The 186,658-nt window shown below is 60.1% G+C and carries 169 protein-coding genes, 3 tRNA genes, 1 pseudogene and 1 riboswitch; of the genes and pseudogenes, 72 read left to right on the top strand and 101 right to left on the bottom strand.

The features are described from left to right. The 5 genes from ACJ8PN_RS09265 to ACJ8PN_RS09245 form a co-directional block, all read left to right on the top strand. On the top strand, nt 1-377 hold a 377-nt coding region (locus ACJ8PN_RS09265; protein WP_442534845.1), incomplete at its 5' end, for a type VI secretion system baseplate subunit TssG. 56 nt (nt 378-433) lie between these two features. Continuing rightward, the gene (tssH, locus tag ACJ8PN_RS09260) at nt 434-3,091 is read left to right on the top strand and encodes a type VI secretion system ATPase TssH (RefSeq protein ID WP_442534844.1); all 2,658 of its coding nucleotides are present in this window, start codon (nt 434-436) and stop codon (nt 3,089-3,091) included. A gap of 49 nt (nt 3,092-3,140) precedes the next feature. Next, the gene (locus ACJ8PN_RS09255; protein WP_351106238.1) at nt 3,141-4,586 is read left to right on the top strand and encodes a serine/threonine protein kinase; all 1,446 of its coding nucleotides are present in this window, start codon (nt 3,141-3,143) and stop codon (nt 4,584-4,586) included. Between the two features lie 141 nt (nt 4,587-4,727). Next, on the top strand, nt 4,728-7,313 hold the full coding sequence (locus ACJ8PN_RS09250; protein WP_442534843.1) for a type VI secretion system Vgr family protein: 2,586 nt from the start codon (nt 4,728-4,730) through the stop codon (nt 7,311-7,313). A 3-nt stretch (nt 7,314-7,316) separates the two neighbouring features. Further along, entirely contained in the window at nt 7,317-8,069 is a 753-nt protein-coding gene (locus ACJ8PN_RS09245; protein WP_437188735.1) for a hypothetical protein, read from the top strand. Between the two features lie 221 nt (nt 8,070-8,290). Here ACJ8PN_RS09245 and sbmC read toward each other — a convergent pair whose 3' ends face one another. Together sbmC and kynA are read right to left on the bottom strand one after the other, a co-directional pair. Then, nucleotides 8,291-8,758 carry a DNA gyrase inhibitor SbmC gene (gene sbmC / locus ACJ8PN_RS09240; protein ID WP_082996663.1) on the bottom strand — a complete coding sequence of 156 codons (468 nt, stop codon included), beginning with the start codon at nt 8,756-8,758 and terminating at the stop codon, nt 8,291-8,293. 22 nt (nt 8,759-8,780) lie between these two features. After that, nucleotides 8,781-9,623, bottom strand: a complete 843-nt coding sequence (kynA, locus tag ACJ8PN_RS09235; RefSeq protein ID WP_442534842.1) for a tryptophan 2,3-dioxygenase — start codon at nt 9,621-9,623, stop codon at nt 8,781-8,783. A 296-nt stretch (nt 9,624-9,919) separates the two neighbouring features. On the opposite strand from kynA, the gene ACJ8PN_RS09230 reads away from it, so the two are divergent. The 4 genes from ACJ8PN_RS09230 (at nt 9,920) to ACJ8PN_RS09215 (ending at nt 13,715) form a co-directional block, all read left to right on the top strand. Continuing rightward, entirely contained in the window at nt 9,920-10,957 is a 1,038-nt protein-coding gene (locus ACJ8PN_RS09230) for a LacI family DNA-binding transcriptional regulator (RefSeq protein ID WP_171454275.1), read from the top strand. 210 nt (nt 10,958-11,167) lie between these two features. Beyond that, nucleotides 11,168-12,463, top strand: a complete 1,296-nt coding sequence (locus ACJ8PN_RS09225) for an MFS transporter (RefSeq protein ID WP_442534841.1) — start codon at nt 11,168-11,170, stop codon at nt 12,461-12,463. A gap of 21 nt (nt 12,464-12,484) precedes the next feature. Beyond that, entirely contained in the window at nt 12,485-13,249 is a 765-nt protein-coding gene (locus tag ACJ8PN_RS09220; RefSeq protein ID WP_442534840.1) for an SDR family NAD(P)-dependent oxidoreductase, read from the top strand. A 49-nt stretch (nt 13,250-13,298) separates the two neighbouring features. Then, nucleotides 13,299-13,715 carry an RbsD/FucU domain-containing protein gene (locus ACJ8PN_RS09215; RefSeq protein WP_171454278.1) on the top strand — a complete coding sequence of 139 codons (417 nt, stop codon included), beginning with the start codon at nt 13,299-13,301 and terminating at the stop codon, nt 13,713-13,715. A gap of 52 nt (nt 13,716-13,767) precedes the next feature. Here ACJ8PN_RS09215 and ACJ8PN_RS09210 read toward each other — a convergent pair whose 3' ends face one another. From ACJ8PN_RS09210 to umuD, 3 genes are all read right to left on the bottom strand, one after another. Further along, the gene (locus tag ACJ8PN_RS09210; RefSeq protein WP_351106250.1) at nt 13,768-15,117 is read right to left on the bottom strand and encodes a colicin-like pore-forming protein; all 1,350 of its coding nucleotides are present in this window, start codon (nt 15,115-15,117) and stop codon (nt 13,768-13,770) included. A gap of 379 nt (nt 15,118-15,496) precedes the next feature. After that, the gene (umuC, locus tag ACJ8PN_RS09205) at nt 15,497-16,849 is read right to left on the bottom strand and encodes a translesion error-prone DNA polymerase V subunit UmuC (RefSeq protein WP_253718472.1); all 1,353 of its coding nucleotides are present in this window, start codon (nt 16,847-16,849) and stop codon (nt 15,497-15,499) included. Between the two features lie 2 nt (nt 16,850-16,851). Beyond that, nucleotides 16,852-17,286, bottom strand: coding sequence for a translesion error-prone DNA polymerase V autoproteolytic subunit (umuD, locus tag ACJ8PN_RS09200; RefSeq protein WP_442534839.1), 435 nt, complete (start codon nt 17,284-17,286; stop codon nt 16,852-16,854). A gap of 529 nt (nt 17,287-17,815) precedes the next feature. Here umuD and fdhD point away from each other — a divergent pair. From fdhD to ACJ8PN_RS09185, 3 genes are read left to right on the top strand one after another with little or no spacing between them, the layout of a single operon-like run. Further along, complete coding sequence (fdhD, locus tag ACJ8PN_RS09195; RefSeq protein WP_021505762.1) at nt 17,816-18,658, top strand: formate dehydrogenase accessory sulfurtransferase FdhD; 843 nt, start codon at nt 17,816-17,818, stop codon at nt 18,656-18,658. Nucleotides 18,659-18,716: 58 nt separating this feature from the next. Beyond that, nucleotides 18,717-19,634 carry a bestrophin family protein gene (locus tag ACJ8PN_RS09190; RefSeq protein ID WP_171454280.1) on the top strand — a complete coding sequence of 306 codons (918 nt, stop codon included), beginning with the start codon at nt 18,717-18,719 and terminating at the stop codon, nt 19,632-19,634. A 34-nt stretch (nt 19,635-19,668) separates the two neighbouring features. Further along, nucleotides 19,669-20,631: a Dyp-type peroxidase gene (locus ACJ8PN_RS09185; protein ID WP_351106258.1), complete on the top strand. Its 963-nt coding sequence runs from the start codon at nt 19,669-19,671 to the stop codon at nt 20,629-20,631. A 26-nt stretch (nt 20,632-20,657) separates the two neighbouring features. Here the strand turns inward: ACJ8PN_RS09185 and arsC are convergent, their stop codons facing one another. The 3 genes from arsC to ACJ8PN_RS09170 form a co-directional block, all read right to left on the bottom strand. Continuing rightward, on the bottom strand, nt 20,658-21,089 hold the full coding sequence (arsC, locus tag ACJ8PN_RS09180; protein ID WP_171454282.1) for a glutaredoxin-dependent arsenate reductase: 432 nt from the start codon (nt 21,087-21,089) through the stop codon (nt 20,658-20,660). Nucleotides 21,090-21,103: 14 nt separating this feature from the next. After that, on the bottom strand, nt 21,104-22,393 hold the full coding sequence (locus tag ACJ8PN_RS09175) for an arsenic transporter (protein WP_442534838.1): 1,290 nt from the start codon (nt 22,391-22,393) through the stop codon (nt 21,104-21,106). A gap of 69 nt (nt 22,394-22,462) precedes the next feature. Next, complete coding sequence (locus ACJ8PN_RS09170) at nt 22,463-22,789, bottom strand: metalloregulator ArsR/SmtB family transcription factor (RefSeq protein WP_004935082.1); 327 nt, start codon at nt 22,787-22,789, stop codon at nt 22,463-22,465. Nucleotides 22,790-22,940: 151 nt separating this feature from the next. Between ACJ8PN_RS09170 and ACJ8PN_RS09165 the strand changes: the two genes are divergently transcribed. The 4 genes from ACJ8PN_RS09165 (at nt 22,941) to ACJ8PN_RS09150 (ending at nt 25,910) form a co-directional block, all read left to right on the top strand. Then, complete coding sequence (locus tag ACJ8PN_RS09165; RefSeq protein WP_171454284.1) at nt 22,941-24,050, top strand: YbdK family carboxylate-amine ligase; 1,110 nt, start codon at nt 22,941-22,943, stop codon at nt 24,048-24,050. A gap of 95 nt (nt 24,051-24,145) precedes the next feature. After that, nucleotides 24,146-24,325 (top strand): hypothetical protein, encoded by a 180-nt coding sequence (locus tag ACJ8PN_RS09160; RefSeq protein WP_004935085.1) that lies wholly within the window; start codon nt 24,146-24,148, stop codon nt 24,323-24,325. Nucleotides 24,326-24,537: 212 nt separating this feature from the next. Then, nucleotides 24,538-25,134 (top strand): hypothetical protein, encoded by a 597-nt coding sequence (locus ACJ8PN_RS09155; protein WP_015378329.1) that lies wholly within the window; start codon nt 24,538-24,540, stop codon nt 25,132-25,134. A 2-nt stretch (nt 25,135-25,136) separates the two neighbouring features. Beyond that, nucleotides 25,137-25,910: a DUF3307 domain-containing protein gene (locus tag ACJ8PN_RS09150; protein WP_004935091.1), complete on the top strand. Its 774-nt coding sequence runs from the start codon at nt 25,137-25,139 to the stop codon at nt 25,908-25,910. A gap of 48 nt (nt 25,911-25,958) precedes the next feature. Here the strand turns inward: ACJ8PN_RS09150 and mgtA are convergent, their stop codons facing one another. Both mgtA and ACJ8PN_RS09140 read right to left on the bottom strand, forming a co-directional pair. Then, a complete protein-coding gene (mgtA, locus tag ACJ8PN_RS09145; protein ID WP_274864480.1) occupies nt 25,959-28,658 on the bottom strand; it encodes a magnesium-translocating P-type ATPase in 2,700 nt (899 codons plus the stop codon). Nucleotides 28,659-28,902: 244 nt separating this feature from the next. Continuing rightward, on the bottom strand, nt 28,903-29,601 hold the full coding sequence (locus ACJ8PN_RS09140; protein WP_004935097.1) for an MgtC family protein: 699 nt from the start codon (nt 29,599-29,601) through the stop codon (nt 28,903-28,905). Between the two features lie 434 nt (nt 29,602-30,035). Here ACJ8PN_RS09140 and ACJ8PN_RS09135 point away from each other — a divergent pair, with 434 nt between their 5' ends. Both ACJ8PN_RS09135 and ACJ8PN_RS09130 read left to right on the top strand, forming a co-directional pair. Beyond that, the gene (locus tag ACJ8PN_RS09135) at nt 30,036-30,197 is read left to right on the top strand and encodes a hypothetical protein (RefSeq protein ID WP_162837997.1); all 162 of its coding nucleotides are present in this window, start codon (nt 30,036-30,038) and stop codon (nt 30,195-30,197) included. A 61-nt stretch (nt 30,198-30,258) separates the two neighbouring features. Further along, the gene (locus tag ACJ8PN_RS09130) at nt 30,259-31,644 is read left to right on the top strand and encodes a CoA transferase (RefSeq protein ID WP_351106267.1); all 1,386 of its coding nucleotides are present in this window, start codon (nt 30,259-30,261) and stop codon (nt 31,642-31,644) included. On the opposite strand, the gene ACJ8PN_RS09125 is transcribed toward ACJ8PN_RS09130, so the two are convergent. Then, nucleotides 31,641-32,516, bottom strand: coding sequence for a LysR substrate-binding domain-containing protein (locus ACJ8PN_RS09125; RefSeq protein ID WP_442534837.1), 876 nt, complete (start codon nt 32,514-32,516; stop codon nt 31,641-31,643). The two genes, ACJ8PN_RS09130 and ACJ8PN_RS09125, sit on opposite strands and share 4 nt — an antisense overlap. A 101-nt stretch (nt 32,517-32,617) precedes the next feature. Between ACJ8PN_RS09125 and ACJ8PN_RS09120 the strand changes: the two genes are divergently transcribed. After that, on the top strand, nt 32,618-34,033 hold the full coding sequence (locus tag ACJ8PN_RS09120) for a pyridoxal phosphate-dependent decarboxylase family protein (protein ID WP_442534836.1): 1,416 nt from the start codon (nt 32,618-32,620) through the stop codon (nt 34,031-34,033). 13 nt (nt 34,034-34,046) lie between these two features. Here ACJ8PN_RS09120 and ACJ8PN_RS09115 read toward each other — a convergent pair whose 3' ends face one another. Beyond that, on the bottom strand, nt 34,047-34,688 hold the full coding sequence (locus ACJ8PN_RS09115; RefSeq protein WP_079007628.1) for a GNAT family N-acetyltransferase: 642 nt from the start codon (nt 34,686-34,688) through the stop codon (nt 34,047-34,049). A 796-nt stretch (nt 34,689-35,484) separates the two neighbouring features. Here ACJ8PN_RS09115 and rcsA point away from each other — a divergent pair. Continuing rightward, on the top strand, nt 35,485-36,114 hold the full coding sequence (gene rcsA / locus ACJ8PN_RS09110) for a transcriptional regulator RcsA (RefSeq protein WP_004935115.1): 630 nt from the start codon (nt 35,485-35,487) through the stop codon (nt 36,112-36,114). Nucleotides 36,115-36,330: 216 nt separating this feature from the next. Here the strand turns inward: rcsA and dsrB are convergent, their stop codons facing one another. Together dsrB and cspE are read right to left on the bottom strand one after the other, a co-directional pair. Further along, a complete protein-coding gene (dsrB, locus tag ACJ8PN_RS09105) occupies nt 36,331-36,531 on the bottom strand; it encodes a protein DsrB (RefSeq protein ID WP_004935117.1) in 201 nt (66 codons plus the stop codon). 319 nt (nt 36,532-36,850) lie between these two features. Next, nucleotides 36,851-37,063 carry a transcription antiterminator/RNA stability regulator CspE gene (gene cspE / locus ACJ8PN_RS09100; RefSeq protein WP_004935122.1) on the bottom strand — a complete coding sequence of 71 codons (213 nt, stop codon included), beginning with the start codon at nt 37,061-37,063 and terminating at the stop codon, nt 36,851-36,853. A gap of 377 nt (nt 37,064-37,440) precedes the next feature. Between cspE and ACJ8PN_RS09095 the strand changes: the two genes are divergently transcribed. The 3 genes from ACJ8PN_RS09095 to ACJ8PN_RS09085 all read left to right on the top strand — a co-directional run bounded on the left by ACJ8PN_RS09095 (nt 37,441) and on the right by ACJ8PN_RS09085 (nt 39,701). Then, nucleotides 37,441-37,818, top strand: a complete 378-nt coding sequence (locus ACJ8PN_RS09095) for a hypothetical protein (RefSeq protein WP_442534835.1) — start codon at nt 37,441-37,443, stop codon at nt 37,816-37,818. Between the two features lie 509 nt (nt 37,819-38,327). After that, on the top strand, nt 38,328-38,537 hold the full coding sequence (locus ACJ8PN_RS09090; protein WP_004935132.1) for a hypothetical protein: 210 nt from the start codon (nt 38,328-38,330) through the stop codon (nt 38,535-38,537). A gap of 156 nt (nt 38,538-38,693) precedes the next feature. Continuing rightward, a complete protein-coding gene (locus ACJ8PN_RS09085; RefSeq protein ID WP_442534834.1) occupies nt 38,694-39,701 on the top strand; it encodes an NAD(P)H-quinone oxidoreductase in 1,008 nt (335 codons plus the stop codon). Nucleotides 39,702-39,745: 44 nt separating this feature from the next. Here the strand turns inward: ACJ8PN_RS09085 and ACJ8PN_RS09080 are convergent, their stop codons facing one another. Further along, the gene (locus ACJ8PN_RS09080; protein ID WP_171454290.1) at nt 39,746-40,798 is read right to left on the bottom strand and encodes an SDR family oxidoreductase; all 1,053 of its coding nucleotides are present in this window, start codon (nt 40,796-40,798) and stop codon (nt 39,746-39,748) included. Nucleotides 40,799-40,908: 110 nt separating this feature from the next. On the opposite strand from ACJ8PN_RS09080, the gene ACJ8PN_RS09075 reads away from it, so the two are divergent. After that, nucleotides 40,909-41,841, top strand: coding sequence for a LysR family transcriptional regulator (locus tag ACJ8PN_RS09075; RefSeq protein WP_171454291.1), 933 nt, complete (start codon nt 40,909-40,911; stop codon nt 41,839-41,841). Nucleotides 41,842-41,844: 3 nt separating this feature from the next. On the opposite strand, the gene ACJ8PN_RS09070 is transcribed toward ACJ8PN_RS09075, so the two are convergent. The 3 genes from ACJ8PN_RS09070 to ACJ8PN_RS09060 all read right to left on the bottom strand — a co-directional run bounded on the left by ACJ8PN_RS09070 (nt 41,845) and on the right by ACJ8PN_RS09060 (nt 42,797). Further along, complete coding sequence (locus ACJ8PN_RS09070; protein ID WP_004935144.1) at nt 41,845-42,237, bottom strand: YidB family protein; 393 nt, start codon at nt 42,235-42,237, stop codon at nt 41,845-41,847. A 95-nt stretch (nt 42,238-42,332) separates the two neighbouring features. Beyond that, a complete protein-coding gene (locus ACJ8PN_RS09065; RefSeq protein WP_004935146.1) occupies nt 42,333-42,581 on the bottom strand; it encodes a GlsB/YeaQ/YmgE family stress response membrane protein in 249 nt (82 codons plus the stop codon). 18 nt (nt 42,582-42,599) lie between these two features. Further along, a complete protein-coding gene (locus ACJ8PN_RS09060; RefSeq protein ID WP_004935148.1) occupies nt 42,600-42,797 on the bottom strand; it encodes a glycine zipper domain-containing protein in 198 nt (65 codons plus the stop codon). A 630-nt stretch (nt 42,798-43,427) separates the two neighbouring features. Between ACJ8PN_RS09060 and ACJ8PN_RS09055 the strand changes: the two genes are divergently transcribed. Both ACJ8PN_RS09055 and yjdN read left to right on the top strand, forming a co-directional pair. Further along, on the top strand, nt 43,428-44,348 hold the full coding sequence (locus ACJ8PN_RS09055) for a Kdo(2)-lipid IV(A) acyltransferase (RefSeq protein WP_171454292.1): 921 nt from the start codon (nt 43,428-43,430) through the stop codon (nt 44,346-44,348). 176 nt (nt 44,349-44,524) lie between these two features. Further along, a complete protein-coding gene (gene yjdN / locus ACJ8PN_RS09050; RefSeq protein WP_015378343.1) occupies nt 44,525-44,944 on the top strand; it encodes a VOC family metalloprotein YjdN in 420 nt (139 codons plus the stop codon). 15 nt (nt 44,945-44,959) lie between these two features. Here yjdN and ACJ8PN_RS09045 read toward each other — a convergent pair whose 3' ends face one another. After that, nucleotides 44,960-45,154 carry a hypothetical protein gene (locus ACJ8PN_RS09045; RefSeq protein ID WP_171454293.1) on the bottom strand — a complete coding sequence of 65 codons (195 nt, stop codon included), beginning with the start codon at nt 45,152-45,154 and terminating at the stop codon, nt 44,960-44,962. 160 nt (nt 45,155-45,314) lie between these two features. On the opposite strand from ACJ8PN_RS09045, the gene ACJ8PN_RS09040 reads away from it, so the two are divergent. Together ACJ8PN_RS09040 and ACJ8PN_RS09035 are read left to right on the top strand one after the other, a co-directional pair. Beyond that, complete coding sequence (locus ACJ8PN_RS09040; protein WP_015378345.1) at nt 45,315-46,868, top strand: sensor domain-containing diguanylate cyclase; 1,554 nt, start codon at nt 45,315-45,317, stop codon at nt 46,866-46,868. Between the two features lie 479 nt (nt 46,869-47,347). Then, a complete protein-coding gene (locus ACJ8PN_RS09035) occupies nt 47,348-48,241 on the top strand; it encodes a Kdo hydroxylase family protein (RefSeq protein WP_437188727.1) in 894 nt (297 codons plus the stop codon). 43 nt (nt 48,242-48,284) lie between these two features. Here ACJ8PN_RS09035 and paaZ read toward each other — a convergent pair whose 3' ends face one another. Then, the gene (paaZ, locus tag ACJ8PN_RS09030) at nt 48,285-50,351 is read right to left on the bottom strand and encodes a phenylacetic acid degradation bifunctional protein PaaZ (RefSeq protein ID WP_437188726.1); all 2,067 of its coding nucleotides are present in this window, start codon (nt 50,349-50,351) and stop codon (nt 48,285-48,287) included. Nucleotides 50,352-50,669: 318 nt separating this feature from the next. On the opposite strand from paaZ, the gene paaA reads away from it, so the two are divergent. The 13 genes from paaA (at nt 50,670) to paaY (ending at nt 61,963) form a co-directional block, all read left to right on the top strand. Beyond that, entirely contained in the window at nt 50,670-51,608 is a 939-nt protein-coding gene (paaA, locus tag ACJ8PN_RS09025; protein ID WP_015378348.1) for a 1,2-phenylacetyl-CoA epoxidase subunit PaaA, read from the top strand. Between the two features lie 21 nt (nt 51,609-51,629). Then, on the top strand, nt 51,630-51,917 hold the full coding sequence (gene paaB / locus ACJ8PN_RS09020) for a 1,2-phenylacetyl-CoA epoxidase subunit PaaB (protein ID WP_004935173.1): 288 nt from the start codon (nt 51,630-51,632) through the stop codon (nt 51,915-51,917). An 8-nt stretch (nt 51,918-51,925) separates the two neighbouring features. Then, entirely contained in the window at nt 51,926-52,684 is a 759-nt protein-coding gene (paaC, locus tag ACJ8PN_RS09015; RefSeq protein ID WP_437188725.1) for a 1,2-phenylacetyl-CoA epoxidase subunit PaaC, read from the top strand. Nucleotides 52,685-52,693: 9 nt separating this feature from the next. Next, nucleotides 52,694-53,191 carry a 1,2-phenylacetyl-CoA epoxidase subunit PaaD gene (gene paaD, locus ACJ8PN_RS09010; protein ID WP_171454298.1) on the top strand — a complete coding sequence of 166 codons (498 nt, stop codon included), beginning with the start codon at nt 52,694-52,696 and terminating at the stop codon, nt 53,189-53,191. A 13-nt stretch (nt 53,192-53,204) separates the two neighbouring features. Further along, nucleotides 53,205-54,263, top strand: a complete 1,059-nt coding sequence (paaE, locus tag ACJ8PN_RS09005; RefSeq protein WP_437188724.1) for a 1,2-phenylacetyl-CoA epoxidase subunit PaaE — start codon at nt 53,205-53,207, stop codon at nt 54,261-54,263. Nucleotides 54,264-54,271: 8 nt separating this feature from the next. Beyond that, entirely contained in the window at nt 54,272-55,045 is a 774-nt protein-coding gene (gene paaF, locus ACJ8PN_RS09000; protein WP_437188723.1) for a 2,3-dehydroadipyl-CoA hydratase PaaF, read from the top strand. Between the two features lie 3 nt (nt 55,046-55,048). Then, the gene (gene paaG, locus ACJ8PN_RS08995; RefSeq protein WP_171454301.1) at nt 55,049-55,840 is read left to right on the top strand and encodes a 2-(1,2-epoxy-1,2-dihydrophenyl)acetyl-CoA isomerase PaaG; all 792 of its coding nucleotides are present in this window, start codon (nt 55,049-55,051) and stop codon (nt 55,838-55,840) included. A 2-nt stretch (nt 55,841-55,842) separates the two neighbouring features. Beyond that, entirely contained in the window at nt 55,843-57,375 is a 1,533-nt protein-coding gene (locus tag ACJ8PN_RS08990; RefSeq protein WP_442534833.1) for a 3-hydroxyacyl-CoA dehydrogenase, read from the top strand. Then, complete coding sequence (gene paaI / locus ACJ8PN_RS08985; RefSeq protein ID WP_015378355.1) at nt 57,372-57,812, top strand: hydroxyphenylacetyl-CoA thioesterase PaaI; 441 nt, start codon at nt 57,372-57,374, stop codon at nt 57,810-57,812. The genes ACJ8PN_RS08990 and paaI overlap by 4 nt, the downstream gene beginning before the upstream one ends. Further along, a complete protein-coding gene (gene pcaF, locus ACJ8PN_RS08980; protein WP_004935196.1) occupies nt 57,809-59,014 on the top strand; it encodes a 3-oxoadipyl-CoA thiolase in 1,206 nt (401 codons plus the stop codon). The genes paaI and pcaF overlap by 4 nt, the downstream gene beginning before the upstream one ends. A gap of 15 nt (nt 59,015-59,029) precedes the next feature. Then, the gene (gene paaK, locus ACJ8PN_RS08975) at nt 59,030-60,337 is read left to right on the top strand and encodes a phenylacetate--CoA ligase PaaK (RefSeq protein WP_442534832.1); all 1,308 of its coding nucleotides are present in this window, start codon (nt 59,030-59,032) and stop codon (nt 60,335-60,337) included. 78 nt (nt 60,338-60,415) lie between these two features. Continuing rightward, on the top strand, nt 60,416-61,354 hold the full coding sequence (gene paaX / locus ACJ8PN_RS08970) for a phenylacetic acid degradation operon negative regulatory protein PaaX (protein ID WP_016927187.1): 939 nt from the start codon (nt 60,416-60,418) through the stop codon (nt 61,352-61,354). A gap of 12 nt (nt 61,355-61,366) precedes the next feature. Next, a complete protein-coding gene (paaY, locus tag ACJ8PN_RS08965; RefSeq protein WP_351106306.1) occupies nt 61,367-61,963 on the top strand; it encodes a phenylacetic acid degradation protein PaaY in 597 nt (198 codons plus the stop codon). Nucleotides 61,964-62,002: 39 nt separating this feature from the next. On the opposite strand, the gene ACJ8PN_RS08960 is transcribed toward paaY, so the two are convergent. The 5 genes from ACJ8PN_RS08960 to ACJ8PN_RS08940 all read right to left on the bottom strand — a co-directional run bounded on the left by ACJ8PN_RS08960 (nt 62,003) and on the right by ACJ8PN_RS08940 (nt 66,896). Continuing rightward, nucleotides 62,003-63,400, bottom strand: a complete 1,398-nt coding sequence (locus ACJ8PN_RS08960) for an amino acid permease (RefSeq protein ID WP_351106309.1) — start codon at nt 63,398-63,400, stop codon at nt 62,003-62,005. Between the two features lie 20 nt (nt 63,401-63,420). Beyond that, nucleotides 63,421-64,608 (bottom strand): amino acid aminotransferase, encoded by a 1,188-nt coding sequence (locus ACJ8PN_RS08955; protein ID WP_351106312.1) that lies wholly within the window; start codon nt 64,606-64,608, stop codon nt 63,421-63,423. A 58-nt stretch (nt 64,609-64,666) separates the two neighbouring features. Continuing rightward, nucleotides 64,667-65,038 carry a RidA family protein gene (locus ACJ8PN_RS08950; RefSeq protein WP_048324113.1) on the bottom strand — a complete coding sequence of 124 codons (372 nt, stop codon included), beginning with the start codon at nt 65,036-65,038 and terminating at the stop codon, nt 64,667-64,669. Between the two features lies 1 nt (nt 65,039). After that, nucleotides 65,040-65,837, bottom strand: a complete 798-nt coding sequence (locus ACJ8PN_RS08945; protein ID WP_442534831.1) for an alpha/beta hydrolase — start codon at nt 65,835-65,837, stop codon at nt 65,040-65,042. A 147-nt stretch (nt 65,838-65,984) separates the two neighbouring features. After that, entirely contained in the window at nt 65,985-66,896 is a 912-nt protein-coding gene (locus ACJ8PN_RS08940; protein ID WP_033632680.1) for a LysR family transcriptional regulator, read from the bottom strand. A gap of 98 nt (nt 66,897-66,994) precedes the next feature. Between ACJ8PN_RS08940 and ACJ8PN_RS08935 the strand changes: the two genes are divergently transcribed. Together ACJ8PN_RS08935 and ACJ8PN_RS08930 are read left to right on the top strand one after the other, a co-directional pair. Then, complete coding sequence (locus ACJ8PN_RS08935; protein ID WP_442534830.1) at nt 66,995-67,612, top strand: glutathione S-transferase family protein; 618 nt, start codon at nt 66,995-66,997, stop codon at nt 67,610-67,612. A gap of 4 nt (nt 67,613-67,616) precedes the next feature. Next, complete coding sequence (locus ACJ8PN_RS08930) at nt 67,617-68,531, top strand: pyridoxamine 5'-phosphate oxidase family protein (RefSeq protein ID WP_015378363.1); 915 nt, start codon at nt 67,617-67,619, stop codon at nt 68,529-68,531. 37 nt (nt 68,532-68,568) lie between these two features. Here the strand turns inward: ACJ8PN_RS08930 and ACJ8PN_RS08925 are convergent, their stop codons facing one another. Beyond that, on the bottom strand, nt 68,569-68,784 hold the full coding sequence (locus tag ACJ8PN_RS08925; RefSeq protein ID WP_004935234.1) for a glycogen synthase: 216 nt from the start codon (nt 68,782-68,784) through the stop codon (nt 68,569-68,571). 210 nt (nt 68,785-68,994) lie between these two features. On the opposite strand from ACJ8PN_RS08925, the gene gabD reads away from it, so the two are divergent. From gabD to ACJ8PN_RS08910, 3 genes are all read left to right on the top strand, one after another. Further along, the gene (gabD, locus tag ACJ8PN_RS08920; protein ID WP_015378365.1) at nt 68,995-70,470 is read left to right on the top strand and encodes an NADP-dependent succinate-semialdehyde dehydrogenase; all 1,476 of its coding nucleotides are present in this window, start codon (nt 68,995-68,997) and stop codon (nt 70,468-70,470) included. Nucleotides 70,471-70,571: 101 nt separating this feature from the next. Further along, nucleotides 70,572-70,985: a GyrI-like domain-containing protein gene (locus ACJ8PN_RS08915; protein ID WP_171454312.1), complete on the top strand. Its 414-nt coding sequence runs from the start codon at nt 70,572-70,574 to the stop codon at nt 70,983-70,985. A 22-nt stretch (nt 70,986-71,007) separates the two neighbouring features. Then, nucleotides 71,008-71,376, top strand: a complete 369-nt coding sequence (locus ACJ8PN_RS08910; RefSeq protein ID WP_025159860.1) for a glyoxalase/bleomycin resistance/extradiol dioxygenase family protein — start codon at nt 71,008-71,010, stop codon at nt 71,374-71,376. A gap of 6 nt (nt 71,377-71,382) precedes the next feature. Here ACJ8PN_RS08910 and ACJ8PN_RS08905 read toward each other — a convergent pair whose 3' ends face one another. After that, nucleotides 71,383-71,778 carry a (R)-mandelonitrile lyase gene (locus ACJ8PN_RS08905; protein WP_442534829.1) on the bottom strand — a complete coding sequence of 132 codons (396 nt, stop codon included), beginning with the start codon at nt 71,776-71,778 and terminating at the stop codon, nt 71,383-71,385. A 173-nt stretch (nt 71,779-71,951) separates the two neighbouring features. Between ACJ8PN_RS08905 and ACJ8PN_RS08900 the strand changes: the two genes are divergently transcribed. After that, nucleotides 71,952-72,845, top strand: coding sequence for a LysR family transcriptional regulator (locus tag ACJ8PN_RS08900; protein ID WP_346594206.1), 894 nt, complete (start codon nt 71,952-71,954; stop codon nt 72,843-72,845). Here ACJ8PN_RS08900 and ACJ8PN_RS08895 read toward each other — a convergent pair. After that, the gene (locus ACJ8PN_RS08895; protein WP_442534828.1) at nt 72,842-73,831 is read right to left on the bottom strand and encodes an aldo/keto reductase; all 990 of its coding nucleotides are present in this window, start codon (nt 73,829-73,831) and stop codon (nt 72,842-72,844) included. The genes ACJ8PN_RS08900 and ACJ8PN_RS08895 overlap by 4 nt on opposite strands. 305 nt (nt 73,832-74,136) lie before the next feature. Between ACJ8PN_RS08895 and pqqU the strand changes: the two genes are divergently transcribed. The 4 genes from pqqU (at nt 74,137) to ACJ8PN_RS08875 (ending at nt 79,382) form a co-directional block, all read left to right on the top strand. Continuing rightward, nucleotides 74,137-76,275 carry a TonB-dependent receptor PqqU gene (pqqU, locus tag ACJ8PN_RS08890; protein WP_180994483.1) on the top strand — a complete coding sequence of 713 codons (2,139 nt, stop codon included), beginning with the start codon at nt 74,137-74,139 and terminating at the stop codon, nt 76,273-76,275. Nucleotides 76,276-76,422: 147 nt separating this feature from the next. Beyond that, entirely contained in the window at nt 76,423-78,795 is a 2,373-nt protein-coding gene (locus tag ACJ8PN_RS08885) for a glucose/quinate/shikimate family membrane-bound PQQ-dependent dehydrogenase (RefSeq protein ID WP_351106325.1), read from the top strand. A 225-nt stretch (nt 78,796-79,020) separates the two neighbouring features. Further along, nucleotides 79,021-79,206 carry a hypothetical protein gene (locus ACJ8PN_RS08880; protein ID WP_171454318.1) on the top strand — a complete coding sequence of 62 codons (186 nt, stop codon included), beginning with the start codon at nt 79,021-79,023 and terminating at the stop codon, nt 79,204-79,206. Further along, a complete protein-coding gene (locus tag ACJ8PN_RS08875; RefSeq protein WP_004935260.1) occupies nt 79,203-79,382 on the top strand; it encodes a hypothetical protein in 180 nt (59 codons plus the stop codon). The genes ACJ8PN_RS08880 and ACJ8PN_RS08875 overlap by 4 nt, the downstream gene beginning before the upstream one ends. A gap of 30 nt (nt 79,383-79,412) precedes the next feature. On the opposite strand, the gene ACJ8PN_RS08870 is transcribed toward ACJ8PN_RS08875, so the two are convergent. The 18 genes from ACJ8PN_RS08870 to ACJ8PN_RS08785 form a co-directional block, all read right to left on the bottom strand. Continuing rightward, nucleotides 79,413-80,846, bottom strand: a complete 1,434-nt coding sequence (locus tag ACJ8PN_RS08870) for an EmmdR/YeeO family multidrug/toxin efflux MATE transporter (RefSeq protein WP_004935263.1) — start codon at nt 80,844-80,846, stop codon at nt 79,413-79,415. 114 nt (nt 80,847-80,960) lie between these two features. Beyond that, the gene (gene gspS, locus ACJ8PN_RS08865) at nt 80,961-81,359 is read right to left on the bottom strand and encodes a type II secretion system pilot lipoprotein GspS (protein ID WP_049188282.1); all 399 of its coding nucleotides are present in this window, start codon (nt 81,357-81,359) and stop codon (nt 80,961-80,963) included. 76 nt (nt 81,360-81,435) lie between these two features. Continuing rightward, nucleotides 81,436-81,636, bottom strand: a complete 201-nt coding sequence (locus ACJ8PN_RS08860; RefSeq protein ID WP_015378375.1) for a hypothetical protein — start codon at nt 81,634-81,636, stop codon at nt 81,436-81,438. 116 nt (nt 81,637-81,752) lie between these two features. After that, entirely contained in the window at nt 81,753-83,888 is a 2,136-nt protein-coding gene (locus tag ACJ8PN_RS08855) for a peptidase domain-containing ABC transporter (RefSeq protein WP_021505808.1), read from the bottom strand. Further along, nucleotides 83,875-85,170, bottom strand: a complete 1,296-nt coding sequence (locus ACJ8PN_RS08850) for an HlyD family secretion protein (RefSeq protein ID WP_075686604.1) — start codon at nt 85,168-85,170, stop codon at nt 83,875-83,877. Before ACJ8PN_RS08850 ends, ACJ8PN_RS08855 begins: the two co-directional genes overlap by 14 nt. Nucleotides 85,171-85,243: 73 nt before the next feature. Beyond that, the gene (locus ACJ8PN_RS08845) at nt 85,244-85,603 is read right to left on the bottom strand and encodes a hypothetical protein (RefSeq protein WP_004935280.1); all 360 of its coding nucleotides are present in this window, start codon (nt 85,601-85,603) and stop codon (nt 85,244-85,246) included. 137 nt (nt 85,604-85,740) lie between these two features. Further along, nucleotides 85,741-86,682 carry a fimbrial protein gene (locus ACJ8PN_RS08840; protein WP_004935283.1) on the bottom strand — a complete coding sequence of 314 codons (942 nt, stop codon included), beginning with the start codon at nt 86,680-86,682 and terminating at the stop codon, nt 85,741-85,743. 42 nt (nt 86,683-86,724) lie between these two features. Beyond that, the gene (locus tag ACJ8PN_RS08835; protein WP_049188278.1) at nt 86,725-89,301 is read right to left on the bottom strand and encodes a fimbria/pilus outer membrane usher protein; all 2,577 of its coding nucleotides are present in this window, start codon (nt 89,299-89,301) and stop codon (nt 86,725-86,727) included. Between the two features lie 54 nt (nt 89,302-89,355). Further along, nucleotides 89,356-90,039 (bottom strand): fimbrial biogenesis chaperone, encoded by a 684-nt coding sequence (locus tag ACJ8PN_RS08830; protein WP_004935289.1) that lies wholly within the window; start codon nt 90,037-90,039, stop codon nt 89,356-89,358. A 56-nt stretch (nt 90,040-90,095) separates the two neighbouring features. Then, nucleotides 90,096-90,635: a fimbrial protein gene (locus ACJ8PN_RS08825; protein ID WP_004935293.1), complete on the bottom strand. Its 540-nt coding sequence runs from the start codon at nt 90,633-90,635 to the stop codon at nt 90,096-90,098. 640 nt (nt 90,636-91,275) lie between these two features. Beyond that, nucleotides 91,276-92,784 (bottom strand): PhoPQ-activated protein PqaA family protein, encoded by a 1,509-nt coding sequence (locus ACJ8PN_RS08820; RefSeq protein ID WP_442534827.1) that lies wholly within the window; start codon nt 92,782-92,784, stop codon nt 91,276-91,278. Nucleotides 92,785-92,854: 70 nt separating this feature from the next. Beyond that, nucleotides 92,855-93,253, bottom strand: a complete 399-nt coding sequence (locus ACJ8PN_RS08815) for a hypothetical protein (RefSeq protein ID WP_004935300.1) — start codon at nt 93,251-93,253, stop codon at nt 92,855-92,857. An 84-nt stretch (nt 93,254-93,337) separates the two neighbouring features. Beyond that, a complete protein-coding gene (locus ACJ8PN_RS08810; protein WP_004935304.1) occupies nt 93,338-93,571 on the bottom strand; it encodes a hypothetical protein in 234 nt (77 codons plus the stop codon). Nucleotides 93,572-93,708: 137 nt separating this feature from the next. Next, the gene (locus ACJ8PN_RS08805; RefSeq protein WP_049240761.1) at nt 93,709-94,536 is read right to left on the bottom strand and encodes an HAD family hydrolase; all 828 of its coding nucleotides are present in this window, start codon (nt 94,534-94,536) and stop codon (nt 93,709-93,711) included. Nucleotide 94,537: 1 nt separating this feature from the next. Continuing rightward, nucleotides 94,538-100,324, bottom strand: a complete 5,787-nt coding sequence (locus tag ACJ8PN_RS08800; RefSeq protein ID WP_171454324.1) for a non-ribosomal peptide synthetase — start codon at nt 100,322-100,324, stop codon at nt 94,538-94,540. A 34-nt stretch (nt 100,325-100,358) separates the two neighbouring features. After that, nucleotides 100,359-101,228 carry a hypothetical protein gene (locus ACJ8PN_RS08795; RefSeq protein WP_171454325.1) on the bottom strand — a complete coding sequence of 290 codons (870 nt, stop codon included), beginning with the start codon at nt 101,226-101,228 and terminating at the stop codon, nt 100,359-100,361. 108 nt (nt 101,229-101,336) lie between these two features. Further along, the gene (locus ACJ8PN_RS08790; RefSeq protein ID WP_131164894.1) at nt 101,337-101,912 is read right to left on the bottom strand and encodes a helix-turn-helix transcriptional regulator; all 576 of its coding nucleotides are present in this window, start codon (nt 101,910-101,912) and stop codon (nt 101,337-101,339) included. A gap of 704 nt (nt 101,913-102,616) precedes the next feature. Beyond that, on the bottom strand, nt 102,617-102,907 hold the full coding sequence (locus ACJ8PN_RS08785) for a hypothetical protein (RefSeq protein ID WP_004935318.1): 291 nt from the start codon (nt 102,905-102,907) through the stop codon (nt 102,617-102,619). A gap of 245 nt (nt 102,908-103,152) precedes the next feature. On the opposite strand from ACJ8PN_RS08785, the gene ACJ8PN_RS08780 reads away from it, so the two are divergent. After that, complete coding sequence (locus tag ACJ8PN_RS08780; protein WP_004935320.1) at nt 103,153-103,380, top strand: hypothetical protein; 228 nt, start codon at nt 103,153-103,155, stop codon at nt 103,378-103,380. A 266-nt stretch (nt 103,381-103,646) separates the two neighbouring features. On the opposite strand, the gene ACJ8PN_RS08775 is transcribed toward ACJ8PN_RS08780, so the two are convergent. From ACJ8PN_RS08775 to ACJ8PN_RS08690, 18 genes are all read right to left on the bottom strand, one after another. Further along, complete coding sequence (locus ACJ8PN_RS08775; RefSeq protein ID WP_004935323.1) at nt 103,647-104,000, bottom strand: DUF6277 family protein; 354 nt, start codon at nt 103,998-104,000, stop codon at nt 103,647-103,649. Nucleotides 104,001-104,025: 25 nt separating this feature from the next. Continuing rightward, a complete protein-coding gene (tssM, locus tag ACJ8PN_RS08770; RefSeq protein WP_004935326.1) occupies nt 104,026-107,505 on the bottom strand; it encodes a type VI secretion system membrane subunit TssM in 3,480 nt (1,159 codons plus the stop codon). A 35-nt stretch (nt 107,506-107,540) separates the two neighbouring features. Then, on the bottom strand, nt 107,541-109,040 hold the full coding sequence (gene icmH / locus ACJ8PN_RS08765) for a type IVB secretion system protein IcmH/DotU (protein WP_442534826.1): 1,500 nt from the start codon (nt 109,038-109,040) through the stop codon (nt 107,541-107,543). Further along, nucleotides 109,037-110,395, bottom strand: a complete 1,359-nt coding sequence (gene tssK / locus ACJ8PN_RS08760) for a type VI secretion system baseplate subunit TssK (RefSeq protein WP_033632660.1) — start codon at nt 110,393-110,395, stop codon at nt 109,037-109,039. Before tssK ends, icmH begins: the two co-directional genes overlap by 4 nt. Nucleotide 110,396: 1 nt before the next feature. Further along, entirely contained in the window at nt 110,397-110,903 is a 507-nt protein-coding gene (locus ACJ8PN_RS08755; RefSeq protein ID WP_351106345.1) for a type VI secretion lipoprotein TssJ, read from the bottom strand. Nucleotides 110,904-110,912: 9 nt separating this feature from the next. After that, nucleotides 110,913-111,278: a PAAR-like domain-containing protein gene (locus ACJ8PN_RS08750; RefSeq protein WP_094142884.1), complete on the bottom strand. Its 366-nt coding sequence runs from the start codon at nt 111,276-111,278 to the stop codon at nt 110,913-110,915. A gap of 5 nt (nt 111,279-111,283) precedes the next feature. Next, on the bottom strand, nt 111,284-111,898 hold the full coding sequence (locus tag ACJ8PN_RS08745; RefSeq protein ID WP_004935341.1) for a DUF3540 domain-containing protein: 615 nt from the start codon (nt 111,896-111,898) through the stop codon (nt 111,284-111,286). Then, on the bottom strand, nt 111,891-113,045 hold the full coding sequence (locus tag ACJ8PN_RS08740) for a pentapeptide repeat-containing protein (RefSeq protein WP_351106349.1): 1,155 nt from the start codon (nt 113,043-113,045) through the stop codon (nt 111,891-111,893). Before ACJ8PN_RS08740 ends, ACJ8PN_RS08745 begins: the two co-directional genes overlap by 8 nt. Beyond that, nucleotides 113,035-115,260, bottom strand: coding sequence for a DUF2169 family type VI secretion system accessory protein (locus tag ACJ8PN_RS08735; protein WP_351106352.1), 2,226 nt, complete (start codon nt 115,258-115,260; stop codon nt 113,035-113,037). The genes ACJ8PN_RS08740 and ACJ8PN_RS08735 overlap by 11 nt, the downstream gene beginning before the upstream one ends. 12 nt (nt 115,261-115,272) lie before the next feature. Further along, nucleotides 115,273-117,534 (bottom strand): type VI secretion system tip protein VgrG, encoded by a 2,262-nt coding sequence (vgrG, locus tag ACJ8PN_RS08730; protein WP_004935351.1) that lies wholly within the window; start codon nt 117,532-117,534, stop codon nt 115,273-115,275. Nucleotides 117,535-117,598: 64 nt separating this feature from the next. Further along, on the bottom strand, nt 117,599-120,184 hold the full coding sequence (gene tssH, locus ACJ8PN_RS08725; protein ID WP_103687201.1) for a type VI secretion system ATPase TssH: 2,586 nt from the start codon (nt 120,182-120,184) through the stop codon (nt 117,599-117,601). A gap of 16 nt (nt 120,185-120,200) precedes the next feature. Beyond that, nucleotides 120,201-121,229 carry a type VI secretion system baseplate subunit TssG gene (gene tssG, locus ACJ8PN_RS08720; protein WP_171454329.1) on the bottom strand — a complete coding sequence of 343 codons (1,029 nt, stop codon included), beginning with the start codon at nt 121,227-121,229 and terminating at the stop codon, nt 120,201-120,203. After that, a complete protein-coding gene (gene tssF / locus ACJ8PN_RS08715; RefSeq protein ID WP_004935363.1) occupies nt 121,222-123,063 on the bottom strand; it encodes a type VI secretion system baseplate subunit TssF in 1,842 nt (613 codons plus the stop codon). Before tssF ends, tssG begins: the two co-directional genes overlap by 8 nt. Nucleotides 123,064-123,074: 11 nt before the next feature. Then, nucleotides 123,075-123,521 carry a type VI secretion system baseplate subunit TssE gene (locus ACJ8PN_RS08710; RefSeq protein ID WP_015378391.1) on the bottom strand — a complete coding sequence of 149 codons (447 nt, stop codon included), beginning with the start codon at nt 123,519-123,521 and terminating at the stop codon, nt 123,075-123,077. Between the two features lie 81 nt (nt 123,522-123,602). Further along, entirely contained in the window at nt 123,603-124,127 is a 525-nt protein-coding gene (locus ACJ8PN_RS08705; RefSeq protein WP_004935369.1) for an Hcp family type VI secretion system effector, read from the bottom strand. 231 nt (nt 124,128-124,358) lie between these two features. Further along, entirely contained in the window at nt 124,359-125,885 is a 1,527-nt protein-coding gene (gene tssC / locus ACJ8PN_RS08700) for a type VI secretion system contractile sheath large subunit (protein ID WP_004935371.1), read from the bottom strand. Then, complete coding sequence (gene tssB / locus ACJ8PN_RS08695; protein WP_004935376.1) at nt 125,882-126,439, bottom strand: type VI secretion system contractile sheath small subunit; 558 nt, start codon at nt 126,437-126,439, stop codon at nt 125,882-125,884. Before tssB ends, tssC begins: the two co-directional genes overlap by 4 nt. Nucleotides 126,440-126,463: 24 nt before the next feature. Further along, nucleotides 126,464-127,429 (bottom strand): ImpA family type VI secretion system protein, encoded by a 966-nt coding sequence (locus tag ACJ8PN_RS08690; RefSeq protein ID WP_171454330.1) that lies wholly within the window; start codon nt 127,427-127,429, stop codon nt 126,464-126,466. Nucleotides 127,430-129,027: 1,598 nt separating this feature from the next. Between ACJ8PN_RS08690 and ACJ8PN_RS08685 the strand changes: the two genes are divergently transcribed. Continuing rightward, entirely contained in the window at nt 129,028-129,462 is a 435-nt protein-coding gene (locus ACJ8PN_RS08685) for a DoxX family protein (RefSeq protein WP_076740686.1), read from the top strand. Between the two features lie 50 nt (nt 129,463-129,512). Here ACJ8PN_RS08685 and ACJ8PN_RS08680 read toward each other — a convergent pair whose 3' ends face one another. From ACJ8PN_RS08680 to ACJ8PN_RS08660, 5 genes are all read right to left on the bottom strand, one after another. Next, a complete protein-coding gene (locus tag ACJ8PN_RS08680) occupies nt 129,513-130,475 on the bottom strand; it encodes a hypothetical protein (protein WP_171454331.1) in 963 nt (320 codons plus the stop codon). Between the two features lie 284 nt (nt 130,476-130,759). Continuing rightward, a complete protein-coding gene (locus ACJ8PN_RS08675) occupies nt 130,760-131,392 on the bottom strand; it encodes a helix-turn-helix domain-containing protein (protein ID WP_004935390.1) in 633 nt (210 codons plus the stop codon). 119 nt (nt 131,393-131,511) lie between these two features. Continuing rightward, nucleotides 131,512-131,982 (bottom strand): MarR family winged helix-turn-helix transcriptional regulator, encoded by a 471-nt coding sequence (locus ACJ8PN_RS08670; RefSeq protein WP_015378395.1) that lies wholly within the window; start codon nt 131,980-131,982, stop codon nt 131,512-131,514. Beyond that, nucleotides 131,972-133,459 (bottom strand): UbiD family decarboxylase, encoded by a 1,488-nt coding sequence (locus ACJ8PN_RS08665; protein ID WP_351106359.1) that lies wholly within the window; start codon nt 133,457-133,459, stop codon nt 131,972-131,974. Before ACJ8PN_RS08665 ends, ACJ8PN_RS08670 begins: the two co-directional genes overlap by 11 nt. A gap of 471 nt (nt 133,460-133,930) precedes the next feature. Beyond that, nucleotides 133,931-134,020 (bottom strand) — tRNA-Ser (locus ACJ8PN_RS08660). A gap of 92 nt (nt 134,021-134,112) precedes the next feature. Here ACJ8PN_RS08660 and mtfA point away from each other — a divergent pair. After that, complete coding sequence (mtfA, locus tag ACJ8PN_RS08655; protein WP_171454333.1) at nt 134,113-134,913, top strand: DgsA anti-repressor MtfA; 801 nt, start codon at nt 134,113-134,115, stop codon at nt 134,911-134,913. A 99-nt stretch (nt 134,914-135,012) separates the two neighbouring features. After that, nucleotides 135,013-135,088: transfer RNA gene (locus tag ACJ8PN_RS08650), tRNA-Asn, on the top strand. Between the two features lie 54 nt (nt 135,089-135,142). Here the strand turns inward: ACJ8PN_RS08650 and gap are convergent. The 4 genes from gap to ACJ8PN_RS08630 form a co-directional block, all read right to left on the bottom strand. Beyond that, nucleotides 135,143-136,153 carry a type I glyceraldehyde-3-phosphate dehydrogenase gene (gene gap / locus ACJ8PN_RS08645; protein ID WP_171454334.1) on the bottom strand — a complete coding sequence of 337 codons (1,011 nt, stop codon included), beginning with the start codon at nt 136,151-136,153 and terminating at the stop codon, nt 135,143-135,145. Nucleotides 136,154-136,231: 78 nt separating this feature from the next. Beyond that, nucleotides 136,232-137,206, bottom strand: a complete 975-nt coding sequence (locus ACJ8PN_RS08640) for a GlxA family transcriptional regulator (protein WP_004935441.1) — start codon at nt 137,204-137,206, stop codon at nt 136,232-136,234. Nucleotides 137,207-137,332: 126 nt separating this feature from the next. Further along, a complete protein-coding gene (locus ACJ8PN_RS08635) occupies nt 137,333-138,067 on the bottom strand; it encodes an SDR family NAD(P)-dependent oxidoreductase (RefSeq protein WP_442534825.1) in 735 nt (244 codons plus the stop codon). A gap of 13 nt (nt 138,068-138,080) precedes the next feature. Next, nucleotides 138,081-139,103 (bottom strand): LLM class flavin-dependent oxidoreductase, encoded by a 1,023-nt coding sequence (locus tag ACJ8PN_RS08630; RefSeq protein WP_015378399.1) that lies wholly within the window; start codon nt 139,101-139,103, stop codon nt 138,081-138,083. Between the two features lie 150 nt (nt 139,104-139,253). Further along, nucleotides 139,254-139,356, top strand: a riboswitch (TPP riboswitch). 62 nt (nt 139,357-139,418) lie between these two features. Here ACJ8PN_RS08630 and tenA point away from each other — a divergent pair. From tenA to ACJ8PN_RS08610, 4 genes are read left to right on the top strand one after another with little or no spacing between them, the layout of a single operon-like run. Next, nucleotides 139,419-140,102 carry a thiaminase II gene (tenA, locus tag ACJ8PN_RS08625; RefSeq protein ID WP_351106365.1) on the top strand — a complete coding sequence of 228 codons (684 nt, stop codon included), beginning with the start codon at nt 139,419-139,421 and terminating at the stop codon, nt 140,100-140,102. Further along, nucleotides 140,099-140,839 carry an ABC transporter ATP-binding protein gene (locus ACJ8PN_RS08620; RefSeq protein WP_351106368.1) on the top strand — a complete coding sequence of 247 codons (741 nt, stop codon included), beginning with the start codon at nt 140,099-140,101 and terminating at the stop codon, nt 140,837-140,839. Before tenA ends, ACJ8PN_RS08620 begins: the two co-directional genes overlap by 4 nt. Beyond that, nucleotides 140,836-141,603, top strand: coding sequence for an ABC transporter permease (locus ACJ8PN_RS08615; RefSeq protein WP_442534824.1), 768 nt, complete (start codon nt 140,836-140,838; stop codon nt 141,601-141,603). The genes ACJ8PN_RS08620 and ACJ8PN_RS08615 overlap by 4 nt, the downstream gene beginning before the upstream one ends. A 35-nt stretch (nt 141,604-141,638) precedes the next feature. After that, complete coding sequence (locus ACJ8PN_RS08610) at nt 141,639-142,574, top strand: ABC transporter substrate-binding protein (RefSeq protein WP_442534823.1); 936 nt, start codon at nt 141,639-141,641, stop codon at nt 142,572-142,574. Here the strand turns inward: ACJ8PN_RS08610 and ACJ8PN_RS08605 are convergent, their stop codons facing one another. Further along, a complete protein-coding gene (locus ACJ8PN_RS08605) occupies nt 142,575-143,315 on the bottom strand; it encodes a transporter substrate-binding domain-containing protein (protein ID WP_171454341.1) in 741 nt (246 codons plus the stop codon). A 286-nt stretch (nt 143,316-143,601) separates the two neighbouring features. Here ACJ8PN_RS08605 and opgB point away from each other — a divergent pair, with 286 nt between their 5' ends. Beyond that, nucleotides 143,602-145,905 carry a phosphatidylglycerol--membrane-oligosaccharide glycerophosphotransferase gene (gene opgB, locus ACJ8PN_RS08600; RefSeq protein WP_171454342.1) on the top strand — a complete coding sequence of 768 codons (2,304 nt, stop codon included), beginning with the start codon at nt 143,602-143,604 and terminating at the stop codon, nt 145,903-145,905. Between the two features lie 137 nt (nt 145,906-146,042). Continuing rightward, nucleotides 146,043-147,506, top strand: coding sequence for an AMP nucleosidase (locus tag ACJ8PN_RS08595; RefSeq protein ID WP_351106381.1), 1,464 nt, complete (start codon nt 146,043-146,045; stop codon nt 147,504-147,506). Between the two features lie 35 nt (nt 147,507-147,541). On the opposite strand, the gene nac is transcribed toward ACJ8PN_RS08595, so the two are convergent. Further along, nucleotides 147,542-148,465, bottom strand: coding sequence for a nitrogen assimilation transcriptional regulator NAC (gene nac, locus ACJ8PN_RS08590; RefSeq protein WP_015378407.1), 924 nt, complete (start codon nt 148,463-148,465; stop codon nt 147,542-147,544). 338 nt (nt 148,466-148,803) lie between these two features. Here nac and ACJ8PN_RS08585 point away from each other — a divergent pair. Further along, nucleotides 148,804-148,879 (top strand) — tRNA-Asn (locus ACJ8PN_RS08585). Between the two features lie 57 nt (nt 148,880-148,936). Here ACJ8PN_RS08585 and ACJ8PN_RS08580 read toward each other — a convergent pair. Beyond that, a complete protein-coding gene (locus tag ACJ8PN_RS08580) occupies nt 148,937-149,377 on the bottom strand; it encodes a DMT family transporter (protein WP_442534822.1) in 441 nt (146 codons plus the stop codon). 17 nt (nt 149,378-149,394) lie between these two features. Further along, entirely contained in the window at nt 149,395-149,913 is a 519-nt protein-coding gene (locus tag ACJ8PN_RS08575) for a GNAT family N-acetyltransferase (RefSeq protein WP_033632640.1), read from the bottom strand. A gap of 38 nt (nt 149,914-149,951) precedes the next feature. Here ACJ8PN_RS08575 and ACJ8PN_RS08570 point away from each other — a divergent pair, with 38 nt between their 5' ends. Continuing rightward, a complete protein-coding gene (locus tag ACJ8PN_RS08570; protein WP_015378410.1) occupies nt 149,952-150,521 on the top strand; it encodes a helix-turn-helix domain-containing protein in 570 nt (189 codons plus the stop codon). Nucleotides 150,522-150,534: 13 nt separating this feature from the next. Here the strand turns inward: ACJ8PN_RS08570 and ACJ8PN_RS08565 are convergent, their stop codons facing one another. The 3 genes from ACJ8PN_RS08565 to ACJ8PN_RS08555 form a co-directional block, all read right to left on the bottom strand. Next, complete coding sequence (locus ACJ8PN_RS08565) at nt 150,535-150,828, bottom strand: DUF2623 family protein (RefSeq protein WP_049242376.1); 294 nt, start codon at nt 150,826-150,828, stop codon at nt 150,535-150,537. Between the two features lie 130 nt (nt 150,829-150,958). Beyond that, nucleotides 150,959-151,546 (bottom strand): nitroreductase family protein, encoded by a 588-nt coding sequence (locus tag ACJ8PN_RS08560; protein WP_442534821.1) that lies wholly within the window; start codon nt 151,544-151,546, stop codon nt 150,959-150,961. A gap of 69 nt (nt 151,547-151,615) precedes the next feature. Beyond that, complete coding sequence (locus ACJ8PN_RS08555) at nt 151,616-152,512, bottom strand: LysR substrate-binding domain-containing protein (RefSeq protein WP_351106390.1); 897 nt, start codon at nt 152,510-152,512, stop codon at nt 151,616-151,618. Between the two features lie 115 nt (nt 152,513-152,627). Between ACJ8PN_RS08555 and ACJ8PN_RS08550 the strand changes: the two genes are divergently transcribed. Next, the gene (locus ACJ8PN_RS08550; RefSeq protein WP_015378414.1) at nt 152,628-153,263 is read left to right on the top strand and encodes a flavodoxin family protein; all 636 of its coding nucleotides are present in this window, start codon (nt 152,628-152,630) and stop codon (nt 153,261-153,263) included. Nucleotides 153,264-153,271: 8 nt separating this feature from the next. Here the strand turns inward: ACJ8PN_RS08550 and ACJ8PN_RS08545 are convergent, their stop codons facing one another. The 8 genes from ACJ8PN_RS08545 to ssuD all read right to left on the bottom strand — a co-directional run bounded on the left by ACJ8PN_RS08545 (nt 153,272) and on the right by ssuD (nt 162,772). Continuing rightward, the gene (locus ACJ8PN_RS08545; protein WP_151266097.1) at nt 153,272-154,489 is read right to left on the bottom strand and encodes an acyl-CoA dehydrogenase family protein; all 1,218 of its coding nucleotides are present in this window, start codon (nt 154,487-154,489) and stop codon (nt 153,272-153,274) included. A 17-nt stretch (nt 154,490-154,506) separates the two neighbouring features. Then, nucleotides 154,507-155,940 (bottom strand): MFS transporter, encoded by a 1,434-nt coding sequence (locus ACJ8PN_RS08540; protein ID WP_351106395.1) that lies wholly within the window; start codon nt 155,938-155,940, stop codon nt 154,507-154,509. Nucleotides 155,941-156,123: 183 nt separating this feature from the next. After that, nucleotides 156,124-156,999, bottom strand: a complete 876-nt coding sequence (locus ACJ8PN_RS08535; protein WP_351106398.1) for a MetQ/NlpA family ABC transporter substrate-binding protein — start codon at nt 156,997-156,999, stop codon at nt 156,124-156,126. 2 nt (nt 157,000-157,001) lie between these two features. Beyond that, nucleotides 157,002-157,706: a methionine ABC transporter permease gene (locus ACJ8PN_RS08530; RefSeq protein WP_004940850.1), complete on the bottom strand. Its 705-nt coding sequence runs from the start codon at nt 157,704-157,706 to the stop codon at nt 157,002-157,004. After that, a complete protein-coding gene (locus ACJ8PN_RS08525; protein WP_442534820.1) occupies nt 157,703-158,722 on the bottom strand; it encodes a methionine ABC transporter ATP-binding protein in 1,020 nt (339 codons plus the stop codon). The genes ACJ8PN_RS08530 and ACJ8PN_RS08525 overlap by 4 nt, the downstream gene beginning before the upstream one ends. A 7-nt stretch (nt 158,723-158,729) precedes the next feature. Further along, the gene (locus ACJ8PN_RS08520; RefSeq protein ID WP_004940847.1) at nt 158,730-160,136 is read right to left on the bottom strand and encodes an LLM class flavin-dependent oxidoreductase; all 1,407 of its coding nucleotides are present in this window, start codon (nt 160,134-160,136) and stop codon (nt 158,730-158,732) included. A gap of 84 nt (nt 160,137-160,220) precedes the next feature. Then, a complete protein-coding gene (locus tag ACJ8PN_RS08515; RefSeq protein ID WP_442534819.1) occupies nt 160,221-161,600 on the bottom strand; it encodes an FAD/NAD(P)-binding protein in 1,380 nt (459 codons plus the stop codon). Beyond that, nucleotides 161,600-162,772 (bottom strand): FMNH2-dependent alkanesulfonate monooxygenase, encoded by a 1,173-nt coding sequence (gene ssuD / locus ACJ8PN_RS08510; RefSeq protein ID WP_021505843.1) that lies wholly within the window; start codon nt 162,770-162,772, stop codon nt 161,600-161,602. The genes ACJ8PN_RS08515 and ssuD overlap by 1 nt, the downstream gene beginning before the upstream one ends. 279 nt (nt 162,773-163,051) lie before the next feature. Here ssuD and ACJ8PN_RS08505 point away from each other — a divergent pair, with 279 nt between their 5' ends. Beyond that, nucleotides 163,052-164,965 (top strand): aliphatic sulfonate ABC transporter substrate-binding protein, encoded by a 1,914-nt coding sequence (locus tag ACJ8PN_RS08505; RefSeq protein ID WP_442534818.1) that lies wholly within the window; start codon nt 163,052-163,054, stop codon nt 164,963-164,965. A gap of 721 nt (nt 164,966-165,686) precedes the next feature. Here the strand turns inward: ACJ8PN_RS08505 and ACJ8PN_RS08500 are convergent. Further along, entirely contained in the window at nt 165,687-166,535 is an 849-nt protein-coding gene (locus tag ACJ8PN_RS08500) for a helix-turn-helix domain-containing protein (protein ID WP_346594122.1), read from the bottom strand. Nucleotides 166,536-167,231: 696 nt separating this feature from the next. Between ACJ8PN_RS08500 and ACJ8PN_RS08495 the strand changes: the two genes are divergently transcribed. The 4 genes from ACJ8PN_RS08495 (at nt 167,232) to ACJ8PN_RS08480 (ending at nt 173,420) form a co-directional block, all read left to right on the top strand. Continuing rightward, the gene (locus ACJ8PN_RS08495) at nt 167,232-168,119 is read left to right on the top strand and encodes a helix-turn-helix domain-containing protein (RefSeq protein ID WP_351109848.1); all 888 of its coding nucleotides are present in this window, start codon (nt 167,232-167,234) and stop codon (nt 168,117-168,119) included. Between the two features lie 495 nt (nt 168,120-168,614). After that, nucleotides 168,615-168,788 (top strand): hypothetical protein, encoded by a 174-nt coding sequence (locus ACJ8PN_RS08490; protein WP_154219870.1) that lies wholly within the window; start codon nt 168,615-168,617, stop codon nt 168,786-168,788. A 457-nt stretch (nt 168,789-169,245) separates the two neighbouring features. Continuing rightward, the gene (locus ACJ8PN_RS08485) at nt 169,246-171,585 is read left to right on the top strand and encodes a membrane-bound PQQ-dependent dehydrogenase, glucose/quinate/shikimate family (protein WP_351109846.1); all 2,340 of its coding nucleotides are present in this window, start codon (nt 169,246-169,248) and stop codon (nt 171,583-171,585) included. A gap of 194 nt (nt 171,586-171,779) precedes the next feature. Continuing rightward, the gene (locus ACJ8PN_RS08480; protein WP_016927100.1) at nt 171,780-173,420 is read left to right on the top strand and encodes a Na+/H+ antiporter; all 1,641 of its coding nucleotides are present in this window, start codon (nt 171,780-171,782) and stop codon (nt 173,418-173,420) included. Nucleotides 173,421-173,530: 110 nt separating this feature from the next. Here ACJ8PN_RS08480 and ACJ8PN_RS08475 read toward each other — a convergent pair. Continuing rightward, nucleotides 173,531-173,635, bottom strand: a pseudogene (locus tag ACJ8PN_RS08475) (glycosyltransferase family 2 protein); the annotation flags it as partial. 210 nt (nt 173,636-173,845) lie between these two features. Between ACJ8PN_RS08475 and ACJ8PN_RS08470 the strand changes: the two are divergent. Then, nucleotides 173,846-174,088, top strand: a complete 243-nt coding sequence (locus ACJ8PN_RS08470) for a hypothetical protein (protein WP_004940831.1) — start codon at nt 173,846-173,848, stop codon at nt 174,086-174,088. Between the two features lie 13 nt (nt 174,089-174,101). Here the strand turns inward: ACJ8PN_RS08470 and ACJ8PN_RS08465 are convergent, their stop codons facing one another. Beyond that, nucleotides 174,102-174,731 carry an alanyl-tRNA editing protein gene (locus ACJ8PN_RS08465; protein WP_351109862.1) on the bottom strand — a complete coding sequence of 210 codons (630 nt, stop codon included), beginning with the start codon at nt 174,729-174,731 and terminating at the stop codon, nt 174,102-174,104. 86 nt (nt 174,732-174,817) lie between these two features. On the opposite strand from ACJ8PN_RS08465, the gene ACJ8PN_RS08460 reads away from it, so the two are divergent. Then, nucleotides 174,818-175,753, top strand: a complete 936-nt coding sequence (locus ACJ8PN_RS08460) for a LysR family transcriptional regulator (protein WP_004940829.1) — start codon at nt 174,818-174,820, stop codon at nt 175,751-175,753. Here ACJ8PN_RS08460 and alkB read toward each other — a convergent pair. Continuing rightward, nucleotides 175,736-176,383, bottom strand: coding sequence for a DNA oxidative demethylase AlkB (gene alkB, locus ACJ8PN_RS08455; protein ID WP_016927095.1), 648 nt, complete (start codon nt 176,381-176,383; stop codon nt 175,736-175,738). The two genes, ACJ8PN_RS08460 and alkB, sit on opposite strands and share 18 nt — an antisense overlap. 139 nt (nt 176,384-176,522) lie before the next feature. On the opposite strand from alkB, the gene rarD reads away from it, so the two are divergent. After that, the gene (gene rarD / locus ACJ8PN_RS08450) at nt 176,523-177,401 is read left to right on the top strand and encodes an EamA family transporter RarD (protein ID WP_171454357.1); all 879 of its coding nucleotides are present in this window, start codon (nt 176,523-176,525) and stop codon (nt 177,399-177,401) included. Nucleotide 177,402: 1 nt separating this feature from the next. On the opposite strand, the gene dhbA is transcribed toward rarD, so the two are convergent. From dhbA to ACJ8PN_RS08405, 9 genes are all read right to left on the bottom strand, one after another. After that, complete coding sequence (gene dhbA, locus ACJ8PN_RS08445; protein WP_048324264.1) at nt 177,403-178,161, bottom strand: 2,3-dihydro-2,3-dihydroxybenzoate dehydrogenase; 759 nt, start codon at nt 178,159-178,161, stop codon at nt 177,403-177,405. A 100-nt stretch (nt 178,162-178,261) separates the two neighbouring features. Beyond that, entirely contained in the window at nt 178,262-179,452 is a 1,191-nt protein-coding gene (locus ACJ8PN_RS08440) for an isochorismate synthase (RefSeq protein ID WP_351109841.1), read from the bottom strand. A gap of 189 nt (nt 179,453-179,641) precedes the next feature. After that, nucleotides 179,642-180,334, bottom strand: coding sequence for a 4'-phosphopantetheinyl transferase family protein (locus ACJ8PN_RS08435; RefSeq protein ID WP_442534817.1), 693 nt, complete (start codon nt 180,332-180,334; stop codon nt 179,642-179,644). 161 nt (nt 180,335-180,495) lie between these two features. Beyond that, on the bottom strand, nt 180,496-181,725 hold the full coding sequence (gene agp, locus ACJ8PN_RS08430; RefSeq protein WP_004940823.1) for a bifunctional glucose-1-phosphatase/inositol phosphatase: 1,230 nt from the start codon (nt 181,723-181,725) through the stop codon (nt 180,496-180,498). Nucleotides 181,726-181,871: 146 nt separating this feature from the next. Continuing rightward, a complete protein-coding gene (locus ACJ8PN_RS08425; RefSeq protein WP_015378437.1) occupies nt 181,872-183,335 on the bottom strand; it encodes an anion permease in 1,464 nt (487 codons plus the stop codon). Between the two features lie 25 nt (nt 183,336-183,360). Then, nucleotides 183,361-184,245, bottom strand: a complete 885-nt coding sequence (gene citG / locus ACJ8PN_RS08420) for a triphosphoribosyl-dephospho-CoA synthase CitG (protein WP_004940819.1) — start codon at nt 184,243-184,245, stop codon at nt 183,361-183,363. Beyond that, nucleotides 184,226-184,774: a citrate lyase holo-[acyl-carrier protein] synthase gene (citX, locus tag ACJ8PN_RS08415; protein WP_351109836.1), complete on the bottom strand. Its 549-nt coding sequence runs from the start codon at nt 184,772-184,774 to the stop codon at nt 184,226-184,228. The genes citG and citX overlap by 20 nt, the downstream gene beginning before the upstream one ends. A 3-nt stretch (nt 184,775-184,777) precedes the next feature. After that, on the bottom strand, nt 184,778-186,283 hold the full coding sequence (citF, locus tag ACJ8PN_RS08410) for a citrate lyase subunit alpha (protein WP_351109860.1): 1,506 nt from the start codon (nt 186,281-186,283) through the stop codon (nt 184,778-184,780). Next, nucleotides 186,283-186,658: aldolase/citrate lyase family protein (locus ACJ8PN_RS08405; RefSeq protein WP_442534816.1), on the bottom strand; the 376-nt coding region annotated here is incomplete at its 5' end. The genes ACJ8PN_RS08405 and citF, both read right to left, overlap by 1 nt.

The following is a 186,658-nucleotide window of genomic DNA, read 5'->3' as shown; positions in this document are numbered from 1 at the left end:
CCCCCCCCCCCCCCCCCCCCCCCCCCCCCTCCCCCCCCCCCCCCCCCCCCCTCGGCGAGTCGGCCTTCCTCGGCATCGCGGTGCGCGATATCCAGCACAAGTTCCGCATCGAGCTGGGGCCGATGCCGCAGCAGGACTATGACCGCTTTCTGCCCGGCGCCGATCTGTGCCGGCAACTGCGCGACTGGGTGCGCCAATATCTGGGCATCGAGTTCGTCTGGGAAGTGCGCCTGATCCTGGCGAAGGAACAGGCGCACGGCATCCAGCTCGGCGGCGCGCAGCGATTGGGCCTGAGCAGTTGGCTGGCCGACCATCGGCGACAGCGCGATCTCGACGATCTGATCTTCAGCCCTGAACCGCTGGAAAACCCGTTCTGACCCTATTTCGGCCGGCGCCCTGCGGCGCCAGGCCACCCTGAGACCTGAGGAAAACCATGTCTGAAATCAGCCGCTCGGTATTATTTGGCAAACTGGATAGCCTGTTATTCACCTCTCTGGAAAGTGCGACGGCGTTTTGCAAGCTGCGCGGTAACCCCTACGTCGAACTGGCACACTGGCTGCATCAGCTGATGCAATCGCCGGACGGCGATCTGCAGCAGATCGTCCGCCACTTCGCGCTGGACGAGGCGCAGCTGGCGCGCGACATCGTCGAGGCGCTCGATCGCCTGCCGCGCGGCGCCAGCGCCATCTCCGATCTGTCCGAGCACATCGACAGCGCGGTAGAACGCGCCTGGGTCTATGGCTCATTGAAGTTCGGCGCGGCGCGCATCCGCGGCGGCCACCTGCTGCTCGGCATTCTGAAAACCTACAGCCTGCGCCATCTGCTGAAGGCCATTTCCCCGCAGTTCGAGCGCATCAACGCCGATCTGTTGATGGAGCAGTTCGCCGCCATTACCGCTCACTCGGCGGAAAACGCCGAGGATGCGCCGGCGGAAAGCCGCGCCGAGAACGCATCCGGCGCGGCGCGCAGCGGTGAAAGCGTGCTGGCGCAGTATGCCCAGGATCTGACCGCCAGAGCGCGCGACGGCGAGATCGACCCGGTGGCCGGCCGCGATGAGGAGATCCGGCAAATCATCGATATCCTGATGCGCCGCCGCCAGAACAACCCGCTGCTGACCGGTGAGGCCGGCGTCGGCAAAACCGCGGTGGTGGAAGGCCTGGCGCTGCGCATCGTGGCCGGCGACGTGCCGCCGCAGCTGCGCGACGTGAAGCTGTGCCTGCTGGACATCGGCATGCTGCAGGCCGGCGCCGGCGTTAAGGGCGAGTTTGAAAAACGGCTGCAGGCGGTGATCGACGAAGTGCAGTCCAGCCCGACGCCGATCATCCTGTTTATCGACGAAATTCACACCCTGATCGGCGCCGGCGGCGCCCAGGGCACCGGCGACGCCGCCAACCTGCTGAAGCCGGCGCTGGCGCGCGGCCAACTGCGCACCATTGGCGCCACCACCTGGTCGGAGTACAAGAAATACATCGAGAAAGACCCGGCGCTCACCCGCCGTTTCCAGGTGGTGCAGGTGCACGAGCCGAGCGAAGACAAGGCGCTGCTGATGCTGCGCAGCACCGTCAGCCCGCTGGAGCAACACCACCGCGTGCTGCTGCTGGATGAAGCGGTGGACGCCGCGGTGCGGCTGTCCCATCGCTATATTCCGGCCCGCCAGTTGCCGGACAAGGCGGTGGCGCTGCTGGATACCGCCTGCGCGCGCGTGGCGGTCAGCCAACACGCCGAGCCCGCCCAGGTTGAAGACTGCCGCCATCGCATCGATGCGCTGCAGATAGAGTTGGATATCGCCCGCCGCGAGGCCAAGGTCGGCATCGGCGATCCCCTGCGCCCGCAGGAGATTGAAGCTCAGCTGACCGCGCTGCGCATGGAGCTCGAACAGCTGACCGATCGCTGGCAGCAAGAGCTGGCGCTGATCCAAGAGATCATCACGCTGCGCGCCCAGCTGCACCGGCAGGAAGCGGAGGAGCCTGCCGGCGAAGAAACGGAGGCGGGCCCTGACGCCGACGCGCTGCGCGCCCAACTGGGCGAGCTGCAGCAGCAGCTGAGCGCGCTGCAGGGCGAAGCGCCGCTGATCTTCGCCGCCGTCGACGCCAACATCGTGGCGGCGGTAGTGGCCGACTGGACCGGCATCCCGCTGGGCCGCATGGTGAAAAACGAGATTGAAGCGGTGCTGCAACTCTCCGATACCCTGAACCAGCGCGTGATCGGCCAACGCCATGCGCTGGATCTGATCGCCCGCCGGGTGCGTACCTCACGGGCGCGGCTGGACGATCCGAACAAGCCGGTCGGGGTGTTCCTGCTGGCCGGGCCCTCCGGCGTCGGCAAAACCGAAACCGCGCTGGCGCTGGCGGAAACCCTGTACGGCGGCGAGCAGAACGTCATCACCATCAACATGAGCGAATTCCAGGAGTCGCACACCGTTTCGACGCTGAAAGGCGCGCCCCCGGGCTATGTCGGCTACGGCGAAGGCGGCGTGCTGACCGAAGCGGTGCGCCGCCGCCCATACAGCGTGGTGCTGTTGGACGAGATCGAGAAGGCGCATCCGGACGTGCATGAGATCTTCTTCCAGGTGTTCGACAAGGGCTGGATGGAGGACGGCGAAGGCCGCCATATCGATTTCCGCAACACCATCATCATTCTGACCTCCAACGTCGGCACCGATCTGATCGCCGGGCTGTGCAGCGATCCGGAGCTGCTGCCGGAGCCGGAGGCGCTGAGCGGCGCGCTGCGCCAACCGCTGCTGTCGGTGTTCCCTGCCGCCTTGCTTGGCCGTCTGCTGGTGGTGCCGTATTACCCGCTGACCGACGCCACGCTGGGCAACATCGTGCGCCTGCAGTTGGGCCGCATTCAGCGCCGCCTGGCGGAGAATCACGACATCGTCTGCACCTTCGACGACGCGGTCATCGAGCAGATCGTCAGCCGCTGCACCGAGGTGGAGTCCGGCGGCCGCATGGTTGACGCCATCCTGACCAACACCCTGCTGCCGCAGATCAGCCACACCCTGCTGACCGGCAGCGCCAACGACCAGCGCTATCGCCAGCTGCATATCGCGCTGCAGAACCACGAATTCATTTGTCAATTTCAGGCATAACGCCGCGGCCGCCGAGACGGCGGCCCTTTGAACACAGAGAGTCATCACTATGTCGGGAACCGGGATAACCAAACCGAATTCGAACAGCCTGCCGAGCGGCTATCGATTCAACGAATTCGAGATCCAGGAAGCGATCGGCGAAGGCGGCTTCGGCATCGTCTACCGCGCCTACGATCACCAACTGGAACGCACCATCGCCATCAAGGAGTACATGCCGACCTCGCTGGCGAAACGCAACGACGATCTCAGCATCGGGCTGCGCGGCGAGCGCTTCGGCAAAACTTTCCAGGCCGGGCTGAACAGCTTTATTCAGGAGGCGCGTCTGCTGGCGCGCTTCTCGCATCCCGGCCTGCTGCACGTGTTGCGCTTCTGGGAAGAGAACGGCACCGCCTATATGGGCACCCAGTTTTACAGCGGCACCACGCTGAAAAACCTGCAGGCGCAGCAGCCGGAAAAAATCGACGAGGCGTGGATCCGTCGGCTGCTGCCGCCGCTGTTCAGCGCCATCAACACCATCCATCAGGAAGGCTATCTGCACCGCGACATTTCGCTGGATAACATCCAGATCCAGGAGAGCCAGCTGCCGGTGCTGCTGGACTTCGGGTCGGCGCGCAAAGAGATCGGCAACCTGTCGGACGAAACGGAGATCATGCTCAAACCGGGCTTCGCGCCGATCGAGCAGTACACCGAGAACAGCGACGGCGAACAGGGGCCGTGGACCGATATCTACGCGCTCGGCGCCGTGCTGCACACGCTGATCGTCGGTTCGCCGCCGCCGGTCAGCGTGGTGCGCAGCATCGAAGACAGCTACCAGCCGCTGGCCGAGCGCCGCCCCGCCGGCTACTCGCCGGAGCTGTTGCGCACCGTCGATCGCGCGCTGGCGCTGAAGCCGGAAGACCGCCCGCAGACCATCGATGAAATGGCCGAGCTGTTGCATCTGCCGATCGCCGATGAAAACGAAATCATCAGCACCCCGGCCGCCGCGCCGGAGAACTTATTGGTCGCCGCCAACCCGGCTGCCGCTGCGGCCGCCGCCAGCGCCGTTACCGCGCGCGGCACCCAATTCTCGCGCCCAATGATGGCCGGCGCCGGCGTCGCGGCGCTGCTGGTGATCGGCGCCGTCGCCTGGCTGAGCGGCGGCAAGGACGACGCCCAGGCCGTCGCCCAAAACACCGTGGCGTCACCGGCACAGAAAACCCTGACGGAGCAGCCGAGCGCGCCGCAAACCGCGCAGCCTGCAGCGGCGGAACCTGAAAAAGCGGCGCCACCACCGCAGCCGGTGGCGCTGGTGTACTTCAAACTGCAGCCGGGTGAGCAGGTCAGCCTCGACGGCAAGCCGCAGCAGGTGACGCCGGGCGAAAACGGCTTTGCCAGCCTGAACCTGGCGCCGGGCCGCTATCAGCTGGAGATCCGTCACAACGATCGGCTCCGCCGCCAGCAGCTCAGCATCGACACCGCCGGCACCTGGCTGGTCAACCCGGCCACCGCCGGCTAATCCCGTTCTGAAACTCCGCCTCGGCGGGGTTTCCCCTATTTCATGAGACTGACGAGCAACTGCCCCCTCATTGGCCGCGCGGCAAGGCCGCTGCAACGCCGGAGTATGCAGGGCATGACGTCAATCACAGAGGACGTTCTCATGTTGGATCGCATTATTGCGCACACGCCGCTGGGCCAGGAGCAACTGCTGTTCCGCTCGCTGGACGGCATCGAAGCGCTTTCCACTCCTTTCGACTTCTCTATTGAATTGCTGAGCACCGACGCGCGGCTCGATCGCAAAGCGCTGCTCGGCCAACCGCTGACGCTGGAGATCCCTACCCAGGGCTTTCTCAGCGCCCCGCGCTACCTGAACGGCAAGATCACCGCCATCGCCGTCAGCAGCGAAGAGATCGGCGGCACGCGCTACGCGGTGTACAACCTGCACGTGCAGCCGGATCTGTGGCCGATGACCAAAGACCGCAACTTCCGCATCTTCCAGGAACAGACGGTTCCGCAGATCGTCAAGACCCTGCTGGCGGAGCACAACGTGCAGCTGGAAGATCAGCTGACCGGCGACTATCGCCTGTGGGGCTACTGCGTGCAGTACAACGAAAGCAGCTTCAACTTCATCAGCCGCCTGATGGAGCAGGAGGGCATCTATTACTATTTCAAACACGAGATGGGCAAGCACACGCTGGTGCTCGGGGATGCGCCCCACCACCACCAGCCCTATCCCGGCTACGAGATGATCCCCTACCATCTGACGCCGTCCGGCGGCAGCACCAGCGAGGAAGGCATCAGCCAGTGGACATTGTCCGATCGCGTCACGCCGGGCATCTATAGCCTGGACGACTACGATTTCCGCAAACCGAACGCCTGGCTGTTCCAGGCGCGGCAAAACCCGGCCTCGCCGACGCCGGGGCAGATCGACGTTTACGACTGGCCGGGCCGCTATACCGAGCATCAGCAGGGGGAGTTCTACGCCCGCGTGCGCCAGGAAGCCTGGCAGGCCGAACATCAACAGATCCGAGGCACCGCCACCGCCATGGGCATCGCCCCCGGCAGTACCTTCACGCTGTATAACGCCCCGCATGCCGACGACAATCGCGAATATCTGACGCTGCAGGCCAGCTACCATCTGAAAGAGAATCGCTACGCCAGCGGCGACGATCAGAGCAGCGAACACCGCATCGACTTCATCGTCCTGCCGGCGGACGTGCCCTGGCACCCGCCGCAGCAGGCTACCTGGCCGAAAACCCACGGACCGCAGACCGCCCGGGTGGTCGGCCCGGCCGGCGAATCGATTTGGACCGACAAATACGGCCGCATCAAGGTGAAGTTCCACTGGGATCGCTTCGGGCCGAAAGACGACGGCAGCTCCTGCTGGGTGCGCGTCTCCAGCGCCTGGGCCGGCCAAGGCTACGGCGGCGTGCAGATCCCGCGCGTCAACGACGAAGTGGTGGTGGACTTTATCAACGGCGATCCGGATCGGCCGATCGTCACCGGGCGCGTCTATAACGAAGCCAGCATGCCGCCGTGGGCGCTGCCGGCCGCCGCCACCCAGATGGGCTTTATGAGCCGCACCAAGGACGGCACCGCCGACAACGCCAACGCCCTGCGTTTCGAAGACAAGGCCGGCGCCGAACAGGTGTGGATCCAGGCGGAGCGCAACATGGACACCCAGGTGAAAAACGATGAAAGCCACACCATCGCTAACGACCACACGCATCTGGTGGGCGGTAACCAGATCAAACGGGTGGTGCTCAATCAGGCCACCGGCGTCAAAGGCGAATCCTCCGCGCTGACCGGCAAAACGCGCAGCGACGCCGTGGTCAATGCCTTTACCCTCGGCTCCGGTGAATCGCTGCGGCTCGAGTGCGGCGAAAGCGTGATCGAACTGCTGGCGGACGGCCAAATCAACATCACCGGCACCAGTTTCAATATCACGGTGAAAGAGGATGGCGCGATCAACACCGGCGGCCAGCTGGATCTCAACCAGCCTGGCGGCGCCGCACGCACCGCCGCACCGGGTGGCGGCCATCAGGCGGCAATCCAGAGCGCCGTCGATCAGCTGTTCCCTAACGCGGAGGCGAGTGGTACGCCGGGAAAGCCGGTTAACGCCGCCCCTCGGGCGGCGGCAGCGGCGCCGGCATCTATCACGCAAAATGCTCAATCGACAACAAAACCCGGCAGAATTGATAATCGGGTTGTTGAATCGGTCATGGCCTCTGAAGGGAGTGCTGGAGAACAAGGTGGGCGCCGTGAGTTATATGGATTCAGAAAAGGAAATGGCAATGCCTATGACAAAATCCTTGCTGCTCGTAACCAATACGGCCAAGGCAGCGCTGAAGAGTTTGAGGAAGTATCCAAAGCAATGAGCGCATCAGCGAAGTCTGCAGGTGCACTGAACTTTTCTGATCCAGGAAAACAAGGGGCAATAACTTCATTGGCACATATGCGTGGCTCATCTGGCGCACAAGCGATCCTGAACTCCATGGAGTCCGGACGAATAGTTAAGGCTGATACCTTAACGCCGGAGGCAATAGCCAAAATTGAAAGTATGTCGGCAGAAAGCTTTCAGGATAATTTACTTAAAGCTCGGGTAGAATACGATAGAGCAATATATGGAGATACCATCACGACGCAGGGTGGTAAACAGTACAACTGGTGGGCACGTTATGGTAATGGCCTTCAAAAGCGGTATGCCCGGGAAGCAGAAGAATTTTTAAAATTATCAAACGAGTGATTTATGTTCAAAAAAATCTTATTACCTACATTGTTTGCTGCTTCTTTGCTTTGCTCCATTGAATCCACATCAGCGATAGGTTTGTTACAATATAACAAAATCAACACAGTAAGCGGGCTGGTCAACGATAAAGCGGTCACTGACAATCTTAAAAGCATACTGGGTCAAGACTATGAAAAGTACATCAACAACTTTGATGTGTTCGGTGAACCTCATTCAACCCCAGGTGGTGGGTTATTTGTTGAAGGCTGGCTAAAAGATCTTTATCTGGAAAATGCCTCTGCTCTGGTCATCAATCCCGATGGGAAAATTTATGTCGCCTGGGTTGTACCTGATTCTGATATCATAAATTACAAATCATCTGATAAAGATTCCCCTATTAATAATGATATTCTGCATTGGGCTGCACGCTTCAAAGACATGCATTTTTCCTCAGACAGCAAAAGAAATAAGGTGAGGACTGAGGAAGAATACTTTGACACACAGTCATTCTCTATCAAGCTCATGACTGTTTGCATCAGTAAAGGAAACTGTAATGATGCTACTTATTATGGAGAGCGTAAAAAAGATGGTGCTGCTGTAACTTTGCAGGGAAAAGTTACACGTGCTGATTGCAATACAGTCCCATGCCCAATAATCAGTTATGAGTTTAAAAATGCATCGACGACCTACATGCTCAGTAAAATTGATAACACACTGACAGTTATAAAGAATGGTAAGATATTAATGAATCAAAAAGGAACTTGGGGGAAATAGCCACCACAACCGCCACCGAGTGATTCCAAGGCACTTGATTCCAAGACGCTAAAGTGAGACTTGGCCTATCTACCTACACCGTATAGATATCAAACGGCCTATACCTCAGTGCGAGTGACACTCCCTCCTCTTGTCACCGCACCTAAACCGAACAGGAATGACAATCACAGGCTGAATCGATATCCCCTATCGATTCAGCCTTTCTGCGCATTAAGCCACCCTCACCACTTCTTCACCGTCTGGTAAATATCGAGGTCGAAATAGCCGTCGGCCTCGCAGTCGTTGAGATAGTGCTCATAGCTCACCCCCTCAACCGGCTGGTAGCCGCTGGCCGGCAGCAGCTTCTGATAGAACTCGCCCCACACCCGCTCGAAATCGCCATCGCTGATGCGCACGTGGTAGACCGCATACTGCCCGGCGGGCAGCGTCTGCACGGTCACGCCCGCGCTGCCCGCCGGCAGCGCGAAATCGTCCGCCACGCTCATCACCACGTCGGCGCGCAGCTTTTCCGGCGCCACTTCCGCCGGATCGTCCCAATACAGCACCAGCCATTTGCCGAACGGCACGTCGTGGCGCTGCCGCCATGCCAACAGTTGCTGCGAGCCCTGCGGGATGGTCTGCGGATACGGCCCCACCACTCTCACTCCCACCACCTTCTCCGCCGCCTTATCGATAATCCTCACGCTCATCGCCCTTCCCCCTCACAATGTCTCAGGCACCGATTTCGGTACGCACGTCCAGCAACTCGGGGAAAAAGGTCAGATCCAACGCCTTTTTCAGGAAGCTGACGCCGCTGGAGCCGCCGGTGCCCGACTTAAAGCCGATGATCCGCTCCACCGTTTTCATATGGCGGAAACGCCACAGATGGAAACTCTCTTCGATATCCACCAGCTTCTCCGCCATTTCATAGGCTTCCCAGTAAGTTTGCGGGTTGTCGTAGATCACTTTAAACGCCGGCAGCAGATCCGGGTTGCGCTGGTAGGGCTGCGTCCAATCGCGCTCGAGACACTCCTGCGGGATCGGCAAGCCGTGGCGCGCCAGGTACAGCAAGTATTCGTCGTACAGGCTCGGCGCTTCGAGGATCGCCTTCAGCGCGGCGTGCTTTTCCGCGTCGTTGCTGAACACCGCCAGCATGGCGGCGTTCTTGTTGCCGAGCAGGAATTCGATCGACCGGTACTGGTGCGACTGGAAGCCCGACGAACTGCCCAGCACGTCGCGAAACTCGACGTATTCCGACGGCGTCAGCGTTTCCAGCACCGCCCACTGTTCGAACAGCAGCCGCTGGATCTGTTTGACGCGCGCGAGGATTTTGAAACAGTGGCTGAGTTTGTCCTGCTGCACCAGCCGCAGCGCCGCCTGCAGCTCGTGCAGCATCAGCTTCATCCACAGTTCGGAGGTTTGATGCTGTATCACGAACAGCATTTCGTCATGATGCGGCGGGTCGGAGAGCGGGTGCTGGCAGTCCAGCAGTTGGTCCAGGCACAGGTAGTCGCCATAGCTCATGCGTTTGGAAAAATCGGTGACAATCGCGCTTTCTAATTCCCGTTTGTTCATCTGTGATCTCCGTTGCGCCCAGCGCCCCATCGGCCTGGAACGTGCCGCAAAGAGAAAACAATAGTACAGAACCCGCCGCCCCGAAGGGCGATAAACGAGAGATGCTTCGCAGATCTCACTCATCTGCGTTAACACAGTGCCCCCGCCCCCGTTGTTGTTTAGTAAACAACACGGCTGCCGCCTGACGACTCTCACAAATGCGCGATCCTATGCACGCGGCGCCCCGGTTGCAGCTTGCCTGCGGCCGGCTTCCCTTATAGATTGCAGGCTAACGGCAGGCAGCAAGGTATCGGCAAATGGCAAATATTCGTGATGTGGCGCGGTTGGCCGGCGTGTCCATCAGCAGCGTGTCGAACCTGCTGAATAATCGCAGCCACCAGATGAGCGCGCAGACCCGTGAGCGCATCGAACGGGCGATGGCGACCCTGGGCTACCGGCCGGCTCAATCGGCGGCGGCACCCGCGCCGCAGGCGAAAATAATCGGCCTGCTGCTGCCGTCGATCGTTAACCCGAGCTTTTCGGCGCTGGCGCATGCGGTCGACGGCGCGGCGCGGGCTCACCGTTACCGGGTCTTGCTCGGCAACGCCTACCGCCAGGAGCAGGAGGAGGCCGCGTTTATCGACGATATGTTCCTGCACGGTGTGCGCGGCATCATCGTGGCGGCGAGCGACATTCGCCAGACCCATTTTGTTCGGGCCGCCGAGCGCGGCATGAAGATTGTCAGCTACGACAGCCCGTTTGCCGAGCAGATGGCCACCGACAGCCGGTTGTTCGACAGCGTGTCGATGGACAATATCGCCGCCGGGCGCCTGGCCGCGCAGCACCTGCTCGAACGCGGCTGCCGACATATCGTGTTCGCCACCGAAGCGACGCTGACCGTGGGGCGCAGCCACAAGATCGACGGTTTTCTGAGTGCGCTGGGGCACAGCCTGAGCGAACGCCAACGGGTGATCGAAGGCAAGGCCACCAGCGCCTACGGCGACACGGAAATGTTCGAATTGGGGCTGACGCTGGCGCCGCGCGTTCTCACGTTGGCACCGCGCCCGGACGGCATCGTGGCGATTAACGATGCGTTGGGCATCGGGCTGATGGTGGGCCTGCGCGCCGCCGGCGTCCAGGTGCCCGCAGACATCTCGGTGATCGGCATCGACAATATCGCGCTGGCCGGCCTGGCCGAACCGGGGCTGACGTCCGTGCGGCCGCCGCTGGCGGAGATGGCGCAGCTGATGGTCGAACGCCTGATCGGCCGCATCAACAATGATTCGCAACCGCCCGGCGAGTTTCTCTTCCCGCCGACGGTCATCAGCCGGCGCTCGGTCAAAACCGCCGGTTAATACGGTAAAAACGACTTTCCCAGACGATGCGCAGTCGGCATCGTCCGGATCGTCACAGCTAAAAGCAGAAAAAATAGAATCGTCGCAATAAATAAACGGCGCGACGCTTTTATGCACGCAACGTCGTTATTCAGCTCTCCGCTCATTGCTTTGGGCCGGGACACTATTATTCCGATTAACCACATGGGAAAAACCATGATGAAAAAAACAATGCCAAAGGATATTGAGCGCAGCGCCATCAGGAAATTGACGCTGCATATTGTGCCCCTCATGATATTGTTGTATTTCCTGGCCTTTCTCGACCGCAACAATATGGCCTACGCCGCCAAAGCGCTGGAAGATAATTTGGGATTGACCGCCTCGGCCTTCGGCTTCGCCTCCGGGATTTTCTTTATCGGCTATTTCCTGTTTGAAATACCCAGCAACGCCGGCACCATAAAATTCGGCCCGCGCATCTGGTTCGCCAGAATATTAATTTCCTGGGGCATCTTCGCGACCCTGCTCGGTTTTGTGCGCACGCCGCTGGAGCTGTATATTTGCCGTTTTATGCTGGGCGTGTGCGAAGCCGGTTTCTTTCCCTCGGTGGTGTATTACTTCACGGTGTTTTTCCCGGAAAAGTACCGCACTAAAATTCTCGGCATGTTCATCATCGTCCAACCGCTGTCCAACGCGGTCGGCTCGCCGATTTCCGGCTTTATTCTCAATATTCAGCATGACGGGTTCGGGTTCGCCCCCTGGCAGCTGCTGTTCATCCTCGAAGGGCTACCGCCGATCGTCATCGGCCTGTTGATCCCATTCCTGATCAAGAACTCGCCCAAGGATGTCGGCTATCTGAACGTGGAGGAAAAGGCCTGGCTGATGAGCAACGCCGGCCGCTCCAAATCCGGCTCTAAAATCACGCTGAGCGACTTCCTGAAAGGGATTAAAAACAAGAAATACCTGCTCTACGCGCTGCTCAACTTCGGCATGGTGTGCGGCATTTACGGCTTCGGCACCTGGCTGCCGTCGATCATCAGCGCCATTTCCGGCGGCGATATCTTCCGCGTCAGCCTGCTGGCGCTCATTCCCTACGGCCTGGCCGCGCTGCTGGTCTATCCGTGGAGTCTGTGGGCCAGCAAAACCAAAAAACTCGGCGTGTTCGCCGGCCTCAGCATGGTGATCGCCGCCATCGGCCTGATGGGCGCGGTGACATTTTTTAAATACGACCCGTTCGTCGCGCTGTCATTCCTGTGCATCGCCGCCATCGGCATCTATACCGCCGTGCCGCCGTTCCTATCCATGCCCGCCAACATTTCCACCGGCGCGGCCGCAGCAGCCGGGCTGGCGGTGGTGAGCTGCATCGGCAATATCGGCGGTTTCGTCGCTCCCTATGCGGTGGGCGTGCTGAACGATCTGACCGGCAGCAGCGCGCCGGGGCTGTTTTTCCTGGCTTCGTGCCTGCTGGCGACCGGTTTGATCTGCATTTTCTACTGCGCCAAACAGCGTGAAGGCGTCATCAATTCTTAACGAACCAATAAGGAGTCAATCATGGGCGATCTTGCGGGCAAAAAGGTCTTTATCACCGGGGCGGAACAGGGCATCGGCCGCGCCACCGCGGAGCGGCTGATCAAGGCCGGTTGCGACATCTATTTTCACTACCACAGCGACGAAAGCGGCCCCAAAGCGCTGGTGGCGCTGGCCCATTCATTGGGGCAAAAGGCCGCCTACGGCTACGCCGATCTCATCGATACCGACGAAACGCTGCGCTGCGTCTCGGCCGGCGCCGAGTTGCTCGGCGGCATCGATATCCTGATCAATAACGTCGGCGGCATCGTCGGGCGCAAATGGCTGGGCGAGATCGACCGCACCTTCTGGCAAACCGTGATCGACGTGAACATGACCACCATGCTGAACGTCACCCAGAGCGCGCTGCCGCATCTGAAAGCGGCGCCGGACGGCGCCAGCATCGTTAACCTGGCCTCACAGGCGGGCCGCGCCGGCGGGCACGCCGGCTCGCTGGTCTATTCCGCCACCAAGGGCGCGGTACTCACCTGGACGCGCTCGCTGGCGGCGGAGCTCGGCGAGCACGGCATCCGGGTGAATGCGGTGGCGCCCGGCCTGATCCTCGGCACCCGTTTCCACAATCGCCACACCACCCAGGCATCGGCGGAGGAAACCGTTCGCGCCATCCCGCTGGGCCGCGCAGGCACACCGGACGACGTGGCGCGCGCCATCGCCTTCCTGGCGGCGGAATACGACGGCTTCATCTCCGGCGCCACTCTCGACATCAACGGCGGCATCTACCGCATGTAATTCAGCTGCGGGCGGCGCGCTTGCCGCCCGCCCATTCAGGAATCGCTTTATGATCAAATCCGCCATCACTCACCCGCCGCTGCTCGCCGCGCTGGCGCAATGCGGGCATAAAACCCAGGTGCTGATCGCCGACGGCAATTACGCCTGCATGACGCATGCGCCGAAAGACGCCACCGTGGTCTATCTGAACCTGGCGCCCGGCACGCTCGCCGCCCCGCCGATCCTGGAAAAACTGCTGGCCTGCATCAACGTGGAAAGCGCGGCGCTGATGGCCTGCCCGCCGGACTTCACCAACACCATCGAAGCCGAATATCGGCAGCTGCTGCCGGCACATTGCCCGATCGAGCACCTGCCGCGCGAGGCGTTTTACGCCGCGGTCAAATCGGATCGAACGCTGCTGGTGATCGCCTCCGGCGAACGGCGCCGTTTCGCCAATCTGCTGCTGACGGTGGCGCCGGTGGTGTGAAAGAGGTAGAGGGTGTGAGGGGTAAAATGAGGGGGCCAGCCCCCTCATGCCGTTACAGGTCAGCGACCCACTTCTCCAGCTCCCCCGCACGTTCCGCATCGATATAGCTGGTGGCCCAGCCAAACAGGTAAGCGAAGGCGAAAATGCCCACCGTCGACGACACCAGCGTCGGCGCGAAAAACGCGGCGATAGCGGAGAGCGTATACCCTGCGCCGATCGACAACCCGAGCGCTTCGAGCTGGTTGCGGAACGCTTTCCAGTTGCCGGTTGAGAAACCTTCAATCGCGGTGTTTACCAGATCCGCGCCTTTGATCGCCCAATCCACCCCGGTGAAGACCTTGCCCAATACCCGCGCATTGCGGGCATACTGTTCCGCATCGATCATTTTCAGCCAGGCGACAATCGCCGCTTTGTCCTGCGCCTTGAGTTTTTTGTTCAGGCCCTTCGTCAATTGCTCGTAGGTTTTCTCCGCATCTTGCACGTTGCGGATATATTTTCCTTGAATTCCCGCCTCCAAATCCTTGGCGAGTTTGGCGTATTTCGCGCCGATCTTTTCCGCGATATCTTTATTGATACCTGCGGCCAGGCTGACGCCATCCTTGATGGCTTTTAATTCCGCATTTTGATATTCGACGAATTCCTTAACGATCGTTTTTACCGAGCCGGGCGATTTTACCGGCTTGCCGTTGGCATATTTCACCTCCATGGCATTCAGATTATCCCCTCTCACCACGGCGATAAACGCGGGCCGGTTCTTATTGGCCTTATAGTAGAGGCTGTAGGTCGCCACTCCGTCTTGCTTTTCCACCTTCAAATGATGAAAACCGTAGTAACTCCCGGTCGTGCGGGTCGTCGAGAATTCGCCGGTTTTGCCGTTGCCATGCCAGCCGCTGACGGGCCGATCGCGATGCGAGTCTGTCACGAAACTGCCTAACGAAGAGGCGCCGATCTGCCCGGCATTCAGGCCATTGTTGCCGCCTTTGCCAGGGGTTGAGGGCTTGCGCGCATGGCCGGTTTCGATATCCCCGATCGCCACTGTCACCCCCTTGGCGTTGACCCCCATCACCAGCCCCCCCAGGCCAATGTGCTTCGCCTGATCGGCCGTCAAACCGGTGGCGGAAAGGCTCAGCGTGCCGGATGGGCTGACGCTTTCAATATGCAATTTCGCATCCGGGTTAATTCTGCGCGCCGCCTTAATCACCGCCTCCAGCTTCATGCGCAGCGCCGGATCGTTTTGGATCGCCGCTATCTGTTGCTGTTCCGGGCTGTTGCCAACGCCGGCGCCGCCGCGATCGCGATCGCCGGAATGGCCTTTATCGCCGCCCCCCGGCTCAGGGCCCGTACCGCGTTCAGAACTCCAGTTAGTCCCATCTCCTTTACCACCATAATTAAATCCAGGCATATGCTTTCATCCTTATTTCGTTTTATTTTTAAGATGCCGATATCCTCGTTTAACGCGGATTGACACGCGCGTTATCCCTATCGGCAAACCGTTTTTAGCTGCCCGTCATTTATAAAAAACTGCAGAAATAAGGACAACGGATGGCGGCTGTCTGGTCGGTGAAACAATCAACGAGCCAACGCATGCGCGCCTTTTGCAATACAGGCGTTAAAGACCGAAATATCCAAGGGACATATGTGATCAAACAGCGCAAAACGGTGAATGGCGAATAAAGGGAGGCCATACGCGCCCTGCCGCCAGGCGGCCAGCGACGCATCCGGGTTCTGAACTCGGGGGGGTGGCCGCGGTGAAGATCGTCGGCGCACAGATCATGCCATGCTTATCCTGCCTTATTATCGCCTATTCCCTTAGGTCTCGACGGATTGGGCCGCGCAGCAGCCCGTGGGGCATCACGCGGCTCCCGCTCCCCCAGCCGCACCAGCGGGATATCCGCCAGCCGGGTGGTGTAAGCCGGCGACAGCATTTCGCGCTTCATTTGCCACGGTTTGACGATCCCCTGCCCGGCGAACCATACGCGCCCGCGCCCTTCCTGATTCAGGCGATCGAGGGTCGCCATCAGCCGCTCGCTGTTGCGGCGCGGCGGGCAGTCGTCGAACAGGTCGATCTGCGCCATGGCGGCGGCGCTGAAATCCCCCAGCACCACGCCGCCCTTCAGATAACGCCGCCCCTCCTGCCAGATGCTCTCCAGCGCGCGCACCGCCATGGCGATGATGTCGCGGCTGTCGTTGCTCGGGGTTTGCAGCCGGGCGGTGCCCATATTGCTGTAATAGCCTTCGCCCGCCGAATGCGGGCTGGTTTTGATAAACACCGAAACGTTGCGGCAATAGCGCTTTTCCTGCCGCAGCTTTTCGGCGGCGCGTTCGGCGTAGCTGCAGATCGCCTCGCGCATGTGCGGGTAATGCGTCAAGCGCTGGCCGAACGAGCGGGAACAGATGATCTGCTCTTTCGCCGCCGCCTCATCTTCCCACCGCAGGCACGATTCGCCGCGCAGTTCACGTATCGTGCGCTCCAGCACTACGCTGAAGGTTTTACGCGCCAGCCGGGTATCGCAATCCGCCAGCTGCAGCGCGGTGTGGATCCCCATCGCCTGCAGCTGGCGTGTCAGGCGGCGCCCCACGCCCCACACCTCTTCCACCGGGATCAACGCCAGCAGCTTGCGCTGGCGCACCGGATCGGATAAATCCACCACGCCGCCGGTGCCGCGCCATTTCTTGGCCGCGAAGTTGGCCAGTTTGGCCAGTGTCTTGCTCGGCGCAATGCCGACCCCGACCGTCAAATGCAGCTCGCGCCGGATGCGATCGCGCACCCGCCGGCCGAACGGTTCCAGCGCCTCGCAGCGCGCCACGCCGTCCAGCCGCAGAAAGGCTTCGTCCAGCGAATAAATCTCCACCGCCGGCGCCATCTCTTCCAGCGTGTCCATCACCCGGCGGGACATATCGGCGTACAGCGCGTAGTTGGAGGAAAACACCGCGACGTTGCGGCGGCGCATCTCCTCTTTGATTTTGAAATAAGGCGCGCCCATCGGCACGCCCAACGCCTTCGCCTCGGCGCTGCGGGCGATCACGCAGCCGTCGTTGTTGGACAACACGATCACCGGCCGCCCCCGCAGGTCGGGCCGAAAGATGGTTTCGCAGGAGGCGTAGAAGCTGTTGACGTCTACCAGGGCAAACATGGTTACAGCGCCGCGTAGACGATAAAGGTCACCACGCCGAAGATCTCCAGCTGCGCCTCGTCGTTGAACACGATTGGCGCATAGGCGGGGTTCATCGGCAACAGCCGCACGTCGGGGTAGCGCTGCAGTTTTTTGACGGTGAATTCACCGTCCACCGCAGCGATCACGATATTGCCGTGCTCCGGCGTCAGGGCGCTGTCGACAATCAGCAGATCGCCGTCCTGAATATTGCCGTCGATCATCGACTCGCCGCTGGCGCGTACAAAGTAGGTGGCGTTGGGGTGCCGCACCAGCAGTTTGCCGATATCCAGCCGGCTCTCGACATAGTCCTGCGCCGGGGAAGGAAAGCCGCAGGCCACGCGATCGGCAAACAGCGGTAACGCCAGAGACTCACCTGGTGAAAAAGCATACAACCTTGAATTGCTCAGCATAATCATAACCAAACTGTATATTTATACAGTAAATCATAAACAAAACGCGAACGCGCGCAACCCCAAATCCCCCTGCGGATCGCGCTTTGCCGCGTAATATAATAATTTTCTGAGCGATTTTTTTTTTACGCCTGCTAACGGTTTCACTCTGCCTTGCGCACACGTTATCCACTAAAACTGTGGATAACCTGGTGGGGCCGCAAACGATTCACTCAAACAGCCCGCCTCCGCCCCATTGATGCCATTGCCAGTCGCAATTTTATTGGCGTCATTTTGTAAGGCCGTCCGCCGTTCCTCCCGTGGGCTCTTGCTGAGGCAAGGCCTGCCGCTGTTCTTTGCGGCGCTGTACGCAGCAGAGACCGACGGCCGCGCGCGACTGGCTCGACACCCGCTTAGTCCCCCCCTCTGATCAGCCGCCTGATTAACGTCGCCCCGTTTCGCCCTGTTCAAGCACGCCATCTATGATAAAATCGGCTATCACTCATCAGACTCTATCTGACGCCGGCGCTGTATCCGCCGGCGCCGCGAAACCATCATGAACAAGCATTTGATTCTCGACGAACCCGGCGATGCCGACTCGGCCTGCCTGTCGCGCCACGCGGTCTGGCAGCGCAACGATCTGGCTCAGGCGCAGCAGGATTGGCTGGCGGAAGAAGTGCCGGTTGCCCTGGTGTACAACGGCATTTCCCACGTGGTGATGATGGCGACGCCGAAAGACCTGGCGGCCTTCGCCATCGGTTTTTCGCTGTCCGAAGGCATCATCGCCTCCCCCGACGATATCTACGACATCCGCCAGCAACCGGCCTGCAATGGCATTGAAGTGCATGTGGAGCTCTCGAGCCGCCGCTTTATGCAGCTGAAAGAGAAGCGCCGCAGCCTGGCCGGCCGCACCGGCTGCGGCGTCTGCGGGGTCGAGCAACTGCAGGAGGTCGCTCAGCCCATCGCGCCGCTGCCTTTCACGCAGCGTTTCGATTTGGCGCTGCTCGATCGGGCGTTGGCGCAGCTGCAGGAAGTGCAAACGGTGGGGAAACTGACCGGCTGCACCCACGCGGCGGCCTGGATCCAGCCGGACGGCGCGCTCAGCGGCGGATGTGAAGACGTCGGCCGCCATGTGGCGCTCGACAAACTGCTGGGTTATCGCAGCCAACAGGCGTGGTTGCAAGGGGCTGCGCTGGTGTCGAGCCGCGCCAGCTATGAAATGGTGCAAAAATCCGCCATGTGCGGCGTCGAGATCCTGTTCGCCGTTTCCGCCGCCACCCGCCTGGCGGTGGAGGTGGCCGAGCGCAGCAACCTCACGCTGGTGGGCTTCAGCAAGCCGGGGCGCGCCACCGTCTATACGCACCCGCAGCGGCTCTGGCAATCGACAACGGCGGCCTAACGCCGCCGGATAAGAATCGACTATTCTCAATAGCAGGACACCAGGAAGCATCCACGTTATGATAATCCGCCCGCACCAGAACTGGTTTTTTCGCCTGTTCGCCTGGCACGGTTCCGTGCTGTCAAAGATCACCTTTCGCCTGTCGCTGAACGTGCTGATGTCGATAGTGGCGGTGATCAGCTACCAATGGTACGAACAGCTCGGCGTGCATTTGACCATCGCGCCGTTCAGCCTGCTGGGCATCGCCATCGCGATTTTTCTCGGCTTTCGCAATAATGCCGGCTATAGCCGCTTTGTCGAGGCGCGCAACCTGTGGGGCTCGCTGCTGATTACCGAGCGATCCCTGCTGCGCCAGATCAAAAGCCTGCTGCCGGACGAACCGGCGGTGCAGCAAAAGGTCGCCAAGCTGCTGATCGCCTTCAGCTGGAGCCTGAAGCATCAGCTGCGCGCCACCGATCCCACCGCCGATCTGTACCACAATCTCAGCAGCAAAGAGCTGGCCGAAGTGATCGCCAGCCCGATGCCGACCAACCGCATCCTGCTGATGCTGGGCCAGGAGATCGGCAAGCTGCGCCGACGGGGGCTATTGAGCGACATCACTTTCGAGCTGCTCGACAACAAGCTGAGTGAGCTGTCCCACGCCCTCGGCGGCTGCGAACGGCTCGCCAGCACCCCGGTGCCGTTCGCCTATACCCTGATCCTGCAGCGCACCGTTTACCTGTTCTGCAGCCTGCTGCCTTTTGCCCTGGTGACCGATCTGCATTACATGACACCGTTTGTTTCGGTGTTCATTTCCTATACCTTCTTATCCTGGGACTCACTGGCCGAAGAGCTGGAGGATCCGTTCGGCGTGTCGGCCAACCATCTGCCGTTAAACGCCATTTGCAACACCATTGAGCGCAACCTGCTGGAAATGAATGACCAAAACCCGCTGCCACCGCCGATGAAACCCGACGAGCACTTTAATTTGATCTGAGCTATTTCACCCGAACACACTGGAGCCGAATGCAATGAATGCAAATCCCCCCCTGCCGCAAGCCGTATTCACGCCGGTGACGCGCCATGCCATCTTTATCGTCGCCACCCTGTCGCCCGTTCCCTCCCATCTGGCGGCGGTGCGCGCCTGGTGCGGCGACATCGCCGCCGTGGTGCGTTCGGTCGGCAAACGCGCGCCGGCGGGCAACCTCACCTGCGTCTGCGGCTTCGGCTCCGAGGCCTGGGATACGCTGTTCGGCGCGCCGCGCCCTCGCCAGCTGCATCCGTTCAGCCCGATCGGCAGCGGGGAACGCGTCGCCGTTGCCACGCCCGGCGATATCCTGCTGCATATCCGCGCCGATGAAATGGATCTGTGTTTTGAACTGGCCTCTCAGCTGATCGGCAAGCTCGGCGACGCCGTGACGGTGATCGAGGAGGTGCACGGCTTCCGTTACTTCGATCAGCGCGCCATGATCGGCTTCGTCGACGGCACGGAGAACCCGGAAGGGCATGAAGCCTTCGATTACACGGTGATCGGCGACGAAGACGCGGCGTTCAGCGGCGGCAGCTATGTGCTGGTGCAGAAATACCTGCACGACATGCAGGGCTGGAATTCGCTCAGCGTGGAAGCGCAGGAGAAGATCATCGGCCGCCATAAGCAGTCCAACATCGAGCTGGATGAAGCGGTCAAACCGTCGTCGTCGCACAGTTCGCTGACCACCATCACCGACGAGCAAGGCAACGAGGTGAAAATTCTGCGCGATAACATGCCGTTCGGCCGCCCCGGCCTGCGCGAGTTCGGCACCTACTTTATCGGCTATGCGCGCTCCCCGCAGCCGATCGAGCAGATGCTGGAAAACATGTTTATCGGCCGCCCGGCCGGCAACTACGATCGGCTGCTCGATTTTAGCCACGCGGTGACCGGCACCCTGTTCTTCGTGCCTTCCGCCCCGCAGCTGGAAGCGCTGGCCGATCGCAGCGGCGCCGAACTGCACTGATTGGCCGAAATTCAGGGCCGCAGCGATCAGCCTTTGGTTATCCTGCGGCCCTGCGCGTCGATCACCGGCTCGCCGTCCTCTTTGCTGAAGGCGCCGCGCTGCGGATCCGGCAGAATCTCCAACACCGCCTCCGACGGACGGCACAGGCGCGTGCCAAGCGGCGTCACCACGATGGGGCGATTGATCAGGATCGGCTGTTGCACCATGAAGTCGATCAGTTGATCGTCGCTCCAGCCGGCTTCGTCCAGCCGCAGTTCGGCATAAGGCTCGACGTTTTTACGCAACAACGCGCGCGGCGTCATGTTCATGTCGGCCAGCAACGCAATCAACCGTTCGCGGCTGGGGGGCGTTTCCAGATACAGAATCACCTCCGGCTCAGCGCCGCTGTTGCGGATCAGCGCCAACGTATTGCGCGACGTGCCGCAGGCCGGGTTGTGATAAATCTTGATACGGCTCATGACGGTTTCTCCGGTTAGGATAAAACTGACAGCCGCAGCACCAGCGCGGCCAGGGTGACAAACAGAATTGGCAGCGTCATCACCAGTCCCACGCGGAAATAATAGCCCCAGGTAATGACGATGTTTTTCCTTGCCAACACATGCAGCCACAGCAACGTGGCCAGGCTGCCGATCGGGGTGATTTTGGGGCCGAGATCGCTGCCGATGACGTTAGCGTAAATCATCGCCTGCCTGATGACGCCTTCCGCGCTGCTGCCGTCGATCGACAGCGCCCCCACCAGCACCGTCGGCATGTTATTCATGACGGAAGAGAGAAACGCGCTCAGGAAGCCAGTGCCGAGCGTCGCCGCCCACAGCCCCTGCCGCGCCAGCGCATCCAGCACGCCGGACAGCAGATCGGTCAAACCGGCATTGCGCAGCCCATAGACCACCAGATACATACCCAGCGAGAAAATCACGATCTGCCAGGGCGCCCCGCGCAGCACTTTGCCGGTATCGATCGCCCGCCCGCGTTTCGCTACCGCCAGCAGCACCAGCGCGCCGCAGGCGGCGACCAAACTCACCGGCACGCCGAGCGGTTCCAGGGCGAAAAAGCCGATCAGCAACAGCGCCAATACCGCCCAACCGGCTCGAAACGTCGCGCGATCGCGGATCGCTTCCCGCGGTACCGGTAAACGCGTCAACGCGTAGCCCGGCGGAATATCCTTGCGGAAGAACAAATGCAACATCACCAGCGTCGCCGCCACGGCGACGAGATTGACCGGCACCATCACCGCCGCATACTCCGTAAAGCCCAAGTGGAAGAAATCCGCCGAAACGATATTCACCAGGTTGGACACCACCAGCGGCAGGCTGGCGGTATCGGCGATAAAGCCCGCCGCCATGACGAAAGCCAGCACCGCCGCAGGACGAAAACCGAGCGCCGACAGCATGGCGATCACGATCGGCGTGAGGATTAACGCGGCGCCGTCATTGGCGAACAGCGCCGCCACCGCCGCGCCCAACAGGAGCATATAGGTAAACAGCCAGCGGCCCTTGCCGTTGCCCCAGCGCGCGACGTGCAAGGCGGCCCAGGCAAAAAAGCCGCTTTCATCCAGCAACAGGCTGATGATGATGACGGCGATAAAGGTCGCAGTCGCATTCCAGACTATCTGCCATACCACGGGGATGTCGCTGACGTGCACCACGCCGCTCAATAATGCCAATCCCGCCCCGATCGACGCACTCCAGCCAATACCCAGCCCCTTCGGTTGCCAGATGACCAAGATCAACGTCAGAATAAAGATCGCCCCTGCCACTATCATCGCTGTCCTTCCGCCCCTTTAAGTTTACATATTCGATTTTTCATATGTGTTTGCGTAAATTTTTTACCGTTACGGGCAACCTTTCGCCACGCGTTGCGCTAACTCCGTCATCTGTTCTGGCCGGCACTGATAAGCCTGCTCAATAATCGCCGCCGCCCAGGCCGGCATATGCGGCGACAGGCGATAATGTATCCATTTACCCTCGCGCCGATCGAGCAGCAGCCCGCTTTCACGCAGCATCGCCAGATGCCTTGAAATCTTGGGTTGCGGCAGCGCCAGCGCGCCCGACAGCTCGCACACGCACAGTTCACCGGCGTGGCGCAACAGCAGCACCAAGGTCAGACGCGTCTCGTCAGACAGGTTTTTAAACAGCTTCAGCGGCGTCAATGACGGCATGTCACACTCCCGTTAACCTTTCTCTTCACCATAACTCGCTCGTGAAGATACCAGCTTCACATGCGAAAAAACAAATATAAAATGCAAAACGTTGCCCTCCTCACCGAGACATATACTTATCTTTATGCCGTTCTTGCAGGAAGGAGGTACCATGCCGCTCACATTCAAACGTTCGGAAAGGCTCTCCATCGGCACCGAAATAGAGTTACAGCTGGTCGATGCCGAGCACTACGATCTTACGGATCGAGCCGATCGGGTGGTCAGCGCGGTCGGCGACCGCCGGCGCGTCAAGCATGAGCTCACCAAATCGATGGTAGAGCTGAACAGCTCGGTGCACCACGATCTCGATGAGCTGCACACCGAGCTGCGCGCCCTGACCCATACCGTCCGGCGCAGCGCGCAGCGCCTGGGCTGTGACGTCTGCGGCGGTGGCCGCCACCTGAGCAACGACTGGCGTAAGCAGGTCATCAGCGACAACGCGCGCTACAGGCAGCTGGCCAGCCGTTTTGGCTATCTCTCCAAGCTGGCCTGCGTGTTCGGCCAACACATTCACCTCGGCGTCAACGACGGGGACGAAGCGATGTACCTGTGCCATGCGCTGACGCCCTACTTTCCGCAGTTGATCGCGCTCAGCGCCTCGTCGCCGCTGTATCAGGGGGTCGACACGTGCTTTGCCAGTTCCCGCTTCAGCGCCCAGAACTCCTTCCCCAACTACGGATGCCTGGAACACATCTACAGCTGGCATGAATTCAACGCCTACTACGAACGGTTGAATGCCGCAGGCGTGATTGAAAGCGTCAAGGATATTTACTGGGATGCGCGGCCAAAACCAGAGCTGGGCACGGTAGAGATCCGCATCTGCGATACGCCGCTGCGCCTCACCCACGCCGTGCTGCTGGTCGGTTACTGCCGCCTGCTGGCCGATTTTCTGTTGCAGCACCGCTCACCGATCGCGCCGGAATACGATGCCTTCACCAATTACAACAAGATCAACGCCTATCGCAGCGGCTTTGCCGCCGAATACGTCGATCCCGCGACGCTGCGCCGCAGCAGCCTGACCGCCCACATCCTGCACACTCTCGAAGCGCTGAGCGGTTTTGCCGAGCGACGGGAGGATCGTGCCCTGCTGCAGGCCGTCGAGCGTCATGTCCGCCAGGGCATCAGCGATTCGGAGCATATCCGCCAGATGTTGCACAACGGCCTGCCGCAAGCTCAGGTGATCAAGCGCCTGTGCGATGAGCTGTTGCAGCCTGCAAGTTAAGTTTCGGCTATCGATTCCATACGCCAAAGCCGCTGTTCATTATGTGCTCTTTCGCTACAATCGTGAGCACTGACATTCACCGTATCGAGGACACCATGTACAACTTCTCCCGCTATCAGGCAAAAGAACTGGCGCTGGCTTACATGAGCGGCAAAAAACACGATCTGTCGCCGCAGGAATTTTTGCAGCAGCTGAAAAGCAGCGAGCGATCGTTTGAGCATCTGCTGAAACACGGCAGCGAAATGCCGCGTGACGTGCTGGTTAAAAGCTTCTGAACAGCCGGTTGCCGGCCATTTTCCCTCTACGCCGCCGGTGGCGAGCCTGGCAGGCCCGCGCATTCCCGGCCGTTCATCCCCCGTTCCTCATCCTGCCCGTTTCGCCCTCACAGGCGAAAACCCCATAAATTCGCACCTAGAGGCGAATTGTTGACATATTCGCATCCAGGTGCGAATTTATAGTCATCCCTCCGCAAATAATGGAACACGCCATGCCGACGCCAATCAGCGTAATCAGCGGCGATCTGGTTGATTCCCGCCGATCAGACACCGTCAACTACCTCAATGGGCTGCATAACCTGCTCGATCGGCTGCGGCGTGACGGGCGGCTGCATCAGGTGGAAATCTTTCGCGGCGATGCCTTCCAGGCGCAGGCCGCCCCAGAGGACGGGCTGTTGCTGGCGGTGTACATACGCCTCGCGCTGCGGGCGATGGGTGCCGCGCACTGGGATGCGCGCATCGCCGTCGGGCTGGGTAGCCAACGGCCCGACGCCGCCGGTTACGGCAGCGCCTTTATCAACTCCGGCAGCGCGCTGGACGCCATGGCAAAAAATTGCCGGCTGGCTCTGAAAACCGACAACGATCGGACAAACGCCATTGTCAGCGATCTGCTGCCGATGTTAGATCATGTGATTGGCCGCCTGTCACAGGCCGAAGCGCGCATCGTTCAGGCGAGAATGTTCGCCGACAGCGGCGCCGCCGTGGCGGACCAGCTGCAAAAAGCCGCCTCCACGGTCTCCGCCGCGCTGAAACGCGCGGCCTATGAGGAAATCATGCGGTTTATTCACGCCATTAACAGGATCGTCTGACCATGGATCTGACCTATGCGCCTTTGCTGGCCTGGCTGTTGCTCGTCCATCTGCTGGCGGATTTTCCGCTGCAGCCGCTGAGTTGGGTGGAAGATAAAATCCAACATCGCGCGCGTTCGCGTTTTCTGCTGTTGCACGCGTTGCTGCACGGGGTGCTGGCCGCCTGGGCGGTGGCCGGTTTCGGCCTGCTGCACGGCGGGCTTTCTTCACTGCAGGTGCTGGCCAGCCTGCTGGCCATCGCCGTCAGCCACTACCTGATCGATTTGCTGAAAGTCACCGCGATGAACCGTCTGAGCCCGGCCCGCAGCTTTCTGCTCGATCAGGGATTGCATCTGGCGGTGATCGCCTTACTGTGGCTGGGGCTGACGCCGAACGCCGGTGAACTGCTCGCGGCGCTGGGTCGGCAGCTGGGGCGTTGGCAAACCGGCCTGGTGCTGGTGGCCTACAGCCTGATTTATCTGCCGATGAGCCTGCTGATCGGGCAACTGCTGGCGCACTGGACGCCGCAAATGCCGCCTTCGGCCAAGGCCGACAACGACTCGCTGCTGCGCGCGGGCAAACAGATTGGCTACCTGGAAAGAACGCTGATCCTGACCTTCGTGCTGCTGGGGCAAATTCCGGCGATCGGTTTTTTACTGGCGGCCAAATCTATCTTCCGTTTCGGCGATCTGCGCCAAAGTGACGATAAGATGCGTACCGAGTATGTGCTGCTCGGCACGCTGTTTTCCTTCACGCTGACCATCATGCTCGGCCTGCTGGTCAACAAACTGCTGTAGCGGTGCGGGGGCGAAAAATTTCGCCCCCGAAGTGAACGCCGAGGCGGCTTACAGCCACTCGCCAAAGCGGCGGATATAGAAACGCTTCATCAACTGCGCGACCACGCAGTAGCTGACCAGCGTTGCGGCCAACCACGGGAAGTATTCCCACGGCAGCGGCTGCAGGCCAACCAGAGCGCCGAGCGGCGAGAACGGAATGTAGATGCCGAGCGCCATCACCAACCCGGTGGTCAGCAACACCGGCAGCGCCGCGGTGCTCTGAATGAACGGGATCTTCTGGGTGCGCAGCATATGCACCACCAGCGTTTGCGACAGCAGCCCCTCAATGAACCAGCCGGACTGGAACAGCGCCTGGTGTTCTACGCTGTTGGCGGCGAACACGTACCACATCAGCGCATAGGTCGTAATATCGAAGATCGACGAGGTCGGCCCAATCCACAGCATAAAGCGCCCGATGTTTTTGGAATCCCACTTGCGCGGCTTGCGCAGGAACTCTTTGTCCATCTTGTCCCACGGCAGCGACAGCTGGGAAATGTCGTACATCAGATTTTGAATCAACAGGTGGATCGCCAGCATCGGCAGGAACGGGATGAAGGCGCTGGCCACCAGCACCGAAAACACGTTGCCGAAGTTGGAGCTGGCGGTCATGTTCAGGTACTTGATGATATTGCCGAAGGTCTCGCGCCCTTTGATCACCCCCTCTTCCAGCACCATCAGATTCTTTTCCAACAGGATGATGTCCGCCGACTCCTTGGCGATGTCGGTGCCGGTGTCGACCGAAATGCCGACGTCGGCATCGCGCAGCGCCGGCGCATCGTTGATGCCGTCGCCGAGGAAGCCGACGGTATGGCCGTTGGCCTGCAGCATTTTCAGCACCCGCGATTTTTGCAGCGGCGTCAGCTTGGTGAAGACCGTGCGTTGTTCCACTTCGCGCGCCAACTCTTCGTCATCCATCTGTTCAATCTGCAGCCCGGAGAGCGGCTCACCCGGCTCCAGCCCGACATCGCGGCAAATCTTGCAGGTGATCACCGGGTTGTCGCCGGTCAGCACCTTCACCGTCACGCCGTTTTCCTGCAGCGCGGCGATCGCCTGCTGCGCGCTCTCCTTCGGCGGATCGAGGAAAGTCAGCAGCCCTTGCACCACCATGTCGCGCTCGTCGGCCACGCTCAGCGGTTCGGCCGGGCGCTGCGCATCCAGCTCGCGCGTCGCCAGCACCAGCACGCGGAAACCGTCTTCGTTATACTCGCGGGCCAGCGCCTGCAGCGCCGCACGGCGCGCGTCGTCCAGTTCCAGCGTTTTGTCGCCTTCGCGCACGTGGGTGGCGATCTCGAGCATCTCCTCTACCGCGCCCTTACAGATCAGCTGCTGCGTGCCATTTTCGTCCGCCACCACGATCGACAAACGGCGGCGCACGAAATCGAACGGCAGCTCATCCACCTTGCTGAAACGGCCCAGGGCTTCGATCCCCGGTTTGCCGCGCCCGAAACGGATCACCGCCTGATCCATCAGGTTCTTCATGCCGCTCTGATGGAAGCTGTTCAGCCAGGCCAGGTGCAGCACCTCGTTATCCCTGGCGCCAGTGACGTCGATGTGGTGCTCGAGAATGATGCGATCCTGGGTCAGGGTGCCGGTCTTGTCGGTGCAGAGCACGTCCATGGCGCCGAAGTTCTGAATGGCGTTCAGGCGCTTCACCACCACCTTGCGGCGTGACATGGCGATCGCCCCTTTCGCCAGGTTGGAGCTGACGATCATCGGCAGCATTTCCGGCGTCAGGCCGACCGCCACCGCCAGCGCGAACAGCGCCGCCTCGCTCCAGTCGCCTTTGGTGAAGCCGTTGATCAGCAACACCACCGGCACCATCACCAGCATGAAGCGAATCAGCAGCCAGCTGACGCTGTTCACCCCGCGATCGAACGCGGTTTGCGCCCGCGAACCGACGATCGACTTGGCCAGCGAGCCGAAGTAAGTGCGCCCGCCGGTTGCCACCACCACCGCCGTGGCGGTGCCGCTGGCGACGTTGGTGCCCATCAGGCAGATATTGGACAGCTCAAGCAGCGCGTTCTCGCTGGACACTTCCCCTTCGCTCGACTTCTGCGCCACGTTGCCCATCGCATCGTATTTCTCGATCGGGATCGCTTCGCCGGTCAAAATCGCCTGGCTGATGAACAGATCGCGCGAGGCGATAAGACGCACGTCGGCCGGCACCATGTCGCCGGCGGAGAGCTGAATGATATCCCCCGGCACCAGTTCGCGGATCGGCACTTCCAGCGTCAGCGGATGCGCGCTGTAGCTGCTGCGGCGCAGCACAGTAGCGGTGGTGCGCACCATCGACTTCAACGCTTCCGCCGCTTTGTTGGTGCGGTATTCCTGCCAAAAACGCAGCAGCCCGCTCAACGTGACCATGGTCAGGATGATGATGACGCCGGTGAGTTCAGTTTCTTCACCGCTCTGGAGCGGCAGCCAATAATCGGTAAAGAAACTGATCGCAGCCAGCACCATCAGCACGAAGATAAACGGGTTGTTGAAGGCCTTGATCAACTGAATCAAGGCATGCGGCGCCTTGTCGTGGGCGACCTGGTTGGCGCCGAACTGCTCCAGCCGCTCATCGGCATCGTCCTGGGTCAAGCCGTTGCGGTTGCACTTCAGGTTCGCCAGCGTTTGGGCGATGCTGTTGGTCGCCTCTTGCGCAATGGCGTAGGTCACCGCGTCTTTATCACGGCGACGCATTCTTTCATTAATCTGAGTCATAACGCTATTCTCTTATTTTCGTTCTGCGCACAGGGATATCCCGCCCGATAAACAGGTGACTCTGCGCAGAGTGGAATTTTTTAATTAGCGTGACTGAATAGCGTGATTACCCTGTCAGCCACGCAAGAATTATTTCCCTGCCGGGGTCATCGTCCATAACGCCTCCTTAATGCTCCGCGTTATTCAAGGCACTCATGAATAAAACCGAACATATAATCAAGTTAATCAATATTTATATTATTACTCAGACCGGTAATTCGGACGCGACGCGCCAACGCACGGCACTCACGCTTTTTTCCAGACTGACGCGGCAAACAATACCTTCAATTTCTTTTTGCGCGGCCGGCGTAGCGGTAATTTCCGCGCACACTTCCAATTGCCCCGGGCTGGCAATATCGGCGCTGCGCAAGGATTGCAGCCGCAAGGCGACGCCGTTCAGCGCCTGCAGAATCAGGGTGCGCACCAGAATTTCATCCTGCTCGCCGCAGGTCACCTGAATGCGATAGCACAGTTCCAGATCGGTCGCCTGCTGGTGCGGCTGCAGGTTGATGCGCTGCGCGGCCTCGCGCAGCAGGATATTGGCGCACAGGATCACCAGCGTGGCGACCACCGCATCCCAATGCTGGCCCAGGCCGCACAGGACGCCGATCCCCGCCGAACACCACAGCGTGGCGGCGGTGTTGAGGCCGCGAATGTTCAGCCCTTCACGCATGATTACGCCGGCGCCGAGGAAGCCGATACCCGAGACGATCTGCGCGGCCACCCGGCCGGCGCTGGCCGGATCGGTGGACATGGAGCTGAGAATGAAGACCGCCGCACCGGTCGCCACCAGCGCATTGGTGCGCAGGCCGGCCATGCGTTGGCGCCACTGGCGCTCGGCGCCAATCACCGCGCCCAGGCACATCGCCAGCAATAAATTTAAAACGAAAGGAGTCATAGCCATGACTTTCCCCTTAATTAACCACAGGAGATAAAATCATGTGCTGTTTAGCACACGCGAAAACGCGCTGAAAATAAATCAGCGAATCAGCGTGTCATGCCTGGAGGGAAAAGGCTGTGGCTGCAGAATACCATAATAACGTCCAACTCAATTCGCCTGAAGCCACCTGGCATCAGGAAACGTTTTCTTATTCGGGTATGCACAGCTCAGAAATAACTGGAGAGGGGTGCTGCCCGCCGATAACGGCAAGCAACAAATCAGAAGAGAATTGGTCAGCTTGCCTTATTTATTTTATTACAACTACAACTGTCCAATTGGGTTTCTCCACCGAAATTTTGGCTGAGTATAGTGACGTCGGGTAATGAAGTAAAGGCTAATTTATTAAACGAAAAATAAACTGGAATACCGCAATGATATTCCAATGTCACAAATAGAAGATGGCGACATTGGGCGCCGACGCCGCCTTCCGGCCGCTGCATCAGGCCCTGTGGGACAAAGCGCTGACCGCCAACTTCAGCGCGCAGCCATTCGCCGGCGTAGCGGCCCGCAGCCTGCGCGCCAAACTGGCCGATGGCCGCACGTTCGACGTTGCGCCTTAGCAAGGTCGCCGGCGGTGGGCTACGCTAGGCTATATTTCCGACGACCCGCAAGGAGTGGCCGATGACGCCTCTGATCCACACTCTGCTCGACGAAATTTGGCAAAGCCTGGGGCAGCGCCCCGCCCCCGCCGACCGGCTAACCGTAAGCGGCACCGGCGCATTGCCTTCGGCTTTTCCCGTAACCGAATTGGCTACCGCCGCCTGGAGCGCCGCCGGTTTGGCCTGCGCCGAGTTGCTTCGCCGCGAGGCAGCCGATGCGCCGCAGGTCTGGATCGATCAACGCCTGGCCTCGCTCTGGTTCGGTTGGACGTTGCGTCCGCTGGGGTGGACGCTGCCTGCGGCCTGGGACGCGCTGGCCGGCGACTATGCGACGACGGATGGCTGGATACGCCTGCATACCAATGCGCCGCACCATCGGCGAGCGGTGGAGCAGGTGCTGGGTTCGGCATCGGATAAAGGCACGCTGGCGGAACGCGTGCTGGGCTGGAAAAAAAGCGAGCTGGAGGAAGCGGTGATCGAAGCCGGCGGCTGCGCGGCCCAAATGCGCTCGGCGGCCGCGTGGCGACAACATATTCAGGGCAAAAGCGTAGCGCTCGAACCGCTGATCCACGCCTCGCTGCAGCCGGAAGCGCCACCGCCGGGCTGGGCGCTTCCCGTCGCCCGGCCGCTGCACGGCGTACGGGTGCTGGATCTGACGCGCATTCTCGCCGGGCCGATCGCCACGCGTTTTCTTGCCGGTTTGGGTGCCGACGTGCTGCGCATCGATCCCTACGGTTGGGATGAGCCCGGCGTTGAACACGAAGTCATGCTGGGCAAGCGCAGCGCGCGCCTCAACCTGACCAATGCGCACGATCGCCATACGTTTGAACATCTGCTGAGAAACACCGACGTGATCGTGCACGGCTACCGTGCCGGTGCGCTGGAAAAGTTGGGCTATGGCGCGGAGGAAAGGCGCGCGCTGGCGCCGGGCCTGATAGACGTCTGCCTGAATGCCTACGGTTGGAGCGGGCCGTGGCGCACCCGGCGCGGTTTCGACAGCCTGGTACAGATGAGCTGCGGGTTGGCGGAGGCGGGCATGGTTTGGCGTAGCGCCAGTTTGCCGGTGCCGTTGCCGGTACAGGCACTGGATCACGCCACCGGCTATTTGATGGCGGCGGCGGTGCTGACCGGTATGGCACAGCGCCTGAGCCGCGGCACCGGCTACCACGCGCGGCTGTCGCTGGCGCGCACGGCGCAGCTGCTGCTGGCGCATCCCTGTTCGGCAGATTATCGGCCGGAACCGCTGGCGCCGGCCGGCCCCGCCGACGAGAACCCGGAAACGGAATTGACTTACTGGGGGGCCGCGCAACGCCTGCGCGCCCCGTTAAGCCTGCAGGGTACGACGCTGCAATGGGCGCTACCGGCGACCACGCTCGGCACCTCGCAGCCGGTGTGGCTGCGCCGTTAAACCGCCGCCAACTGTTGCTGCAGCCACTGCAGCAAGCGGGTGACCGCCGGCGTCAGCCCGGCGGTCTGCGGCCACACCAGATAAACGTCGTCATCGCTCAGGCGACAGGGTGCAGCCAACGCCACCAGTCTCCCGGCGTCGAGGGCATCCTGCACCAGCAGCTTTTTCGCCAGCGCGATACCGAACCCCTGCTCCGCCGCGCGAATCAACAATCCGGCATCGTTGAACAACGCCTGTTGCCGCCCGTACAGCGAGCGCCCTTGTGCATTGAACCAATCGCGCCAGGGACTGACGTCGTGTTCCAGCAAGGGAACTTCGCCACCGTTCTCGAATGCGGCTCCCCACTGCCGCGCCATATCCGGCGAAGCGACAGGCAGCACGTCACCCGACGCGATGCGCTGCGCCTGCAGCCCCGCCCATTGACCGCTGCCGATGCGGATCGCCGCATCGAACCCTCGCTGCGACAGATCCTGCAGCGCCAGCGACGCATCGATATCCAGCGCAATATCGGCGCAGGCCTCATGAAAAGCAGGCAGACGCGGCAACAGCCAATAATGGGCAAAAGACGGCAACACGCTGATGCGCAGCGTCTGGCTTGTCGCCGCACGCCGGGCGCGGGCGACGCCCTGCTGCAGCGCCTGCAGCGCCGGTTCCACCGCCGCCAGCATCTCTTTCCCGGCCGCATTCAGGCGCACACCGCGCCCACGCCGTTCAAACAGCGGATAGCCGACCGCCTGCTCCAGCAGCTGAATTTGCTGGCTGACCGCACCGTGCGTCAAATGCACCTGCTGCGCCGCAGCACGCAAATTTTCCAACCTGGCGGCGATCGCAAAGGTCGGCAAGACATGCAGGGGAATGCGTTCACTCATCATTGGTTAACCAGGCTATCCAAAAAGGTTATTTTTCATCGATTTTGACCGGCAGGCAAATGTTCTATGTTTACCCCATCATCCCTGACGCTTTCGGAGCCACCATGCACCCACGTTTACAACAAGACCTCGCGCAGTTTCCGCAGATCCTCGACCACACCCGCCAGTTGGCGGAAGATTTTCTGACCGGGCTGCAGCAACGCTCGGTCTGCCCGCCGCTCGAGCATCAGCAGCTGCAACCGGGCGACGATCGACTAGATGAAAACGGCGAAGGCGCCCTGGCGGCGCTGGAGCGCTTTTGGCAACGTTATCAGGCCGGCATTTCCGCCAGCGCCGGCCCGCGTTATTTCGGCTTCGTCACCGGCGGCGGCACCCCGGCGGCGGTCGCAGCGGACTGGCTGGTTAGCGTGACAGACCAAAATAGCCTACTCAGCCATGATACCATCGCAGCCACGATCGAGCTGGCGGCCGTGACACAGTTGAAATCCCTGCTGGGCCTGCCGGAAACGTTCAGCGGCAGCCTGGTCAGCGGCGCGACCATGGCCAATTTCACCGGGCTGGCCATTGGCCGGCAGTGGCTGGGACAACAGCACGGCGTGGATATCGCCCAACAGGGCCTGGCGGCGCTGGGTTCCATCCGGGTATTGTCGGCCAATCCACATTCCAGCAGCGTGAAGGCGCTCAGCATGCTCGGTATCGGCCGCGAAGCGCTGACGACCGTCGCCAGCCTGCCGGACTCGGAAGCCATGGATATGGAAGCACTGGAACGGCAGCTCGCCGCCGGCGCCGGCCAGCCAACGTTGGTGCTGGCCAGCGCCGGTACGGTCAACACCGTCGCGTTCGACGACCTGCCGCGTCTGCTGACGCTGCGGGAGCGTTATCCGTTTTGGCTGCATGTCGATGCGGCATTTGGCGGCGTGGCGGCCTGCTCACCGCTATACGCTCCAAGGCTTGAGGGCTGGCAGCATGCCGATTCCATCACTGTCGACGCACACAAATGGCTGAACGTGCCTTATGACAGCGCGATCCAATTTACCCGCCATTTGGATCTGCAAATGCAGGTATTTCAGAACCATTCGGCCTACCTGGAAGCACCGACATTGCGGCCAGACAACTATCTGCATCTGACGCCGGAGAATTCGCGCCGCTTCCGCGCCCTGCCGCTCTGGCTGACGCTGAAAGCCTATGGCCGCAGCGGCATACGGGATATCGTCGAGCGCAACGTCCGATTGGCGCAGGCGCTGGGGGCGGCGCTGGCAGCCGATGACGGTTTCCAGCTGCTGGCGCCGGTGAATTTGAACGTGGTCTGCTTCGCACTCAGCCATCCACAGGGCGACAGCGAGGCGGCGCGCGATCGCTTTCTCGAGCGCCTGAGCCGGCACGGCGTGGTGTACTGCACCCCTACGCGTTATAACGGTCAGCCGGGGATCCGCGCCGCACTGGTCAACTGGATGACGGAGGAACAGGACATCCGGCTGGCGTTGGACTCGCTGCGCCATTGCCTGGCGGAAACGGCCTAACGCGCGCGGCGTATTACCCGAGTTGGAAGGCCTGCAAACGCCGTTCTTGCCGCCCGTCATCGCCGATATTATCCGGCGACAGCCAGGCGGCAAACGCCGCGCGCCGCGCCGGCCATTCCCCGTCGACGATCGACAGCCAGTCGGTGTCGCGCGTGCGTCCTTTGACGACGACGGCCTGGCGGAAGGTGCCTTCATAGCGGAAACCCAAGCGCTCGGCGGCCTGGCGTGAAGGAAGATTGAGGCTATCGCATTTCCATTCGCAGCGCCGGTAGCCAAGATCGTCGAACAGATGCCGCAGCATCAGGAAAATCGCCTCGCTGCCCAGCGCGCTGCGCTTCATCAGCGGCGACCAGTTGATGGTGCCCAGTTCGGCCACGCCGTTAGCAGGATCGATGCGCAAAAAAGCGCAGCTTCCCACCGCACGCCCGTTTGACTGATCGATCACTACCATCGTGTTTCTGTCAGCGCTGGACGCCTGAGCCTGAAGATAACGCTGGAAATCTGCGCGCGACTGCGGCCGTTCCCAAAACAGATAAGTCCAGTCGCGATCGTCCTCGGCGGATTGATAAGCCTGATAAAGCGCCTCCCCCCAGCGCTCGAGGTTAAGCGGTTCGAGGCGGCAAAACCGCCCTTGCAGCGGCGAGTGCCCGGGCATGCCTGCCGGCTGCCAATGAGGGAGGGCTTCGCCTATCGGCTGCCCATACTGATTCCGTCTCACCACGACATCCTGTTTTTGAAAGGTGGAGAGGCAAGTTAAAACCAACGCGGGCCAGAGACAACTCCGACCTGCCATTCCTCCCCTGCGGATCGGGCAGCAGGATGATAGTTTAGAGAAATCACTCAATCACCGTTAAACATTCACGAAAACTATTTCATGTAAAATAAATATCCAGATAACTCATTGTAAAACGGTGATTTATAGCAACAAATAAGCTACACATTCCGGCCATAATGTTAACTTTCGTTTGCCGTTATGATAAAAAAAGAAGTGCTAATCATTAGCATGGAAAGCAGAAAAACACCATAAATTAATGATTTTTAAATAAAAAAATAAAAAATCTCAGAGAGAGCATTTTTTAATCACTCAAAAAATGCACTGAAAGACTTCAAAAAAACGACACATGAATTTTTTTTAAGACTTTTCCTAGCAAACTAAAATTTTGTTTCGTGACATGATGAACAGATTCGCGGCAAGCAATGCAGACAAGCACGGGCGCCAAGCGCAGATCAGGCTCAACATGCCGAAGCTGGACGAGCAGCAGATCGCTCTGACTTAAGCCAAACTTATAGATTCATGCAATTAATAAGTTTAGTATGAAAATATCATTGAGTGATGCCGTGTTTATTGATAGAACACTCGCTACACTGAATTATTGCTCCATTTTGCCTTTCGGCTTTTTAGGCTTTTTCTCATATTACCGCAGTAAAACGGATTTAAGTGGGGGTGCGATATGCCAACGATTATCATGGATTCATGTAGCTATACCAGATTGGGGTTAACCGACTATCTGACTTCGCATGGCGTGAAAAAGCGCCATATTAATGCCATCGAGGACATTGACAGCCTGCATGAAAAATGCAGCAAGTTGAATCCGAGCCTGGTGTTTATTAACGAGGACTGCTTCATCCACGAAGCAAACGCCACCGAGCGAATAAAACGGGTGATTTCACTGCACCCGGATACGTTATTCTTCATCTTCATGGCCATTACCAACGTACATTTCGACGATTACTTATATGTTCGCAAGAACGTCATCATATCGTCAAAATCCATCAAGCCAGAGACTATGAATCAGCTACTTAGCCACTATCTCGAGAGAACGTCCCTCCGTACGGAGAAATCCTCTCTGGATCAAACGCCGGTAACGCTGAGCCAGACTGAATCAAACATGTTACGCATGTGGATGTCCGGTCAAGGCACCATCCAGATATCAGACCAGATGCAAATAAAGGCCAAAACGGTCTCTTCCCACAAGGGAAACATCAAGCGGAAAATAAAAACGCACAACAAGCAGATCATTTATCACGTTGTTCGTTTGACCGATACATTGACCAGTGGAATATTCGTCAATAGCCGCTGAACCATAGAGAACGCCCCCGATCTGTTTTACCAGCCGTTAAATACCCGGTGATAATGTCATCTGGATGGCAGCCGCTGGAACCACAAAAAAATACCTGTTGCGTTATCCCCCGCTAGCGCAACGGGTATTTTTTGCCGTCGATAAAAAAAATCCTACCGCAATGAAATAATCTCAAAATGGACAATTTCATTAGCAAATTAATGAGATTAGCCTAAGTTACTGCCCGTGCTCGCGACAGGGCTCCACAAACGTGCCGTCACGGCTGTCGATCTCATTAAAAAACCATACGCCCGCCGGGTAGTCGTCAAGAGAAACCAGGTACATGGTGCCTTCGTTGAACACTTCTACGGCCAGAATGACGCCTTCACGCCGCGGGCCGCCGTCTGTTTTTACCGTCACTCGATCGTTAACTTGCATACCCTTCTCCCTTATTTGCGATTGCCGTCAGTGTATTACAAAACCGGAGGCGATGGACACCGCTCCAGCCCTGCCGGCCTCTGCTATCAGCGTAGCAGCCGCCTGGATTTTCACTTTCTTAACGGTTTGGCCGCAGAATCTTAAGCCGGTCTCGCGTAGCCTGTCTTCAGGCGTTTCCCCCCCAGAGAAGCGCTCGCAAATGAAGAAGTAACAAGGAACTTTTGCCCGCAGACTTGCGGGCTTTTTTTGCGCACCGCTGAATTGCAGGCATAAAAAAACCCGCCGCAGCGGGTTTTTTTCAATCAGCGCCAGGCGCCAATTAGATAGCGGTAACGTTAGCCGCAGATGGACCTTTCGCACCGTTCTCGATAGAGAACTGTACGTTCTGGCCTTCAGCCAGGGTCTTGAAGCCTTGATCCTGGATAGCAGAGAAGTGTACGAATACGTCTTTGCTGCCGTCTGCTGGGGTGATGAAACCAAAACCTTTAGCTTCGTTGAACCACTTCACTTGACCTTTGATCATGTTAGACATGTCTAATTTCCTTCAATAATAAATGTAAGCCGCCATGGGCGAGGTAGCCGGTCATCAGTTACTTATGGAGGCACTGGAAAGGAAATTCGTCAGAGAAGGGCTATCCGGGATAACGCTTTAAATTTGAACTACTTTACTCAAAATGTCGTGCATAAATAGGTCTGTACCACAGGCCGACATCATTAACTCATGAGCGAGCGGCAATAGCAACCTTTTTCGCCGCGATGGGACGCTAATCTCGGCTAAACGCACAGGATTTGACCCTGTCTGCCGATAGGGCCGCCGCCTGGCTCGCCCGTAACGCCCAAGGCAAATGATAGTAATTCTCGTTCTGCTGTTTTATAGTTGCCTGACGAAATCATTCAGGGAGATTCACCATGCCGAGATGGCTTACATTACCGGCAGTCAGTGCCGCCGCCCTGCTGGCCTTTGCCGCTTACAGCGCTCCGCAGAGTGCACTGGAGCTCAATTATCAAGCCCCCGACCCCAGCATGGTTCCCGCGCCCAAGCCGCCTGCCCCCTCAGGGCCGGCCCCCAAAACGGGAAAACCGCCGATTGCCTGGACAGAGGCGAGAGATAAAAGCGGTTTTCGCGTCGATATTGAGTGCGATCATCCTGGCTGCAGCAAACAGCGCGCCAAACCTTATCCCGCGTATGAAGGCCCGGTGAAGAAAACCGATCGCCGCCGCCAGTCTGATCCCTATTCCACCAATAAGGATCCCGATTACAACATTCAGTTGGGGTATGAGTGGTAGTGGCGCTTTCGGAGTAATACCTATATCAGCCTCCTTTGCCGCTGCATAGAATATGCCTCAGTTCACCACTCCTCCTGGTGTTGAACACAACAAGCTGTGTTGCAAATCTTTATGCGCCTCCCTATAGGCGCTTTTTTTTGCCTATCCCTCAAAGCGTCTTCCGATTACAGATTGCTCTCATTGCCCCACAAAGTGATGAATGTCACAAATACGCCTCCTTGCCATTCTTATTCGGAGGTAACGTTCATGGCCACAGGATCCCTTGCCCTCCTGGCCGTCTTGGCCGGCATTGCGGGCTTCGCCCTCTACAAGCATTTAAAATCTCAGAAAAAAAGCACACTCATCCGCCCGCACGATCGGTAACCGACAACGCGCTTTCACCGCGAAGGCCCGGCACATCGCGCGCCGCGCCTTCGCGGGCTGTCATGCTTTCATCACAAAATTGTCACATTATGGCCATATGATGATTCGCGTTTATCCGCTCTGGCTTAACACCAAGGATTTCGCCCATGACCATAATTAAAGCTGCAAACCATCAGGAAGCAGAAAAACTCATCCGCGCCGGCACCGCCAAGAAAATCGAACTGGCTTACGATATCGGCAGCGACGACTTCTTCCAGCTTGCCAGCCTGTGGTGCGATAAAGGCGCCAAAATCTCCAAAGGAAAAGAACACTTTATCGTTTCATTGAAAGGGTTCCGCATCCCCCCTAACGATTGATGCCCAGCCGCCCATCGCGGCGGCGTCTCCTCCTCTTCCTCGCAAAACCGCTCTATTCGACCACGCGCACCTCATTCGATTTCGCTAAGCTAACAGCAGACTTTATTGTGGACGCGCCACCTGATAACCGCGTCCGCCACGATGAGGAGTGTAACCATGTCAACGAATGCACCGCTGCCCGACACGATGAAAGCGATTGAGATCAGCCAACCCGGCGCCCCCGAGGTTCTGGTCGTCGCCGAACGTCCGGTGCCGGTTCCGCAAGCGGGCCAACTTCTGGTGAAAATCGCCGCCGCCGGCGTTAACCGCCCCGACGTGTTGCAACGTCAGGGGAACTATGCGCCGCCGCCAGGCGCCTCGGATATTCCCGGCCTGGAAATTGCCGGCGAAGTGGTGGCCATCGGTGAAGGTGTGACCCACTTCGCGCTCGGCGATCGGGTTTGCGCCCTTATCGCCGGCGGTGGCTATGCGGAATACTGCACCGTGCATGAAAGCAATGCGTTGCCGGTGCCGGCGGGGCTGAGCCTGACCGAGGCCGCCGCGCTGCCGGAAACCTTCTTTACCGTCTGGGTCAACGTGTTCCAGCGCGGTCATCTCAAAGCCGGCGAAACCGTGTTGATCCATGGCGGTACCTCCGGTATCGGCACGGTCGCCACCATGCTGGCGAAGGCCTTCTGCGCCCAGGTGATCACCACCGTCGGCTCCGAAGAGAAACGTCAGGCCAGCCTGGCGCTGGGTGCCGACGTGGCGATTAATTACCGCAGCGAAGACTTTGTCGCACGCACCAAAGACGCCACCAACGGTAAAGGCGCCGACGTCATCGTCGACCTGATCGCCGGCGATTATGTCGCCAAAAACTATCAGGCCGCAGCGATGGAAGGCCGCATCGTGCAAATCGGCACGCAAAACGGCGTGGTGAAAGAGCTCAATCTGATGCCGCTGCTGTTGAAACGCCTGACCCATACCGGGTCGACGCTACGCTCGCGCAGCGTGGCGGACAAAGCACAGATTGCCGCCGATTTGCGCGAAAAGGTTTGGCCGCTGCTGGAGCGCGGCGTGCTGAAACCGCAAATTTTTAAAACCTTCCCGTTTGAGCAAGCCGCCGCCGCGCATACGCTGATGGAGTCCAGCGAGCACATCGGCAAGATCATGCTGACGTTCTGAGCCCATTCCCCGCGGCCGGTGCTGCGGGGAAACCAATGCCACGTTCAGGGAATGATGCCGCGGCGGCGGAACTCATCGAACAGTGAGAAAAACATGGCTTCGGTTTCGACAAACTGGTGGAAACCGAAGCGCCGCGCCTTGCTGCCATCCGCGAACATGTCATAGTCCCAGGAAAAGACGAAATCGGCGAAACGCCAGCCGGCCACCGCGCGATAGTCCGGTTCGGCCAATTGGTGCCGCTGCGCCAGCTCCCGCCACAGCGACGCTTTGTCCGTCATCATGATCTCCAGCGACATCGGCAGCGGCGGCGCGCATTCCAGCCCAAAGTAAGCGGCGATTTTCGGCCACATCTCGCTCCAGCGAAACAGATCGCCGTTGTTGATATTAAACGCCTGATTGGCCGCCGCAGGTTCGGTCGCCGCCCACAACGTGGCGCGCGCCAACAGCCCGGCGTCGGTCATTTCCAGCAGGCTGTGGTAAGCGCCCGGTTTACCCGGGAACCGCAACGGCAGCCCGAGCGCTTTGCTGATCGACGCGTAAACCGCGATGCTTAACGCCAGATTCATCGGGTTGCCGAGGGAGAAGCCCCCCACCACGCTTGGACGGATGGCGCTCCAACGCCAGCGTTTGCCGGCCTGCCGCTGCGCCAGATACTGCTGCTGCGCCACGTTAAACTCCGGCGGCATATGCCCGGCATCGCTTTCGCGCGCCGGCGTTTTAAACGGCCCCAAATGCGCGCCATACACCTTATAACCCTGCATCAAACTGATGTGCTCCAACGCCGGCGCGATCGGCTCCAGCCCTTCGACAACGTGTTGCAACATCTGCAGGTTCGGCGCCACCAGCCCCGCCCAGTCCGGCGCATCCTGATAGGCGGCATAGAAAACGTGACTAATCGCGCTCAGCGGCCGCAGCGCGTCTCGCGTCGCCGCCGTATCCAGCAGATCAACCTGAAGGTGGCGCACCCCCGGCGCCGATTGTCCCCCCCGGCGCGAGACGCCCACCACTTGCCAGCCCTGGCCGGTCAGCTCCTCAATCAATCGGCGCCCAATCACGCCATTGGCGCCGATCACCAATGCCTGTCGCTTTGTATTCATCTTGCCACTCCTCAGGTTGTCGATACCCTGAGTGTCATTGATTAGTAATTCTTGCGGTAGAAGAGTGTTTCCACTAACACTTATAAGAAAAATATAGAGGCAAGATCGACATGGATAAGCTGAACGCAATGAAAACCTTTATGCGGGTAGCGGAGCTGGGCAGCCTGTCGGCCGCCGCTCGCGATCTGCGTTTGACGCAGCCGGCGGTCAGTCAGCAAATCGCCGGTCTGGAGCAGCAACTGGGGGCACAACTGCTGTTTCGCAGCACCCGGGCGGTCACCCTGACCGATGCCGGCGGCAGTTATTATCAGCGCCTCAAACCGATTCTGGCGGCGGTCGACGAAGCGGAAGAAGCGCTGCACGGCCAGCACCACCAGTTACAGGGCAATCTGCGCATTCATGCCCCGACCGGGTTCGGGCAGTTGCACGTCACGCCGCTGGCCATCGCTTTCCAGCAACGTCATCCGAACCTCGCCATCGAGCTGCTGCTTGACGATCGTCGCGCCGACGTGATCGGCGAAGGCATCGACGTGGCGCTGCGTTTCGGTGAACTGCATGCGCCCGGCATGGTGGCTAAACGTTTGGGCGAGCTGCAACGCCTGCTGGTGGCGTCACCGGCCTACCTGGCCAAGTATGGCGCTCCACGTTCGCCGGCGGAGCTGGCTAAACATGCGCACATTCGTTACAGCGGTTTGAACGACGGCGATACGCTCACTCTGTTCGGGCCGCACGGCCCCGAGATGGTCGCTCTGCGGCCCACGTTCCGTGCCAACAATACGCTATCGCTGCTGGCCGCCATTGAGGCTGGAGCCGGTATCGGCGGCGCCCAACGGCCTTTAATCGCCGAGCAGCTGGCGACGGGGGCGCTGGTGCCCGTTTTGCCGGAATACCGCTACCCGCCCATGGCGCTGCACGCGGTCTATCCCGCTTTACGTTTTATTCCGGAGAAAGTGCGCGCCTGGGTGGCGCATCTGCAGCAGGCGTTGACGGCGATCGAGGGAATTAGCGGAGTGAATGCTCCCGGCCAGACGCCGGGAGCCTAATCATTACTTGAACAGTTTACCGACCATATCGCCCAGCTCGTTGCTGTCTTGCTGCACTTCACCGTTTGGTGAGGCGGCATCCGCGACCGTTGGCAAGAACTGTGCAATGGTGCTGGACGCCTGTGCAGGATCGATGCCCAGCTTTTCAGCCAGTTGGTTGATGGCGTCGCTACCCAACGCCTGCTGCACATGGTCGCCGGTAATCGGCTGATTTTCGCCATTGCCGAGCCAGGAACCGACGATATCGCCGAACTGGCCCTGACGGAACTTGTCCAAAATGGCCTGCAGGCCGCCTTGTTGCTCGACCCACTGCATAATGGCGATGTAATCGATACCTTTACCACCGTTGGCGCCGCCGCCCAGAATGTTACCCAATACGCTATCGAACAGACCCATGATATTCCCCTTTCAGCGGGTACGGCCCGCGCCGCACCGCCGGATTGATTTCACGAAAAAGGGCCGCCGCGGCGACCCTGTTGAGCAACGGCTGCTTAGCCTTTGATCTTCCTGTAGACAAAAAGCACCACCAGGGCACCGATGACCGCCACCACAAAGCTGCCCAGGTTAAAACCGTCAACGCGGCCCATACCGAAGAAGGTGCTGATATAGCCGCCGACGACGGCGCCCACGATCCCCAATATAACGGTCACAATAAAGCCGCCGCCGTCTTTGCCCGGCATAATCCACTTGGCCAGGATACCGGCGATTAAACCAAAAATGATCCAGGAAATGATGCCCATCTTTACTCTCCCTATTAATTACCTTTTGCCTAACAGAAATCCTATTACCAGGCCCACGACGGCGCCGGCACCTATCCCCGCCCAAGGGTTATCCTTGAGGCAGGCACATGATTGCTCGAGCGCTGCTTTTACACCGCTGCTCACTTCGCAGGCGGTGGTTTTCACGTAGTCGCTCGGTTGCTCAACACCGTTTAGATCGTCATTTTCATATGACATGTCAAATCCTTACAGACTAACCCTCTGAGAATTTCGTCACATGTTTCGCGCCAGGCGCCGTCCGCTCCGCGATCTTGCTCTGGGCAATCTGCCCACTGCCGATCAATGCGGAGGCGTCCGGCGGCAAACGCACAACTTCACCCTATGACTATAGTAAAAAATCAGCGGTTTACCCATTTCCGTCCGTCTGAATTTCACCATACAAAAAACGATCTGATTTCATCCCGCTGTCATCTTGCAAGGCTAAACTTTAAACATATCCTCCGGGAGGAAACGCCGATGTTCAATGCACCTTTTGTCCTGATCCTCGCGCTATTGTACGCACTGGCCGCCGCTTGGGACGGTTCCGTAGCGTTACTGTTTCATTAAGGTTACATAGCCGTTGTCACTTTTGCGATGCGCTGAATTGTGTCTTTATTTTTCAATGTCGCCAGCCGGTTGAAATAGCGGAAAATATCCCCTCATCCCTCGGTAAAAATCCTATTTCGCTTCGTTTTTCGCCTGCGTTTAAATAAAGCGTAAAAAAAAAGCATGAATGGAAAACCCGGCCTCACAAAAAATGCTCTATCATTTCGCACATAACAATTTGGGTTAAGGTCCCATTGCGAAATTAAAGGAAGAACAGAAAAAATGATTTCAAACCAACGCTTTGAGCGCGAATTCTTACGCCCTCGTTATTGGTTGCTGTGGATAGGGCTGGGAATACTCTATCTATTGGTGTTATTGCCCTACCCGCTCATTTATCGGCTTGGACACGGCCTTGGCAGAATCACCATGCCCCTGATGAAACGCCGGGTAAAAATAGCGCGCCGTAATTTAGAACTCTGTTTCCCTGAGATGCCCGCCGCCGAGCGCGAGGCGCTGATCGTCAAAAATTTTGAGTCCGTCGGCATGGGCCTGTTCGAAGTCGGCATGGCCTGGTTCTGGCCCGACTGGCGCATCGCCCGCTGGTTCAAGGTGAGCGGCATGGAAAACATGCGGCTGGCGCGTCAGGACGGCAAAGGCGTTCTGCTGATCGGTCTGCATTTCCTCACTCTGGAACTGGGCGCGCGCATTTTCGGCATGCAAAACCCCGGCATCGGTGTGCATCGCCCGCACAACAACAAGCTGATGGAATGGGTACAGACCCGCGGCCGGCTGCGCTCGAATAAATTCATGATCGATCGTAAAGATATCAAAGGTATGATCCGCAACCTGAAACAGGGCGAAATCCTGTGGTACGCGCCGGATCACGATTATGGGCCGCAAAGTAGCGTATTCACACCGTTCTTCGCCGTGGAAAATGCCGCCACGACCACCGGCACCTTTATCCTGGCGCGCATGGGGCGGCCGTCGATCGTGCCTTTCGTGCCGCGCCGCCTGCCAAATGCTCAGGGCTATGAGCTGATCGTGCAGCCGCCGTTGACGGACTTCCCGCTGGATGATGAAACGCGCGCGGCGGCCAAGATGAACCGCGTGGTGGAAGAACAAGTGCTGCTGGCCCCCGACCAATACATGTGGCTGCACCGCCGCTTTAAAACCCGCCCACCCGGCGAACCGTCGCTGTATTGACCCCTTCGCGCCTTTGCCCGTCACACCGCCGGCGAAGGCGCGCTCACCTCGCACAAGCATTCTGCGCCAGGGGAACTACACTAGTAAGTCACCGACGGCAATTATTGCCGCCAGCAATCATTTCGTCCGCCCGAGAGCCGGTCGTTGCCTGTCGGGCCATAATCGAGGTCAATGTCATGCTGGTACAACCCTATCTGTTTTTCAGCGGTAACTGTGAGCAAGCGATTAACTTCTACGTACAGCAGTTGAATGCCAAAGTTGAAATGGTCATGCGCTTTAAAGACATGCCCGAAGAAGCCCGGCAAGGCGGACCGCAGGACGTCAATCCGGAAGCGATCATGCATGCGCGCCTGCTGATCGGCGAAGGCGTACTGATGGCCTCCGACGGCTGTCCGCAAGATGACAGCGGCGGTGCTTCTCACAAAGGTTTCTCGCTGTCGCTGAACCCCAGCGATGCGGAACAAGGACGCAAACTGTTCGACAATCTGGCGCAGGGCGGCCAGGTGACGATGCCTTACCAAGCCACCTTCTGGGCCAAAGGTTTTGGCATGCTGACCGACAAATTCGGCGTCAACTGGATGATCAACGTCGAATAACCCCGCATGGCGCCGCTAGCCATAGCGGTGCCAGTCATACGCCGCCTTGGCGAACAGCACGAACAGCAGCGCCAACAGCGCCAATCCCAACCGCCAATAGGGCGACCGGCGGCGGCGCCAGGCGAGGTACATCATCACCGCCAGCGTTCCCAGCGTAAGGGGGTAATACACCGCCAGCGTCAGTAAAGCGATAATGATGTAATCAGACATGGCTCTTTCACTCCGAGGTGTTCACACCGCCGCTGATGCGGGCTGCGATCGACCTTTCGCCTTATCGCCTCGTTAAAGGCTAGAGGTCTGGCGCATTTATGCATAAAATATAAGATTGCTCTTAACTCAAACTGAATAGTAATCAAACAACAAGGGTGACATGACTCAGCAGCAACCCATACAGGATGCCGTGCCGGCGCGCAGCGTTAAAAGCTCCCCATTATTATTTCAGGCCGGCGTGTTTGTCATCATCGTTGCCGCCACGCTGATCCTCTTTAACAGCTGGCAAATCTGGAACGCACACCAGCGCGATCTGCGCAGCGCCGAGCATGAATCCGCCAACCTCGCCCGCTCGCTGGCGCAGCATGCCGACGATACTTTCATGCAGGTGGACGGCAATCTGCTCGATCTGACCGAACGTCTCCAGAACGACGGACTGGGGCCATCGCAATTGACCCGGCTGCAGCGGGTGATGCAAACGCAGGTCGGCAACCTGCCGCAGCTGCATGGGCTGTTTCTCTACGATGCGCGCGGCCGCTGGCTGGCGACCTCCTCGGGCAAATTCATCAAGAACGCCAACAACGCCGATCGCGAGTACTTCATATACCATCAAAACCGCGACGACGGCGGCCTGTACATCGGCAAGGTGATCCGCAGCCGCACCACCGGCGATCTGATCATTCCCGTTTCGCGGCGTTTCAACAACCCGGACGGCAGCTTTGGCGGCGTGGTGCTGGCGACGCTGTACATCGATTATTTCCGCCAGTTTTACGATAGCTTCGCCCTTAACACCGACGCCTCACTGAACCTGCTGCTGGCGGACGGCACCATCCTTTACCGCCGCCCTTACTCGGCGGCGTCGATCGGTAAAAACATCGCCAAGGGTGTGCTGTTCAGCGAAATTTTGCCGCATTCGGAATTCGGTAACGCCACCATCACCTCGCTGTACGACAAAGTAGAGCGCATCTACGGCTATTCGCGGGTCAACCGCTTTCCGCTGGTGATCGCCGCCGGGCTGTCGAAACGCGACGCGCTGGCGGACTGGCGCACCGACGCCGGGCTGTTCGCCGTCGGCGGCCTCTCGCTGCTGATGATCCTGTTGGCGATGGGCATGGTGCTGCTGCGGCAAATCAAGCACAGCATGCAAACCGAAGCCGAGCTGATGCGCACCCGCGATCAGCTGACCAGCATCAACCAGATGCTCGAAGAGCTGGCGCTGCTGGACGGCCTGACAGGGCTGGCCAACCGCCGCCAGTTTGATATCGCGCTGAAGAACGAGCTGGCACGGGCTTCGCGCAACTACCGCAGCGTGGCGCTGCTGATGCTGGATATCGACTATTTCAAACAGTACAACGACAGCTATGGCCACGTCGCCGGTGACCAATGCCTGCAACAGATCGGCCAAACGCTCAAAGGGTTGGCGTGCCGCAGCAACGACGTTCTGGCACGTTACGGCGGCGAAGAGATGGGGATTATCCTGCCGGATACCGACGTCCAGGGCGCACTGATTTTCGCCGAACGCGTCATCAACGCGGTGCGCGATCTGAAAATTCCGCATCAGGGCAACCCGCACGGCATCGTCACCATCAGCATCGGTATCTGCGCCAAAGTGCCGCATATGTATAACGATACGCCGATCAGCTTTATCAATGAGGCGGACAGTGCGTTGTATCAGGCCAAGAAAAAAGGCAAAAATTGCATTTACGGCGCTTAATCATTAATCGGGCCACCAAATTTTAGCGGCCCGATTTATTACCAACCAAAATGAAATAATTCCTCTCCGCAACATTATTTTCCCGGGTTACCCTGCGCTCTGAATAAAATAACGCCAATAATAAGCATAATATTTATTTTCATTAAAATTCAACAAGATAAAAAATCGCCATTCCGCAGACAATTCGTGCCATTTTTGATTATTCGTGCCTACGCGCAGCCCCGTTTAGCTCTCGTTTACTTTTCATTGGTATTGCCGGTGATATCCTTATCAGGACTATTCTCTATATCAGGAAGCCATCGCACGCTTCGGCGCACTGCGCCCTGCTGATACATCCATAATAGAACCCACACATTTCACGTTGCAATTGAGCGGCCTGTTGACGCCGCTCCAGCCAGCCACTGCGCAAGCCAGTGCAGCCAATCACGCGGCAACCTGAAAGACGGGAATAAAGCGATATAGATTTGCGAGGAGATCTCATGCCTACTGGCGATATTATGCGTGAACAGGCCGTCCTGACGCTGCCGTTGCGACAATGGGCGGCAGCGGAAGCATCCAGCGCGGTCAGCGAACTGGAACAGGGCAAGGTACTGTTTCTGCCCGAACTGGCCTTCACCCTGTCTGAACAGGAAATGCCGCTGCTGGATCCGGCGTTGGTCGATCCGAAGCGCAAAAACATCAGCTATCAACCGCTGTTCGGCAAACTGAGCGGCGTCGCCGTCGCGGAACGCCGGCAACAGGTTCAGCAACTGCTGGAGCGCTATTATCAATCTTGCCGCCAGCTGATCGCCGGGCTGTTGCCCGAGTATCAGGAGGCGCTGCACCACCCGACCGGCAGCCTGCGTTTGCACCCGGTTTCCGCCTGGCGGGCGACCAGTTCCTGGCGCAAAGACGACAGCCGCCTGCACGTTGACGCTTTCCCGTCGCGCCCGAACTACGGCGAACGCATTCTGCGCATCTTCACCAACATCAATCCGCACGGCGAGCATCGCCAATGGCGCGTCGGCGAGCCGTTCCCTGAGCTGGCGGCACGCTTTATGCCGCGTCTCGCACGCTACTCCGCCCTCAGCAGTTGGCTGCAGCATCAGGTGCGCATCACCAAGACCCGCCGCAGCCATTATGACCACCTGATGCTGCAGTTGCATGACGCCATGAAGGCCGACGGTGATTATCAGCAACGGGGTCCGCAGCTGGCGCTGGAATTCCCACCGGGCAGCAGCTGGATTTGCTTCTCGGATCAAACGCCGCACGCCGCAATGGGCGGCCAGTTTATGCTGGAACAGACCTTCCTGTTGCCGGTGAACAAGATGCAGGATCCGCAGCGTTCGCCGCTGAAAGTGCTGGAACAGCTGCGCGGGCAGCCGCTGATCTGAATGGCTCGCCGCCGCCGGCATCCCGGCGGCGGCGAAACGCGCATTATGCCTCGAAGTCCCCTTGCTGGCGCGCCACCAGCGTCAGAATGCTGTAGAGCGCCACCGGCTGCTGTTCCTGATTCAGCACCTGAACATCCCACACCACCACGCCGTGCGGCCGATCTTCGGCGGTTTTTTGCGGCTTGCGGATTTTCTTTTTGCAGGTCAGCCGCACCTGAATGGTGTCGCCGATCTTCACTGGTTCGATAAAGCGCAGATTCTCCATGCCATAGTTGGCGATCACCGGCCCGACGGCGGCGTCGACAAACAGCCCGGCCGCAGCGGACACCACAAAGTAACCGTGCGCCACCCGCTCGCCGAACAGCGAATCGGCAGCGCCGATCTTGTCCATGTGCGCGTAAAAGTGGTCGCCGCTCAGGCAGGCGAAGTTGACGATATCCGCTTCGGTCACGGTGCGGCGCGCGGTCAACAGGCTGTCGCCCAGCTGCAGCTGCTCGAAGTATTTCCGGAACGGGTGCACCGGATGTTCGGCGACCGGCGCGCCGCGCACCCATTCGCCGCCGATGGCCGCCAGCATCGCCGGGCTGCCCTGGATCGCAGTGCGCTGCATATAGTGCTTCACCGCGCGCAGCCCACCCAGCTCTTCACCGCCGCCGGCGCGCCCCGGGCCGCCGTGCACCAGCATCGGCAGCGGCGAACCGTGGCCGGTGGATTCCACCGCCGCCTGTTCATCCAAAATCAACATGCGGCCATGGGCGCACGCCGCCGCGCGAATGAAGCGCTTGGCCACTGCCGGATCGGCGGTCACCAGCGATCCCGCCAGGCTGCCCTGCCCCAGCAACGCCAACGCGATCGCCTGCTCGGTATCCGCATACGGCATCAGCGTCGCCACCGGGCCAAAGGCCTCAGTGCCGTGCACCGCCTGATGGGTGAACGGATCGGCGCAATACAGCAGGGTCGGCGGATAAAACGCCCCGCCGCGCGCGCCGTCGCCCATCACTTCCAGCTTATCCAACGACGCGCCGCACAGCGGTTCGCAGCCGTTGCGCAGCAGGAACTCCACCTTGCTTTGCACATCATCACGCTGCTCGTGGCTGACCAGAGCCCCCATGCGCACCTGCTCCAACTGCGGGTCGCCCACCGTCACCCCCGCCAGACGCTGCAACAAGGCCTGACGCACCGCCGCCACCTGCGCCGCCGGCACGATGATGCGGCGGATCGCGGTGCACTTCTGCCCCGCCTTGGCGGTCATTTCACGGCACACCTCTTTGATAAACAGCGCAAATTCCGGCATCTCCGGCGTCACGTCTTCCGCCAGCACGCAGCAGTTGAGCGAATCCGCCTCCATGGTGAACGCGATCGATTTTTCCAACAGGCGCGGATGCGCCCGCAGCCGCTGCCCGGTCTGCGCCGAACCGGTGAACGTTACCGCATCCTGATAATCCAGGTGCGCAAACATGTCGCCGACGCCGCCGCATACCAACTGGAGCGCGCCTTCCGGCACCAGCCCGCTGTCGACGATCAGCCTGACCATCGCCTGCGTCAGCTGCGCGGTGGCGGTAGCCGGCTTGATGATGGCCGGCATACCCGCCAGCCAGGTCGGCGCCAGTTTTTCCAGCATGCCCCAGCAAGGGAAGTTGAAGGCGTTGATATGCAGCGCCACGCCGGGGCGCGAGGTCAATACGTGGCGGGCGGCGAACTGCGCCTGCTTCGACAGCGGGATCAGCTCATCTTCCGGCCACAGCGTATCGTCCGGCAGATCGCGGCCGGCCATGCCGGCATAGGCGAACAGCGTGGCGATGCCGCCTTCGATATCGACCCAGCCGTCGCTGCGCGTCGCCCCGGTTTGATAGGAAATCTGATACAGCGCCTCTTTATGCGCCAGCAGGTGTTTCGCCACCGCTTTCAGCATCTGGGCGCGCTGCTGGAACGTCATGTGCGCCAGCGCCGGGCCGCCGTGGCTGCGTGCATAGCTCAGGCTCGCCACTAACGGCAGGCCGTCGGAGCAAACCTGGTACAGCGCTTCGCCGGTTACGGCGTGACGGATCTCGCGCGCCTCTCCCTGCCCGTACACCCAGGCGCCAGAAAGATAACTGTGTAACTGCTGCATGTGCCCTCCGGAATTCATAAATTTTCACCCTACAGCTTAATTACGTATCACATAAATGCCAGTCAACGCCAAACTCAATTTTAACAAAAAGAGAACAAGAAGCGCTTTCAAGCCGTTTCCCCCTGGCATTAATACGGAGCTACTGTTTATATTTATCAAATTAAATCAAATGATTAATAAAAACACTTGTGAGTGCGCTCGCAAAACCACATAAATCTCGTTTGATCTTTTTGTTATCAGTTTGTAGCCTTATGGTTAGTTAAAGTGATTCACATTTTTATATTTAATGCGAAAAACACGAATCACCAAGAGGCAAGCATGACAACTGACGCACAGTATCAGCAGCATTTCGACGACAAGATCGCGGCGGATATCGCCATTGAGGCTAAAGACTGGATGCCGGACGCCTATCGTCAGAACCTGATTCGGCAGATCGGCCAACACGCCCACTCGGAAGTCATCGGCATGCTGCCGGAAGCCAACTGGCTGACGCGTGCCCCCACGCTGCGCCGCAAGGCGGTGCTGCTGGCCAAAGTGCAGGATGAGGCCGGCCACGGTCTGTACCTCTACAGCGCCGCCGAGACCCTCGGCTGTTCGCGCCAGGACATCTACCAAAAGATGCTCGACGGCAAGATGAAATACTCCTCTATCTTCAATTACCCCACGCTCAACTGGGCGGATATCGGCGTGATCGGCTGGCTGGTCGACGGCGCCGCCATTGTCAACCAGGTCGCGCTGTGCCGCGCGTCCTACGGCCCCTATGCGCGGGCGATGGTGAAGATCTGCAAAGAGGAGAGCTTCCACCAGCGCCAGGGCTACGAGGCGGTAATGGCGATGGCCAACGGCAGCGACACGCAGCGCGCCATGCTGCAGGACGCCATCGATCGCTTCTGGTGGCCGGTGCTGATGATGTTCGGCCCGAGCGACGCCGACTCCCCCCACAGCGCCCAGAGCATGGCGTGGAAAATCAAACGCCACAGCAACGATGAGCTGCGGCAGAAGTTCGTCGACAACACCGTACCGCAGCTGGAAGCGCTGGGCATGACGGCGCCGGATCCGGATCTGCACTGGGATGCCGCTGCCGGCCACTATCGCTTCGGCGAGATCGACTGGAGCGAGCTGCATGAGGTGATCAAAGGGCGTGGCCAATGCAACCACGAACGCCTGCAGGCCAAACGCCGCGCCTGGGAAGACGGCGCCTGGGTGCGTGACGGCGCCATGGCCCACGCCGCGAAAAACGCCGCTTCCGCCGCATAGCCAACATAAGGAACCGAGATCATGAGCCACGTTGAATGGCCGCTGTATGAAGTGTTTATCCGCAGCAAACAAGGACTGGCGCATCGCCACGTTGGCAGCCTGCACGCCGCCGACGACCAAATGGCGCTGGAAAACGCCCGCGACGCCTACACGCGCCGTAATGAAGGCTGCTCGATTTGGGTGGTGCAATCGCGCCATCTGATCGCCTCGCAGCCGGAAGATCGCGGCGCCTTCTTCGATCCTTCCGAAGACAAGATCTACCGTCATCCGACGTTTTATACCATTCCCGACGGCATCAAGAACATGTAGAGGCGACCATGACGGTGAACGATCCGCGCATCAACTATTTGCTTCGCCAGGGCGACACGCCTCTGATCCTCGCCCAGCGCCTGTGCGCCTGGTGCGGCCACGCGCCCGAGCTGGAGATCGATCTGGCGTTGGCCAACGTCGGGCTCGATCTGCTCGGCCAGGCGCGCCACTTCCTGGGCTACGCCGCCGAACTGGCCGGGCCGCCCTGCAGCGAAGACAGCCTGGCCTTCGGCCGCGACGAACGCCAGTTTCATAACCTGCTGCTGGCGGAACAGCCGAACGGCGGTTTCAACGACACGTTGGTGCGCCAGTTCCTGCTCGACGTCTACCACGTGCAGCTGCACCAGGCGTTGAGCCGCAGCGGCGATGCGCAGATCGCCGCCATCGCTGCCAAGTCGTTGAAGGAGGCCGATTACCACCTGCGCTTCAGCCGCGGCTGGATGATCCGCCTCGGCGACGGCAACGACATCAGCCACCGCAAGATCCAGCAGTCGCTGGATAATCTGTGGCGCTTCACCGCCGAGCTGTTCCACGCCGATGCGCTGGAGCTTGAGCTGGCGGAACAGGGCATCGCCGTCGATCCGCGCGAGCTGCAGGCTCCCTGGCAAGCGCAGGTGGAGGAGACGCTGCGCCAGGGGATGCTGGCGCTGCCCGCCGAGCAGGCGTTCCGGCACGGCGGCAAACAAGGCCGACACAGTGAACACCTCGGCCCGCTGCTGGCGGAGATGCAGTTCCTGCAACGCGCCTATCCAAACGGCCAATGGTAGGAGGCCGCGATGAACGTCACTCGCTTGCAACCCGCTGAAATCCCGCAGATTTGGCACTGTCTGCAACAGATCAGCGATCCCGAGCTGCCGGTGCTGTCGATCACCGATTTGGGCATGGTGCGCGACGTGGCGCGCGACGGCAACGGCTGGCGCGTGACCTTCACCCCCACCTACTCCGGCTGCCCGGCCACCGAATTTTTGCTCAACGCCATTGAGCAGCGGCTGACGGCCGCCGGCTTCAGCCCGGTGCAGGTGGACATTCGTCTCAGCCCGGCCTGGACCACCGATTGGATGAACGCCGAAGCCCGCGAACGGCTGCGGCAATACGGCGTAGCGCCGCCGCAGGGCCACACCTGCGATCGGCCGCACGCCCACGGCCCGGTAGCCTGCCCGCGCTGCGGCAGCACCCACAGCGAGAAGATCAGCGAGTTCGGCTCCACCGCCTGTAAAGCGCTGTACCGCTGCTGCGACTGCCGGGAACCGTTCGATTATTTCAAATGCATATAGGAGCGCTGACACCATGACGGTCTTTCATCGCCTGAACGTCGCCGCCATCGAGCGCGAAACGCCGGACGCCGTAGCCATCACCCTGCGGGTGCCCGAAGAGCTGCAAAACCAATACCGCTACACCCCCGGCCAGCACCTGACGCTCAAAGCGCTAGTCAACGGCCAAGAGCTGCGGCGTTGCTATTCCATCTGCAGTTCGCCGCAGGAAGGCCTGCTGCAGATCGGCGTAAAAGCGATTGATCAGGGCCGTTTCTCCGGCTTCGTCAACCGCATGCTGAAAGTCGGCGATGCGCTGGAAGTGATGGTGCCGCAGGGGCGCTTCGGCTATCAGCCGCAGGCGGAGCGCCGCGGCAACTATCTGGCGATCGCCGCCGGCTCCGGCATCACGCCGATGCTGTCGATCATCAAGGCGACGCTGCAGCTCGAGCCGGGCAGCAGCTTCACCCTGATCTACGGCAACCGCAACAGCCGTTCAATGATGTTCAAAGAGGCGCTATCGGATCTGAAAAACCGCCATCCGCAGCGTTTTCAGCCGCTGTACCTGTTCAGCCAGGAGAGCCTCGACAGCCCGCTGCTCAGCGGCCGCATCGACCGTGAACGCCTGGCGGCGATCGGCGGCGCGCTGCTGGATTTCCGCGACTATGACCACGCCTTCATCTGCGGGCCGGAATCGATGATGGACGACGCGCAGACCGTGCTGGAACAGGCCGGCGTACCGGCCAATCGTATCCACAGCGAACGTTTCAACACCAGCGGCTTGGTCGCCCGCCCGCGCCACAGCGGCGATCGCAATGCCACCCGGGTGGCGATCCTGCTCGACGGCCGCCGGTTGGATATCGAGGTCGGCGAACAGGACGACAGCATTCTCGATGCCGCGCTGCGCCAGGGCGCCGATCTGCCCTACGCCTGCAAAGGCGGCGTGTGCGCCACCTGCAAATGCCGGCTGAAGGCCGGCCAGGTGGAGATGGGCGTCAACTACAGCCTGGAGCCGGATCAGCTGGCGGCAGGCTACGTATTGAGCTGCCAGTCGTGGCCGAAAGGCGACGGCGTGGTGTTGGACTTCGACGTCTAGGAGCCGCGATGGATACCCCGTTTATTTTGCATCAGCAGCAACACCGGGTGGTCACGCTGACGCTGCATCGCCCGGAGGCGCGTAACGCCCTGAGCACGCCGTGCCTGGAACAGCTGGTTGCACGGCTGGAGCAGGCCGACGCCGACAGCGGCGTGGGCGCCGTGGTGATCGCCGGCGCGGCGCGCTTCTTCGCCGCCGGCGCCGATCTGCGCGAACTGCAACAACAGGACCTGTCGGCCGCGCTGGCGGATCGCCGTCCGCAGCTGTGGCAGCGTCTGGCGCACTTCAGCAAGCCGCTGCTGGCGGCGGTGAACGGTTATGCCCTGGGCGCCGGCTGCGAGCTGGCGTTGGCCTGCGACATCGTTATCGGCGGCGAAAGCGCCCGCTTCGGCCTGCCGGAGATCACCCTCGGCCTGATGCCGGGCGCCGGCGGCACCCAGCGCCTGATCCGCTGCGTCGGCAAGTCGCGCGCCAGCCAGATGGTGCTGACCGGCGAAGCCATCGACGCCCGCACCGCGCTGCAGGCCGGCCTTATCAGCGAAGTGTGCGTCGATGCCCTGACGCTGGAACGCACGCAGCAGATTGCCGATCGCATCAGCCGTCAGGCGCCGCTGGCGCTGCGCGCCGCCAAGCAGGCGCTGAAACAGGCCGAGGAAATCGGCCTTAGCCAGGGGCTGGCGATGGAGCGTCAGCAATTTGTCACCCTGGCCGCCACCGACGATCGCCGCGAAGGCATCGCCGCCTTTTTCGAAAAACGTACGCCAAACTATCAGGGGCGCTGATTTATGGATAACGCATTGATTCTCAGCCATCTCGACGCCGGCGTGTTGACGCTGACCCTCAACCGGCCGGATCGGCTCAACAGCTTTAATGACGAGATGCATCGCCAGCTGAGTGAAGCGCTGACGCAGGCCGAGCGCGACGACAGCGTGCGCTGCCTGCTGATCGCCGGCGCCGGGCGCGGTTTCTGCGCCGGGCAGGATCTCAACGATCGCAACGTCAGCGCCGATCAACAGGCGCCGGATCTCGGCCTGTCGGTCGAACGTTTCTACAACCCCCTGATCCGCCGCCTGACCGCCCTGCCGAAACCGGTGGTATGCGCGGTCAACGGCGTGGCGGCCGGCGCCGGCGCCGCGCTGGCCCTGGCGTGCGATATCGTCATCGCCGCCGACAATGCCAGCTTTATTCAGTCGTTCTGCCGTTTGGGGTTAGTCCCTGATTCCGGCGGCAGCTGGTTCCTGCCGCGGCTGGCCGGCCACGCCCGCGCCATGGGCATGGCCTTGCTGGGTGACAAAATCAGCGCCCAACAGGCGCTGGAGTGGGGCATGATCTGGCAGGTGGTATCGGCGGAGGAGTTGGCCGACCGCACGCAAACGCTGGCGCGCCATCTGGCCACCCAGCCGACTTACGGTCTGGGTCTTATCAAGAAAGCCATCTACAGCTCGGCCACCAACAGCCTCGATCAGCAGCTCGATCTGGAGCGCGATCTGCAGCGATTGGGCGGCCGCAGTGACGACTACCGCGAAGGCGTCAGCGCGTTCTTTGCCAAACGCACGCCAAACTTCAGCGGGAAATAGCCATGAACGCGCCCCTTCTTAACGGCCAGGTGGCAGTGATCGGCGCCGGCACCATGGGCATCGGCATCGCCCAGGTGGCCGCCGCCGCCGGCCACCCGGTACGGCTGTTCGACATCGCGCCCGCCGCTGCCCAGCGCGCGATAGACGAACTCGCTCGCCGCCTGCGGCAGCGGGTCGACGGCGGCAAGGCCGACGCCAACGCCACCGAGGCGCTGCTGGCACGCCTCGAACGCGCCGACTCGCTCGAGCAACTGGCCGACTGCACGCTGGTGATTGAAGCGGTGGCGGAAAATCTGGCGATTAAGCAGAGCCTGTTCCGCGATCTGGAAGCGGTCTGCTCGCCCACGGCGCTGTTCGCCAGCAATACCTCCTCGCTGTCGATCACCGCCATCGCCGGCGCCTTGCAACACCCGGCGCGCATGGCCGGGCTGCACTTCTTCAACCCGGCGCCGCTGATGAAGCTGGTGGAGATCGTCAGCGGTCTGGAGACCGGGGCCGAGACCCTCGCGGCGCTGCAGGCCCTGGCGCAGCGCTGGGGTAAGCAAAGCGTCGTGTGCCGTTCAACGCCGGGATTCATCGTCAACCGCGTGGCGCGGCCGTTCTACGCCGAAACCCTGCGCGCGCTGGAGGAACGGGTGGCCGACGCCGCCACCCTGGATGCAGTCATGCGCGACGCCGGCGGCTTCGCCATGGGCCCGCTGCAGTTGACCGATCTGATCGGCCAGGACGTCAATTACGCCGTGACCGACTCGGTGTATCAGGCCTTCTACCAGGATCCGCGCTTCACCCCCTCTCTGGTGCAGCAGGAGTTGGTGGCCGCCGGACATCTCGGCCGCAAATCCGGCCGCGGCTTCTACCGCTACGACGCGCAACGCCCCGCCGCAGAGATGATCGCCTTTGCGCCGCCGGCGCAGGCCGCGCCGCCGCAACGCGTCACGCTGCACGGCGACTGGTCTTCGCTGGCCGATTTAGCGGAACTGTTGATCGAAAATGCGGGGGCGATCAAACAACCTGGCCAGACCAGCCCGTACCTCACGATCGACGACGTTACACTGATGTTAACCAATGGTAAAACCGCCGGCCAACTGGCCGACGAACGTGGAACGCCTGTGGTGCTGTTCGATCTCTGTGCCGACTATGCGCATGCCTCCGCCATCGCCATCAGCTGCGCGGCGCAAAACGGCGCGCAACACAATGCCAACGCGATTCGCCTGCTGCAGTCCCTCGGCAAGCAGGTCATTCAACTGCCGGATTATCCCGGCCTGCTGACGATGCGCACCCTGGCCATGCTGGCCAACGAAGCGCTCGACGTGGTGAACAAAGGCGTCGCCGGCGCCGAAGATACCGATCTGGCGATGCTGCGCGGCGTCAACTATCCGCGCGGCCCGCTGGCCTGGGGCGCCGCACTCGGCTGGCGTCACATTCTGACGACGCTGGAAAACCTGCAACGCTATTACGGCGAAGCGCGCTATCGCCCGATGCCGCTGCTGCGCCGCTACGCTTCCCCCGCCTCTTTCCCAGGAGCCGAACGATGAACGCCAATACGCCGCGCGCGCTGGCTCAGCGCTGCGCCGAACAGATGTTCCAGCAAGATACCTGCGCTCAGGCGATGGGGATGCACATCGACGCCGTCGACGCCGGATACGCGCAGGTCAGCATGACCGTCGGCCCGCAGATGCTCAACGGCCACCAAACCTGCCACGGCGGCCAACTGTTCAGCCTGGCGGACACCGCCTTCGCCTACGCCTGCAACAGCCAGGGGTTGGCGGCGGTGGCCTCCGGCTGCAGCATCGACTTCGTCCGCCCGGCGCTGGCCGGCGATCGCCTCACCGCCAGCGCGCAGATGCGCCATCAGGGCAAAGCCACCGGGCTGTATGACGTCGAAATCGTCAATCAACAGGGCAAAACCGTCGCCTGGTTTCGCGGCCGCGCGCACCGCCTTGGCCACAGCATTTTAGGAGATCAGGCATGAATCAGGCATTTATCTGCGACGGCGTGCGCACCCCGATCGGCCGCTACGGCGGCGCGCTGGCGCAGGTGCGCGCTGACGACCTCGCCGCCCTGCCGCTGCGCGTGCTGCTGGAGCGCCATCCGCAGGTGGATTGGGCACAGCTGGACGACGTGATCCTCGGCTGCGCCAACCAGGCCGGGGAAGACAACCGCAACCTGGCGCGCATGGCGCTGCTGCTGGCCGGATTGCCGGTCGGCGTTTCCGGCACCACGGTCAACCGCCTGTGCGGTTCGGGCCTGGATGCGTTGGCAATGGCCGCGCGCAGCATCAAAGCCGGCGACGCCGGGCTGCTTCTGGCCGGCGGCGCGGAGTCGATGACCCGCGCGCCGCTGGTGATGGGCAAGGCCGACAGCGCCTTCAGCCGCCAGGCGCAGCTGTACGACACCACCCTCGGCTGGCGCTTCGTCAACCCGCGCATGCAGGCCGAGTTCGGCACCGATTCGATGCCGGAGACCGCCGAAAACGTCGCGGCGCAGTTCAATATCAGCCGCGCCGATCAGGACGCCTTTGCGCTGCGCAGCCAGCAGCGCGCCGCCCGGGCGCAGGCGCTGGGCCACCTGGCGCAGGAGATAGCACCGGTCAGCCTCACCGGTAAAAAAGGCGCGGTCACCCTGTTCAGCCAGGATGAACACCCGCGCGCCGACACCACCTTCGAGCAGCTGCAGGCGCTGAAAACCCCATTTCGTCAGCCCGGCAGCGTCACCGCCGGCAACGCCTCGGGCCTGAACGACGGCGCGGCGGCGCTGATCGTCGCCTCCGAAGCAATGGCGGTGCGCCAGGGACTGACGCCGCGCGCACGCATCGTTGCCACCGCCACCTGCGGCGTGGAGCCGCGGCTGATGGGCATCGGCCCGCTGCCGGCCACCCGCAAGGTGCTGGAGATCGCCGGGCTGAGCCTGGCGCAGATGGACGTCATCGAACTGAACGAAGCGTTCGCCGCCCAGGCGTTGGCGGTGATGCGCCAGCTTGGCCTGCCGGACGATGCCCCGCAGGTTAACCCCAACGGCGGCGCGATCGCTCTGGGGCATCCGCTGGGCATGAGCGGCGCGCGCCTGGCGCTGGCCGCCCTGTTTGAACTGGAACGGCGAGCCGGCCGCTACGCTCTGTGCACCATGTGCATCGGCGTCGGCCAAGGCATCGCCATGATCATTGAGCGTGTCTGACCCCTGAGGCTAACCATGACAATAAATCCACAGCCCCTCGAAACGATCGAATTCGCCTCACGCGATGAGATTGAAGCGTTGCAGTTGGCGCGTTTGAAGTGGACGCTGCACCACGCCTACGACAATGTGCCGATGTACAGGCGCAAGTTCGATCAGGCGGGCGTACACCCCGACGATCTTAAGCAGCTGAGCGATCTGGCGCGCTTCCCCTACACCACCAAGCAGGATCTGCGCGACAACTACCCGTTCGACACCTTCGCGGTGCCGATGGAACAGGTGGTGCGCATCCACGCCTCCTCGGGCACCACCGGCCGCCCGACGGTGGTGGGCTACACCCAGCGCGACATCGATAACTGGGCCGATATCGTCGCCCGCTGCCTGCGCGCCGGCGGCGCCACCGCCAAAGACAAGGTGCACGTCGCCTACGGTTACGGCCTGTTCACCGGCGGCCTGGGGGCGCACTACGGCGCGGAGCGGCTCGGCGCCACGGTGATCCCGATGTCCGGCGGGCAGACGGAACGCCAGGCGCAGCTGATCCTCGATTTCAAACCCGACATCATCATGGTGACGCCGTCCTATTGCCTGACGCTGATCGACGAACTGGAGCGCAAAATGGGCGGCGATGCGCGCGGCTGCTCGCTGCGGCTCGGCGTGTTCGGCGCCGAACCCTGGACCGAAGCCCTGCGCCACGAAATCGAATCCCGCATGGGCATCAAGGCGCTGGATATTTACGGCCTGTCGGAGGTGATGGGGCCGGGCGTGGCGATGGAATGTCTGGAAAGCGGCGGCGGCCCTACCATCTGGGAAGACCACTTCCTGCCGGAGATCATCTGCCCGGAGACCGGCATCGCTCTGCCGGACGGCGAGCACGGCGAGCTGGTGTTCACCACCCTGACCAAAGAGGCGCTGCCGGTGATCCGCTACCGCACCCGCGATCTTACCCGGCTGCTGCCGGGCGATGCGCGCCAAATGCGCCGCATGGGCAAGATCACCGGCCGCTCAGACGACATGCTGATCATTCGCGGCGTCAACGTCTTCCCGTCGCAGGTGGAAGAACAGATCATGCAGTTCGAGCAGCTGTCGCCGCACTATCAACTGCAGGTCAGCCGCAGCGGGCATCTGGACACGCTGGCGGTGCGCGTCGAGCTGAAAGAATCGGCGCTCAGCCTCAGCCACCAACAGCGTTGCGATATCTGCCACCAGCTGCGCCACCACATCAAATCGATCGTGGGCGTCAGCACCGACGTCAGCATCGCCAACTGCGGCGATATTCCGCGCTCGGAAGGCAAGGCACAGCGCGTGGTCGATCTGCGGCCGCGCTGAGGCGCACGGCGTCACGGATGACGCCGCCCTAAATTATGGTAATGTTGTGGCTCATCGAAGGCTAACCCATGGAAAAATATGGAACATAAACTGGATGAGTTCATTCGCCACGCCGTCGACGCGCAGCCGATCAGCGGCACCTCGCTGATCATTTCGCTGTACGGCGACGCGCTCAGCCACCGCGGCGGCGAAGTGTGGCTCGGCAGCCTGAGCGCGCTGCTGGAGGCCTTCGGTTTCGGCGATCGTTTCGTGCGCACCTCGGTGTTCCGCCTGCAGAAAGAGGGGTGGCTGGCGGTGGAGAAAATCGGCCGCCGCAGCTTCTACCGCGTGACCGAGCAGGGAATGCGCCAGTTCCGCCATGCCGAATCGAAGATCTATCTGCGCGAGCAGCCCGCCTGGGACGGCAAATGGGAGCTGCTGCTGCTGGAATGCGCCGAAAAAAACGCGCGCGCGCGGCTGAAAAAAGAACTGGGCTGGCTCGGGTTCGGGCAGATCGCCAACAATCTGATGGCCGCCCCCACCCATGCGCAGACCGACGTGACGGCGCTGCTCGGCGAACTCAACGCCAGCGAACAGGTGATCTACTTTCGCGCCGATTACCCCTACAACCGCTCCGAGCAAACGCTGCAGAAACTGGTGGCCGACTGCTGGTCGCTCAGCGACGTGGCGGCCGGCTATCACGAGTTTATCGTCTCCTTCCGGCCACTGATGGCGCTGCTGCGCGAAGTCGACCCGGCGGCGCTGACGCCGCTGCGCTGTTTCCAGATTAAGCTATTATTGATTCACTTCTTCCGTCGCGTGGTGTTGAAAGATCCGCTGCTGCCGGACGCGCTGCTGCCCGCGCAGTGGGAGGGCCAAATCGCCCGCAATCTGTGCATCAATCTCTACCAGCAGGTCGATCGCGCCGCGACGGAATACGTCAGCGCGCTGGCGGAGACCACCATCGGCGCCCTGCCCGCGCCGGCCGCCGGTTACTATCGGCGCTTCGGCGGCCTGCCGCGCGACCCTACATATTAAGGAACTCACGCTATGCCTGTGTATCAGATTGACGGCCTGACGCCGGTCGTTGACCCCAGCAGTTACGTGCACCCGACGGCGGTGCTGATCGGTGACGTGATCGTCGGCAAACACGTGTATATCGGCCCGAACGCCAGCCTGCGCGGCGATTTTGGCCGCCTGGTGATTTGCGACGGCGCCAACATTCAGGACAACTGCGTGATGCACGGCTTCCCGCAGCAGGACACGGTGGTGGAAGAAGACGGCCATATCGGCCACGGCGCCATCCTGCACGGCTGCCGCATTCGCCGCAACGCGATGGTGGGCATGAACGCGGTAGTGATGGACGGCGCGGAGATCGGCGAGAACACCATCGTCGGCGCGATGGCATTCATCAAAGCCGCGGCGACGATCGAAGCCAACAAGCTGGTGGTGGGCAGCCCGGCGCGCGTGCTGCGCGATCTGACCGAACAAGAGCTGGCCTGGAAGATCGCCGGCACCCGCGAGTATCAGGATCTGGTGCAGCGCTGCAAATCCTCGCTGCACGAAGTGGCGCCGCTGGCCGAAATCGAACCGGGCCGCCGGCGCCTGAGCTTCGGCGACCACCTGATCCCGAAAAGCCAGCTGTAGTCGCAGGGGCTGAAGGCGCGCCTCAGCCCCTCCCCCGCATTACTCCACTTCCGGCGCCTTGAACGGTGCCGGCGCAGCCGCGCGGCGGCTCTGGAAGTGATAAGCCACCACCAGCAGCAGAGTGAACGGAATACCGAACCACAGCGTCATGCGGAAGAATTCGGTAAACGCGGTCGAGATCATCAACGCCGTCATCAGCCCGGCGCCGAGCAAGGTGGTATAGGGGAACCCCCACATGCGGAACTTCAGGTGAGCCTGCCGATGCCGGCGGCGGAAGAACAGGTGGGTGACAAAAATCATCAGCCAGGTAAAGCAGGCGCCATACACCGAAATAGACATCATGGCGGCAAACGACGTTTCCGGCGCCACCAGGCTCAGCACGATAGACACCACGATGCCGATGCACGACATCGCCAGCGCATTGACCGGAATGCCGCGCCGGCTGACGCGCCCCAGCGCCGCCGGCGCCTGCCCGGCACGCGACAGCGAGAACATCATGCGGGTGGTGATGTACAGCTGGCTGTTCATCGCCGACAGCGCCGCCACCAGCACGATAAAGTTGAAGATGCCGGCGGCGGCGGGCAGATGGATCACGTTCATCGCCATCAGGAACGGGCTTTCGCCGGTGCCGGACTGGCGCCAGGGCACGATGGCCAACATCAGGGCAATCGACAGCATATAGAAGATGAACAGCCGCACGATGGTGCCCTTGAACGCCGCCTTCACCGCAATCACCGGATTTTTCGCCTCGCCGGCGGCCACCGCGATCATCTCAATGCTCAGGTAGCTGAAGATGGAAACGATCACCGCGAACCACATGCCCTTGACGCCAAACGGCATAAAGCCGCCGGCGGTCAGGTTGCGCAGGCCGTAAGCCGGGTTGCCCGAGAATGCCAGCATGCCGATGCCGATCAGAATAAACGCCACGATCGCCGTCACTTTGACGGTGGACAGCGCGTATTCCACCTGGCCGAACGATTTCACGCCGATCACGTTAACGACGATCACCGCCGCCGAGAACAGCAGCACCCACGGCCAGGTCGGCGTCGCCGGGAACCAGAACTGCATGTACATGCCGATGGCGGTGACTTCGGTGCCCACCGCCAGCACCACGCAGGACCAGTAGGAATAACGCACCAGAAAACCGAACAGCGGGCCGAGATAGAATTCGGCGTAGTCGCCGAACGAGCCGGGCGTCGGGTGTTCGGAGGTCATTTCCGCCAGGCTGCCCATCAGCAGCAGCGCAATGACGCCGCCGATCAGGTAGCTCAGCAATACCGACGGCCCCGCCATCTGAATGGCGTAGGCGCTGCCGAGAAACAGCCCGGTGCCGATGGCGCCCCCGATCGCCAGCATCGACATCTGCCCGGCGGTAAGATGCTTGTTCAACCCACCCTGACGGCGGGCGATATGCTCAAAATCATTCATCTGTGGCATGGCTGTGCTCCCGGGCGGAGTTAGGCGGTACGGGTGACGTCGAGAATGGCGGCGGTCACATAGTCGATGTTGCCGGGATTGAGCCCCGGCAGACACATGCGGCCGGGCGAGACCAGATAGATGGCGTAGCGCTGCCGCAGGGTCTGCAGCTGCGCTTCGTTCAGGCCGGTATAGCTGAACATGCCGCGCTGCTCGAGAATGCGCCGGTGATCCAGCGAAGAGCCGCCCCGCGCCAGGCCGGTGGCCAGCTGTTCACGCATCTGCTTGATGCGCACGCGCATTTCCGCCAGCTCATTGCGCCAAAGCCGGCCGAGTTCGGCGTCGCCGAGCAGGGTTTCCACGATCTGGCTGCCGTGCGTCGGCGGGCAGGAGTAGCTGCGGCGGATCAGCGTTTTTAACGCCCCTTTGACGTTGGCGGCATTTTCCGCATCGGCGCAGCGCACCGACAGCGCGCCCAGACGCTGGCCGTACAGCGCGACGTTTTTGGAAAACGAGTTGCAGACCAAAAACGGCAGATCGGTTTTCAGCGCTTCGCGCAATGCAAAGCAGTCCTCCTCCAGCCCGTCGCCGAAGCCCTGATAGGCGATGTCGAACAGCGGCAGCAGGTTGCGCCGCTGCAGCACGGCGAGCGTGGCGCGCCACTGCTCCGCCGTCAGATCGGTGCCGGTCGGGTTATGGCAGCAAGGATGCAACAGGACTACGCTGCCGGGCGGCAGGCTGTCCAGCGCGTCGAGCATGGCGGCAAAACGCAGGCCGCCCGCCGTTTCATCAAAGTAGGGATAGGTATTCACCCGCAGCCCGGCGCCTTCGAAAATCGCCCAGTGATTGGCCCAGGTGGGATCGGACACCCAAATTTCACCGCGCGCCAGAAAGTGGCGCAAAAAATCCGCCGCCAGCTTCAACGCGCCGGAGCCGCCGACGGTCTGCACCGTGGCGATCTCGGCCGCCTGTCGCTCACCGAACAGCAGCGTCTGCACCTGGCGAGCGAACTGCGGCGAACCTTCGATCGGCGGATAACCGTGCGGGCGACGCAGCGCCAGCAACCGCTGCTCGGCGGCCTCAACCGCCTGCATCAGCGGAATATTCCCCTGCCGATCGTAATACAGCCCAATGCCTAAATTCACTTTTTTCGGATTGGGATCCTGCAAATAGGCTTCCATCAGCGACATAATAGGATCGGCGGCGGAAGGTGCAATCTGTTTAAACATGACGCATCCTTAACTCGTTATTGAATTAATATTAAGACTGACTTGAGAAGAAATTAAATCAGGCGATGGCGCTGACGGTAATTTCTATTTTCATTCCCGGCACCACCAATTTTTCGACAATGACCGTGGAGCGATTGGGATAAGGATAATTAAAGTATTTCCGGTAAATATCATCGAGTAATTTAACGTCGTTGACGTCGGTGAGATACACGATCACCTGCAGCACCTTATCGCTGTGGCTGCCCGCCGCCTCCAGCGTCTGCGCCAGATTATCGAAGGTCAGCGTAATCTGTCGCTCCGGCGCGCCGGTCTCGATGCTGCCGTCCGCCCGCACCGGGCCGTGAGCGGTAAACAGCATGCCGCCGCCCCGGGTGGCCCAGGAAAAAGGCTGGCCGATCTCCGGCAGCCCGGTCTCTACGATCTCGCGCATGTCAGTGGTTCCCGTGGTGGTTAAGTTGGTGAAGCAGCGCGCCGTCGGCGGCGAACAACGCATCCAGAATGGTAAAATGATTGGCGCCGGGCACCGCGACCAGATCGGCCGGCAGCCCGCGTTGGCGCAGCGCCGCATGATAGTGTTGCGACTGACCTCTCAGTTCCGGCAGTTCCAATGCGCCGTAATACAGCGTAAGCGGTTTGCCGCGCGTCGGCAGGCGGCGTGCCGGGCTGAGCGTTTCAATTTGCCGCGCGCTCAGCTGCAGCGCCCGATTAACATAGCTTTGTTGCAACGGCGCCAGCTCGAACAGGCCGCTGATGGGAAAGACGGCATCCACCAACGCATGCTGCTGCCAGAACGCCGCCAGATGCCCGCCGGCGGAATGGCCACACAGATAAACCGGAAGGGCATAGTGCGGCGGCAGGCGGCGCTGAATGGCATCCAGCGCCACCCCGATCTGTCGGCATATTTCGTCAAGATCCACCGCCGGCGCCAGCGCATATTCCACCAGCACCACGTCAAAACCCAACGCCAACGGCTCGGCGGCGATAAAGGCGAAATCCGCCTTATCGCAGAATTGCCAATAGCCGCCGTGAATAAAAATTAACGTCCCCTGATGCTGCTTTGCAGAATAGAGCCAATCAAATGTTTCGCGTTCGCCGTTGCCATAAGCAATATTATTTTCATGGCGCGTCTGTTTATAAACAGCCGCGCTGCGAGTTTGAAATGAAGTCAAAACAGCCGCTTCATTATCCACCGTGGCGCCGTTATCATAACTCCCCGCAAGTGGTTTCATATATTAAACTTCGTTTATTATTTAAAATGTAAATTAACTATTAGCACCGGCAAAATTATTGTCAAGACGGGCGCATCAGCAATGCGCGCCCGGTAAAATAAAACCTGATGAATAATGAAAAAGTTTAACCCATGAAACTTTTTGCGCTTATTTCCCCCGCCCGTCCGGCTGAATTTGCGGCAAGGCGCTGAGCCGTTCAAATGCATAATCCCAAAAGGCGCGCACCTTCAGCGGCATGTGCTGCGCCTGCTGCGCCACCAGCTGTACCGGCATCGGCAACGGCTCATGATCCGTCAACAGCCGCACCAGCGTACCGGCGGCCAAATCGTCCGCCACCTGATACGAGAGCAACCGGGCGACGCCCTTGCCGGCGCGCACCGCCAGCAGTTGCGCTTCCACGTCGTTGAGCAACAGCCGGGGAGCCAATCGCACGCGCTCGCCGTTTTCCTGCGGGCCGAAGCGCCATTCGCGCAGCGACGGCCGCTGGGTGCCGACGATGGTGGCATGCTCCGCCAGCTGCGCCGGCGATCGCGGTTCACCGCAGCGCGCCAGGTAATCCGGGCTGGCGACCGTCACCCGGCTGACCTGCCCCAGCCGCCGCGCCACGCGGGAAGAGTCCTGCAGATGACCGATGCGCACCGCGATATCCAACCCTTCGTCAATCAGATCGAGATTGCGATCGTTCAACACCATTTCGATCTGCATCTGCGGGTAGTCATCGAGAAACGCCATCACCACCGGCGCCACGTAGCGGCGGCCGAACTGCACCGGCGAAGTAACGCGCAGCAAGCCGCTCAGCTGTGCTTCGGCGGTATCCTGCACCACCGCCTGATAATCCTGCAGCAGTTGTTGCGCGCGCTCCAACAGCCGCGCGCCCGCTTCGGTAGGCGCCAGCCGCCGGGTGGTGCGCTCAACCAATCGGGTGCCGAAACGCTGTTCCAGTGCGGCGATCGCCCGGGTGATCGCCGGCGCCGAACGCCGCAGTTTACGCCCGGCCGCCGCCAGGCTGCCCTGCTGCACCACCGCCACGAAGATGGCCAACTCGTCTAGCCGATCCATATATTCTTCCGAAAAGTGAAATTATCAATTTCCACATTGCCGGATTTCGCTCGTTCAACGCAAGAGTATGCTGACAAAAAGCACTGAGGAGAAACGCCATGTCCACCATCACACTCTACGGCACCCCGCTTTCCGGCCACGTTCACCGCGTAGCGTTGTTGCTGCGCATGCTGGCGCTACCCTATGCATGGGTCGAAGCCTCGGCGGAGGTGCGGCAGAGCGCAGCCTTTCGCCGGCTCAACCCGTTAGGCCAGATCCCGGTCTTGCAGGACGGCGATCTGACGCTGGCCGACAGCAACGCCATTCTGGTCTATCTGGTGAAACGCTATGCACCGGACAGCCACTGGCTGCCGGAACAGCCAGTCGCGGCGGCGCGGGTGCAGGCCTGGCTTTCCAAAGCCGCCGGTGAAGTCCGCTACGGCCCGGCCTCTTGCCGATTGATCGCCCAGTTCGCGGTGCCGGAGGACTATCAGGCGGCGCGGGCGGTCAGCGATCGTTTCCTGCCGCAGATGGAACAGCATCTGAGCGAGCGGGACTACCTGGCCACCGAACACCCGACCATCGCCGATCTGGCCTGCCATAGCTACGTGGCGGTCGCGGCCGAAGGCGGCATTTCGCTGGCGCCTTACCCTGCGATACGTCGCTGGGCGGCGCGTATCGCTGCACTGCCCGGCTTCTTTGCCATGCCGGCCCTGCCGGAACCGGCGGGGAGCTGACGCCATGATCCCGCAACTGTTCCATCCCGATGAGCTGCGCGCGCAGACGCTGGCCGGGTTTGGCGGCGTAGGCGGTGGCATCTACCCTGCGATGCCGGATCAGCATCGCGCGTTTTTCGCCGCGCTGCCCTACCTGTTCGTCGCCACGCTGGATGAACAAGGCTGGCCCATCGCCACCCTGTTCACCGGCCCGCCCGGATTTTTACGCACGCCGGACGACACGCACCTGCGTATCAGCGCACCGCGTCGCAGCGACGATCCCGCCCAGGCGCTGTTGCTGCCCGGCAAACCGGTCGGCGCGCTGGGGCTGGATTTCAGCAACCGGCGGCGCAACCGCGCCAACGGCACCGTCGGCCGCACCGACAAAAACCGGGTGGAGATCGTCGTTCAGCAAAGCTTCGGTAACTGCCCGCAGTACATTCAGCGCCGTGAACTCTACCCGGTGGACAGCCGGCCACAGCCGGTTGAGCATTTAGCCTCGCTGGATGCGGCAGCGCAGGCGCTGATCCGCACCGCGGATACCAGCTTCGTTGCCAGCTGCGCGCACCTGGCACTGGCGCAGGGCGGCGTCGACATTTCCCATCGCGGCGGCCGCCCCGGCTTTATCCACCTGGAAGGTGACACGCTGTGGATGCCGGACTTTCGCGGTAACCGCTATATGAACACGCTGGGCAATCTGCTGGCCGAACCGCGGGCAGCGCTACTGTTCATCGATTTTGAACGCGGTGACGTGCTGCATCTGCAGGGGGAAACGCAGATCCTCTGGCAAGCGGAAGGGCATCCCGGCGTTGAAGGCGCAGAACGCTATTGGCGGTTTGACGTTCGCCGCGCCTGGCGTTTTACGGCGGCGTTGCCGTGGCGGGGGCGTAATCTGGAGTATTCGCCGGCGACGCTGGCGACCGGGGTGTGGCAGCGCTGAAATGAAAAGCCCCGCTGCGGCGGGGCTGGTTCGGAAATTACAGGCTGTGTTCGGCCGCCGATGCGGCCTGATAAAGCTGACGAAAATAATTCAACCGCGCAAAGAACAGGCGGCTTTGCTGCTCCGACATATTGCCGGCCACCTGCCCGGCGTCAATCTGCCGCCCTTGCCATTCCATCAGAGCGATGCTCGACGCCAAAAAATCCATTTCGCTGCCGTAGGCCGCGAGATGTCTGTCCACTGATTTCATCATTCGCACACTCCTTTTAATTACATCGAAAAGGGTCATATGCCTGCTCTTTTAGTATCGGCCCGGCAAAGGATATTTTTTGTACAGAAGGTGCGCATAAAGAAAACCACCATCTTGTTGCCGCGTGGGCAAACGGCAGCGGCAAAATTTGCTAGGGTAAAGGGAGCCGTATGGGATAGACCACTCTGTTGAACTCAGCAAAGGAAGAGACTCATGAGCACCAGTATCTGCGCTACCCTCAAGGATCCCACGCTGTTCCGCGAGGCCAACTACATCGACGGGCAATGGTTGCCGGCCCAGGAAGGCCGTTCGATCGCCATTCATAATCCCGCCAACGGCGAACGGATCGGCCACGTACCGGCCTTCGGCGCCGAAGAGACCGCACGCGCCATCGCCGCCGCCAAAAAAGCGCTGCCCGCCTGGCGCGCGTTAACCGCCAAAGAGCGCGCCGGCAAGCTGCGCCGGCTGTTTGAATTGATGATGGAAAATCAGGAAGATCTGGCGCGCATCATGACGGCGGAACAGGGCAAACCGCTGGCCGAAAGCCGCGGTGAAATCGCCTATGCCGCCTCCTTTATCGAATGGTTCGCCGAGGAAGGCAAACGGGTGTATGGCGACACCATTCCACAGCCCCAGGCCGGTCGCCGCATCATCGTGCAAAAAGAGCCGATCGGCGTGTTCGCCGCCATCACCCCGTGGAACTTCCCGGCGGCGATGATCACCCGCAAAGCCGGCCCCGGCTGGGCCGCAGGCTGCACCGGGGTGATCCGCCCCGCCAGCCAGACCCCGTTCTCGGCGCTGGCGATCGCCGTGCTGGCGGAGCGCGCCGGGCTGCCCGCCGGGGTATGCAACGTGATAACAGGCCCCAGCAAAGGCATCGGCGGCGAACTCACCGCCAACCCGGACGTGCGCAAACTCTCCTTCACCGGCAGCACCGAAGTCGGTGCGCAGCTGCTGGCCCAGTGTGCGCCCACCATCAAGAAAACCAGCATGGAGCTGGGCGGCAACGCGCCGTTTATCGTGTTTGACGACGCCGATCTGGACGCCGCCGTGGCCGGCGCGGTCGCCTCGAAATACCGCAACGCCGGCCAGACCTGCGTCTGCACCAACCGTTTTCTGGTGCAGGACGGCGTATACGATGCTTTCGCCGCCAAACTGAAAGCCGCCGTCGCCAAGCTGAAAGTCGGCAACGGCCTGGATGACGGCGTCACCATCGGCCCGTTGATTAACCCGGACGCGGTGGAAAAAGTGCGCGAGCATATCGCCGACGCCGTCGAGCACGGCGCCTCGGTGCTGCTGGGGGGCAAGCCTGACGCGCTGGGCGGCAATTTCTTCACCCCGACTATCCTGACCGATGTGCCGCGCACGGCGAAAATCTTCCGCGAGGAGACGTTCGGCCCGGTGGCGCCCCTGATCCGCTTCAGCCAGGAGGCCGACGCCGTCGAACTGGCCAACGACACGCCGTTCGGCCTGGCCGCTTACTTCTACAGCCGCGACATCGGCCGAGTGATGCGCGTGGCCGAAGCGCTGGAGTACGGCATTGTCGGCATCAACGAAGGGTTGATTTCCACCGAGGTGGCGCCGTTCGGCGGCATGAAACACTCCGGTTTGGGCCGCGAAGGATCGAAGTACGGCATCGAGGACTATCTCGAAATCAAATACCTGTGCCTTGGCGGCGTGGATGCCTGATGCGTTCGGCCCCCGCACCAGCGGGGGCCATACCTGGCGGCTCCGGCAAGCCTTTGCTACCTTTAGGCATCTCTTTCAAGCGGTTAAAAGGAATTTCCCCTATGCAGCCTACCTCGGTGCACCTGCCCGGCTTTTACGTCGCTGGCCAAACGGTCAGAACCACCAACCAGAACGAAACCCAAGCCGAAACGGCAAAGATTCCCGCGCTGTGGTCGGATTTTTTCGCTACCTCTCCCACCCTGCCGGTATACGGGGTTTATTCCAATTACGCTTCCGACGCCAGCGGGCCGTTTGACGTCACCGCCGGTAGTGAGGCACAGAGCGGTTTGCACATCCAACCCGGCCGCTATCTGGTCTTCTCCGCCCGTGGCGCGATGCCGGCGGCGGTCATCGAAGGCTGGCAGCGCATCTGGGCCTACTTCGAACAACACCCTGAGATCGAACGCCGCTTCCTGACCGACTTCGAAGCCTATACCGGCCCCGACGCGGTCGATATCCACATCGGCTGCCGCTAACGCGGCAATGAGGTCAACGATGATCGCCTTCTCGCCCGCCATTCCGATCCTGCGTATCTTTTCGGTCGACAAGGCCAAAGAGTTTTACCTGGATTTTCTCGGTTTCACGCTGGAGTGGGAGCACCGTTTCAGCGAAGACCTGCCGCTGTACATGCAGATTGCCCGCGCCGGGCTGACGCTGCACCTGAGCGAACACTACGGCGACAGCACGCCCGGCGCCGCCATTTTCATTCCGATGCAGGACATCGATGCGCTGCACCGGGAGCTCACGGCCAAAAACTACCGCTATGCACGGCCGGGCCTGGAGATTGTCGATTGGGGCAAGGAACTGAACCTCACCGATCCATTCGGGAACCGCCTGCGGTTCTGCGAACAGAACCGCAGGTCCTGAGCGCCGTTATTGCCGGTACTCCGCCTCGCTGACCGGCTCCAGCCAGGTCACCGGAGTGCCGTCCAGCGCTTCGGCGATGGCGATATGAGTCATGGCGGAGTCCGGCGTCGCACCGTGCCAGTGTTTGACGCCAGCCGGGATCCAGACGATATCGCCGGGGTGCATTTCCTGCGTGGCCTCGCCCCACATCTGGATCCAACCGCGCCCCTGAGTGACGATCAGCGTCTGGCCGAGCGGATGCGTATGCCAGGCCGTGCGGGCGCCGGGCTCAAAGGTGACGGTTGCGCCGCCCACTCTGGCCGGCGCTTCGCCGGCGAACGGCGCGTCGATGCGCACCTGCCCGGTAAAATAATCCGCCGAACCGCGCAGTGATGGGATCGAACCGCTGCGTTGTATTTTCATCTGTTTTATCCTCCGCGCCGGCTCTCACAACCGGCGCTGATAGTCATAAGTGAGTGATGCCAAGATAGCGCCATGCTTTTCCGCCGACTAGCGGGTAAAATGCGCAAGGAGCTATGAGCTGAATTCATTAATCTACGCGCGGCCGCGCCCTAACCTTGCTCTTCGGTGCCGATATGTTGAAAGAAAACGTTAACGACCTGATCGCTTTCCTGATGGTGGCCAGAGAACGCAGCTTCACCAAAGCGGCGGCGCAGCTTGGCGTTTCCCAATCGGCGCTCAGCCACGCTATACGCGGGCTGGAAGAGCGCCTGGCGCTGCGCTTGCTCACGCGCACCACCCGCAGTGTCGCCCCTACCGAGGCCGGTGAGCGGCTGCTCAACAGTATCGGTCCGCGCTTTGCGGAGATAGAAAACGCGCTGAACGCGCTGGGTGAAATGCGCGATCGCCCGGCCGGCAACATCCGCATTACCGCCGGCGAACATGCGGTGGATGCGGTGCTGTGGCCGGTGCTGCGCACTTTCCTCATCGATTACCCGGACATCAACGTGGAAATCACCGTCGACAATAGTCTGGCCGACATCGTCGCCGGGCGTTTCGACGCCGGCATCCGGCTGGGGGAACAGGTGGCGAAGGACATGATCGCGGTGCGCATCGGGCCGGACATGCGCATGGTGGCCGTCGCCTCCCCGGCCTATTTCGCCCGTCACGGCCTCCCCGCCACGCCGCAGGCATTGCAAAACCACCGTTGCATCAACATGCGTTTGCCCACCCTCGGCGGGCTGTACGCCTGGGAATTTGCCCGCGATGGCCGTGAGATCAAAGTGCGGGTGGAGGGGCAACTGACCTTCAACAGCCTGCGCCAACGGATCGACGCTGCGCAGCTCGGCCTCGGTATCGCCTTTGTGCCGGAAGATACCGTCGCCGAGCCGTTGGCCGACGGGCGGTTGCAGATGGCGCTGGACGACTGGTGCCCGCCGTTTCCCGGTTATTACCTCTATTATCCAAGCCGCAGGCAACACACCACCGCCTTTGCGCTGCTGATTGAGGCGTTGCGGCGCGGGGCTTAACGCCCGACGTTTTTCTGCAGATGCGCCGGGTAACGATCGCCGATCACGTCGATAGCGGAGAGCGCACTTTCAATCTCGCCCAGTTCGTCCACCGCCAACACCACCGACGCCGCCGCGAGGTTCTCTTGCAGCCGATGACGCTTGGTGGTTCCCGGGATTGGCACGATCCACGGCTGTTGCGCCAACAGCCAGGCCAAGGCGATCTGCGCCGACGTCACGCCCTTGCGCTGCGCTATCTGCCCCAGCACGCTCACCAGTGCCTGATTGGCCCGGCGCGCTTCGGCGCTGAAGCGCGGCACCAGGTTGCGAAAATCGCCGCTGTCAAAGGCGGTGTCTTCGGTGATGGCGCCGGTGAGAAAGCCCTTGCCGAGCGGGCTGAACGGCACCAGACCGATACCCAATTCCGCCAGCGTCGGCAAGATTTCACGCTCCGGCTCGCGCCACCACAGCGAATATTCGCTTTGCAGCGCCGTAACCGGCTGCACCGCATGGGCTCGCCGGATGGTTTGCGCTCCGGCTTCCGACAAGCCGAAGTACTTCACTTTCCCTTCGCGCATCAGTTGCTGCACCGTACCGGCCACCTCCTCGATAGGCACTTCGGGATCGACGCGGTGTTGATACAGCAAATCGATCGTCTCTACCCGCAGGCGCTGCAGCGAACCTTCCACCGCCCGGCGAATATGCTCCGGACGGCTGTTCAACACCTGTTGCCCCGCCGGTTGCGGCAGATCGAAACCGAACTTGGTGGCGATGACGACCCGATCGCGCACCGGCGCCAGCGCTTCGCCCAACAATTCCTCGTTGGTGAACGGGCCGTAAATCTCGGCGGTATCGAAGAACGTCACGCCCTCGTCAACCGCAGCGCGGATCAGATCGATCGCCTGCCGTTTGTCGGTAGCCGGGCCGTAGCCAAAACTCAGCCCCATGCAGCCCAGACCCAACGCCGAGACTTCCAGCCCTTCGCGCCCTAACTTGCGTGTTTGCATCTTCACTCTCCCACTGAATGATACCGGCTCCGCCTGACGCGGCGCCGCTCCGGTGTGGTGACTGTAAAAGGCGGCTGCCGCCATGACTATGGGGCAAAATACGCTTGAGCTTATGAACCAGGCTCATGAATCCGTTAACCGTTGCTGGGACCAGCGTTTTTGCGGGAACGTTCCTGCCCGAGATACTCTATACTGATGTCAGGATGCCTTACCCTTTTCGTTTAGCGTCATGTAGATGGAGCAACAGATGGCTAACTCTGAATCGACCTGCGATTCCCTTTCAATACCAGTGGCAGATTTATTCCATGACCAATAAGAAAAGCGCCGTGCTTACCCCGGCTGCAATGCTATTGCTACAACCCATGTTTGCCAGCCAGGCGCTGGCGGCAGAAAATAATGAAGAAAAAAGCGACACCCTGGTGGTGATGGCGCAACCCACCGGATTGACCGAACTGGGATCGCCGGTGTCCGTCAGCGTGATCGATGGGCAAGACCTGCGCAACGCCGCCCCGCAGATTAACCTGTCGGAAAACCTCGGCAGCGTGCCGGGCCTGCAGCTTCAAAACCGGCAAAACTATGCGCAGGATCTGCAGCTGTCGATACGCGGGTTCGGCAGCCGCTCGATGTTCGGCGTGCGCGGGGTGCGCATGTACGTCGACGGCATTCCCGCCACCATGCCCGACGGCCAGGGGCAAACCTCCAATATCGACATCAATTCCGTCGAACGCATCGAGGTGCTGCGCGGCCCCTATTCCGCACTGTATGGCAACGCCTCGGGCGGGGTGATCAACGTTGACACCCAGACCGGCACCCAGCCGCCGACGCTGGAGGCCGGCGGCTATTTCGGCAGCGACAACACCTGGCGCTACGGGGTGAAAGCGACCGGCGCCACCGGCGACGGCACCCAGGCCGGCGACGTCAACTACGCTATCTCGGGAACCCGCTTCACCACTCAGGGCTATCGCGATCACAGCGCCGCGCGCAAAAACCTCGGCAACGGCAAGCTCGGCGTGCGGCTGGACGACGTCAGCACCCTGACGCTGATGTTCAACAGCGTCTCGATTGACGCCGGCGATCCGGGCGGCCTGACCGAAGCGGAATGGAAGGAAAACCCGCGCCAGGCGCCGCGCGCGGATCAATACAACACCCGCAAGTCGCTCGATCAGACCCAGGCCGGCCTGCGCTATCAGCGCCAGATGAGCGAGCGCGACGAACTGACGCTGACCGCCTACCACGGCGAGCGCCACACCACGCAGTACCAATCCATTCCACGCGGGCCGCAGCTCAACCCTACCCACGCCGGCGGGGTGATCGTGCTGGAAAGAAAATATCAGGGCATTGACACTCGCTGGAAGCATGAGGATACTCTCGCCTCGTTACCGGTAACACTGATCGGCGGTCTGGATTATGAAACCATGACCGAACGCCGGCAGGGGTTTGAAAACTTTATTCTGCGAGACGGCACAGTGGACTACGGCGAGAAAGGCGACCAGCGGCGCAACGAGAAAAACCGCATCTGGAACCTGGATCCTTACCTGCAAACCTCCTGGCAACTGACGCCGCACTGGACGCTGGACGCCGGCCTGCGCTACAGCACGGTCAGCTTCGACTCGACCGACTACTACATCACGCCGCGCAACGGCGACGACAGCGGCAGCAAACGCTACCACCAGTGGCTGCCGATGGGTTCGCTCAACTATAAAATCAATCCGGCGTGGAACGTTTATCTCTCCGCCGGCCGCGGCTTTGAAACTCCGACCATCAACGAACTCTCCTACCGCCCCGACGGCCAGGCCGGCCTGAACATCGGCCTGCAGCCGTCCACCAGCGACACCGTCGAACTGGGCAGCAAACTGCGCCTCGGCAACGGCCTGGTGAGCGCCGCCCTGTTCCAGACCGATACCGACAACGAGCTGGTGGTGGCGGAAAGCAGCGGTGGGCGCACCAGCTACGCCAACGCCGGCAAAACCCGGCGGCGCGGCCTTGAGCTGGCGCTGGATCAAGAGTTTGCGCTGGACTGGCGCCTGCATATGGCCTGGACGCTGCTGGACGCCACCTACCGCAGCGATATGTGCGGCAAAGCCGTTTGTACCCCCGCCGGCAATCGCCTGCCGGGCATCGCCCGCAACATGGGCTACGCCTCGCTGGCCTATGCCCCGCCGGAAGGCTGGCACGCCGGCGCGGAGCTGCGCTACATGAGCGACATTCAGGCCAATGACGCCAACAGCGCGCAGGCTCCCGCTTACACCGTGGCCGGCGTAAACGCCGGTTATCGCTTTACCTGGAACCGCTGGGCGCTGGACGTGTTCAGCCGGGTGGACAATGTTTTCGATCGCCGATACGTCGGTTCGGTGATCGTCAACGAAGGCAACGGCCGCTACTTCGAGCCGGCGCCGGGGCGCAACTGGGGTGGCGGCGCCACCTTGTCTTATCGCTTTGAATAAGGCAAAGCACCTTAAGGTTAAAAAACGGGATGGGTTTTACGTCACCCTAGCGGCTTCTCGCTGAAATAGTAGGGAGAAACCGCGTGTTTTTTCCGATTTGGCTTAATCTCTAAATCGGGGACTTTCATTTTTGGTAAGGGTATTGCTATGCAAAATAAAGCGTCACTATCGCCGCTTATCGTCATAACGGCGCTGTTTGCCGCGCTGAGCGGGCTTTATCTGCTCGGCGGCGGCATCTGGCTGGCCAAGTTGGGCGGTTCGCTGTATTACATCATCGCCGGGTTGGTGCTGCTGGCGACCTCCTGGCTGCTGTTCCGCCGCCGCGCCACCGCGCTGCTGCTGTACGCGGTATTCCTGCTGGGCACCACCATTTGGGCCCTGTGGGAAGTGGGCCCGGACTTCTGGGCGCTGACACCGCGCCTGGACGTCACCTTCTTCTTCGGCCTGTGGCTGGTGCTGCCGTTTATCTACCGCAAGCTGGTGGCCAACGGCAAATTCGCCTACGGCGCGCTGAGCGCGGCGCTGGCGATCACCGTCATCGCGTTGGCCTATGCCGTGTTCAACGATCCGCAAGAGATCAACGGCACGCTCGACGCCGCGCAGGTACAGCCGAAAGACGCCACCGGCGCCGACTGGCCGGCCTATGGCCGCACCCAGGAAGGCACCCGTTACTCGCCGCTGAGCCAGATCAACGACAAAAACGTTGGCCAGCTGCAAGAAGCCTGGCGTTTCCAGACCGGCGATCTGAAGACCGCCAACGATCCGGGTGAGATCACCAACGAAGTCACGCCGATCAAAATCCGCGATACCCTTTACATGTGTACGCCGCACCAGAAGCTGTTTGCGCTGGATGCCGCCACCGGTAAAGAAAAGTGGAAGTTTGATCCGCAGCTGAAATACAACCCAACCTTCCAGCACATCACCTGCCGTGGCGTGTCTTACCACGAAACCGCCGCAGCCGCAGGCGCCACCGGCGATGCCGCACCGGCAATGTGCGCACGCCGCATCATTCTGCCGGTCAACGACGGCCGCCTGTTTGCGCTGGACGCCGAAACCGGCAAACCCTGCCCGGACTTCGCAAACAACGGTGAGCTGAACCTGCAGAGCAATATGCCGTATGCGACGCCGGGCCACTACGAACCGACCTCGCCGCCGGTGATCACCGATAAAGTGATCGTCATCGCCGGCGCCGTGACCGACAACTACTCCAACCGCGAGCCTTCCGGCGTGATCCGCGGCTTCGACGTCAACAGCGGCAAGCTGCTGTGGGCCTTCGATCCGGGCGCGAAGGATCCGAACGCCATCCCGGCGGACGAGCACCACTTCGTGCCGAACTCGCCGAACTCCTGGGCGCCTGCCGCCTATGACGCCAAGCTGGATATCGTTTACCTGCCGATGGGCGTTTCCACTCCGGACATCTGGGGCGGCGATCGCACTCCGGAAATGGAACGCTACGCCAGCGGCCTGCTGGCGCTGAACGCCTCCACCGGCAAACTGGCCTGGTTCTATCAGACGGTCCACCATGACCTGTGGGATATGGACGTGCCGGCGCAGCCGACCCTGGCGGACATTACCGATAAGAGCGGTAAAAAAGTGCCGGTGATCTATGTGCCGACCAAAACCGGCAACATCTTCGTGCTGAACCGCACCAACGGCGAACTGGTGGTGCCGGCGCCGGAGAAACCGGTACCGCAGGGCCCGGCCAAAGGCGATCGCCTGTCGCCGACCCAGCCGTTCTCCGAGTTGACCTTCCGTCCTGAGAAGAAACTGACCGGCGCCGACATGTGGGGCGCGACCATCTATGATCAGCTGGTCTGCCGCGTAATGTTCCACAGCCTGCGTTATGAAGGCACCTTCACCCCGCCTTCCGAGCAGGGCACGCTGGTGTTCCCGGGTAACCTGGGCATGTTCGAATGGGGCGGCCTGGCCGTCGATACCGATCGCGAAATCGCCATCGCCAACCCGATCGCGCTGCCGTTCGTCTCCAAACTGATCCCGCGCGGCCCGGGCAACCCGATTGAGCCGCCGGAAGGCGACAAAGGCGGCAGCGGCACCGAATCCGGCGTACAGCCGCAGTATGGCGTGCCGTTCGGCGTCACCCTGAACCCGTTCCTGTCGCCGTTCGGCCTGCCGTGCAAACAGCCGGCCTGGGGTTACATTTCCGCCGTGGATCTGAAAACCAACGACATCGTGTGGAAAAAACGCATCGGCACCGTGCGCGACAGCTCACCGCTGCCGCTGCCGTTCAAAATGGGCATGCCGATGCTGGGCGGCCCGGTGACCACCGCCGGTAACGTGTTCTTCATCGGCGCCACCGCAGACAACTACCTGCGCGCCTTCAGCGTGACCAACGGTGAAAAACTGTGGGAAGCGCGCTTGCCGGCCGGTGGCCAGGCGACGCCGATGACCTATGAGGTCAACGGCAAGCAGTACGTGCTGATCTACGCCGGCGGCCACGGCTCCTTCGGCACCAAGCTGGGCGACTACGTGGTCGCTTACGCTCTGCCCGATCAGAAGTAACCACCGCCGTTAGTACCCCACAAAGCACGCCGCAAGGCGTGCTTTTTCTTTTCCCGCCCGCCGGCTGTCCCCTCGCAATACCCTTAATTTTTTCACTCGCATTATTGATAATGGTTATCATTCGCAATATTATACCTCTGCGGCCCCGGCAGCGGCTGCGATCCTCTCCAGCTTAATGGGCAATACAACGATCGGCCGCCTTCGGGCGGCCCTATTCGGAGGCGCATGGTCGACCATACTCGGAAGCATCGAAAGAAGATCCTGCAAGCGGCGGTGAAGACGCGGCGTGCCGGTCTGCCGTTCACGGCGGACTCCCCAGCCACCCCGCCCTTTATTGGTTTGCCGCATCAGCCGAAGGCGGTGCTGGTGCATCTGGTCGGCCATGATGACGCACAGGAGGAACATGAATGAATCTGCAGCCCTTTACCGCCATGTTGATGTTCGCCTATGTGCTGCTGATGGTGCCGCTGCTCTACGTCATCGACAGCCGCCTGAGCGCCAGCAAGCTGGTGCGCAAAGCCACGCAAAACGTCATCATCATCGCGTTGACGTTGCTGTTCTTCAGCGCGATGACGCTTTTATACTGAGGCCATCTCGCCGGTGCCCCGCGGCCGGCGTTACCCGGCCTCCCGGCGTTTGGCCCGCGGATATTTCCACAGCCAGCGCCCGCTGACCATGCGCCAGTAGAACAAGGCGCCGCGCACCGCCCAATCGAGGAACATCCCCAACCAGACACCCACCACGCCCATGCCCAGTTCGATACCCAGCGCGTAGCCCGCCACCACGCGGCAGCCCCACATGCCAAGCATCGTCACCCACATGGCGAAGCGGGCGTCGCGCGCGCCTTTCAGCCCGGCGGGCAACACCCAGGAAGCGGCCCAGATCGGCATAAAGGCGGCGTTGAGCCAAATCAGGGTTTTCACCACCGTTTTCACGTCATCCTGCGAGGTATAAAACGCGGCGAACACCCCGGCCAGCGGCGCGGTGCCCCAGGCGATAGCGGTCAACCCGAGGGTAGACAGCCAGAAAATATGGCGCAGCTGCCGTTCCGCCTGACCGATCTCGCCTTTGCCGAGCCGCCGGCCGACGATGATGGTCGAAGCCGAGCCCAGCGCGTTGCCCGGCAAATTGATCAACGAAGCGATGGAGAAGGCGATGAAGTTACCGGCGATCACGTTGGTGCCCATGCCGGCGACAAACATCTGCGTCAACAGCTTGCCGCCGTTAAACAGTACCGACTCGACGCTGGCGGGAATGCCGATCCCCAGCACTTCCCACAGGATGCTCATCTTCAGCGGCGTGAAATAGCTTTTCAGCGTGATGTGCAGCGCCGGATTAAAACCGATCGCCAGCACATAGAGGATGGCGATGGCGCCGATATAGCGGGAAATCGTCAGCCCCAGCCCGGCGCCGACGAACCCCAGCCCGTGCCAGCCCAGCATGCCGTAAATCAGGATGCTGCTGATGATGATATTGAGGATATTCATGCCGCCATTGATAAGCAGCGGGATCTTGGTGTTGCCCGCGCCGCGCAGAGCGCCGCTGCCGATCAGCGCAATCGCCGCCGCCGGGTAGCTCCACACGGTGGTTTGCAGGTAAGAGAGCGCCAGCGCTTTCACCTCCGGCGAGGCCGCGCCGGCGATCACATCAATGATCGGTTCGCCCGCCAGGTGAATGCCCGCCGCCAACAGCAGCGCCACGCCGGTCATCAGCACCAGCGACTGACGCGCCGCCGCCCGCGCCCGCCGGCGATCGCGCTTGCCGAGGCTGAAGGCCACCACCACGGTGGTGCCGAGATCCACCGCGGCAAAAAAGGCGATGATCACCATGTTGAAGCTGTCCGCCAGCCCCACCCCGGCCATCGCCTCTTTGCCAAGCCAACTCACCAGAAAGGTACTCAGCACCCCCATCAACAGAACGCAGGCGTTCTCCAGAAAAATCGGCACCGCCAGCGGCGTGATTTCGCGCCAGAACAGCACGCGGTAGCTTTTCCGTTTGGCGTACCAGGGCGTATTTTCCACGCGCTGACGCAGTGCGGCATACAGGTTCAAGGTGGGCTCGATGGATAAAAGTGAAACATCATTTCAAATGATGAGCGATAAATCGTTATCCTGCAAAGAATTTTTGGGCGCCCGTGGCGAGCGCCCGACAGGCACACCGTAGCGCTACTCCATGTAGTCTTCCTGATCGGCCTGCGCCGCCGCGATAAAGCGCGCGGTGCTGCGGCTGAGCGTGGCGCATTTGTCCGTCAGCAGTTGACTATCCTGTTGCAGAGTCAGGTAACGCGCCTGGGTGAGCGCCGGCAACTGCCGATACCCTGCCGCCTGCGTATCCCAGCCGCGGTGCTGCGCTGCACGCATCGCGGTGCGTTGCAATTTCACGTCGTCCGGCACATCGCTGCGCCCGCAGTCCACGCGCAGGAAATGCCCGCCGGCCAACATCAAAGCGATGTGATCCAATTGCGCCTGCAGCGGCGGCGCCGGTTGATGCGCCGTCTGCTGACAACCCGCAAGCAGCAACAACGCCGCTACGCCGCAAAGAGACGTGCGAAACAGAGTAGACATGGACGCTCCCGGAAACCTGTGGGTGATGCAATGATCTTAGGTGAGCGGATGCCGGGCGGCAAGGCGGGCAGCACGCTTAGCGCCGGCCGCTGCTGACCTTGGTGGCGCGGGCGGGGTTGCCGGCGACGAATTCCAGCGTGGGGGAATAGTAAAACGGCAACCAGGCGTTATAGCCGCTCTCCCATTCCCATTTGACCGGGCAAGGCCACAGCATGTCTTCATGCAGGATGTAATAGATCCACCGCCCGGGCGGGCGGCGCGGTTTGCGCGTTTTCATAGCGGGTTCGACGGCCTGATGGAATGCGATAGGGTCAACTGCTGCATTTTACCGCGATTTAGGTCGCGGGGACAGCCTGCGTTGCCGGCTTCGCCCCCGGCGCCGGCAAGCGCCCTTCATTCACCGCCGCCTGCCGGCGCACCGCTCCCGGCCCCCAGCACCACCACCCTGTCGGCCGAGTCGATGGTCGACTTTCTGTGGGCGACGATCACGCGCGTAATATTCAGCGAAGATATCGCCCGGTTGATCGCCGACTCATTCTCAACGTCCAGATGGCTGGTCGCTTCATCCATAAACAGCACGCTCGGGCGGCGATAGAGGGCGCGCGCGATAAACAAACGTTGCTTTTGCCCGCCGGAGATGCCGTTGCCCAACTCGCCGATCAGGGTTTCGTAGCCCATCGGCATCTGCATGATTTCATCGTGGATATTACTGTGTATCGCGCAGGCCATGATCAGCTCTTTATTGGCATTGACCTCAAACCCGCTGATGTTTTCCGCAATGGACCCGGAGAACAGCCGGTCGTCCTGCAGCACGCAGGCGATCGCGTTACGGTAGTTATTCACCCCGACTTTATGGATATCCATCGCGTCGGCCAAAACCTGGCCGGAAGTGGGGCTGAGCAAACCGCACATCACCTTCAGCAAGGTGGTCTTGCCCGCGCCGGAGGCGCCCACGACGGCCACGCTTTCGCCGGCCGCAATGCGCATGTTCAGGTCTTTGAAGATCGGCCGCGACAGCGCGTCATATTGATACGTAAGATTTTTTACCTCAATGGCAATCCCCGTGCCCGAGGGGAAAACCTGTCGCGGCGCGGACTCCGTCTCCGCATCGGTAAAGACGATGTCGGATATCCTCTCATTGTGCAGCGACAGCATGCGCAAGCCGATCGCCAGATCGATCAGGCTCGAGGCCCGCTGAGAGAATTGACCGCGATAGGCATTGAACGCCATGAACATGCCGAGCGTCATGGAATTGTCGATGACCATCATGGCGCCAAGCCAAAGGATCGCCACCTGATCGAGCGTCGTGATAAAGGTATTGATCCCGCCGAACATCATATTGAATCGGGTGATTTTGATATTGGTATTGGCGGCGTCGACGTTCAGATTGAGCCAATAGCTGGAGCGCGTTTCCTTGATGCCCAGCGCCTTGACGGTCGAGATGCCGTACAGCGTCTCCATGAAATGCGAGTTGGCCTTGGCCGCCTTGACGATCTGCTCCTCCGAGAATTGACGGTAGGTTCTGTAAGTCATCATCCTGATGAGGATGTAGATCAGAGTGAAGCCCGCCACGACCCAGACCAGCCAGCCGCCGTAGACCATCATCATCGCGAACAGCCCGACCGTCATGATGCCGTCGATGATCCCGCTGACGATATTATTGGTAAAGGTGGTTCTGATCGCATCCAGCGAGGAAAAGCGCGATTGAATGTCCCCCAGGTGCCGTTTTTCGAAAAAATCCAGCGGCAGCTTCATCAGGTGTTCAAACAGCGTCGTCTTCCACTGAATATCGGTCAGCGTCCCGAGCACGATGGAGATCCAGGCCCTGGCGATGCTGACCACCGCGCGGAACAAGGTGAAGAAGATCAGCCCCAAACAGATGACCGTCAGCAGGCTGTAGTCATGCGCCTGAATGACATGGTCGGTCACCAGTTGGGTTCCCACCGGCAGCAGCAGGTTGACCGACTCGATGACTATCGATAACGCAAAGATCTTGAGCAGCGTCCCCGGCAGGCCCTCGATGTTTTTCATCAAATCCAACAGGCGCAAACGGGTCTTGAGGGTCTCTTTTTGAAAGGCCCTGTCGGGCCACAGCTCCAACGCGATGCCGGTAAAATGATTCGACATCTCCTGCAGCCCGATCACTCGGCGCCCGAAGGCCGGATCGTGAATGACAAAACCGGCGCGCTGCACCTTAACCAACACCACGAAGTGATTCATATTCCAGTGCAGTATGCAGGGCGTTTTCAGCTGATTGATTTCGTCGATGTCCAGGGACAAGGCGCGCGTCTTCAGCTGGATTTGCGACGCGATTTGAGAGATCGTCCCCAGGGTCGCGCCCTGGGTGGAAATGCCGAATCGCTGCCGCAGGCTCAGCATATCCACATTAAACCCGTAATAGGAGGCGATCATGGCGAGGCACGCCAGGCCGCATTCCGATGACTCCGACTGCAAGATGCTCGGCACCCGCTTGCGCAGTGAGAAGGTTAACTTCTCGTTGATCCGTTCAAAGAGATTATTGTCCTTCATCGACTCGCCCCACGACGCTGTTTTTTATGTCATACAAAGGCGCGACCGCCCACTGATAAAGCGGTTTCTTATCCAGGAAGACGATGACCCTGGCCTGCAGCCCGCTGCTGATTTCGAGATATTTGCCTTTATCGCTGAATTGTGTGTCGCTGATGGACGCCAGCACTTTGTAGTAGGCGTTCCTTTCCCTTTTATTTCCGCTGCTGTATTCTGACATTTCCTGCGGGGAGGCGGGGACCGACGAGATGGATTCTATTTTTCCCGGAAACTGACCGAATTTATCCGACGGGAAGGCTTCATAGCGAATGTTGATGCCATCGCCGATTTTCACGTAGGGCAAACTGTTATTCGGCAGCCATAAAACCAGATAATATTTGATGTTATCAATCGGCTTGATTTGCGCCAGACTGCTGCCGCTCTCGACCACCTGCCCGGCGGTCACGCTCAGCGACTCGATTTTCCCCTTGAGCGGCGCTTTGATAATGACCTGGCCGCCGGCATTGGACTCCGCCAGCTGGCGTTGTAAATCACTGCGTTGCGATTCGCTTTGCGATATCTGATTGTCGTAATCGGCGGCGCGAATCAGCAAATCGCTGCGCAACTGCGACAGCTGAATATTTTGCTGGATCTTTTGGCTGTAGAGCGCCTGATACGAGCTTTGCTGTTGTTGAAAGAGCGAACGCTGATAATTTAACTGATCTTTGGTGATCAGGCCTTTCGTCAAATAGTGTTCGTAATTTTTCAGGCTATCGCGCATTTTATCCATCCCCTCTTTGGCGCTGAGGTTCAGTTTCTCGGTTTCTTTATAGGCGTTTTCATAGCTATTGATCTGTTTGCGCAAATTATCCAGCATGGCGGTTTTATTTTTATTCAGCTTGCTGATTATCGAATCCAGATTGCTAATCTGTTTGCTTATTTCGCTGGCCGCGATATGGCTGACATTGCCGGACGTGGTGCTTCTCGAGACATCAATCACATACAGCGGCTCGTCCTTTTCCACGATGTCACCGGCTTTATGGAATGCCTGGCTCACGTAACCGTATTGGGAGGAAAACACATTGGTGGAATGCGGGATGCTGATCACCTCGCCTTCAACATCGACCCGGCGCGTGTACTCGCAAAAATAGAGTGCGCCCGCCAGGATCAGAATAAAAGTGAAACAGGTGGCGGCAATCACATGGCTCGACGCGCCGGAAATTAACAGCGCCCTGCCGGTCCATCTTTGACGTTGATAATTGACCGCCTCCTGGCGGAAAATATTCCTGCTCTTATTATCACTCATAGGAAGAACCTGCGCTTGCCTGACCGGGAGACAGCCGCAGCGAGAACGCTGCGGCTTTGGACCGCGTATGGATTTAGCTGATGGTGCCGTTAATCAGCCCATCGAGGCCTTTTTTGGAGTATTCCAGCGTGGTGTCCCAGCCAATAACGGCTGCGGCCACGCCGCTGGCTACGCCGCCCAGGATGCCGCCGGCGACCATGCCGACGCCCTGGCCAATCGAGCCGACGCCCAGCAGGCCGCCGCCGTCGCCGCCGTGCTTACCGCCGATGACGGCGCCCGCCATGCTGCCCACGGAGGCGCCCAGAGCGATGGATGAAACGGCTTCCGCGGCATTGGAAACGGCGCTGCCAATCAGCCCCGACAGTCCATTGCTCATATCCCAGGAATAAGCGCCTGACACTTCATTCATTTCGATAACAGACAGTTCTTTCATTGGTTAATCTCCATATTTAAACGGACAAACACGGCCATACATGCGTGTTGTCATTGCATTGGCATCGGCCTGCAGCGCCTGATGCCACCAATAATGTCGCGCGAACAGACGACATTATATTTTTAATGGGGGTCTCTTTAATTCTGCGTAATGGTGAATGTCATCACCGCGTCGGCCTGTCCGGGGCTAATGGCTCCCGTTTGCTTATAGCGCGCCATCAAGGGGATCCTGATCTCTTTTTCAGCCGCGGTGTGGTAATTGATCGGTCTGGAAAACGTTAATGGATTACGGTTCTCATCCAACACTTCCACGGCGACGCCCTTCGCCGCATCGGCGCCGTCGGCGATATCAATCATTCCCACGCCTGGCGAATTTCCGGCCGCCTCGAACGTGACCTGAACCGGAATATTGTCCTCCTGGCATTGCAGAACCACGGAAAAATTGCGTTCGGAAGACGCCGCCGTGCTGCCGACGCCGTTAAACTCGCTGCGTTTAGGGCTGCCCAGATTCACCGTTTGATTTTTATAGTTCAAATCAACCAGGCAACTTTTCTGAATGACCTTCATGCCGGAAATACTGAGATCCAAAATTGAGGTCGAATCCAGATAATATCTGGCGATAATTTTCCCACCCATATCGCCGCCGGTTTTGATCGGGCCGGTTTTAATAAACGTCAGCCGAACATCGTTTCGATTGATCCACGGCGTCAGCAAGTTGGGCGAAATCGCCGTGTTGACGGGCACGTTCTTATTGCTCTGCCATAAGTCTGAAATCGTCACCCCCACGCCCTCGATGCCCGTTTCAAATACGCCGGGCAGCGCGCTCGGCGTCAGCGGCGACATGGAGCGATAGGCGACCGAACCGGAACAAAGAAAAGAAAACGTCGTGCCGTTCATGCTGTTCTCGGTTCGAACAGCCAGCTGCTCGCCGACTTCGATGCGCGGATCCACGGCCAGCGTCAGCAACCCCATGCGGGCGGTTTTCGCGTTGGTGGTACAGGTGCCGGCATAAACCGCCGTCGTGAGCGTCGCCAGCCACACCAGGGCGCCGTAACCGAATATCCTGAGAAAAACGTTCATTTTCACTCTCACTTAAAAGTCATGATGGAGATAGAGCGAGATCTATTGGCAAACGCCGTTTAGGGTTTGGAGACCCGCTGACGGCGGCTCCGCCGGCAACTGGTAACGGATGCGGCATTGGTTCTCGCCATTCCTGCCCCACTGCGCGATGAGCAGGCCCTTTTCCGCCATGCCGGTCAGATAGACCACGCCGTCGCCGCCGACCAGGAACGGCTGAGTCGCTCCCTCGGCAAGACGCAGGCTGGCGCCCAGCGGCAGAGGTGCCCCCTGCGAGTCCGTCACCTTCATCAAAATCCGTCTGCCGACGTTGGCTTTGAAATTCGCCCGGCTCACCGCGCCGCGAGTCGGCGTGACCGACTGGTTCGTCAACTCGAGATCGACATCATCCGGCAAGCTGTCTACATCGAGGCGAATCGAATTGTTGCGATAAGGCGTGGCGTAAGGAACGATCGCGTAGCCGCGCCAGTCGGTTTTCACCCCGACCTGATTGCCGACCGCCACATCGCTCGCGCCGGCTGCCTGCACCAGGGCGACGGTTTCGCCGAACGGTTGACCGAAGGTCACACCGTCTTCATGGGCGATCACCCCGCCCTTCACCCCGTAGTTGACGCGCTGTTGACTGCGATCGTAGGCGTAGCCCGCCGTGAGTTCGCCGTACGTCGCGCGCCAGTCGGCGTTGGCGTTGCCGCTGTTGCCCTGGCCCTGGCTGCCATACCCTTCCTGTACGCTCCAACTGAGGTTGCCGCCGGCCAGCGCCGTGCCGTTGAGGCCCGCCGTATGGCTGGTATTGCCTTTTTTGCTGGTGTTGAGGTTGTAGGTGGCGTAGGTGTTGCTCAGCCATTTCTCTAATGGCACGCTGATGTTGAAAGCGAAGATCTGATCGCGATCGTAAATGCGCCCGCGGTTCGAATCGCCGTAAATAGCCTGTGAATTCCGGCTGTAGCTGTAGTTAAAACCGTAGCTGATGCCATTCCAGCTATTGTTGTAACCCGCGCTCAGCGACTGCATATTGCGCTCGGAGCCCCAATAGTCTTCGGAGACCGCGCTGAGTGAAAGCGACCCCGCCCCTTCCCATAAATTCTGGTTCAGCGTGATTTCGCCGCGATTTTTGCGGCGGTCTATCGGGGCGTAACGGTTGCCGCTGCGATAAGTGTCCAGCACTTCCTGCAGCCCATAGTAGCCGCTGGTCGAATAGCGGTAGCCGGCGATGGCGAAGTTCGTCCCCGTCTCGACGATATTTTTGCTGTAGCGCACGCGCCATGACTGACCATCGCTTTTCGGCTGATGCTCCTGCTTTGCCCACGCCTGGGTGACGTCGGCCGACAGGGCGCCGAACTCGCCCAGGTTCTTGCCCAGGCCCAATGCCAGCGATTGATACGGCCCGGCGAATTGGCCGCCGCCATACAGGGTGAAACCGGCGGGCAAGCCATAAATCAGGCTGGCCTGCGAGAAGATCTTTTTATCCACGCTGTGATCGTAAGTGCGGTATTGCCCCGAGGTCAGCGCATATTTCAGCCGCCCTTCGCGTTGCAGCACCGGCAGGCTGGCGAAGGGAACGGTCAGGTGCTGTTCGCTGCCGTCCGCCTCCTTGATAGTCACCTCCAAATCGCCGCTGCCGCCGGTCGGGTACATGTCCGAAATTTCAAACGCGCCCGGCGCAACGTAACTCTGGTAGATGACATAGCCGTTTTGGCGAATGACCACTTGCGCATTGCTGCGCGCGATACCGCGCACCACCGGCGCATAACCACGCAGGCTTTCCGGCAACATGTCGTCATCGGAAGCCAGCTGCGCGCCGCGAAACGACACGCTGTCAAACACATCGGACGGGCTGCTGCTTTCGCCGAGCGTCAGCAAGCTTTTCAGGCGAATAATATTGCGCTGGGCGTAGGTATAGACGGAGTCCCAACGATCCTCCGACGCTCGCCCGCCGCCGGCGCTGTTGTAGCTCCAGGTGGTGTAGTTCCGCACTCGCCAGGCGCCCAGGTTGAAACCCGGCCGCAGGTTGAGGTAATAACTGCTTGCGCTCTGGGTGAATCGATCGCGCCCCTTGCTGTTGCTGCCGGTGAAGCCGTAGTTCAGCAGCATCGCCGGCAGGCCTTCATCCCATTGTTCCGGCGGAACGTATCCGCGCACCTTATTTTCCAACGCCGCCTGGGGGATACTCAGCATCAGGCGTTGGCGGTTAAATTGAAATTGCGCCGAGGCCTGTGGGATCGCGGCCAAATTCGCGCAGCGATCGGCACCGGCCAAACCGGGAAACAGCTCAACTTTCACCCCAAGCCGTTTCAGATCTTCCCGCGTCAGACAAGGCTGCAGATCGGCCTTCTCGTCGCTGCCGGCCCGCAGAACGAACGACACCTCGCGCGTTTCCAGCAGCATGTCGTTCACCCAAATATCGACCCGATACGTGCCGGGAACCTGCTGGCCATTTTCAAAAATCGACAGATCGACGTGCTGCTGGCCTGAGCGCCCGGTTTCCAGCAACGCCGGATTAAAATAGTCACGAGAGAAGGCGGGTTTAGCCATATTGCCGCATACCGCCGTTGTTACCGTGAATAAGGCTATGCGTTTCAGCCAAGCATCCCGCTTCGCTAATATACGCTTTTGAGTTATCATTCATTAGCTCCATTATTGAAATGTTTTATCCCTTTTTCTGCCTTCCCTTACAGATTAAATACCTGACTGATGTTCTTTACCTGTGCCGCCATAATCATTAATTAATTTCCAGCTTACCGACGTTGCGCCCGCCACGGGCAATGCAAACATTTCGCTGCTCATCGGCGCGATATACGCCACCTCTTTCATTTCCCGCCCCCCGATACGGACATAATGGAAGTTCATATAATAAGGCGTTGGGTTGGTGAGTTTTAATTCTGAACCGACACGCTGCCATTTCAGCTGCTGCGTCACCTCTTCGGGTACCTGGCGGAGCAGCGGCGCCGGCCGATAAATCAATTTAATGCGGGTCTTGACCGCTATTTGCAGCGTATTCGATTTACCCGTCTGGGTTGTTGAAGGAATGGATTTAATATTCATCCAATACAAGCTTTCTTTATCTTTCGGTAAGTCATCGCCCACTTTCACGATGCGCAGCATATTTTCCTGGTTGCCGTCCAGCCGAAATAAAGGCGGCGTAACGATAAACGCGATTTTATCCACCCCGCTTTGTTGATTCTCCAGCCAGGACTGAATCAAATACGGTTCTTTATCCGGATTCTCCACGCTGATTGACGCTTCTTTTTTTTCGCCGTTGAATATCACCCGCGTCCCGCCAATCACCACGCCGGCGTGAACCGTAGACGCAAACAATAAAATAATGAAAGCCGCTAAGGCGCCGTAGCGATTAAAACGCATAATATTATCTCCGAGGCAATACAGCCCGCTGTGAACCAGCGGGCAAGAAAATATTATCAGTTATAATTCAGCGTAAAGGTGGCGACGCTATTGGCTTTACCGGCGGTCACATCTGCCTGCGTGGAAATATAGCGGGCGGTAAAATCGAGGTTATTTTTCACGCCGCTGCCGGAAGCCAACGGATAAGCCGTCGACGCCGTGTAAAGCGGCAGAACACTGTTAGAAATATCAGACAGTTGGATACCGACGCCGGTAGCGACATCCGTTTCCTGGGTCAGCTGCAATACGTTGCTGTCGCCGTTATCGGCCGCGCCGTCGAACTTAACGGTGGCGCTTTTTACCGTATCCGGACAATCGGTGACTTCCAGCGTGAATTTTGTCGCGCTGGACGTTGATCCCTTGCCACCCGCAAATGCCGTTCGGGCCACATCACCCAGAACAACATTTAATGGATTACTCAAGTCATTCGTGACCTTGCACGCAGCATCGACAATATTCCCGGTAAAATTAACCTGACCATCTGCTGCCAGAGCAGGTAAAGCGCTTGAACACGCTGCCGCGACAAATGCCAACATAATCACTTTTTTTTCCATCATGGGTACTTCTCCTTTTGATTAGACAGACTTCAAAATATCCCCGCTCCGGAGAACCCGGACAGGGAGAATAGGAGCCCTGCTCCTTTCACAGTTAATTATGCTTAGCTTTCCCCCTTTAGCAATACATAAAATCAATGTAAAGATGAGAAAAGATAATTACCCCAAATAGAATTAGCATCATTCTTAATTTTATTTTGAAAAAACCGCCAAATCGGCGTTTCTTGATTCATTCATCTGGCCGCAAGGGAATTTATTATCGCGCTATTCGAAGGCGCTTTCGCCAGATTCTCCTCATTTCCCCCTCAGGCAAAAAATCAGGTGGCATCGCCGTAAAATGAAAACCTGGCGAAAAAAATCGCACTGAAATAAATGACATTTATATTACAAAAGACATCACGACGCGGCGGCAGCGAGAGGGGCAGCAGAATAGCAAAAGCATGGCGATAACGGTTTATCGAACAGTGAGGGAGAATAAGGCATTCGCCGTTCGTGAAACCGGCGCGGTCATGTGACAACGAGAAAATGGCGTTACGCAGAAATATTCTGTCTGGCGCCGTTCAATATTTCTAAAATAAGGCAGCAATGCACTCTGTCGCGCAGAATAACGCATGGCCACCTTATTGTTTTTCGGCGCCGCTAATTAATCGTCATGGCGATAATCTTCACCCAACCCTCTGCCGGGTAGGGTTTCACACGCCAGGCCATCGCCCGCGGGAACGGCGGACGGATAGTTATCGTCCGGCGTGATAAAGACCGGCGTGGTCGCGATAAACCCATCGTTGAACACCGCCTCGATAAAGGTGGCCTCCCAGCCTTGCGCCGGGGCGGCCAGACGAAACTCGCCGCGATCGGCCTCCGCTGCGGCCAACGGCTCCGGGGTAAAGCGTACGCCGCACGAATAACGAAAATCTCGGGCCGTGCGGTTGTGCGCGCTCCAGCGCCGCACGGTGGCCGGCGGTTCGGAAAAACGCAGCGTGCGCACCGCAGCATCCGCGGCGCTGCCTTGCACCTCGATCGTCGGCAATGCGATATCGCGCTGGCGGCGCTTGATCATCGCCAGTATGGCGCGTTCGGCGGCCGGCCGGCTTGCCGCGCGATCCCCGTCGGCAATCGCGCGCAGCGAAGCCTCTCCCGCTGAGGCGCTGAAATAGAATCGCGTGCTGTCCGGCGGATAACGTTCGTCGCCGCTGGCGATGATGACATATTTCGCCGCCGCTGGCCGCTCTCCCGCCGTCGGCGGCGGATAAGCGGTGGGATCCGCTATTTGCATCAGTTTGTCGAACGCCGGCGTCTCTATGCGCCGATCGATGCCGAGTTGGTAATAAGGATGAAACGCCAACGGCCAACGGCCGCCATACGTACGATAGGTATGCTTCAAGACCTGCCGCGCCGCGACCCCATCCGGGAACATGGCGACGACGGCATCGATGCGCTCATCCGACAATGACGCCAGCCACGCCGCGGTTGCGCCGCTCGCCGCGCCCGCCACGATGAATTTATCTATCCCCCACCGGCTCAATTCGCGCTGCGCCAGCGTCATGGTTTGCGACAAGGCCGCCGTCATGGGGATCGCCAGCGGCATCATCAAGTATTCATCCGCATCGTCCAGGAACAATCGCCAGCCTCGGGCCTGGCTGTCCTCCCCCGCACGACGCCGCCCCTCATTTTGATATTCCAGGTACGGATAAGGCAGCCGGTTGACGACAATCACGACGGTGCGACTTTCCGCCGCCAATGCCGCCGGCATGGCGACGGAAAACGCCGCATTTTGCTTGCCTGGCCCGCTCGCCCCTGCGGCGGCGCAAGCGCAGTCATCGCTCATCAGCACCAACGCTTTACGGGCAAGCGCCCCGTTGGGGATATAAATATCCACATCGTGCCACCATTGCGTCGGCCGGATGGCGTCTTGCGGCGACCAGGATTGCGACATCAACCGATAATGACGTATCGACACGTCATGGCCGTTATCCACGCCCTTTAACGAATATGACAGAGGCAATATCGCCAACTGATTGTTATAGCAAGGAATAACGGTGTACAAGGCGGAATGTTCGTCCGCAAAGCAGCGATCTTCCTCTGCCGCCATGGCCTGCCGGCCGCCGATTAAGGCCAGGTAAATCAGCGCGATGTATCCAATGCGTTTTAGCATTTTTTCCTCCCCCCTTTGTCCGTGGCAAATCCCTTTTACGCCGCCTGGCGGCAGGAAACCTTCCGCGCGCCTAGAGCACCTGATGAAAGCGTATCGGATAGCCAAAGCTGTCCTTTTCGAACGCCACGTCCCTGTCGTTCTCGCCCAGCAATAGGCTGTAAACGCCGTTTTCCTCATAACGGCTCATGGCGATATACAGCACGACCTCCCGATGGTCAGCGATCGTAAACTGTTTGCGCCTGGCGTTGATTTCCAAGGTAAACGCCACCACAGGATTGTTGTTCAGAAATACCGAGGTCTGCTGCATGGAGACGATCCTGCCCTGCGCTTTCTCGGTCACCTGAAAGGGCGTGGCGTCATTGGGGGCGCGTATATCCACCTTCTTTTGGATATAGATAAAGTTAAACACCGCCAACGCCACCGCCACGAACAGGTTGATGGCCATGATCAAGATGATTTTATTCGCCATGAACTCTCCCTTTGCCGTTCTTCCGGCTCCCGACATGTGCGAGGTAAAAGTGCCCTTGCGGGCACTTTTCATTAAGGGCCGGGCTTATGACGATTTACGGCCAAACAGCTGCGAGAAGGCGCTAATCCCGGCATCGATGACGGCGCCAATGCCCTCACCGAGTTTGGCGCCGGCGCCCGCCGCATCCGCGTGGATCCCGAATAGACCGGTACCGGCATCTACGATGGCGCCAATGCCATTGCCCAGGATTTTGCCGGCATCGGAAGCGATGCCGGCGCCGGAAACCGCCATGACTTCTGCTTCAGTCAGTTCTTTCATACTGTCTCCTTTGTATTTATCGACATGTTTATGTTTAGTAATGAAAAAATGAAACCCTCACTGTTTGTTCACCTCCTTGTTATCTGCCCACGAAAGACCCTGTTGCCAATGCGTTCACCCGCGCGGCGGTGACAATGTCAGAACAGGCCGAACTCACGGCAGAGATAATCGGCAACGCCATTGCGGCTGTTGGGCAACGCAATCGGGTTAAACGGCAGCGCGCGCTTCAATTCGCCCATCGCATTGCCCATCACCACCCCCGTTCCGGCCCAGCGCAGCATGTCCAAATCGTTCATCGCATCGCCGAAAGAGAGGCAATCGCGCATCGCTATCTGTTTGGCGCTCAGATAGTCGGCCACGCTTCTGGCCTTGGAAATATGCTTATCCATGATGTCTATCGTTTCCGCAGAGGACTTACAGATGGACAGCGTTTTTCCGAAAGCCTGACTGACCTCGTCGTAAAACCGCTCGATCAGCGCCGCTTCCCCCTGCAGCAGCACTTTCAGGATCGGTTGCCGTTTCATCGCCTCCGGCTCGACATAGCGGCAAGCGACGCCCGAGGCTTTGATATAGTCGGCAAAATGCGGATTCTCTTCGGCCATCATCCATCCTTCCTGGGTGAACAACGTCACGTGGAGCGGACAGGCGAAGAGGTAATCCATCAACATCATTTGGCTGTCGCGAGGCAGGAAATAGCTTTTATCCGCCACCGGCCGCCCCTCGATATTGACCATCGCGCCATTGCAGGAGACGATCGCCGGCGAGAACCCCAAGCCATCCACAATCCCGCGCGCATCCGCATCGCAACGGCCTGTCGCGATGACGATTTCCAGCCCGCGGGCATGCAAGATATTGAGCGTTTCCACCGTCAGATCAGACAGATTCCCGGCAGGATCCAGCAAGGTTCCGTCAAGATCGCTCACGATCGCCCGGTATTTTATTTTGCCGTCGATAGCAAGCCACATATCACGCCTCCTCCGCCTGGATAATCCCGTCTTCGGCGCGGATTTCGCTGTCGGGCGGAAGGTGGGCGATCGCGAGCGCAATGGCCTGAAAACGGCGCCCTATCGCAACGATGGTCTCCTGAGCTATCTCGTGAGAATCATAAAACAGTGAAATGGCGAGCCGTTCCGCTTCGGGGAACAAGCACAGCACCGTCTGGTGGTTGCTGCCGCTGACGATATCCGTCACCTGGAACGTAAACGGCAAGCGCGGATCCTTCTGCGGTTGCGGCATGTTTTCAAACACAAACAGGCTGCCGAACGGCGAAGTGGGTACCCATTGTTCGTCGTAGCGGTTCAGTTCGGAAAAGGCGTACTTCTGCCTCAGCGTCTGGGAATCCGCGATATCGGCCAGCAACGCATAAATGGGCCGGCGACGAATCGCCTGCAGGCGCAGCACCGGGCTGGCGACACACAGGCCAAACAGCGTCTGCACCTGCTCAATGTCCGCCGGGCGCTCGCTCATGGTCGTGCCGATCGCGATATCGTCACAGGCCAGCGCTTCGGCCAGCGCCAGCATCCAGGCCAGCTGCGTCAGTTGATTGACCGTGATCCCCTGGCGCCGGCAAAACGCGGTGAGGCTTGCCACCTGTTCCGCGCTGAATTCCGCGCCATATTGCCGCATGCGTCGCCCCTGCGGCGCGGCATCCGGCGAAGCGCTCAACGGCAAACGTTGGTTGACCGGCGCCCCGCGCAAATAGTTCGCCCAGAACGCCTGCGCCTCGGGATCGTCGCCGTGCGCGCGCACATAAGCGGCGAAAGGCTCAAATCGGTTAATTTCCAGCGCCGGCGCGCCCCCTTCCAGCAAGGTGAGGTAGTCGTTGAACCAGTGTTCGAACAGAACGCCGAGGGACCAACCGTCGAACAAGATATGGTTAAAGGTCTGCACCAGATAGTGCTCATCGGCGTTCAACTTGATCAGGCACCAGCGGATCAACGGCGGCGCATCCAGCTCAAACGAGGTTTCTCGTTCCCGGGCCAACAGCGCTTCCATCCTTTCTTCCAGCAAGGACGGCGGCGCGTCGGTCCAATCCTCGATCGCGATCGGCGCCTGCAGCGTCTCGCAGATGAAGACGTTGGGCCGCCCACGGCGGGTTTGATCGCCAAACCCGGCGCGCAGCATTTCAAATCGCTGCAGCGCCAGCGACCAGGCCTGGTTCAACACCTCCGGCTGCAGCGGGCCGGCCACCTCATAAACGGCCTGATCGATCTGATACTCGCGGTTAAGCCGGTTGAAATACATCAATTCCCGCTGCGTGACCGTAGCCTCGAAAACGGCGGCGATGCGATGACGTTGCTGCCAGCGATCCAACTCGGCGAGGCTGACGTTGGCATGGGGGAAGTCCCCCGGGCTGGCGAGGCGAACGCCCTGGCTCGCCTCGTGGCAACAGTGTGCGACCAGCGCCGACAGGCTCTCCCGATAGTGCGAACCGATCCGGGCCAGCGTCGCCTGCGGCAATAAGCCCGACATCACGATGCTCAGCCGGTCGCCGTGCACGTAGAGCACCAGATCCAGCACATTGTCGCTCGCCGGCAGCGCGCCGTTTTCCAGATCCGCCGTTTGGTCGATCAAGGCCCACAAGGCGTCGTCAGTCTGTTCGTTAAAGACCCCGAGATAGTTGAATGAAATGGCCGGCAAGCGGTGGCGCCGCAGACAGGCTATCGCTTCGTCGTCCGACGCTGAACCGTATTTCAGCGCCGAATAGCCGATGCCGTGATCCGGCATCTTTCTTAATGCGTCCTTGATAGCGCGCAGCGTGTGTTTTGGGCTCTGATGCGCGGTGATGCGCAAAGGCAGTAAGGCGGTGAACCAGCCGACGGTGTCGTCGAGCTGGATCTTATCGTCATTGATATCGCGGCCATGGTGTTCGAGCGTGAGGTAACTGTCCGCACGGCCATGCCAGGCCTGCAGCACCGGCGCCAGCGCCGCCAGCAACACATCGCGGATCGAGGTGCGGTAGGCCTGATGACAGGTGTCCATCAACAGCGTCGTCATCGCCGCGTCGCACTCGAAGCGGCAAAACGCCGGACTCTGCGCCCCCTCGCTGAGCGTGGCGTAATCGGGTTGCCCGGCGATCATCGCCAACCAGTAAGCGCATTGGTCATGCCGGCTCGCCGCGTAGTGCCTTAACGTCTCGCCCCACTGCCGGTAGCTGGTGCCTTTCGCCGACAGCGATTCCCCCTGATGCAACCGTCGCATGTCTCTGACGATGATGCGCCAGGACACCACGTCGATGATCAGATGATGGAATGCGCAGAACATCAGCGCGTAACCGGGCGCGCTGCTGTCGAAAATGTAGACGAAGCGGCACAGCGGCCCTTCTACCGGATCAAACCCCGATTGCCATTGATGCAGAAGTTCGGCGCGGCTTTGGCGACAAAGCGCCAGGTCATAGTATCCCCATGAAGGGCCGCCGTCGGCCACCGACAGATAGCGCTGCGCGACCAGCGCGCCGGCATCGTCGGCGCTAAACCGCGCGCGCAGCATGTCATGGCGCGACGCCAGCCCGTTCACCAGATCGGCCACGCGCTCGGCGGACATCGGCGGCACCCGCACCAAAAAAGTCTGGTTGAAGAAGGCGCGATGTTGCGGCGGCTGCTCGTTATACCAGCGCTGAATCGGCAGCAATTCGAATTCGCCCTGCAGCTCGCCCTGTTCATTGAGCGGCGCAATCGCCTCCCGTTGCTGCAAAATGCGCTTGGCCAGCGCCCGCGCATTCCGGGTTTCGAACACCGCACGCGAGTTGCTGTGATAGCCCGACTTGCTCAATTCGCTGGTGAACACGATGCTTTGGATCGAATCGCCGCCCAGACGAAAGAAGTCGTCATCCACCCCAACCCGTTCAACGCCGAGGATCTCCGCCCACAGGGCGCAAATCAACGCCTCCAGCGCGTTCTGCGGCGCGGCATATCGCTCGCTTTGCGCGAATTGCGGCGCGGGCAGCGCCGTGCGATCCAGCTTGCCGTTCACCGTTAGCGGTATCTCGTCGAGCGCGACATAGCTGGACGGCACCATGTAATCCGGCAGGATCCGCTCCAGCCGGGCGCGCAAATCGGCAGGATCCAGCGGCTCGCCCCGCGCCATCAGTACATAAGCGGCAAGGCGCTTGCTATCGCGATGGACGACATCCACCACGACGCATTTCTCGACGCCCTCCAGCGCATTGATCGTATTTTCTATTTCGCTGAGTTCAATTCTGAAACCGCGGATTTTTACCTGGCAATCGTTTCTGCCGAGATACTCCAGATTGCCGTCGCGCAACTCTCGCACCCGATCGCCGCTTTTATACAAGCGTCGCCCGTTCAGCGTAATGAAACGCTCTTGCGTCTGCTGCGGCTGGTTGAGATAGCCGCGCGCCAGCGCGTCTCCGCCGATATACAGCTCGCCGGCCAGCCCTGGCGGCAACGGCTGCAGCCAGCGATCCAGCACATGAAGTTCGCGCCCCGGTATGGCTCGCCCAATCGGGATGCTGCTGCGGGTTTCGTCCGCCGCGATGGCGTACATCGTGGTGAACGTGGTGCATTCCGTCGGGCCATAGCCATTGATGACCTGCTGCGGGCGGTTGGCTTGCCGCACCAGGCGCTGCATCAGCGTGGCGGTCAGCGCCTCCCCGCCCACCAGCAGGCAGCGCAGCCCGGCGAACAGGTCGGGGTGACTGAGGTAAAGATGATCGAACAGGCTGCGCGTCGCCCACAGAATCGATACCTGCTGCCGACGCAGCAAGGCTTCCAGCTGCGGCACATCGCCGGCGATATCCTCCGTGTCGCGCACGACGACCAATTTGGCGCCGTTGAGCAATGCGCCCCACACCTCGAACGTCGCCGCATCGAACGCCGGGCTCGAGAGGAAGAGCAACACGTCATCGGGCGTGACAGCGATGCCGGACGCGGTCGCCAACCCGCACATCGCGTGTTGCTCGAGCATCACGCCTTTCGGGATCCCCGTCGATCCCGAGGTATAGATCACCGCGCCGAGCCGGTCGGCGCCGGTGACGGCCGGCAGATTCTGCCGCTCGTGCGGCAGGCGGTTCAGATCGCCCAGCGCGAGGACGGACACGGCGTGCGGCATCATCGCCGCCAGCGCCTCGGCGGCCGACTGCAGGCTTTCCCCGGCGATGAGCACCGGCGCGCGCGTTTCTTCGAGAATATGCCGAATGCGCGCCTGAGGATAATTGCAGGAGAGCGGCACATAGGCCGCACCGGTTTTCAGCACCGCCAGCAGCGCCACCACCATTTCCAGGCTTTTCTCGCTGTACAGCGCAATCAGCGTGTCCGCCTGGGGGGCGCCCCCGGTCAGCGCTTGGTAGCGGAGCGTAATTTCGCGCGCCAGGCTATTCGCCATGCCGTTCAGCTCACGGTAGCTGACATACAGCCCCTCAAACTCCAGCGCAATCTTATCCGGATAACGCAGCGCGATCGCCTCAAACCGGGCGCTGAGGGTTTCTCTCGGCAACGCGGGGGCCGCGTCGTCATCTGGCGGCATGTCGGCGGCGGGATAAAAGGCGAGGTGGCGTAAAGGCGCGTCAGGCGCGCGCATCGCCGCTTGCATCAAGCGCATGAAATGTTCCGCGCAGTCGCGCATATCTTCTTCGTCAAACATGTCCTGACGAAAACGCAGCCGGAACTGCAAGGCATCGCTGTCGGCCCGATCCTCATATTCCAGGGAAAGCGACGCGCTGGCCATATCGTGGTTGGCTTCAAACAGCGGCGAAGTGGCGCAATCGGCCAGCGCCAATGCCGCATCGCGCAGGTTGGTTTGGGCAAAGGAAATCGGCATCGCGCGGATCCCCAACGCCTGCACCACCTGTTGAGTGGGCAGTTGGTTAAACCGTTGGCGCGAGTGCGGCGCCGCGGCGGTAATAAACGCCAGCGCGCGTTGATAAACGGCGGCGAAGCCTTCGCCGTCGCGCAGCGAGAGGGGCATCACGCTGGTGTTGACATGCCCGCCAAGCGCAAATCTTTGCCCCTTTTTTATCGACACCGGATAGCTGATATAGACCGTTTCCTGATTGCCGCTGCGCGCCATCAAGATGCCCCACAGCACCAGCAACGCCAGAAAGTCATTCATTCGCCGTATTCCCGCGCCCTGCTTCAGCGCTTTCCATTGCGCTTTGGGCACCTGGAAACGCAGCTCGGCCGCCTCATCGTTTCGCACGGCGCCGCTTTTCTCAAAGGGCACGTCTATCGCGCCCAAATTTGCCGCTTCGGCCCGCCAGTGCGCCAGCGCTCCGTCGGCGGCCAGTTGTTCCACCTCGCGCTGCAGCTGCCGGTTGATGGCGGCAATCTCGGCCGCCTCGAGGCGTGTCGATAACCGCTGTTGACCATAGTACTGGCTCACCAATGAGAAAAACTCGTCGGAAGACGCGCCGTCGATCACCAGATGATGGCCCACCAGCGCCAGGGTATAGCGCCCCGCCCCCTCGGCGAAAAGCGCCCAACGATAAAGCGGCCCGCGGTAAATGTCGAAGGGCTGGCGAATCACTTGGGTCAGCAGCGTGCGGTCCGTGTAATGCTGCAAAGGATGGATTGCGTCATTGCGACGCCAATACAGCTCGCCATTCTGTTCATGAATATGGCTGTTCAGCAGGACATGATCTTGCACCAGCGCATTCAGCGCAGCTTGTAATCTGATGGGATCCAGCGCGCCCTCAATACGCTGCAGCACCAATACGTTGTAATTACAGCCTTCTGGATGGCGGTCATATTCATCGATAAATACTTTTGAATAGGGTGATACAGGAATCTCTTCCATGACAAACACTCCATTTAGAATACACGTGCCCTGCTTAACGGCGATCCATGCGGCATACCCAAACCTCTTTCGGCATCAGCTCGCTTATCTTTTCTGAGTAATAACCGATCAGCATGTTGATGCGCTTTTCTGCAATGACCTCCGCCGCCTGAGCGCAAATCGACTTGTAAAAACCAATAGGGATCATCACTTTGCAACGGCTATGCAGGTGCCGACAAACGCCGATGGCCCAGGAAAAACACTCCCTGGAAGGATTGGAAATATCCAAAAGTTCGGCACACTCACTGGAACAGCCAATCACAGCGTAGAGATTGCCTTTATTGATATAATGAATTTTATGATACAGAGGATGTTTTTCAATATATTCAAATGCGCGATGATCTTTTTCTCGCCCCAGATTATTGATAAAACTGGCCTGCCGCGCTTGGCCGCCCTCGGTAAAACGAAAGGCCATAAACTTATCAGGCTTTAAGGTTAATTCGACGAAGGGATAGATTTGCGTATTGGTGGTTAAATACTTTCTGAAAATCTTTTCATAAACCCTGATCTTCCTGTCATCGGAAAAGCAGATATCCGCCGCCACATCCGAACGCTTAGCCTGCAGGAAAAAGTCTTTCAAGACGGTAGAAGATTTGACCTTACGGTGGATCCCAAGATCGCCAAGCATATTGACATTAAAAGACAATTCATTGATTTTAAAAGGATAAAAACTGGATACAAACATCCCGAGATAACGTTCTTGATCCTTGTAAAATATGCCCGTTTTTTCCATCGGCGCCCCACAATGCGGATCGAGCAAATGCTTCCAGTGCAGGAAACGCTCCCCGCCCAAATCTCTGCCATAAAGCTCCTGCAATAATTTGAAATGATTATGAGAAACCGCTTCCCTCACAAAGACAGCCATGTTTTATCTCCCTATAAAACCGATTCCATGCTAGGCGGAAATCAATAAAAGATAACCGCTCAGCGCCGCTGATAATACGGCGCCGGACCGTTCGCTTCCTTTCCCTGATTAACAAGAGTCGCTGTGCATTTTTAACCAGCGCAAGAATTCAATATTATTATCGATGTTCAGTTTTCTCATGGCCGAACGTTTATGAATACTCACCGTTTTCGGGCTGATGCCGAGCAACATCGCCGTTTGGTTTTGTGAATAGCCCAAATGGATCAAACGGCACACTTTCCCCTCGCTAAAGGTCAACTGGGTACGACAACGCGGGCAATAGCTTGAAACAAAACTATTTTTCTTGCGATAGCAGAACATGACCTTGTCCACGATCGCCGCCACGCTGTCTTTGCGCGTAATACTTCCGGCTTCCAAATTGCAATGAATTTTAGGGAATGTCTTTTTATGCTCCAATATTGAAAAATAGAGCGGAATAGAAGAAAAGTTGCCCTGCAAAAGCTGGGTATGGCAAAAATTTATGGACACCCGCTTGTCCGGCGCCCTGAATATGATGTTGGCACGTTCTTCTCCCGTGATCTTGGCCTTAATGCCATTCGTGAGAAAACCTTCTTGCAAGGCAAGACTCAACCCCAGCTTGAAGAATTGATTTTTATCCACAATAGCGATATTGACGCGCTCCATTAACAAACCTCCCTTTTGACTACGCTTGCTCACTCTCCTTACTGCAATATCATTGCTGTGATTATTTTTTGTTTTAACGTGCTTTTTAATAAAAAAGCGTTATAGGCGAAGCAAAAAAGACCATGCCTCGCAAAAGTGCATTTTATATAGGGTTATATAAATCATCTGCCCTGGAGAGCATACAAAAGCAAGACGCGGTAAGCTGCCGCGCTTCGCAAGGGAAATTGTTATCGTAAGATATATTTATAAGGCATCATTGCCATCAGCATCACGGTGCTAAGATTTTGCTCTGATACGTTAATTTTACTCCAAGAGCGCAATATATCCAGATAAATATCGAAAAAACACATAATATAGAACATAACATTGCGCGGCATTGATTGTTAAGAGAATCCGTTTATGCATTAGGAATTTACTTATGATAAAGGCAGGATAATGCTTTTTTCGTCCGAGGCGGCAGGGTCATCGCAGACCCTATTAAACAGAGTATAACCATATTCATTTTATTGTAAAAAAATTGCATAAAAAAAAGCTACACTTTATGGCAGTAAGTGATTCCCGCCCTTTCATGTAGACGGCAACAAAAAAGAAGAAGGCGAACCCATCGGCCGCCCGCGCAAGAAATGCCTGGTAGGAGTAAAGATTTTTCAGGAGTGATGCGCAGCGCAGAAAGATAATGCGGCATCGTTGACGAGCGGGATGAATTATATTTTTTTGATCCTCATCAGCTTTTTGGCCTCCAGACAGGAAACCAACCCGAGGTGATCTTTTTTTAGCTGCTTGTCGCTCCCAAGAGGAAGAATGACTTTGAACGTTTGCAACTTACCGTGATTATTATAGATATCAAAGACTATCACCGGCGGGCCATAACCCAGGATCATGCAGTCTAAAAACCGCAAAACGGCGCACCCCAAGCGGCTCCTGGCCTCGCGGATAATTTTATCCGCAAGCTCATCATACCGGAAAGGTCTTTCCGGCGTCGTCAATACCTTCATAAGGTCTCCCTTCTGGTATATATCATTCCGATTTAAAATAATAACCTCATAAAACCGCCACCGTTCAAGGCGAGTGAGATATAACAATCCAGGCTTCGGCAATATATAATCTAACGATGCAAAATCAATCTAACAAAAAACACAATAGTATAAAAAAACAGCGCGAGTTTTATTGAAAAAATGACCTGATTTGCAATAATTAAATGGCCTGAAGTAAAGGGCTAACTGAAAAAGGAGTTTCAATCATGAAAGAACTATCCGCAGTAGAAATTGAACAAGTTAACGGTGCTGGTTTTTTTGGTGACGTAGGCACACTGATTGGCAGTGCGGTAGGTACAGGTATTGATACCATTTCCGCGATTGCCGGTGTTAACCCGGATGCCAAAACCGTTGTCGGCACCATCGGTAAAGGTATTGGTCTGGCTGTCGATGCGCTGATTTCCAGCGGATTGCAGATCATCTCTAAACTGTAATAACAATTCATAATCATCCCTTCCTATTTTTTTAATTCGTTTCATTTTAAGCACCTTCGCGGGTGCTTTTTTTTACATCAAAGAATCAAAAAATAGATAAGGTCAGAAAAACCATTATCCAAAAAAACAAGCTGGGTATCACTATGATGAAAAAACCCATGCGTTTATTGGCGTTTTTAAGCATCCAGTCATAGATCATCGCACCACTCCTTGTGAATACCGGGAGGCATTTCCACCTCCCGGTATTTTATCCATCGAGTTGTTGATTACAGTTTCGGCACTTTGGAAAAGAAGTCCGCCATTTCGTGCGGGAACCCTTTCGCAATCGCCGGGCGAAGATCGTCCATGGAAACATTAAAATCTTTCGGCTGCTCGCCCGTTTGCATTTTTTGGTGTGCGTTCACATTTGATTGCAGACCATTAAAAATGCCCTTCATATTGCCGAACATATCATCGCAAGATTTTGTCACGTTACTCATGACCGACTTGGCCGCATCCGGCCCCGACATTTGAATATTGCTGACGCCTTGCATAAACGGTTGACTCAGCGACGATTGGGAGTTAGTGCCCAAATTGCCGCCGGCCTTCATGGTTTCTAAAATTTTGGCTGGATCTAACATGTTTATCACCTCTTTACGGTTGTGTTTACATCGCTTTCGGGCACGAGAATCCTCGCAACGCCCGTGACCAAAGTGGGAAATCTTTCATCGTCGAGCGCAATTCCAGTTTGAGCACGCCCACCACCGACGACATCGACATCGTCAGCTCTCGCCTGTCGCTGGCGAGCGGCACGGGATTGCTGGCGTCGAACATCCGGAACAAGGCCCAGGGTCCGTCAAAACTGGCGACCTGGATCTGGCCGGTGCCAGTGCGGAAGGTGAGTCGAACATAGCTGCCGCCTTTCGGGCCCGGCCAATCGATACGGGTAGGCTGGCTGAAACCATGGCTGTAGTTAATCACCTGCCCGTCGATATCCAGGGTCGCTTCCGTAATGGTCGGCGTCAGGGACAACGGCCTGATGAACATGGAGAAGGACAGCTTGTCGCCGGCGGTGAAGAAGGTATCGCGGATCAGGCGGGCATTCTCAAACGCGCCCAGCGTGCTGGCATTGACGATCCCCTCTGAACCCGGTTTGGCATTCCATTTCTGCGCGTTGACGTCCACATAAGGGGCCAGGTTCTCATCGAAGAACTGCTGCATCGCGCCGCTTTGGCCAAACATGCGCGAGAAGTCCTCGATGCCGACCTCCGCTCTGGCGTTGCGCGAGAACGGGTAACGCCCGCTGATGCTGCTCTTGCACAAGCCGGAGGCCAGCGACGAAGCGCCTTTGCTCAGGTTCTTCTGGCTTTGCTGAATCGTCTGGCTGTCCCCGACCTGCAACAGATCCATCATCACGCTGCGCACCGGTTCCGGCTGGCGCGCCGCATCCAGCTGCAGGCGCTTCAGCGTGCCTCCGGCGGGCACCACCTGGCCGCCGCGCAGCGAGGTGGACAAGGTGGTCAACTGGCTGTACAGCGCTTCGAAACTGCGGCTCAGCGGATCGTTGCTGGCGTTGGTGGTCTGCAACAGCTGATAGCCCAGACGGCGCAGCAGCTCGAAGCGATCTTCCACCGCGCGCTCCGGCGTGAGACGAAAACGCGCGCGCTCGCCGGAAATCTCGCCCAGGATGTCGCGCCGCTGCTGCTCGATGCGGTTGCGCTGGCGATCGAACCAGCTTGCCGCATCGCCCTGGTTGGTGCCGGTCATGCTGGTTTCGCGTGCGGCGAAGCGCACCAGATTGGCCAGCGGAGAAGAAGGGTCGGACAGTTGACGCGCCAGGATCGCCGCATCCTCAAGCCCGTTGACCGGCCGGGCGCGCACGTCGCGCATGAACGCATCCCATTTGTCGGCATACTCGATGAGGTAAAGCTTCCTCGCCTCGTCGGCCAGCTTCTGCGCCGAGGCCAGCGAGTTCACCGCGTTTTTCCCTTCCCCACTGTCGCGCAGTACCCAGGACTCTTCTTCGATCATGTCCTTGGCGGCGTCATCGAGCTGCGCCAGGAAAACGTCGCGATAGCTGGCGCGGGTATAGAACCCCGGCACGGCGGTATCGGTGACCGTCGCCTGGCTCTTGCGGCGCAGCATCAAGGAGACGTTCGGCCCGGCGGCGTCGGCCAACGAAATATCGTTGATCGCCGCCGGCAGCGGTTTCTCTTCGATGCGGCGCACCACCCGCACCTGCATCGGAATGTTCATCGCTTTCACCCGCGCCAGGCGCAGCAGATCGCCGTTCATCTTCATGACCGGCGCGTCCGGCAAAGAGAACATCTCCCGCAGATGGTAAGCGAAGATGCCTTTGTTCATATCGGTGTACCCCTGCGGCATAAAGGTTTCCCAGCGCGCCATGAACCAGTCGACCAAGGCTTCGGCGGAGCGATGCGAGGGTTCGCCCATCATCAGGTACACTTTCAGGGTGCCGTAGACGTCCTTGTTGGACGCCGAGACGTCATTCTTGAGTTCGTCAGCGATATAGTTTTCCACCGCCGGCCAGAAGATCTGCAGCAAATGGCGTTGGTAGGTTTTTTGCGCCGCGCTGTTGATCAGCTTGTGCTCGAAATAGGGATTCGGCACCGGCGACACTTCGCCGCCCAATTGCGCGTTCATGTACCCCAGCTGCTCATAGGCGGAAATGACATCGTCGCTGACGCGGTTAGTCACCGGAATTTCGCGCACGATGCGCTTTGTCTCATCGAAGCGCGCCGCAATGTAGGAGATGTAATCGCTCTCCCACAGGTAACGCATCGCCAGCAGGTTAAACGAGACCGCCAACAGAATGAGCACCAGCACATAGCGGCCCAGGGAGCTCATGCGGCTGCCGAGCGGCCTGGCGTGCGAAGACTGCTGCATCACCCCGCGTTCTTGCCGGGCGTAATCCAGCTCCGGGTGATAAATGCGCCCGGTCGGGCGAGCTTCATAGATATCTGCCGCTTCCGCGTTGTAGATCGCCCCCTGCGGCGGCAAGGCGATGGTGCTGCCCAGCCACACCTGCTGCAGATGGCAGGCGTAGCCCACCGGCGTTTGCGGAAAGATCTGCTCTAACAGGGAATACAGCGGGTTGCCCAGCGACCCCAGCGACTCGGTGAAGAACAGCAGCTGCTGGCGGTTTTGGCCGTCCGGCGCATCGTGCAACAGTTCGAGCACGTGATGGCTGACGCGCGCCACCATCTCCCGGTAGAGGGTTTCATACTGCTCGAAGGGGGTTTCTCCCTGTTCGGCGCGGTTCAGGCTGAAGCCCATGCCTTTTTGCAACAGATCGTCGCCCAGCATGGACAGGAAGGTCTCGCCGCCGACCAGTTGATCGAGGTGGCTGATGGTGAGATAGACCGGCAGCTCGCTGCGGAACCACGAGGCCATCTCCAGCAGGCGCACGCGCAGCGCGTCGGCGACCGACTTTCTCTCCGTCAGCGAGGCGTGCAGCAACCAACGCGCATCCAGACACAGCATGATGCCGTCGATGCCCGGATGGCGGCGATGGCGGCGGATCAGTTTGAACAGGGTGTCGCGCGCCCTGGCGCCCTCTTCTCCCAGGCCGTTCAACTGCAGCCATTCGCCGGAGGTGTCGACATACACCGAATTCTCCGCCAGCCACCAGTTGCAATCCTGGGTCGGCCCGACGTCCACCGTCTGCTGCAGGCCATAGTGCTCGGCCAGCAAGAAGCGTTCGCCGCTTTCGCCGATCAGCGAGGTTTTGCCGCTGCCCGGCGGCCCGATGACCAGAAACCACGGCTTTTCGCTGACGTAACGGCGCGTCAGGCGGTATTTGAAGCGCTGCCAGGGAGTGCGCTGCTTCGCCGTGCCGACGTACTGCAAGGTGCGCAAGGCGTCGTAAAAGCGCGAGGTCACGCGATCTCGCTGGGCGGTCTTGCGTTTGGCCGGAGCCGGCGCTCGCGCGTGGCGGAACACCCAGGATAAGAACGTCGCCACGAAAGGCCACAGCGCCCAGCACAGGATCAGCGCGATGATGATGCCCCTGACCCAGACCGACAACAGCGGCCGATAGGTGCCGATGGCGATCAACGGCCCAATCCACCACACCACCGCACACAGCAGCAAGGCAATCACCAATATGAATGATCTACGTATCATATAATTTCCTTATTATCTCTACGCCGGCGGATGTCTTAGTTATCCTCGGGGACCTCGGCGGCTACCCCTGCCTGATTTAACGTTGCAGACGGTGAAGCCATCTCCCTCTCGCCGATTTTCCAAAGGATGTCCACGCGGCGGTTGCGGCGGCGCCCTTCTTCCGTCGCGTTGTCGTCCAGCGGCTCCTGATCGCCCTTGCCGACCGAGGTCACGGTGCGGTTGTATTTACTGTTGGCCAAGGATTCGCGCAGCTTGTCGGCCACCGTCTGCGCGCGCGCCTCGGACAGTTTCAGGTTGGAGTTGTTGGAGGTGTTGCGATACGGTTTGTTGTCGGTATGCCCGATGACCTCCAGATCGCCCGGCCACGGCGCCAGCGCTTCCCCCAAACGCTCGATGTTGCGTTTCTTTTTAAACTCTTCCGACAGCTTCGACTGCCCGGTGGCGAACGCGCCGTCAGAGGTGAAGATCAACAGCCAGCCGCGCGGATCGGCGCGCACCTCCAGCCACCCTTCGCTGAGGATTTGCGGCAGCGGCTGCGGCAGCGTCTCCATGATGTTGATTTTGCGCGGCTGCGGCGGCGTCCAGGCCAAAATGGCGTTGCGCAGCGCGCGGGACTGATCGTGCAGATACCAGGCGGCCGAGGCATACGCCAGCAGCGCGATGGCCAGGCCGTAGCACAGCAGCTTCAGCGGCGTGATGCGGGTCGCCTTGCGCACCACTTTGCTCGGCTCGGCATCGGCCAGCGTCTGCGTCGGGTTCTGGCTGTACAGATAGCCGTCAAGACGGTTGCGCACGTCGGCCAACAGCACCGCGCCGCGTTCCATCACGTGATATTGCCCTTCGAAGCCCAGCGACAGGATCAGATCGTAAAACGCCAGGATCTCCTTGTTGCGCGGCGAGGCGGCCAGATAGACCTGCAGGTGCTCGAAGCACTTTTCCCCGCCCCAGGCGTCACGATAAAACTCCACCAGCAGGCTGAGATTCAGTTCGCCGGATTCGAGCGTGCTCATGCAGCACTCATCCACGTAGGAGCACAGCAGATAGGCCAGCTTGTCCACATCGCTCGGCGCGATGTGATCCGCCAGCAGCGTCTGCTGAAACTGTTGGATCTCGCGCACGATCTGCGCGCGCACCGCGCCCGGGTTCAGCTGTTTCTGATCGCGCACCCGCTCCACCTGCAGCAGAACCGGGATGGCGGCGGCGATCAACGGGTTGTCCCAATGACCCATCATCACGCCGGGCTTGCTCAGCGCGGCGCGGCCAAACAGCCCGCTCGAGGTCGGCGCCGCCTCGGCCGGCGCGGGCTCGCTGCTTTCCGGCGCAACGCTTTCCGCTTCATAAGGCTTGGGTTCGGGGGACGTCACCACCCCGGCGCTTCCCGGCCGCAGCTTGGCGGCCAGCGCCCGCGCGCCGAAGGACAGCGCGGCGATCTCCGCCGTCGTTTTGCCCACCGAGCCGGACGCGGGAAGGCGCGGCGTCGCGTTGTTGCGCGTTACCGCCATCGCCTCACGTATTTTTCTCTCGAATTCGTTCATCCCACCCTCCCTTGCCTTAATCCCCAGACGTCAAAACGCAGGTCGGGGAAATCACCCACGATGCTGAGCGCCATCGCCGAGCCGGCCATCATTTCCTTATAAATCGGGTCGGCATGATCAACCTCGAAATAGATGCTGTTCGGGTAATACGGTATGTGCCGCGGCGGCGAAGCCATCGGCAACAAGCGAGCGCCCGGTAATTGCAGATCGATCAGCTGAATGATTTTCTCGACCGGCCCCAGTTTGACCTGCGCGGGGAAATACGAGCGCAGATGCTCGATGGACAAACCGCAGCTGACGGCGAACACCAGTTTTTCCAGGCGCAGCTGCGAGTCGTTCGGGCACAGATAAATGCTGTCGCCGCGATCGACAAACGGCAACGCCACCGCCGGCGCTTCGATCACCAGCGACAGCGCGCGGCGAATCGAGGCGAACAGCTGGAAGTAGCAGTTGTGCGGCTCATCGTGCAGATACACCAAGTCGGCCCGATCCCAGAGGCGTTCGCCGCCGGGAATGATGCTGAGCCGCCCCAGCAGGCTCAGCAACGTGTCGAACAGGGTTTCAGGATGCACCTGCGGGCTGGCCAGCAGTTGGCTGATGCGCAAATTGAACTCGCTCAAGGTTTGCAGCAACAGCAGTTCCAGCAGCTCGGAAAGCCCGCCGATCGTCATATGCACGTCCGGGCGGAAAACCGACTCCAGACGCTGGCTGATCAGCCCAAGCAATTCGGTGGTGAAAGCGGGCAGCCAGCCGATGGCGCGGAAATCCAGCATCGGCGGCAAGGCGCGCTCATCCAGCAGCACCCGACGATCGCTGGTGATCTCGCGCACGAAACCGACCGGCAGCACGCTTTCCGCGCTGCTGACCGCGTCCTCCAGGCTCAGCCGCGTCACCAGGCTGCCCAGTTGCATCGTGCACACGCGCGGGGTCCCTTCCAGGCTGACGCCGTGGTTGCGATCCGGCACCTCGGCGTCCATGGTGCGAAAACGGCTGCTTTTTCGCGCATCCTGGATAAGATCGATCTGGGCATTGCCGGCGATGTCCATCAGCACGGACAGGCACACCACTTTCCCCTGGCAGCCTTCTCCCAGCACCAGCGGCGGCGGCAGCGGAATATCCTCGGGCATGCTGAACGCCGTGCCGTCGGGGAAAACGCCCTTGGCTTTCTTCAGCGCAAACTTGCCCTGTTCCAATAGCCCGTTGTCGATCTCCAGCGTCAGGAACCCCCAGGTGAAGGTTTCGACGCTGCGCAAGCGCGCTTCAATCAAGTGCTCGAAAAAACGTTCCTGCTGCTGGAAATGCTGCGGTTCCATCAACATGCCTTCTACCCAGGCGACGCGTTGTTTAGGTAACATGTCATTCATCCATTTTGTCGTTAGTCACTATGCTGAGTGACGTCATCCCCACCATCACCTTCATTTGCGAATCAGCCTGCGCGGGGGACTTTTGCTCGGCGAGCGGCAACACGCCGCTGATTTGCTGAAACTCCGCTCCGACGACGACCCATCGCTCTTGCCCCGCCGGCACCTCAAAGCGATATCGCAACGTCTCCCTCGGTTGCAAAATGCTCTGGTGCCGGCTCAGCGCCCCTTCCGACGGCGCCGTCTCGCGACAAGGGGCGCCATCGCCAATCCCGTCGGGCATCCACCCCGAGCGATTGGTTTCTATCACGCATACCTTGACCGGTTGCGCCTCGCCGGCCGCATTGGGGTTTACGTTGTCGTTGGCGGTCACTTCGACGTCGATAAACCGCAACCGACGCCCCGCGTCCGCTGCCTCGTCGTGAGAAAACCAGCTGCATCCGCCGAGCATCCCCACCGCCAACAATCCCCCTGCCGCGACTCCCCGAAGCGTCTTCACCATGTTGAACTCCTACGCATTAACAAAACATTTGGTCTGGCTCGGCGCGACCTGAGTGGCGACCATGTTGTTATTGTTTGTCGTGCTGGAATCACCCAACCGCGTGACCGGCATGCCGCCGGAGAAATACTTGCCCGATCCCTGCACCGGCTGCGCCTGGGCCGAATGCGTTCCCGAGGCGGCGCCGATCACCCCGCCCGAATCGATGGTGGCCACGCGAACGGTGCCGAGATTTTGTTCATTGCCGCCGCAAATGAAATAGTTAGGCACGTTCGGTATGCCGGTGTTGTTGGGCGAGGTGTTCGGGCCCGGCGCCGGAATCATCGGGTCACAGCTTGCCAAGCCGATCCCGCCCGCGTTGGTATTGGCTGCGGTCATAATGGTTACCCCATATGTATCTGGCCGCCGTCGATCTTCAGCACTGCCGAAGACTTCAGGGAACCAATTTCACTGTTGATGACGAGGGATTGCCGCGCATCCTGAATGATGTGCTTCGCCAGCACCTCGTCGGTTTCCTCCACCCGCCGGCTCGCGTGCTTGCTGCGCACAAACAGGCGTTGAGAGATTTGGTGCAGCGTTTCGGCCACCCAACGGCTGCTGCGCGTCAGCAGCGTGAAGTGCGGGCTGCGCAGCGTCAGCCGCTTGCCGCCCTGCAGCTCGATCTCCGGCGCCACGATGCGCAAGTTGGCGCAGCGGCTGTCCAGCGTCATGACGGCGTTCGCCTGTTGCCGCGACAAGATCTCGGTGATGACCAACTTGTCGCCGTCGGCGATGACGCAAACACGATCGCCCGCTAGCGGCTGAACCAGGCAGCTGGTGGCGACCGCCAGACAATGGGCGCGCATGCCGTCGACATACAGACTGCCGTTGGCGTCGGCCGCCAGCGTCACCACCTTGCGCCCCCCTTGTTCGGGAAGCGGAGCGCTGCGCACCAACTGCAAAGGTGTCACCCTGGCGTTGGCATAGACCTTCTGATGCTCTCTTCTGGATTTATACATATCTGCTTACTCCTGTTGGCCGTTGATACGACGGTTGCCGCGGCCCCGGTTGTTGATGCGCATACCAGGCGTCGATCGCACTCAAGAACGGATCGGCGGTAAGCGGCACGTTTTCGGCGCGATGACGCTGCGCGCCATGCAGGCGAGCGCTCTGTTGCTGAGCGGCGGTCAACGGCTGTTCGATCAGGTTCGCTTCCCGCAGTTCGGCCTGCTCAAGATTGGCTAACGCCAGATCGCACGCCCTGAATTCCGCTTGCGTCAGGATGGCGCGCCCCCAGTTGGCGCCGCCCATCGCGCATTCGCTGAACCGGGCCTTCTGCCCCTGCGCCAGGGTCAGCGTCGCGCGTTCGAAATCGCAGCGCAGCGCCTGCGCTTCAGCGAAGATCGCCGAGGTCAGATCGCTGTCGGCGAACGAACACGCCTCCAGCTCGCTGCGGTGAAAACTGGCGCCCTGCAGCTGTAGCTGCGCCAAAGTGCAGCCCGACAGGCGGCAGGTGAACCAGATGCGCGCCTGCCCCGCGATCGTCTGCCAGCTGCACGTCTCCAGCTGACAACTGCCCATCACCTGACGATCCAGGGTCGACGCCTGCCACAGGCACTGCCTAAGTTGGCAGGCGTACCAGTTGGCGTCCTGTATCACGTCCTGATGAAACATCAGGTTGGTCAGGGTGCTGGACTGCACCGCCAGATGCCCCAGGCTACTGCGTTCAATTTCCGCGCCGTTGACCTCGCACCGGATCAAACCGCAGTCATCCAGCAGACAATCGCCGACGTAACACCCCTGCAGCGCGGTGTCGTTGCACGCCAAATTGCACAGCAGCCCCTGTTGCAGCGTCAGGTTCTCAAACCGGCATTCGTTGAACGACAGGCTCATCAGGCTGCCACCGACCACGTTGACTTGCTGCAGGGTGCAGCCCTCAAAGCGCACCGCCCGCAAATCACAGCCTTCAAACGTGACGCGTTCGAAATGACAGTCGATGAAAAAGCAGTCGCTCAGCGTCAACCCTTTCAACTCGCGATCGTGGAACCGGCGTTTCTTGAAGATCCGCGGCATGGGCGGCGTCTGCGCCACCGCCTGGGCGACCTCCAGTTCGATCGCCTCTCGGTCAGGCAGCGCCTGTTGAATCACGCGGCTTTCAGTTTTCATGCGCATAGTCCCCATGAATGATTCTGCGCGGCACCCAACACGCGCGCTCCAGCAGACAACCGCTGAACCGCGTGCCGGCGTCCTGCCAGGTCATCGCCAGATGCGCCGCCGCCAGATTGCACTGGTCAAATGCCGCATCGCGCAGATCGGCGTTATAAAACAGGCCTTGCTGAGCGCTGCTGTTTTGCCAACGTGAGTGCGTCAACAGGCTGTCTTTAAACCGCACGCCGGCCAGATCGCAGCCGGCGATCGCGCAGGCCGTCAGATCGGCCTCGTCAAAGTTGCATTCGGTGAAAACGCTGTACAGCAGTTGGCACCTCTCCATGCGCGCCGCTTTCAATCCCACTTTGGTGAAACAGCTATCGCTGAACACGGCGTGGGAAAAGTTCGCCTGCATGCCCGCCGTCAGGCTCTCGACGCGGCAACGTTCGAAGCGTACGCCGCGCCAGTTGCCGCCAAGGAACGAGTTTTTGGTGAGCGTCATCTCCAGCGCAACCGCCTCTTCGGCGAGGCAGCGGTTAAACACGCACGCGTCCAGCTCGCCTTGCAGAAACTGCGCGCGGATCAGCGTCGCGCCATTAAACATGCCGTTGCCGATCGCCGCGTGTTCAAAGCGGCTCGCGGTGAAATCGCCCCGCTCGAAAACGCAGTTATCCAGCTTCACGTGGTCGGCGCGCAGCCCTTGCCCCTGAGGCTCCGCCAGCGTCACCCGTTCGAAGACCGCCTCTTGCCACACGCTTTCCGCCAGCAACGGCTTTTGCAGCGTGCACGAGATCATGCGGATCTGGCGCAGCGCCGCCTGCGTCAGGTTGACCCCATCAAAAACGCAGTTTTCGAAGGTGCAGTTCTCAAAAGAAGCCTGCGAGAAATCGCAGCGCTCAAAGCGGCACTGCAGAAAATGCCTGCCCGACAGCGCCTCGCAGCGCAAACCGCTGAAGGTCTTTCCTTCCACGGTCGCGCTATCGGGGAAAAACGCGTCATTGCCGTCTTCGGCGGGAAGATCCGGCAAATCGGGCAGCGTCACGGAAGCGGGCTCCGCCGCCGTTTGTTGCTGGTGCAAGGCGATCGCCTCGCGGATGCGTCGATAGAACACGGCGGAATCGCCCAGAGAGGTGGGCGACGGATCGTAACGCAAGTCGCTGGGGTGATCCGACACCGCCTGGATGACGTTCAACCCCATCTCCGCCGGCATCAGATCCGGATCGAACAGAAACTCAAAGGGCGAGGCGTCATCGTCGCTGCGCTTGCGGAATACCTGTTGGAAATAGTCGAACGAGCGCGGCGCATCGCAGCGATCCAACGCCAGCATGACGGACTCGATGGACTCGTCCAGCAGATGCGTCAACGGCGCATTGCCGGTGAAGATAAGCAAAGCGATGTCGCTGTCGGGCAGGAACCACAGCGTTTTGCGCTGCAGCTCGATTTCCTCAAGGCTGTCGCTATCGTGACGGCGGATGAACGCCCGTCCGCGCACCGCCGGCAGCTCGCCGCGAATCGCCTCGCTTTGCGCGCCGACGCCCTGCAGCTCGAAGGGCACCCGATCCGGCCACGCCGCTTCCGGCAACCACTGCGCCGGCGGCGCCATCTGGAAATAACGCCGATCGATATTGGCCGGCAGCCCGGGGAATACCGTCTCGAGATAGGCTTTGCCAGCGATCTGGCCCGCCACCTTATCGATGTGCGCCTTGCGCAGCGCAAACTCGTGCGGCACCGGCGCCGGCGCCGCCAGCGGAGAGCGCTCCTGCGCGGTCCCCTCGGCGGACAGCGTCATCAGCAGCGGCCGCAGCCCGTCATTGCATCCGCGGCCAAACGGGTTCTCCTTGTTGTCTTTGCCGCCCCAGGCGGAGGTGTGATCCAGCGGCACGCTGAGGAAGGGTTCCACCTCCATCGCGCCGCGCCGTCCCTCGCCCTCGACCCGCCAACGGCGCTTCAGCCCGCCGATGTCGGCGCTGACATTCAGCGTTTTCACCGGCTGACCGATGCCGGCATGGCCGGCGATCAGGTATTCGGCGAACGGCTTCGGCTCGGCAACATCCAATATCGGCAGGCTGAGCGGCACGCGCTTCCACGCCTCCCAGATTTCGGCTTCGTTCACGAAGTGTTCAGGCCGGGACAGGTAGCACCCGGCCACGACGCTGATGCCGAGCCGGCTGTCTGTCCCGATCTGGTAACTTCCTTTAATCGCCACCAATTGCTGTGGCCGTATGATTCTCATTGCCGCGCCTCGTTAGTTTTTGCTTTGCATCCCGACTTTTTTCAAATCGACGCCGGTCTCGGACAGTGACGCGCCGGTATAGCTGATCGACACCCCTGTCGTGCTGGTGCTGCTGCCGGTATTGCTGACGCTGCTGCCGGTATTGCTGACGCTGCTGCCGGTGCTGCTGACGCTGCTGCCGGTGGTGCCGACGCTGCTGCCGGTGGTGCTCACGCTGCTGCCGGTGGTGCTGATGCTGCAGCCGGTGGTGCTGGTCGACGATCCGGTAGTGCTGATGCTGCAGCCGGTGGTGCTGGTCGACGATCCGGTGGTGCTGACGCTGACGCCGGTAAAGCTGGTGCTGCTGCCGGTCTGGCTGGTGCTGACCGTGGTGTAGCTGTTACTTTCGCCGGTCATGCTGTTGCTGATGCTGGTGAAGGAGTTGCTTTCGCCGGTCATCGAGTTTGATACGCCGGTGCAGCTGGTGCTCTGCCCGGTAAACGACGTGCTCAGCCCGGTGAACGAAGTGCTCACGCCGGTAAATGACGTGCTCACGCCGGTGAACGAGGTGCTGACGCCGGTGAACGAGGTGCTGACCCCGGTGGCGGTGAGGCTGACGCCGGTCATCGACGCGCTGACGCCTTTAATCGAGGCGTCAAACCCGGTAATGCTGAAGACGTAATCCTTGTAAGAGACGTGGTTGGTGAACCAGTCCGTAAAGGTGCGGCGGATGATGTCAAACTTGTCCATTCCCACCTCGGTGGCCTGGTTGCGCTCCACCGTGGTTTGCAGATCGCGTTCGGCATGCAGCATGACGCGTTCGTTGTTGCGGTTGTCATCGAAGGTCAACTGGCTGGCATGCTGCGGCTTGCCGAAGCGCAGCGAACGCGACACCATGCCCGAGTAGTTGATGTATTCAGGCAACTGATAAGGCGGCGGGTTGTCGCCGTTATACACAATCCCGGTCACCATCGGACGATCGAGATCGCCGTCGACATAGGTCACCAGCACTTCCTGACCGACGCGCGGCATGGCGATCACGCCCCAGCCTTTCCCCGCCCAGGCCTGCACCACGCGGATCCAGCAAGAGCTGTCTTCCTCGGTGGTTTTGTAGCGATCCCAGTGGAAATGCACGCGGATGCGCGCAAATTTGTCGGTATGCACTTCGGAGTTGGGCGCGCCGACCACGGTGGCGCTCTGGATACCCGGCATCTGCGGCTTTGGCGTTTCGCGCAGCGGGCGGAACGGCACGTCATCGTTCAACGCATTGAAACGGCAGGTGACGTTGCGGCCGTCGCTGCTGCTGTCCGGGCCGTCTTGCACGAACACATAGTCGCAGCGAGTCAGCTTGAAACGGCGGTTGCGGTTGGCGTCCGGGTGCAAAATCAAGGAGAAATCCTTGCCGGCCATCAGCCCGACGGCGTTGCTCTCGCCAAACAGCAGATGGCCGTCGCTTTGCATTTCTTCAAGGCGCAGCCGCGCCAGGTTTTCACCGCGTTCGGTATCCACATAACCCGCCGCGTAGTCGTACCATTCCAACGGGGTGTTCTGCAGGCCGAGGCGGCTCTCTTCCACCTTGGTTTGCAGGTTCTTGCGCGGGTTCTGGAAGTCGAAGTCGCGCAGCACGATTTCATTCGGGCGCACTTTGCGGGAGCGCTGGATGCGCTGGATCCCTTCGCGGATGGCGCGGTTTTCTTCGCTGTCCGGCATGAACGGCAACACGGCGTAACCGAAATCCAGATCGTCGAAATTCTGCCGGTCGGTGATCACCAGCGTGTGTTTATCCTCGGCGTGATCGAAGTAATACCAGATGCCTTCGTCTTCCAGCAGGCGGCTGATAAACGCGAAATCCGTTTCGGAAAACTGCACGCAATATTCACGCGTCGGATAAGTGCCTTGAATATCCAGACGGTAGTCGGCAAAACCGTAGCGCGAGAAGATTTGCTCGATGATGTCGAGCACGTTCAAATCCTGGAAAATGCGGCTGTTGCGGTTCTGCATCAAAAACCACAGCCAGGTGCTCAGCTCCAGCTTATAAACGAACTTATCCTGATGCTGCCCCGAATCGGAGGCGCCGATCACGTAAGCGTAAAACGGCCGCGCGCCGAAATCCGGCCTTTCTATTTGAATGCTGATCCCTTGCCCCAGCAGAGATTCATAATCAACGTCCGCCTGTTCACATTCAAATTCGAGCGTATATTGCGAGTTGCTCGACAACCCTTCTTTGGTGGTGAAGCTGAGTGGAAACGCATTTAATTCGGCTAACACCGGGTTATCAATTTCGATTAAAGGCATAACAACCTCTCTGATCCGATATCGAACCCCGCCCCGCGTTTACGGGCCGGCGGCAAATTAAAAATCAGTCGAAATAAACACTTAAACTATCGTTCTCGACCATGAGTTGGATATTCTGCAGTTCCTGTCCCGTCCGTTTGCGCTGCAGCACTTCATTGCTGATGGGCGGCAAAATCGCCTGCTGCAGCAGCGACTCGACCGCTCTGCCGCGCGAAGGATGGGCGCTGATGCGTTTGGCTATCCAGCCTGGAATATCGCCTTCCAGCACCAGCGACACGCCCACTTCTTTGTGCAAACGCTGTTGTAAACGCGAAATCTGTTTGGTGGCGATATGGGTTATCGCTTCGGTAGAAAGCGGCACGTAGGGAATGACGTTCATGCGCGCCAACAGCGCCGCCGGGAAGAAGCGCGCCAGCACGTCGTGCAGCATCGGCCGCAGCGCTTCGGTTTTCAGATCCGGCGTTTCCGCCAGCGTCGCTTCTATTTCGCCGGCGCCGATATTGCTCGTCATTAAAATGAAACACTGGCGGAAGCTGATCATGCGGCCCTCACCGTCTTCCATCACGCCCTTGTCGAAGACTTGATAAAACGCCTCGTGGATATCGGGATGCGCCTTGTCGAATTCGTCGAGCAAGACGATGGAATAAGGTTTGCGGCGCACCGCCTCCGTCAACTTGCCGCCCTTGCCGTAGCCGACATAGCCCGGCGGCGCCCCTTTCAGGGTGGAAACGGTATGCGATTCCTGAAACTCGCTCATATTGAAGACGATCAGGTTATGCGCGCCGCCGTACATCGCCTCCGCCAGCGCAAACGCGGTCTCCGTTTTGCCGACGCCGCTCGGGCCGGACAGCATGAAAACGCCCAATGGCCGATCGTGCGCCTGAATGCCGGCGCGGGAGATGCGCACCGCCTGCGCGATTTCATCGATCGCCGTCTGCTGGCCGAATATCTGGCGGCTCAGCAGTTGATTGAGATTGAGCGCATTGTCCAGATCGCTTTGCAGCATGCGGCCGGTGGGGATACCGGTCCAATCCGACAACACCTCCGCCACGACGCGGTCATCCACCCACGGATACACCAACGGCAGACCGCCGTCTTGCAGGGCTCCCAGCTCGGAGGCCAACTGCGGCAAGCGCTCCGGCGACTGCCGCTCCGCGTCGAGCAAGGTGGTGACCGCCTGTTGCTCCTGCGCCTGCCGCTGACGCAGCGCAGCCAGTTCGCCTTCCATGTCGCTGAGGGTCTGCTGCAATTCAGTGATGCGGCTGAGCGCCAGATCGTCGAATTTGCTCTCCTCCTGCAGGCCGTTCATTTCGGTGCGCTTCACCGCCAACCCGGCCTCGAGCGACTCGATTTTTTCAGGCAGCGCATGCTGGCTCAGCGCCACCCGCGCGCAGGCGGTGTCCAGCAAGCTGATGGCTTTGTCCGGCAGTTGCCGCGACGGCAGATGGCGCAGCGACAAATGCACCGCTGCCTGCAGCGCCGACTCGCGGATCTTGACGCTGTGGTGCTGCGCAAAATGCGGGGCGATGGCGCGCATCATGTTCACCGCATTCTCTTCGTCGGGTTCAGAAACCAACACGTACTGGAAACGGCGCGTCAGCGCGGCGTCCGGCTCGATGAACTGTTTGTATTCCGACCAGGTCGTCGCCGCCACCATGCGCAGCGCCCCCCTGGCCAACATCGGTTTCAACAGGTTGACGGCGTCGCCGGTGCCGGCCTGACCGCCGGCGCCCACCAGCGTATGCGCCTCGTCGCAAAACAGGATCACCGGCACCGCCGAATGCGCGATGGCGTCGATCAGCGCTTTCAGGCGCGATTCGAATTCGCCCCTCATGCTCGCCCCGGCCTGCATGCGCCCCAGATCCAAAGACAGCAGCCGGGCGCCCTGCAGCAGCGGCGGCACCTGCCCCTGGGCAATCTTGCAGGCCAGCGCTTCCGCCACCGCCGTTTTGCCGACCCCGGCTTCACCCACCAAAATCGGGTTGTTCTGCCGGCGACGCAGCAAGATGTCGATCACCTGGCGCAGCTCCGCTTCGCGGCCAATCACCGGGTCGATTTCACCGTCGCGCGCCTGGCGGGTCAGATCGGCGCACCATTTATCGAGAATATCGACCGTCTCGGACGCCTCCGGCGCATCGCCGTGGGTGCTGTAGACCTCTTCTTCCTCTTCCTCATGCTCGACGGACTCCGCCAGAATCGCCGGATAATCGTCGAACAGCTGCGGGATCGGCAGTTTTTTGAACTCGTCGCTCAGCCGGTACAGGCTGCGCTGCAACGTGGGATCCTGCAGAATGCCGACCAGGATATGAATGGTGCGCACCCCGCCGGACGGCGTTTCGGCGAGCTGGCTCATCAGCAGCCCTCTTTCCACCACCGTTTCCAGTTGCGTCGACAGATCCACCACCGCATTCGTGCGGTTCGGCAAGGTATGCAGAATGCGATCCAACGCATCGCTGATGCGCTGACTGTTGATGGCGTAGTGCGCCAGGATCAGCGGCAAGTCGCCGCGTTCCTTGTCCACCAGGACTTTCAGCCAGTGTTCCAGCTCCACGTATTCGTGCCTGAAGGTTCGGCACAGCTTGGTCGCTTCGACGAACGACTGATAGGCAAAGTGGCCCAATCGCGAAAAAAGACGTTCTCGTTGATACACCTTAAATTTCCTTATATTAAGTTGTTGATTGATAAACCAGCTGCCTAAACGTCCCTGTCTTAGGTTTCAGCCAGCTGTCTTTACTCAGCGACTTGCCGCCCAGCTGCGCCGCCATGCCCGGCTCCGTGGCGATCAGCAGGCTGACGTCCAGCATCAGCTGATGGCTCGTAAAGTCATGACAGATGCTCACCAGCGCCTGCAGCCGCCGGCTGCCGCGCTGATACTGCTGATACTGCGGAGCCCCCAGCGGGCCGATCTGAATATGCGCGCCGTACTGGGCATCGAAAAAGCGGCTGCCGATGCGCGTGCTGCCCAACTTGCCCAGCTTTTGGCTGCCGCTTTGCTTGCCGTCGTCGATCCACTTGGCGTAGCGCGGCGTAATCGTGATGGGAACGGCGAAATAGGCCGCCAACATCTTGTTGAGCTGCCGCAGCGAGCGGCGGCCGGGCAGATAAGTGCCGGGATACGCCTCGCGCAGGCGCTGGATATGCGGGTTCACCGTCAGCGCCGTATCGACGCCCACCGTCTGGCGCAAATGGCGCAAGAACGGGTTTTTGTCATCGTCATGCTCATGGCCGATCATCGCCTTCAGCTGCGCCCAGGCCCGGTAGTGCAATACGGCGAAGCGCTGGCTGACGATGCCGACGAACTGCTGGAACGCCTGGTTGCGTCTGGCGATGACTTCGGTGCGCGCGTGCTCGGTCACATGGATCGGCAGCGGGCCGTAGGGGGCGAACATGCCGAAATGCCGCGCCTGAATCAGCACTTGCTTAGGGTGCTGCACGATAGAGGCGATTTCACGCGAAGCGAACGCCATATCCGCCGGCTGGGTAATGCAGAGCCTTTCGCGGCTGCGATCGTTGGAGACGCCGAGCCGCGGCGCATCCGGCTGCGCGCGTTCGATACGCCGCAGCAGCTCGAAAAAATCCTGTCGATTGGACAGCCCGCGGATTTCGGCCCGGCCCGCGCTTTCGCTTTGCGCCCCCGGCGTTGGCGCCTGTTCCAACGAGAGCGCCGTTTCACGCATCAACGACATATCAGCCATAGTAGAGCGCCCCCCAGTCGGCGTGGGTTTCCCCATCCAGCAACAGCTTCATGCTTAACGTTTGGTTCAGGTCGCCGTATTGACTCAACGCGTGGTGCAATATTTTGCCGAACAGATAGGCGCCGTGGTCGGCATGATGGTTGGCGCTTAAGTTGACGGCGATCTCGGCCCCGCGGATCCAGGCCAGCGGCCCCGGCCCCTGATTGCGCTCGAAGTGGTGCTCCACCCAGGCGTTTTTGATGCTGGCGATGCGCTTGCGCTGGCTGGAGTCATCCTGATGGCAGAACAACGACAGCCAGTCGCGCAACAGCGCCGAACAATCCTGAACGTCGGGGCGCGCATGGCGCAGAGGATTGGAGGCCAGCATCTGAATCGCCTGCCACGCCTGGCTGATGTTCGGCACCGCGACCGGGTTGCTCGGGTAGCGGACGATCTCCACCTGGTGGATCGGCATCGCCGTTTCCAGCTGGAAATGCGGCTGCTGAAGGTGCGCCGGCACCAGATGCCGTTCGCATACCAGCGCCTCGACGCTGAGCGACGTGATGTCGTCGATGTCGATGCCGCTTTTGCCCGGCGAGATGGCGATGAAGGTATCTTCGTTGGGCAGGTGCGGATTGTTGTACTTGGAGGGCGACGGTTCCCGACGACGGTGCAGCGTATAACCGGCCGGCTCCCGCTCGCAGTCGTACTGCACGTCGGCCTGCAGCGAAGAGAAAATCACCGGGTTGCCGTCGGGCAGCATGCCTTTCACCTGTTTTACGCTGTGTATCTCATACAGCGAGGTGTTCAAACGATCGACCACCAGCTGGTGCTCCGTGCGCTCGTCCGTCAGCAGCACCGGCGAGCAATGGCGGCGATACAGGTTGATGACCGGGGTCGCGAAAAGATGAAAATCCCTGGCGTTGACGCGACCGATCAGAGTGAGTGGGCGTTGTTCCAGCGCGAACAAGATCTCGAACTCGTGAACGCGTTCACATTGGCGCAGAAAATCCTGCACGCCATGCAGCTCCAGGCTGAAGAAGCGGCTTGGCGCAGCGAAGTATTCACGCATCAGCCGGTTGCCGGGCAATTCCCCCACCACGGTGGGCAACAAGGCCTCTTCATCGCTGACGCCTCCCAGGCGCAAGCTGTCCGGCGGCAGGACTTTGACGATTGGCCGGTCGTCGCTTTTCGCCCATAGCACGATGCGCAAGGTGCGATTAAGCAACGCGGCCAGCAGTTGATTGGCCCGCACCGTATCTTCCGCCAGCGTCAGATGCAGCGGCTCGAGATCCAGCTCCGAGACGGGAAGCACGCCGTGCGTCGTCAGGCATATCCTGACGTAGGCCGAGCAATCCTGCATGTGTCTGGCGGCGCCGTCAGGCAAATGGTGCGGCGGCAAAATCTCGCATTCCGCCAGTGAAATCTCAACCGGCTGCACTTTAATATGCCGCGCCGTGGTGAACGTGGCGGGTTTGTTGTTCAGCGAGATATCGTTGAGGGTCATGCGGCTCCCGCGCGGCAGGTCAACCTGGCTGTGCCACTGGGGAAAAGAGAGATCGGGCTTAATCGCGACGGTGGCGATCGCGGGAACCGGCGTATACCACAGCGGCGCCAGGCGTGAGAGCATTTGCAGGGCAAATTCCGGCTGCTCATTGTTCAGCTTTTCCTGGATACGGGTGCAAAGGAACGCGGAACCCTCCAACAGACGCTCAACGAAAGGATCCAGCACGCCGTCGATATGCATGCCTAAATGCTGGGCGACCTGGGGATGAGAAGAGGCGAACTGACGACCCGCCTCGCGAAAATAACGCAGCTCATCATTATATAATTGGAGAAAGCGCTCACTGAACATAGTCACCCCTATTAATCAAATACGTGTACGGCGCCACAGGAATAATCAAGAGCGATGCGCAAATTAACCAACATTTCGTCACCCGGTAATGAGCAGGTGCCATAAATATCGAATAAAATCGCCAGCACATACGATTGGCGTTCATTCACTACAGGCACCACACGAATCGTTTTCGGATCCAGACGCGGCTCAAACGAAGTAATGATTCTTTGTATATGTCTCGCCAGCGTTAACGGATCGGTATTAATCGGTATGCGTTGGCTCAGCGACGGCAGGCCATAATTCAATACCGAACTTTCGCTGTGCGCATAATCATGAAGTTTCAAATCAGCGCTGCGCGATGCGTCATTCAGTAAAAATTCGATATCACGTACCAAAACACGCCGCCAATTATCGGCGCTGGCGCTTTGATGTCTCACGCTGAGCTTATCGAATAGCATGGGCAATGACGCTTTCATTTAACACCTCGCGATAAGGCTTATGTCTGCCCGCAATCGCTGCGGGCAGACAGCCTGCAATTAGTGTTGTGACATCAATGATCAGATACGGGCATTAAGCTTGAGGTCATACCCCGTCTTAATTACCGCACCCATGGAGCCATCATTGTTTTGCTCTTTGTACTCAACTTCGATACGTGCGAAATTCAGCTTGATAACGTCGGTTGGCAGCACGGTATCGATTTCAGTACCGATGGTGGAATTCAGCGGCATATTACCCACGGTCTTGAATGAGGAAACCAGGCAGTTGCTGAAGGTCACGGCAATGAAGTCTTGCTGACCCTGGCCTGATTTACGGCAAACAAGTTTTGCCTGAGGAATATGCTCGCCGGTGGCGCACATCAGGAACAGTTTCGGCGAAGCCTTATTGCTCACCATGCGAAACTCAAAGTCTTTCATCTCGACTTTGCCTGAACCGCCGCCGCTCCCGAACCCCCAACGGCCGGCGTTTTCTTCCGCCCATTGCCAGGCTTGCAGCTGAATCCAGCCAGGGTAGGTTTGGTCGGGTGATTCACCATCAACACCCTCAATTTTCAAAAAATAGTCTACTAAAGCTTTCGTGCTCATTTTTTGTCTCCTTGACTGATAGGTCTACTTCGTTAATTGAAAAGTCTATTCAGATAAGTCGTTATATTGCCTACGCGATCATTGAAATAGCGACAATGAGAACCCATTAGCCATTAATAAATAGCAATAGCGTAAAAAACAGCGCCACTAAATTTCAATGAAATATCAATTCCCACCAACGCCATTTAATAATTAACGTCGGCAATATCCAAACCAATGACCAGCCGTAACTTATCTGCTCCCATCTTTTTTGGCTGACGGAAGTTTTGATACAAGTCGCAAGGACACGGTCATGCCTTCCAACTGGTAATGCGGGCGCAAATAGAAATGCGCGCGGTAATAACCCGGATCGTCTTCCACATCCTCAACGCGCACCTCGGCGGCGGCTAATGGACGACGCGCCTTGGTCGCCTCGGTCGATACGGAAGGATCGCCATCGACGTAGTTCATCAGCCAGTCATTCAGCCACAGCTGCATATCGTCTCTGGAACGGAAAGAACCGATTTTGTCGCGCACGATGCATTTCAAATAGTGCGCGAATCGGCACGTGGCGAAAATATAAGGCAAGCGCGAAGACAGCTTGGCGTTGGCCGTCGCGTCGGGATCCTCGTATTTCGCCGGCGCGTGCATGGTGCAAGAACCGATAAAAGCGGCGAAATCGGAATGCTTGCGATAGACCAGGGGCAAGAACCCGGCGTCGGAAAGCTCTTGCTCGCGCCGATCGGAAATGGCCACTTCCGTCGGGCACGTCAGTTCATATCCGCCCTCATCGGAAGGAAACGCGTAGGCGGGCAGTTCTTCCACCGAGCCGCCGGATTCGATGCCGCGAATCTTCGAACACCAGCCGTACTCATGGAACGCGCGGTTGATGTTGACGCCCATCGCATACGCCGAGTTGGCCCAGGAAAAATCATCATCCACATCCGGCCTGACGGACTCCTCGAAAGCGAACTCTTCGATCGGGTTGGTTTTCGCCCCGTAAGGCAAACGCGACAGGAAACGCGGCATCGTCAACACCAGGTAACGCGAGTCGTTGCTTTCGCGCAGGCGGCGCCAGGACGCATATTCCGGCGTGGTGAAAATCTTGCCGATATCCCGCGGGTTGCCCAGTTCGTTCCACTTGCTCATCTGCAGCAGCGACGGCGACGCGGCGGAAATGAACGGGCAGTGCGACGCCGCGGAAATTTTCGCCAACTCGGTCAGCAGCGTGACGCTCATCGGGCTGTGATCGAATTCAAAATCGCCGATGATGCAACCGAACGGCTCGCCGCCGAACTGACCATATTCCTGTTCGTAAATCTGTTTGAACACCGGGCTTTGATCCCAGGCGGAGCCCCGATAGCGGCGCAAATTGCGCGTCAGCTCATCCTGACTGATGTTCAACACCCGGATCTTGAGCGTTTCGCTGACGTTGGTGTTATCGACCAGATAACTCAGACCTTGCCAGGCGGACTCCAACTTCTGGAACTCCTTGTGGTGCAAGATATTGTTCATCTGTTGCGAAAGCTGTTCGTCGATCTGGGCAATCAACGATTCAATGGTCAATACGACATCCTGGCTGACCTTGACCTTGCCTTTGTTGGCATATTCGGACAGCGTGCCGATAGCCCGACGAACCGCTTCCGAAGCCTCGTTCGTTCTGGGCCGGAATGAACGCTTGAGCAAACCGTCAAGCTCATTTTCCGTGTCCTGCGTTTCAACTTCAGCGACTGCCGTAGCCTGCTGCTTAGCCGAATAGCGTCGTTGCCTCGCTCTCATTCCTCATCTCCTTTATTGCCGGGATCCTGCACATCCTGTTCCGCATCCGCGACCGTTTTACGCGCATCCGTCACCAAACGATGCAGAAAATCGGGTTTCTCCAGCAGATTCTTCACCACCTCTTCCGCGCTGGATTTACCATCCATATAGGTGATCAGCTCCGTGAGATGCTCCCGGGCTTCAAGCAGGCGTTGCATCTGCGGAACCCGTTTGGCGATGGCGCCAGGCGTGAAGTCATCCATCGATTCAAACTCCAATTCCACGTCCAGCAACGCATCGTCTTCGCTCAGGGTGTTCTCTACGTAAAATTGCAGACGAGGCTTGATGGCGCGCATGCGATCGTTGAAGTTGTCCTGATCAAAGGTCAGGAATTTCCGCTCTTCGATCGGCAGCAAAGGCTTTTTCCGATGCCCAGAGAGATCGGACATGACCCCCGTAACAAAGGGCAACTCCACTTTCTTTTGTGAACCGTAAAGCTCTACGTCATATTCAATTTGCACGCGCGGCGCGTTATTTTTACCGATAAATTTCTGAGAGCTTGAGTCCTTAGCCATTGGAAAACTCCTTTGTGATAAAAATTACTTCCCGGACAATTGATTTAACGAGGCCAGAGATTCCGGCAAAAGCTCCTCAACAATCGTCGCGAAGTCCATACCGATCATTTTTTGTGAACGTCGAATAAGAATGGGGGCCGGATGGCTGGGCTCATAGTTTTGGAAATAGTCCAAAACCTGATCCAACAGCAAGATGACATCCTGCCGGGAACGGATATATTTGCCGGGCATGGCGACAGGCGCGTCAGCATCCGGCAAGTCAATCTCCGCGTCATCCCGTTCAGCCGGCAATTCCTGCTGTTCCAGTGAAGCCAGCTGGCGGCTGAACTGTTTCAAATAGTCGCGCACCTGCCGACAGTCCAAACGATAATCTTCAGCCTGCAGATTGGCGTAATTTTCGACGCGCTCCAGCGCATCGATTTCCAGCGCCAATTGCTCTTTCAGCGAAGGCAGATTTCTGCCGGCAAAATAACTGTCGGCTTGCCCCAGCACCTTTACCACCTCCGAAAAATGCAGGCTTTTGCCTTCCTGCTCGTCAAGCCGCATATTCAGCAGCTCGTCGGTGGTTAACGGCGTGTCGGGAAAAATCTTGCTGTTCTTGATTTCGTGCAGACAGGACGATGTGGCGAGCCACCCTAATGCGGCCGCATGAAAGCTGTCCGATGAGGGTTCCATGTCCGCCTGAGGGAAAATGGTGGCGCCCTCCTCGGCATATTTGGCGTCAATATCCTTAATGCCCTGGTAGAAGGCCGAAAAACCGTCGATATGAAGATTGGCGCGCATAAACCACAGCACGACATGTAAATCGAAGCACTGTTCCAGCAACGCGGCAGACTGCTCGCGAATGGCGTGCCAATTGATATCACGCGCATTGTCTACGGCATTAAGCGGATCGGTTTGGCTGTCATATTCCGAAAGCGTGAATTCAATTTCACTGTATCGTGGATCAAATTCGACGCCATTCACTTCCGTTGAGATGACTTCATTCATGGCCTGATATCCTTTTCAATCAGCACTAGAAACATAAAGCCTAATAAAGCGGGCTTTTACGTTCGCCAGTCTTTCCCAGAGTCCTTTTAGCGTAAGTTAGTCGTCACCAAGCTCGCAAATTGTTTAGATGTATTAATATTAACAACAATAATAGATTGAGCCTATCAATAGAATCACAGTGATCGGTTTAAACTATTTTACATTTACATATTTATTTTTTTCTTTTAAAATCAATAAATTGCAAACGATAATTATGCAAGCTAAGAATAGGAAAAAAATCAAAAACTGCCCTAAAAACAACGTTTCATCCTTGGTAGGATAATTCCAGTAATACCACTGGATACAAATAATTTAATTAGCAAATGATAACCACAGTAAATAGTGAAATTTTTTCATAAAACCATGACAGCCAGTCGTTTCTTGCAAGCGGGTAGCACGCAATGATCAATAGAAGACGATGGCAGTGTGACTTTCATTTCCAGCACTCAGTACTTACACATGCGAAACCTGGTGTGAAAATAAACAATTTGGCGAGAGTTTTGATTATTAATTTTAAAGCTAAAGCACAGATTAACATTCCGCCGTGGTGCACCGAATACCTATTGGTACACAAACAGCCTGGTGGATAAAGCATCATTCTTTTATAGTTAACTCAGGGTAATGATCAGAATCATTTAAGATTCAATTCCCCTTCGTGTGTGTTCTCATACGGCTTACCGCGGCAAAAGCACCACTGCGGTAAAGAGTCTCACAGACTAAAGTGGCATTAGAGATATCATTTACTATAACGGCAAAATAACCACGTAAGCGCTGCAACGACAGGAACCGTGTTAAGACCAGCGATCTGTTCCATATACAAGAAATGTTTCCCTAACTGATAAGACCACTAATTTGATACTAGCAAAGGCAAACCCAATATCAAGAAAAAATATTATTTTTTTAATAAAAAAATAACAAATCAATATACATAAAACAAACAATTCAATAACTTAAAACAGTGCTGAATCGATTACTTTTACGCCAGGAAAAATAGTTCATGGGAATTTACACCCCCCTCATAACCCCCTCAGTCAATCTCCCTCATTCTCTTCGGCATTGAATTGTCATCAAAAAATAAGAAAATCTATAAAAATAAAACCCGCCACTGGCCGTACGCCCCACAGGATCAACTTTCGCAAGGCAAAATAAGCAAGATAATTCCCAATAAAAAGGCCGAAAAAAAGCGTTAATGATTTAGCGGTTCAAAATAAAAATAAAGGTAACTCTATTGGGTTATTAAAGCGAAAACGCGCACCTTTTCATTGCTGCAAAAAAACCTTATGAATCTTTACGTTGCCTGTCCTTTGACAATCCTTGATGAAAACGCAAATCGGGTAGCCAACACATACAGAAAAGAGGCGGGCCACCTCTGCCGATGACTTTTCTCATCCCCGGTTCGGCCCGTGCGCACAGGTCATTCCACCTAAAAATCTGGCCGCACCGCCGGCCTCGCCCGGCGATTTAACGTCAAGCCCGCCGTTTTCCTGATCCAGAACAGCTTTCGCATTCATCCGACTGATATATTGATTGAAAATCATTCCTATTCAGGAGAAAAAGCCATGGTTAAGTCACTCAATGCGGTATTCACTCGCTTTTTTGACCACCCAGACGCCGGCAAATTGGCGCTCAGGCTAACCTTCGGCGGGCTGATGCTGTTTCACGGCGTGGCGAAGATTCAGCACGGCGTCGGCTGGATCGCCGGGGCGTTGCAGGAACAGGGGCTACCCGCCTTCATCGCCTATGGCGTGTATGTGGGGGAGATCCTGGCGCCGATACTGATCATTTTGGGGCTGTTCACCCGCCCCGCCGCGCTGGTTTACGCCTTTACGCTGGTGGTGGCGTTTTTGATGGTGGGCACCGGCAAGGTCTTCACCGTCACCGACGTCGGCGCCTGGGGCATTGAAAACGAGCTGGTGTTCTTTATGGGGGGACTCGCCATCCTGCTGCTGGGCAGCGGGAAGTATGCCATCGCGCGCAATGAAGCCTATCGGTAAGCCGTGCAATCCATAAGGAGGTTCCTGATGTGAACCTCCTTTTTGCTCGCTTAAGGTTGGGTGAGCAGCGTGTTTGCCATGAAAGACAATAAGGCGGTCGATTCGGGGAAGGCCGCGCGATTCTCGGTGACCGCGCGATCAAACCGCCAGTTCATGATGTAAACCACGGGCGCAGTCGGATATTGATTAATGAAATCCCAATACAGTTGAATTTGCGCATGCAGTTGCTGGTCGTTCATTCCTAACGATGCCGTCGAAGGCGGTACCAACACCCACTTTTGTCCGGCTGCGCTTATCGGCGCCAGGCGATTGTAGGTACTCCACATATCCGCCACCGACCAGTTGTAGTTATCCACCCCAACCCAATCTGGCGTGCTTTTTACATTGGTCGGACACGCGGTCGCGGGCGCGCCCTGCTGCATTTCGCGGATCCATTCGGCGTTGTTGGCATGCCGGTAGGACAAAATGGTGTAAATGGGGATCGCGATCCCATACTGCTGCATGGCCTGTCGCAGGGTGCAAACATAGCTGGAGTATTGGTAAGCGTCATATTTTCCCCCGGTCTGTAAGGCAGGAACGTCGAACGGCTCATCGATAAAATAAATGGCGCCGGGCTTATATTTGGCTCCGGCGATCTTCTTCACCACCGTCCAGATCGCATTCCAGGAACCTGCGGCCTGGCAGCTGCTGTTCGAGACCGCCCCTGGGCAGATATCGATAAACGGCGAGCCCGATACCGCCCCCGATCCAGCCTGAATGTTCACGGCGCAAGTCCCCCCAGCGCAAACGGGCAGATTGAGACTTGCCAACGTGTGCACCACATTCAGATTGGTCATACTGAAGCCGGTGCCGGTAATCGCCTTGAGCGCCTCCGTGGCGCTGAAAGACGGCGTGGCGGTTTCATAAAAGTCCAGCCAGTCATAGCCGTAATACTTGATATTGGCGTTGGGGCCGGCCGCCAGCGCATGAGCACCGAACAGGCACCCGCACAGCAACGCAAAACGTTTCAACATGCTCTTCTCCTTCAAATCTTCATCGTTGTAAGCCAACGGTGGACAGCAAACGGCGCCATCAACCGGAGACGCTATCGTGACACCCGCCATCGACGACGGCCCGCCGTTTGCGTTGTGCTGCAGCCGATCGAACGATGAGGAGAGTTTGAGAAGAAGTCGCGCCTATTTTCTTATCTAGCGACGAGGAAATGAGGGTAGAAAAAGAGGAAGCCACCGCGGGGTCAGACTGTCCCCCACCGGAAATCAGGTTTAAACCAGCATAATGAATCGCCAGTCATCGGCCATTAACGATCGGCCAGCCGGTAAACCGGAACCTTGCGTGTCGTGCCGGTCAGGGTGTCGAAAATCTCCGTTTCCGCCGTTACGATCGTCATGCCGGTTTTTCTTAGCCTGCGTACTTCTGCGGCAATGCGCTGTATGCCGAACCAGAACAGTCCGTCCAGTGCCGTGACGCGCAGCCCCTGCTCCAGCGCCAGCTTAAGCCGCTCACGCGGCGCCTTGAGTGCTTTGGCGATTTCCCGGTAAGGCAGCGCGTCCACGCCCGACGCCGAAGTTCGGTGAATACGGGTCGACAGGCCGTATTGGAAGGCCTCAGGCACGTCGCTTAAATCGCTTTTCAGGCTGTAAACGCAGCCAAAGCGCTTGCCGTTGAACACCACATTTTTTTGACTGATCGACAGCTCATCGCGCAGGCCGGCAATCAGCTGCGGCGCCCGCACCAGCAATAAGCGAAACGGTAATTCGAAACTGGTCACATAGTCCACGTTGAGCAGCGCAATGCGCAGACGCTGTTCCGCCCCGGCCTGCGTCTGGCGACACTCGTTCAATACCTCGCTCCACTGGCGCGCGAGCCGCGGGGCTTCATCCAGCGGCGCGAAGTGGTATTTCTCGATGTGGTAGTCGATTCTTTCGTTCATGTCCGTTGGCCCCTGCCTCAGTCATCATGCCCTCAGCAAATTACCTTACCCGCGGGCAACAGTACAACACCGCGATGAGGTCACTCGGGAAATACGGCGCTGGCTTTCGCCGGAACGGACTACGCGGGCTCGATGAACAGCATCATGCGTTGCAGTGCGTCATCCAGGGCACTGAGCCCGGCATCATCCAGACAGGCCATCAGCTGTGCGTCATAATCCGCCACCCATTGCCTCGCCTGGTCAAAAATGGGACGAGACGCCGGCATGACGCGCAGATATACCGCGCGCTTATCTTCCGGATCGGGGAAACGCGCGACCCACCCCCGATTAACCAGTTGGGTGATCGTACGGCCTAGCGCGGTGCGATCGGTCTGCGAATGCGCTATCACCTCGCTCATGGCCACGTCGCCTGGAAAACTGTAGAGAATGCGCAACGCGCGCCACTCATGGAGGCTGAGTCCTTGCAAAGCGAGTAACGCAGACAGCCGTTTTTCGCGGTGACGCACCACCTCCGTCATCCTGTAAAGCGCACCATTGGGCAATCCCATTCCCCGTCTGCCGCTCTGCGTGCCTTTTTTTTCAGAATCCATACTGTTTCCAATTAGCCTCGACTTTTGCCCTGACCGGTTCCGGATAAGAGTGCCTGAAAGAGGCGGTACCCGCACGTGTTACGCCGCTGAACTGCTCGGGGAACAGGCAGTTGATGATGGCTTTGCCGCCGCTACCGCGCGCCTTGTCTTCTTCCGTCAGGTACGGCACCATCGGGAACTCGCGTACGTCCGGGAAGATAAAATGATCGCGCGCCGGATGTGAGCGCGTGGCCAACGCCCAAACCACCTGATCGATATCGACAATATCAATGTCATTGCCGACCAGGATCAGTTTGGGGATCAGGTAGCCCGCATGCGAGCCGAAGACCACCTCCGCCACCTTGCCGGCAAAATCCGCCGCGGTGGTATTCATTCCGGCCAGTTTTTCGATATCGACGGAGACCACCGCCCAACAGGTCGCCGCCTCATAGGAACACCAGACAAAGTCAACGGGCAAGGCCGCGCTCTGCAAGGTTTCCAGCAGCTGAGCTGATATCATGGTGCCCCAGATCGTATGATTTTCTTCCGGCGGCGTGCCGGCGACGCAAATCGGCAAAATGGGGTCATCGCGAAACGTCACCGCACGCACATGAAACACCGGCTGTTCATGGCCTTGCTGGTGTTGATAGCCGTGATACTCCCCCATCGGCCCCTCCAGCGCCGTCTCCGTCAGGCTGATTTCACCTTCCAGCACAATTTCCGCATTGGCCGGCACCCAGAGATCGTTGGTTTCCGCTTGGGTGAGCGTGACGCTTTTACCGAGCAGCGCGCCGACATAGTCAGGCTCACTGACGCCGGCCGGCAACGGCATCCCCGCGACCGCCACCGCGGCAGGCGGCGCCCCGAGCACCATCGCCCACGGCGTAGGTTTCCCTTCTCGGCGCCACATTTCACGGATCATGCCGATGTGTTGGGTGGGTATCGCCGGGCCGGTGAGACGATTGCGATCGAGCATCATGAGCCTGCCGACTCCCCAGCTATGCCACTTTCCGTCCGGGGATTGCACGACATGGAACCCGTAGGTGCCGAAATAGCGCCCGCCATCCCGTTCATGCAACAGCGGTACCGGGAAGCGTTCCAGATCAACCTCGTCGCCACGCCAAATATTCTCTTTCACCGGGCCGGTCGAACAATAATCCGGCGCAAACGGCTCCGCCTTCACCGCCCGGCGAATCGCCGCCACGATATCCCGCGGAGCGCTCTCCGGCGGCAGCCCAAAATGGAGGGCGAGGCGAGAATAGGCATGTTCCGCAGAAGCGAGCATGCCGGCCGGCGCGCCGAGGATGCGGGCTCCCGGCATCGCGCCCGCCACATGATGAAATAGCGGAGCCGAAAGCCGTTGCTCATAGACCCGGCGGCAGACAGCCGCTATCTCCAGATCGGCGGAAACTTCCTGATGTACGTCGACCAAATCGTTTCGGCGACGCAATTCCTCAATGAAGTGACGAAAATCCAGTGCGCAATCGTGCAAACTCATGGCAAGTCCTCCAGTCTCCAGGCGGTCAGCCTCTTCTGTCGCCCTCGTTTCGGGCAGGAGACTGATCATTTATGTGCATGTGCACACATATTAGTGCGCAAAAAATCGCGTGTAAATACACACTATCCTGGAGGCGTTGGGCATGTTGTCAGTCTGGCAAACTTTTTAAGGGATAGCGGACTCAGGCCGTGCACGCCCCTGCCGGCAGGCATTATCGCCGTGACGGTTTCACACGTTCAGCGTGATTGGCATGCATAGCACTGGGCTTGCCGCAAGCGCCGCACCGGGTTCAAGCGCAACGTGGCTCACAAAATGAAGAACATAATCGCAAAATGCTATTCGTTGATATTGCACGAGTTATAATGCGGGAAAGGATCTCGGCCAACGCAAACCGGTTTCATATCCAACGGTTTACAAGCATTAGCGAAAGAAAAGGATTTTGATTCAATGGGGGAATAACGCGGGGTAAAGTGGCGGAGAGAGGGGGATTTGAACCCCCGGTAGAGTTGCCCCTACTCCAGTTTTCGAGACTGGTCCGTTCAGCCGCTCCGGCATCTCTCCTGACAACGCTTGCTATCATGCCCGCTTTTGCGGCATTTTTACAGCATTAGCATACCGCTGAACGTTCAAGTGATGAGTTTACGAGCAACCTGATGATTAAATGGCCGTGGAAAGCGACTCAACCCTCTCAATCCCAGGCAGACATCGAGGCCCAGTGGCAGGACGCGCTGGCGATCCCGCTGCTCTCGCCGCTGAATGAGCAGGAGCGGCAGCGGCTGGTGGCCGTCGCCGGGCAAATATTGCAGCAAAAGCGCATCGTGCCGCTGCAGGGGCTGCAGCTCACCTCGCAAATGCAGGCGCGCATCGCCCTGCTGTTCGCCTTGCCGGTGCTGGAGCTGGGCGCGGAATGCCTCGACGGCTTCAACGAAATTCTGCTCTACCCCACCCCGTTCGTGGTGGAAGACGAATGGCAGGACGAGATCGGTCTGGTGCACTCGGGGCCGGTGGTGCAGTCGGGCCAAAGCTGGGAACAGGGGCCGATCGTGCTCAACTGGCAAGACGTGCAGGACTCTTTTGACCTCTCCGGTTTCAATCTGGTGATCCACGAAGCGGTGCACAAACTGGATATGCGCAACGGCGGCGTCGCCACCGGCGTGCCGCCAATCCCGCTGCGCGAGGTGGCCGCCTGGGAACATGATCTGCACGCCGCGATGGAAAGCCTGCAGGACGAGATCGACATGGTCGGCGAAGAGGCCGCCAGCATGGATGCCTACGCCGCCACCGATGCGGCCGAGTGCTTCGCCGTGCTGTCGGAGTATTTCTTCAGCGCTCCCGAACTGCTGGCCGAACGCTTCCCGGCGCTGTATCAGCACTTTAGCCGCTTCTACCGCCAGGATCCGCTGGCACGCCTGCTGCGAGACCAGGCGGAAAACGACGCGCAATGGGCTGATTGACGGGCGCATTGCTCAGATACCGAGCAGTCGCACCGCCTGGGGCAATTTAGCGTTGACACACCCGGAGCCGCTGGATATGATGCGCCCCGTTCACACGATTCCTCTGTAGTTCAGTCGGTAGAACGGCGGACTGTTAATCCGTATGTCACTGGTTCGAGTCCAGTCAGAGGAGCCATATTTAGAGAAGCCCGCTTAAGGAAACTTAAGCGGGCTTTTTGCTGTTGGGCGTTTACAGCCCGCGCTTTTCCATCAGCAGCGCCAGATCGACCAAGCGGTTGGAGAAGCCCCACTCGTTGTCATACCAGGCGAGCACTTTCACCAGGTTGCCGCCGATCACCAGCGTGGACAGGCCGTCGATGATCGACGAACGCGCATCGCCCCGATAGTCGCTCGACACCAGCGGTTCGTCGCTGTACCCCAGGATCCCTTTCAGCGGGCCGGACGCCGCCGCCGCGCGGAAAGCGGCGTTGATCTCCTCCACCGTCGCCGGGCGTTTCAGCGTCACCGTCAGATCGACGATGGAAACCACCGGCACCGGCACCCGCAGCGAATAACCGGTCAGGCGGCCGTCCAGTTCGGGGATCACCTTGCCGAGCGCCTTGGCCGCGCCGCTGGAGTAAGGCACGATCGATTCCGCCGCCGCCCGCGCGCCGCGCAGATCTTTTTCCGGCTGATCGTGCAGCGCCTGGCTGTTGGTATAGGCATGCGTGGTATTCATCAACCCGTATTCGATGCCGAACGCCTGATGCAATACCTGCGCGGCGGGCGCCAGCCCGTTGGTGGTGCAGCTGCCGTTGCTGACCACCTTATGCAGCGCCGGATCGTAGAGGTGATCGTTAACCCCCATCACCAGCGTGATGTCGTCATTCTTGGCCGGCGCCGAGATAATCACCCGTTTGGCGCCGCCGTGCGTGATGTGCACTTCCGCCTTGGCTTTATCGGTAAAGAAGCCCGTCGCTTCGATCACCACGTCCACGCCCACGCTGCTCCAGGGGATTTCGGCGGGATCGCGCTGCGAAAACACCTGAATCGGCCGGCCGTCCACCAGCAGCTGGTTGTCGCCGGCTTCCACCCTGGCCGCCAGCGTGCCGGAAAGCGTGTCGTATTTCAGCAGGTGCGCCAGCGTCTTGCTGTCGGTCAGATCGTTGATCGCCACCACTTCAAAATCGCTGCGCCCCAGCGCCGCGCGCAGCACGTTGCGCCCGATCCTGCCGAAGCCGTTAATGCCTACTCTCACCATGGTGCACTCCTCATTTGTGGACTTTGCCTAAAATCTAGCGCCGACCAGAAGCGGCGTAAATGACGTTTACCAATCAATTTACGCCAAATTGCGCGCATGAAAGCGTTCGCGGTATTCGCTCGGGGTCAGCTGCAGTTTGCGCTCAAACACCCGCCGCAGGTTAAGGCCGTTGCCGAAGCCGGTGGCCAGGGCAATCTGCTCGATACCTTCCGCGCTCTGTTCGAGGCGCTGCCTGGCGGTATGCAACCGCCCCTCTTCAACGAATTTGGCGGGAGAAATGCCCGTCTCGCGGGTGAACACCCGGGTAAAGTTGCGCGGGCTCATCGCCACGCGCTCGGCCAACCGATCGACGCTGAGATCGTCAGCGAGGTTTTCCAGGATCCAGGATTGCAGGTCACGGATCGGCCCCGGCGATTTGGCCTGGTTGAGCGGGTAGCGGCTGAACTGCGCCTGCCCGCCGGGGCGACGCAGAAACATCACCAGATCCTGGGCCACTTCGCGCGCCTGCACGAAGCCGTAATCATCCTCCACCAGCGCCAGCGTCAGATCGAAGCCGGAGCTGACGCCGCCGGAGGTCCAGATCGGCCCGTCCTGCACGTAGATTGGGCCGTTTTCGACCTGCACCCGCGGGAAGCGCGCCTGCAGCGTTTCCGCCAGCCGCCAGTGGGTGGTCGCCCGCCGCCCGTCCAGCAACCCGGCTTCGGCCAGCAGCAGTGCGCCACCGCAAACGGAAGCGATACGGCGCGCCTGCGGCGCCGCGCGGCGCAGCCAATCGGCGACCAGGGCACCCTCTTCTTCGGTCGCCCCCTTGCCGGCGACGATCACGGTATCGCGCGGCAGGGCCGGATCGAGATCCGCCAGGCGATGATCGGCCAACAGGCTCAGCCCGGACAGGCCGTGCACCACCCGGTGAGATTGCGTGGTGGCGACCGCGATCTGATACAGCGGCGTCTCGGCAGGGCTCAGGCGATTGGCCTGCATCAGGATATCGGCGATGCCCGCCGCTTCGAACAGCATGCCCCCTTCAGGGACGATAATCAGGAATGAGTGCATGGCAATAATATAAATAACAATCAAAACAGGCCAGGTGCCCACTGTATAAGAAAAGCCCCGTCGGTTCACCCTGCGGGTATAAAAAAGCCCGCCGATAATCACCGACGGGCCAGGAAGGAACGGCCATCAGGCCTGCGGCAGGTTCACCCCGCCGGCGCGCGCCAATTGCGCCAGCAGCGCCGTTTGAAACGCCTCATCGTGCACCGCCGCGTGAGGTTCAAACCGCTGCTGGTGGTGCCAATAGCCGCCGGAAATCAGTGCCTGCGGTTCATCGCTGCTCACCAGCCACGCCTGCGTCACATGCCCCAGCGCCAGATCGTCGGGCGCATCCGCGCCGCCCATTTTGGTCGGCACCCAGCCGGGATCGACCGCGCTGCTGATGACGCCGGGCCACAGGCGCGCCACGGCGGCGGCCAGCGCGGTGACGAACAGCTTGCTGTCCGAATAGGAGCCGGCTGCGCCGCCAAGCCAGTCCACGCCGTTCAGTTCCGCCACGCCGTCAAAGTGCATGCTGCTGCTCAGGTAGACGATGCGATCGGGGCGTTCGATCAGGGCCGTCAGCAGATAGGGGGCCATCACGTTCACCGGCATCACCTGCGGCCCGGTGAACATGCCGGCGTTGTGGATCACCGCATTCGGGCAGCCGATGCGATTCACCTGCTCGGCGACCTGCCGGATCTGCTGCACCTCGGACAGGTCGCCAATCACCGCCTGCGCGCCTTGATCCAGCAGATCGCGCACCGCCTCCAGACGGCCGGGGGCGCGCGCATGCAGGATAACCTGATGCCCTTCGTCCAACAGCGTTTGCGCGGCGGCGCGGCCCAGCCCGTCGACCGAACCGGTAATGAAAATACGTGACATGCCACTCCTCCGTTTAGCGCCAGCCGAGCGCCGGCGCGACATGGGTTAAAATCGATTCGATAACGTGGGCGTTATAATCCACGCCCAGCTGGTTAGGCACGGTCAGCAGCAGCGTATCCGCTTCAGCGATGGCCTCGTCCTGCGCCAGCTGCTCGATCAGCGCGTCCGGCTCGGCGGCATAGCTGCGGCCGAAGATCGCCCGGGTCTGCGCGTCGATATATCCCAGCTGATCGCCCTCTTTGCCGCTGCCGCCGAAGTAATTGCGATCCCGCTGATCCACCAGCGCAAAGATGCTGCGGCTGACGGAAACCCGCGGCTCGCGCGCATGGCCGGCCTCTTGCCAGGCGGCGCGATAGGCGCGGATCTGCTTGGCCTGCTGGATATGGAAGGGTTCGCCGGTCTCGTCATTCTTGAGCGTCGAGCTTTGCAGGTTCATACCCAGCTTCGCCGCCCAGACGGCGGTGGCGTTCGAGCCGGCACCCCACCAGATGCGATCGCGCAGCCCGGCGGAAAACGGCTCCGGCCGCAGCAGCCCGGGCGGATTGGGGAACATCGGCTGCGGATTGGGTTCGGCGAACCCTTCACCGCGCAGCGCCTCCAGGAACACTTCGGTATGGCGGCGGGCCATGTCCGCGTCGGTTTCGCCCTCGGCCGGGGCATAACCGAAATAGCGCCAGCCGTCGATCACCTGCTCCGGCGAGCCGCGGCTGATGCCGAGCTGCAGCCGCCCGCCGGCGATCAGATCCGCCGCGCCGGCGTCCTCCACCATGTACAGCGGGTTTTCATAACGCATGTCGATCACGCCAGTGCCGATCTCGATACGTTGGGTTTTGGCGCCGATGGCGGCCAACAGCGGGAACGGCGATCCCAATTGGCGCGCGAAATGGTGAACGCGAAAATAGGCGCCGTCCGCGCCCAGATCTTCGGCGGCGACCGCCAGATCGATGGACTGCAGCAGCGCATCCGCTGCGGAACGGGTGCCGGACTGGGCGGAAGGCGTCCAGTGGCCAAACGAGAGAAAACCAATCTTTTTCATCGGGCATCGTCCTCAAAGGCAAAATCATCGGCCTACAGTGACAAAAACCGCGCGCCTTGCGCCAGCAAAATCGCCCCCGATCGCACTAAACGAACCGATTGCCGCCGCGCCGCCCGGCGATTGTAATCAAAAAACAAATGTCGTATAACAGGCAGCTCCGAGGGGTGTCCTGTTACGGGCTGAGATGGCGCAAGCCGAACCCTTTGAACCTGATCTGGGTCATGCCAGCGAAGGGACGGTTAGGCAACAACGCAATCACCCGTTGCCTGTTCATACCTCAGCGTGCCCGGATCTCCACTGACTCAAGGAGGTCCCATGTCCATCACCACCCTGTTCGAAAGCGGTCTTTACGGCCGGCTGCGGCAACAAGCCGGCAGCCACTGGCAGGACTACGTCGATCACCCGTTTCTGCAGCAGCTGGCCGCCGGCACCTTGCCTGAACGCGCTTTTCGCCGCTACCTGACCCAGGACTATCTGTTCCTGCTGCACTTCGCCCGCGCCTACGCGCTGCTGGTCAGCAAGCTGCGCACCCTGCCGGAGATGCGCGCCGCCACCGCCTCGCTCAACGGCATCGTCGCCGAGCTGCCGTTGCACGTGGCCTACTGCGCCGAATGGGGGTTGAGCGAAGCGCAGATCGCCGCCCAGCCGGAGGCGGCGGAAACCATGAACTACACCCGCTACGTGCTGGATATCGGCCATGCCGGCGACGCCCTCGATCTGTTGGCCGGTCTGCTGCCCTGCGTGGCCGGCTATGCCGAAATCGGCCTGCGGCTGCTGCACGATCCCGCCACCCAGATGGAGGGCAATCCTTACGCCTCCTGGATCCGCAACTACGGCGACGAGGGCTATCTGGCCGGCGTGCGCGCCGCCATCGAACTGCTGGAAACCGTCGGCCACCAGCGCGGCGCACAAAGCCGCTTTACCGAGCTGGCGCAGATTTTCACCACCGCCACCCAGTTGGAAGCGGCATTTTGGCAAATGGGGCTGAACGCCTCATGATCTCCCCGCGCCTCCCGCCCGGCATCCAGGTGCGGGATCTCACTCTGCGCTTCGGTCAACAGACGATCTTTGAGCGGCTGAGCTTCGACATCGCCGGCGGCAGCTTCGTCTCCCTGCTCGGCGCCAGCGGCGCCGGCAAAACCAGCCTGCTGAAAATCATCGCCGGGCTGGCGCAGGCCAGCTCAGGCACGGTGAGCGGCAGCGACGGCCTGCCGATCGCCGGGCGCATCGCCTACATGGGGCAAAAAGACCTGCTCTACCCGTGGCTGAGCGTCGAAGACAATGTCGCCCTCGGCTCGCGGCTGCGCGGTGAAGCGCCGGATCGGGCTTGGGCGGCGCACCTGCTGGAGCGCGTGGGCCTGGCCGCGCATGGCCGCAGCCTGCCCGCCTCGCTGTCCGGCGGCATGCGCCAGCGCGCCGCCATCGCCCGCACGCTCTACGAACGCCAGCCAATCGTGCTGATGGACGAACCCTTTTCCGCGCTGGACGCCATTACCCGCGCCGAGATCCAGAGCCTGGCCGCCGAGCTGCTGGCGCAAAATACCGTGCTGCTGATCACCCACGATCCGATGGAAGCCTGCCGCCTGAGCCACCGGCTGCTGGTGCTGTCGCCCTGGCCGCTGGGCCTCGACGATACTCACCGCATCAGCGGGCTACCGCCGCGCGCGCCGGATGACGCCGACCTGCTGAAAAGCCAGGCCGAGTTGCTGCTGCAAATGGTGAGGGCGGCGCAATGAATATCGCCAAAGAGCGCGGCTTCACCCGTCTGCGGCGCGGGCTGACGGTGTTTGCCGGCCTGCTGCTGCTGTGGTGGCTGGCGGCGCAAAGCGGCATCCCGGCCTTTCTGCTGCCCACGCCGGGCGCAGTGGCGCAGGCGCTGTGGGACGGGCGCAGCTATCTCGCCTGGCACACGCTGGTCACCGCTTCGGAGATCGTCAGCGGGCTGGTGCTGGGCGTGCTGCTCGGCGCGGCGCTGGCGCTGTGCATGATCTTCTCGCCGCGCCTACAGCGCTGGCTGATGCCGCTGGTGCTCACCAGCCAGGCGATACCGGTGTTCGCCCTGGCGCCACTGCTGGTGCTGTGGTTCGGCTTCGGCATGAGCGCCAAGGTGGCGATGGCGGTGCTGGTGATTTTCTTCCCGGTGGTGTCGGCCTTTTTCGACGGGCTGCGCCGGGTCAACACCGACTATCTCGATCTGGCACGCACGATGCGCGCTTCGCGCTGGGCGCAGCTGCGGCACGTGCGGCTAATGGCGGCGTTGCCGGCCTTCGGCTCCGGCCTGCGCATGGCCGCCGCCGTCGCGCCCATCGGCGCCATCATCGGCGAATGGGTCGGCTCGGCCGAAGGGCTGGGCTATGTGATGCTGAACGCCAATGCGCGCATGCAGACCGACGTCTGCTTCGCCGCACTGTTTATTTTGGTGCTGATGACCATGCTGCTGTGGGCCGCGGTGGATGCGCTGCTACGGCGCCTGATCGCCTGGGTGCCGGAAAACGACTGATGATTGCAACCATAACCAGGGATAAAGGAACGACCATGATCAAACAAACCGTCTGCGGGCTGCTGCTCGGCGCCGCCATCACCGGCCAGGCCGGCGCGGCCGACAAGCTGACGCTGGTGCTCGACTGGTACATCAACCCCGATCACGCGCCGATTATGGTGGCCGAGCAGATCGGCGCCTTCAAGGCCGCAGGGCTGGACGTCAAGATCGTGCCACCGTCCGATCCGGCGCTGCCGCCGCGGCTGGTGGCCGCCAAACAGGCCGACCTCGCCATCACCTATCAACCGCAGCTGCACTTCTTCGCCGATCAGGGCCTGCCATTGATGCGCGTCGGCACGCTGATCAACACGCCGCTGAATACGGTGATCGCACTGGACAAAAGCATCACGTCGCCGGCGGATCTCAAAGGCAAAACGGTGGGTTACTCGGTCAGCGGCATCGAACAGGCGACGCTGGCCACCATGGTCGAACACGAGCATCTCAAACCGCAGGATATCAAGCTCATCAACGTCAACTTCCAGCTGACCAGCGCCCTGCTGGCGGGCCAGGTCGATGCGGTGATCGGCGGCTACCGCAACATCGAAGCGCTGGAGCTGAAGCTGCAGGGTAAAGAACCGGTGGTGTTCAACGTCGAAGATTACGGCGTGCCGGCCTACGACGAGCTGATCATCGTCGCCAACCGCAATGCGGTGAACGAACCGAAAATCCGCAGGTTCCTCGCCGCGCTGAAGCAAGGCAGCGACTACCTGCACGCGCACCCGCAGGATACCTGGTTGGCCTTCGCCAAGGCGCACCCGGAGCTGAATACCGAGCTGAACAAACAGGCGTGGCAAGCCAGCCTGCCGCTGTTCGCGCGCGATCCGGCCAAGCTGGATCGCACCCGCTATGAGGCTTACGAGCAATTCCTGTTCGACAACAAGCTGATCAAGAAAATCACCCCGGTAGACCAGTACGCGGTGGAGCTGAACTGATCACGCCGAGGCGGCCGGCGGCGCCACCGTCACCTCGCCCTGGCCGCTGCGCTGCAGGGCCGCCTTCACCAGCCCATTGGCCTTGCAGCGTTCGATAAACGCGTTCACGTAGGCGGCGCCCTGCGTGTTTTGCCGCGGCACCGCCATCGCCTGGCGGATAGCGGTAAAATGTCCGTCCAGCACTCGGTAGCCGGGACGGGCGGCCGCGGCGGCCAACAGCGGTTGACGCACGCCGGCCGCCGCCTCCAGCCCCCGTTCGAAAAACAGCGCGATCGCCTCGGCGGAGGTTGCCGCCCGCACCAATTGCGCCTGCTGCAGCGTGCGCGATAAAAACAGATCGTACGCCGCCCCCTGCCCGACCGCGATGCGTACCTCCGGCCGGTCGAGCTGCGCCACCTCAGAGTAAGGCGCGTCGTTCGCCACCAGGTAAGTCCCCTCGATGATCACGTAGGGTTCACTGAAGGCGATTTGCGCCGCGCGCACCGGCTCGATGGCCATAAACGCCAGGTTCCAGGCGCCGCTGTCCAGATCGGCGAACACCTTGCCCGCCGCGTCATAAGTGACCAGCTCCAGCGCCACGCCCAGTTCGCAAGCCAGCGCGGCGGCCAGCTCCACCGAAGCGCCTTGCGGTTTGCCATCAGCCCCGGCCTGCGCCAGCACCGGATTGCCGTAGTTGATCGCCGCGCGCAACACGCCTTGCGGGGCCAGATCGTCGAGTACCGCTGCGGGGATTGTCTGCATACTTCCTCCTGAATGGCTGATGGATGCACCGTCGTGGCGCTCATTAAGCGTAGAGCGAAACCTCCGACCAGCAAGCTTTCGCCGCCGCGGCCGCCGTCGGCGTGATTAACGTCACACTATTGTCATAAAAATGTACAATAGCCGCCGCTCGTCGGCCGTAGCGGGAGATCGCGCGTTGTTCCGCCGCCGGCAATAGGCTATACCCTTCACTTTTCGCGCCGCGGCACGCTCGGCGGCGCAAACCAGGGCAGCAACGGTTTTATTTCAATCAGACAAGGTTTGGCGGATGGTTTTAGCAGTCGTTTCGTTTGTTCTCTTTTTGGCGTCGATTTTGATTTATCGCACCCGGGCCGCCGCCAACCGCTGGTGGTTCGCCATTCTGCTGACGCTGCTCGGCAGCTATCTGGTGCTGAACGTCATCCTGATCGCCAGCAACTACTTCACCGGTGACGGCATCACCGATGCGGTGATCTACACCGTCACCAGCAGCCTCAAAGGCGCGGGCATCAGCAAATACGTGCTGCCGTTTATCGGCCTGCTGGCGGCGTTGGGGCTTATCTTCGCGGTGCTGGCCCGCAGCCTGCTGCGCCGCAAGGCCAAAGGCAGCAGCGTGGCCTACAGCGTCGTCGCCGTGCTGCTGGCGCTGTTCTCGGTCGGCACCACCCCGGCGTTTCAGGACATCTCGCTGCTGGTCAAAAGCCAGATCGTCGGCGATACCGCCGATTTCACCACCTACTACAAGGCGCCGAAAAAGACCGTACAGGGCAAGCGGCCGAACCTGGTGTACATCTATGCCGAGAGCCTGGAGCGCACCTACTTCGATACCGAGCTGTTTCCCGGCCTGGCCGACGAGCTGAACGCCCTGCGCACGGACAGCATCGATTTCAGCAATACCCAGCAATTGCCGGGCACCGGTTACACCATCGCCGGCATGGTCGCCTCACAGTGCGGCATTCCGCTGTTCGCGCCCTTCGACGGCAACGCCTCCAGCGCGGTCTCCACCTTCTATCCGGAGAACGTCTGCCTGGGCGATGTGCTGAAGGCCGCCGGCTACAGCAACTATTTCTATCAGGGCGCCGAGCTGGCGTTCGCCGGTAAAGACACCTTCCTGAAATCCCACGGCTTCGACCACGTTTACGGCTTCAAAGAGCTGCGCGATCAGGTCGCCGATCCGAGCTACAAAAACGACTGGGGCTGGTACGACGACAGCGTGCTGGACGTGGTGTACGGCAAGTTCGTCGAGCTGTCCAAACAGCGCCAGCCGTTCTCGCTGTTCACCCTGACCGTCGATACCCATCACCCGGACGGCTTTATCTCCGCCGGCTGCAGCAAGAAAAGCTACGCCTGGCAGAACAAGGAAAACCGCTCGCTGAGCGCGGTAGCCTGCAGCCAGCAACACATCGCCGCGCTGATCGACAAGATCAAACGCTCGCCCTATTTCAGCAATACCGTGATCGTGGTGTCCTCCGATCATCTGGCGATGAACAACACCGCCTACGACATCCTGACCAAACAGAAGCGCCGCAACCTGTTCTTCATCATCGACGGCACCCGGCCGCTGGCGGAACAGCGCAACGAGAAACGCAGCACGCTGGACAACGGCGCCACGGTGCTGGACGTGATGGGCGGCGACAACTACATCGGCCTTGGCCGCAGCAGCCTGTCGGCGCCGTCGCTGTCCACGGTGTTCCTGAATATCGAAGAGAAGATCAACGGCTGGAAACCGGCGGTGATCAATCAGTGGGGCCTGCCGAACCGCATCAGCGACTACAGCGTGGATACGCGCCAACGCAGCTTCAGCTTCTCCGGCGTCACCTACAAGGTGCCGTTCATCCTGCGGGTGGGCGACAACCGCATCGAACCGATGTTCAACGTCTACCTCTCCACCCCGCTGCGCAAGCAGCTGGCCGGGCTGGGCGCGGGGGAGAAATTCGTCTGGGTCGATAAATGCTACGAGATCGGCCGGGTCTGGGCGCCGCAGCTGGCGCTGAGCACCGACATCTGCGTGGCCTCCGGCACCCTGGCCTCGCCGCCGCAGATCGCGCAGGCCAGCGGCGAACGCTTCAACGGCAAGGTGAACTTCACCGGCCCGGCGGCGGACAGCGTCGCCGATTACCAAAACGCCGTCGCCCGCCTGCAGGTGGACGACGCGGCGGTGAAATACCGGGCGGACGCCATCGAGTTCATGCTGCCCGGCATGCCGGAACAGGTGAAAGCCATCACCGGCGTCTCCGCCGTCGAGGAATGGGGCCGCTGGTCCGACGCCAATCTGGCGCCGGCGGTCGACATCGATTACGTCGATCCGCTGCCGAAGCGCTTCGATCTGGTGCTGCGCGCCCGCGCCTACGGCAACAACGTCGGCGAACCGATTTCGGTGCGCGTCGGCGACGAAGAGCGCTTCGTGTCGCTCGGTGAACAGGACAGCACCGTCACCCTGCGCTTCGACAACCCGCGCGGCGCGCAGAAGATCAGCATTACTCCGCCGGCGCCGACCGAGCCCAAAGAGAGCGCCAGCGGCGGCTTCACGCCGAAGAAGCTGGGCATCGGCCTGGTGTCGCTGAAGGTCGAAGCGGCCGCTCCCGCCTCCTGATCCCCCGCCTTCACGGGCGCGGTATTTTCTTTGCCGCGCCCGTCATTTCGACCAAGCTTTTACGCCCTTCTTCGGCTAACCTGTGACGGTAAAACGCCGCAACCCCGCCACAGAGCCGGGACATCCAAGGAGAAAGTATGAGCTATGCCCCACCTCGCAGCGGCCTCAGCGCCGATCAGGCACTCGATCAACTGGAGGCCCTGTATGACGCCGCGGTAGACGCGCTGCGGCAGGCGGTCAGTGACTTTATCAGCCACGGCACGCTGCCGGACCCGCAGGCGCGCGCCGCCGGGCTGTTCGTGTATCCCGAACTGCGCGTCAGCTGGGACGGGCAGCAATCCGGCCCGAGCAAAACCCGCGCCTTCGGCCGCTTTACCCATCCCGGCAGCTACAGCACCACCGTGACCCGGCCGCAGCTGTTCCGCCACTATCTGGCCGAACAGCTGGCGATGCTGGAACACGATTACGCCGCCCATATCGAAGTGGCGCCGTCGCAGCAGGAGATCCCGTTCCCTTATGTCATCGACGGTTCCAGCCTGGCGCTCGATCGCTCAATGAGCGCCGGCATCGCGCAGCATTTCCCCACCACCGAGCTGGCGCAGATCGGTGACGAGACCGCCGACGGCCTGTACCACGCCACCGACAACCATTTCCCGCTGTCGCATTTCGATGCGCTGCGCGCGGATTTCTCGCTGGCACGTCTGCGGCACTACACCGGCACGCCGGTGGAACATTTTCAACCGTTTGTGCTGTTCACCAACTACACCCGCTATGTGGACGAGTTCGTGCGCTGGGCCTGCGCCCAGATCGCCGATCCGGCCAGCCCGTACATCGCGCTCTCCAGCGCCGGCGGCACCTACATCACGCCGGAAACCACCGCCCCGGAGCAGGCGGTGTCCGATCTGGCGTGGAAAAACCACCAGATGCCGGCCTATCACCTGATCTCGCGCACCGGCCAGGGCATCACGCTGATCAACATCGGCGTCGGCCCATCCAACGCCAAAACCATCTGCGATCACCTGGCGGTGCTGCGCCCGAGCGCCTGGCTGATGATCGGCCACTGCGGCGGCCTGCGCGAAAGCCAGAAGATCGGCGATTACGTGCTGGCCCACGCCTATCTGCGCGACGATCACGTGCTGGATGCGGTGCTGCCGCCGGATATCCCGATCCCGAGCATCGCCGAGGTGCAGCGCGCCCTGTACGACGCCACCAAGATGGTCAGCGGCATGCCCGGTGAAGAGGTCAAACAGCGCCTGCGTACCGGCACCGTCGTCACCACCGACGATCGCAACTGGGAGCTGCGCTACTCCGCTTCGGCGCGCCGCTTCAATCTCAGCCGCGCGGTGGCGGTCGACATGGAGAGCGCCACCATCGCCGCTCAGGGTTATCGCTTCCGGGTGCCGTACGGCACGCTGCTGTGCGTCTCCGACAAACCGCTGCACGGCGAGATCAAACTGCCGGGCCAGGCCAACCGCTTCTACGAAGGGGCGATCTCCGAGCACCTGCAGATCGGCATCTGCGCCATCGATTTGTTGCGCGCCGAGGGCGATCGCCTGCACTCGCGCAAGCTGCGCACCTTCAACGAACCGCCGTTCCGCTAACGGTGCCAGGCCCGCTGCGGCGGGCCGTTTTTTCCTCAACGCACCAGCGCCAGCGCGCGCTTCTCCTGGCTGCGGCCGCCGGCGATCGACAGCAACAGGTCTTTCACCAGCAGCGCCGGGGCGGACAGCCCCTGTTGGCTGGACATGCACAGTGACAGCGGCACCGACATCGTCGGCGCATTGATGCGCGCCATCCAGGCCTTGGCCGGGCCGATCATCGCGCGCGCCACCGATTCCGGCAGCACGGTCGCCCCCAACCCGCTGGCGATCGCGGCGCTCAGCGCGCCCGAGGATTCGATCTCCCCCACCACGTTGGCAGCCAGCTTGCGCAGCGCCATCGCCTCCTCCAGCTGGTTGCGCACCGCATCGCCCTCGCGCGGCAGGAACAGGTTCAGCCGCGCCACGTCCAGCAGCTCGACGCTGTTGCCGGGATGCGGCACCGCGCGCGTCGCCACCAGATAAAGATCTTCCCGCATCAATGCGATGGCGTGCAGCCCGGCGGGCATTTTGGCGCCGTAGACCATCGCCATGTCCAGCGTCTGGTTAGCCACCTGCCCGGCCAACGCCGCGCCGCCGTTTTCATGCAGGCTGAGCAGGATGCCCGGCTGCTGATCGCGCAGGGTCTGCAGCAACGGCAGCGCCAGCTGCGCCGCGGTGCTGCCCGACGCCAGCCCGAGAGACACCTGGCCGCTCATCGCCTGCCCGGCGCTGTTGACCGCGCTCTGCGCCTGTTCGCACTGGCGCAGAATGGTCTGCGCGTGGGCATACAGAATGTTGCCGGCCTCGGTCGGCTGCACGCCGCGCTTGGTGCGGATCAGCAGTTGCTGCTTCAGTTCCCCTTCCAGCGTCGCCAGCTGCTGGCTGAGCGCCGGCTGGGCGATGTGCAACACCTCCGCCGCCTGGGTCAGGCTGCCGATATCGACGATTTTCACGAAGTACTTCAGACGTCTGAAATTCATAGTGCCTCCAGCGAGCCGCTAAATTGAGAATGCCGAAATCCGGTCATGCAACCGCAGCAAGATCCAGGCCAGAGTCGTCAAAGGGCCTAAAACGCCGGCTAAACGGCGGCAAATGGCCGTTTATCGGGCGGCGCGCGCCACCGCGCAGGGCAGGCGTTGCACCATCGGCAGGCAAATGCGCCGATCAACGGGCAACCCGGCGGCGCTGCGCGCGGGATAAGCGATAAAAGCGAGAAAAAGCAGCAGGTTGGGCAATCTTGCAGCAAACGGACGCATCGGGCGTTTTCACGCTTTACAAGCCGCAACCGCCCCGCTATTATTCGCCCCGTTCCAACGATTCCTCTGTAGTTCAGTCGGTAGAACGGCGGACTGTTAATCCGTATGTCACTGGTTCGAGTCCAGTCAGAGGAGCCATATTTAGAGAAGCCCGCTCAGGGAAACCCGAGCGGGCTTTTTGCCTTTCAGCCGCCGTCAAAAGCTGCGTTTCGCCACCAGATAGGCGCCCGCCACCAGCAGCAGAGCGCCGACCAGCGCCGGCAGATTCTCGCGCAGCGCCGCCGGGCCGGCGCGATAGGCATCGGCCAACAGCCCCATGCACAGCTGGCTGGCGACCAGGATCGAGATGGTCGCTGCCGCCCCCAGCTTCTGGTAACCCAGAATGCCGGCGAACACGAACAGCGATCCCAGCAGCCCCGGCAACAGCATCCACCACCTGGCGGCGCCGGCCACTTCCGCCACCGCGCCGAGGCCGTTTTTGGCCAGCAGCAACCCCACCAGCAACAACAAACCGACGCTGGAGTTGATCACCAGCGTAATGAGGATGGTCGAAACGCTTTCGGTAATGCGCACCATCAGCAGATTCTGCACCACCAACCCCATTCCCGCCGCGATCAGCAGTAACAGCATATTCATCGCCCTGTCTCCCGGGATCAGCGCGCGGGCGGCGTCGCCCGCTCGTCGAGCCTCAGCTGCAGGAACGTCAGATCCAGCCATTGGCCGAATTTGGCGCCCACTTGTTCCATGCGCCCCACGTCGCGAAACCCCAGCGCCAGATGCAGCTTAATCGAGGCCTGATTGCCGGATTCGATGCCGGCCACCATCACGTGCTTGCCGATTTCCCGCGCCCGTGCGATCAGCGCCAGCAGCAACGCCTTGCCAATCCCTGCGCCACGATGCGCCTGATGGACATACACCGAATGTTCCACGGTGTGGCGATAACCATCCCAGGCGCGCCAGTCGCCGAACGACGCGTAGCCGATCGCCTCGTCCGCGGCGTTCACCGCCACCAGCACCGGGTAGCCCGCCGCCTGCCGCTCGCCGATCCACGCCGCGCGGTTGGCCGCATCCACGGTTTGTTCATTCCAGATGGCGGTGCTGTTCAACACCGCGTCGTTATAGATAGCGGCAATCGCCGCGCTATCGTTGAGCGTCGCATTTCGTATAATCATGGTTTACCCCGGCCAATTGTCCACTATAATACTACGATATGAATATTAAATTAGACAATCTAAATCAGCTGATCGGCGCGCGCATTCGCATTGAACGCGAGGCGCGCCACTGGTCGCTGTCCGATTTGGCCGAACGGGCGGGCGTATCGCGGGCGATGGTGCATAAGATCGAACGCGGCGAGAGCAGCCCGACGGCGATGCTGTTGGGCAGACTGGCGGGGGCGTTCGGCCTCAGCATGTCCAAGCTGATCGCCCGCGCGGAAACGCAGGAAGGCCGGCTGCTGCGCCGGGAAGATCAACCGGTCTGGGTCGATCCGGAGAGCGGCTACGTGCGGCGCCACGTGTCGCCGCGCACCGATCTGCCGCTCGATCTGGTGCGCATCGAACTGCCGGCCGGCGCAGCGATCCCGATGCCGGCTTCGGTGTATGCCTTCAAGCGTCAGCTGATCTGGGTTTTATCCGGCGAACTGGTCTTTCTTGAGGGCGACGCGCGCCATGAAATGGCCGAAGGAGACTGCCTGGAGCTCGGCCCACCGGCGGACTGCCGCTTTGAAAACCAAAGCGATGAGGCATGCGTGTATATGGTGGCGGTGCTGAGCGCCGCCTGACGGCTCACCGGCGCTACCCCTGCGTCGGCTGGTTATAGCCGGCGTGGAAAAACTTCTCCGCCAACCGGCTGTCGCCGCCGGAGAAGAACTCACTCATCGGCTCGCGGCCGAGGCCATAGGCGCGGCTGAGCTGCCCGGCCTCGAACGCCGCCCGGTTCTCGTCGCCGCAGCGCTGCGCCAAATGGTGCGCATAGCCGAGCACGAAACCGCGCTTGTAGTCGGAGCAAAAGCGCGACAGCTCCGCCTCCGGCTTCAGGTTCTCCACCTTTAACCCCGCCAACAACCCTTTGCCAAAATGATCTCCCACGGGTTCCTCCTCACTGCACAATCGCTATATAATAAAATATACAGCGAATGAGCGAACGAGAACATACTCCCTAAGTTTTACTCGCCGCATAAAAAAGGCCCGCGAAGCGGGCCTGCGAGAAAGCGGGCAATCACAGCGTGAAATTCAGCCCTTCGCTGACGGTCTTGCCGAGCGGCAGACGGCCCGACGGCGCTTCTTTCTCCTGCAGGAGATCCGGCAGGCGGGCTTTGTCGCCCGGCTTGCCGATCGCCACCATAGCGTGCACCGCATAGTCGTCCGGCAGTTGCAACGCCGCTTTGATCTTATCGTGGTGAATGCCGCTCATGCAGTGGGTCAGCCAGCCTTTCAGGTGCGCCTGATGCGCCAGGTTGGCCCAGGCCGCGCCGGTGTCGAACGCATGGGTCGGGTTGTCCACCAGTCGCTCGCCGTTCAGGCTGGTGGTTTTGGAGACGATCACCACCAGCGCCGAGGCGTGTTGTGCCCAGCCGCGGTTGAAGTCGATCAGGAACTCCAGGTAGTTCTCCCAGCTGTCGGAGCCGTGCTTGCTGTAGGCAAAGCGCCACGGCTGAATGTTGTAGGCCGAAGGCGACCAGCGCGCCGCTTCAAAGAAGCTCAGCAGCGTTTGATCGTCGATGGCGTCGTTGGTCATCGCGCGCGGCGACCAGCGCTCGATAAATTGCGCGTCAATCGGGTAATCGGAGATTCTTGGCTGGCTCATGATAGGTTCTCGCAGTGAAGTAAAAACAAAAGTTCGCTGATATTCCCACAGCTTAGGACGGTAAAACTTTTATTTCGTGCCATTGTCCTGCGGCAATTCCTGCTGCAGCCAGGCCAGAAACGCCCTGACCGGCGGATGCCGCTCGCGCCCCGGCGCGCACAGCACGCTGTATGCGGCGCCCGGTACGCGCACCTCCGGCCGGTACGCCACCAGCAGACCGTTGTCCACCATCTCGGACACCATTACCGAGCTGGCGAGCACCCATCCCTGCCCGGCCACCGCCGCCTGCAGGGCGTAATGCTCCTCGTGATAGCTGCGCATCGCCGCATGGCGCTGCCACCAGTCCACGCCGGCGGCCCGGCACCAGTCATGCCAGCCGCTGTCGTACAGCGCCGAATCCCCCCACTTGACGGTGATCAGCACCGGGTTTTCCGGCGGAGCGGCGGCCAGCCCCGGCGCGGCGTAGACGCCAAAGCTTTCCTCCAGCCGCGCCGCCTGATGCAGCGCGGGATAGTGCGCGCGGCTGTAGCGCACCGCCACATCCACGCTGGCGTCCTGCTGCAGATCGATCACCTCGGCGCAGGCCTCCAGGCGCACCAGATAGTGCGGATGCGCCTGGTAGAAACGCCCCAGGCGCGGCACCAGCCACAGCGCCGCGAACGAGTGCGTCACCGAGACGCACAGCGATCCGGCACTGGGCTGCGGCCGCAGGCCCTCAAGCGTGGCGGCGACGTCCAGCAGCGCGCCGTGCACTCCGGCAAACAGCGTTTCGCCCTTCGCCGTCAGCCGCACGCCGCGCGGCACCCGCTCGAACAGCGCAAAACCCAGCTGCTGTTCCAGCGCCTTGATCTGGTGCGAAATCGCCGTCGGCGTCACCGCCAGCTCGCCCGCCGCCAGCTTGAAGCTGCGCAGGCGAGCGGCGGATTCAAAGGTGCGTAACGCGTTGACGGGCAGCGTAGCGAACATGGCGAAGCCTCTTGGGATGAGTTGAGTTCATCCTGGCAGAAAAACCGTCATTTGTCGCCTGCAGACGTTCGCTTCTAGATTAAGGCTGAGTTCACTTCACACCAAGGAGCATGACATGAATACAGCTCATCAATCCAAGCGCCTGGTGGTGCTGATCGGCAGTCCGCGCCGCGACGGCAACAGCGCCACGCTGGCGCAGGCGATCATGGCGGGCGCCGCCGAAGCCGGCACGTCCGCCAGCCTGCATTTTCTCGACGATTACCTGAGCGGTTTCCTGAGCGATGAACGCCATACGCCGCCGCCGGCCGATCGCTACGCCGAGCTGTTCCTGGAGCACTTCCTGCCGGCCGACGGCGCGGTATTTTGCACGCCGATTTACTGGTACGGCATGTCGGCGCAAACCAAGGCCTTTTTCGATCGCTCGTTCAGCTTCTATTCCAACGCCTACCCTCAGGCGGAACAGGTGCACCAACGCATGAGCGGCAAACGCATCGGGCTGGCGGTGGCGTCGGAAGAAACTTATCCCGGCGCGGCGCTGGGCATCGTGCATCAGATCCAGGAGTTCAGCCGCTACACCCATTCCGCCTTCGTCGGGCTGGTGCACGGCGCCGGCAACCAGCGCGGCGAGATCGCCCGCGATCCGCGCAACCCGCTGCGGGCCGCCCGCGAGTTGGGGCGCGAGTTCTTCACCCGCCCCTACTCGGATTATCAGATGGACAGCCCGCGCAGCACGCAGGTTTGGACGGAATAGCCACGGCCTCAACCGCCACTGCCGATTTGCCAGATAAAGGTCGGCGTATGGCGGTTAATTTCCCAGTCACCGATATTGCGCGCCTTGTAGATCACCGGATTATGTGAAGAGAGCGTGCGCGCATTGCGCCAGTGGCGATCCAACGCCTTACCGGTACGGGTATCTGAAGCGCCGAGCGCATTGAACAATTCACCGGCGGCGCGCTGCACCCACTCCCCGGCGATGACCTGCGCCCTGGCCGCGTCCAGCTCCGCCGTCACGTTAAGCGCCTGCAGCAGCGCTTCATCACCGGATCGATGCGCCTCATAAGCCTGCTGCAGCGAGGAAGTCGCTTTTAGCACCGTCGCCTCGACCGCATAGGCCCAGGCGCTGATTTGCCCCACCACCTGCTGGATCTGCACGTCGTCCTTCACCCAACCGGCGTTGCCGTGGCTATAGATCCTTTTACGTTGCCTCACGCCCTCGCCGACGTCTCGCAGCACCGCGCGGCCGATCCCCGCCAGCGTCGCCAGCAACACATGCTGATAGAACGCAGTTTGGTAGCGGAAGCGCTCGGCAAAGTCATAGACGTGCGCCTGCTCGACCTGCGCATCAATAAAACGCGTGGTGCCGCTGCCGGTAGTGCGCTGGCCAAATCCGTCCCAGTCGTCGTCGCGCTCTACGCCCGGCTGGGCGACGTTCACCAAAGCGATCACCGGGCCGCCGTTGTCGCTGCGCTCGGCATACACGTCGATCCAATCGGCAAACAGACTGCCGGTGCTGTAAAATTTCTCGCCGTTGAGCGACCAGCCGTCGGCCTGCGGCGTTACCCGGGTATTGACCTGCCCCAGCTTCACGCCGCCGATCTCGGTCCAACCGCTGCCGACCAGCTCGCCGTCGAGAAAGCGTTCGAACCAGCGATCGCGCTCCGGGCCGTCCGGCGCGTTCAGCCGATCTTCCACGAAGGCGAAATGCGCCCGCAGCGCCTGCGGCAGGTTAGAGTCCGCCTCCGCCAGTTCGGCCAGCAGTTCGAACAGCTGCGGCAACGAAGCGCCGTCGCCGCCCTTTTCACGCGGGATGCGCACCCTGCCGAACCCCGCTTCTTTCAGCCAACGGATCGGTTCATGCGGCAGCGTGCGCGACAGCTCGCGCTCCACCGCCCCGGCGGCGATTTCGGCGAAGATCGGCCGAAAACGCGCGGCCAGCTGTGCGTAGTCTGCTCCGGTGGATAACAGGTGTTGCGTCATGTCAGTGTCCTCTGTGGTTAAGCGCGATCGGCCAAATCGTCGATATCGCGCGCCGTCGGTTCGAAGCGAATGATCAGCAGGAAGACGATGGGGATCGCCGCCGCCAGTGAAACAATCCAAAACATGTCGGTGCCGAAGCGCGCCTGCAAAATCGGCAGAATAAACAGCGCCAGCGCGCTGCCGATACCGGACAGCGAACGGCCGAAACCGACGCCGGTGGCGCGGATCGCCGTCGGGTAAGAGAGCGCCGGGTAAATCATCATCTGCGCGCCGGGGCCGAAGCCTTCGGCGAACAGCCATAGGCCCAACATCAGGATCGCCAGCCCAACGCCGAACGCCGCCTGCGGATGCCCGATCAACGCCAGAGCAATCAGCGCGATAAACTGCAGCGCAAATCCGGCGATCGCCACGTGGCGCGACGGATACTTCCATGCCAGACGCATGCCGAGCAGGCCACCGGTAAAGGCGAACAGCACGTTCAGCCCGAGCGAGGCGGAGAGGGTTTCAAACACCCCGGCGCCGAGAAACTGCGCCAGAATCGACGGCAGAAAGAAGGCGATGGCGGTGTATTCAAAGGAAATGCAAACGTTCATCACGCAGGAGACCAGAGTGCGTTCGCGGTACGGCTTGCGGAACAGCACGCGGAAGCTGACCTTCGCCGCCGCCGCCGGTTGGGCGGTATCAGGTTCCGCCTCATGGGCGGCAATGCCGTATGACTCGCGCAGGATGCGCGCCGCCTCTTTCAAATCGCCCTGGTTAGCGGCCCACAGCGGCGACTCATTCATAAACTTGCTGCGCACCATGATGATCAGCAACGCAGGCACCGCGCCGAAAATCAACGAGGCGCGCCACAGCCAGTTCGCATGTTCGGCCGGCAACAGAAAATAGAGCGCAAAGATGATCAGAAAACACATCGACGAAGCGGCGTACCACATCGGGCACCAGGCCGCCAGGCGCGACGCCTTGTTGGCCTTGCCGGTGAATTTGGAGAATTCGGCCAGATAGGCCATCGCCACCGGCAAATCGATGCCAACGCCGATACCCATCAAAAAGCGCGCGCCGATCAGCACCCAGACGTTGGGCGCCAGCCCGGCGGCGATGGCGGAAACCACAAAAAACAGCATATCGGCCATAAACACCTGATAGCGGCCGTATTTGTCGGTCAACCAGCCGCCGACCAGGTTGCCGAGAATGGTCCCGACCATGATCGAAGAAGTTACCACCCCGGTCAGCAGCGGGCTGAGGCTGAATTCACGCACCACGTCATCGATGCCGTAAGACAATGTGGTCAGGTCATAGGCATCGAGAAAAACACCGCCCAGCGCCAACAGCACGATCATGCGCGCATGGGTATTTTTCTCGCTGCGTTGGTTAATCAAACGCGCCACATCGCTGGCCGAGCCGATGGGCGCAGATAACGGCGGCGCGGTATCGATATTTAAGGTACTCATAGTTTCCTCGTTGTAATTGGCAGGTGACACCTCGTTTATAGGGTGAAAAAATTACGCCGACAAACAACAAATCTTTCTATAAATATCATTAATATCAATAAATTAAACACAGTTACAGCGTAACGGAAACGCCGGATTAACACGCGTTAATCCGGTCTTTATCACGGCCATTTCGGGCGGGGATTATTCTGCCGATACCGGCACCAGCACGCCTTTCACTAGCGGGTCGTCGGTGTTTTTCAGCCACGCCTGCAACCTGGGATCGGCAAACGCCCGCTGCAGCTTGCGAATATTTTCGTCCTGCAGATAGGGTGTGCCAATCACCAGCTGCGAGGCGAAGGTCTTCGGCGCCGGTGGGAACAAGATGCCCTTCTCACGCGGCACCTTGCCGGCGTCGAACTGCGACACATAGCCAATGGCCGCATCTACCGAATTCAGCGCGCGCGGCATGGTCAGCAAATCCAGCTCCTTGAAGTTAAAATGGCGTTTGTTCTCGCGAATGTCTTTCAGCCTGGCGGTGCGCGCCTCGATCGCCGGATCCAGCCCGATCAGTCCAATGCGCTGCAGCAGCCACAACGCCTGCCCCTGATTGGCGCCGTCGTTGGGCACCACGATCTCCGCGCCGTCCGGCAACTCGGCGATCGACGTATAGCGGTCGGAATAGATGCCGAATGCCCACTGAAACACCGGCAGCGTCGGGGTCAGCTTAAAACCGTTGGCCTCCACCACCTGCTTTAGCCACCACTGGTGCTGGTAGATCGTGGCGGCGTACTGCCCCTGCGCCACCGCACGATCGGCCTGCACCGGATCCTGCAGGCCAACCGCCTCCAGCCTGAGGCCGTAATCCGGCGCGATATGCTCGCCGACGAACTCGATCACCCGCTGCTCTCCGGCCATCGCCGGCTCAAAGTGCACTTTGAGCGTGCTGCCGAACTGCACCGTCTGCGGCTGGCGGGCGCTGAAGTGCCAAACCGCGGCGGCGATAATCGCCACCGCCGCGATACCCACCGGCCACGGCCAGCGTTTCTTCTTCACTATCTCAAAATCGTGATTAGGCATAATTAAAGGGTTTCCTGATGATGACGCAACGCGGCGACCAGGCGGTCACCAATAAACTGAATCAGTTGGATCGTGGCGATCAGCACCACAATGGTGGCGATCATGATGTGATTGTCGAAACGCTGGTAGCCGTACACCACCGCCAGATAGCCGATGCCGCCCGCGCCAATGGTGCCGGCGATGGCCGAATACTCGATCATCGAGATGACGTTCAGCGTGATGGCGGCGACGATCGCCGGCAGCGCCTCGCTGAGCTGCGCGCGGGTGACTATCTGCCAGATCGAACCGCCTGACACCAGCCCCACCGCCGTCACCTCCGGCGGCAGTTCGCGCAGCGCGTTCTCCACCAGCCGGCCGAAGAATGGAATGCCGGCGACGATCATCGGGATCACCGCCGCCGGAATGCCGATGGTGGTGCCGGTCAACCAGAAGGTGAACGGAATAATCGCCGCCATCAGCACCAGAAACGGCAGCGAACGGCCCATGTTCACCAACCAGCTCAGCGCGCGATTCAGCGCCGGGCGCGGAAACAAGCCGCGCGATGAGGTGTTGAACAACACCACGCCGACGGCGCCGCCAATCGCCACCACAAACAGCATCACGATGCCGACCATCAGCCAGGTTTCGCCGTAGGCCGGCAGCATCAACCGATGGATCTCGCGCCAGGGTGTGTCCTGGCTCATCACGCTGTCAGACAGATTTTTCATACCGCCTCCTGCAACGCCGCCGGCTGTTCCAGCACCTCGGCGAGAATGCCCAACCGCCGCAGCTCGTCCTGCAGTTCAGCCACCGAACGCGAACCGCCGCCAAAACGCACCGCAATCTCCAACCGCCCGGCCAGGCTGCCGCCCACCACTTCAACGTGGCCGCCCAACAGATCGATCTGCAGGTCGAGTTGGCGGCTGATGCGGCTGATCCAGTCGGTGGCCGCCGGCTGACGGGCGCAGTAGGTTACCTGCAGCCGCAACGCGGCGTCGGACGCCAGCGTCTTCAGCGGGAACAGCCGGCGGCCCAGCGAGGAATCGGGCGCTGCCAACAGCTCGCGCACCGGCCCTTGCTGCACAATCACGCCGTCGCGGATCTCGGCCACCGCGTCGGCGGCGTCGCGCACCGCATCCATCTCGTGGGTGATCAGGATGATCGACAGGCCATACCGATCGCGCAGCTGTTTAAGCAGGCTGAGAATGGCCCCGGTGGCGTCCGGATCCAGCCCGGAGGTGGCCTCATCCGCCAGCAGCACCGACGGATTCAGCGCCAGCGCGCGGGCGATGCCGACCCTTTGGCGCTGGCCGCCGGACAGCTGCGCCGGGTAAAACGCCGCCTTGTCCGCCAGCCCCACCGCCGCCAGCAGGCTCTTTACCCGCTTGTCGATATCGCGCGGCACCACGCCCAGATAGGTCAACGGCAGCGCCACATTCTGCCAGGCGGTTTTGCGCTGCAGCAGCGCGGAAGACTGGAACACCGTGCCTATCGCCCGCCGCTCCCTGCGCAGCGCCTCGCCCGCAAGCCGCGACAAGTCCTGGCCGTTCACCCGGATACTGCCGCTGCTCGGCCGCTCCAGCAGGCTGATGCATTTCGCCAGCGTCGATTTGCCCGCCCCGCTGGGGCCGACCACGGCGGTAATCGATCCGGCCGGCACCCGCAGCGAAACGCCCTTCAGCACCTCAATCCGGCGCCCGTCCGGCGCGCGGTAAGCCTTGTGCAACTCCTCAATCTCTATCATCGCATCCTCACTTGACGCTCAGTGCATCGGCCAAGGACGCGCCGGCCGGCCAGCGGTAGCCCACCGCCGGGTGCGGCTCCGCCAGGCGCGGCCCCTGATTGAACAATTTTTCTCGCAGAGTGCCCGCCGTGTAGTCGCGCTTGTACGCTCCGCGTTTTTGCAGCTCGGGGATCAGCAGTTCCACCACGTCGGTGAAGGTTTCATGGGTAACGGCGTAGGCCAGATTGAAGCCGTCAACATCCGTTTCCTCCACCCACGCCTGCAGTTCGTCGGCCACGGTTTGCGGGCCGCCCACCAACAGCGGGCCGAAACCGCCGATGCCGACCCATTCGGCGATGCCCTGTACTGTCCATTCACGGCTGGGATCGGCGCTGGAGAAAGTTTCCACCGCCGACTGAATGGCATTGGTGTGCAGATGCTTCAGCACCTGATCCGGCTGATACTGGCCGAAATCGATGCCGGTCCAGCCGGACACCAGCGCCAGCGCGCCTTCGTAGCTGGTATAGGATTTGTATTCCCGCCATTTTTCCTGCGCCTGTCGGTCCGTTTCACCGACGATCACCGTCTGCAGGTTGAAGATCAGGATGCTGCGCGGATCGCGCCCGGCCTCGGCGGCGCGGCGGCGGATATCGGCCACGGTTTTTTTCAGCAATGTTTTCGAAGGAGAGGCGACAAACACGCATTCGGCGTGTTCCGCAGCAAACTGCTTGCCGCGGCTGGAAGCGCCGGCCTGATACAGCACCGGCGTGCGCTGCGGCGAAGGCTCGCTCAGATGAATGCCCGGCACCTGGAAGAACTCGCCCTTGTGATTGATCGGATGAATTTTCGCCGGATCGCTGAAGATGCGCCGCTGACGATCGCGCAAAATCGCGCCGTCTTCCCAACTGCCCTCCAGCAGCTTGTAAACCACCTGCAGGTATTCATCGGCGTAGTCGTAGCGCGCATCGTGATCGGTCTGCGCCCGGTGGCCAATATTGCGCGCGCCGCTCTCCAGGTAAGAGGTGACGATATTCCAACCGATGCGCCCCTTGGTCAGGTGATCAAGCGTCGACAATCTGCGGGCGAAAGGATAAGGGTGCTCGAATGACAGCGAGGCGGTCAGCCCGAAGCCGAGATGTTCGGTAACCAGCGCCATCGGTGTCACCAGCGCCAGCGGATCGTTAACCGGCACCTGCGTCGCCTGGCGGATCGCCGCGTCGCCGCTGCCGTTAAGCACGTCGTAAATCCCCAGCACGTCGGCGATAAACAATCCATCGAACTTGCCGCGTTCCAGCAGGCGCGCCAGATCGGTCCAATATTCGAGATCCTTATACTGCCAGGAACGGTCGCGCGGGTGCGCCCACAGCCCCGGCGACTGATGGCCGACGCAGTTCATATCAAAAGCGTTAAGACGAATTTCACGTTGCGATGACATAGCGAGCTCCACAATTATCTGCCGGCCACGGACGGAGCCGGGCCGGATGGGGGGTCTTAGGGTGTTAAAAACGGGAATGGACGATCAGTTTGCAGCCGGACATCGCGCCAGCAGGTATTGCGCGACGCTTTGGGCGTGTTCCGCCACCTGCGGCAGCCCCATCAGTTCACCGAAGCGGCCGCGCGCCGCCGGGCCGGCCACCAGCAGGCGCGGGTTGGCAAGGCCGTCGCCGCCGATCGCCTGGCTGTCGGCATTGACCCACAGCCCCAATCCCAGCGGATCGGCGCGCAGCGCCCCCTGCTCCGCCAGCGAACTGAGCAACGGGCTGGCAGCGATCAGGCCGGCATGAGCCGGCCCCGTAGCGATCAGCAACCGCTGCGTCTGCAGCGCCCGCTCTGCGCCCTGGCGCGGCAGAATCGTCAAGCGCACGCCCTGCGGCGTGGGTTCCGCCCGCCGCAGACGAGCGGCCAATACCTGCAGCGTGCCCGCTGCCTGTTGCTCCATCAGCAGCGTGCTCACCTGCGGCGCAAGGCGATAGCGGTGCACGTCCCAATAGGCGCGCAGATGCCGCAGAAAGCGCTGCTGTTCGGTCGGCGTCAACGCTTGCCACAGGCTCTGGCCCTGGGCGCGCACCGCGTCCAACACCGCCTGCCACGGCACCCGTTGCCGAGCGGCGCGCGCCACCTCAAGGCGCACCTGCCGCACCCCGTCACGCAGTCCGGATGGCGGGGTAAACGACCACGTCGGGTACTCCCCTTCGGCATTGGCACGCGGCAGCAAGCCGTGACGAGAGAACGCGGTAATCGGCCCGCGATGCCCGCGGCGGTGCAACGCCGCCACCGCATCGGCCATCGTCAGCCCGCTGCCGACGATCGCCAACGATTCATCGGGTTCAATCTCATCCAGCGCCCCCTCCGCCCAGGGATTGGCGATCAAACGCGCGTCGCGCGCCAGTTCCGGGGCGATCTGCCGCGGCAGCGCGGGCGGTGGATGGCTGGTCGCCAACACCACATAGTCGCCCCACAGCCGTTCGCCGCCGGCGGTGATGACGGACGCGCCCTGCGCCTGCGGCTGCAGGTGCTGCGCCCGATCGCGCAGGTGCCGCAAGCGGGCCTGGCCCGACTGCGCCGCCTGATGAAAACGTTCCTCGACATAGCGGCCGAAGGCGCCGCGCTGCGGATAGGCTTTACCGTCGCGCCACAACGCCTGCGGATCGGCTGCCAGCCCGCCGCTCTCGCGGAACCAGCGGTCAAAATCCCCCGCCGGTTCATCCGCCAGCTGCATCCTATCGGCCGGAACGTTGATGCGGTGAGTCGGCTCGGTGGTCGAATACGCCACGCCATAGCCCGGCGCGGCGCGCGGTTCGATCACCGTGACATCCACCGCTCCGCGCGCCAGCTGGATCGCCAGCGCCGCGCCGGTGAAACCGCCGCCGATAACGATAATATGGGCACGCTTCGCCATCAGCCCTCCCGCTGCGCCGGGCCGGGACGACGATCGCCGCCGATGGTTTCGCCAAACGGGCCGGTATTGATCGTGCGAGCCGTCTGATGAGCCGACTGCGCCAGCGGCAGCAGCGGCATCACCAGCTCGGCGAAGCGGTGAGCCTCTTCCAGATGCGGATAGCCGGAAAGGATGAAATTGTCGATGCCCAGCGCCTGATACTCGCGTATGCGCGCCGCCACCTGCTGCGGATTGCCCACCAATGCGGTGCCGGCGCCGCCGCGCACCAGGCCAACGCCGGCCCACAGGTTGGGGCCGATGCGCAGACTCTCGCGCGAGCCGCCGTGCAGCTCGCTCATGCGGCGCTGGCCGGTAGAGTCCATGCGCGCAAAGATCTGCTGCGCCGCCGCGATGGTGTCGTCATCCAGATGCGCAATCAGTCGCTCGGCCGCCGCCCAGGCTTCGTCTTCAGTTTCGCGCACAATAACGTGCAGGCGAATGCCATAGCTGAGTTTACGCCCCTGCCGCTCGGCGCGCTGGCGCACCGCCGCCAGCTTTTCCGCCACCTGAGCCAGCGGCTCGCCCCAGGTCAGGTAGGTGTCGATCTGCCCGGCGGCGATGTCGATCGCTTCCGACGATGAGCCGCCGAAATAGAGCGGCGGGCCGTTTTCCTGCACCGGCGGGAACAGCAATTCGGCGCCTTCGACGCGAATATGCTTACCGCTGAAATCCACCTTCTCCCCTTGCAACAGCCGTTGATACACCGTGAGAAATTCCTGTGTCACCTCATAGCGTTCGGCATGGCTGAGGAAGATGCCATCCCCTTTGTTTTCCACCGGATCGCCGCCGGTCACCACGTTGATCAGCAGGCGCCCGTCCGACAGCCGATCCAGCGTCGCCGCCATGCGCGCCGCCAGGCTCGGCGGCTGCAGGCCAGGGCGCACCGCCACCAGATAGCGCAACCGGCGGGTGATCGGCGCCAGCGCCGCCGCCACCAGCCAGGAATCTTCGCAGCTTTTACCGGTTGGGATCAGCACGCCGTAATAGCCGAGGTTGTCGGCAGCCAGCGCCACCTGCTGCAAATAAGGCAGGTCCACCGGGCGCCCGCCCTGCGCCGTGCCCAGATAGCGACCGTCGCCGTGGGTCGGCAGAAACCAGAAAACGTTGATGCGATCTTTCACTGACTCAGTCATTTATGCCTTTCCTATATAACTATTTTCATTATTTATCGATAGAAAAACTTTGCTTGGTTATAAAAAGAAAAGCAGGATGCGTGCCACATTGCAGATTTAAAAAAACCAATGCATATCAATATATTGATGAGATATCGACGTCAAAACGCTGCTGCATTGGCAGCAGGCGGCGGCGGAAAGCTGTTGCCAATGCAGCACCGTGCGCCTTTTATCCTCTCGCGGCGGCTCATTGGCTGGGATAAGATTTTTTTCCCCATCGCCGTCAGACAGGAGACGCCCATGTACGATCCTCAACCGTTCGCCGCCGACAAACCGGTGCTGATCGATCCGGCGTCGCTCGCTCTGCAAAGCGTGCTCGATCGGCTGGCTCCCACCGACGCCACCGTGCTGATCGTCGGTGAAACCGGCACCGGCAAAGAAGTGGTGGCGCGCTATCTGCACCACCACAGCGCGCGCCGCCATCAACCTTTCCTGGCGGTCAACTGCGGCGCGCTGACGGAAAGCCTGGCGGAAGCCGAACTGTTCGGCCATGAGAAAGGCGCCTTCACCGGCGCCGTCGGCACTCATCAGGGCTGGTTCGAAGCGGCGGAAGGCGGCACCCTGCTGCTGGACGAGATCGGCGAGCTGAACCTGTCGCTGCAGGTCAAGCTGCTGCGCGTGCTGCAGGAACGGGAGATCACCCGCGTCGGTTCGCGCAAACCGCTGAAGATCGATGTGCGGGTCATCGCCGCCACCCACGTCGATCTGGCCGGCGCGATTCGCCAACGGCGGTTCCGAGAAGATCTCTATTACCGCCTGAACGTGGCGGCGGTGACGTTACCGCCCTTGCGCCAGCGGCCGGACGATATTCCGGTGCTGGCCAGACATTTTCTTGCGCTGTACGCCCGCCGTCTGGAACGGCCACTGCCGCGGTTGACGGCAGAAGCGCAGCAGACGCTGCTGGACTACCCTTGGCCCGGCAACGTGCGCGAGCTGGAGAACACGCTGCATAATGCGGTCTTGCTGAGCCAGGAGGGGGCGATCGCCCCGCAGCAACTGCAGCTCACCCATCGCCTGACGGATAACGACAGCGGCGGCGATGACGCCATCGATCGCTTTGTGCAGCAGCAGTTGCAAGGCGACAGCGCGCAGCTTTACCAACGGGTGCTGGATGCGCTGGTGCGCAACGCCTTCGAACGCAGCGGCGGCAACCAGCTGCAAGCGGCGTCGTTGCTCGGCGTCAGCCGCAATACCCTGCGCACCCATTTGGCGCATCTTGGTCTGATCAAATCGCGCCGCCGCAGCGCCGGCGCCCCCTCACATTCACCGGCCATCAGCGCAGCGCCGCTGCCCGAACGCGAACTGCGCATCGGCTATCAAAAGTTCGGCAACCTCGGGGTGCTCAAGGCGCGGCAAAGCCTGGAACAGCTCTTCGCCACACAGCGCATCAGCGTGCTGTGGAGCGAGTTTCCCGCCGGGCCGCAGCTGCTGCACGCGCTCGACGGCGATGAGATAGACTTCGGCACCACCGGCGAAGTGCCGCCGATCTTCGCCCAGGCACAGGGCAATGCGCTGGTGTACGTCGGTTTTGAGCCGCCGGCGCCGCAGAGCGTGGCGATGGTGGTGCCGCAAGACAGCCCGATACGCAGCGCCGCCGATCTGCGCGGCAAACGCATCGCGCTCAACAAAGGCTCCAACGTGCACTATTTACTGCTGCAGATGCTGGACGAACAGGGATTGACGTTGAACGACGTGCGTATCGTCTACGCGCCGCCGAAGTATCCGCTGTCGGCGACCGACCTGCAGGCGGTGGACGCCTGGATGATGTGGGATCCGCTGCTCAGCGACGCGCAGCGCAGCGGGGAACTGCGCGTGATCGCCGACGGCACCCAGCGGGTGCTCAATCAGCAATTCTACCTGGCGCGCCGCGACTTCGCCGAGCGTTCGGGCGATCTGTTGCGGCCGCTGATGCAAGCATTGCAGCACACCGGCAGCTACATCACTGCGCAGCCGAGAGAAGCCGCTCGTCACCTTTCCAACGAACTGGGGCTGGCGAGCGCCTCGCTGGAACTCGCGCTGTCGCGCCGCAGCCACGAGATCCGCGCCATGGATTTGCAGGTGATCCGCCAGCAGCAAAGCATCGCCGACCGCTTCTACGCCCTCGGGCTGCTGCCCAGAGCGATCGCCGTGCGCGAGGCGGTCTGGCCGCTGTGATCTTAGCCTGGCTTCGGGGGCGCAGTATCGGCCGCCCTTTCTCCTCTCGCACAAACTCATTCCGCCGTCAGAGCCGGGCGGTAATGCCAATGCCGCAAAGACATTTTTAGGTAAAATATACTGCCGATGTCAGTGCTAGGATTAATTCGCTATCATTTTATGTGCACTTTCAATTAACGTTACCCTGTTATTTTCGCATTCGCCGGTCGTCCGACCGGCTTTTTTATTTCCTTTCCTCGCCTGCCCAAAATATCTCTTTTTGGTAAAAAAAAGCGCAGCAGGCAGGGTTAAATAGCAACCGCATAGCCTTATTTACCGTGTAGAGGTCGTGCATCTCAGAGAGATTGTCGATGTTTCATTGGCCGGCGTTAATCGCCGGCTTTTTTTATCTTCATTTCATGACGCCTGCACGTCACGGCCCCCAGTCTTATTGTAAAAGAGGATGTGCGTATGCCGGGCCCATTGCTCCGTGAAATAACACTTTTCGGTAAAGAAAAAGACCAAACACGCGCTATTATTTAATTGTAGTATTGTCATACCTATTGAATACCCCATGCTTACCGACCCTCGCGGTCGGTTTTTTTTCTTCCTCGCCAACCGTTCCGTTGACGGAAACAGGCTTATGGGGGGTTGACGGGAGGGCGCCATCAAAATATCGATGGCATAACCAAAGCTTTCCGTTGTGATCAGGCAACCTTCTGCCGCGCGCGATAAACAAAGCTCATTTTATCGGGATGAAATACCACATGCTGACGTTTTCCTTTTCACCTGGGCAGTGATCGTGAATTTTAAAGATTACGCTTTGCGTGATGAAGATATCCAGGGAAGCCAACACCCCCTCATAGAGCGATAGGATGAACTCGTTTTCGCTCATCTTTTTTTCATTGCGTCTGATCGCAATGTACTTTGCCGATGCGTTGTACAGGCTACAGGTTATTGGATTCTTTACGTTTACCTTCATCTGCCCCCGGCTGATTATCGGCGAAAGCAGTTGCACGATCCTTTTTTTCTCGTAATACTCATGCAAATTCAAGTACACGATGCTGCTGGGGAAAGGCTCTTTATCGAAGCCAATAATCGGTTGATAATTGAGAAAAGGCCAATCGCACAGGGTTCTGAATGTTCTCGGCGGGCAACCGAATTGATTTGAAAACGCACGGCTAAATGATTGCTGAGAACTAAATCCGGAAAGCAACGCGATTTCATAGATCTTCAGATCGGTACATTTCAGCAATAACGTCGCACGGCTTAGTCTGCGTTTTCTGATATAGGTCCCTATCTTCATCCCTTCATACAAATAGAACATCCGCTGTAAATGCCCGATGGAATACCCTGACTTAATGGATAGTGCCCTTATTGATACATGGCTTTGTGTATCAATGGCTTTTTCAATGATAGCGATTATCTCATCTAAAATATTGCGTCTGAACTTGTTAGAACAATCCATAGTAAAGCCTGTCATCTTGCTATTTTTATTATTGAATGCATCTCTCTTCTTGCGGAACCAAAAGCTGTCCGACTTGCTTTCTTTCGAAGAATGGCATTCCCATATCCGTTCAAATATATCCACACATCACATTGCACAAAAATCATTTCCAGGGCGAAAGATGCCGATTCACCTCTCGCACAAGATGAGATTCACAAAGAAGTCGTGTGGAAAAACGCTGATAAACCACGGACGCCAAGACAGAACAACGCTCAGCGTTTATTCTGCCTCAAAAAGCGCAGGCCACAGCCAGAAGATAAATAGCAAACGCTATTTTTCGTGAAAATAAAGCACACATACGCTTCTCTGAATATCATTACCCTTGACGCCCCCTTGGATTAACCATCATTTAATTACGCAATGCCTTGCCTGCCTATTTTCCGCTTAACCACCCACTCTTAAACATAGAATAGTTAATTATTCCGATTCGAAAAGATGTTACTGTCAATAAATTGACAGTCATATAGAGTTTTTATCTATCAATGAGCAAAAATTGTTCTCCCCTTACCTTGGCACTCCAATAAAAATCAATAAAAATCAATAAATTAACAAAATCAAAAATGCCCCCCTTCACGTTAGACTTCTTGCCATACGCTGCTATTTGGTAAATGACACTTTTAAGTACATTTTTTTTAATTTACCGCGTTAATATTGCAAGCGTTCTATACTCAGGATATTGCCTAAAAGAATGGATAAATTGGGGGCTTATCGCTGAATACCGATAACGCGTTATTTTACCCAACGCAACCATTAGGCAGTTAACTAAAAGGGAGCTCCTGCATGTTTATAACCAAAGTCATTGAGGAGCTGCTCGCCTGGGTGGAAGAAAGTGGGTTCAATGAGAAGCTCACCGTTGAGATGCTGTCAGAAAAAAGCGGATATTCACGCGGGCATATCCAAAAAGCGTTTAAAGATGAAACAGGGATGACTTTCGGAAGCTATGTGAGGGGCAGAAAACTCATTCGCGCCGCATTTATGTTGAAAGCGACGAACCTCTCTATTTCCGATATCGTTAAAACGCTAAATTTTCAGTCATATCAATCATTTGAACGAGCCTTCCGCAAGCAATTCAGAACCTCGCCGATGCACTATCGCAAAAGTAAATCGTGGGACGTGTCCTCCGCCATCCCATTGCTGTTTCTCGACGGCATTCCCGAGCATCGCTATGTGCACCTGCCAAAGTTTTTCGACGATTCAGGGGATGGCGTTGATGCAGAAATATATCACTTCCATCCTGCGGTTTCCGCGCTGCGATTGGCGGCAATTGATAACATGAAAAAAACGGATAGCGGCGTGATTAACTTTTTCAATTTTGGCGCGAGCATCAAGAAAGAGAATTACGTCAGCATCTATTTGAAGACCCTCTATATTCCTGAAGAAGACTGTCTTGGCAGCGTGCTTGCCTCCCTGGCCGACGCCCAGGGAAAAAAAGACATGCAACTTTTTGCAGAGTTCAGTTTTGATGGCGCAAGCGATGAGGCGCAAAAATTCACGCAAAGTATCTACACCAAATCATTCCCGATAAATAAAGTTGGCATGATCGATCGCTTTCTCATTGAAATTATCACCCCCAAAGGCGGCGATAGAATAGAGATGAAGACCTATATCCCCATTGTCTTCCCTATCAAGCACAGAGAGAAAGAGGTAGCGCCTGGGCCAGAGCGCTAACCTTGTCACTATCGGCGTTGCTATTTATTAAAAAGGGTAATAATTTATATTTATCAATAAAGAGTCATGATGAATTTAGGCTCAAAACCACTCATTATCCACTCGCCGCAAAGTACCAACTTTAAGACTTATCTAATTGGAAAACGTGTCAATACCTCCCTAAAGATCGCGCCAAGATGAGATTTTCTCGCCCCCACAAGGAATAACCGCTTATCCGTAAAGCGTTGACTTCGATATGACTTACGTACCAAAACATTAAATATCAATGTGTTACCCACATTTGCTTTTTGTGCGACCGATTGGGCAACTCATTGTTTTTATTGCATTTTCGTTAAATACCCTGCCTGAGCGCAACCGGCATTTTTCGCTTTACCCCGCCCGCACGCTTGTAGACATCCCCAGGTAGTGACGATATTTTATTTCCACGAGACTTATTTTTACGGGTGCTATCAATATGCCTTAAACAAGAATAAAGCGCGTCAGGAAAATAGAATTATGAGTATCCAAGTATGGTCTAAAAACCTAAAAAAACACTATCCTAATGTTAATGTTGAAAAAGTCACCGTCGGCGAACGCGGGAAAGGTTATATTGTCTATGTCGATGGAGAAAGAATGGCATTGAATCATTTTTTTCGCCGCTTCTATCGACATCGGCTTGATAAAGAATGACGTTTCATCCTGAACTCAACGCAGGGTAAACCTCTACGCAACCTCGTGATTAAAAGCAGTTCCGCATTCATCATCACTCTAAATGATTAGTCCAGAGAGGCTCTTTCATTCAATGCGCTTATCACTGCTATAAAATATCGGATTGCCCAGCGCACTCAAAACCGTATCTCTGCGAGACGGTTACAACCCGGTATTAAATAAAAATGTTGATGGTTATTTTTATCGCGCGCGTTCTGTCATCGCCCAATAAAAAACCCTTATCTTGGTCTGGCGACTGATCCAAGCCGCAATGGCCACTGTTGAAATGGATATCAAAACGACAACTCAATGCCCCTAAAGCGTTAAAGAATAAAAAGTCTCAAGGCGGGAAATGCCTTGCCTTTCGCGCCTGCATTTTCATGCGTTGGCAGCGATGGGATGGTGATCCAATGTGGATTTAAAAGTCAAAGGAAAACATATGATTAGAACATCGTTTGGTAAGAGAGCCGCAATAATCACGTTCTTTTGCTTGCTGATTTTTTCTGGCGTCGCGTTAACCGTGGGGGGAATTTGGCTGATCGCCCTCGGCGGATCGTTCTACTATGCCATTACCGGGATAGGCTACATCGCCGCCGCAGTGCTGGTCCCCAAGCACAGCAAATCGGCTTGTTACTTAACCGGCCTGCTGTTTTTGATGACGTTGTTGTGGGCGCTTTGGGAATCGGGGCTTAACTACTGGGCATTGTTCCCTCGCCTGCTGGTACCCGCCGGCCTCTCTATTATCGCCGCGTTTTTACTTCCCTCATACCTGCACGGCGCCAAGAGTCAAAAGCAGGCTTACATCGCCGGTTCGGCATTATCCGTGGCCTTTGTCGCTTTCTTTATCGGCGCCTTCTTTCCCCATGGCGAAATTACCCCTGCTGGCGACGTGACGTTTATCGAGAGCAAAAGCGACAATGCGACTGCCGATTGGAGCGCCTATGGCCGCACGACGGAAGGAACGCGCTACGCGCCGTTCAATCAGGTGAACCGTTCAACCGTCAAAGACCTGAAACTCGCCTGGGTTTATCGCACCGGCGATTTCCGGCCGGGCGTGGACCAAAACACCCCGCTCGCGATTGATGATGTGGTGTATAGCTGTACGCCCAACGGTCTTATCACCGCTATCGATGCCGATACGGGTAAAGCGCGCTGGAAATTTGACTCGCATTCCACCTCCCCCGTTTGGCAACGCTGCCGCGGGCTTGGCTACTACAAAAATGAAGATGTTGCGCCAGGCGCGCTGTGCGAGAAAACGATCGTTCACACCACGATCGATGCCCGCCTCATTGCGCTGGATGCCAAAACGGGCCAGAAATGCCCCGCCTTCGGTCAAAACGGTGAGGTGAATCTCGGCCAGCATATGGGGGAAGTCAAGCCGGGTTATTACTTCCAAACCTCGGCGCCGACCATCGCCAGAGGGAAAATTATCGTCGGCGGCTGGGTTATCGATAACGTAATGAAAGGCGAGCCCTCCGGCGTCATCAGGGCGTTCGACGCCAAAACCGGCGAGTTGGACTGGGCGTGGGACTTAGGCAACCCGGGCATCACCAAGGCTCCGCCTGCCGGAAGCACCTATACGCGCGGCACGCCGAATATGTGGACCACCGCCGCCTATGACGACAAATTAGGCTTGTTGTATGCGCCGCTTGGCAATGCAACGCCCGACTATTACGGCATGAATCGCCCGGAAAATTCGGATGAGTACAACTCTGCCCTGGTCGCCATTGATATTGAAACAGGCCGTGAGCGCTGGAAATTCCAAACCACGCATCACGACATTTGGGATTATGACCTCGCATCCCAACCCGCGCTGGTGGACGGTTTTGATGAGCAACATCGCCCGGTGCCCGCCCTTTTGCTCGGCACCAAACGCGGGCAGATTTTCTACCTGAACCGGGAGACCGGCAAACCGCTGGCGCAGGTTGAAGAGAAAGCCGTGCCGACCCAAGGCGCCGCAGAGGAAGAGCGGCTCTCGCCAACCCAGCCGTTCTCCGTCGGCATGCCGACCATTGGCGCCGAACGCCTGACCGAAGAAAAAATGTGGGGCACCACCCTGTTTGACCAGATGGCCTGCCGCATCCTGTTCAAACAGATGAATTACCAGGGCGACATGACCCCGATCGGCACCCGCCCAACGCTCGAGCAGCCCGGCAATTTAGGCGGACTCAACTGGGGGAGCATGTCGATTGATCCTGTGAACCATATGGCTTACATGAACGATGTGCGCATCCCGAATGTGTTTTGGTTAGTGGCGCGCGACAACTATGAACGCGTCGCGAAACAGTACCCGCAAAAAGTGATCGATGGCCACGGGCCTTCTCCCATGATCGGCACGCCATACGGCATGATCACGTTGATGTGGATGTCGCCGCTCGAAGTGCCTTGCAACCAACCCCCTTACGGCACGATCACCGCCGTCGATTACAAAAACAAGAAGATTGCCTGGCAGATACCGGCCGGCACCGCCGAAAAAATGGGGCCACTGGGCATCAGATCGCATCTGCCGATGCCGGTTGGCATGCCCACCTACGCGGGCACCATGACGACCGCCGGCGGCCTGGTCTTCTTCGCCGGCTTCCAGGACTATTATCTGCGCGCCTATAACAGCAGCACCGGCAAAGAAGTCTGGAAATATGCGCTGCCGGTCGGCGCGAGCGCGACGCCGATGAGCTACGTTTCGCCTAAAACCGGCAAGCAATACATCGTTATTGTGGTCGGCGGCGCCGCGCATTCGTCAGAAACCGGCGATTACGTGATGGCGTTTGCGCTGCCTTAACCCTTTGCCCCGTTTGCCTGCGCCATCCCACAGGCAAGCGGGGCGAAGACCGGCCTTGCTCAACTGCGCTTTCTTTATCGACAGCGGCCGCCATGGCCGCTGCTTAGCCTTGGCCGACGAGTCCGCCTGAGGGGCGGCATGCAGAAAAACCGTTTGATAACGGCGAGAAAAATTAAATCCACAAAAGGTTCACGATGGAAACATTCTTCACCATATTGATCTTACTGCTCACCGTCTCGTTGTCCGGCGTCGTGACGCGCATATTGCCCTTCCAAATCCCGCTTCCGCTGATGCAAATCATCGTTGGCGCCGTCTTGGCCTGGCCGCAGTTTGGGTTGCATATCGACTTCAATCCCGAGCTTTTCTTGATGCTGTTTATTCCCCCGCTGCTGTTCGCCGACGGTTGGAAAACGCCGGCACAAGAGTTCATCCATTACGGCAGAGAAATCCTTTGTCTGGCCTTGGTGCTGGTGATCATCACGGTCGTCGGGGTGGGTTATCTGATTCACTTCCTGCTCCCGTCAATCCCCCTCGCCGCCGCGTTTGCCCTGGCCGCCGTTCTGTCGCCAACGGACGCCGTGGCGCTGTCCGGCATCGTCGGTAAAGGACGCATGCCCAAACCCGTGATGAGCGTGATCGAAGGGGAGGCGCTGATGAACGACGCCTCCGGGTTGGTTTCCCTCAACTTCTCCATCGCTGTCGCGCTCGGCGCGATGGCGTTTACCCTGGAGAGCGCCTTTCTGACTTTTCTACAGGTATCGATTGGCGGGGTGCTGTGCGGCATCATTATTGTCTTTCTCTATAATCAAATGGTTAAGTTCATCCATAAATGGATGTATAACGATTCCGCCACCCAGATTATTTTCTCGCTGTTACTGCCCTTTTCCTGCTATCTGATTGCGGAAAGAATCGGCGTATCCGGCATCCTGGCCGCCGTCAGCGCCGGCATGATGATTGGCCAATCCAAAGTGAATCGCAGCATGCCGCTGGTGCGTTTACGCACCAATAATATTTGGGAAATGCTCGAGTTCGTGTTTAACGGCATGGTGTTTATTCTGCTTGGGTTGCAGCTGCCGGGCATCTTGAACTTCACCGTGGCGCAAACCGGTATCGATCATTCCATCAGCCTGGAGACGCTGCTGGCTTACGTGGTGATCATCTATTTTAGTTTGATCGCCGTGCGTTTGATTTGGCTGTGGCTGATGAAGGTCGGCAGCGCGACCCTGATGCGCAAAGATCCGCTGTTATTTTCGAAATTCAGCACGCGCGATCTGTTCGTCGCCGCCTTTGCCGGGGTGCGAGGGGCGGTGACCCTGGCGGGCGTGCTGTCAATTCCGCTGTTTCTATTGGATGGCTCGCCATTCCCGGGGCGGTATCAGCTGGTGTTTATCGCCTCGGGGGTCATCTTGCTGTCGATCGTCGTCGGCATCGTCACGCTGCCCTTCCTGTTGCGCGGCAATTTGCCGCCGGAAGAAGATCAGGAAGAGGCTTTCTCCGTTTCAGAAGCCTTGGCGAGCGCGGCGACCAAAGCCGTTAACGAAACCAAGGAAAAGCTGCTCGTCGCCCCGCCGGACGACGCTACGCCGGAGCTGATTGAAGAAACGACGCGGCGAATGCTGGACGTGCTGCAACGTAAAATTCTGACCAAAGAAGACGTTAAGAATATCGTGGCGCTGAAGCGGCTGGAAAAGCAGCTGTACTTAGCCTCGTTGCACGCGGAAAGAGAAGAGCTGTACCGGCTGCGCCGCATGAAGAAAATCAGCCATGAGAAACAGAGAAAGCTGCTGCATCGCATTGATATTACTGAGGTGCTGATCGCTGAAGACAGCGTTTAAACGAGGAGATGAAGGCGGTTCGTCCCCCGCCTTCGGCGCGCGGTTGCCGGCCCAAAGCCGCAATCGCGCACCGCAACCGAACGGGAGCTCACGCCACGCCCGCCGTTCGGCTATCTGTGGTACCACGCCTTGAAATACCTCAAAAAGCGGTAGGACGCCGCGTAAACGCCGGTCACGGCCCCGACCCGGCCCGCTTTCCAGGCGCCGCTGAAAATTTAAGTATTTAGAATATTGGCTGCCCTGTCATGCCCTGGATGATGGCATCTGACTATTTTATCAATTTCAATGAAATCAAAGAGAAAGCTGGATTCGACTCGGGCGTTCACCGCACCGGCTCACGCGCTGGCGGGCGCCGAGCGCGAGAGCGGCGCTTGGCGGCGTTTTGGTTTTGTTATAACATATCAAAAAAGCAAAGGAAGACGACGATGAAAATCCAGCTGTCGCTGTTGTTTCTCAGCCTGCTGGCCGGCAAGGCCGCAGCGTTTCAGTCGAAAGTGCCCGAACCGCGCCCGGAGCAGGCGCGGGTGGCGGAACAAAACATCGAAAATCTGTTTTACGGCTTTCACGCCATGGACGCCCAGCCGGTGAGCATCGGCAGCTGCGCGGCGGTGCCGGTGGCGGGATGCCAATGCGCATTCTGCACCCAGCTGCGACAGGCCGGGCGCTGAGCCGCCCCCTTATTCAACCCAGCTCATATTGCACGTTCAATTGCCCTTTCTTCATCTTTAGGCCGGTAATCGCGATCGCGCCCACCTCACCCAGCGCGGCGACATGGGTGCCGCCACAGCCGTAGGCGGGCAGCTCGCCGAAGCCGACCTGGCGCAGGCCGTCCACCGCCTGCTGGCGGCGCGGCAGATCGGCGGCGATCAAACGCATCAGCTCCGCCTGCAAAAAGTCCACTTCTATCGTCTGCGCATCCGGTCCCGGCGCGAAAGTGATGCGCCCTTCCCCCGGCCAATGATGCGCCTTGACCGGCCGCCAGCCCCGGGTTTCGCCCAACCAGCCGATCAGATGCCCAGCGGAGTGCCAGCGGGCGTGCAGCCGACGCTGCGCTTCATCGATTTGCATCGTAACCGGTCCGTTCGGCAGCGGCGCGGCGGTAAAGTGCACCACGGTATCCCCCTGCTGCTGCACCCGCAGCACGGTAACGCCGCCTAACAACCCCACATCGGAAGGCTGGCCGCCGCCCTGCGGGTGGAACAGCGTGGCGTCCAGTTCCACGGCGTAAGCGCCCGCCTCGGCCGGCGCACAGCTCAACACCCGCGCCTGGCCCTGTAAATCGTCGCTGTAGTAATAACGTCGCTCGGTCATCATTTTTTCTCCTCGGTTCGGAGAGCCATTATATTCATGCCATAATCGGAGGATAATCCGCCGCCATCACAATGGACTTTTGCGTTATGAGCACAAATCTTTCTTACGCGCTGTTGGCCGAAATGGCCGTTTTCGTTCAGGTGGTAGAGAGCGGCAGCTTTTCCGCCGCCGCCCGCAAGCTGGGCGCTTCGCCTTCCGCCGTCAGCCGCAGCGTGGCGAAGCTCGAACAGGCGCTGACGCTGCAGCTGCTGCACCGCACCACCCGCAAACTGCGGCTGAGCGAAAGCGGCGAAGAGGTGTTTGCGCACTGCCGCACCCTGCTGGCGGCGGCCGACGCGGTCATGGCGATCGGCGGGCGCGGCGCCGCGGAGCCCGAAGGGCTGGTCAGCGTCAGCGTACCCAAAGCGGTGGGCCGCTTCGTGCTGCATCCGCACATGCCGGAGTTCCTGCGCCGCTACCCGAAGGTGGACGTGAGGCTGCGGCTGGAAGATCGCTACATGGATTTGATAGACGATCGGGTCGATCTGGCGCTGCGTATTACCGATCGCCCGTCGCCCGGGTTGATCGGCCGCCAGTTGATGAGAATAGACCATCTGCTGTGCGCCACGCCGCACTACCTGGCGCAGCACGGCACACCGCAGCATCCGCACGATCTGGCGGCGCACAGCTGCATCTATCTGGGGGAAACGCCGAGCGACGCGCAATGGAAATTCCGCCGCAGCGGCAAAACGGTGACGGTCAACGTGCGCGGCCGCTACGCCGCCAACCACACCGGTGTGCGGCTGGACGCAGTGAAACGGCATATCGGCATCGGCAGCCTGCCGTACTTTACCGCCCGCCAGGCGCTCGACGACGGCGAGATCGTGCAGGTGTTGCCGGAATGGGATTTCCTCAGCAGCTATCACGGCGGCCTGTGGTTGCTCTACGCGCCCAACCAGTATCTGCCGCCCAAACTGCGGGTGTTTATCGACTATCTCGTCGCCTGCCTGGCGCAGGAGCCGCAGCTAAAGCGCCTTGCGTAGCGTGATGTTGATGCGGTGCGGCCCCACCAGCGAGTGGTAGCCTTCCTTGACCGGCAGGATGCCGTGAAAACAGAGCCGCGATGGGCCGCCCCACACCACCACATCGCCGTGCGCCAGCGGAATGCGCCGCGCCCGGTCGCTGCGTTGCAGGCCGCCGAACTGAAACACCGCCGGCAGCCCGAGCGACACCGAGACGATCGGCGCGCCGAAGTCGTGTTCGTCTTTATCCTGATGCAGCGACAGCTTGCTGCCCGGATCATAACGGTTCATCAGGCAGGAATCCGGCACGAAGGGGCCGAAGCCCGCCTGCTGCGCAGCTTCGTCCGCTAGCGCCATCAGGATCGGCGGAATGGCCGGCCAGCGTTTGCCGCTGCGCGCGTCGCGTTCCGAATAGCGGTAGCCCCGGCTGTCGCTGGTCCAGCCGTTGCCGCACCAGCTCATCGCCACCGACATCACGTGCCCGCCGGGGGTGGTCAAATGCCGCCACGGCACCTGGGCCACCACGCCCTGCACCGCTGCCAGCAGTGCCGGCCCGTGATCGCGCACGAAGCCGTGCATCACCACCGCGCCGGGGGCGATCTCTTCGCGCCACGGCGGCGGCAGCGCGTCTTCAAAAAGATCGATTGTCATCGCCAAAACCTGTATGAATACACAGTACCCATTGTAACCCGCCGCCGCCGATTGTCCAGCGCCCGGCGGCGCCATTGTCGTTGGCGGCAAATTTCTCTACAGTAGCCGCCATAAAATCAATCACTCACCAGGAATGCGTGTGATTAAGGGCATCACTCTTTCAGTCGTCGCCTCCATCTTGTTCGGCGCGATGTATTACTTCACCTCTACCCTCACCCCGCTGAACGGCGAGCAGGTCTACGGCTGGCGCACGCTGCTGACGCTGCCGTTCCTGACGCTGTTCATGGCGCTGTCCGGCGATTGGCGCAAGGTGGGCGACACGCTGGCCTGGATCGGCCAACGGCCGACGCGTCTGCTGGGTCTGCTGCTCACCTCGGCGCTGCTGGGGGTGCAGCTGTGGCTGTTCCTGTGGGCGCCGCTGCACGGCAAGGCGCTCGACGTATCGCTCGGCTATTTTCTGCTGCCGCTGACGATGGTGCTGGTGGGCCGTTTGATTTACCGCGATCGGCTGTCGCTGCTGCAAAAACTGGCGGTGGCATGCGCCATGGTGGGGGTGGGCAATGAGCTGTATCAGGCGGGTGGCGTGTCGTGGCCGACGCTGGTGGTGGCGCTGGGTTATCCGCTCTACTTTATTTTGCGGCGGCGTTTCGGCACCGACAATCTCGGCGGGCTGTGGTGCGAGCTGGCGCTGATGCTGCCGGCTGCGGCCTGGTTCGCCTTCGGCGACGGTGGCGCAGCGGCGCTGCCGATCAATACCGAGCTGTATTGGCGCATTCCGCTGCTCGGCGTCATCAGCGCCGTGGCATTGGTGTGCTATATCCTCGCCAGCCGCCTGCTGCCGTTCAGCCTGTTCGGCCTGCTGAGCTATGTGGAACCGGTGCTGCTGGTGATCGTCGCGCTGCTGCTCGGCGAGAGCATCAGCCAAAGCGAATGGCCAACCTATCTGGCGATCTGGCTGGCGGTGCTGCTGCTGGCGGCGGAAGGCGCGCAACACCTGCTGCGCCGCCAGCGGGTCTGACTCAGGCGGCCAGCGTCGCGCCGCCGTCGATCACGATGTCCTGCATGGTGATGTGGCTGGCCAAATCCGAGGCCAGGAACAGCACCGCGTTGGCGATCTCGTCCGGACGCGCGATTTTACCCAGCGGGATCCCCAGTTTGAACAGCTCGGGGAAGCCGGCGATGGTGCGTTGCTGCGCATCGTCGGTCTGCCACATGCCGCGCTGCATCGGCGTGTCGGTCGAGCCCGGCGACACCAGATTGCAGCGCACGCCGAACGGCGCCATCTCCAGCCCCACGCAGTGGTTCAGGCTGGTCAGCGCCGCCTTGGAGGCGCAGTAGGCCGCCATCTGCGCGCGCGGCACGTGCGCAGCGTTGGAGCCGATGCTGACGATCGCGCCGCTGCGTTGCGCCTTGAAGTGCGGCAGCACGGCGCGGAACAGGTAAAACGCCCCCGAGGCGTTGACGTTGATGCACTGGTGCCAGTCATCCACGCTCAGATCTTCGGTATTGCCCATGCGCAGAATGCCGGCGGCGTTGACCAACACGTCCAGTCGCGGGTTCTCCCCCAGCTGTTGGCGGCACACCGCCTCCACCTGCTCCGGCCGGCTGATGTCCAGCGTCACGCAAGGGTAAGGCAGATCCGGGTTGGCGAACTCGCGGTCAAACCCCACCACCTCGGCGCCCTGCGTCAAAAAATGCCGGGCGATCTGCTCGCCGATGCCGCGCGCCGCGCCGGTCACCCACACGCGTTTGCCGGTGAAATCCATCTGAATGCTCATGCGCGCACCGCCATCCGGGCGCACAGCCGGGTCATGTTGTTGTTCATCGTTGTCTCCTGCGAAAAGCATGTGATGCGGCGCGCTGCGCCGCACAGTGGCCCTACAGCGCGCCGCTGTTCAGGCCGAAAGCGTTGAGCATGGTGCCCAGTTTGGCAGCGGTTTCCATCCACTCGGACTGCGGCGTCGAGGCGGCGACGATCCCCGCGCCGGCGAACAGCCGCACCCGGTTGCCGCGCAGCAGGCCGCTGCGGATGACGATCGCCCACTCGCCGTCGCCGTTGGCGTCGCACCAGCCGACGATGCCGCTGAACAGGCCGCGATCGTGCGGCTCCAGATCGGCGATCAGTTGGCGGGCGCTCTCGGTCGGGAAGCCGCACAGCGCCGGCGTCGGATGCAGCAGGCAGGCCAGTTGCATCACGTTGAGCGCCGGATTCAGCAACTCGCCGCGAATGCGGGTGGACAGGTGCCACATGGTGCCGGTGCTGAGCAGCGACGGGCCGCTTGGCACGCTCAGGCTGGCGCACAGCGGCGCCAGGCGCCGACGAATGTCCTCGATCACCAGTTTGTGTTCGTATTTGTCTTTGGTCGAGCGCATCAGGCGCTCGCTGCCGAGGCGATCCTGCCGCGCATCGTCCTGACGGCGCGCCGACCCCGCCAGCGGATTGGTGTGGATTTCGCCGCCCTGCTTGCGGATCAGCAGCTCCGGGCTGGCGCCGAGCAGCACGCCGCCATCGGCCAGCGGCAGGGAGAAGTGGTATCCGGTCGGATTCTGCACCATCAGGTTATTGAAGATCTGGTGGCCCGCCACCGGCTGCTCCAGCTCGATGTCGAGGATGCGCGACAGCACCGCCTTGTCCAGCTTGCCTTGTTTAAAGCGGCTGACCGCTTCCGCCACCGCATGCTTGAAGCGCGGCTCGTCCGGAATGCTGGTGCAGGCGGCCAGACGATGCGGCTGTTGCAGCATCGGGCGCGCGGCGCGGGTAAAGCTGTCGTTGGCGACAAACTGGCAGTTTTCAGGCACGTACAGGCTGGAAGGCCGGCGCGTATCGAACGGAATGGCGCCCACCACCACCGGTGCGGCCTGGCCGGCGGCTTTGGCGCGCGCCAACGCCTGGCGGATATGCTGCGCCAGCGCGCTGTCTTCCTGCTCGCCGCCGAACGCCGGCGTCTCAATGCGCTCGAACACGCCGTCGGCGGAAAGTGAACGGAATTCGGACCGGTACAAAAAGGTCGATTGTTCGGCGTACGCAAACCCGGGGAAGGTTTGGTTTTCTGTCGTCAGTGTCGCCACAAGACCACTCCTTTGTTGCGCCTCACCAATGATAATGTTTATGCGAATAGTTATCATTAGCTGTAAAGGGATGGTAAATTACACCGGTTCCCCACCGTGGGTCAATCTCCGATGAATGAATCTTTCCGCCCGCTGCGTCAAATCCGCGTTACGGCACGAAAAGAGATAACACATTGTTATTATTGTGTTTTAGCAAAAAATAAAGGTCGTGACGTCGTCACCTTCACGCCAAAAACGCCCGCTGAACCGGCGCCCGGCGGGGCAATGCGGCGTCAATGTCTTAAGCAGCTCTAATACGAACGTCTGCCGCTGCACATCCACGGCCGTCATCCGCGCATCAAGAAAATCGAAGTAACAACGCACCTGTGGATACAGCGCCTTAAACAGGCTCTCTTTGGCGGAAAACGTCAGCGTCAGCAGCGCGTTGAACGGCAGCGTTTCGCCCAGCAACGCCTCGCGCTCCGCCGGTGAAACGATCGCGCTCCACAGCTCCTCAGCTCGCTCCACGGACAGCAACGTCTCCACGTCCAGCCCAACGCCGCCCAGCCCGCTCTCGCGATGCACGGCGCACAGCGCGGTATCCGAATTATGGCTCAGCGCCCCGGCGATGCCCGGCGGCCACTGCGGCGCGCGATCTTCGCCGCGCGCCAGGGTGAAATCGGCAAAACCGAGTGGCGCCAGCAGCTGGCGCGCCAGAACACGCCCGGCCAAATACTCCGCGCGGCGTTTCGGCACCGCGCGCGCCAGATGACCTGGCAACGTAAAACCTGCCTCGGGATAACTCTCATCGCGGTAATCCGCCAGCGCAAAATGGCAGCGCGCCACCTGGCCCGGATAGCCGTCCGGCGTGAAAAAGTTGATATTGCGGATAAAAGTGGGCAACGGCGGTATCCATGATAAGCAGGCAGGCTGATGATGTTAGCCCCCGAAACGGCCTGCAACAATGACTCTGGACAAAATAAATGGCGTTAAGGCCGGCACGGCGGCGCGTTAGCCGGGATGGGAAGAGGCCTCTCCCCCGCGGTCGGGAGAGAGGCTCAGTATTACAAGATGCCCTTCATGGTCTTTTCGAAATCGCTCCAGGCGCAGAAACCGTCTTTGTCGATCGGGCAGCCTTTCAGCGCCAGCGTTACCCGCTGCGGGGGGGTTTGCAGCGTCAGCGGCGTCGCCTTGCGCAGCTGTTCGGTGGACTGATAGACGTACTCGATCTTCAGCAATTCACGGCTGTTCTGCGCGTCGCGCCAGCGCTGGAACACCAGTTTGCCGCCGATCGGCGTTTTCTCGTACTGCTGCGGCAGCTGATACGGCTGGAACTGCATGGCCGACAGCAACGAGGCGATATTGGAATCGTGGCCGACCAGCACCGTCAGCTTCGGCGCGTCCGGTTTGCGCTCGCCGAGCAGCGCGTTGTTGATGTAGGTCAGCAGCGGCTTGGCGACGTTTTGCGCCACCACCGGCGAGGTGAACAGCGAATCCTGATAGCCGTCTTTCAACTGCGCCAGCTGCTTCCACTGCTGCGGGGTGACGATTTTGCCCCAGGCCACCTCTTTCATCGGGAAACCTTCGTAGTACTGCAGCATAAAGGCGTCCACCAGCGAGTTACCCACCCGCAGCGGGCCGGAGACGCCCGGCTCTTTGCCCGGCACCGCGCTCATCACGCTGGCTTCTTTGGTCAGATCGCAGTGTTTGTCGGTCTTGCAGGCGGCGGAATCCTTGTAATCGATGATCTTCGCCAGCTGTTGATAAGAGGCGTCCAGCTTCAGCGATCCCAGCGCGGCGTTCATCGCCGCCAGCGCCTGCTGGTTGAAGGCTTCGCCGGTGTCGGTGATGATCGGGTTGAAGGTCGGATCCATCTCGCCCATCTTGTCCTGATGGTGCACGCTGACGTCGCAGCCCGGGAACGCGCCGTTGCTGAAGAACTGCGCGGTGGCCACCGTGCGCTGCAGGCTGTTGGCGTAGACGTACACGCTGCCGGCGGTCGGGCAGCCCTCTTGCGGCAACAGGCCGGTCTGCTTCAGCCAGGCGTTGAAATAGTGCCCCATATACACTTCCAGCACCCCGCCCTTGGTGGTCAGCTGGCCGCCCGGCGTTTCCCAGGCCGGCCAGGCCTTCGGCGTGGACTGCGCCAGCACGCTGCCGTTGTTGGCCAGCGGCGCGCGCAGGTTATGGCGGCTCATCACCAGCACCTGTTCCAGTTGATAACCGCCGGCTTCCGCCAGCGCGTTCCCGGTGAATAACAAGGGCAGACACAGCAATAACGTTTTTTTTCTCATCCGCAGAGGCTCCCGGAAAATGATTATTTTTAAGGTGTTAGCGTTTGCCTGCGTATGATGGCGGGGTTAGTGTGACAAGTGTGTGACAGGGCTCACGGGAAAAGATCGTACCAGCGGCCGCCGGGCGGCGGCCGCTGTGCGTCAACTCAGTACCACAGGCTCATGATCGGCCAGCCAATCAGCAGCAGCGCGGCGATGTACACCACGCCGAGAATGCCGCCCAGGCGCCAGTAGTCTTTCGATTTCACGTAGCCGCAGCCGTAGATGATCACCCCCGGCCCGGTGGCGTACGGCGTCAGCACGCCCATGATGCCGATCGACAGCACCAGCAGCATCGACAGCTGCTCCATCGGCACGCCCGGCAACCCTTTGCCGACCGCCAGGATCACCGGCAGCATGGTAGCGGTATGCGCCGACAGGCTGGCGAACAGGTAGTGGGCGAAGTAGAACACCAGCACCAGCGCCACCACCGTCATGTTCGGCGAGAAGCCGTCCAGGTGGGTGCTCATGGTCTGGGCGAACCAGTCGATAAAGCCGGAGCGCGTCAGGCCGTTGGCCATCACCACCAGCGTCGCCAGGTTAACCAGCGTATTCCAGGCGCTGGAATATTTGGTGATCTCTTTCCACGACACCACGTGCAGCGCCAGCATCAGCGACACCGCCAACAGGCACACCGCGGTGGCATCCAGCACCTTGCCGCCGAATACCCACAGGCACAGGCTGAGCAGCACCAGGCCGATTAGGGTGTATTCCTTGCGCGTCAGCTTGCCCATTTCCCCCAGCGCGGTATCCGCCCAGGCGGCCACTTCGCTGCTGTGGGTCACGCCCGGCTTGTACAGATAGTAGGAGATCAGCGGCGCGATGATCAGCAGCAGCAGGCCGACCGGCAGAAACGCCAGGAACCACTGCATCCAGCTGATGTGCACCCCGGCGATCTTGCCGACGAACTCGATGCCCAGCACGTTCGGCGCGGCGCCGGTGACGAACATCGAGGAGCTGATGCTGGTGCCGACCACCATCATCCACATCAGGTAACCACCGATGCGGCGCGAGGAGGGATCGTTAGGGAAAGAGTCGAACAGCGGCGGCAGGTTTTTCACCACCGGGAACACGGTGCCGCCGGTGCGCGCGGTGTTGGACGGCGTGAACGGCGCCAGCAGGATATCGATGATCACCACCGCATAGCCCAGCGTCAGCGTGCGCTTGCCCATGAATTTCACCAGGAACAGCGCGATGCGCCGCCCCAGCCCGGTGGCCTCGTAGCCCAGCGCGAAGATAAAGGCGCCGAACACCAGCCAAACGGTGGTGCTGGAGAAGCCCGCCAGCCCCCATTTCAGCGCCTCTTTGCCGGCCTTGAAGCCCGGCTCCGCCAGTTCCTGCGCGCCGAACAGCACCCAGTTGGCGCTGAGCACGCTGACGGTCACCGCGATAAAGCTGATGGCGGTGGCCGGGATCGGCTCCAGAATCATGCCGACGATCATCGCCACAAAGATGGCGAAATAGTGCCACGCCTGCGGCGGCATGCCGTCGGGCACCGGTATCAATAACAGGATCGCGAGCACCGCCAGCGGCGCTATCGCTTTCCAGATCTTTTCCTGGGTTTGGGACATAGGGACTCTCCTGAAGGCTTGGTTATTATTCTTGGGCACCCAGCTGCGCCAGCAGCCAGGTCACTATCAACAGGTCGGCGCTGCCGCCGGGGCTGAGGTTGCGGGCGATGCAGTCGGCATCGAAGCGCCGCAGGCGTGCCAGGCCCGCCTCCCCGGCCGAACCGCCCTGCGCCAGCAGCAACGCCGCCCGGCGCCGTAGCCAGCGCAGTCCGTGCATGCCGCCGCGCGAGGCGACGTTGGTGTCACCGTTGTGGGCCATCAGCCACAGCAGACTGTCCAGCAGCGCCCGCTGTTCGTCGCCGTCGGCGGCCAGCCGTTGCCGATACAGCGGCAGCGCGCCGTCAAGCACCAGCCGAAAACCGGCCTCCGCCTCGCCGCGCGCACCGCTGAGGCCGTAGGCAGCGAACAGCCGCTGGCCGGCGGTCTGCCCGGCGTTGTTGCGCCGCAGCTCGCGGTCCACCAATCCTCGGCACATCGCCGCCGTTTCGGCGCACAGCGCCGCTGCGCCGATGGCGCGCCCCTGCTGCTGCAGGCGGCCAAAGGCGGCGCACAGCAACCCGAGCGAGAACACGCTGCCCTTGTGGGTGTTAATGCCGCCGGTGGCGCGAAACATCTGGTTTTCGCAGGCCAGGCCGAGCGGCCGCAGCCGCGCCAGCTGCTGTTCTGCCGGCAGAGCCGCGTCTTCGCGCCCGCGCTGGATAAAGCGCGGCAGCCACACACCGATAGCGCGGGCGCTGCGGTAGAAATGCCCGAGATCCATATCGCGGTGGGCGCCGGTGTTATGGCGATCCACCAGCCCCGGCTTGGGCGTGAGGTTGACTTCCACCAGCAGCGCGCGAAAGGCGGCGCGGGCGAAGTCGCAGGCCGGTTCGGCACGGCGGGCGGGCAGGTTAATCGGCAGAGATCGCATCGTTGAACATCCTTTCCATTTCATGCAGCAGCTGCTCGCTGCTATGCCGCCGCTGGCGGGCGCAGATCTTGGCCGGTTGGCCACACAGCAGGCAGCGCCGCTCCGGCAGGCCGATATCGCGGCGCGACAAAATGCGCCCCTGCGTATCCAGCACGTCGATGTCCCACAGCCGGCCGATCGGGCGGCTCACCTCCAGCTGCATGGCGCAGTCCTTCACCCGCAGGGCATCGGCGCGCAGCGCCACAAACCCTTCGCAGCCGGTGGAAAGCGCCAGCGCCTCGGCCTGCGGGCTGGGCCATCCCTGTTCGGCGCACAGCCGCAGCAGCGCCGCCCACCCGAGGTTGAAGATGCCACGCGTCAGCGCGCTGTCCTTCACCGGGCCGGGCACCACCAGCGTCAGCACCAGCAGCGTGCACTCGTGTTGCGCCAGCCACGCCTGCTGGCGCGCCTGACGGCATTCGCGGCTGGTGAGCAGTTCCGGCAGGCTGACTGCGCGTTCGGCGGCCAGTTGGGGATCGACGGCGGCCATCGGTTACTCCGCCACCTGATGCACCACGTCGATCACCGAGCCGTCGCGGTAGCGCACCACCGCCACCACCTTGTCGGTAAAGGCGATCGGCTGCGGTTCGCCGGTCAGCTGCAGCGCGCGGGCGCGCAGCCAGTCGATGCTCACCACCTCGAGCCCGGCCTCCCGCAGGCGCTGCGCCAGCTCCGGCCGCGCCGGGTTGACGGCGATGCCGTGGTCGGTCACCAAAATGTCGATGCTGGAGCCCGGCGTGACACAGGTGGTCACCTGCTCCACCAGCGTCGGGATGCGCCCGCGCACCAGCGGCGCGACGATGATCGCCAGCCGCGCGGCGGCGGCGGTGTCGCAGTGGCCGCCGGACGCGCCGCGCAGCATGCCGTCGGAGCCGGTCAGCACGTTAACGTTGAAGCCGGTGTCGATCTCGAGCGCGCTCAGCACCACCACGTCGAGCCGATCGACCGAGGCGCCCTTGGAGCTGAAATTGGCGTACTGGTTGGCGCTGATTTCGATATGGCGCGGGTTGCGCGCCAGCGAGGTCGCCGCCGCCCGATCGAAGCTCTGCACGTCCAGCAGCTTGCCGATCAGCCCTTTCTCGTGCAGATCAACCATGGTCGAGGTGATGCCGCCGAGGGCGAACGCGGCGCAAATGCCGCGGGCGCGCATCTTGTCCTCCAGGAACCGGGTCACCGCCAGCGAGGCGCCGCCGGTGCCGGTTTGCAGCGAAAACCCTTCGGTGAAGTAGCCGGAACCGGCGATCACCTCGGCGGCGCGGCGGGCGATCAGCAGCTCGCGCGGGTTCGAGGTCATGCGCGTGGCGTCGGCGCCGATTTTGTCGGCGTCGCCCACCCGCTCCAGTTGCACGATCAGATCCACCCGATCCTGCGCCAGGCTGGCGGGATGATGCGGATACGGCACCAGCTGCTCGGTCAGCAGCACCACGGTGCCCGCCGCCTCGGCGTCCACCCGCGCATAGCCGAGCGAGCCGCAGCAGGCTTCACCGCTGTAGCCGTTGGCGTTGCCGAACTCATCGCAGGCCGGCACGCCGAGGAAGGCCACGTCTATCTTCAGCTCGCCGGACTCGATCAGGTTGACCCGGCCGCCGTGCGAGTGGATCTGCACCGGCTCCGCCAGCAGGCCGCGCGAAACGGCGTCCGCCAGCGGGCCGCGCAGCCCGGAGGTGTAAATGCGGCTCACCACGCCGTGGCGGATATGCTCAACCAGCGGCGCATGGCAGTCGGTCAGCGAGCTGGAGGCCAGCGTCAGGTTGCGGAACCCCATCGCCGCCAGCGTCTCCATCACCTGATTGAGCGTCAAATCACCACCGCGAAACGCATGGTGGAAGGAAATGGTCATGCCGTCCTGCAGCCCGCTGCGGCGCACCGCTTCCTGCAAGGAGTCGCACAGCTTGAGATCGCGCGGTTTGCGCGCCTGCAGGTTGGCTTTGGACACGTCCTGATAGCCCGGCAGATCCGCCGGGTTGGCGAAGGTCATCAATCGTTGTTGGCGGTTCATCATGCTTCCTCCCCGTGCTGCGCCGGTTCTTCCCGTAAGCCGGACAGCGCGGCGCGCTCCAGCACCAGCCGGGCGCGTTCAATCACCGGGCTGTCGACCATTTTTCCGTTGAGCGACACCACGCCGCGCCCCTCCCGCTCCGCCGCTTCGGCGGCGTCCACCACCCGCTGCGCGTGCGCCACCTCTTTGGCGGTCGGCGCGTACAGGTTGTGCAGCAGCTCAATTTGGCGCGGGTTGATCAGCGATTTGCCGTCGAAGCCGAGCTGTTTGATCAGCGCCGCCTCCTGCAGGAAACCGGCCTCGTTGTTGGCGTCGGAGTAGACGGTGTCGAACGCCTGAATGCCGGCGGCGCGCGCCGCCTGCAGCAGCGAGCAA

Origin of the sequence: Serratia sp. CY76391 (genome assembly GCF_052166695.1) — a bacterium.
GTDB classification, from domain to species: Bacteria; Pseudomonadota; Gammaproteobacteria; order Enterobacterales; family Enterobacteriaceae; genus Serratia; species Serratia nematodiphila.
Note: the sequence above shows the minus strand (reverse complement) of the source record. Positions and strands in the feature narration are given on the sequence as shown.

Coding starts and splice junctions, on each gene's coding strand:
- sbmC (WP_082996663.1), bottom strand. CDS start 8,758: ATGAGCGTGAGGATTATCGATAAGGCGGCGGAGAAGGTGGTGGGAGTG.
- ACJ8PN_RS09070 (WP_004935144.1), bottom strand. CDS start 42,237: ATGGGTCTGTTCGATAGCGTATTGGGTAACATTCTGGGCGGCGGCGCC.
- ACJ8PN_RS08620 (WP_351106368.1), top strand. CDS start 140,099: ATGATCTCCCCGCGCCTCCCGCCCGGCATCCAGGTGCGGGATCTCACT.
- ACJ8PN_RS08785 (WP_004935318.1), bottom strand. CDS start 102,907: ATGAAGGTATTGACGACGCCGGAAAGACCTTTCCGGTATGATGAGCTT.
- nac (WP_015378407.1), bottom strand. CDS start 148,465: ATGAATTTCAGACGTCTGAAGTACTTCGTGAAAATCGTCGATATCGGC.
- gap (WP_171454334.1), bottom strand. CDS start 136,153: ATGGTGAGAGTAGGCATTAACGGCTTCGGCAGGATCGGGCGCAACGTG.
- ACJ8PN_RS08550 (WP_015378414.1), top strand. CDS start 152,628: ATGAATACAGCTCATCAATCCAAGCGCCTGGTGGTGCTGATCGGCAGT.
- ACJ8PN_RS08840 (WP_004935283.1), bottom strand. CDS start 86,682: ATGAACGTTTTTCTCAGGATATTCGGTTACGGCGCCCTGGTGTGGCTG.
- citX (WP_351109836.1), bottom strand. CDS start 184,774: ATGGCCGCCGTCGATCCCCAACTGGCCGCCGAACGCGCAGTCAGCCTG.
- ACJ8PN_RS09210 (WP_351106250.1), bottom strand. CDS start 15,117: ATGCCTGGATTTAATTATGGTGGTAAAGGAGATGGGACTAACTGGAGT.
- tssH (WP_442534844.1), top strand. CDS start 434: ATGTCTGAAATCAGCCGCTCGGTATTATTTGGCAAACTGGATAGCCTG.
- ACJ8PN_RS09080 (WP_171454290.1), bottom strand. CDS start 40,798: ATGAATACAAAGCGACAGGCATTGGTGATCGGCGCCAATGGCGTGATT.
- ACJ8PN_RS09250 (WP_442534843.1), top strand. CDS start 4,728: ATGTTGGATCGCATTATTGCGCACACGCCGCTGGGCCAGGAGCAACTG.
- ACJ8PN_RS09165 (WP_171454284.1), top strand. CDS start 22,941: ATGCCGCTCACATTCAAACGTTCGGAAAGGCTCTCCATCGGCACCGAA.
- umuC (WP_253718472.1), bottom strand. CDS start 16,849: ATGTTTGCCCTGGTAGACGTCAACAGCTTCTACGCCTCCTGCGAAACC.
- citG (WP_004940819.1), bottom strand. CDS start 184,245: ATGCGATCTCTGCCGATTAACCTGCCCGCCCGCCGTGCCGAACCGGCC.
- ACJ8PN_RS08755 (WP_351106345.1), bottom strand. CDS start 110,903: ATGGTGAAGACGCTTCGGGGAGTCGCGGCAGGGGGATTGTTGGCGGTG.
- ACJ8PN_RS08845 (WP_004935280.1), bottom strand. CDS start 85,603: ATGAAAGAACTGTCTGTTATCGAAATGAATGAAGTGTCAGGCGCTTAT.
- paaX (WP_016927187.1), top strand. CDS start 60,416: ATGGAACATAAACTGGATGAGTTCATTCGCCACGCCGTCGACGCGCAG.
- ACJ8PN_RS08940 (WP_033632680.1), bottom strand. CDS start 66,896: ATGGATCGGCTAGACGAGTTGGCCATCTTCGTGGCGGTGGTGCAGCAG.
- ACJ8PN_RS09055 (WP_171454292.1), top strand. CDS start 43,428: ATGATTTCAAACCAACGCTTTGAGCGCGAATTCTTACGCCCTCGTTAT.
- tssM (WP_004935326.1), bottom strand. CDS start 107,505: ATGATACGTAGATCATTCATATTGGTGATTGCCTTGCTGCTGTGTGCG.
- ACJ8PN_RS08635 (WP_442534825.1), bottom strand. CDS start 138,067: ATGTCACGTATTTTCATTACCGGTTCGGTCGACGGGCTGGGCCGCGCC.
- ACJ8PN_RS08930 (WP_015378363.1), top strand. CDS start 67,617: ATGATCCCGCAACTGTTCCATCCCGATGAGCTGCGCGCGCAGACGCTG.
- ACJ8PN_RS09215 (WP_171454278.1), top strand. CDS start 13,299: ATGATCAAATCCGCCATCACTCACCCGCCGCTGCTCGCCGCGCTGGCG.
- ACJ8PN_RS08595 (WP_351106381.1), top strand. CDS start 146,043: ATGAGCTATGCCCCACCTCGCAGCGGCCTCAGCGCCGATCAGGCACTC.
- mgtA (WP_274864480.1), bottom strand. CDS start 28,658: ATGACTCAGATTAATGAAAGAATGCGTCGCCGTGATAAAGACGCGGTG.
- ACJ8PN_RS08885 (WP_351106325.1), top strand. CDS start 76,423: ATGCAAAATAAAGCGTCACTATCGCCGCTTATCGTCATAACGGCGCTG.
- ACJ8PN_RS08605 (WP_171454341.1), bottom strand. CDS start 143,315: ATGCAGACAATCCCCGCAGCGGTACTCGACGATCTGGCCCCGCAAGGC.
- tssC (WP_004935371.1), bottom strand. CDS start 125,885: ATGAGAGCGAGGCAACGACGCTATTCGGCTAAGCAGCAGGCTACGGCA.
- ACJ8PN_RS08705 (WP_004935369.1), bottom strand. CDS start 124,127: ATGAGCACGAAAGCTTTAGTAGACTATTTTTTGAAAATTGAGGGTGTT.
- pqqU (WP_180994483.1), top strand. CDS start 74,137: ATGACCAATAAGAAAAGCGCCGTGCTTACCCCGGCTGCAATGCTATTG.
- ACJ8PN_RS09045 (WP_171454293.1), bottom strand. CDS start 45,154: ATGTCTGATTACATCATTATCGCTTTACTGACGCTGGCGGTGTATTAC.
- ACJ8PN_RS08805 (WP_049240761.1), bottom strand. CDS start 94,536: ATGTGGCTTGCTATCGACGGCAAAATAAAATACCGGGCGATCGTGAGC.
- mtfA (WP_171454333.1), top strand. CDS start 134,113: ATGATTAAATGGCCGTGGAAAGCGACTCAACCCTCTCAATCCCAGGCA.
- ACJ8PN_RS09255 (WP_351106238.1), top strand. CDS start 3,141: ATGTCGGGAACCGGGATAACCAAACCGAATTCGAACAGCCTGCCGAGC.
- ACJ8PN_RS08560 (WP_442534821.1), bottom strand. CDS start 151,546: ATGAGCCAGCCAAGAATCTCCGATTACCCGATTGACGCGCAATTTATC.
- ACJ8PN_RS08515 (WP_442534819.1), bottom strand. CDS start 161,600: ATGGCGAAGCGTGCCCATATTATCGTTATCGGCGGCGGTTTCACCGGC.
- ACJ8PN_RS08815 (WP_004935300.1), bottom strand. CDS start 93,253: ATGGCGAATAAAATCATCTTGATCATGGCCATCAACCTGTTCGTGGCG.
- ACJ8PN_RS08465 (WP_351109862.1), bottom strand. CDS start 174,731: ATGACCGAGCGACGTTATTACTACAGCGACGATTTACAGGGCCAGGCG.
- kynA (WP_442534842.1), bottom strand. CDS start 9,623: ATGAACAAACGGGAATTAGAAAGCGCGATTGTCACCGATTTTTCCAAA.
- citF (WP_351109860.1), bottom strand. CDS start 186,283: ATGAACCGCCAACAACGATTGATGACCTTCGCCAACCCGGCGGATCTG.
- ACJ8PN_RS08950 (WP_048324113.1), bottom strand. CDS start 65,038: ATGCGCGAGATCGTAGAGACCGGGCTGCCGGAGATCGGCCAGCCTTTT.
- ACJ8PN_RS08425 (WP_015378437.1), bottom strand. CDS start 183,335: ATGTCCCAAACCCAGGAAAAGATCTGGAAAGCGATAGCGCCGCTGGCG.
- gabD (WP_015378365.1), top strand. CDS start 68,995: ATGAGCACCAGTATCTGCGCTACCCTCAAGGATCCCACGCTGTTCCGC.
- tssK (WP_033632660.1), bottom strand. CDS start 110,395: ATGTTACCTAAACAACGCGTCGCCTGGGTAGAAGGCATGTTGATGGAA.
- paaB (WP_004935173.1), top strand. CDS start 51,630: ATGAGCCACGTTGAATGGCCGCTGTATGAAGTGTTTATCCGCAGCAAA.
- ACJ8PN_RS08570 (WP_015378410.1), top strand. CDS start 149,952: ATGAATATTAAATTAGACAATCTAAATCAGCTGATCGGCGCGCGCATT.
- tenA (WP_351106365.1), top strand. CDS start 139,419: ATGTCCATCACCACCCTGTTCGAAAGCGGTCTTTACGGCCGGCTGCGG.
- ACJ8PN_RS08665 (WP_351106359.1), bottom strand. CDS start 133,459: ATGAGTTTGCACGATTGCGCACTGGATTTTCGTCACTTCATTGAGGAA.
- ssuD (WP_021505843.1), bottom strand. CDS start 162,772: ATGACTGAGTCAGTGAAAGATCGCATCAACGTTTTCTGGTTTCTGCCG.
- ACJ8PN_RS09150 (WP_004935091.1), top strand. CDS start 25,137: ATGGATCTGACCTATGCGCCTTTGCTGGCCTGGCTGTTGCTCGTCCAT.
- paaY (WP_351106306.1), top strand. CDS start 61,367: ATGCCTGTGTATCAGATTGACGGCCTGACGCCGGTCGTTGACCCCAGC.
- paaE (WP_437188724.1), top strand. CDS start 53,205: ATGACGGTCTTTCATCGCCTGAACGTCGCCGCCATCGAGCGCGAAACG.
- ACJ8PN_RS08540 (WP_351106395.1), bottom strand. CDS start 155,940: ATGAGTACCTTAAATATCGATACCGCGCCGCCGTTATCTGCGCCCATC.
- tssG (WP_171454329.1), bottom strand. CDS start 121,229: ATGGCTGATATGTCGTTGATGCGTGAAACGGCGCTCTCGTTGGAACAG.
- ACJ8PN_RS09075 (WP_171454291.1), top strand. CDS start 40,909: ATGGATAAGCTGAACGCAATGAAAACCTTTATGCGGGTAGCGGAGCTG.
- ACJ8PN_RS08825 (WP_004935293.1), bottom strand. CDS start 90,635: ATGATGGAAAAAAAAGTGATTATGTTGGCATTTGTCGCGGCAGCGTGT.
- ACJ8PN_RS08795 (WP_171454325.1), bottom strand. CDS start 101,228: ATGGCTGTCTTTGTGAGGGAAGCGGTTTCTCATAATCATTTCAAATTA.
- ACJ8PN_RS08710 (WP_015378391.1), bottom strand. CDS start 123,521: ATGAAAGCGTCATTGCCCATGCTATTCGATAAGCTCAGCGTGAGACAT.
- ACJ8PN_RS08520 (WP_004940847.1), bottom strand. CDS start 160,136: ATGTCATCGCAACGTGAAATTCGTCTTAACGCTTTTGATATGAACTGC.
- ACJ8PN_RS09115 (WP_079007628.1), bottom strand. CDS start 34,688: ATGCCCGGGCACTCGCCGCTGCAAGGGCGGTTTTGCCGCCTCGAACCG.
- ACJ8PN_RS09065 (WP_004935146.1), bottom strand. CDS start 42,581: ATGGGCATCATTTCCTGGATCATTTTTGGTTTAATCGCCGGTATCCTG.
- ACJ8PN_RS08640 (WP_004935441.1), bottom strand. CDS start 137,206: ATGCACTCATTCCTGATTATCGTCCCTGAAGGGGGCATGCTGTTCGAA.
- ACJ8PN_RS09135 (WP_162837997.1), top strand. CDS start 30,036: ATGGCGACATTGGGCGCCGACGCCGCCTTCCGGCCGCTGCATCAGGCC.
- ACJ8PN_RS08505 (WP_442534818.1), top strand. CDS start 163,052: ATGTACGATCCTCAACCGTTCGCCGCCGACAAACCGGTGCTGATCGAT.
- icmH (WP_442534826.1), bottom strand. CDS start 109,040: ATGAACGAATTCGAGAGAAAAATACGTGAGGCGATGGCGGTAACGCGC.
- agp (WP_004940823.1), bottom strand. CDS start 181,725: ATGAGAAAAAAAACGTTATTGCTGTGTCTGCCCTTGTTATTCACCGGG.
- ACJ8PN_RS08485 (WP_351109846.1), top strand. CDS start 169,246: ATGATTAGAACATCGTTTGGTAAGAGAGCCGCAATAATCACGTTCTTT.
- ACJ8PN_RS08855 (WP_021505808.1), bottom strand. CDS start 83,888: ATGAAGGACAATAATCTCTTTGAACGGATCAACGAGAAGTTAACCTTC.
- ACJ8PN_RS08820 (WP_442534827.1), bottom strand. CDS start 92,784: ATGCTAAAACGCATTGGATACATCGCGCTGATTTACCTGGCCTTAATC.
- paaG (WP_171454301.1), top strand. CDS start 55,049: ATGGATAACGCATTGATTCTCAGCCATCTCGACGCCGGCGTGTTGACG.
- ACJ8PN_RS08900 (WP_346594206.1), top strand. CDS start 71,952: ATGTTGAAAGAAAACGTTAACGACCTGATCGCTTTCCTGATGGTGGCC.
- ACJ8PN_RS08850 (WP_075686604.1), bottom strand. CDS start 85,170: ATGAGTGATAATAAGAGCAGGAATATTTTCCGCCAGGAGGCGGTCAAT.
- ACJ8PN_RS09090 (WP_004935132.1), top strand. CDS start 38,328: ATGACCATAATTAAAGCTGCAAACCATCAGGAAGCAGAAAAACTCATC.
- ACJ8PN_RS09085 (WP_442534834.1), top strand. CDS start 38,694: ATGTCAACGAATGCACCGCTGCCCGACACGATGAAAGCGATTGAGATC.
- ACJ8PN_RS08860 (WP_015378375.1), bottom strand. CDS start 81,636: ATGAAAACGCGCAAACCGCGCCGCCCGCCCGGGCGGTGGATCTATTAC.
- ACJ8PN_RS09220 (WP_442534840.1), top strand. CDS start 12,485: ATGGGCGATCTTGCGGGCAAAAAGGTCTTTATCACCGGGGCGGAACAG.
- ACJ8PN_RS08935 (WP_442534830.1), top strand. CDS start 66,995: ATGTCCACCATCACACTCTACGGCACCCCGCTTTCCGGCCACGTTCAC.
- cspE (WP_004935122.1), bottom strand. CDS start 37,063: ATGTCTAACATGATCAAAGGTCAAGTGAAGTGGTTCAACGAAGCTAAA.
- ACJ8PN_RS08685 (WP_076740686.1), top strand. CDS start 129,028: ATGGTTAAGTCACTCAATGCGGTATTCACTCGCTTTTTTGACCACCCA.
- ACJ8PN_RS08480 (WP_016927100.1), top strand. CDS start 171,780: ATGGAAACATTCTTCACCATATTGATCTTACTGCTCACCGTCTCGTTG.
- ACJ8PN_RS08745 (WP_004935341.1), bottom strand. CDS start 111,898: ATGTATAAATCCAGAAGAGAGCATCAGAAGGTCTATGCCAACGCCAGG.
- ACJ8PN_RS09120 (WP_442534836.1), top strand. CDS start 32,618: ATGCACCCACGTTTACAACAAGACCTCGCGCAGTTTCCGCAGATCCTC.
- ACJ8PN_RS08535 (WP_351106398.1), bottom strand. CDS start 156,999: ATGCCTAATCACGATTTTGAGATAGTGAAGAAGAAACGCTGGCCGTGG.
- paaI (WP_015378355.1), top strand. CDS start 57,372: ATGAACGCCAATACGCCGCGCGCGCTGGCTCAGCGCTGCGCCGAACAG.
- fdhD (WP_021505762.1), top strand. CDS start 17,816: ATGAACAAGCATTTGATTCTCGACGAACCCGGCGATGCCGACTCGGCC.
- arsC (WP_171454282.1), bottom strand. CDS start 21,089: ATGAGCCGTATCAAGATTTATCACAACCCGGCCTGCGGCACGTCGCGC.
- ACJ8PN_RS09155 (WP_015378329.1), top strand. CDS start 24,538: ATGCCGACGCCAATCAGCGTAATCAGCGGCGATCTGGTTGATTCCCGC.
- tssB (WP_004935376.1), bottom strand. CDS start 126,439: ATGGCTAAGGACTCAAGCTCTCAGAAATTTATCGGTAAAAATAACGCG.
- ACJ8PN_RS08615 (WP_442534824.1), top strand. CDS start 140,836: ATGAATATCGCCAAAGAGCGCGGCTTCACCCGTCTGCGGCGCGGGCTG.
- tssF (WP_004935363.1), bottom strand. CDS start 123,063: ATGTTCAGTGAGCGCTTTCTCCAATTATATAATGATGAGCTGCGTTAT.
- dsrB (WP_004935117.1), bottom strand. CDS start 36,531: ATGCAAGTTAACGATCGAGTGACGGTAAAAACAGACGGCGGCCCGCGG.
- ACJ8PN_RS08530 (WP_004940850.1), bottom strand. CDS start 157,706: ATGAAAAATCTGTCTGACAGCGTGATGAGCCAGGACACACCCTGGCGC.
- gspS (WP_049188282.1), bottom strand. CDS start 81,359: ATGTCTACTCTGTTTCGCACGTCTCTTTGCGGCGTAGCGGCGTTGTTG.
- ACJ8PN_RS08925 (WP_004935234.1), bottom strand. CDS start 68,784: ATGATGAAATCAGTGGACAGACATCTCGCGGCCTACGGCAGCGAAATG.
- ACJ8PN_RS08880 (WP_171454318.1), top strand. CDS start 79,021: ATGGTCGACCATACTCGGAAGCATCGAAAGAAGATCCTGCAAGCGGCG.
- ACJ8PN_RS08775 (WP_004935323.1), bottom strand. CDS start 104,000: ATGTTAGATCCAGCCAAAATTTTAGAAACCATGAAGGCCGGCGGCAAT.
- ACJ8PN_RS08780 (WP_004935320.1), top strand. CDS start 103,153: ATGAAAGAACTATCCGCAGTAGAAATTGAACAAGTTAACGGTGCTGGT.
- ACJ8PN_RS08740 (WP_351106349.1), bottom strand. CDS start 113,045: ATGAAAACTGAAAGCCGCGTGATTCAACAGGCGCTGCCTGACCGAGAG.
- ACJ8PN_RS08470 (WP_004940831.1), top strand. CDS start 173,846: ATGAAAATCCAGCTGTCGCTGTTGTTTCTCAGCCTGCTGGCCGGCAAG.
- ACJ8PN_RS08915 (WP_171454312.1), top strand. CDS start 70,572: ATGCAGCCTACCTCGGTGCACCTGCCCGGCTTTTACGTCGCTGGCCAA.
- ACJ8PN_RS08750 (WP_094142884.1), bottom strand. CDS start 111,278: ATGACCGCAGCCAATACCAACGCGGGCGGGATCGGCTTGGCAAGCTGT.
- opgB (WP_171454342.1), top strand. CDS start 143,602: ATGGTTTTAGCAGTCGTTTCGTTTGTTCTCTTTTTGGCGTCGATTTTG.
- ACJ8PN_RS08945 (WP_442534831.1), bottom strand. CDS start 65,837: ATGAAACCACTTGCGGGGAGTTATGATAACGGCGCCACGGTGGATAAT.
- yjdN (WP_015378343.1), top strand. CDS start 44,525: ATGCTGGTACAACCCTATCTGTTTTTCAGCGGTAACTGTGAGCAAGCG.
- ACJ8PN_RS08495 (WP_351109848.1), top strand. CDS start 167,232: ATGTTTATAACCAAAGTCATTGAGGAGCTGCTCGCCTGGGTGGAAGAA.
- ACJ8PN_RS09225 (WP_442534841.1), top strand. CDS start 11,168: ATGCCAAAGGATATTGAGCGCAGCGCCATCAGGAAATTGACGCTGCAT.
- ACJ8PN_RS08990 (WP_442534833.1), top strand. CDS start 55,843: ATGAACGCGCCCCTTCTTAACGGCCAGGTGGCAGTGATCGGCGCCGGC.
- ACJ8PN_RS09170 (WP_004935082.1), bottom strand. CDS start 22,789: ATGCCGTCATTGACGCCGCTGAAGCTGTTTAAAAACCTGTCTGACGAG.
- ACJ8PN_RS09060 (WP_004935148.1), bottom strand. CDS start 42,797: ATGTCATATGAAAATGACGATCTAAACGGTGTTGAGCAACCGAGCGAC.
- vgrG (WP_004935351.1), bottom strand. CDS start 117,534: ATGCCTTTAATCGAAATTGATAACCCGGTGTTAGCCGAATTAAATGCG.
- ACJ8PN_RS08630 (WP_015378399.1), bottom strand. CDS start 139,103: ATGAAAAAGATTGGTTTTCTCTCGTTTGGCCACTGGACGCCTTCCGCC.
- dhbA (WP_048324264.1), bottom strand. CDS start 178,161: ATGAGCATTCAGATGGATTTCACCGGCAAACGCGTGTGGGTGACCGGC.
- ACJ8PN_RS08800 (WP_171454324.1), bottom strand. CDS start 100,324: ATGGAAGAGATTCCTGTATCACCCTATTCAAAAGTATTTATCGATGAA.
- ACJ8PN_RS08525 (WP_442534820.1), bottom strand. CDS start 158,722: ATGATAGAGATTGAGGAGTTGCACAAGGCTTACCGCGCGCCGGACGGG.
- paaD (WP_171454298.1), top strand. CDS start 52,694: ATGAACGTCACTCGCTTGCAACCCGCTGAAATCCCGCAGATTTGGCAC.
- ACJ8PN_RS08830 (WP_004935289.1), bottom strand. CDS start 90,039: ATGCGTTTTAATCGCTACGGCGCCTTAGCGGCTTTCATTATTTTATTG.
- ACJ8PN_RS08835 (WP_049188278.1), bottom strand. CDS start 89,301: ATGATAACTCAAAAGCGTATATTAGCGAAGCGGGATGCTTGGCTGAAA.
- paaK (WP_442534832.1), top strand. CDS start 59,030: ATGACAATAAATCCACAGCCCCTCGAAACGATCGAATTCGCCTCACGC.
- ACJ8PN_RS08955 (WP_351106312.1), bottom strand. CDS start 64,608: ATGTTTAAACAGATTGCACCTTCCGCCGCCGATCCTATTATGTCGCTG.
- ACJ8PN_RS09040 (WP_015378345.1), top strand. CDS start 45,315: ATGACTCAGCAGCAACCCATACAGGATGCCGTGCCGGCGCGCAGCGTT.
- ACJ8PN_RS08735 (WP_351106352.1), bottom strand. CDS start 115,260: ATGAGAATCATACGGCCACAGCAATTGGTGGCGATTAAAGGAAGTTAC.
- ACJ8PN_RS08960 (WP_351106309.1), bottom strand. CDS start 63,400: ATGCCACAGATGAATGATTTTGAGCATATCGCCCGCCGTCAGGGTGGG.
- ACJ8PN_RS09160 (WP_004935085.1), top strand. CDS start 24,146: ATGTACAACTTCTCCCGCTATCAGGCAAAAGAACTGGCGCTGGCTTAC.
- ACJ8PN_RS08810 (WP_004935304.1), bottom strand. CDS start 93,571: ATGAAAGAACTGACTGAAGCAGAAGTCATGGCGGTTTCCGGCGCCGGC.
- ACJ8PN_RS08610 (WP_442534823.1), top strand. CDS start 141,639: ATGATCAAACAAACCGTCTGCGGGCTGCTGCTCGGCGCCGCCATCACC.
- ACJ8PN_RS08575 (WP_033632640.1), bottom strand. CDS start 149,913: ATGATTATACGAAATGCGACGCTCAACGATAGCGCGGCGATTGCCGCT.
- ACJ8PN_RS08905 (WP_442534829.1), bottom strand. CDS start 71,778: ATGAAAATACAACGCAGCGGTTCGATCCCATCACTGCGCGGTTCGGCG.
- paaF (WP_437188723.1), top strand. CDS start 54,272: ATGGATACCCCGTTTATTTTGCATCAGCAGCAACACCGGGTGGTCACG.
- ACJ8PN_RS09185 (WP_351106258.1), top strand. CDS start 19,669: ATGAATGCAAATCCCCCCCTGCCGCAAGCCGTATTCACGCCGGTGACG.
- ACJ8PN_RS08670 (WP_015378395.1), bottom strand. CDS start 131,982: ATGGATTCTGAAAAAAAAGGCACGCAGAGCGGCAGACGGGGAATGGGA.
- paaA (WP_015378348.1), top strand. CDS start 50,670: ATGACAACTGACGCACAGTATCAGCAGCATTTCGACGACAAGATCGCG.
- ACJ8PN_RS08875 (WP_004935260.1), top strand. CDS start 79,203: ATGAATCTGCAGCCCTTTACCGCCATGTTGATGTTCGCCTATGTGCTG.
- pcaF (WP_004935196.1), top strand. CDS start 57,809: ATGAATCAGGCATTTATCTGCGACGGCGTGCGCACCCCGATCGGCCGC.
- ACJ8PN_RS08555 (WP_351106390.1), bottom strand. CDS start 152,512: ATGTTCGCTACGCTGCCCGTCAACGCGTTACGCACCTTTGAATCCGCC.
- ACJ8PN_RS08680 (WP_171454331.1), bottom strand. CDS start 130,475: ATGTTGAAACGTTTTGCGTTGCTGTGCGGGTGCCTGTTCGGTGCTCAT.
- alkB (WP_016927095.1), bottom strand. CDS start 176,383: ATGACAATCGATCTTTTTGAAGACGCGCTGCCGCCGCCGTGGCGCGAA.
- ACJ8PN_RS08790 (WP_131164894.1), bottom strand. CDS start 101,912: ATGGAGCGCGTCAATATCGCTATTGTGGATAAAAATCAATTCTTCAAG.
- ACJ8PN_RS09095 (WP_442534835.1), top strand. CDS start 37,441: ATGCCGAGATGGCTTACATTACCGGCAGTCAGTGCCGCCGCCCTGCTG.
- ACJ8PN_RS08690 (WP_171454330.1), bottom strand. CDS start 127,429: ATGAATGAAGTCATCTCAACGGAAGTGAATGGCGTCGAATTTGATCCA.
- ACJ8PN_RS09245 (WP_437188735.1), top strand. CDS start 7,317: ATGTTCAAAAAAATCTTATTACCTACATTGTTTGCTGCTTCTTTGCTT.
- rcsA (WP_004935115.1), top strand. CDS start 35,485: ATGCCAACGATTATCATGGATTCATGTAGCTATACCAGATTGGGGTTA.
- ACJ8PN_RS08895 (WP_442534828.1), bottom strand. CDS start 73,831: ATGCAAACACGCAAGTTAGGGCGCGAAGGGCTGGAAGTCTCGGCGTTG.
- umuD (WP_442534839.1), bottom strand. CDS start 17,286: ATGATTATGCTGAGCAATTCAAGGTTGTATGCTTTTTCACCAGGTGAG.
- paaC (WP_437188725.1), top strand. CDS start 51,926: ATGACGGTGAACGATCCGCGCATCAACTATTTGCTTCGCCAGGGCGAC.
- ACJ8PN_RS09140 (WP_004935097.1), bottom strand. CDS start 29,601: ATGGCTATGACTCCTTTCGTTTTAAATTTATTGCTGGCGATGTGCCTG.
- ACJ8PN_RS09125 (WP_442534837.1), bottom strand. CDS start 32,516: ATGATGAGTGAACGCATTCCCCTGCATGTCTTGCCGACCTTTGCGATC.
- paaZ (WP_437188726.1), bottom strand. CDS start 50,351: ATGCAGCAGTTACACAGTTATCTTTCTGGCGCCTGGGTGTACGGGCAG.
- ACJ8PN_RS08460 (WP_004940829.1), top strand. CDS start 174,818: ATGAGCACAAATCTTTCTTACGCGCTGTTGGCCGAAATGGCCGTTTTC.
- ACJ8PN_RS08580 (WP_442534822.1), bottom strand. CDS start 149,377: ATGAATATGCTGTTACTGCTGATCGCGGCGGGAATGGGGTTGGTGGTG.
- ACJ8PN_RS08675 (WP_004935390.1), bottom strand. CDS start 131,392: ATGAACGAAAGAATCGACTACCACATCGAGAAATACCACTTCGCGCCG.
- ACJ8PN_RS08490 (WP_154219870.1), top strand. CDS start 168,615: ATGAGTATCCAAGTATGGTCTAAAAACCTAAAAAAACACTATCCTAAT.
- ACJ8PN_RS09190 (WP_171454280.1), top strand. CDS start 18,717: ATGATAATCCGCCCGCACCAGAACTGGTTTTTTCGCCTGTTCGCCTGG.
- ACJ8PN_RS08545 (WP_151266097.1), bottom strand. CDS start 154,489: ATGACGCAACACCTGTTATCCACCGGAGCAGACTACGCACAGCTGGCC.
- ACJ8PN_RS09175 (WP_442534838.1), bottom strand. CDS start 22,393: ATGATAGTGGCAGGGGCGATCTTTATTCTGACGTTGATCTTGGTCATC.
- ACJ8PN_RS09035 (WP_437188727.1), top strand. CDS start 47,348: ATGCCTACTGGCGATATTATGCGTGAACAGGCCGTCCTGACGCTGCCG.
- ACJ8PN_RS09130 (WP_351106267.1), top strand. CDS start 30,259: ATGACGCCTCTGATCCACACTCTGCTCGACGAAATTTGGCAAAGCCTG.
- ACJ8PN_RS09230 (WP_171454275.1), top strand. CDS start 9,920: ATGGCAAATATTCGTGATGTGGCGCGGTTGGCCGGCGTGTCCATCAGC.